The sequence below is a fragment of the Roseateles flavus genome, from assembly GCF_039872765.1.
GTDB lineage: Bacteria > Pseudomonadota > Gammaproteobacteria > Burkholderiales > Burkholderiaceae_C > Roseateles_B > Roseateles_B flavus.
Genome location: NZ_JBDPZC010000004.1, coordinates 226,525 through 405,489 on the forward strand (window position 1 = coordinate 226,525; position 178,965 = coordinate 405,489).

A 178,965-nucleotide genomic window follows, 5' to 3' on the forward strand; every position below is an offset into this window, starting at 1 on the left:
CGGTCGCCAGGTTTTCAAGGGATTTTTCCGCGCCTTCTATGATGTTGTCTATGTATTCAGGGATGCCAGGCTTTTTGGTTGTGTCGGTTTTGTCGGTTTCTTTGGGTTCTTCGTCAGTTTGACCTTGTTGGGCGGGTGCGGTGCCCTGCGTGTTATTTTCAGGGAGGGTGATTTTTTCGGGCGGCAGTTGCGCTGCGTCTGAACTATGACTGCTTGCGCTTGCATTCGGCTGGTCTGCGACGGGTGGGGTAGCCTGGCGGGATTTCTCCTCTTCGGAGATGAGGGCAGTGATGGCTTTTACGTTCCTCAGTGAGGCAAGGTAGCCGGCTCTTGCCTTTATGTGGGTGTTCAGCCAATGGGAAAGAGAGTGCTCGGTATCTGAGTTCCTGTCGTCGATGAACTCTTGAAGGTGCCCGGGGAGGTGCCATGCAATGCGTTGCTGTGCGTTGTCCAGCGACCCGTCATCGATGACGGTCTTCTCCTTGTTGCAAGTGAATTTGCCCTGCAGCGTGGGCTGGTCTCCGTCGTCCAGGGGGCCAGGCGCCGGAAGGGGCTGCGCGGCGCTTCCTGCGGTGAGATCGATCCCGGACCCGACGCTTGCCTGGGCCACGCCCTCACCTTCGCCTGGCGCCACCGGATCCCCACGTAGCGCTGCGATGCAGCGGCGCTGCGCGATCAGCCGGGGCGACTGCCGGGTCTTGGCTTGCAGCGCGTTCAGGGGCTCCGGCCCGGGAGGCGTCGCGGCAGGGGCCTGCGCCGATGCGGGCAGAGGGGCGTGTCGGGGGCCACGATCGTCAGGAGTCTTCACGGCTGTCTCCGGCTCGGACGGTTCTGCCCCTGATCTTTTCTGGCTTGGCGCAGTCGAACAATCGGCCAATAGCTGATTTTTGGGGGGCATGTCTCTGCCCGAGCCAGGCGCCGTGGAGATGGCGGCGCTGACACCCTGAGTGCTCGACCCCGGCGTCCAAGTGGACGCCACCGAGCGTCTGGAGATGGTGCAGGGGGCGCAGGCCTACAGATGGCTGTCGGCGTAGATCGCCATGGCCTCAGCCAGGAAGGGGAACAGGCCGGGGTCGTAGGCATCGTGGAAGGCCTTCATGGCCGGGCTTTCGGCGTAGAAGAGGCGGGGGGCCAGCGCGCAAGGCTCGGCCATCAAGGCCTGGCTCGGTGGAGATGCGGCGGGATGGGCCTGCGTCAGGGAGGTGAGCCTCCTGTACGCCCCCCGCTACTCGTAGGTCAGGACGGGCTCGCGGAGCGCTGCCAGGTACAGCTCGCAGTTCAGCTGAAGCGCGTCCAGGTCTGGCGCGGCGGGAAACGACGGCTCGGCGCTGTAGCCCTGCACCCGTCCGTCGTCATCGTCATGGACCTCGTAGATGGCAAGTTCACCCTTGCGGTTCATGACGCGGCAATTCCAGGGCATGGGCAACTTGCAGCAGTGGATCAAGCCCGGAATGCTAGCGCCGCGCTATCCGTGCAGCCGGCTGCTCCTGGGCACGCTCGCCAGCAGGAACTCCATCTGGTCCGCCAGGATGCGGCGGCCGCGCAGGATCATGTCCTCATGCAGGCTGGGCACGTAGGGCAGGTAGAGCAGGCTCATGCGCGCCTCCTCGGGCAGGCGGTCGGCCTTGCGGCCGTTGCAGCTGCGGCAGGCGGTGATGCAGTTCATCCAGCTGTCGCGCCCGCCGCGGGAGCTGGGGACGATGTGCTCGCGGGTGAGGTCGTCCTCGGGGAAGGCGCGGCCGCAGTAGGCGCAGAGGTAGCGGTCGCGGGCGAAAAGCTTGTGGTTGGAGAGGGCGGGTTCCTGGCGCCAGGCCCGGGAGGGCACGGCCCCGCGCACGGCGATGATGGGGTGGACCTCGATGCGCGACTGCAGCCCCGTGCGACGCTGCAGCCCGCCGCGCAGGACCTGGCAGGGCTCGCCCAGCGTCCAGGCGATGCCGTCATTCGCATAGAGGGCGGCCGCGTCCCGGGTGGTGATCCAGGCCTGCGGTCGCCCCGAGACATCCAGTTGCAGAACATCCACGGCGCTGACCTCCAAGCCTGCAGCGTACTGCAGGTCCGCCAACGGACTCAAGGCGTCAGCCCCGAAGCGGCCTGCATTCATGGGCTTTGTGGGCAGGCGGCGACCCCGTCAAGCGCCTGTCATGGGGGCCGCGCAGACTGGCGGGTCCGCGCCTTGCCGGGGCGGGGAGCCGGGGCCCTTGGAGACGCTGCCTGCCAGTCTTTGCTGCTGCACCGCAGCAAATCTCAGGGTTCTCCCTGAAGCCGGGCCGCCGAGCGTGCGCTTCTAGGCGGATGCCCCTAGAAAGCCGGGTGCGAGGCTTGTGCAGCACACGGTCTTTTGGGCAAAAATAGAACGATCGTTCGTTTTATTATTGACGCCCTCAGCGCTCACGAAAGACCACCGTGCCCACCGCCACCCCGCCCGCCAGCCAGCCCGAGACCCGGGCTCCGCGCCGCGCCGTCCGCTCCCTGCAGAAGGGGCAGCAGACGCGTGCCGCCATCCTGGAGGCGGCCCTGGGACTGGCCTCGCACATGGGCCTGGAGGGCCTGTCCATCGGCGCGCTGGCCGATGTGACCAAGATGAGCAAGTCCGGCGTCTTCGCCCATTTCGGTTCCCGCGAGGAACTGCAGATCGCGGTGGTGCGTGAGTATCACGCCAAATTCGAGGAAGAGGTCTTCTTCACGGCGATCCGCGAACCGCGTGGGCTGCCTCGCCTGCGCGCCCTGTACGAGCGCTGGGTGCGCCGCGTGTCGGTGGAAATCGACTCGGGCTGCATCTACATCTCCGGCGCCGTCGAGTTCGACGACCGCCCCGGCCCCGTGCGTGACGCTCTGGTCTCCATGGTCAAGGCCTGGCACGCAGCCCTGCACAAGGCCATCCTGCTGGCCAAGGAAGAAGGTCACCTCGGCCCGGATGCTGACGCCCTGCAGATCCTCTTCGAGCTGCACGGCCTGATCCTCTCGCTTCACCACGACGCGCGCTTCATGCGCAGCCCCGGCGCGCTGGATCGCGCCGGCAAGGGTTTTGAGCGCGTCATCGCCTCCTGCATCACGCCGCTGGGCCAACAGGTCGACCGCGGCGATGCGATGCGGGGGGCCGAAACCCACGCCCCCGACACGGGGTCCAAGTCCCGCGGCGCTGCCACTTCCCGCAAGCGCAGCTGATCTCTCACCACAAGTCCATCCAGGAGCCGACCATGCCCACCTATACCCCTCCCCTGCGCGACATGCAGTTCGTGATGCACGAGCTGCTGAATGTGGTTGACGAGCTCAAGATGCTCCCCGCCCATGCCGACATCGACGCCGACACCATCAACGCCGTGCTGGAAGAGGGCGGCAAGTTCTGCGCCGAGGTCATCGCCCCGCTGAACCTCAGCGGTGACGCCGAAGGCTGCAAGCTGGACAAGACCACCCACGAGGTCACCCCGCCCAAGGGCTTCAAGGAAGCCTACAAGCAGTACGTGGAAGGCGGCTGGCCCGCGCTGTCCTGCGACCCGGCCTATGGCGGCCAGGGCCTGCCGGTGCTGGTGAACCAGGGCATGTACGAGATGATGAACTCGGCCAACCAGGCCTGGACCATGTACCCCGGCCTGAGCCACGGCGCCTACGAGGCCCTGCATGCCCATGGCACGCCCGAGCAGAAGTCCACCTACCTGACCAAGCTGACCAGCGGCGAGTGGACCGGCACCATGTGCCTGACCGAACCGCACTGCGGCACCGACCTCGGCCTGCTGCGCACCAAGGCCGAGCCCCAGGCTGACGGCACCTACAAGATCACCGGCGCCAAGATCTTCATCTCGGCCGGCGAGCACGACCTGGCCGCGAACATCGTCCACCTGGTGCTGGCCCGCCTGCCGGACGCTCCCGCCGGCTCCAAGGGCATCTCCCTGTTCATCGTGCCCAAGTTCCTGGTGAACGCCGACGGCACCCTGGGCGCGCGCAACGGCATCTTCTGCGCCGGCCTCGAGCACAAGATGGGCATCCACGCCAACTCCACCTGCCAGATGGTGCTGGAAGGCGCCATCGGCACCATGGTGGGCGAGCCCAACAAGGGCCTGGCCGCCATGTTCGTGATGATGAATGCCGCCCGTCTGGGCGTGGGCAACCAGTCCCTGGGCCTGACCGAGGTGGCCTATCAGAACGCCGCCGCCTACGCCAAGGACCGCATCCAGATGCGCGCCCTGTCGGGCCCCAAGGCCCCGGACAAGGCTGCCGACCCCATCATCGTGCACCCCGACGTGCGCAAGATGCTGCTGACCGCCCGCGCCTATGCCGAAGGCGGCCGTGCGCTGTCGACCTACGTCGCGCTGCAGCTGGACAAGGCCCTGAGCTCGGACGACGAAGACGAGCGCAAGGAATGCGAGGCCGAAGTCGCGCTGCTGACCCCCATCATCAAGGCCTTCCTGACCGACAACGGCTGGATCGCCACCTCGCACTGCATGCAGGTCTTCGGCGGCCACGGCTTCATCCACGAGTGGGGCATGGAGCAGTTCGTGCGCGATGCGCGGATCAACATGATCTACGAGGGCACCAACACCATCCAGTCCTTGGACCTGCTGGGCCGCAAGGTGCTGGGCAACAACGGCGCCACGCTGAAGAAGTTCGGCAAGAAGATCGCCAGCTTCGTCGAGGAAGAGGGCACCAGCGAAGCCATGCAGGAGTTCATCAACCCGCTGGCTGACCTGGGCGACAAGGTCACCAAGCTGACCACCGAGATCGGCATGAAGGCCTTCCAGAACCCCGATGAAGTCGGTGCCGCCGCGGTGGACTATCTGCGCGTCGTGGGCCATCTGTGCTTCGCCTACTTCTTCGCCCGCTCGGCCAAGATCGCCCTGGAGAAGCAAGGCAGCGGCGACCCCTTCTACACCGCCAAGCTGCACACCGCCCGCTTCTACTTCGCCAAGCTGCTGCCCGAGACGGCCTCGCTGATCCGCACCGCGCGTGCCGGCCTGCAGCCGCTGATGGCCATGGACGAAGCCCTGTTCTGAAGACAGGGTCAATGAAGGACCTGGCATTGCAGAGCAGGAAAGGCTCTGCGATGCTGGCGCTCCCGAAGCCCCGCCTCGGAGAAGGTGGGGCCCTCACATAAAACACAGGAGACTCGCCCATGACACGTGCCCTTGCCACTTCCCTGATCGCCACCGTGCTGCTCGCCGCACCCGCCTGGGCCCAGAGCTCGCCGGTGGGCCTGTGGAAGACCATCGATGACGACGGCAAGACCGAGAAGTCCCTGGTGCGCATCAGCGAAAGCAATGGCGTGCTGGTCGGCAGCATCGAGAAGATCTTCGATCCCACGCACCTGGACTCCAAGTGCGATCTCTGCAAGGACGATCGCAAGGACAAGCCGGTGCTGGGCCTGCAGATCATCCGCGGCGTCAAGCACGATGCCGACGACAAGGCGCTGTGGACCGGTGGCGAGATCCTCGATCCCAACAACGGCAAGACCTACCGCACCCGGCTCAAGCCCATCGAAGGTGGCAAGAAGCTGGAGATGCGCGGCTACGTGGGCTTCTTCTACCGCACCCAGGTCTGGGTCCGCGTCGAGTAATGCCTCCAGCGGACGCGGCCTGTCGAAGGCGGCGTCCACCCCCTGAATTGAAAGAGGAGTAATTCCGTGAGTCGATTCCAAGTTCGCAAAGTCGCCGTGCTCGGCGCTGGCGTCATGGGCGCGCAGATCGCTGCGCACCTGGTCAACGTCAAGGTGCCCGTGGTGCTGTTCGACCTGCCGGCCAAGGAAGGCCCCAAGAACGGCATCGTGACCAAGGCCGTCGAAGGCCTGAAGAAGCTCAAGCCCGCTCCCCTGGGCGTGCCCGAGGACGCCGCGCTGATCCAGCAGGCCAACTACGAAGAGCACCTGGAACTGCTCAAGGACTGCGACCTCATCATCGAGGCCATCGCCGAGCGCATGGACTGGAAGCTGGATCTGTACACCAAGATCGCTCCCTTCATCGCCCCGCACGCCATCGTCGCGTCCAACACCTCGGGCCTGAGCATCACCAAGCTCTCCGAAGTGCTGCCCGAAGAGATCAAGCCGCGCTTCTGCGGCATCCACTTCTTCAACCCGCCGCGCTACATGTACCTGGTGGAGCTGATCAACACCCCGACGACCCGTCCGGAAGTGATCGACCAGCTCGAAGGCTTCGTGACCACCGCCGTGGGCAAGGGCGTCGTGCGCGCCAATGACACGCCCAACTTCGTGGCCAACCGCGTCGGCATCGCCGGCATGATGGCCACCATGATCGAGGCCGAGAAGTTCGGCCTGTCCGTCGACGTGGTCGATGACCTGACCGGCAAGAAGCTGGGCCGCGCCAGCTCCGGCACCTTCCGCACGGCCGATGTCGTGGGCCTGGACACCATGGCCCACGTCGTCAAGACCATGCAGGACAACCTGAAGGACGACCCCTTCTTCTCGACCTACGCCACGCCCAAGGTGCTGGCCGGCCTGATCGAGAAGGGCGCCCTGGGCCAGAAGTCCGGCGCCGGTTTCTACAAGAAGGTGGGCAAGGACATCCAGCGCCTGGACTTCGCCACGGGCGAGTACGTCGCCGGCGGCAAGAAGGCCGACGAGATCGTGGCCCGCATGCTGAAGAAGCCTGCAGCCGACCGCATCAAGCTGCTGCGCGAATCGAGCAACCCGCAGGCCCAGTTCCTGTGGTCCATCCTGCGTGACAGCTTCCACTACGTGGCCGTGCACCTGGCCACCGTGGCCGACACCGCCCGCGAGATCGACTTCGCCATGCGCTGGGGCTTCGGCTCGCAACAAGGTCCCTTCGAGCTGTGGCAAGCCGCCGGCTGGACGCAGGTCGCCCAGTGGGTCAAGGAAGACATCGAAGCCGGCAAGACCCTGGCCAGCGCTCCGCTGCCCGCCTGGGTGTTCGAAGGCCCCGTGGCCGAGAACGGTGGCGTGCACAGCGCCAACGGTTCCTGGAGCGCCGCCGAAGGCAAGTTCAAGCCCCGCGCCAAGCTGCCGGTGTACGAGCGCCAGGCCTTCCCCGAAGCCCTGGTGGGCGAGGGCGCTGTCGAGCCCCTGAAGGCCGGCACGGAAGAGTTCAAGAACGAGGAAGTGCGCGTCTGGAGCCTGGACGGCGAAGTGCTGATCGCCTCCATCACCGCCAAGCTGCACCTGATCAGCCCGACCGTGACCGAGGGCCTGCTGAAGGCTGTCGAGATCGCCGAAGCCAAGTACAAGGGTCTGGTGATCTGGTCGCCGGACGACGTGTTCTCCGCCGGTGCCAACCTCGAAGCCCTGATGCCCGTCTTCATGACCAAGGGCGCCAAGGGCATCGCCCCGGAAGAGAAGAAGCTGCAGGACATGATGCTGCGCGTGCGCTATGCGCAGGTGCCCGTGGTCGCCGCGATGCGCGGCCTGGCCCTGGGCGGCGGCTGCGAGCTGGCCGTGCACTGCGCCCGCCGCGTGGCGCACATGGAGTCCTACGTGGGCCTGGTGGAAGTCGGCGTGGGTCTCATCCCCGGCGGCGGCGGCCTGACCTACATTGCCCGCCGTGCCGCTGAAATGGCGGCCGCTGGCAACTCCGGTGCCGACATCTTCGCCTTCCTGAAGGACGGCTTCACCACCGCGGCCACCGCCAAGGTCGCCACCTCGGCCGTGGAAGCGCGCAAGAACGGCTTCCTGCTGGACTCCGACCTGATCGTCCCGAACAAGGACGAGCTGCTCTTCGTGGCCAGCGCCCAGGTCAAGGCCCTGGCCGACTCCGGCTACCGCGCCCCGATGAAGGCCCGCATCCCCGTGGCCGGCCGCTCCGGCATCGCCACCATCAAGGGCCAGCTGGCCAATATGCGTGACGGCGCCTTCATCAGCGAGCACGACTACCACCTGGCCAGCCTGATCGCCGACGTGGTCTGCGGTGGCGAAGTGGAAGCCGGCACCGTGGTCGACGAGGAATACCTGATGACCCTGGAGCGCAAGCACTTCTGCAGCCTGCTGGAGAACCCCAAGACGCAAGAGCGGATCATGGGCATGCTGCAAACCGGCAAGCCGGTGCGCAACTGAGCGCTTCCCACCGACAACGCCGAAAGCCTCGTCACATGAGCGCCAACCGCCTCGCCCGCACCCTGTCCAAGCTGGACGCGCTTCCCGCCGCCCTGCGCCCCCTGGCGCGCAATGCGGTGCTGCGCCGGGCCGTGCCCTTCACCGGTACGGCCAAGCTGGACTTCCTGCGGCTGGAGCCGGCGGTGGCGGAGATCGCCATCGCCAACCGCCGCCCGGTGCAGAACCACATCGGCGGCGTGCATGCCGCCGCCATGGGCCTGCTGGCCGAGACGGCCACGGGCATGGTGGTGGGCATGAATGTGCGTGACGACTGCCTGCCCCTGTGCAAGTCCATGCACCTGGCCTTCAGGAAGCGCGCGACGGGCGGCCTCAGCGCCCGTGCCGTGCTGACCGAGCAGCAGCGCCAGCTGATGCAGGCCGAGCCCAAGGGCGAGGTGAGCGTGCAGGTGACGGTGACCGACGAGGCCGGGCTGAACCCGGTGGAATGTGAATTTGTCTGGGCCTGGGTTCCCAAGAACGCCCCAGCGCCCGCCAAGAACTGAAAGGTTGAAATCATGGCCAAGCAAGTGCAAGAAGCCTATATCTGCGCCGCCACGCGCCTGCCCATCGGCAAGTCCGGCCGCGGTTACTACAAGAACACCCGCCCGGACGAGATGCTGGTGCGCGCCATGCAGGCCGCCCTGGCCCAGGTGCCGGGCCTGGACCCGGCCGCCATTGAAGACGCCATCGTGGGCTGCTCCTTCCCCGAAGGTGAACAGGGCATGAACATCGCCCGCGTCGGCGCCGTGCTGGCCGGCCTGCCCAATTCCGTGGGCGGCGTGACGGTCAACCGTTACTGCGCCTCGGGCATCACCGCCCTGCAGATGGCCGCCGACCGCATCCGCGTGGGCGAGGCCGAGGTGATGATCGCCGCCGGTGTCGAGTCCATGTCCATGGTCCCCATGGGCGGCAACAAGCCGTCTCTGTCCCCCGCCATCTTCGAGCGCGACGCCAACATCGGCATCGCCTACGGCATGGGCCTGACCGCCGAGAAGGTCGCCCAGCAGTGGAAGGTGAGCCGCGAAGATCAAGATGCCTTCGCGCTGGAATCCCACCGCCGCGCCCTGGCCGCCATCGAGGCCGGCCACTTCAAGGCCGAGATGACGCCCTTCGAGATCCTCGAGCGCGTGCCCGACCTGGCCACCGGCGAGATCACCCTGAAGAAGCGCACGGTCGACATCGACGAAGGCCCCCGCAAGGACACCTCGCTGGAAGGCCTGGCCAAGCTCAAGCCCGTGTTCGCCGCACCCAAGGACCCCACGGGCAAGGCCACGGGCATGGGCAGCGTCACCGCCGGCAACAGCTCGCAGACCTCCGACGGCGCCGGCGCCCTGATCGTGGCTTCTGAAGCCGCCGTCAAGCGCTTCGGCCTGACCCCGCTGGCCCGCTTCGTGTCCTTCACCGTGCGTGGCGTGCCGCCCGAGATCATGGGCATCGGCCCCATCGAGGCCATCCCCGCCGCCCTGAAGCTGGCCGGCATCACCGCGGCCGACCTGGAGTGGGTCGAGCTGAACGAGGCCTTCGCCGCCCAGTCCCTGGCCGTGCTGAACGACCTGGACAGCAAGGGCATCGTCCTGGACCGCGCCAAGGTCAACCCCAACGGCGGCGCCATCGCCCTGGGCCACCCGCTGGGCGCCACCGGTGCCATCCGCGCGGCTTCCGTCATCCACGGCCTGCGCCGCACGGGCGGCAAGTACGGCATGGTGACCATGTGCGTGGGCGCCGGCCAGGGTGCTGCCGGCATCCTGGAACGCCTGTGATCCCCTGCTGAGAACGCGGCCTGCGGGCCGCGTTTTTCATTGCAGGTCCGCATCTGTCGAGGAAGGAGCTCCTCATGCTGCATTTCAAGGCTCGCGACGGCTTCGCGCTGAACGGCCATCTCTACGGCGACCCCGCCACCGCCCGCGCCGGCCTGCTGATCGCCCCGGCCATGGGCGTGGAGCAGCGCTACTACGCCGACTTCGCCCACTGGATGGCGGCCCAGGGCTGGCTGGTGATGAGCTTCGACTACCGCGGCATGGGCGCCTCGCGCCCGGCCGAGATGCGGCACTCGCTCAAGGGCCTGGATGCGGACATCCGCACCTGGGCCGAGCAGGACGCCGCCGCGGCGGTGGACGAGCTCGCGCGCCTGCTGGGGCCGGATCGCCCGCTGCACTGGCTGGGCCACAGCCTCGGCGGTCAGATCCTGGGCCTGCTGCCCAACCGCGAACGCATCGCCAAGGCGGTGACCGTGGGCAGCGGCAGCGGCTACTGGCGCCGCAACGCCGCCCAGCTCAAGCGCTATGTCTGGTGGCTGTGGTACGTGGTGGTGCCGCTCACGCTGCCGCTGTTCGGCTACTTCCCGGGCCGCCGCCTGCGCAAGGTCGGGGACCTGCCGCGCGGCGTCATGGCGCAGTGGCGGCGCTGGTGCCTGGACCGCCAGTACATGATGGGCGAGGGCGGCGAGGCGCTTCGTCAGCGCTACGCGAGCCTGCAGACGCCCATGCTGTCGCTGTCCTTCACGGACGACGAGTTCATGTCCCGCTACAGCATCGAGCACCTGCACAGCTTCTATGCCGGCGCGCAGCCGCAGCTGCAGCACATCGCCCCGAAGGACGTGGGCGAGCGCCGCATCGGCCACTTCGGCTTCTTCCGCGCCCGCTTCGAGGCCAAGCTCTGGCCGCGCGTGAGCCACTGGCTGCAGGAGGCCTGAACATGGAGGCAAGACCTGACCCCCATCGCGCCGCCGACCCCTCCCGCCGTCTGGCGCTTGGCGCGGCGCTGGTCGGCGGCAGCGGCCTGCTGAGCGGCTGCCAGGGCCAGCTGCCCGAGGGCTTCCAGGGCTGGACCGAGGCCCAGAAGGCCGTGCTGGAGCTGCGCTTCCACGCCCGCAAGCACGAGGGGGCCTGGACCGTGCCCCAGCTGCTGGAGCACCTGGCCCAGAGCATCGAGTACTCGATGAGCGGCTATCCGGCGCCCAAGCCGGCCTGGTTCCAGTCCACCCTGGGCAAGACGGCCTTCGCGCTCTTCGACGCCCGCGGCAAGATGAACCACGACCGCGACGAGCCCATCCCCGGCGCCCCGGCCCTGGACGCCGAGGCCACGCTCAAGCACGGCGTGCAGCGCCTGCTCGATGCCATGGACGCCTTCGCGGCCTGGACCGGCCCCCTGAAGCCCCATTTCGCCTACGGGCCGCTCAGCAAGCCCGAGTACCAGCGCGCCCACCTGATGCACCTTGCCCACCACTGGGAGCGGCTGCAGCCTGCTGCGGCCTGACCCTCAGACCTGCCAGGGCCGCGCACCGCTCTGGCATCATCCGCCCCCAAGGAATTTGCCTGGAGAGAATGCCGTGACCATCAAGACCGCCACCGTCAACGGCGTGCTGACCCTCGAGATCGCACGCCCCGAGAAGAAGAACGCGCTGACCCGCGCCATGTACCAGGCCATGGCCGACGCTCTGATCGCCGCCAATGGCGACAAGGCCGTGCGCGCCGTGCTGATCCAGGGCCAGCCCCAGATCTTCACCTCGGGCAATGACATCGAGGACTTCATGGGCAGCCCGCCGCGGGACGAGAACGCGCCGGTCTTCCAGTTCATGCGCGCCCTGCTGGGCTGCGAGAAGCCGGTGATCGCCGCCGTGAACGGCGCGGCCATCGGCATCGGCACCACGCTGCTGCTGCACTGCGACTTCGTCTACGTGGCCGACGACGCCCGCCTGGCCATGCCCTTCGTGAGCCTGGGCCTGGTGCCGGAGTTCGGCTCCAGCCTGGTCGTGCCGCGCCTGATGGGCCATGTGAAGGCCGCCGAGAAGCTGCTGCTGGGCGACCCCTTCACCGGCGCGGATGCCGTGGAATGCGGCATCGCCAACGCCGTGCTGCCGGCCGGCGAGGTCGTCAACCAGGCCCGCCGCGTGGCCGAGCGCTTCAACAGCCTGGCGCCCAGCGCCGTGCGCGAGAGCAAGCGCCTGATGCGCCGCCACAGCATCGAGCAGCTGCAGGAAGCCATCAAGACGGAGGCCGAGATCTTCGGCGCCCGCCTGCGCTCGCCCGAGGCCACCGAGGCCTTCCAGGCCTTCTTCCAGAAGCGCCAGCCCGACTTCTCCCAGTTCGACTGATGCTGGGCCCGGCCAAGCTGCTGCTGGCACCGGTGCTGCTGTGGCAGGGTCGGCAGGTGCGCCGTCGCGCCCTGCAGCTGCCCGAAGCCAGCGGCGCCCGGGCCGGGCAGGCCGGGGAGGGCGCACTGAAGCTGCGTCTGCTCATCGTCGGGGACTCCTCCGGCGCCGGCGTGGGCGCCCCCACGCAAGACCTGGCCCTCGCCGGCCGCCTGGCCGCGCACCTGGCCCAGGCCCTGGACGGCCGCGTGCACTGGCAGCTGGTGGCCCGCACCGGGCATGACAGCGCCGATGCCCGCGAGCATCTGGCGCAGGCCGCGCTGCAGCCGGCCGACGTGCTGGTGACGGCCCTGGGTGTGAACGACGTCGTCGGCCAGCGTCGCGCCAGCCACTGCCTGCGTGACCTCGACGCCATCCACGCGCTGGCCCGCCAGCGCTGCGGCGTGCGCTACAGCCTGCACAGCGCCGTGCCGCCCATGCATGCCTTCCCGCTGCTGCCCCAGCCCCTGCGATGGATGCTGGGCGCGCAGGCGCAGCGCCTGAACCGTCGCCTGGCCCGCCACCTGATGGGCCGGCGCGACCGCGGCCTGCAGTCCCTGCCGGCGCATCTGCACGGCCCCGCCGCCGCCCAGCACATGGCCGAGGACGGCTTCCATCCCGGCCCGGCGGGCTACGAGGTCTGGGCGCAGGCGCTGAGCCAGCGCCTGGTGCGGGAGCGCAAGGTCTGGTCGGACGCGGACTGAGCGGCCGTCAGATCACGTTGAGCTCGAGGTAGGGCTCGCCGCGCAGCAGGCGGTCCGGCCCCAGGGGCGACAGATCCAGCGTCTCGTAACTGCCCGTGGCGATCCATTCAGCCAGGCCGCGGCCCACGCCCGGCGCATGCTGCAGACCGTGGCCCGAGAAGCCGCAGGCCAGCAGCAGGTGCTCCTGGCCAGGCCAGGGGCCCACGAGGCCGTTGTGGTCGACGTCGTTCATCTCGTAGTAGCCCGCCCAGCTGCGCGCCTGGCGCAGGCTGGCAAAACCTGGCACCCGTTCGGCCAGCGCGGGCCAGAGCCTCTCCTCGAAAAGGTAGTCCTCGGGGTCCAGCGGGAGGTCCGGCGCATCCTCGCCAAAGGGCGGCCCGCCGCAGATGAACTGGCCGGCGCCCTCGGGGCGGAACCAGAGGCCGGAAGGGTCGATGACCAGCGGGCAGCCCGGGGCCGGCTCCTCGGTGCGGAAGGCATAGACGCTGCGCCGCCGCGCGCTGACGGGCAGGGCGATGCCCGCCGTGGCCGCCAGCGGCGCGGACCAGGCGCCGCAGGCCAGCACGAAGCGGTCCGCCTGCAGCAGGCCGCCGCCGGCCACCTGCACGCCGCAGACCTGGCCCTGGCTGTCGAGCTCGAAGCGCTGGGCCTCGTCCTTCAGGTACTGCACGCCCGCGGCCTGCGCCCGCTGCTTGAGCGACTGCAGCAGGCCCCAGCCGTCGAACCAGCCCTCGCCGCTGCGGCCCCAGCTGCCCAGGGCCAGGTCTTGCGTGGCCAGCCAGGGGAAGCGGCGCTGCAGCTCGGGCAGCTCCAGCAGGGTGACGTCCGCGCCCTGCGCGCGCTGGATCGCGTTCAGGGCCTGCTGTTGCGCGGCACCCGAGGGCGGGATCAGGTAGAGATAGCCCTGCTCCACCAGCCCGGCTTGCGACCCGGCGGCGCGCAGCACCTCCAGGCCGTGCAGGGAGAGGGCGATGTTCAGCGGCGTGGAGAACTGCTGGCGGATGGAGGCGGCCGAGCGCGCCGAGGAGGCGAGCTCGTAGCTGGGATCGCGCTCCAGCACCGTGATGCGCCCGCGCCAGCCGGGCCGCTCGGCCAGGCTGGCCGCCACCGCGCTGCCCAGGGCGCCGCCGCCGATGATCAGCAGGCTGTCCGGCATGGGCGGTGTTCAGTCTTCGAGGGTGAAGGGGCGGGGCTTGCCGTCTTTGTCGATGGCCACGTAGGTCAGCTGCGCCTCGGTGACCTTGACCACATGCGGGCTGGCCGGGTTGCGCTCGGCAATCACCTCGACCTGCACGGTGACGGAGGTGCGGCCCACCCGCACCACCTGGGCATAGAAGGACAGCAGGTCGCCGATGGACACCGGTTGCTTGAAGAGGAACTCCTTGACCGCCACCGTGGTGATGCGGCCGCGCGAGATGCGCGCCGGCAGGATGGAGCCGGCGATGTCCACCTGGGCCATGATCCAGCCGCCGAAGACGTCGCCATTGTGGTTGGCGTCGGCCGGCATGGGCATCACGCGCAGCACCAGCTCGCGGGGCCAGACGCGGGCATCAGGGGCGGGGGCGGCGCTGGGGGCCGGAGCCAGGGGGCTTTGGGTGTCGGACATGATGGCAATCGGGACTGCAGTGACAATGCGGCCCATTCTCTCCCTATCACCATGCGCCGTCATCCTTCTGCCACGACCACTGCCTCCTCCTCGCACGCAGGCTCGGCCCAGGGGGGCACCGCGCCGCGGCTGGACACCACCGTCAAGGGCGACTGGGGCACCGTCGCCAAGCTCATGCCCTATCTGTGGCACTACCGCTGGCGGGTGAGCCTGGCCCTGGGCTTCATGCTGGCCGCCAAGCTGGCCAATGTGGGCGTGCCGCTGCTGCTGAAGGAACTGGTGGACAGCCTGAGCCTCAAGCCCGGCTCGGCCGAGGCGATGCTGGCAGTGCCGGTGGGCCTGCTGCTGGCCTACGGCCTGCTGCGGCTGTCGACCTCGCTGTTCACCGAGCTGCGCGAGCTGGTCTTCGCCAAGGCCACCGAGGGCACCTCGCGGGCCATCTCGCTGCAGGTCTTCCGGCACCTGCATGATCTCTCCCTGCGCTTCCACCTGGAGCGCCAGACCGGCGGCATGACGCGTGACATCGAGCGCGGCACCCGTGCCGTGCACTCGCTGATCTCGTATTCGCTCTACAGCATCCTGCCCACGCTGATCGAGGTGGTGCTGGTGCTGGGCCTGCTCGGGATCAAGTTCGATGCCGTCTTCGCGCTGATCACCATCGCCGCACTGGTCATCTACATCGCCTTCACGGTCTACGTGACCGAGTGGCGCACCCAGTTCCGCAAGCAGCTCAACGAGCTGGACTCGGTGGCGCACAGCAAGGCCATCGACTCCCTGCTGAACTACGAGACCGTCAAGTACTTCAACAACGAGGACTTCGAGGCCCACCGCTACAACGAGAGCCTGGAGAAGCTGCGCCGCGCGCAGCTGAAGTCGCAGAGCACGCTGTCCATGCTCAACACCGGGCAGCAGCTGATCATCGCCCTGGCCCTGGTGGCCATGCTGTGGCGGGCCACGCAGGGCGTGGTGTCGGGGCACATGAGCCTCGGGGACCTGGTGATGGTCAACGCCTTCATGATCCAGCTCTACATCCCGCTCAACTTCCTGGGCGTGATCTACCGCGAGATCAAGCAGAGCCTGACCGACCTGGAGAAGATGTTCCAGCTGCTGTCCCGGGAGCGCGAGGTCGCGGACGCGCCGGACGCGCCAGCCCTGGCGGTGCCCCACGGCGCTGTGCGCTTCGAGGACGTACGCTTTGCCTACGACCCCGAGCGGCCCATCCTGCACGGCATCAGCTTCGAGATCCCGGCCGGCAAGAAGGTGGCCGTGGTGGGCCCCAGCGGCTCGGGCAAGAGCACGCTGGCGCGCCTGCTGTACCGCTTCTATGACGTCGACGGCGGCCGCATCCGCATCGACGGCCAGGACATCCGCACCGTGCAGCAGGGCTCGGTGCGCCGCGCCATCGGCATCGTGCCCCAGGACACCGTGCTCTTCAACGACAGCATCGCCTACAACATCGGCTACGGCCGGCCCGGGTCCACGCAGGCCGAGATCGAGACCGCGGCGAAGGCGGCCCACATCCACGGCTTCATCGCGGCCACGCCCAAGGGCTACGAGACCACGGTGGGCGAGCGCGGGCTCAAGCTCTCGGGTGGCGAGAAGCAGCGCGTGGCCATCGCCCGCACGCTGCTGAAGAACCCGCCCATCCTGATCTTCGACGAAGCCACCTCGGCCCTGGACTCCAGCAACGAGCGCGCCATCCAGGCGGAGCTGGAAGCCGCGGCGCAGAACAAGACCGTGCTGGTGATCGCGCACCGGCTCTCCACCATCGTGGACGCGCATGAGATCCTCGTGATGGAGCAGGGCCGCATCATCGAGCGCGGCACCCATGCCCAGCTGCTGGCGCAGCAGGGCCGCTACGCCCGCATGTGGGCGCTGCAGCAGGCCGCCCATTGATCCCCTGGATCACATCTCCGGACCCGTTCGCTACACTGCCCCCGTGGAAACCAAATGGCTTGAAGATTTCGTCAGCCTGGCCGAGACGCGCAGCTTCTCGCGATCGGCCCAGCTGCGGCACGTGACCCAGCCGGCCTTCTCGCGCCGCATCCAGGCGCTGGAGGCCTGGGCGGGCGTGGACCTGGTGGATCGCTCGTCCTACCCCACGCGCCTCACCGCGGCAGGCGAGACCCTGCTCGGGCAGGCGATGGAGGTGCTGGGCAACCTGCAGGCCACGCGCAACATGCTGCGCAGCCATCAGTCGGCCGGGCAGGACATGATCGAGTTCGCCGTGCCGCACTCGCTCGCCTTCAGCTTCTTCCCGCACTGGCTGATGGAGCTGCGCCAGCGCTTCGGCGCAGTCAAGAGCCGGCTCAATGCCTTGAACGTGCACGACGCCACCCTGCAGCTCAGCGAAGGCAACTGCGACCTGCTGGTGGTGTATCACCACGCGAGCCAGCCCCTTCAGCTGGACCCGGAGCGCTACGAGATGGCCTCCCTGGGCCACGAGACCCTGGCCGCCTACGCTCGCTCGGATTCGCAGGGGCGGCCCCTGTTCAGCCTGCCCGGCCATCCGGGCCAGAAGATCCCCTTCCTCAGCTACGCCGCGGGGGCCTACCTGGGCCGCCTGGTGGAGCTGATCGTCAAGGCTTCGCCCACGCCCCTGAACCTCGATGCGCTCTACGAGACCGACATGGCCGAGAGCCTCAAGGCCATGGCCATCGAGGGCCACGGCCTGGCCTTCCTGCCTGCGAGTTCCGTGGCACGCGAGCTCAAGTCCGGCCGCCTGGTGCGGGCCGCGCCCGAGGGCCAGTTCGAGCTGAGCATGGACCTGCGCATCTACCGCGAGCGCCCGGCCATCGCCAAGCGCAGCAAGCCCGCGGCGCTGGCGCTGTGGAACTACCTCAAGGATGAGCAGGGTGCGGCCCAGGGCGGCTGAGGGTCCGCTGCCCGGCGCCCCGATTTTTGCGGTACAAGCTCGTCATGTGTGCGCTGCCCGCGGCCGCGCCAACCCCATCCCCTGTCATCAAGGAGCGAACCCGATGAAGAAGACCCTGACTGTGCTGAGCCTGGCCCTGATGGCCGCCACGGTGGTCCATGCCGAAGACACGCTGAAGAAGATCAAGGATTCCGGCACCGTGACCATGGGCGTGCGCGAGTCCTCCGGCCTGTCCTACACCATTGGCGACGGCAAGTACGTGGGCTTCCACATCGACGTCTGCCACCACGTGCTGGAAGACGTGAAGAAGCAGCTGGGCCTGGCCAAGCTGGAGATCAAGTACCAGCCCGTGACCTCGCAGAACCGCATCCCCCTGGTGCAGAACGGCAACGTGGACATCGAGTGCGGCTCCACCACCAACAATGCCACGCGCCAGAAGGACGTGGCCTTCGCCGTGACGACCTACGTGGAAGAAGTGCGCATCGCAGTGAAGGCCAATTCGGGCATCACCTCCATTGCCCAGCTCAACGGCAAGCATGTGGCCACCACCACCGGCACCACCTCGGTCCAGACCCTGCGCAAGCATGAGCGCGCCACCGGCGTGGACTTCAAGGAAGTCTTCGGCAAGGACCACGCCGACAGCTTCCTGCTGCTGGAATCCGGCCGCGCCGACGCCTTCGTGATGGACGGCTCCATCCTCGCCAAGAACATCGCCACCTCCAAGGCCCCGGCCGACTTCAAGATCGTCGGCGAGGTGCTCTCCGTCGAGCCCATCGGCATCATGATGCGCAAGGACGACCCCGCCTTCAAGAAGGCCGTGGACGACAGCATCAAGGCCATGATCAAGTCCGGCGAGCTGGCCAAGACCTACGACAAGTGGTTCCTGCAGCCCATCCCGCCGGCCGGCGCCAAGATCGGCATGCCGCTCAACGAGGCGACCAAGAACGCCTGGGCGAATCCCAATGACAAGCCGATGGAAGACTACGCGCCGAAGAAGTGATCGGGGCTTCGGTCTGATTGGAAGGGCGGTCCGGAGGGGCCGCCTTTTTTGTTTGTGGGTTGAGGGGGGGGGGGGAGGCGGCTTTAGGCTGGTTGCAGCCGCCCGGATCCGGCAGTCGAGCGGCTGCAAAGTGCCCAAAGCCGAAGCTCGCGACCGACGGCGGAGGACCGCACGGCAGCGCTTACAGACAATCACTGTTCCAGGCTTTCGGCCACAAAGATTCCGCTCAACAGCGGAAGGAAGGCGAGACCCAACCGCTGAATCTGACAACACAGTTGGCCAGGATTCACTTGAGGTTAGCCAACGCGCCGGCGAATTTCCCCATCCACTCGCTAACGCTGGCCAATAACAGCCCCTTTGCTTGCATAGTCTCCAATACTGTTACCCCTCGCGCCAACAGTCGGCGACTTTCATCAACTTCTGAACTAGGTGTGACGATGTAAGCCTTCCAATGAGCGAGCGCAACCTGGAGTTGCCAATGCGGGTTGCTCGGATCAACGCTGGCCAGCTTTTCCCGGATCGCGATAACAGCCTGGTAACTCATGAGTGCAGCGCCCTGATCCCATAGTGATTCCTGCACATCGCCGATGGTCTCGTAGCAGTTCGCAAGTTCATGCTGCCAGCGGGAATTTGCGGGGTCTGCGTTAGCCAGCGCTTGTCGAATCGGCAGGGCAGCTTGGTAACTCCTGAGCGCGGCACTCAGATCTTCCTGGGCCACTAGCAGATCGCCTATCCGTACGAGACTCAAAGCAAGGTCGCGCTGCGCGTCGATATTGCGGGCACTCGCTCTGGCCAGTTTCTCAAATATTTCGTTGGCGGCTCGATAGCTTTCAGTTGCGGCGGCGAAGTCATCTTGGGCTTGCTGAGCATTTCCGATCGCGTCGTATCGAATCGCCAAAGCACGCAGCCACTTGGCATTGCCGGACACATCGTTGCCTTTCCTACGCAGGATATCCATTCCAGCGCGGTAGCTTTCCAACGCAGCAGTTGCGGAGCCTCGGGCCAGATGGACGTCGCCGATATGTCCGTGGCTATTCACAAGTTCCAGCTGCCATTCGGCGTCGCTCGATGATGCGTTGGTCTGCTGCTGGCAGATCTCCATGGCAGCTTGGTAGCTCGAGAGTGATGCGTCAAATTCTTCCTGTGCCAACTGCACGCCGCCGACTCGCAAGAGAAAATGAAAGAGATCTCGCTGTCTCGTTATATCGCCAGGTTCGGACTTGGCCAGCTTATTCAAGATCGTGATGCCGTCCTCGTAGCTCTGGCGCGCGAGATCTAGTTTTCCTTGAGCTTGCTGAGCATCCCCGACCTTCAGGAGGATGAACGAGAGGATCCGCTGCCATTCCGCATTCGCGAGGCTAGAGTTTGCCAATTCAACAGCAGTGTTTCGAGCCTTGGCGTAACGCTTTAGCGCCTCGTCAGTCCGCCCCTGTACTAGCCAAGCATCGCCCGCTTGAAACAGCCACCAAATCGTCTCCGGACTTGGATGCCGGCGCAGTATGTCAAAGGCCTTTTCCAGCAACTGCGCCCCCTTGCTCCGTTCTAGGCGACTGAAAGCTACCGATGCGCGCGCCGCCGCAAAGCCCGCTGCTTCACGAAGGGAGGCGGTTGCTTTTTCCTGCTGCTTTGCAGCCTCTACTGTCGCCAAGTCTTCGGCAGCGGCGAGGTGCTTATCCGTCAACTCCAACTGACCAATCTTCCTTGCGGCATTGGCTTTGGATACTAGCTCCCGTATGGCACTGCTGTTTACCGGGGCCTCTTGTATCCGTTGGCCGAGCAATAGATACTGCCGCGTCAACTCGCCGAAAGTATCCGGCCACTCGTCGGGAGGTATCTGCCGCCCCTTGACGGTAGCCAAGAATCCTTGCACGACGCCGAGTGACACGGCCTGCTCGTTTGCCTTGACGCGTTGGTCGGCATTAATTCGAGCTACTATCGCTTCGAGTTGCTTTACGAGCCGCTGGCCTGTGGCGTTGGCAAGGGCTTTAGCCTCCGCAGGCGTTAGCCCAACGTTAACAGTCCCTCCAGAAAGAATGCCGATCCCAACAGAACCTGGACCACTAGCCGTGACTTGAGCGCACGTCGAGGATGGCGAAGCGCCGCAAATCCACACCGCCAGCACAGCAAGTCGAAGCCGACGCTCATGGTGCCCAAAGGGCATCATTACTTCACCGACTTTGAGGCAGAAGCAGCCGATTCGGGCTTCATAGGCCCGGGGCTGACTGAAATCGTGCCTCCACTCATATAGCCGACGCCTATACCAGGTCCAGACACTGTGACGCTGGCAGCAACCTGAGGCGCGATGACGGCAGGGGCACTGGGCGCCGTCACTGGCTTAACTGGCTCGGGCTTGGGGTTGAAATGACTGTACCAGGCATAAGCCGCTCCGCTGATTGCAACAAGAGCACCGACCGTAGCTACCCAGGGGGGCGTGCTTGAACTCGGGGCGATCTTTTTCGAAGCCATACCGCAATACCCCCTCAGCGTTGCGCCGATTATTTGACGCAATGTTAGGACACCATGGTCCTCCCCTGAACACCTTTGCTCAGCAAGGGAGATGACATCTTGGAATACCTTGGATCTATCCGGACAGCACAGAGGTGCCAGACTACAACCTTTAGTGAACTTCAGCGTGCAGGCACCTGCTGCCACCGGGTCAACTTCGGCTTTGGGCACATTGCTGGGCCTCGGTTCAGTATCCTCGTCGGCAGCTTCGTGCCCAAAGCCGTAGCTCATCGAACCTCAGCACCAGGCTTGGATGCGGTCGATCGACTAGGAGCAATAGACCGGGCACTTGTCGACCTGCTTTAGCCCTACTGGGCATGAACGGGACGGCGCCCTCCGCGAGTGGCTGAATACCTTACTTCCGCTCAACGGCGGTGATGGCGCTATCCCCGACGAACTCCCTCAGCACAGAAGACGAGATGAGTCATTGAAGCCGGCCCATTCCCTCAAAGCGGCGAATCTATCTGCTCGATATCTGTTCGCTGATAAGTTTCGCTGATCAGTTCAGCTCGAATCGGAATCTGTCGATCCGCCGGACTCTGCAGAAAATTGCTCAGCGTCATGTTCTCTTCGACCTCGCCAAAGACGTTTTCTAGGTCGACAACACAGTCAATAACCACGAAGCCAAATACCGGGGTCTGAAGCAACCCTTTCACCACTGAGACATTTAACTCACTCAGCGATCTTGGGGGGATTTTCCAAGTGAATTTCTCGGTTGTTGTGTAATCCTCAGAAAAAACCTGCGTGTTCGTTTTCGTCAGATCAAATGAATTCTTCTGTAAAAGATCCGCGTTGATTCTCGCGTCTCCTAAAGGTACGTTAAACGCAACCTTCAAATCGTTGGATCCTGTAATTCTTTGCGTCCATTGCGCAGTCTCTGATCGCCTCGTAGTCAAGGTAACGCTGTAGTCCCATTTCTTTTCTTTGTCCGTCGCATTTTTGAACGACTTAACGGTTCTTTCTACTTTGCCTGGAATTACCTTCGACTGGTCGATTGCAACATCCGCAATTCCTTGCTGCAAGACCACCAACTTGGTCGCGACTACCTTCGCCGGCCCGCCGAAGCGATGGACTTTCGTCCAGAGCTGTTTTATTTGAGCCTCTGTCTCAGCGCCAATGACCAAGGACCTGGTATCGCCTGTTGACCTCGTTCGAGTACGACTCACCTTGCGCGCACCAAATAAGTCGACGCTTAGCGTTTCGCCCTCGCGGAGGAGAGATGGTCCTCGTTCCTTTACAACTTCGGGATCGTTAGCAGACTGCGCCACCCAAGAAACTAGGCCGTCACCATCCTCATTCGCCTCTATTTCGAAATGGCGTTGTTCCCCTGGATTCAATCTCTCGGCGTCAATTACCAAGTTCTGATCGTAGTCAAAGTTATCTCGAACCCACAAGAAAATATCTTCATGATCTTCATTTGCCACATAAACTTTGATTTTCATGATCGCTCCCATGTTGCTGATCCGATGCAGATTGGCAAACCGCAGCCTGTGCTTTCCACGCTCCCTTGTACCGCAATCGGCCCACCTGCCGCAATAGTGTCCTCTTGCATGAACTTCACCCCCGATGCTTCGAACTTGCCCACCGCGCTGTGCAAGTTCCCAACTCGGTCGGGATGGCCCTTGTTGGCATTTCAGTGCTGCACAGCAGCAAGCCGAGCCGATGCAGTACCAACGCCAATACGGCGCTGTTTAGTATCGAGAGCGGTGCATCCTTGCTAGCTCGGTAAACGAACGCAACAGTTAAGGCTTGTGCGACACCTGCCCTCACGAGCAGGCAATCGCCCGCGTCACTGCGTCCGGGCAGGTGTTGCAGAAGCATCGATCGCTGCAGTGGCGCCCGTCAAGCCTGGAGTCGGACTTCGGCTTTGGGCACATTGCAGCCAAATAGACACCGACCGCGACCACCAGCAACCGCTGCATTGCCGCCCATCTCGCATTTGCCGCACACCGGCCAGTCGAGCCATCCAACAGCCGGTGATCCACTCAATGCCGACTTGCAGCCGGATGGATTTCCAACGCGGCGCAAGTGGGCTTCCCAAAGGCTGACGTCGGCGGGCATCCGTTGATGGCCGAGACCGGTCTACAGCTTCAGCCCTGGCCACCCGACCGCCCCCGCTCCACCGCAACCACCTCCACACAGCCCGCTCACCAAGCTGGTCGCGGGTGTCTACCGTAGGGCCCACTGCGCGGGTGCCGCTGAACGCCATCGCCCTGGCTCATCGGTCACGACCTCGGTGAGCCGGGAGGCCTCCGCCCGCTTTTGGGACAATACGCCCCCATGAGCACCCCCGCCCCCCTCACCGAACTCACCATCACCCGCCCCGACGACTGGCATCTGCACGTGCGTGACGGCGCCGCCATGCAGAGCGTGGTGCCCTACACGGCCCGCCAGTTCGGCCGCGCGATCATCATGCCGAATCTGCGCCCGCCGGTGACCACCGCCGCGCAGGCCGCGGACTACCGCCAGCGCATCCTGGCCGCCGTGCCCGCGGGCGTGAGCTTCGAGCCGCTGATGACGCTCTATCTCACGGACAACACGCCGCCCGAGGAGATCGCCGCGGCCAAGGCCGCAGGCGTGGTGGCGCTGAAGCTCTACCCGGCCGGCGCCACCACCAACAGCGATGCCGGCGTGACCGACCTGCGCAAGTGCTACAAGACCCTGGAGGCCATGCAGCGCGAGGGCATCCGCTTCCTGGTGCACGGCGAGGTGACGGATCCGGACATCGACGTCTTCGACCGCGAGGCCGTGTTCATCGACCGCGTGATGACGCCGCTGCGCAAGGACTTCCCCGAGCTCAAGATTGTCTTCGAGCACATCACCACCAAGGAAGCCGCCGCCTACGTGATGGCCAGCGACGAGCACGTGGCCGCCACGCTCACGCCGCAGCACCTGCTCTACAACCGCAACGCCATCTTCACCGGCGGCCTGCGCCCGCACTACTACTGCCTGCCCGTGCTGAAGCGGGAGGAGCACCGCCAGGCGCTCATCAAGGCCGCCACCTCGGGCAGCCCCAAGTTCTTCCTGGGCACCGACAGCGCACCGCACGCCTCGCAGATGAAGGAGAACTCGGTCTGCGGCGCCGGCTGCTTCACGGCGCTGTCTGCGCTGGAGCTCTACCTCGATGCCTTCGAGGCCATGGGCGCGCTGGACAAGTTCGAGGCCTTCGCCAGCTTCAACGGCCCGGCCTTCTACGGCCTGCCGCGCAACAGCGGCACCATCACCCTTCGCAAGCAGGCCTGGACCCTGCCCGAGAGCGTGCCCTTCGGCGATGCGCTGCTCAAGCCGCTGCGCGGTGGCGAGGCGCTGGCCTGGCAGCTGGTCTGAGGAGCCGGCGCTGAGCGAGCCCGCAGCGCTGGGGCCCGCCCCGGACTGGACCGCGCCCTGGCTGGCGGACTACCGCGCCGCCGGCCTCGCCCTGCAGCAGCGTCTGCATGCGGGGCTGACGGTGGCGCAGGCGCTCAATGCCCTGGTCGACGCCATGCCGGACGCCGAGCGGCCGCGCCTGCGGGGTCAGGTCTTGCGCTTCGTGCCGCAGGCCGCGCTGGATGGCGAGCCGGGCTACGAGGCCTTCATCGCGCTGCAGGCCGCCGTACCTACCCGCGAGCACTGGCATGACGCGCTCAACGGCCTCGTGTGGCTGCGCTGGCCCGCGCTCAAGGCCCGGTTGAACGCGCTGCACCAGCAGGGCCTGGCGGCGCCGCAGGACGGGGGCCGGCGCGGCCCCCTGCGCGACGCCCTGACACTGTTCGACGAGAACGGTGCCTGGCTCGAGGCGCCGCCGGCCCTGTGCGAGGCCTTGCGGGCGCGGGACTGGCGGCGCCTGTTCATCGAGCTGCGTCCGCTCTGGGCCCAGGCCCGGCTGCACCTGATCGGCCATGCCTTGATGGAGAAGCTGATGCAGCCGCGCACCCCCATCTGCGCCCATGTGCTGCTGCAGGACCCGCAGGGCCTGGACGCCGCAGCCTGGGCCGGCAAGCCCTTTGCCCCGCTGCCCGTGCTGGGGGTGCCGGGCTGGTGGCCGGCCAACGGGGACGCCGGCTTCTACGATGATGTGCGGGTGTTCCGGCCGCATGTTTCGTCCGGCACCGGGCTGCAATGCAGCTAGCATCGCGGCAAAGTCAAGCAAGGGAGTCCCTTTGAATCCAATTCCCGAACGCCGTCGCCGCCCCGCCTGGGGCCTGGCCCTGGCGCTGGTCCTCAGCCTCGGGGCGGCCCCGGCGGCCTGGTCCCAGACCGGCGCCCGCCCGGCCGCCTCCGCCCCGCAGGAGGAGGCGAAGAAGCCCGCGCCCGTCTCGGCCGTGGCGCGCCGTGTGTACGAGCGCGCCCGCGGCCAGCTGATGCAGATCCGCACCCTGCTCAAGAGCCAGGACAGCCAGGCCTCGGTGGGCTCGGGCTTCGTGGTCAGCGAGCAGGGCCACGTGATCACCAACTACCACGTGGTCAGCCAGTTCGCGCTGGAGCCCGACCGCTACCGCCTGCGCTACGCCACGACGGAAGGCGAGGGCGGCGCCATCGAGCTGCTGGACATCGACGTCCGCCGCGACCTCGCCCTGCTGCGCATCAAGGACTTCAAGCCCGAGGGCGTGCTGCGCTTCCGCCCGCTGGAGCAGCCCCTGTCCAAGGGCGACCGCATCTACTCCATGGGCAATCCGCACGACGTGGCCTTTGCCGTGGTGGAGGGCACCTACAACGGCCTGGTCGAGCGCAGCTTCGATCCGCTGATCTACTACTCCGGCTCCATCAACTCGGGCATGAGCGGCGGCCCCGTGGTCGACGAGGACGGTCGCGTGGTGGGCGTCAATGTCTCGGCGATGTTCTTCGCTCAGCAGATGAGCTTCCTGGTACCGGGGCAGTTCGCCGCCGACCTGCTCCAGCGCAGCCGCGACGCCAAGCCCCTGGACAAGCCCGTCTGGCCCCAGCTCACCGCGCAGCTGATGGCCTACCAGGACGAGCTCGTGCAGGCTTTCGTCAAGCAGCCCTGGCGCGATGCCGGCCATGCGCGCTACCAGCTGCCGGTGCCGCAGGAGCAGTACATGCGCTGCTGGGGCCGGGGCACGGGGGCGGACACCAAGGGCCTGGAGTTCCAGCGCTCACAGTGCCGCATGGAGCACGCCATCTTCATCAACGGCGGCATGCAGACCGGCTACCTGGACATGGCCCACGAGGCCTACGACGGCAGCAAGCTGGGCTCGCTGCGCTTTGCGCGCCAGTACGGCAACAGCTTCCGCAACGAACGCCTGGGCCGCGATGACCGCGACCGCACCGCCCCCTACTGCCGCGAGGACTTCGTCGAGCAGCAGGGCCTGCCCCTGCGCGCCGTGGTCTGCTTGCGGGCCTACCGCAAGCTGCCGGGCCTGCACGACCTCAGCGTGCTGGTCACCACGGTCGACGCCAACACCGAAGGCGCGCTGGGCCGCTTCGACGCCAAGGGCGTCAGCTTCGCCAACGCCCAGACCCTCACCCGTCACTACCTGAAAGGCTTCGCATGGACCAGGCCGCAGTGATCGAAGTCCTGGACCGCGACGGCCAGGTGCGCTCGGTCCACAAGGTGCAGGCCTGGCCCCTGCGCATCGGCCGTTCGCCGGCCTGCGGGCTGGTGCTGGACGACGCCCATGTGGCGGGCGAGCACGCCGAGCTGAGCTGGGACGAGGCCGGCCTGCAGCTGCGCCTGCTGGAGAGCCTCAACGGCGGCTGGCTGGGCCGCCAGCGCCTGCTGCCGGGCGAGTCCCGCGAGCTGCCCGACGACACCGTCTGGCAGCTGGGCAACACCCGGCTGCGCCTGCGCAGCACGCGCACGGCGCTGGCGCCGGAGAAGCCGCTGGCCCATCCGGAGTTCGCGCGCGGCCGCCTGCGCCATCTGCTGGTGCCAGGTCTTGCCCTGCTGTGGGCCCTGCTGCTGTGGCTGGACCAGTGGCTGGGCTCGGACCCCGGCACGCCCTGGATCCAGTACGCCCCGGCCCTGCTGGCACCCTTCGCGCTGGTGCTGGCCTGGTCGGGTCTGTGGGCCCTGGTGAGCATGCTGTTCCACCGCTGGTTCGCCTTTCTGCCGCATCTGCGGCGGGTGCTGCTGGTGCTGGTGGGCCTGCACCTGCTGGGCATGGGCCTGCCGGTGATCGCCTATGCCTTCTCGTGGCCGCGGCTGATGGTGGTGGAGGCGCTGGTGTTCCCGCTGGGCCTGGCGGCCCTGCTGTGGTGGCATGCCGCCCTGGTCTGGCCGCGGGCGCGGCGCATGCTGGCCGTGGGCCTGGCCAGCCTGCTGGTGGTCAGCATGGGCCTGATGGTCGGCAAGCGCTGGGAGCAGCAGCACTGGTTCGGCCCGGCCTACCTGAGCGTGTTGCCGCCGCCGGTGATGCGCCTGGCCTCGCCCAAGCCGGTGGATGCCCTGGTGGAGTCGCTGGCGCCCCTGGAGGCTCAGCTGAAGCGCCAGGCCTCACGCGACAACGACCTGCCCAGCCAGGACGGCATGGAGGAATGAGCCGGCGCTGAACCGACGAAAAAAGGCCCCTCGCCGAGGGGCCTTTCTCATGGCGGCAGGCCGGATCGCGCGGCTGCCTTGCGGGCTCAGGCAGGCAGGAAGCCGTCGACGGAGAGGTAGCGCTCGCCGGTGTCGTAGTTGAAGCCCAGCACGCGCGAGCCGGCGGGCAGCTCGGGCAGCTTCTTCGCGATGGCGGCCAGGGTGGCACCGCTGGAGATGCCCACCAGCAGGCCTTCCTCGCGGGCCGAGCGGCGCGCGAACTCGCGCGATTCCTCGGCCTCGACCTGGATCACGCCGTCCAGCAGCTGGGTGTGCAGGTTGTCGGGGATGAAGCCCGCGCCGATGCCCTGGATCGGGTGGGGGCTGGGCGCGCCGCCGCTGATCACGGGCGACTGGGCCGGCTCCACGGCGAAGACCTTCAGCTGCGGCCAGGCCTTCTTGAGCACCTGTGCGGTGCCGCTGATGTGGCCGCCGGTGCCCACGCCGGTGATCAGCACGTCCAGGCCGCCGGGGAAGTCACGCAGGATCTCCTGGGCGGTGGTGTTCACGTGGACGGCCACATTGGCGGGGTTCTTGAACTGCTGCGGCATCCACGCGCCCGGCGTGCTGGCCACCAGTTCCTCGGCACGGGCGATGGCGCCCTTCATGCCCTTCTCGCGCGGGGTGAGGTCGAAGGTGGCGCCATAGGCCAGCATCAGGCGGCGGCGCTCGATGGACATGCTGTCGGGCATCACCAGCACGAGCTTGTAGCCCTTGACCGCGGCGACCATGGCCAGGCCCACGCCCGTGTTGCCGGAGGTCGGCTCGATGATGGTGGCACCGGGCTTGAGCAGGCCCCGGGCCTCGGCGTCCTCGACCATGGAGAGGGCGATGCGGTCCTTGATGGAGCCGCCAAGATTGCTCCGCTCGGACTTCACCCAGACCTGGGCATTGCCGAACAGACGGTTGACGCGGATGTGCGGGGTGTTGCCGATGGTGGCCAGAACATTGTCGAAAGGCATGGTCGCTCCTGTGCAAGGCCACCAATGGTAGCGCCGCGGCTTATGACCACATCGTCTAAGTAACTGCGGGTAAGAGAGCCAGGGGATGCCACTTATTTGGCCAGGTGCCTACCCCTGCAAGGCTAGGCAGGCTGACAATGCGGGCCTGAGGCGTTCCGTCTGGGCGTTTCAGGCTCATGGTTTTTGAAGGGGGCACACAATGAAGGATTCGAAGGGACACGTGACGGTGGTGGTGCGCCGCAAGTTCTTGCTGGGCTCGGCGCTGAGCGTGCTGGGCGGCATGCATCTCACCGCCTGCGGAGGCGGGGGCAGCGCGATGGCGGCCACCAGCCCCAACACCACGCCCAACACCACGCCCACCAGCGGCACGCCCACAGATGGTGGGGCGCCCGTGAGTCCTGACAATCAGCTGCGCGTGAGCCTGCCCACGGGCAGTGAGACCAACTACCCGCTGCAGTTCGGCCGGCCCTTCGCGGCAGGCGAGATCGCTGACACCCCCAGCGTGTTCCTGGACGGCGTGATCGTGGCCTCGCAGGCGGACGTCAAGTCCCGCCACGCCGACGGCTCGGTCAAGTTCGCGGTGATCTCCGTGGTGCTGCCCACCCTGGGCACTACCGAGCGCGTGCTGAGCTTCGGCAATCAGCCCCGGCCCACGGTGACGCCCCTGCCCCTGGCCGACATGCTGGCGAACTTCGACTTCGACGCGACCATCAGCCTCACCTTCGGCCAGATGGACACCTCGCCCACGACAGTCTCCGCCCGCGCCATGCTGGCCGCCCAGACCGACGCCGGCCTGGCCGCCGAGACGGCAGCCGGCGGCGTGCAGAGCCGCTACTGGACGCAGGGCCCTCTGTGCACCACGGTGCTGCTGTGCGACCACAAGACCAAGGCCTTCGACATCGGCAGCAATGCCACGCGGGCCATCCGTCCCATGTTCCATGTGCAGTTCTGGCCCACCATCGGCAAGTACCACGTGCGCCACATCGTTGAGGTGGCCGACGTCACCCGGCTGAAGGACGAGACCACGACCACCCTCAGCTTCACCACCGGCAAGGCCAGCCCGGTCGCGCGCCTGACCCAGACCAGCGTGAACCTCTACGCAGGCACCTGGCAGTCGCGGGCCTACTGGGGCGGCCGCGAGCTGCCCCGTGCCAACATCAAGCACGGCGTGGCCTACCTCGCCAAGACCCGGGCCCTGCCCAACTACGACAGCAACATCGTCATCCACTCCGGCTCGGTCGCCAGCTATGCCAGCGACTGGGCCACGCGGCCGCAGGGCCTGGGCGCGAAGGGCTATTGGCAGATCGCCATGTCCAGCGTCGGCGGCCGCCAGGACCTGGGCCTGATGCCCAAGTGGGACTGCGTCTCCCTCTACTCCGGCGCGGCGTCCATGCAGGCCATCTGTGAGCGCCAGGCCGAGATGGCGGGCTCCTGGGCCTTTTTCTTCCGGGAGGGGGACAGCGCCAAGACCATCATCGGCACCACCTCGGGGCAGGGGCGCATCCTCTCCAAGCTCTCGCGGCCCACCGTCTTCCTCCATGACAACAACAACTACTGGAGCCAGGCCGCCGTGGCCGACCGCTTCAAGGTGGATGGCACACTGAACATGAGCCGCGACGGCTGGCAGCATGACGTCGCACACACGCCCGGCACCTTCTGGTGGATGTACCTCAGCAGCGGCCAGGCCTTCTGGCAGGAAAAGCTGATGCAGCTGGGGGCCTGGTCCCTGTTCGTGGTGAACCCCGGCCTGTCCTTCAACTCCGTGGGCAGCGGCTCGTCGAACAAGTCCATGATCCTCAACGGCGTCCAGGTGCGAGGCTGGGGCTGGCAGTTCCGCAATCGCGCCCGCGCCTGGTGGGCGGCCCTGGACGGCAGCCCGGAGCGCTCCCTGCTCGAGCAGAGCCTCAACGAGGCCCTGGCCCAGCGCTACGGCCTCTATGCCATCAGCAGCTCCCTGGACAGCCACCCGATCCGCGTCAGCTGGAATGCCAACTACATGACCTGGTATTCCAACGGCCCCGCCCAGCCGCGCCCCAACGCCCTGGCCTTCTGGGAGGGCAATGGCGGCTACACGCGTGACCAGTTCATCAGCTCCGTCGGCGCGCCGCCGGACGACTGGGGTGGCGCCTCCACGGCGCCCTGGATGCAGAACTTCATCACGATGTCGGTCAACCACGCAGTCGAGCTGGGCTGCAGCGCCGCGCTGCCCCTCGCGAACTGGGTGGGCAAGCAGGCCACGACCATCGCCAAGTCCGCCCATCCGCGCCACCTGGCCGACTACGTCTTCCCGCAGAACAAGAAGGACGGCAGCTATTACCAGGACCTGGACGAGCTCTACGGCACCTGGTCCTTCCTGGCCGAGGGCACGACGCCCCCGAGCATGCCGGCCGAGAGCAGCAGCGGCTTCCCGGGCGGTGGCACGCCGGGCACCTACCAGGTCACGGTGGAAGGCTATGGCGCCATCGCGGCGGCGGCCATCGCCACGTCCAACGGCAACCCCGACCAGGCGGCGGCCTGGGCCGTGGTGGGGCCGTGGTCCCGCAGCACCTACTACTTCAACCACGACCCGCGCTACGCCATCGTGCCGCGCAACTGAGGCCTCGCCACCTGTGCCCCGGTCCGGCTTCGCGGGAGCCGGCGCCGCTTCTGGGATAATGCGGCCCGTGAAGCAGATCAGACCGCCGCTGGTGCGAGCGTGGAAACACGGCACTGGAGGAAGGTCCGGACTGCACAGAGCGGCGTAGCAGCTAGCGGCTGCCCGGCGAAAGCCGAGGATCAGAGCAACAGAGACGAGTCAGGAGGGCCTTCTTCGGGAGGCCTGACTGGGTGAAACGGGCAATCTCTACGCGCAGCAACACCAAGTAGGCCAGCGATGATGCGGCTCGCAGAGCTGGCGGGTAGGTGGCACCGAGCCGGGCAGTGATGTCCGGCCCAGAGGAATGGCGGTCACGGGACCGGGCCCGCAAGGGTCAGGTCTTGCACAGAATCCGGCCTATCGATCTGCTTCACCCATATTCGAAGGCAAGGGCGCACCGGGGTGCCCCTGGCCCAGCAGGGCCTCGACGGTCTGCTGCACGGCCAGGGCCTCGGCAAAGCCGGGCAGGGCGTGCGAACGGCCGTCCAGCAGGGCGCTCCAGTGCTCCAGCAGGTCGGCCTCGGTGAGGTCGGGGCGCAGGTCGCGCTCGCCGAGCTCGCGCCAGTCCTCGTCCTTGCGCAGGCGGATGCGCCGGAACCAGTTGCTCAGCCAGACCTCGCCGCCGCGGGCGCGCCAGCGCATCTCGTTGACATCAGCCTCCTGGCCCAGCACGGCGGCGTCGATGTCGATGGGCACGCCGGCCGCGAACAGCCGGGCGCGCAGGCCGATCTCGGCCGCTTCGGCCTGCACGGGGTACAGCAGCTCGCTGTGCACCACCTCGGCGGCGCCCAGCACCCGCTGCAGCACGAAGATGAAATGGGACAGCACCTCGCGGCAGAAGCCGCCCTCCGCGCGGCCCGCCAGCCAGGCGCCTGCGTCACGCTGCCAGGGGCGGGGCCAGCTGGCGAAGCGCAGGGTCAGCTGCACCGACTCCAGCTCGCCCATGGGATGGCGTGAGGCCGCGCCGAAGCAGGACTGCAGCTGCGCCAGGCCGCTGCTGGACGCCAGCGAGAAGTTGACGGCCGCCCGGTGCTGGCCCTGGCGCTGGCGCTGCAGGGTGCGGGCCGCGGCCTCGGCATCGACGGCCAGGGGCTTCTCGCACAGCACTGGCAGCCCGTGCTCGAAGGCCCGCTCGGCCCAGTGCAGGTGCGAGGCCGGCGGGCTGGCGATGTAGACGCCGCGCAGCCCGGCATGGCCCAGCAGGTGCTCGGGCTCATCGGGAATCAGCAGCTGCGGATGCCGGCCGCGCAGGGCCGCCCGCGCCTGCGGGTCCGGGTCCCAGGCGCACAGGGGATGGAAGCGGGGATGGCTGTGGAGCCGGTCCAGCATTCGCTGGCCCATGACTCCCAGTCCGATGAGGCCAATGGCGTAGGGTTCGGGCATGTTGAGGATTCACGCAAGCGCGCCGGAGTTTAGGCCCTGCGCCAGCGCGTTCCGGCGCCGGCCGCTACACTGATTCGCTCCTTTCCTCCTGCCGCCCGGGCCTGGCGCCCGGGACCGGCGCACAACGCACACTCCCGATGAATCCTGATGCCGGCACCCTCTGGCGCGGTCCGCGCTGGACCTTGGCCGTCCTGCTGGCCTGCCTGGGCACCGTAGGCCCCTTCTCCATCGACACCTACCTGCCGGCCTTCGCCGGCATCGCGCAGGCGCTGGATGCCACCCCGGTGCAGATGCAGCAGACCCTGTCCAGCTACCTGCTGGGCTTTGCGCTGATGAACCTGTTTCATGGGGCACTGTCCGACAGCTTCGGCCGCCGTCCGGTGGTCCTGGTGGGCACGGCCATCTTCGCGCTGGCCTCGCTGGGTTGTGCGCTGTCGGCCAGCATCGGCCAGCTGATCTTCTTCCGCACGGTGCAGGGCATGTCGGCCGGCGCGGGCGTGGTGGTCTCGCGGGCCATCATCCGCGACATGTTCCCGCCCTCCGAGGCACAGCGGGTGATGTCCCAGGTGACGCTGTTCTTCGGCGTGGCGCCCGCGGTGGCGCCCATGGTGGGCGGCTTTCTCTTCGTGCATGCCGACTGGCACGCGATCTTCTGGTTCCTGGTGCTGGTGGGCACGGCCCTGTTCGTGGCCAACTGGCGCCTGCTGCCCGAGACCCTGCACAAGGACCTGGCCCAGCCCTTCCACCCGCGCGACCTGATGCGCGGCTACTGGCAGCTCTGTGGCAGCCGCAAGTTCCTGCTGCTGACCATCGCCAGCGGCGTGCCCTTCAATGGCATGTTCCTCTATGTGCTGGCCGCCCCGGTCTTCCTGGGCGAGCACCTGCACCTGGCGCCCACACAGTTCTTCCTGTTCTTCCTGTTCAGCATCGGCGGCATCATGGGCGGCGCCTGGTTCAGCGGGCGGCTGGCCGGCAAGATCAAGCCCCGGGCCCAGATTCGCCGTGGCTTCTTCATCATGCTGGCCATGGCCGTGCTGAACGTGGTGCTGAACCTGGCCCTGCCGCCCAGCGCCTGGTGGGCGCTGCCGGTGATCGGCGTCTTCGCCCTGGGCTGGGCCCTCATGGTGCCGGTGGTGACGCTGATGGTGCTGGACCAGGTGCCGGAGCGCCGCGGCATGGCCTCCTCGCTGCAGGCTTGCATCAGCAGCGCGGCCAACGGCCTGGTGGCCGGCGTGCTGGTGCCCCTGGTCATGCATTCCACCCTGGGCCTGGCCCTGGCCTCCGCAGGCATGATGGCCATCGGCCTGCTGGCCTGGCTGTGGGTCAAGCGCGAGGTCTGAGTCGCCGGGGCCGGGCACTCAAGACTGCCGTCATCCGGCCGATGTAGAAGCAGGTGCATGCCGAGCCGGCCCGTTCACGGGCGCGGCCGCGCATGCTCAGGAGCCTTTCATGCACCACCGATCCCTTGCCGCCCCGTTTCTGCCGTCCCTTCAGCGCCCGACGCTGGCCTGCCTGAGCTGGCTGATGGTGGCCGCCCTGTGCCTGGCCTGGCCGCGGCCTGCGCAGGCGCGCTCGACGCCCGCGGAGAAGAGCGAGCCCAAGGTTGAGAAGTCCGACAAGCAGTCATCCGACAAGTCCGCCACCCCAGCCAGGGAAGCCGGCAAGGAGGAGGGTGCTGCCGAGAACCTGGGCGTCCTGCGCCAGCGGCTGGCGGAGCGCCTGGCGACCAAGGCCGAGCCCGCGCCCCCGACGCCCAAGCCCGAGTCCCGCGGCGATTCCAAGGCCGAGCCCCGCAATGCCAGGCGCGCCGAGCCCAAGGGCCATGGCGGCGAACTGCACTGGGCCTACGAGGGCGAGGGCGGCCCGGAGCACTGGGGCGAGCTCAAGCCCGAGTACCGGCTCTGTGCCAGCGGCAAGCGCCAGAGCCCCATCGACATCCGCGACGGCATCCGCGTGGAGCTGGAGAAGATCCAGTTCGACTACCAGCCCAGCGGCTTCGCCGTGCTGGACAACGGCCACACCATCCAGGTGAACATCGCGCCCGGCAACAGCCTGCAGGTGATGGGTCGCCGCTACGAGCTGCTGCAGTTCCACTTCCACCGGCCCAGCGAGGAACGCATCAACGGTCGCCAGTTCGACATGGTGGCCCACCTCGTGCACAAGGACGCGGACGGCCGCCTGGCCGTGGTCGCCGTGCTGCTGGAGCGGGGGCGTGATCAGCCCCTGGTGCAGACCGTCTGGAACAACCTGCCGCTGGAGAAGGGCGAGCCCCTGCCCGCGCCGGGCCAGATGGACCTCAACCAGCTGCTGCCCGAGGACCGCGCCTACTACACCTACATGGGCTCGCTCACCACGCCGCCCTGCTCGGAGGGCGTGCTGTGGATGGTGATGCGCCAGCCGGTGCAGCTGTCCGCGAACCAGCTCAACATCTTCGGCCGGCTCTACCCCATGAACGCCCGGCCGGTGCAGCCGGGTTCGGGGCGGCTGATTAAAGAGTCGCAGTGAGGACCGCGCTCACTGCGCGTAGCCGAAGCGGGCGTGGATGCCCTTGATCACGCCCTTCTGATGCAGGGTCTGCAGCTGGCTGTTCAGCAGCCTGACGGTCTCTTCCGGCAGCTGCTTGTGGCAGGCCAGGTACATCTCGGTGCGGTTGAAGTTCAGCACCGGCTCGATATTGCCGATGCCCTGCTGCCTGAGCCGGTACAGGCCGATCAGGCGCCCCGTGGCCCAGTAGTCGATGCGGCCGGCCAGCAGCTTGCGCGGGTTGGCGTCATCGCTGGGCGCGGCCTCGACCGTGTAGCCGCGGGTCTGCAGATAGCTGACGATGGCATCGCCCTGGTAGCTGCCGATGCGCATGTTCTGCACCTCCTCCAGATGGCCGGGCCGGCTCGCGCCGCTGCGCGCGAAGAGGGTCCAGTCATTGGTCACCAGCGGGCCGATCCAGCGGTACAGCTCCTCGCGTTCCGGGGTGCGTGACATCGAGAACACGCAGGTGTTGACCTGGGTCCTGGCCATGGCGATGGCGCGCGCCCAGGGGTAGACGGCGATCTCGTACTCGATGCCGGCACCCTCCAGCAGGGCGCGGACGATGTCGGTGGCGACGCCGGTGACGCGGCCCTGGCCGTCGCTCATGTTGTAGGGCGGGTACTCCTCGGTGGTGAGGATCAGGCGCTGCTGGGCCTGCGCCGTGGCGCCCCAGCAAAGCAGCCAGAGGCAGAGCAGCCAGCACTTCATCGGGCCCTCCCGTGGGCCGCGCCGGGCAGCCCTGCGAAACGACTGTAGCGCCGGCCGCGCTCAGTGGCCAGTGCCGGCGTGCAGCCAGCGGCGCAGGGTCAGGAAGAGCTGCTCGGCCACCACCGGCTTGGCCACGTGGTCGTTCATGCCGGCATCCAGGCAGCGCTGGCGTTCCTCGGCAAAGGCATTGGCCGTCATGGCGAGGATGGGCAGCTGGCGGCCCTTCTCGGTGGCACGGATGGCGCGGGTGGCGTCCAGGCCGTCCATGGCGGGCATCTGCACGTCCATCAGCACCAGGCCGTAGTCGCCCTGCTGCACCATCTCGCAGGCCTCGACGCCGTCATTGGCCACGTCCACCTCCAGCCCTGCGCTCTGCAGCAGGGCCACGGCCACTTCCTGGTTGACGACATTGTCCTCGGCCAGCAGCACGCGCCGGCCCTGGAAGGGCGTCAGCAGCTCGCGCGCGGCCTGGCCTCGCTGCAGGCCGGCCGCGGCCAGGGGCTGGTCGGACAGGGGCAGCTCCAGCTCCAGCCAGAACAGGCTGCCTTCGCCGGGGGCGCTCTGCACGCCCACCTCGCCGCCCATCAGCCGCGCCAGGCGGCGCGAGATGGCCAGGCCCAGGCCCGTGCCGCCATAGCGCCGGGTGGTGGAGCTGTCAGCCTGCTCGAAGTCCTGGAACAGCCGTGCCTGGGCTTCCTCGCTGATGCCGATGCCGCTGTCCCGCACCTCGAAGCGCAGGTGCAGCTGCTGCGGCGTCTCGCTCAGCACATGGGCGCTGAGGCGCACAAAGCCCTGGTCGGTGAACTTGATGGCATTGCCGGCGAAGTTGATCAGGATCTCGGTGATGCGCTGGGCGTCGCCCATCAGCACGCGGTTCTGCAGCTCGTCCGGCACGTCCTGCTGCACCTGCAGCTGCTTCTCCGCGGCCCGCTGCGCCATCATGCTGGCGATGTTGTCCAGCAGCTGGTTGACCGAGAAGATGCCGGACTCCAGGTGCAGCTTGCCGGCCTCGATCTTGGAGATGTCCAGCACGTTGTTGATCACGCTGAGCAGGTGCTCGGCGGCGTCCGCCACCTTCTTGAGCCGGTCCTGCTGGGCGGGCTCCGTGCTGTCGCGGCGGGCGAGGTAGGTCAGGCCGATGATGGCGTTCATCGGCGTGCGGATCTCGTGGCTCATGTTCGCCAGGAAGGCGCTCTTGGCCAGGTTGGCGGCTTCCGCGGCCTGGGTGGCGGTGGCCAGGGCCTGCGTGCGGGCCTCGACCAGCTCCTCCAGGTGATGGCGGTAGCGGTCCAGCTCCAGGGCGTCGCGGCGCTGGCGGGAGATGTCGGTCAGGAAGCCGTGCCACAGCACCGAGCCGCCATCCTCCAGCTGGGCGATGGCGTTGCCGTACAGCCAGCGCTCGCTGCCGTCGGCGTTGTCGGTGCGGAACTCCTGCTGCCAGGGGCTCAGGTGGCGGGCCGAGGAGGCCAGGGCCTCGCGCACGGCCTCCCGGTCCTCGGGATGGATGCGCTCGAACAGCGCCTCGGCCTCGCTCAGCAGCAGCTGGGCGGGCACGCGGAAGTAGTCCTTCACCGCCTCGCTGACGTAGGCGAAGCTGAAGCGGCCCTCGGGGCTGCGGCGCAGCTGATAGACCACGCCGGGCACCGTCTCGGCCATGCCGCGCAGGCGCTCGATCAGCTGGCGCTGCGCGTCGAACTGGTGCTGCAGGGCATCGCGCATGTCCTGCAGATGCTTGCCCAGGCGGCCGATCTCGTCATTGCGCCCGCCCTCCAGCTCCGTGCTGAAGCGGCCCTGGGCCATGTCGTTGGCAAAGCGGCCCAGAGAGCGCAGCGGCCGCATCACGCGGGAGTTCAGGGCCAGCAGCACCAGGGCGACCGAGATCAGCAGCTGCCCGCCCACCGTGGCGGCATAGAGCCAGCGCTGGCGGCTGAGGGCGGCGGCGGCCAGGTGGTCGTCGATCTCGATCTGCAGATGGCCGATGCGGGTGCTGCCGCGGAAGATGTCGCGCTCGCCCTTGATCAGCTGGCCCAGCTGGCGCTCGGGGTGGCGCATCTCGATGAAGGGCAGGCCCTGGGAGGCGTCGCTGACGGCCACGCGGACGACGTCCGGGGACTTCATGATGGCCGCGGCCACCTCGCGGGCGGCCACCTGGTCCAGGTTCCACAGCAGCTCGGGCAGGCTGCTGGCCAGCACGTCCAGCTTGGTCTGCAGGTCGCGCTCCAGGTTCTGCTGGGCCACCTGGGGTTCGCGCAGACCGATCAGCAGGCCGCCAACGCTCAGCGCCGGCAGCAGGAGGCCGGTGCTGACCCCAATGGCAAGGGCCACGAAGAGCGAACTGGTGCGCTTGCGACTCAAACAAAGACTCCAGGACCGTCAGGGGTCCGGCGCAGGGCGCGCCGGAGGGCTGCCGCCGCCTCTGCAAGGCTGGGGCCAGCCACCTGCGCGGATTGTGCACGGCTTCGCGGAGGCGCTGGCTGATCCAGAGGGGCGTGCTGTCTTGTTTGTGTCAAATCCGGCGTGGCAAAAGTCGCGCCGGGCCGGGTTTGGCGAGGCCGGTCTCAGTGGACGCGGTCCAGGGCCCGGGCGGCCCCCAGCAGAGCGGGCGAGGTGGGGCTGTCGATCACGAAGCAGGGAATGGGCGTGAGCAGGGGCTGCAGGCGGCCCTTGCCTTCGAAGCGTTCCCGGAAGCGCGAGGCGCGCAGCTCGGGCAGCATGCGTGGCGCGATCCCCCCGCCGATATAGACCCCGCCGGTGGCCCCCAGGGTCAGGGCCAGATTGCCGGCGGTGCTGCCCAGGAAGCGGCAGAACAGATCCACGGCCCGCTGGCACACCGGATCGCCCGCGCGGGCGCGCGGCAGCACCTGCTCCGGCTGCAGCTGCGGGTCGGCGGCGAGGTCCAGCAGCTGCGCGCTGGCCCGGTAGAGGTTGAGCAGCCCCGGGCCGGACAGCGCCCGCTCGGCCGAGACATGACCGAAGCTGGCGCGCAGCAGGGCCAGCACGGCGGACTCCTCGTCGTCCATGGCGCTGAGGGTGGCGTGGCCGCCCTCACCGGCCAGGGGCACGGGGCCCTGGGCCGAGGGCAGCAGCCCGGACACCCCCAGCCCCGTGCCGGCCCCCAGCAGGGCCAGCGGCGCCCGCGGCTGTGCCAGGCACTCGGCAGAGGGGCGCACGCCACCCAGGTCCTGCAGGGCAGCGCCCTCCAGGCTGGGCAGGGACAGGGCCAGCGCCGTGAAGTCGTTGATGACCTCCAGGCGCTGCAGGGCCAGCTGCTGGCGCAGGGCCTGGATGGAGAAGGCCCAGTGGTGGTTGGTCATGCGCACCTCGTCGCCCGTCACCGGGTTGGCGATGCCCAGCGCGCAGGCGGCCGGGCGGGAGGGGGCCTGGTCGTGCAGGTAGTGCCGGATGGCGTCGCCCAGGGTGGGATGCTCGGCGCAGCGGTAGGTCTGGACATGGCTCAGGGGCGCACCCGGCCGGTCCATCCAGGCGAAGCGCGCATGGGTGCCGCCGATGTCGCCCAGCAGGCGCGGAAAGGGGGCCTGGGTCGCGGGGGCCTGCAGCGGATGGGCCTGGCTCATGGGGGTCTCCTGGTGCGGTTCGGGGTGGGATGTCCGGATTGTGCGTGAAACCGCTTTCAAACCACAAGGGGGAGAGGCGGGAGAGCGGGTCGGTGTTTCCACTCAACGCCATTCGGCTCGTGATCGAGATAATGAAACCGCTTTCACATCAACTCACCGGCCCGATGCCTACCGGTCGCCGCGCAGGGCCCGCCCGTGCTCTGCCGCGCCGGGGCGCCTCGCGACCGGCTGGAGACTGCCCATGGCCCCGCTTTCCACCCCGCATTCCACCTCGGCGCCCGCGAGGGTGCCTCCGCGCCCCGGCTTCCTGCTGCCCCTGCGGCGCTGGCCTGCCGTGGCCGGCCTGGCCCTGGCCGCCTGTGGTGGTGGCGGCGCACCGGCGGCCACGCCCACGCCTGCCCCTGCACCTGCACCTGCACCTGCACCTGCACCTGCACCTGCACCTGCGCCCCCTGCGCTGAGCCGTCCCGCCGACCATGTGCTGGTCTGGTCCGATGAGTTCGATCAGCCCGGCCTGCCCGATCCCCGGCGCTGGTCCTATGACACCGGCCTCAATGCCCAGGGCTGGTTCAATCACGAGCTCCAGTACTACAGCGCCGCGCGGCTGGAGAACAGCGAGGTCCGCGGCGGCCGCCTGGTGATCACCGCGCGCCTGGAAAGCCGTTCCGACCAGCCCGACTGGGGCGGCCAGCGCTACAGCTCCGCCCGCCTGCTCACCGCCGGCAAGGCCCAGTGGACCTACGGCTTCTTCGAGGTTCGCGCCAGGCTGCCCTGCGGCCGTGGCAGCTGGCCCGCCATCTGGATGCTGGGCGCGCAGGGCAGCTGGCCTGCGCAGGGCGAGCTGGACATCATGGAGCAGGTCGGCCGCGAGCCTGCCAAGGTCTTCAGCACCGTGCACACCACCAGCGGTTCAGGCGGCAGCGGCAAGGGCGGGTCCGTGCAGCTGCCGACGGCCTGCAGCGCCTTCCACGACTACCAGATGCTCTGGACGCCGCAGGGCATCCGCTTCGGCGTCGACGGTGTCGAGCACGCCCGCTACGACAACCTGGGCACCGGCCCCGCCCAGTGGCCCTTCGATGCGCCGCAGTTCCTCATCCTCAACCTCGCCATCGGCGGGGACCTCGGCGGCACGGTGGACGACACCATCTTCCCGCTGAGCTACGAGATCGAGCATGTGCGGGTCTATCAGCGGCAGCCCTGAGCGGGGCAGGCGGTGCCGCGCAGCTAGGTCCCGGAGGACGTGCCCGCCCTTGCCTTCTTGACGAGGTACATCGCGTCATCCGCCTTGGCGAGCAGGGCGCTGACGGTGTCGCCATCCTGGGGATAGGTGCTGACGCCCACGCTCACGGAGGCCGTCAGCGCGCATGGGACTTGCAGGTGAAGCTGGCCGACGGCGTCGGTGATCTTCCTGCCCAGCTGGAGGCCGTCCTCGCGGGTGCTGATGGGGGCGAACACCACGAACTCATCGCCGCCGAGCCGGCAGACCGTGTCACTGGCGCGAACGGCCCCGACCAGGGTCCGGGCAATGCCCTGCAGCAGCTTGTCGCCGATGGCATGCCCCAGGGTGTCATTGACGTGCTTGAAGTTGTCGACGTCGACAAAACACACGGCGAGCATGGCGCCGTGGCGTCGCGCCAGATGGAGATCGTGCTCCAGGCGGTCCCACAACGCCACACGGTTCAGCAGGCCGGTCAGCGAGTCGGTGCGCGAGGCATGGACGGCCATCTCGAGTGCCGCATAGGCCGTCGCGGTGGCCTGATGGGCGACCTGGTTGGCGGCCGTCAGCCGTTGGTTCTCGGCGACCATGCCACGCATGGCCTCATGCCCGGCGTCGCCGCGTTCAGCCCGGATCGTCTCCTGCAGCGCGAGCAAGGTGGCCTCGGCCTCTGCGATCTCCTGGCGCAGTTCAGCCAGGCGGTGCTGCCTGGCCTCGATGCCGTCGGAGGCGGTCATGAGTCCCACTCCTTAATTGGCTGGATTGAAACGGACCGGACACGCCGCCTGCGCTCCAGGGGCTGCATGCCGGCTTTTCCTTCACCAGCACCACGACAGCCTGCCAGGAAGCATACGCTCTTCTCCTGAGTCGTGGAGACGCATACGGCGAGGCGCCACGCCTGGCGCCGGGGCACGCGGCGCTGGCGCCTGCCTGTGGGTGGATCCCGAGCCCCTGGCCGCGCAGGCGCGGCCGACCCGTGTCAGCGCCGCACCCGCTGCCCCTGCGCATCAAACCCCAGCACCCGCGCCGTCGACGCGGCCAGGCCGATGCGCTCGCCGGGCTGCAGGGCCGGCACGGCGCCGTTGACCTTCAGCGTCAAGGCCTTCTCCAGGCCCTCGACGCGCGCATAGAGCAGATGGGTGTCGCCCAGGTGCTCGGCGAAGTCCAGCTGGGCGGGCACGCCCTCGCCGGCAGGGGCCAGCTGGAGGTGCTCCGGACGCACGCCCAGGCGCTGGGCAGAGCCGGGCAGGGCTGCGGTCCAGTTCGACCACAGGGCCTGGTGAGCCGGGCTGGCACTTGAGGCCGGGCGGTCCATGAGATTGATCGCGGGCGAGCCGATGAAGCCGGCGACGAACTCGGTGGCCGGGTCCTCGTACAGCGCCAGCGGCGTGCCCAGCTGCTCGATGCGGCCCTGGTGGAACACGGCGATGCGGTCGCCCAGGGTCATGGCCTCGGTCTGGTCGTGGGTCACGTAGACCATGGTCGCGCCGAGCTGGCGGTGCAGACGGGCCAGCTCGATGCGCATCTCCAGGCGCAGGGCCGCGTCCAGGTTGGACAGCGGCTCGTCGAAGAGGAAGACCTTGGGCTTGCGCACGATGGCACGGCCGATGGCCACGCGCTGGCGCTGGCCGCCCGAGAGCTGGCCCGGGCGGCGGTCCAGCAGGGCGGTGAGCTTCAGCGTCTCGGCGGTCCTGCGGACCTGGGCCTCGCGATCGGCCTTGGGCACGCCGGCCATCTTGAGGGCAAAGCCCATGTTCTCGGCCACGCTCATGTGCGGGTACAGGGCGTAGCTCTGGAACACCATGGCCGCGCCGCGTTCGGCCGGCGGCAGCTCGTTGGCGCGCTGGCCGTCGATCAGCAGCGTGCCCTCGGAGATGTCCTCCAGTCCTGCGATCATGCGCAGCGTCGTGCTCTTGCCGCAGCCGGAGGGGCCGACGAAGACGAGGAACTCGCCGTCCTCGATGTCCAGGTCGACGCCGCGGATGACGTCCTGCTCGCCGTAGCGCTTGTGGATGCCTTGCAGGCTCAGTCGTGCCACCTCAGGCCCCCTTGGCTTGCGCGGCCAGGAACTGGCGGTACCAGCGGGCGCTGTCCTTGGGCGTGCGCTGCTGGGTCTCGTAGTCCACGTGCACGATGCCGAAGCGCTTGGCATAGCCGGAGGACCACTCGAAGTTGTCCAGCAGGCTCCAGACCATGTAGGCATCGACCGGCACGCCTTCCTGCTTCGCCGCATGCACGGCGGCGATGTGGCGCTGCAGGTAGCGGGTGCGGGCCTCGTCCTGCACGCGGCCATCGACCCAGGGGTCGGGGAAGGCGCCGCCGTTCTCGGTCACCCAGAGGCTGGGCACCTGCGGGTAGTCGCGGTGCAGGCGCAGCAGCAGCTCGGTCAGGCCCTCGGGGTAGACCTCCCAGCCCATCTCGCTGACCTCCTTGCCCGCAGCCTTGGGATCCCAGGGCTTGTCGGCGCTCTGCACGGAGCGGGAGTAGTAGTTGACGCCCAGGAAGTCCAGCGGCTGGCGGATCTCGGCCAGGTCGCCCTCGTGCACCTTGGGGGCCTTCTCGCCCAGGTCCAGCCAGATGTCCAGCGGGTAGCGGCCCTGGCACAGCGGGTCCATGTACCAGCGCAGCAGGCGGCCGTCCTCCAGCACGGCGCGGGCCTTGTCGGCGGCCGAGGGCGTGGCGGGATGGGTGGGCGCGAGGTTGAGCACGATGCCCAGCTTCTCCTTCGCGCCCGCGGCGCGCAGGGCCTTGAGGGCGCGGCCGTGGCTCAGCAGCAGATGGTGCGAGACCTGCAGCGCCAGCGCCTCGTCCTTGAGACCGGGGGCGAAGACGCCGTTCTGGTGGCCCAGCACCGCCACGACCCAGGGCTCGTTGTGCGTGCACAGCGAGGCCAGGCGGTCGCCCAGGCGGCGCTGGATGCCCAGGGCGTAGTCCACGAAGCGGTCCACCGTCTCGCGGTTCCCCCAGCCGCCGCGGTCCTGCAGGCCCTGGGGCAGGTCCCAGTGGTTGAGCGTCAGGTGGGGCTGCAGGCCGCGGGCCAGCATGCCGTCCACCAGGCGGTCGTAGAAGGCCAGGCCGGCCTCGTTCCAGGCGCCCTGGCCCGTGGGCTGGACGCGGGGCCAGCAGACGCTGAAACGGTAGGCGTTGACGCCCAGGCTCTGGATCAGGTCGAGGTCATCGGCCCAGCGCCGGTAGTGCTCGCAGGCCACGCGGCCGTCGCTCGCGTCGGCGATGGCACCGGGCTGGCGGCAGAAGGTGTCCCAGATGCTGGGGCCCTTGCCGTCGACGTCGGCGGCGCCCTCGATCTGGAAGGCGCTGGTGGAGACGCCCCAGACGAAGTCGGGCGGGAAGTGCAGGGCGGTGGTCGGGTCAGTCATGGGTCGGGTGAGCGAAGGAAGGGCGGGTGTCGGGAGGAGCCGGCTCACTTGACGGCACCGGCGGTGAGGCCGGCGATGAGTTGACGTGAGGCCAGCATGAAGAGGGCGATCAGGGGCAGGGTGGCGACGGCAGCGCCCGCGATGAGGGCGCCCCATTCGGTGTCCACCGGGTTCTGCAGCAGGCGCAGGGCCAGGGGCAGGGTGAAGTGCTCGGGGCTGCGCAGCACGATCAGCGGGCCCACGAAGTTGTTCCAGCTGCCGATGAAGCTGATCAGGCCCAGCGTGCCCAGGGCCGGCTTCAGCAGCGGCAGCACGATGCGCACGAAGAGACCGAACTCGCCGCAGCCGTCCATGCGCGCGGCCTCGATCAGCTCCTTGGGCACGGCGCTGCGCACGTACTGGCGCATCAGGAAGATGCCGAAGGCGTTGGCCGCACCGGGCAGGTACAGGGCGCGGGGTTCGTCGATCCAGCCCAGCAGGTCCATCACCATGAAGCTGGGAATCATGCTCATGAAGCTGGGCAGCAGCATGGTGCCCAGCACCAGCGCGAACAGCGGGCGCTTGAAGCGGAACTCGAACATCGCGAAGGCATAGCCGCCCATGGCGCAGAAGAGCAGGGTCAGCGCCGTGGACATCAGCGCCACGTAGAGGCTCCAGCCCACGCTGCGCCAGAAGGGGATGCGCTCGCCCAGGAGGCGCAGATTGGCCCAGAGGTCGTCGCCGAACCACAGGGGCGGGGGGACGCTGAAGATGTCGGTCCGCGACTGCGTGGCGAAGACGAACATCACGTAGAAGGGCGCCAGCATCAGCAGGGCGCCGCAGCCCACGAGGGCATAGGCCATCCAGCGCGAGCGCTGCAGGGAAGGACGGCTGTTCATCACGCACGCTCCTTGCCGAAGGCGCGGTGCAGGGCCGCCGTGGCCGCTGCGAGGATCGCGAACAGCAGCCAGGACATGGCCGCGGCCGCGCCGAAGTCGTTGAAGTCGAAGGCCAGGCGGTAGAGGTAGACCGCGCTGCTCATGCCCGCCTGGTCATTGCCGCCGCGGCCGTTGGTCAGCACGAAGGGCTCCTCGAAGAGCTGCAGGCTGCCCACCACCGAGAGCGTGAAGCCGAAGAGCATCATGCTGCGCAGGCCCGGCAGGGTGATGTGCAGGAAGCGCTGCCAGGGGCCGGCGCCGTCCATGGTCGCGGCCTCGTACAGGTCCTTGGGGATGGTCTGAAGCGCGGCGAGGTAGAGCACGGTGTGGAAACCCACGTAGCGCCAGAACACGACCAGCGCGATGGCGGGGCGCAGGCGGTCCGGGTCGTTGAGCCAGTCGATGGCCTGCGCGGGCAGCAGCAGGCCGAGGCCGGGCAGCTGGCGCAGGGCGGCCAGGCCGCTGTTGATCAGGCCGTAGTCCGTCGAGAACAGGGCGCTGAACAGGATGGCGATGGCCACCGTCGAGGTGATGTAGGGCAGGAAGTAGGCGCCCATCAGCGCATTGCGCCAGCGCTGGCCCAGCGCCTGCAGCCCGCAGGCCAGGGGCAGGGCCACCAGGTGCTGCGGCACGGCGCTGGCCACGCCCAGCCACACGGTGTTGCCCAGGGACTTCCAGAACCAGGCGTCCTTGAGCGCGAAGGCGAAGTTCTCCAGGCCCACCCACTCCATGGCTGAGAGGCCGCTGGTGGGCTCCCAGCGGTTCAGCGCCAGCCACAGCGAGAACAGCAGCGGGAAGAGGCCGAAGACGGCGAAGAGCAGCAGGAAGGGCGCGAGGAACAGATAGGGTGCGCCGGCGGGGCGGATGCGCAGTGGCTTCATCGCTGGGCCCTCGTCTGCAGCAGGCGCTCGGCGTCACCCAGGGCGCTGGCGATGTCCTTGCCGCGGGTGAGCACCTTGTCGAGCTCGGTGTTGATGACTTCGTCGGCGAAGGCATCCTGGCGGTGCACGGCCACGGGCGTGATACGCCGCGCGGCCTCGCGCCACAGATGCCGGGCGCGCTGGCCGCCCAGGAAGGCCACCGGCTCGTCGAAGAAAGGGTCCTCGAAGGTGTCGACCAGGGCGGGGAAGATGTCGTGCGTCTGGAAGGCGTCCAGCAGCAGGGTCTTGTTGAGGGTCAGGTCTTGCATGAAGTCCCAGGCCAGGGCACGGCGGCTCGTGTCCCCCTTGGCAGGCAGGGCGTAGAAGCTGCCGCCATAGGCCGCGAAGGCGCCTTCGGGCAACTGGGCGGCGCGCCACAGGCCGCGGGTCTTGGGCGCCAGCCAGGAGCCCATGAAGCCCACCAGCCAGGCGCCGATCATCTGGGTCGCGATCAGGCCGCGGCGGAAGCCCTCGGTCCAGTCGCTGGACCAGTTGTAGACCTTGGCGTCCAGCCCCTCGGCGCGCACCTGGCGGGCCAGCTCGAAGGCGCGCCGGAAGCGCGGGCCGTTGACCAGCACGCGGTTGTCCTGGCTGAAGTAAAGGCCCTCGCCGGGCTGCACGCCGGTGCGGATGAGGATGTCCTTCATGTCCCGCGCATGGGCCAGCAGGTAGGCGCCGGTCTTGCGGCGGATCTCGCGGCCCGCGGCCACATAGCCGGCCCAGCTGCCGTTGAGGTCCTCGGCCTGCAGGCCGGCACGCGCCAGCAAGTCCTGACGGTAGAGCAGGGTGCCGGGGCCGATGTCCGAGGGCAGGGCGACGATCTCGCCGCGGCGGTTGCCGGCCTGACCCCAGGTGTAGGGTACGAAGCGATCGCGCAGGCGCTCCGCCTGGCAGGGCGCCTGGCGCAGGTCGAAGAGGCCGCGGCCCTGGGCGAAGCGGCCCACGTACCCGACCTCCAGCGCCATCAGGTCCGGCAGGTGGCTGCCGGTGGACAGCGCGGTGATCATGGCGGCGTGGTGGTCGTTCATCTCGCGGCTGATCACCTCCACCTCCACGCCCGGGTGGCGCGCCGTCCAGGCCGGCACGGCGGCGCGGACGATGGCGTCCAGCTTGGGATAGGCCGCGACGCTCAGTCGCAGCGGGGCCTGTGCCCGTCCGGCCCCGGCCCACAGGCCCAGGGCCAGCCCGAGGCCGGCGCGTCTTTGCGCATCCACGCTTTGTGCATCCACTTTGTCTCTTGTCCTTGTCTTGGGCGCCTGGTGACGCCTGGCGTTCGATGCCGCCTGTGCGCATCGGCTATGAAAGCGCTTTCAAACTATAGGGAAGCCGGGTGCCTGTGTCAATGGCGCGGGCCCTCGGTGGCGCCATCACGGAGGGGCTCAGGCCATGGCCTTCTCGGCCTGGGCCTGCGCGGCCGCGCAGAAGCGGCGCACATAGGCCTCGTGCGGAGGCAGGGACTGCACCGTGTGGGCCACCTGCTCATGGAGGGTGCTCAGGAACTGCCGCAGCTCGGCCTCGCCCATCAGGTCGGCCACCGGGTGCCAGGCCTTGGGCGTGAGGCCCTGGCCCAGCATGACCTGGATCCAGGAGTTCTCGGCGAAAAGCTCGTCGGCAGGGCGGAACACGCGGCCGGTCTGCGCGAAGAGCTCCAGGCGATGGCGCAGGCTGGCCGGCACCGCCATTTCGCGGCAGTGCGTCCACAGCGCCGAACCTTGGCGGGCATTGAGGTGGTAGTGCAGCACGATGAAGTCGCGGATGTGCTCCAGGTCCTTCTGTGACTGGCGGTTGAACTCCTCGATGTCGCAGGCCTGGATGCCGCCGGCCGGGAACATCTGCAGCAGGCGGATGGCGGCACGCTGGATCAGGTGGATGCTGGTGGACTCCAGCGGCTCGATGAAGCCGCTCGAGAGGCCCACGGCGATGCAGTTCTTCTCCCAGGTGCGCAGGCGCTGGCCCGGCGTGAAGCGCAGCACGCGCGGCTGGATCAGCAGCTCGCCTTCCACCTGCTGGCGCAGCACCTCTGGCGCGTCGGCATCGGCCAGCAGCTGGCTGCTGTAGACCAGGCCGTTGCCCACGCGGTGCTGCAGGGGGATGCGCCACTGCCAGCCGAAGTCATGGGCGATGGAGCGGGTGTAGGGTGGCGCCTCGCGCACGGCGGCGGTCTGCACGGCCACGGCGCGGTCGCAGGGCAGCCAGTGGGTCCAGTCCTCGTAGGCCACGCCGAGGGTCTCGCCCAGCAGAAGGGAGCGGAAGCCGGTGCAGTCGATGAAGAGTTCGCCCTCGACGAGGCTGCCGTCCTGCATGCGCAGCGCGCTCAGCGCCCCGTCCGGTCCCTCGGCCAGCACGGCAGCGATCTTGCCCTCGAGGCGCTGCACGCCGTGCCTCTCGGCGATCGCGCGCAGGAAGCGAGCGTAGCGAGAGGCGTCCAGGTGGTAGGCGTAGTTCAGGCCGTTGCGCGGCAGGTGGGCGAAGCGGTTCGCCTCCGCGGCGCGCAGCTCCAGGCAGTACTCGCCATAGGGCCGGGCCAGGCCCTGCGCCCGGCCCTTGAGCCAGAAGTGCTGGAAGCCGGCGCTCCAGTGGTCCTGGCCCGTGCGGCCGAAGGCGTGGAGGTAGGACTCACCCGGCGTCTTCCAGCCCTCGAACTGGATGCCCAGCTTGAAGGTGGCCTGGGTGGCGGCCATGAACTCGGCCTCGTTGATGCCCAGCAGCTCGTGATACGCATGCAGGGCGGGGATGGTGGCCTCGCCCACGCCCACGGTGCCGATCTCCTCGGACTCCACCAGCCGGATCTGCAGCTGCTTGCCCATCAGCTTGCCCATCAGGGCGGCGACCATCCAGCCGGCGGTGCCGCCTCCGGCGATGACGACGCGGCGGACGGCTTGCGAAGTGTGGAAGGGTGTCATGGCAGCTCTCTTCGGGGGTGGCTCATCGGTTGAGCTTGTTCAGCAGCAGGGCGCGCAGGCGGCGGTGCGCGGTCTCGTCCAGCGGACCGAGCACGCCCCGGGCCTCGGGCGGGAGATGCGCCGCCGTCTGGGGGCCGGCGTCAAAGACGTAATGGTCGAACAGCGCGCGCCAGGCGTCGCGCTCGGCAGGTGGCAGGTCGCGCACGGTGGCCAGGGCCAGCCACAGCGCGTTCATGGGCGAGTCCTGCCAGGCGGGCGTGCGGCGCCACCAGTAGTTGATCAGGCCGCTGAAGGGGTCCAGGGCCTGGACCTGGTGCCACCACTGGCTGGGGATGTAGATCGCGTCGCCCGCCTCGAGGGTCACCGCTTGCGCGCGGGCCTGCGCGGCGGCGTAGCGCGGGAAGCGCTGCAGGTCCGGCGAGGCGGCGTCGACCAGGCTGATGGGCTGGCCGGCCGGCGTGAGGTCCAGCGGGCCGATGTAGAGATCGCCCACGGCGTCCGGCGGATGGAGCGTGAAGCGGCGCCGGCCGCTGACGCAGCAGGCGATATTGGCGGGCCAGTCCTGGTGGGACGGCACGGTGACGCGGTTGCCCAGCCACAGGCTCACCAGGGGCGGCTCCGCTGCCTCGATGGCGAGCGGGTGCGCGTCCAGCAGGCCGGGCAGGCAGGCGTCCACGGTGGTCGATCCCATGTAGACGGTGGGCGGCGCCGGGTCGTTCAGGCAGGCCATCAGCTGGTCCAGCACGGTGCCGAAGGGCAGCAGGGCGCGCTGGAAGTTGAAGCCCTTGAAGTCGGGCGTGTAGGCAATGCGGCCGCCGGTCCCGGGCGACATCTGGTAGACGCCCACGGTGGCGTCGCGCCAGTGGCCGCGCAGCAGCTCGGCGGCCTCGTGCGGGCGGCGGCGCGCGGCCTGCACCAGGGGCCAGTGCGAGACGAGGCCGCGCAGCACGCAGGGCGCGTCGCCGTCCGGGCCGCTGCCCGTCAGCGAGGGCGGCACCTGGCCAGGCGTGCAGGGCAGCTCGCGCATCGCCGGCATCTCGGGTCCCTCAGGACAGGTGCTGCTCGCGCCGCACCAGCTCGCCAAAGCGCGACAGCGACGCCACGGCCATGGCCAGCGGCAGCCAGTAGCCGCGCTCGTGAAGATCGGCCACCACGGTGCCGGGCAGTGCGTCCAGGCGCTCCTCGTGGATGACGTGGAAGCCGCCGATGCGCCGGGTGCCGCCGCCTGCCACGGGCAGGTCCAGGGCCATGGGCTCCAGCAGCTCCAGGCGCAGCAGGGTGTCGATGAAAGCCGGCAGGGTCTGCAGCCCTTCGTGCAGGGCCTGCAGCACGCCGATGCGGTGTTCCAGCAGCGGCGAGAGGCCGCCCTGGGGCAGGAAGAGGGGATCGCCGTCGTGCTCGCTCAGGCGGGGGCTGTCCAGGTCGATGTGGACCACCCATTGCGTGGCGTCCCGGCCCACCATCAGCGGCTGGCGCTCCAGGGCCCAGGGCAGATGGGGCGCGTCCCAGCCCTGCGGGCCGAGGAAGAGATTGCCCGCGCCGCTGAGGCTCATCAGCGCCACCGGCTGGAAGGGCAGCTCGCCCGTGCAGGCCTGGAAGACGATGGGGAAGCAGGCCTGCAGCAGGCGGAATTCCGCCGGCACGGTGGGGACCACCGGCAGGTCGTCGCCATAGGCGCGTGAGGGCGCGGGGTCCAGGCGCAGGGCCTGGTGGCTGATGTTGTCGAGCAGGGCGGGGCGCATGGGCGTTCCAGGGCGGGCGTGGGCCGATGGTAGGGAGAGAGGGATCCCGCCGGGGAGGGCAGGATCCCTGAGCGGGGGGCAGAACCCCCGCGGCAACGCTCAGAAGGTGTAACGCGCGCCCACCATGAAGCGGCGGCCGGTCTGCGTGACCGACTGCACCTCCAGCCGGGTGCGGCCATGCGTGCGGATCACGCCGTCGTTGAGGTTGATCGCCTCGAACTGGAAGCTCAGGTGAGGGCTGTACTTGTAGCCGATGCTGAGATCCCACTGGCCATAGGGCTCGGTGTAGGACGGGCCGGAGCCGCCGTTCACCGCCGCATTGGTGCTGTTGAGGAACTCGCCGCGCCAGTTGTAGGCCATGCGCACGCTGTAGCGGTCGTCCTCGTAGAAGCCCACCAGGTTGGCGGAGTTGCTGAGGCCCACCAGCGCGTTCTGGTCCTGCAGGTCGTCGTCCTTGAACTTCAGGCCCGAGCGCACGTACGTGTAGTTGGCGGCCAGCCCGAAGCCGCTGCGGCCGAAGGCGTGCTGGACGTTGAGCTCCAGGCCGTTGATGTGGTCGCTGCGCTGGTTGGTGGGCACGCTGATGTTGAACACCGCCATCGGGTCGCCCGACTGACCGGCGATGGTGCCCAGGGCGTTGCCCGAGCCATCCACGCCGGTCTTCACGATGCCCATGCGGCCGTTGTAGGTGTTCAGCAGGTAGTTGCGCACGCAGGTCAGGTCCGCTCCGCCGCAAGACGCAGCCGCTTCCTTGAACAGCGCGCCATTGATGGGCGAGGTCAGGCTGAAGGGCGTCATCGGGACCACGCTGGTGCCGATGTAGTTGCTGATGTTCTTGCGGAAGATGCCGATCGCGGCGTAGCTGCTCTTGGCGTAGTAGTACTCGGCGGAGAAGTCGAAGTTCTTGGACAGCAGCGGCTTCAGGCCCGGATTGCCCTGGTTGCCGGTGCCGCCACCGGCGCGGTACTCGGTGAGCGTCTGCCCGCCCTGGATCTTGTCCCAGCCCGGGCGGCCGATGGACTCGCCGAAGCTGGCGCGCACCTTCCACTGGCTGCTCAGCTCGGCTTCCCAGTCGATGCTGGGCAGCAGGTAGCTGTACTTGCCGGAGAGGCTGGTGAAGCCCGGCGCGCCCTTGAGGATGGCGAACTCGTTGGCCGAGACCCACTGGATGCCGGTGGCGATGGGCACCAGAGCCTGCGAGTCGACCTTGGTGCGCTCGTAGCGCAGGCCCAGGGCAGCGCTCATGGGCACGCCCCAGTCGAAGTCGGCGCTGTACTGGACGAAGGCGCTGGTGCTGCGCTCCTGCGTGCGGCGGTCGTCGTCGAAGTTGTCGGTGGCCTTGAACCACTTGTCGCTGCCGTCGGCCTTCACCGCGGCGTCGCGCACGGCGTTGAAGTCCCAGACGAAGAAGTTGTTGACCATGGCCGAGCGGTCCACCGAGCCCATGGCGCGGCTGAAGTACTGCTGGATGGTGTCGGCCTGCCAGAGGGTGTCGGCGTAGTCGCTGGGCTTGTTGTGGCCGCCCCAGTCGTTCTGCTGCACGTTGGCGAAGGCGGTGCGGTTGTTCACCTTGGTCAGGCCCACGCCGAAGTCCAGGTTGGACGCGTCCGACAGCGTGTACTTGCCCTTGATCTGCGCCTGGTCGATGGCATTGCGCATGTAGGCATTGCGGAAGGACGAGCCGGTGACCTGCATGAGGCTGGCGCTGTCCGCCGGGTTGCCGGAGAGGCCGATGCCCAGCACCGGGAACTTGCCCGAGAAGTCCACGCGGTCGCTGGCGCGGTTCTGCATGGACACGCCCAGGGCGTTGTTGGTGCCATAGGGGCTGTCGGCACCGGCGGTGGCCACGGAGTGGTGGGCGTCCAGCTCCAGCTTCAGGCGTTCCGAGGCCCGCCAGACGGCGTTGAAGCCGGTGGAGTCGTTCTTGTTCTTCGTGCCGTAGTAGGCGCCGCCCATGGCCACGTCGGCCGGGCCGTTGGTGTAGAGCTCCGAGAAGATCAGGGGCGAGGCGATGGGGCCGTCCGCCCAGGTGGTCTTGTCGTAGGCGAAGTTGAACCAGGCCGAGAGTTCGCTGCGCTTGGTGTGGATCTTGTTCTCGGAGTAGGTCTTGTCCAGCGTCAGCGTCAGGTCCTTCATCGGGCGGTACTGCAGCACCAGCTGCCCGTTGGTGCGCGTGCGCTCGATGCCGTTCATGCTGTACATGAGGTTCTGGGGCACCTCGTACAGATCCGTCGGCTTGGGGCGGTTGGTGATCTTGCTGCCGCCGGGCTCGTTGGGCAGGGGCAGGGCCGTCCAGTCATTGGCGTTGGCCAGGTTGCCGGGCTTGCTGTACCAGCCATTGGGCACGCCAGCCTGGTTGTAGCCGGAGTTGCGCTTCTGCAGGCTGCCGCTGAGGGCGATGCCGAAGGTGCCGTCGGCAAAGACCTGGCTGTAGATGCCCGAGAGCTCCGGCGTGTTCTGCGAGCCGGCGATCACGCCGGGCAGGCGCTTGTTGGAGTCGTCGCTGACGAGCTTGGCGCCGAAGCTGGCCACGGTCTTGGGGTTGTCCAGCGGCCGGGCGGTCTTGATGTTGATGGTGGCGCCGATGCCGCCGGTGGGGTTCTCCGAGCGGCCGGTCTTGTAGACCTCCAGCGCCGCCACGCCTTCGGAGGCGAGGTTGGCGAAGTCGAAGGAGCGGGCGTTGGAGGCCGTGGTGTCGGCCAGGTTGGCGGCCGGCATCTGGCGGCCGTTGAGCAGGACCAGATTGAAGTCGGGGCCCACGCCGCGCACCGTCACCCGCGAGCCCTCGCCGTTGGCGCGGTCGATGGACACGCCGGCGATGCGCTGCATGGACTCGGCCAGGTTGGTGTCCGGGAACTTGCCGATGTCCTCGGCCACGATGCCGTCCACCACGCCCTGCGCCTTGCGCTTGAGGTCCAGGGAGCTGTCCAGGCTCTTGCGGATGCCGGTGATCACGACGGTGTCCAGCTGCGCCCCCTCGTCCTTCTTGGCAGGCTCGGCCGTCTGGGCCTGCAGGGTCGGGGCGATGAGAACGGCGCAGGCGGCGGCCAGCCGGCTCAAGGGCACGAGATGGCGGCGGCGCAGGTTGCGGGTCATGGGTCTGTCTCCTGGTGGTATTGGTGTGGCAGCAGGGGCGCTTCGAACCCTGCTGCATTGAAAGCGCTTTCAAATAGTAGCGCCAGCCACCAAGCGGTGTGACCTAGGCATCACCCTAATACGAATGTGCTGCCCTGCAGCAAAGCAACAGCGGCCCGGGAAAGCCGGCTGTGGCGGACTGAAACCGATTTCTGGCGGCGTCTTCAGCGCCCGGCGCCGCGGGCCAGGGCGGCCACAGAGTCGCGCTCCACGAGGCGGGGCTCGGGCAGCTTCAGCGTGGGCTTGCCCCCGGCCAGCATCTCCAGCAGGGCCTGGGCGGTGAGCCGACCCAGCTCCAGGCTGGCCTGGTGCACCGTGGTGAGGGGCGGGGTCATGTGCGTGGCCAGGGCCAGGTCGTCAAAGCCCACCAGGGAGATGTCTTGCGGCACGCGCAGGCCGGCCTTGTGCAGGGCCACGGCGGCGCCCATGGCCATCTGGTCATTGGCGGCGAAGAGGGCGGTGAAGCGATGCGGGCTGGCCAGCAGGCGCTCGGCCGCCTGGCGGCCGCCTTCCTCCAGGTAGTTGCCGCATTCCACCAGGGCCGGGCGGAGGGGGATGCCGGCCGCCTCCAGCGCGGCCTGGTAGCCGGCGAGGCGCTCGCGGGCGTCGGAGTGGCTCTGGTCACCGCCGATGTGGGCGATGTCCCGGTGGCCCCGCGCGATCAGGTGCTGGGTGGCCAGGCGCGCACCCTCGCGGTGGTCGTAGTCCATGGCGTAGACATTGGGCGCCTTGATGCTGCGCCCCGTCACCACCGTGGGCACCTGCTTGGCCAGCTGGCGCAGCGCGGCGTCGCCCACCCGGCCATTGAGGATGATCATGCCGTCCACGCGGCGGCCCATCAGGGTGTCGATGCAGCGCTGCTCCACCTCCACGTCCCAGTGGCCGCTGACGAAGAGGGCGCTGTAGTGCGCCTCGCTGAGCGTCTCCTCGATGCCGCGCATGGCGACGCCGAAGAAGGGGCTGTCGATGAACTGGGTGATCACCCCGATGCTCATCGTGCGCCCGCCTGCCAGGCCGCGCGCAATCGGGTTGGGCACGAAGCCCAGTTCGGCGATGGCGCGGTCCACCGCCGCCTTCTTCTCCGCGCTCACCACCGCCGTGCCGTTGAGGATGCGAGACACGGTGCTGGGCGACACGCCGCTGGCCTCGGCCACCATGCCGAGCGTGACGGGACCGGCCTTGCGGGCCGAGGGCGGAGCGGGGGTTCGAGCCATGGGCGGAGCGCTATGAAAGCGTTTGCGTGAAGGTTTGCGCGAGTGTAAGGGCAGCGTTCGGCGTGCGCGCCAGGCCCCGCGCGCCTCGTGGCGGGCACTGCGGGAAAGTCCTCAAACCGGGCGTGCGCAGTTCATCCAGCACTTTTAGTGCGATCTGCAAGTCCTTATTTTTGAAGGACTTTTTTTCTGAGTCGCGCTGCTGAAATCAACTGTAAGTGATTGATTTCATTGGACTTTTTTCCGATTTTCCTTGACCTGGCTGAAGTCGGTTAGTAAAGTGGGAGAAATTGTCAGATTGTGGGCCGCTGTGGCGAATTACGTGTTTCAAGGGGCGAGTGCCTTGGCGATGGACGCCAAGGGGCGCTTGACCGTCCCTACACGCCACCGCGAGCTGCTGCAGGGCCTGTGCAATGGCCAGCTGACCATCACCAAGCATCCCGAGGGTTGCCTGATGGTCTTCCCCCGCCCCGCCTGGGAAACCTTCCGTGACCGCATCGCCGCGCTGCCCATGTCGGCCGCCGGCTGGAAGCGCGTCTTCCTGGGCAATGCCCAGGACGTCGAGATCGACAGCGCCGCCCGCGTGCTGATCGCCCCTGAACTCCGTGCCAGCGCCAGCCTCCAGAAGGACGTGATGCTGCTGGGCATGGGCAGCCACTTCGAGCTCTGGGACGCCGCGGCCTATGCCGCGCACGAGGCCCAGGTCATGCAATCCGAGCTGCCGGACGCGCTCAAGGACTTCAGCTTCTGATCATGAGCGCCCCCACCCCCACCCCTACCGTCACCCCCGAGCCCTTCAAGCACACGACCGTCCTGCTGTACGAGACGGTCGAGGGCGTGCTGCACCAGCCGGACGGCATCTATGTGGACGGCACCTTCGGCCGCGGCGGCCATTCGCGCCTGCTGCTGAGCCGGCTGGGGCCGGGCGGCAGGCTCATCGCCATCGACCGGGACCCCGAGGCCATCGCGGCCGCCACTTCAGGCGAGACGCGGGTCGAGGACCCGCGTTTTTGCATCTGCCACGCGCCCTTCGCGCAGATGGCGGCCGAGCTGGAGCGCATCGGTGTGCACGCCATCGACGGCCTGATGCTGGACCTGGGCGTCTCCAGCCCCCAGATTGACAACCCCGAGCGCGGTTTCAGCTTCCGTTTCGACGGCCCGCTGGACATGCGCATGGACACGACCCGCGGCGAGAGTGCCGCGGATTTCCTGGCCCGTGCCGACGAGCGCCAGATTGCTGAGGTGATACGCGACTATGGCGAAGAACGGTTTGCTCTCCCGATTGCAAAGGCGCTTGTTGCTCGCCGGGAAGGCGGGAGCCCTGTTCGAACAACCGCCGAGCTTTCCAAAGTCGTGGCTGGTGCGGTCAAAACCCGCGAACCGGGCCAGGACCCTGCAACGCGCACATTTCAGGCTCTACGGATACTCGTCAACGCCGAGCTTGAGGAGCTCGAGCAGGGTCTGAACTCGGCCCTGCGCCTGCTGCGCCCGGGCGGCCGCCTGGCGGTGATCAGCTTCCACTCGCTGGAAGACCGCATCGTCAAGAACTTCATCGCCCAGCACAGCAAGGACGTGGTCGACCGCCGCGCCATGTTCGCCGCGCCCAAGCCCCTGGTGCTCAAGGCCCTGGGTCGCATCAAGCCCAGCGAGGCCGAGGTGAAGGCCAACCCGCGCTCGCGCTCCGCCATCCTGCGCGTGGCCGAGCGCACGGATGCGCCTCTGGTCGAGGCGCCCGCCGCCCCGCCCAGGCCGGCCAAGCGCAAGGGAGGCCGCTGATGTGGTCTCGCATCACGCTGGTGTTGTTGGCTGCGGTGATGATTTCGGGCTACTACCTGGTGCGCAGCAGCTATGAGGCGCGCCGTCTCTTCACCGAGGTCGACCGTGCCCAGAACGAGGGCCGCAAGCTGGAGGCCGACCACCAGCGCCTGCTGGCCGAGCGCCACGCCCAGGCCACGAACCTGCGCGTCGAGCAGGTCGCCCGCGAGCGCCTGAAGATGCGCGCCGTCTCGCCGGCCATCACCCAGACCGTCGAGCTGGGCGGCCGGGCCGCCTCCGCCGCCGCCGGAGGCCAGCCATGAGCGCCAAGCGCCCGGTGGGCAATGCCCTGAGCCCGCGCGGCGTCAACTACGCCACCAGCCCGCTGCTGGCGGCCAAGACGCCGCCCTGGCGCTCGCGTTTCCTCGTCGCGCTGGTGGGCCTGGCCTTTGCCGGCCTGCTGGGGCGTGCTGTCTACGTGCAGCTGGTCGCCCAGGACTTCTTCCAGCGCCAGGGCGAGGCCCGCTACGCCCACACCCTGGAGCTGCCCGCCAGCCGCGGCCAGATCAAGGACCGCAGCGGCCAGGTGCTGGCCTCCAGCGTGGCCGTGCCCTCCATCTGGGCCTTCCCCAAGGACGTCGACACCGACCCCGACAAGCGCCGCGAGCTGGCTCGCATCCTCAAGGTCAGCCCGCAGGAACTCGACAAGCGCCTGGATCCGTCCAACCGCTTCGTCTTCCTGCGCCGCCAGGCCGACGACGACACCGCCGCCAAGATCAAGGCCCTGAACCTCAAGGGCATCTTCCAGGACCGCGAGTACAAGCGCCAGTACCCGGAAGGCGAGTCGGCCGCGCACATCGTGGGTTTCACCAACCTGGAAGAGCGCGGCCAGGAGGGCATCGAGCTGGCCTTCCAGAAGGAGCTGCAGGGCCGCGACGGCAGTCGCGCCGTGGTCAAGGACCGCCTGGGCCGTGTGGTCGAGGACATGGGCGAGCGGGTGCCGGCCAGCAATGGCCGCGACATCCAGCTCTCCATCGACGCCAAGGTGCAGTTCTTCGCCTACCAGCGCATCCGCGACGCCGTGGCCGAGCACCGCGCCAAGGCCGGCTCGGTGGTGGTGCTGGACGTGCAGACCGGCGAGGTCCTGGCCCTGGCCAACTGGCCCAGCTACAACCCGGCCGACCGCCAGAACCTGCTGGGCGAGCAACTGCGCAACCGCGCGCTGACCGATGTCTTCGAGCCCGGCTCGACGATGAAGCCCTTCACCATCGGCCTGGCCCTGGAGACCGGCCGCGTGCGCCCGGACACCGTCATCAACACCGCCCGCGGCGCCGTGATGATCGCCGGCTGGTCCCCCACGGACGTCCACCCCTATGGCGACCTCACCGTCGCCCAGGTGATCCAGAAGTCCAGCAACGTCGGCACGGCCAAGATCGCCATGCAGATGCCGGCCCGCGAGATGCACGAGATGTTCACCGCCATCGGCCTGGGCCAGCGTCCGCAGCTGGAGTTCCCCGGCGCGATGACCGGCAAGCTGCGGCCCTACAAGAGCTGGCGGCCCATCGAACAGGCCACCATGAGCTACGGCTACGGCCTCTCGGCCTCGCTGTTCCAGCTGGCCCGCGCCTACACCACCTTCGCCCGCGACGGCGAGGTGATCCCCGTCACCATCATGAAGCGCGCCAGCAGCGAGCCCGTCAGCGGCCTGCGCGTCTTCAAGCCCGAGGTCGCCCAGCAGGTGCGCGCCATGCTGCAGACGGCCGCCGCGCCGGGCGGCACGGCGCCGGCGGCCATGGTCCCGGGCTACAGCATCGGCGGCAAGTCCGGCACCGCGCACAAGCAGGAAGGCAAGGGCTATGCCGGCCACAAGTACCGCTCGTGGTTCGTCGGGCTGGCGCCCATCAGCAAGCCGCGCATCGTGGTCGCGGTGATGGTGGACGAGCCCAGCAACGGCGTCTATTTCGGCGGCGCCGTGGCTGCCCCGGTCTTCAGCCAGGTCGTGGCCCAGACCCTGCGCCTGATGGGCGTGGCGCCGGACCTGGATGTCAAAACACAGATCGTCGCGAGCCAGAAGCTCGAGGCGGTGGAAGAGAGCTTCTGAGCCATGCTGACCCGTCTCAAATCCCCCGAAGCTGCCGCCCGCTGGCTCCAGGAATGGACCACGGGCGCTCTGCGTACCGACAGCCGCCTGGTCCAGCCCGGTGATGCCTTCATCGCCTGGCCCGGCTATGCGCGCGATGGCCGCAACTACGTGGCCGCCGCCCTGGCCGCGGGCGCCGCGACCTGCCTGGTGGAGGACGAGGGCGTGGACGCCTTCGGCTTCGTGGACGCCCGCGTGGCCTCGCTGCCCGGCCTCAAGAGCCGCACCGGCGCCATCGCCGCCCAGTACTACGGCCAGCCCAGCCAGACCCTGCCGGTGATTGCCACCACCGGCACCAACGGCAAGACCTCCACCGCCTGGTGGACCGCGCAAGCCCTGACCCTGCTGGGCCAGCGCTGCGGCGTGGTCGGCACCCTGGGCGTGGGCGTGCCGCCCATTCCCGGCACCGCGCAGGCCGCAGACATCGAGTACACCGGCCTGACAACACCTGACCCCGTGATGCTGCAGCAGGCCTTCGCCCGCATGCGCGACCAGGGCTTCGGCGCCTGCGCCATCGAGGCCTCGTCCATCGGCATCAAGGAGCATCGCCTGGATGGCACGCAGATCCGCGTGGCCCTGTTCACCAACTTCACCCAGGACCACCTCGACTACCACGGCAGCATGGCCGCCTACTGGGAGGCCAAGCGCGAGCTCTTCGGCTGGAGCGGGCTGCAGGCGGCGGTGATCAACGTGGACGACGCGCAGGGCGCGGCCCTGGCGACCGAGCTGCAGTCGCAAGGCACGCTGGACCTCTGGACCTACGGCCTGAACCGCAGCGACGTGCGCCTCTCGGCCCATGCGCTGCACTACCGCGCGGGCGGCCTGGCCTTCACGCTGAAGGAGCAGGGGGCCGCGGACCAGCTCATCGAGACCGGCCTGATCGGCGAGTACAACGTGGCCAACCTGCTGGCCGTGATTGGCGGCCTGCGCGCCCTGGGCCGCACGCTGGAGGCCCTCGTGCCGGTGGCCGGCCTCGTGACGCCAGTGCCCGGCCGCATGCAGCGCGTGGGCAATGGGCGCGAGCTGCCGCAGCTGGTGGTCGACTACGCCCACACGCCCGACGCGCTGGAGAAGGCCCTGGCCGCGCTGGCGCCGCTGGCCGAGGCCCGTGGTGGCAATCTGGTGTGCGTCTTCGGCTGCGGCGGTGACCGCGACCGGACCAAGCGCCCGCAGATGGGGGCCATCGCCGCCCGCCTGGCCGGCCAGGTCGTGGTGACCAGCGACAACCCCCGCACCGAGGATCCCGCCCGGATCCTCGCCGACATCGTGGCAGGCCTGCCCGCCGGCGCCCCGCATGCCGCCGTGGTGGACCGCCGCGTGGCCATCCGCGAGGCCGTGCTGGGCGCCGCGCCGGCCGACGTGGTCCTGGTGGCCGGCAAGGGCCACGAGGACTACCAGGAGATCCAGGGCCAGCGCCATCCCTTCTCCGACGTGGAGGAGGCCCGCGCCGCCCTGATCGAGAGGGCCGGCCTGTGAGCGCTGCCTGCCTCATGACCCTGGCCCAGGCCCACGCCCTGCTGCAGCCCCTGCTGCCGCAGGCCCGGCTGGTGGGCGAGGGCGCGACCCCGCTGCAGCGCGTGCACAGCGACACCCGCAGCCTGCAGCCCGGCGATCTCTTCGTGGCCCTGCGCGGCGAGCGCTTCGACGCGAATGACTTCCTCGCCCAGGCCCGCGCGGCCGGCGCCGCCGCGGCCCTGGCCGAACGCGGCCTGGAGGCCGCCGGCCTGCCCGGCATCGAGGTGCCGGACGCCAAGGCGGCGCTGGGCCTGCTGGCCCAGGCCTGGCGCGCCCGCCTGCAGCTGCCCGTGATCGCCGTGACCGGCAGCAATGGCAAGACCACGGTCACGCAGATGATCGCCAGCATCCTCACGGCCTGGCTGGGCGAGGACGCGCTGGCCACGCAAGGCAATCTGAACAACGAGATCGGCGTGCCCCTGACCGTGCTGCGCCTGCGCCAGGACGACAGCCGCTGGCACCGCGCCGCCGTGATCGAGCTGGGCATGAACCACCCCGGCGAGATCGCCCCGCTGGCCGCCATGGCCCAGCCCACCGTGGCTCTGGTCAACAACGCCCAGCGCGAGCACCAGGAGTTCATGGGCACCGTGGAGGCCGTGGCGCGAGAGAACGGCGAGGTGATCCGCGCCTTGGCCGCCACCGGCGTGGCCGTGTTCCCGGCCGAGGACGCCTGCGCGCCCATCTGGCATGAGCTGGCCGGCGCACGCGCGCAGCTGAGCTTCGCGCTGCAGGGCGCGGCCGACGTGAGCGGTCGCGCGCAATGGATGGACGCCGGCCACTGGGCCCTGGAGCTGCACACGCCGGCGGGCGATGCCCCGGTCGTGCTGTCGGTCGCCGGCCTGCACAACGTGCGCAACGCCCTGGCCGCCAGCGCCTGCTGCCTGGCCGCGGGCGTGCCGCTGGCCTCCGTCGTGCAGGGCCTGGAGGCCTTCCGCCCGGTGAAGGGCCGCTCGGCGCTGCGCCGCGTCCAGCGGGCGGGGCAAGACCTGACCCTGATCGACGACAGCTACAACGCCAACCCGGACAGCGTGCGGGCGGGCATCGAGGTCCTGGCCGACCTGCCCGGCAGCAGCTGGCTGGTGCTGGGGGACATGGGCGAGGTCGGTGACCAGGGCCCGGAATTCCACCGCGAGGTGGGGGCCTACGCGGCTCAGCGGGGCCTGGCCGCGCTGTGGTGCGCGGGGCCGGCGGCGGCCCATGCGGCCGCGGCCTATGAGGCGTCGGGAGGCACGGCATGCCGTGCCTTCGTGACGGTGGACGAGCTCATCGCGGCGCTGGTCGCCGCACCGGAAGTCAAGAACGTGCTCGTCAAGGGATCGAGATTCATGCGCATGGAACGGGTGGTGGCGGCCTTGGCCGGCACGCAGGACCAAGGGGGCGCTCATGCTGCTTAGTCTGGCGCAATGGCTGGCCGGGATGTTCCCCGAGTGGGGTTTCCTGCGCCTCTTCAACTACATCACCTTCCGCGCGGTGATGTCGGCCATGACGGCCCTGCTGATCGGCCTGGCCTTCGGCCCCTGGGTGATCCGCCGCCTGACCGAGATGAAGATCGGCCAGCCCATCCGCGAATACGGGGTGCAGCAGCACCTGGCCAAGAGCGGCACGCCCACCATGGGCGGGGTGCTGATCCTGATCGGCATCGGCATCTCCACGCTGCTGTGGTTCGACTGGTCCAACCGCTTCGTGTGGGTGGTGATGCTGGTGACCATGGGCTTCGGTGCCATCGGCTGGGTCGACGACTGGCGCAAGGTGGTCTACAAGGACCCCGAGGGCATGAAGAGCCGCGAGAAGTTCTTCTGGCAGTCCCTGATCGGCCTGATCGCCGCGCTGTACCTGGCCTTCTCGGTGTCCGAGACCAGCTTCCTGGGCGTGGTCCAGCTCTTCTTCCGCTGGATCTCCAGCGGCTTCTCGACCGAGCTGCCGCCGCGGGCCGACCTGATGGTGCCCTTCTTCAAGACGGTGAGCTACCCGCTGGGCGTGTTCGGCTTCATCGGCTTGTCCTACTTCGTCATCGTGGGCACCAGCAATGCGGTGAACTTCACCGACGGCCTGGACGGCCTGGCCATCATGCCCGTGGTGCTGGTGGGCTCGGCCCTGGGCATCTTCGCCTACCTGACCGGCTCCTCGGTCTACGCCAAGTACCTGCTGCTGCCCTACATCCCCGGCGCCGGCGAGCTGCTGATCTTCTGCGGCGCGCTGGCGGGGGCAGGTCTTGCCTTCCTGTGGTTCAACACCCACCCGGCCCAGGTCTTCATGGGTGACGTCGGCGCGCTGGCCCTGGGCGGCGGCCTGGGCACGCTGGCCGTGATCACGCGCCAGGAGATCGTGCTGGGCATCATGGGCGGCGTCTTCGTGGCCGAGGTGCTCTCGGTGATGCTGCAGGTGACCTGGTTCAAGTACACCAAGAAGAAGTTTGGCGAGGGCAAGCGCATCTTCAAGATGGCGCCGTTGCACCACCACTTCGAGAAGTCGGGCTGGAAGGAGACGCAGGTCGTCGTGCGCTTCTGGATCATCACCATGCTGCTGTGCCTGATCGGCCTGTCCAGCTTGAAGCTGAGGTAAGTCCATGCGGCACCTCAAGGACCTGAGCCTGCTGATCCTGGGTCTGGGAGACTCCGGGCTGGCCATGGCCGCCTGGGGCGCGAAGCATGGCGCGGCGCGCATCCAGGTCTGGGATTCGCGCGAGCAGCCGCCGCAGCTGCCGGCCCTGCGCGAGCAGCTGCCGGCGGCCGAGTTTTTCCATGGCGAGCTGCCGGAGTCCGCGCTGAATGGCGTGCATCTCGTGCTGAAGAGCCCGGGCCTGTCGCCGCTGGACGGCCGCTTGGTGCCGCTGCTGGCGCTGGCCAAGGCCACCGGCATCCCGGTGCAGGGCGAGCTGGACCTCTTCGCCCGCGCCCTGGCCGACCTGAAGGCCGAGCGCCGTTACGAGCCCGCCGTGCTGGCCATCACCGGCACCAATGGCAAGACCACCACCACCTGCATGACGGCCCTGCTGGCCGAGCGCGCGGGCAAGCGCGTGGCCGTGGCCGGCAATATCGGCCCCAGCATGCTGGGCCTGCTGGGCGCGGCCATGGACCTGGAGCCGGCGCCCGCGGCCGTCGAGGCGCCTGCCGCCGCTGATGATGAAGACACGCTGCCGCTGGAGGCAGCCGCTGAGTTGCCCGCCGAGTCGCCGGAGGCTGAAGCCCTGCCCGTGACGGACGAGGCTGAAGCGGTGGCCGAAGCAGCTGTCGATGAAGAGCGTGCGCCTTCCGCAGAAGCGGATGCGCTTGAGCTCGCCAGCACCGAGGCCAGCGCCGCGCTGCCCGCCGACGAGCCGTCGACCCTCGAGGCCGTCGCCGCGCTGCTGGACGAACAGCCCCTGCCCATCAAGCCGCCGCCGCCCAAGCCGCGGGTCTTCGAGCACCTGCCCGAGGTCTGGGTGCTGGAGCTGTCCAGCTTCCAGCTCGACACAGTCGTGGGTTTCGAACCCACCGCCGCCGCCGTGCTGAACCTGACGCAGGACCACCTGGACTGGCATGGCGACATGGCCGCCTACGGCCGCGCCAAGGCCCGCATCTTCGGCCAGCAGGCGCTGATGGTGATCAACCGCGACGACCCCGAGGTCGAGGCCATGGTGCCCGCGCCGGTGCCGGTCAAGCAGGGCCGTGGCCGCCCGACGAAGCTGGTCTCGCGCGAGGTGGTGCGCTTCGGTCTGAATGCGCCCACGCACCCGGGCGACTATGGCCTCGTGGTCGAAGGCGGCATGGCCTGGCTGGTCCGCGCCCGTGAATCCGACGACACGATCAAGCGCCGCAAGGATGAACTGGAAGAGATCCTCCTCCAGCGCCTGATGCCCGCCGACGCCCTGCGCGTGCGCGGCCGCCACAACGCCGCCAATGCCCTGGCCGCCCTGGCGCTGGCCTCGGCCGCGGGCTGCGCGCTGGCGCCCATGCTGCACGGCCTGCGCGAGTACCGCGGCGAGCCGCATCGCGTCGCGTACGTGGCCACCGTGCGCGGCGTGGATTTCTATGACGATTCCAAGGGCACCAATGTCGGCGCCACCGTGGCCGCCATCAAGGGCCTGGGCGCCGACCGAGCGCCTGCGAAGCTCGTGATGATCCTGGGCGGCGACGGCAAGGGGCAGGACTTCTCGCCCCTGCGCGAGGGCCTGGCCCAGCACGCCCGAGCCATCGCCCTGATCGGCCGCGACGCGCCCGAGCTTGCCGCCACGCTGGACAGCCTGGACCTGCCCATGCAGACCCACGAAAGCCTGGAAGCCGCCACCCGCTGGTGCCTGGCCCAGGCCCAGTCCGGGGACAGCGTGCTGCTGAGCCCCGCCTGTGCCTCGCTGGACATGTTCCGCAACTACGCCCACCGCGCCGAGGTCTTCGTGGCCACGGTCGAGGCCCTGGCGAACGAGGAGGGCCTGGCCTGATGGCTGCCGACGCGCTCCTGAACCTGGGCGAGAAGCTCCGCGGTCTCTTCGCACGAGGTGCACGAGGCGGCCGCGAGGGCAGCGCGGCCGACGCCGTGCCGGTGCGGGACTGGGTTTCCACCTCGGCGGGCCAGCCCACGCGCCTGCAGGGCTTCGACATCACGCTGCTGTGGGTGGTGATCGCCATGATGGCCCTGGGCCTGCTGATGGTCTATTCGGCCTCCATCGCGATGCCAGACAACCCCAAGTTCGCCAAGTACCTGCCCACGCACTTCCTCACGCGCCACATCGTGGCCATCGGCCTGGGCCTGCTGGCCGGGCTGATCACGGTGCAGCTGCCGGTGAGTACCTGGGAGAAGGTGGCGCCCTGGCTCTTCGTGGCGGCCCTGGTGCTGCTGGTGGCGGTGCTGATCCCGCATGTGGGCAAGGGCGTCAACGGCGCGCGGCGCTGGCTGCCCCTGGGGGTGATGAACTTCCAGCCCTCGGAGCTGGCCAAGCTGGGCATCGCGATGTACGCGGCCAGCTACATGGTCCGCAAGATGGACGTGAAGGAGAACTTCTTCCAGGCCGTCTGGCCCATGGCCGTGTCGTTGGCGGTGGTGGGCGTGCTGCTGCTGGCCGAGCCGGACATGGGCGCCTTCATGGTGATCGCGGCCATCGCCATGGGCATCCTGTTCCTGGGCGGCGTCAACGGGCGCATGTTCTTCCTGATCGTGGCGGTGCTGATCGGCGCCTTCGTGCTGATGATCACCTTCAGCGAGTTCCGCCGCGAGCGCATCTTTGCCTACCTCAACCCCTGGGATGAGAAGTACGCCCAGGGCAAGGCCTACCAGCTGACGCACTCGCTGATCGCCTTCGGCCGCGGCGAGTTCTTCGGCCAGGGCCTGGGCGGCAGCCTGGAGAAGCTGCACTACCTGCCCGAGGCCCACACCGACTTCCTGCTGGCCGTGATCGGCGAGGAGCTGGGCTTCGTGGGCGTGGCCATCGTGATCTTCGGCTTCTTCTGGCTGACCCGCCGCATCTTCCACATCGGCCGCCAGGCCATCGCGCTGGACCGCGTCTTTGCGGGGCTCTATGCGCAAGGCATCGGCATCTGGATGGGCGCGCAGTCTTTCATCAACATGGGCGTGAACCTGGGCGCGCTGCCGACCAAGGGCCTGACCCTGCCGCTGCTGAGCTTTGGCGGCTCGGCGATCCTGATGAACTGCGTGGCCCTGGCGATCGTGCTTCGCATCGACATCGAGAATCGGCAGCTGATGCGAGGGGGGCGAGCATGAGCACCGCACGGCCGCCCGAAGGGGCTCATTCCCGCCTGGCGGGACAGCACGCAGTGCGAAGGATGCCCCAGGTGCGCACCGCACGGCCGCCCGAAGGGGCTCATTCCCGCCTGGCGGGACAGCACGCAGTGCGAAGGGTGCCCCAATGAGCACCCGTCACCTCGTCATCATGGCGGCCGGCACCGGCGGCCACATCATCCCGGGCCTGGCCGTGGCCGAGGAGATGAAGCGCCGCGGCTGGAGCGTCAGCTGGATCGGCACCGAGACCGGCATGGAGAACCGCCTGGTGCCGCCCACCGGCATCCCCCTGGACCGCCTGGCCTTCGCCGGCCTGCGCGGCAAGGGGCTGAAGCACGCCCTCACCGGGCTCTTCACGCTGGTGAAGGCCTTCGTGCAGTCGCGCATGGTCTACGTGACCCGCGACGCCGACGCCGTGCTGGGCATGGGCGGCTACGTCTGCGTGCCCGGCGGCTTCATGGCCTGGCTCATGCGCAAGCCGCTGGTGCTGGTCAATGCCGATGCCGCGCCGCTGATGTCCAACCGCCTGCTCAAGCCCTTCGCCCGGCGCATCGCCTTCGGCTTCGAGGGCGAGGCCGCGAAGGAACTGGGCGACAAGGCCCTCGTCAGCGGCAACCCGGTGCGCGCGGCCATCGAGGCGCTGCCGGCGCCGGCCGAGCGCTATGCCGGCCGCAGCGGCCCGCTGCGCCTGCTGGTGGTGGGCGGCTCCCTGGGCGCCAAGGCGCTCAATGATGTGCTGCCCCAGGCCCTCGCCCGCATGCCCGCCGAGCAGCGCCCGCTGGTCGTCCACCAGACCGGCCAGGGCCAGCAGGCCCAGGTGCAGGCGGCGTACAAGGCCGCGGGCGTGGACGCCGACGTGCGTCCCTTCATCGACGACATGGCCCAGGAGCTGGCGGCCTGCGACCTGATCCTGTGCCGCGCCGGCGCGGTGACGGTCAGCGAGCTGTGCGCGGCCGGTGTGCCGTCCATCCTCGTGCCCCTGGTCGTCAAGACCACCTCGCACCAGCGTGACAACGCCGCCTACATGGCCGGCAAGAGCGCCGCGCTGCACCTGCCGCAGGGCGAGCTGACGCCCGAGCGCCTGCAGCAGCTGCTGGCCACCCTCACCCGCGAGCGCCTGCTGCAGCTCGCCACGAATGCCCGGGCCCTGGCCCGTCCCCAGGCGGCCTCGCGTGTGGCCGATGAAATCGAGCGGCTGGTGAAGCCCTGACAAAGCCATGAGACACGCCATCAAGCACATCCACTTCGTCGGCATCGGTGGTGCCGGCATGAGCGGCATCGCCGAGATCCTGCACAACCTGGGCTACACCGTCTCGGGCTCGGACCAGGGCGAGAGCGCCACCACCCAGCGCCTGGCGCAGCTGGGTCTGCAGGTGCATATCGGCCATGCGGCCGCGCACATCGCCGGGGCGCAGGTGATCGTCACCTCCACCGCCGTGAAGGCCGACAACCCCGAGGTGCTGGCCGCCCGCGCCGCCCGCATCCCCGTGGTGCAGCGCGCCGTGATGCTGGCCGAGCTGATGCGCCTGAAGCAGGGCATCGCCATCGCCGGCACGCATGGCAAGACCACCACCACTTCGCTGGTGACCTCGGTGCTGGCCGAGGCCGGCGTCGACCCCACCTTCGTGATCGGCGGCAAGCTGAACTCGGCCGGCGCCAACTCGGCGCTGGGGCAGGGCGACTACATCGTGGTCGAGGCCGACGAGTCCGATGCCTCCTTCCTGAACCTGCTGCCCGTGATGGCCGTCGTCACCAACATCGACGCCGACCACATGGACACCTACGGCCATGACTTCGCGCGGCTGAAGCAGGCCTTCGTGGACTTCCTGCACAAGATGCCCTTCTACGGCGCGGCCATCCTGTGCGGCGACGACGAGGGCGTGCGCTCCATCATGCCCCTGGTGTCCCGCCCCATCATCAGCTACGGCCTGGGCGAGCACAACGCGGTGCGCGCGGTGGATGTGCAGGCCCTGGCCGGTGGCCAGATGCGCTTCACGGTGCAGCGCCGCTTCGACGGCACCCCGCTGGCGGACCTGGACATCACCCTGAACCTGGCGGGTCAGCACAATGTGCTCAACGCGCTTGCGGCCATCGCCGTGGCCACCGAGCTGGAGCTGCCGGACGCGCCCATCGTGGCGGCGCTGGCCAAGTTCGGCGGCGTGGGCCGCCGCTTCCAGCGCTACGGCGAGCTGCCTGCCGGTGACGGCGGCCGCTTCACATTGATCGACGACTACGGCCACCACCCCGTGGAGATGGCCGCCGTGCTGTCCGCCGCGCGCGGCGCCTTCCCCGGCCGCCGCCTGCTGCTGGCCTTCCAGCCGCACCGCTACACCCGCACCCGCGACTGCTTCGCCGACTTCGTCCGCGTGATCGCCGCGGCCGATGCCGTGCTGCTGACCGAGGTCTATGCCGCCGGCGAGGCCCCCATCGCCGGTGCCGACGGCGAAGCCCTGGCCGCCGCGCTGGAGGCCGCGGGCGGCACGCCGGTCTTCGTGCCGGACGTGGCCCTGCTGCCCGCCACCATCGCCAGCGAGAGCTGCGACGGCGACGTGGTGATCGTGATGGGCGCAGGCTCCATCGGCGCTGTGCCGGCGCGCACCGTTGAACTGCTGAAGGAGGCCGCCGAATGAGCCTGGACCTGAACATCGATCCCAAGGCCCTGGGCAAGGTGGCCGTGCTCTTCGGTGGGCACAGTGCCGAGCGGCCGGTCTCGCTGATGAGCGGCAATGGCGTGCTGGAGGCCCTGAAGTCCGCGGGCGTCGACGCCCATGCCTTCGACCCCGCCGAGCGCCCGCTGCAGGCCCTCAAGGACGAGCGCTTCGAGCGCGCCTTCATCGCCCTGCATGGCCGCGGCGGCGAGGACGGCTCGCTGCAGGGCGCCCTCGAATGGCTGGGCATCCCCTACACCGGCTCGGGCGTGACCGCCTCCGGCGTGGCCATGGACAAGACCATGACCAAGCGCGTCTGGGCCGCCGAAGGCCTGACCACGCCGAAGTACCTGGCCCTGAGCCGCGAGGAACTGACCCGCGAGCGCATCCGCAGCATCCCCGACGAGCTGGGCCTGCCCGTGGTGGTCAAGCCGCCGCACGAGGGCAGCAGCATCGGCATCACCAAGGCCGTGGGCTACTCGGTGATGCAGGAGGCCGTCGAGCTGGCCCTGGGCTTTGACGACGAGCTGCTGTTCGAGGAATGCATCGAAGGGCCCGAGCTGACCTGCGCTGTGCTGGGGCAGGGCGCCGATGCGGTGGCGCTGCCCGTCGTCGAGATCCGCGCCGCGGGTGGCGACTACAACTTCGAGAACAAGTACGTCTCCGACACCACCCAGTACTGCTTCGGCACCCTGGCGCCCGCGCTGGAGGCCGAGATCCAGCAGATGGTGCTCAAGGCCTACCGCCTGCTGGGCTGCCGCGGCTGGGGCCGTGCCGACCTGATGCTGCGCAAGTCCGACATGAAGCCCTTCCTGCTGGAGATGAACACCAGCCCGGGCATGACTTCACATTCGCTGGTGCCCAAGGCCGCGAAGGCCGTGGGCATCGAGTATCCGCAGCTGTGCCTGTGGCTGCTGGCGCAGGCCCGGACCGACCGCAAGCTGCCTGCCGGCAAGACCTGACCCCCAGATCCGACCGCCCGACACGCCATGCGTTCGACCACCCTCAACACCCCGCTGCCGCCGGACATCCGCCTGATGAACGGCGTGTCGGCGCTGCTGGTGCTGGGCGTGCTGTTGGCGGCCGTCAGCCTGGGCCTGCAGTGGCTGGTGCGCCAGCCGGTCTTCGCCATCCGCGCCATCACCGTGGAGGGCGACGTCAACCGCAACAGCGCCGCCTCGCTGCGCGCGAATGCGCTGCCGCGCATGAGCGGCAGCTTCCTCAGCATGAATCTGCAGCAGACCCGTGCCGCCTTCGAGGCCGTGCCCTGGGTGCGCCATGCCACGGTGCAGCGCCTGTGGCCGGCCCGCCTGCAGGTCACGCTGGAGGAGCACCAGCCCGCCGCCTACTGGGAGACCAAGCCCGAGGGCGCCGATGCCGAGAGCGACGCCACCGTGGAGCGCCTGCTGGTCAACGACCACGGCGAGGTCTTCCAGGCCAATCTGGGCGATGTGGAGGACGAAGACCTGCCGCTGCTCTCGGGCCCGGAGAAGAGCTCGGCCCACATGCTCAAGCTGTGGCAGCAGCTGCAGGCGCAGACCGCGCGCCTGGAGGACAGCATCAGCCGCCTGGACCTCTCCGGCCGCGGCTCCTGGCGCGCCACGCTGGAGAAGGGCACGGTCATCGAGCTGGGCCGCGGCACCGACGCCGAGGTGCTGGCCCGCTACACGCAGTACGTGAGCAGCATCACGCAGGTCAGCGCCCGTTTCCATACCGCCGTGCTCAGCGCGGACCTGCGCCATATCGATGGCTATGCGGTCCGGCTGCGCGGCATCTCGACATCCACGACGACGCCGGGCAAGCCCGGCGCCAAGAAGAATTGACGAAGGACTGACATGGCCAAGGAATACAAGGATCTGGTCGTCGGCTTGGACATCGGCACCGCCAAGATCATGGCCGTCGTGGCCGAGGTCATGGGCAATGGCGAGCTGCGCATCGCGGGGCTGGGTGTGGCGCCCTCGCACGGGCTCAAGCGCGGCGTGGTCGTGAACATCGACGCCACCGTGCAGTCCATCCAGCAGGCGCTGAAAGAGGCCGAGATGATGGCGGACTGCAAGATCAGCCGCGTCTTCACCGGCATCACCGGCAGCCACATCCGCGGCCAGAACTCCACCGGCATGGTCATCGTGCGGGACAAGGAGGTGACGCCGGTGGACGTGGCCCGCGTGGTCGAGACGGCCAAGGCCATCAACATTCCCAACGACCAGCGCCTGCTGCTGGTCGAGCCGCAGGAATTCGTGATCGACGGTCACGAGGTCAAGGAGCCCATCGGCATGAGCGGCGGGCGCCTGGAGGTCAAGGTCCACATCGTGACTGGCGCTCAAAGTGCCGCCGAGAACATCGTCAAGTGCGTGCGCCGCTGCGGCCTGGAGGTGGACCAGCTGGTGCTCAATCCCAGCGCCTCCAGCCTGGCCGCCCTGACCTCGGACGAGCGCGACCTGGGCGTGGCCCTGGTGGATATCGGCGCCGGCACGACGGACGTCGCCATCTTCACCGGGGGCTCCATCCGCCATACCGCCGTGATTCCCATCGCCGGGGATTTGATCACCAGCGATATTGCGATGGCCCTGCGCACCCCGACCAAGGATGCCGAGGAAATCAAGGTCGAGCACGGCGTGGCCAAGCAATTGCTGGCCGACCCGTCCGACCAGGTCGAGGTGCCGGGTTTGGGCGATCGGGCGCCCCGGATGCTTTCAAAACAAGCACTTGCGGGCGTCATTGAACCCCGTGTCGAGGAAATCTTCTCCCTGGTCCAGCAGGTCATCCGGGAATCCGGGTATGAGGAGCTGCTGTCCTCGGGGATTGTGCTGACCGGCGGCTCGGCGGTCATGCCGGGTATGGTCGAACTGGCCGAGGACATTTTCCTCAAACCCGTGCGGCGCGGAAATCCGACCTATAGCGGCGCCCTGTTCGACATGGTGGCCAACCCGCGCTCCGCCACGGTGATGGGCCTGCTGGAGGAGGCGCGGCTGTCGCGCACCCGCGGCCTGAAGGCGGCACAGCAGGCGGGCTCGGTGAAAACCCTGTTCGGCCGTGCCAAGGACTGGTTTCTGGGGAATTTCTGAGACCCACCGGCCAAAGGGTATGGACCGGTTTGGGCGGATTTGATGAGGACGTGTTGGTGAATATGGGACCGGGATGAGCCCGCAAGGGTCCTGGAATGTGGTGTAAAGGGATACAAACCCCCAAAAAACAAGGGGGGTACCCATAAAAAAGGGTAGATCCCTCTCGTTTTTTTCTGCTGGCAACTGCACAATTGCTGAAGGAGGTATGTTATGGCGATCGAGATGATCGAAGAGTTTGATCAGGGCACCCAAATCAAGGTGATTGGTGTCGGTGGCGGCGGCGGCAACGCGGTCGATCACATGATTGATCAGGGCGTGCAAGGCGTGGAATTCATTTGCGCCAATACCGATGCACAGGCACTGAACCGCTCCAAGGCCGACCAGCTGCTGCAGCTGGGCACCACGGGCTTGGGCGCAGGCGCCAAGCCCGAAGCCGGCAAGGCTGCCGCGGAGGAGGCCGAGGCCCGTATCCGCGAGGCCATCACGGGCGCCAACATGCTCTTCATCACCGCCGGCATGGGCGGTGGTACCGGCACCGGCGCGGCCCCCGTGATCGCCCGCGTGGCCAAGGAGATGGGCATCCTGACGGTCGGTGTGGTGACCAAGCCCTTCGAGTTCGAAGGCTCGCGCCGCATCAAGGCCGCGGACAGCGGCCTGGCCGAACTGGAAGCCAACGTCGACTCCCTGATCGTCGTGCTCAACGAGAAGCTGCTGGATGTGCTGGGCGAGGACGTCACCCAGGACCAGGCCTTCGCGCACGCCAATGACGTGCTGAAGAACGCCGTGGGCGGCATCTCGGACATCATCCACATCCCGGGCCTCGTGAACGTCGACTTCGAAGACGTCAAGACCGTGATGAGCGAGCCCGGCAAGGCCATGATGGGCACGGCGCAAGCCACCGGCCCGGACCGCGCCGCCAAGGCCGCCGAAGCCGCCGTGGCCTGCCCGCTGCTGGAGGGCATCGACCTTTCCGGCGCGCGGGGCGTGCTGGTGCTGATCGCCGCGGGCAAGAGCAACTTCAAGCTCAGCGAATCGCGCAACGCGATGAACACCATCAAGCGTTATGCGGCCGAAGACGCACACATCATCTACGGCACCGCCTACGACGAGAGCCTGGGCGACGCCATGCGTGTCACCGTGATCGCCACCGGCCTGTCGCGCCGTGCCGCCCAGCAGCAGCCGCTGCAGGTGGTGCAGCAGCAGACCCAGCTGCGCACCGGCACCGACAACATGCCCGTGCTGACCAACCCCGTGATGATGGGCAATCCCGCCATGGGCGCCCCGGTGCCCACCGCGCAATCGGTGGCCCAGGACTTCGGCGGCATGAGCGTGCCCAGCGTCTGGCGTCACGGCCGCACCGCGGCCGCCAAGGTCGAGGCCCTGTCGTCCAACGGCATGGATGAGATCGAGATCCCGGCCTTCCTGCGCAAGCAGGCTGACTGAGTCTCCCGCGGGCCCCTGAGGCCCGCCGCCCCCGGCGATCTGTGCCCCGCCGGTGGGCCCTGCTGACTTCACCCGTCGCGCCTTACCTCCTTCAGGCGCGCACGGGTGTTTTTGTTTGTAAATGTGCTGGGCCGCGCTTCGTATTTACGCGACGCTCCCCATGCTTGCACGGGGCCGCCTTCTTGGCAGTCCCGGTCGCACGGCGCAGACTCCAGCCGCTTCGCGGCAAGCCTGCCGCCACACATTCAATAACTCATGGCTGTTGTTGGGCGGCTTCGTCGGCCGGACACCCTCTTGCATTTCTCATGGCGGTTCCTGGGGCTTGTGGCGCTGCTGCTGTGCGCCTGGGCCTGCCAGGCCCAGGTGCCGCCGCGCCTGCACCCCGAGCTGCCGGCCACGCGTGCGGGCGAGCAGGCCCGCACGGCCGAGCTGGCCGTCACCGCGCTGAGCCGCGAGGACCTGAAGGCCTGGTGGGCGGCACTGCGCCGCATCGACGGCAGCAATGCCGCGCTGCCCGCGGCCCTGCTGCCGCCCGAGGAGGCGCAGGCCTGGCGGCAGGTGGACCTGCCGGACATCCGCCAGCGCGCCATCAGCACCGATTTCTCCGGCCCGGCCGAGTACCAGATGCGCTGGTACCGCTTCCGCTACCGCGCGCCGGATGACCGCTGGCCGACCAGCGTGGCGCTCTACAGCCCCAAGGTCGTGGGCATGGCCACCGCGGTGCTGGTGCGCACCGAGGCCGGCTGGCGCCCCATCTACGACAACCAGGCCGGCGCCCGCGAGCAGTGGGTGCGGCCCCTGTGGGCGCTGATTCCCGGTGCGCTGACGGCCCTGCACGAGGGGCAGGACATGGAGATCGTCCTGGCCGTGCCCGTGCACCGCAAGGGCTTCTACACCGTCACCACCGCCTGGCTGGGCGCGCGCGAGGACCTGGAGCCCATGGTCGAGCGCCGCTGGGCCCTGCAGATCGGCGTGCCACAGGCCACCGGCCTGACCCTGGTGGTGCTGGCCCTGTTCTCGATCACCCTGTGGTGGCGCCGCCGCCAGGAGCCCGCCTATCTGCTCTTCACCCTGGCCAGCCTGGCCTGGCTGGTGCGCAATCTGCATTACCACCTGGACATGCCGCGCAGCCTCAATGCCCTGGACTGGTTCTGGTGGCTGACGCATGCCTCCATGTCCTGGGTGATGCTGCTGACCTTCATGTTCGCGCTGCGCTTCGTGCCCACGCGCTACCGGCGCTTCGAGCGTTTCGGCCTGGGCTTCGTTGTTGTCACGGGCCTGCTGACCCTGCCGACCTGGGGCCGCTTCTACGACACCGTGGTGGCCCAGCACCTGGCCAACGGCATCGTGGGCCTGCTGGGCACGGGCTTCATGCTGCGGGTGGCCTGGCAGGCGCGCAGCCGCGAGCTGTGGGCCATCGTCATCGCCCTGGTCATCGGCCTGGGGCTGGGGGTGCATGACCTGGGCCTGCTCGCCGGCTGGGGCTGGCCCGAGCACATCTACCTGATGCCCTTCAGCACCCTGATCATCGTGGCCAGCTTCCTCTATGCGGTGCGCAGCCGCTACCTGGGCGCCCTGAACCAGGTCGAGCAGGCCAACGAGCACCTGGCCCTGCGCCTGTCGGAGCAGAGCCGCCAGCTCTCGGCCCAGCACGAGCAGCTGCGCGAGGCCGAGCGCCAGCAGGCGCTGCTGCTGGAGCGCCAGCGCCTCATGCAGGACATGCACGACGGCCTGGGCTCCTCGCTGCTCTCGGCCATGGTGGCGGTGGAGCAGGGCCGCATGGAGCAGTCGGTGGTGGTGGAGGTGCTGCGCGAATGCGTGGACGACCTGCGCCTGGTGATCGACTCGCTCGAGCCCGTGGGCCACGACCTGGTCTCCCTGCTGGCCACCATGCGCTACCGCCTGGCCAAGCGCCTGCAGGGCTCGGGCCTGGTGATGGAGTGGGACGTGCAGGACCTCCCGCCGCTGTCGTGGCTGGAACCGCCGGATGCGCTGCATGTGCTGCGCCTGCTGCAGGAGGCGCTCAACAACGTGCTCAAGCATGCCCGTGCCCAGCGGGTGCGCATCGCCACGCGGGACCTGGGCGACCGCATCGAGATCCGCGTGGAGGACGACGGCCAGGGCTTCGACATGGCCTCGGCGCGCAAGGGCCGCGGCCTGCGCAACCAGGTCAAGCGGGTACAGCGCCTGGGCGGCACCCTGCATGTGGACAGCTCACCCGGCCTGGGCACGCGCCTGAGCCTGCGCCTGCCGGTGAGCAAGGTGGAGGATTGCTCAGGGGGCGGCGTTTCGGGGCTGCCCCCCAAGGCCCCGGACGGGCAGGGCGGCGCCTGATCGCCGACAATGGGCGGATGCTCAAGCAAAGAACCCTGAAGTCGCTGACCCGCGCCGTCGGCGTGGGCATCCACAGCGGCCAGAAGGTCGAGATGACCCTGCGGCCCGCCGCCCCGGACACCGGCATCGTCTTTCGCCGCATCGATCTCAACACGCCCGTGGACATCCCCGTGCGCGCCAGCACCGTCTGCGACACCCGCATGGCCACCACCGTGAGCCCCGGCGGGGACCCGGGCGCGCCGCGCGTTCAGACCATCGAGCACCTGCTCTCCGCCTGCGCGGGCCTGGGCCTGGACAATCTCTACGTGGACATCAATGCCGACGAGGTCCCCATCCTCGACGGCTCCGCCGCCAGCTACGTCTTCCTGCTGCAGAGCGCCGGCATTCAGCTGCAGGACGCCCCCAAGCGCTTCCTGCGCGTGAAGAAGACCGTGGAGGTGCGCCAGGGCGAGGGCAAGCGCCTCATGTGGGCCCGCCTGGAGCCCTTCCACGGCTACACGCTGTCCTTCCAGATCGAGTTCGACAATCCGGCGGTGGCCGCCACCGGCCAGCAGTTCACCTTCGACATGGGCTCCGGCCAGTACAAGAAGCAGATCGCCCGTGCCCGCACCTTCGGCATGACCAAGGACATCGAGCTGATGCGCTCCCGCGGCCTGACCCTGGGCGGCGCCATGGACAACGCCATCGTGGTCGACGACTACCGCGTGCTCAATGCCGACGGCCTCCGCTACGACGACGAGTTCGTCAAGCACAAGATCCTCGACGCCATCGGCGACATGCACGTCGCCGGCCACCCGCTGCTGGGCGCCTACACCTCCTTCAAGGGCGGCCACGCCCTGAACAACCAGCTGCTGCGCGCCTTGCTGGCCGACGAGGCCAACTACGAGATCGTCAGCTTCGAAGACGAGCGCGAGGCGCCGCAGGGTTTTGCGGCGCTGGCGCCGGCCTGGTGAGCTGAGGAAGGATCGCCGCCATGATGCTCTTCCGCCTCGTCTTCGGCCTGCTCCTGCTGGGCGCGCTGCTGTGCTTTGCGATGTACATCGGCACGCGCCAGCCCCTGTGGCGGCGGCGCGGGCAGCTGCTGGTCAAGTGGACGATCCTGGCGGCCTTCGGCTTCTTCGGCGTGCTGCTGCTGGAGCGTCTGGCCGTGATGCTCTGAGCGCGGGCGGCCGGGCAGGCCGCGCCGCTCATTCCTCCAGCGCCTGCAGCTGCACGAGCCGCTGGTAGATTCCGCCCTCGATGGTCATCAGCACGTCGTGCGTGCCCCGTTCGGCCAGGCGGCCGTGGTTGAGCACCAGGATCTGGTCCGCCTCGCGGATGGTGGAGAGCCGGTGCGCGATGGCGATCACGCTGACCTGGCCGTGCAGCTCGCGCAGGGCCTCGGAGATGAGGGCCTCGGTGGCGCTGTCGATGCTGGCCGTGGCCTCGTCCAGAAAGAGCACGCGCGGCGCGCCGGCCAGGGCGCGGGCCATGGCGATCAGCTGCTTCTGGCCGGTGGAGACCCGCGCGCCGCCTTCGCCCAGCAGGGTGTCGTAGCCCTGGGGCAGGGAGGCGATGTAGTCGTGGATGCGGGCCTGCCGCGCGGCGCGGACCATGGCTTCCTCGGAGATGTCCCGGCCCATGGTGATGTTCTCGCGCGCCGAGGCCGCCATCAGGTAGGGCTCCTGCGGGACCAGGCCCACGGCGTCGCGGAAGGCGGCGTCGGGGATGTGGGCCAGGGGCTGGCCGTCGATCAAGACCTGACCCTGCTGCGCCTGGTAGAAGCGCAGCAGCAGGGCCAGCAGGGTGCTCTTGCCCGAGCCCGTGTGGCCGACGATGCCGGTGAAGCTGCCCGCGGGGAAGCGCAGGTCCAGGTCCTTCAGCACCCACAGGGGCTGGCCCTCGGCCGTGTCCTTGTAGGCGAAGCTCAGGCGCTGGACGCTCAGCTCGCCGCGCGTGATGTGCGCACCGTCCTGCTGCTGGCTGGCTTCGCCCGCTTCCTGCAGCAGCGCGCGCACCCGCGAGGCCGCCACCATGGACTGCTGCAGCTGGCCGAACTGCATGGTGATCTGGATCAGCGGCTCCACCACTCGCGAGATGTAGCTCAGGAAGGCATAGAGCAGGCCCACCTCCATGGCCTCGCCCAGGCCGGCCACATGCAGGGCCTCGCGCTGGCCGAAGCCGTAGATGAGCGTGATGATCAGCAGCACGTTGAGCAGGTCCAGCGCCGGGCGCAGCAGCCAGGCATTGGCGCGCAGCTCGGACACGCGGGCCGCCCAGTGCCGGCCATTGGTCTGCTCGAAGCGCTGGGCAAAGCGCCCGGCCGCGCCGGTGGCCTGCAGCACGGCCATGCCGGCGAGGCTTTCGGCCATCTGGGCGTTGATGTCGGAGCGCAGCTCGCGTGCGCGCTGCACTGCCGGCGCGCTCCAGCGCTGGTAGAGCCAGATGATCAGCACGCTGGCCGGCACCAGGGCCAGCACGATCAGCATCAGGTGCCAGTCCAGCCAGGCCATGGCGGCCAGGGCGCCCAGGATCACGAGGCTGGAGTCCAGCATCACGTAGAGCACCTGGCGGTAGAGCTGGTTGACGGCCTCGGTGTCGTTGGTGACGCGGCTCAGCAGCTGGCCCGAGATGGAGCGGTCGAAGAAGGCCATGGGCAGGCCCATGACGTGGGCGAAGACGCGGTCGCGCAGGCGCAGCACCGAGCGCCGGGCCACGCCGGCCATGCGGGTCAGCTGGGCATAGCGCACCCAGGAGGCCGTCCAGCCGCACAGCAGCAGGCCCGCCAGCAGCGCGGCCATGGCGGGCAGCTCGAACTGGCGCGGCAGCAGGTGCTCGTCGATGAAGCGCTTGCCCAGGGCCGGGCCCAGGGCCTCCAGGCCGGCGGCGATCAGCAGCCACAGCGCGCCCCAGCGCAGGCTGCGCTTCTCGGGGCGGGCCGCTTCCAGCAGCAGGCCGACGGCACGCCAGGGGCTCGGGGCCTTGTTCTTGTCCTCAGGCTGCATCGAGCGAGGCCTCCAGTTGTTGATAGCGCCACTGCGCGGCATACCAGCCACCCAGGGCCAGCAGGGCCTCGTGGGTGCCGCGCTCGACGATGCGGCCGGCCTTCAGCACCACGATCTCGTCCGCTTCCATCACGGCGCTGAGGCGGTGGCTCACCACCACCAGGCCGCGCTCGGGATGCTGCCGGCGCAGCTCGCGCAGGTGAGACAGGATCTGGGTCTCGGTGCCGGTGTCCACGGCGGAGAGGGCGTCGTCCAGCATCAGCAGGGGCGCCTCGCTGAGCAGGGCGCGGGCGATGGCCACGCGCTGGCGCTGGCCTCCCGAGAGCGTCACGCCGCGCTCGCCCACCAGGGTCTCGTAGCCCTGGGGCAGGGCGGCGATGTCCTCGTGCACCGCGGCCAGGCGAGCCACCTGCTCGATGGCCTCGCGGCCGGCCTCGGGGCGGGCCAGGGCGATGTTCTCGGCGATGGAGGCCGAAAAGAGGAAGGGCTCCTGCGGCACCCAGGCCAGGCCGCGGCGCAGGGCCTCCAGGCGCACGTCCACCAGGGGCAGCTGGCCCAGCAAGACCTGACCCTCGCTCGGCTCGAACTGCCGCAGCAGCAGCTTCAGCAGGGTGGACTTGCCCGAGCCGGTGGGGCCCACGATGCCCAGGGTGCGGCCGGGCGCCAGGCTCAGGCTGATGTCGCACAGCGCCTGGCGCTCGCTGCCGGGGTAGCCGAAGCCCAGGCTCTGCAAATGCAGGGGCACCTCGGTGGGCATGGCCAGGCGGCCGCCGTCGTGCAGGCTCAGCGGTGCGTCCAGCACGGGCTGCAGGCGCCCCCAGGCGGCGCGGCCGCGCTCCAGCAGGGACAGCACCCAGCCCGCCGCGAACATCGGCCAGATCAGCTGGCCCAGGTACATGGTGAAGCTGGTCAGCTGGCCGATGCTGAGCTCCTGGCGGGCCACCAGCCAGCCGCCCAGGCCCAGGGCGATGACGGTGGCCGCCGTCAGCGCCATGCCCACCGCAGGCTCGTAGGCGGCCTCCCAGCGCTGGGCGCGGAAGGCGGCCTCGCCGGCGTGGTCGGCCAGCTCATGGAACTGGCGGCCGGCCCGCGGAATCAGGCCCAGGGCGCGCAGGGTTCGCACACCGGCCAGGCTTTCCTGGGCATGCTGGTTGAGGCTGGAGAAGCGGGCGAGCGAGTCTTTCCAGGCCAGATGCACATGGTTGGAGATGAACCAGAAGGCCAGGGCCATCAGCGGGAAGGGAAGCAGGGCGGCAAGGCCCAGGCGCCAGTCCACGCCCAGGGTCATCATGCCGAGCACCAGGATCAGGGTGAGGCTGCCGTCGAAGGCGGCCAGCAGGGCCTCGCCGGCGGCCATCTCGACGGCGTCGATGTCATTGGTGGCCAGGGCCATGAGGTCGCCGGTGCGCTGGGCCTGGAAGAAGGCCGGGCCCTGCAGGGTCATGCGCTCATAGAGCCGGGTGCGCAGCTCGCGCCCGAGGCGGTAGGCCGCCGCGAAGAGCTGCAGCCGCCAGCCCACGCGCAGCAGATAGATGGACAGGCCCGCCGCCAGCAGCAGGCCCAGCTGCATCAGCAGGTCCGGGCCCTGCAGCCGGCCCTGGGCCAGGCCGTCGACCAGATGGCCCACCTGGCGCGGAATCCAGACGGTCAGCAGGGCGATGCTGGCCAGCATCACGGCGGACGAGGCATAGGCACGCCAGTGCCGGGCCACGAAGGCCGAAAGAAGGCGGGAGAGTGTCATGGGGGGCGGAGCTTAAGCGCATCCGGCAAGCGCGTGCGCCGCTCATTGTGCCAAGGCCGCTCAGACGCATCCAAAGGTGACACCGCCCGGCCAAGCCCGGGTCGAGGGCGCGGGCTGTTGCCTGGCTTCCACATGGTTTGCCCCAGGGCGCGGCGGGCCGCTGGCGCCCCGGCATGGGGCGTCACGGGCTGCGTTCCCGGGCGATGCCCCTGGGCACGGCACTTGCCTGCCTCCGCCCCTGCGTCAGCTTGACGCAGGGCAGGATCGGCGCAGGCCAGGCAAGACCCGACCCCGCTAGTTCTGACACGTGAATTTGTCACAAGCGCTCGCTAGCATGCGCCTGCGTCGTGGCAGAGGTTGTGGGCCGGGCGCGAACCGTGCCACACAGAGGCACCCATGGCGAGCCATGGGATTTCAAGACGGGAACGGACTGAGGAAGGATCGAGGAAGGGCCGGACGAGCCAGGGGCGTGCCTGCGGGCAGGGCCAGGAGAGCGCAAACCTTTGCGACTCCCGGTCACCGCAAAGGCTTGCCTCCGTGCGTCGCCTGCCTTTCGCGTGCTGTCCTGCGGTCTTCATGCGGCGTCCCTGCCGCCCTGGCTTGCGGATCCCCGGCGGCCCCGGGGGGCCTCTCCTGTGCACGACGGTCTACCCCCTAGCAGCACACGAGATGCAAACCATGAAGCTCAAACCCTTGGCATTCCTGCTGGCCGCGGCCTTCGCCGCGCCGGCGGCCCTGGCCTCGCCCAGCGGCGTCGTGATCAGCCAGATCTACGGCGCAGGTGGCAACAGCGGCGCCACCTACAAGAACGACTACATCGAGATCTTCAACGCGGGCGCCAGCGCGGTGAACGTCGGCGGCTGGTCCGTCCAGTACGCCTCCTCGGGCGGCAGCAGCTGGCAGGTGACCGGCATCCCCGCCGGCACCCAGCTGCAGGCGGGCCAGTACCTGCTGATCAGGCAGCAGGCCGGCGCGGGCGGCACGGTGGACGTGCCGGGCGACGTCAATGGCAACATCCCCATGTCCGCCACGGCGGGCAAGGTGGCCCTGGTGCGCAGCACGGCGGCCCTGAGCGGCACGAACCCGGCCGGGGTCGAGGACATCGTCAGCTTCGGCAGCGCCGCCACGCCCACCGAGGGCTCGCCCACGCCCACGCTGAGCGCCAGCAGCGCCGCCTTCCGCGCGGCCGAGGGCTGCACGGACAGCAACAACAACAGCGCCGACTTCAGCCTCGCCGCGCCCCTGCCGCGCAACAGCGCCAGCCCCTTCAAGGCCTGCGGCGGCACGCCCGTGGCCCAGCCCATCGTGCCCAGCTGCCCGGACGGCAACGCCACCTCGGGCAGCACCAGCACCCTGAGCGTCACGGCCGCCGATGCCGACAGCATCGTCAACGCCGCCAGCATCGTGGGCAGTTGGCCTGCCGGCATCACCCTGGGCAGCTTCAGCGCTGCGGGCAGTGTCGGCGGCACGGCCAGCCAGTCGGTGCGCGTGGACAGCAGCGTGCTGCCCGGCCTCTACAGCCTCAGCCTGGACTGGAGCAATGACGGCGGCCAGCACGCCAGCTGCAGCTTCAAGGTCAATGTCAGCGGCCCGGTGCCCGTCTACAAGATCCAGGGCAACGGCGCCACGAGCCCCTACGCGGGCCAGACGGTGACGACCCGCGGCGTGGTCACCAAGCTCAACAGCAACGGCTTCTTCCTGCAGGACCCGGTGGGCGACGGCGACCCCACGACCTCGGACGGCATCTTCGTCTTCACCAGCACCGCGCCTACCGTGAGCGTGGGCCAGCTCATCCAGCTCAACGCCAAGGTGGCCGAGTTCAACGTGGGCGCCGCCGGCAATGCCGGCACCCTGGCTCGCCCCCTGACCCAGCTGACCTCGCCCAGCGGCATCGTGGTGCAGGGCAGCGGCTATGCCGTCACGCCCGTGGAGGTGGACCTGGCCACGCTGCCGGCCGATGGCCTGGAAGCCTATGAAGGCATGGTCGTGACCCTGCGCGGCCCGCTGACCGTGCAGCAGAACTACTTCCTGGGCCGCTTCGGCCAACTGACCCTGGCCGCCGGTGGCCGCCTGCTCACGCCGACCAACGTGCTGCCCGCCGGTCCCGACGCCCTCGCGCTGAAGGCCGACAACCTGCGCCGCGCCATCATCCTGGACGACGGCACCTCGCTGCAGAATCCCAATCCCACGCCTTTCATGGCCGCGGACGGCACGGTGCGTGCGGGGGACACCCTGGCCACGCTCACCGGCGTGATCGACTACGGCCTGGCCACCAGCAGCAGCGGCGGCGCCGGCTCCTACAAGATCCACCCGCTGGCGGCCCCGGACTTCGCGCGCACCAACCCGCGCACGGCCACGCCGCAGGTGACCGGCGGCAATGTGCGCATCGCCAGCGCCAACGTGCTGAACTTCTTCACCACCTTCACCAATGGCCAGACCTTCGACGGCAAGACCGGCCAGGGCTGCTCGCTGGGTGGCTCGGTCTCGGCCAGCAACTGCCGCGGCGCGGACAGCCTGGCCGAGTTCCAGCGCCAGCGCGCCAAGATCGTGGCCAACCTCGCCGGCCTCAACGCCGATGTGGTGGGCCTGATGGAGATCCAGAACAACGGCAACACCGCGCTGCAGCACCTGGTGGATTCGCTCAACGCGCAGGTCGGCGCCGGCACCTATGCCATCGTGCCCACCCCCGCCCAGGGCACGGGCGACGATGCCATCCGCGTGGCCATGATCTACAAGCCGGGCAAGCTGACGCTCAACGGCGTGCCCATCTCGGACCCGGACGACGTCAACAACCGACCCCCGCTGGCCCAGGGCTTCCTGCTGGCCAATGGCGAGAAGTTCTCGGTGATCGTCAACCACCTGAAGTCCAAGGGCAGCTGCCCCTCCTCGGGCCCGGACGTGGACGACGGCCTGCAGGGCTGCTGGACGGCCACGCGCGTCAAGCAGGCGCAGCGCCTGAAGACCTTCCTGGGCACGGTGAAGAGCAGCTTCGGCACGCCGCAGGTGGTGATGCTGGGTGACTTCAACGCCTACGCCAAGGAAGATCCCATCCTCGCGCTGACCAGCGACGGCAGCATCGTCGACCAGGTCGGCCGCTTCGATCCGGCGGACTACTCCTATGTCTTCGACGCCATGGCCGGCCGCCTGGACCACGGCTTCAGCACGCTGGAGCTGAGTCCCAAGGTGGTGTACGCGACCTCCTGGCACATCAATGCCGACGAGCCCACCATCATCGACTACAACCTGGAGTTCAAGCAGCCGGCCTGCGCCAGCTGCGGCCCGGACTACTACACGCCCACCGCGTTCAAGAGCTCGGACCACGACCCCATGGTGATGGGCTTGGACCTGAGCAAGCGCTTCACCGGCACCGCGGGCAATGACACGATCGTCGGCACTGACGGCGACGACGTCATCGAAGGCGGCCTGGGCCGCGACACGCTGACCGGCGGCAAGGGCCGCGACCAGTTTGTCTTCCGCACCGGCGCCGATGGCGTGGACACCATCACCGACTTCACGCCCGGCGAGGACCTGCTGGTCTTCACCGAGCTGCTGAAGAACGTGGGCATCAGCAGCGCGGACCCGCTGGGCCAGGGCTTCATCACCTGCACGCCGTCCTCGGGCAGCGCCCTGATCGGCTACGACCCGGACGGTGCGGTGGGCACGGCCAAGTCGCGCCCCGTGGTCCTGCTCAAGGGCCTGGGCTGCAGCGCCGTGACGCCGGCCATCTTCAAGTTCTGAACCCTGAGGGATCCATCATGAAAACAATCGCATCACTGATCGCCGGCGCCGCACTGACGGCCGGCCTGAGCCTGGGCGCGCAGGCGGCGCCCGTCAGCAAGACCTTCGAGGGCCTGATCGATGCCGGCCCGCTGCTCAACGAGAGCTTCAGCGGCTTCTTCAGCTATGACGATGCCGCCCTGAGCTTCAGCGGCTTCGAGTCCGTGGCACTGAGCAGCTTCGGCCTCGATTTCCTGGGCGCCAGCCACGGCCTCAACGCCACGGCCACGGCCGACTTCCAGGACGGCATCTTCCTCGGCCTGAGCTACCTGGACGGCACGCCGGACTGGAGCCTCAGCTTCACCTCCGGCTCGTTTGACAGCAGCGATGCCTATCTGCACTACAGCCTGAAGGGCGGGGTGGAGAGCAGCGGGGCCTACACGGTGAAAGACGCGGCCTCGGCCGTGCCGGAGCCGGCGAGCCTGGCGTTGAGCCTGCTCGCGCTGGGCGGGGTGGCCCTGGTGAGGCGGCGCAAGGGCTGATCGAGTCAGCTGATTGCCTGGAGGGCGCCGCTTGCGGCGCCCTTTTTGCGTCAGGCCTGGCCCCAGTGGTTCCCGGCGAGGCCCGCCAGCCAGAGAAGAAGCCCTGCTACGGCCGCAAGAACCGTCGTGGGGGTCTCCCGGCCCGTCCCTTCGATGAACGACAGCGGGAAGGTCAGGCAGTCCAGGAGGTAGTGCTTGGGGCTGGCGCCACCCCCCAGAAACATCAACCCCAGGCCGGCCCCTTCAAGCGCGGAGAAGTGCTCTCCCCGGTAGAACGAGGCACCGGCCCAGACCAGGCTGGCCCCCGAGGCTGCAATGAAGAGCCCGCAAAGAAGGAACTCGACGACGTCATACTCCGGGTGATCGCGCATGGCGGTCATTCTGCCGCAGCGTCGGCGCCGGCCCACTGGCAGAATGCCGCGACAACGCAGGCAAAGCGCCAGACCCCCCTTACCGCCACCTTTGAAGGCGAGATCCTCCTGGATGAGCGGGATGACGGAAGGCCCGCGTGGCCGCTTCGCTCGGGCGAGTGGCGCACCGTTCTTTCTGCTTGCGTCGTTGTCTCCTCCCGCGAGAGCCAAGGACGAGGACTGAAGCCCACGGCTGGATACGCTGATCTCTTCCCCGTACTTTCGAAACGAGGTGCCCATCGCCACCATGGAAATTGCCAGCAACGACAGCCACTTCTTTCTGCGCTTCGAGCAGATGCTGACGCCCCGCTCCGTCTTTGAGGCCCAGGGCGAAGCGCATGAAGCGATTGACCTGCGGCTCGTGCAGTCGATCGATGAACTGCTGGTCCCGTCCTTGGGGAAATGGGAAGGGTCTGGCTCCTGGTTCCATCAGCTGGACTTCTATGGTGATGGGGTTCGATCTCTCACGTTCAGCCGCACCGTCTTTCCCTACGATCAAATTCGGCGCCTGCAAGCGCTGCTGCAGGGGGAGCACGCACCGTTTTGCATCCTGTGCATTGCGACGGACAAGCTGTCGCCTGCCAATGATGAGAGGGCGAGCGAGGCTGGCGATGACTATCTCGCAATCTTCGCGGAGCGCTTGCTGGCGACCAAGCCCCTTGCCGTGCAGTGCCCCAATGGGTAAAGACCTGACCCCCGGCGCAAGAACTGATCACGTCCGCTGACCGCGAGGAGGGTGCTGCATGCGGCGCCCATTTTCCTTCTTCGATGCGCCCTCCCCAAACTTTCGCCACCCTCGGCAGCACTGGCTACATTGCGGCGGATTCGAGGCTTCGCAGGGCAAGGTGCCATGGCATTCAGGAAACTCAAGGCTTCACTTTTCGTCGCGGCGCTGCTGGGCCTGATGCCGGCCCTGGGGCAGGCCCGGAGCGCCGTCGAGCAGGCGAATGCACAGGCGCGGCAGCTGGTCCAGCAGACCATGCAGGAGCGCCGCATTCCGGGGTTGCAGCTGGCCGTGGTCAAGGACGGGCGGGTGGTGCTCTCTGAAAGCTATGGCCTGGCCCATGTGGAGAACCGCGTGCCGGTGAGCGCCAGCACCCTGTTCCCCATCAACTCCGCGACCAAGGCCTTCACCGGCGTCGCGATGATGCAGCTGGCCGAGGCGGGGCTTGTCGATCTGGAGGCGCCGGTGTCGCGCTATCTCGAGGACCTCCCGGAGGCCTGGCGGGGCATTCGGGTCCGCCAGCTGCTTGCCCACACCTCGGGTCTGCCCGAGATCGTGGATCAGCCCGGCCCGACCACGGGCGCCACCGAGGACAGCATGTGGCAGGCCGTCAGGCGGCAGCCCCTGGTGTCGGCGCCCGGCGACCGTTTCGCCTACAACCAGACCAACTATGGCCTGCTGGCGCAGATCATCGTCAAGCAGGCGCGCAGGCCTTACGAGCAGTACCTGGCCGACGGGCAGTTCGCCGTGGCCAAGATGCGGCTGAGCACCTTTGGCGACAGCTATGACCCGGTGCCCAATGCGGCCACCATCTACAGCTACTTCCCGCGCCGCACGCTCGCACCGAACGATGCCCAGCGCCTCTCCCGCTGGATCTACGACATCCCCTACAGCCTGCACGCGGGCGGGGGCCTGATGAGCACGGCCGACGAGCTGGCGGCCTGGCTCATCGCCCTGACGCAGGGCCGGCTCCTCAGCAAGGACAGCCTTCAGGCCATGTGGACGCAGGAGACGCTGAACAACGGAGCGCGCGGCGACTGGGCGGCGGGCTGGCCGGTGCTGTCAGCCAGGCCGCGGCAGATCGCCGGCATTGGCGGCCATCGGGCGGCGTTCATGGTCTACCCGGACGAAGGCCTCGCTGTCGTCGTGCTGACCAATCTGGTGGGCGGGAACCCGGAGCTGTTCATTCCCAGGATCGCCGCGTTCTACAGGGCGCCGTAGCAGGGGCGCCCGACAAGCGACTGGCCATGCATCGCCTCCGCCTTCACTACAGTCCCGCCCTCATTCGACCGTCAGCGGGGTCACGACCGTCAGCGGGGTCAGGCCCTAAGTATGACGTCCCGCCGCAGTTGATCTTGAATTGAGGCACGTGGCCTCTGGTCCCCATGGGGAGCCGCCCGCGCGCTCCTTGCACCCGATGCGCAACTCGCGTGGACGGTCGATGCCGACAGCCATTTCGAGGCGATGAGCAAGTACTACGAGTACATGGGACGGGGGGTGTACAGGTCAGAGTTCCCGGAGTTCGACAAGCAGCCGTACTCTCAGTGGTTCGACCAGCACGCCCTCACCCCTGCAACTCCCGATACACCCTCTGACTCAACTGATCGAGCTGCTCAGCTCCCACCGAGCCGCTGAGCGCATACGCCAGCGCCCCATCCATCCAATAGATGCTGCGGGTGAGCAGCTCCCCCTGGCGCTGTTCGCTCCGCCTGAAGGCGGTGCCACTCTCGCGGCCCGCGGGGCTGCCGTCGACGGCGATGTAGAGGGTCAGGCGTTGCCCCTCGGCGTTCTCGTACATCAGCTGGGCGCGGGCGAGCGAATGGCTGGTGACGACCTCGCCGGCAGGCAGCAGGCGGCCGCCCATCAGGCGGTAGCCCTCGGACTGCAGGTCCGGTGCGCGCAGGGGCTGGCCCAGGCGCTTGGAGAGCCACTGCATGAGGTGGTCCTGCTCGCTGGCGGCCACCTCGACGGGATGGCGGCGCTCGACCTGGTAGACGGCATGGGCGATGGCGGCGTCGCGGACGAAGGCCGGCGGCGCGGACGGCCGCAGCGCGGCCTGCGAGGGGCCCGCGGCGCCGGCCTCGTGCTGGCCCCAGTACCAGCCCAGGCCGGTGCCTGCAGCGCCCGAGACGGCCACGCTGCCCATCAGCAGCCACATCGCGGCCTGGCGGTGGGCCCACCAGGGCAGGGAGACGGCCGCATCGGCAGCGCCGGAAGCTGCTGCGTCGGGGCCTGAGGCGGTGGTGTCGTCGGTCAGGCGGCCAGATTCCGCGGCCGCCTTGCGCCAGCTGTCGAGCAGCCGCGCGGGCACCGGCTGCTGGAGCTCGTCGGCGTGCAGCGCCTGCAGGGCCTCGCGCTGGGCCTGCCAGTCCTGCACCCTGGCCGCCAGCTCGGGCCAGTCCTGCAGCTGGCGGCGCAGGGCCTGGGCCTCGTCGGAGGTCAGCTCACCATCCACGAGCGCATGCAGGCTGGCTTCGTCCGGAGGTGGCAGGGACGGCGGCGGTGTGGGGGTCAGGTCTTGCCTGGCATTGCCGGGGCCGTGGGGGTCGTGGGGGGCACTCATGCGGATTCCTGGGGCAGCTGGGCCGGGCTCATTTGACGACGCGCAGGCCAGGCGCGCCGGCCGCGGGGCGGGCGGGCTCGTTCATGAGCACGCGCAGGCGCTCCCGGGCGCGGGAGAGGCGGGACATCACCGTGCCCACGGGCACGTCCAGCACCTGGGCGGTGGCTTCGTAGCTGAGCTCTTCCACGCAGACCAGCAGCAGGACCTCGCGGGCGGCCGGGGGCAGGGCGGCGAGACCGCGTTCGAGGTCCAGGCGGAGCTGGAGCTGCTCATGGGGGCGATGCTGCCAGTGCGAGGCGTGCAACTCATGCGGCGCCTGGGCCGCCTGCGCCTCAAGGGACTCGTCCAGGCTTTCCATGCGGGCGGCCTGTTCGTCACGCCACTGGTTGAGAAAGCGCCGGTGCATCAGCGTCAGCAGCCAGGCTCGCAGCGCGGCACCGGGGACACGCTCCACCGCCGGCGCCACCCAGAGATGGGCCTTGCGCGCGGCATGCTCCAGGGTGTCCTGCAGCAGGTCGTCGGCACGGCTGGCATCGCCCGTCAGCAGGCGCGCATGGCGTCGCAGCCGGGGCAGGTGGGGGAGCGTGTCGTCCAGGGTCATGGGGTGGCGAGGTGCCAGACCTTGTTGAAGCCGTCGCCGGTGCGGTCGCCGGGCTTCTGGTCCTTGGTCCAGTAGTACAGCGGCTTGCTCTTGTAGGCCCACTGGCGGCTGCCGTCGTCGCGGGTGATCACGGTCCAGTCGCCGCCGGCCTTGGCATCGGCCGCGGCCATCAGCGGCGGCCAGTTGGCGGCGCAGGGCCCGTTGCAGGCGCTCTTGCCGGCGCTGTCCTTGTCGAAGGTGTAGAGCGTCATGCCGTTGGCACCGACCAGGGCGCCGTCCTGCGCGCGGGCGGGCGAGGGCGGGGCGCTGGCGCAGGCGGCCAGGGTCAGGGCGATCGTGGCGATCAGGGGCAGGGCGAGGCGAGGGTGCTTCATGGGCGTCTCCTGTTGAGGTGAAGGTAGAACACCGCGGCCAGGCCGAATATTCCATCGCCCTCGAAAAAAGAAAAGGGCCGGCAAGTGCCGGCCCTTCCTGTCTTCAGCGCAGGCGCTGTGTCAGTCTGCCCATCAGTCCGCCGTGGCGGCGATGCTCAGGTTGCCGTAGCCGGGCGTCAGCATCACGTAGACCCAGGTGCCCGAGGGCAGGCCGCTGAGGCGGCAGGTCTCGGTGTTGCCGGATGCGACCGAGCGGCAGCCATAGTCCGAGGTGGACGGCCAGGCGTTGTGCTTCAGGTAGACGTCCGCATTGCCGGTGCCGCCCGTGGTCTTGACGGTGATGGCGCTCTTGCCGGTGGGCACGAGCACGGCGTACCAGCCGGGGTTGCTGCCATTGCTGGTGAGACCGGTGCGCACGCAGCCGTTGGTGTTGAGCGCATAGCTGCTGGTATCGGTGCAGACAGGGCCCTGGCTCCAGTCCGGGGTGGCGGGCTGCAGGGGCAGGTCGCTGAACATGCCGCGCAGGTCGGCGGAGACGAAGTCGCTGCGGGGCACCACCATCACGTAGACATAGCCGGCACCGCGCGTCTGCAGGGGCAGGCGCAGGTCGGTGTTGCTGCCGCCGACCTTGAAGTCGTAGTCCGTCGTGCTGGGCCAGCCGGTGGCCTTGGCGTAGACGTCCGCGCCGCCCTTGAGGTTGGACAGGCGGAAGATGGCCAGTTCCCAGCTGTTGGCATTCATCGAGAAGCTGAAGGGACCGGTGCCGCTCAGAGCGCGGCTGCAGCCATTGGCCAGGACGCTGGTGCTGGAGAGCTTGCAGGCGCCGATGGCGTCGGCGTTCAGCAGCGGCAGGGTGTTGGCGCGGCGGCTCGTGCAGTTGGAGCTGGCGAGGTCGCCGTTGCCGATGCACTGGCTCAGCCAGGACTTGAAGTCGGCGTCCAGGCTGGTGCCGATGGCGTCGATGCGGTTGCTGTAGCCGGCGTAGTCACCCTTGCGCATCAGGGGCAGGAAGGCCTGGTCCTGGCTGGGCTGGCGCTCCAGCATGTAGCGCACGGCGAGGTAACCCCAGTTGTAGACCCGGGTCTGGCCGCTGCTGTAGGTGTTGCGCATCACTTCGCTGAGGGCCACGGGCGCGGTCTGGGCGCGCGAGGTTGCGTCGGCGTTGTAGGCACGGCGGTAGCTGTAGGACACGTATTCGGCCACGCCCTCGATCCACCAGACGGAGGAGTTCTTGACGGTGCCGTTGAGCTCCAGCGGATAGGCACCGAAGCCGCCCCACAGGTTGTAGCGGCCGTCGAGGTAGTGGGTGAACTCGTGGTTCAGGTTCCAGATCTCGAAGCCGGCCAGCCAGTCGGCACGGTGAGCCAGGAAGCGGGCCTGGTTGCCAGGCTGGGAGGGATCGCCTTCCAGGTAGATGCCGCCGTTGTTGGTGTCATTGCCGAACAGGAAGCCCGAGAAGCGCGAGTACTGGGCGTAGCTGTCGAAGACCACCAGCTCCAGCTTGGCATTGGTGTCGTTGGCCACCGGCTGCGAGGCATTGGTGCCGAACAGGCCATGGAAGTAGCCGGTCTGGTTGCTGATGCTGGTGCAGGTGTCGACCAGCTGCTGGCTGGTCATGGCCTGGGCGCGGATCACGTACTGCGTGCCGCAGGCATAGGTGATCGGCAGCTTGATGCGGGCCACGGTGTCGTAGGCATTGCAGGTGCCGTAGCTGCCGCAGTTGGCGCTGTCGTACTTGTCGACCATGGTGCCGGCACGCATCCAGGCGTCGATGGTGGCGTCGTCACTGGCCTTGTAGCTGCTGAGCTGGTTGACACCCAGGGGGCGCACGGTGCTGGTCAGGGCCGGATAGCGCAGGAAGCGCAGCATCTCGCCCATGGCATTGGCCAGGTGGTAGCCATAGCTGGTGCCGGCCTGGGCGCGGTTGCGGGTCAGGAAGGCGTCCAGCGAGCGGGCATAGCTGGCGTCGTTGGCCACGGCGGCGGCGTAGTCGTCCTGGCCGTCGCCGTAGAACAGCACGTTCATCGCGGCCAGGATGGTCTCGTTGGTCCAGTAGCCGGTGGCGAAGGTGCTGGCCTGGGTCTGGTCGATCCAGCGCCTGGCGACGGGCGCCATGCTGGCGGCAAAGCCCGAGGCTGCGGTCTTGAAGACTTCGCTGGCGAAGTAGGCGTTGTCCTCGGTCTGGTTCATGAAGGCCGGGGCGCTCATCAGCTGGGTCAGGGCGCCGCGCGCCGAGTTCAGCATGGCGGTGCTGCCGGCGGGGATGCCGTTCCAGCTGTCGCCGCGTACCGACATGTAGTTCCAGTAGCCGGCCGTGCGCAGGAAGGACAGCAGGTTCATGGCCTTGTTGCTGTCGGTCCCGTTGTAGCCGAGGGCGCGGCGCTTCAGTTCATCGGCGACGGTGATGATGTTGGCGTCGCTGAACACCGTGCGGTACTGGGCGGCCGAACCGATGTAGAGCTTGTACATGCAGTCGCGCAGGGACGCGTTGTCGATGAAGCCCAGCAGGGTGCTGCCGCTCTTGCCGACGAAGTCGTTGCCCGTGCAGACCGTCGTGCCGGAGGCCAGGGTCTTGACCGCCAGGCTGCGACGGCGGGCGCTGCTGGTCTCTGGCTTGTGGTTCTCGCGCTGCAGGGGCGGGACCAGGCTGTCCGCATTGCGCAGGGGCAGCTGGGAGGGGTGCAGGCCCTTCTTGCCCACATGCTCACCCTGCAGGGGTTCGCCGGGCAGGCTGCTGTTGGCCTGCTGGGCCTGGAGGGCACGCAGGCTGGCCGTGTCGGCCGCCTGGGCGCCGGACACAGCGCCCAGGCCAAAGGCCAGCGCCAGCCAGGGCGCGGCATGGCGTAGCGGGGGCCATGCATTTCTTGAGGTTTCGGACATCTTGGTCTCCGTTGAGGGGGTGTTGTGCACGCCGCCGGGCGTGCCGCGCACATTTCAAGATGTATTCCGCAAAAATGCCATGAATATATGCATAGCATGCCGTAAACACCGAGACCGAGGGAGGCGGACGGCGTCAGGTGTCCCAATCTGTGCCAATTCGGGTCAATTCGGGCCCTGGGGCAAGTCCTTAGATAAATATATTGCTGAAATGCCAGAATTATTCGTGAAGGATACAAGTCCTTTCGCCGCACGACGGCACCCCTTCAGCGTCACAGAACACCCCCTCGAGGAGACTCCATGAACCGCCACCTCCAGCGTCCGCTACCGGCCCGGCTGAGCCTGCTTGCCTGCGCCCTGGCCGCGCTCGCCGCACAGGCCCAGGCGCAGACCGCCGCCCAGGATGCGCCTGCAGAGAAGCCGCCCCAGACCTTGCAGCGGGTCGAGATCGTCGGCTCCAGCATCAAGCGCATCACGGCCGAGGGCCCCAGCGCCATCGCCGTCTACAAGCGCTCGGACATCGAGGCCACCGGGGCCACCTCGACCGTGGAGTTGCTGTCCAAGATGGCCGCCGTGACCGCCTTCGATGACGGCAACAACAGCAACTCCTTCTCCGCCGGCGCCACCAGCGCCAGCCTGCGCAACATGGGTGCCCAGAACGTGCTGGTGCTGCTCAATGGCCGCCGCCTGGCCAACTACGCCTTCGCGGCCGGCACCGACACCCCCTTCGTGGACCTCAACACCATCCCGCTGGCAGCGGTGGAGCGGGTCGAAATCCTGCGCGACGGCGCCTCAGCGCTCTATGGCTCGGATGCCGTGGCCGGCGTGATGAACTTCGTCACCAAGACCGACTACCAGGGCATCGAGCTGGCCGGCAAGCTGGGCCAGCGCACGGCGGGCGACCAGCGCCGCGGCGAGTTCAGCCTGACGGCCGGCCACGGGGACTTTGACCGCGATGGCTACAACCTGCTGGCCATGGTGGCGGCCTCCCGCCGTGACCCGGCGCTGGCAGGCAAGCACAGCCTGACCCGCAGCACCGACCTGCGCCCCTACGGCGGTCTGGACCTGCGCGACACCGGCCGCAGCCCCGGCTCCATCCAGCGCATCGACGAGGGCTACCGCAAGGCGCATCCGGCCTGCCCGGCGGCCCAGGTGGAGGTGGACAACATCGGTGACGAATACTGCCGCACCGACATCGCCGCGGACGCCCGTCTGGGCCCCACCCTGGAGCGCGTCAACGCCTCGCTGATGGGCAGCAAGTCCCTGGGCGGCAACACCAGCCTCTTCGGCGAGCTGGTGCTGGGCCACAACAAGACCGACTGGCGCGGGGGCTATCCCACGATGGAGTCGGGTGTCGACCACCGCGTGACGCCGGGCATGGCCGCCTATGTGCCGGCCCTGGGCCGCTGGGTGGATGACAAGGGCGTGGTCCACGAGAACAGCCCCCTGCAGGCCTACCGCTCGGTGGACGAGGCCGGCGAGCGCGGCACGCGCTCCCTGGTCACCAGCAGCCGGGCCCTGGCCGGCGTGCGCGGCATGTATGGCAACTGGGACTGGGAGGCGGCCGCCATGTTCAGCCGCAGCCGCGGCGACCAGACCGAGTTCAACATGCTCAAGCGCGATGCCGTGCTGAACGCGCTGGCCAATGGCGGCTACAACCCCTTCGTGCCGGTGAACAGCCGCGCCGCTGCCGAAGCCCTGCTGACCGACATCACCAAGCAGGCCACCTCCACGCTCAACACCCTGGACGCCAAGGTCAGCAACCCCGAGCTGACCCGCTTCCTGGGCGGTCCCCTGGGCATGGCGGCCGGCGTGCAGTTCATGCACGAGAGCATGAAGGAGGTGGCCGATCCGCAGCTGGCCGCCAAGAACATCGAGAACTGGAGCGGCACCTCCTCGGACGGCAGCCGCAAGGTGGCCTCCGGCTTCGTCGAGTTCAACCTGCAGCCCAACAAGGCCACCGAGATCCAGCTGGCCCTGCGCAGCGACCACTACAGCGACTTCGGCACCACCACCAATCCCAAGATTGCCGTGGCCTTCCGTCCCAACAGCGACTGGCTGCTGCGCGCGGGCTTCAACACGGCCTTCAAGGCGCCCTCGCTGCCGCAGATGCACATGGGCTCGACCAACGCCTATCCCGGCGAGGGCATCCGCGACTGGATCCGCTGCAAGCCCATGGGCCTGGACTACAACCAGTGCGCCTACTACCCGCGCCTGACCTATGTGCCCAACGAGCAGCTCAAGCCCGAGCGCAGCGACATCTGGAGCGCCGGCCTGGCCTTCAATCCGTCCAAGGCCCTGAACACCACGGTGGACCTGTACTACCTGAAGCAGAAGGACTCCATCAACCTGCTGGACGGCCAGTACCTGATCGACCACGAGTTCGACATCCCCGGCTACGCCGAGCTCGTCACCCGGGACCCGCGCAACCCCGTGCTGGAGCAGCGCTACCCGGGCCTGAAGAACGGCCGCCTGAAGTACCTGACCCTGCCCTACATGAACGTGGGTGGCGTGGAGACGGGCGGCGTGGACTGGACCCTGCGCCTGGAGCAGCAGTGGGCCGGCATCCGCTTCTGGCTGGAGAACGAGTACAACGCCATCCTGCGCTACAAGTCGGCCTTCACGCCTGATGGCGACCTGCAGGATCGCGTGGGCGGCTACAGCCAGGAGAAGTGGCGCAACACCCTGCGCGTGGGCGGCGAGCGTGGCGCCTGGCGTGTGCAGCTCAATGGCCTGACCTATGCCGGCGTGCTCAACGTCAGCAGCCCGGCCGTGCTGCAGCCCGGCGTGGACCCCGGCCGCATGCCCAGCCGCACGGTGTGGGACCTCTCGGTGGGCTACACCGGCTGGAAGGACCTCAAGCTCAACCTGACGGTGCTGAACATCTTCGACATCAAACCGCGCTTCTCCACCGGCTACGGCGGCTTCTACGACGACCGCTACGGCCCCACCATCCAGCTGGCTGCCCGTTACACCGTGCGCTGAGTCCGCGTAACTCTTGTCTCTGCTGCTGAGCTCATCAGCGGCTCTTCGGTTCTGGTACCTGCATGCCAGTCCCTTGTGGCCCCGCCTCGTGCGGGGCTTTTTTTTTGAGAGCAGCGGCAGGCGCTGTGCACGGGTGCGCAGTAATGCCGTTAGCATGCCCGCCATGCGCACCTCCCAGATCCAGCCCTTCACCTCGGAAACCCTGCCTATCCTTGCGGCCTCGCCGGATGGCGGCCGCACGGCCCGCCTGCAGGTCTCCGTGATGGCCGAGGAAGACATCGTGGCGTTGGCGCGGCAGCTGTGGCACGAGGCGGTGTACCGGCACATCGGCGGGCTGCCGCCGGCGCCCTCGGAGGTGGAGGACTGGCTGCGGCGCACGCTGGCGGGGCCCCCGGCCAGCGAGCCGCCTCAGCGCTGGCTCAACTACACCTTGCGCCGGCAAGACAGTGGCGCGTACGCCGGCCTGCTGCAGGCCACGCTGCATGAGGGCATCGCCGAGGTGGCCTACCTGCTCGCGCCCGCGCAATGGGGGCAGGGCCTGGCCGGCGAAGCCCTGTGCTGGCTGCATGGGGAGCTGGCCCGTGTGAGCCCCGGCACGCCCTGTTGGGCGACGACGCTGCCGGCCAATGAACGCAGCTGGCGCCTGCTTGAGCGCTGCGGCTATGCGCGCGTCGCGCCCGCACTGGCGCCGGTGCTGATGACCTTCGAGCCCGGGGACTGGGTGTTCCGGCGGCAGGGGCCGCCCGAGGGCTGACTTAGCCGCCCGCGGCCCGCAGCTTGTCCTTCTTGCTGGGCCGCCGGCCCTTGATCCCGCCGCTGGCGGCGCCCGGTGGCGCCTCCTCGGTCGGCTCGAAGCCCGCCAGCTGCTCGCGGGCCACGCGCCGGCCCTGGCGTTTCTCGATCAGGCGGAAATGCGCCTCGGTGGCGGCACTGACAAAGCTCACGGCCAGTCCTTGGGCCCCGGCCCGCGCGGTACGGCCGATGCGGTGCACATAGTCCACCGTGGAGCGCGGCAGGTCGTAGTTGACCACCACAGGCAGCTGGGCGATGTCGATGCCGCGGGCGCCGAGGTCCGTGGCCACCAGCACGCGCAGCTCACCGGACTTGAAGGCTGCCAGCACCTGAGCGCGCGCGCCCTGGCTGGCATCGCCATGGAAGGCCGCGGCGGCCAGGCCGGCGCGGCGCAGCTTGTCGGCCACGTGGTCGCAGGCATAGCGCGTGGCCACGAAGACCAGCACGCGCGGCCACTGCTCCTGCTCGATCAGCTGGCGCAGCAGGGGCGTGCGCCGGGCGGCATCGACGGTGATGGCGCGCTCGGTGAGCTTGCGGTCACCCGGCTCCACATCGAGGGTCAGGTCTTGCCCGATCTCCACCCGCAGCGGATCGTGCAGCAGTTGCTCGGACAGCGCTTGCACCGAAGCCGGGAAGGTGGCGGAGAACAGCAGGTTCTGCCGCTGCGCCGGCAGCAGGGCCAGCACGCGGGCGAGCTCTTCGGCGAAGCCGGCGTCCAGCAGGCGGTCGGCCTCGTCCAGCACCAGGCAGCGCAGGGCCGCGAGCGAGAGGCCGTTGTGCTCGACCACATCCAGCAGCCGGCCTGGCGTGGCCACGACGATGTCCGCGCCGCCGCGCAAGCCCATCAGCTGCGGGTTGATGGACACGCCGCCGTAGAGGATGGACACCCGCACCGATACCGCCAGGCAGCGCGCCGCAGCCCGCAGCAGCGCGCCCGCCTGAGCAGCCAGCTCGCGCGTGGGCACCAGCACCAGCACCTGCGGGTGGCGCGCGGCGCCGGCCGCGGCCTGGCCGTTCTGCCGCTCGACCTGCTGCAGCACGGGAAAGGCGAAGGCCGCCGTCTTGCCCGAGCCCGTCTGGGCCGAGGCCAGCACATCGCGCCCGGCCAGCGCCGCGGGGATGGCCGCGGCCTGCACCGCCGTGGGCGCCTCGAAGCCCAGCTCGCGGGCGGCCTTCAGCAGCGCGGGCGAGAGGCCCAGGGCGGCAAAGCTGGCGTCGGTGTCCGGGGCCGTGCTCACAGCGCGCGCACCTTCACCGACTTGCCCTTGACCCGACCCGCATTGAGCGCCTGCAGGGCCTGCTGGGCGATGCTGCGGTCCACCGCCACATAGGTCGAGAACTCGTTGACATTGATCTTGCCGATCAGGGCGCCGGCGAAGCCCATGTCCTTGGTCAGCGCGCCCAGCACGTCGCCCGGGCGGATCTTTTCCTTGCGGCCGCCCAGGATCTGCAGGGTGACCATGGGCGGGTGCAGGGGCTCGCCGTCCTCGGCCGGTGTCAGCTCTGCGAGCGGGTGCCAGGTGAAGGGCGAGCCCTGCGCATGCTCGATGCGGCCTACGGCGCCCATTTCGTCCAGGCTGGCCAGGCTGAAGGCCCAGCCTTCGCCGTCGGCCCGGCCGGTGCGGCCCACGCGGTGGGTGTGGACCTCGGCGTCGGGCGTGATGTCGACATTGATCACGGCCTCCAGCTGCGCGATGTCCAGGCCGCGCGCGGCGACGTCGGTCGCCACCAGCACGCTGCAGCTGCGGTTGGCGAACTGCACCAGCACCTGGTCGCGGTCGCGCTGGTCCAGGTCGCCGTGCAGTTCCAGGGCCGCGATGCCTTCGGCGCGCAGCACGGCCACCAGGTCGCGGCACTGCTGCTTGGTGTTGCAGAAGGCCAGGGTGCTGGCCGGGCGGAAGTGGTTGAGCAGCAGGCCTACGGCGTGCAGGCGCTCGGCCTCCGTCACCTCGTAGAAGCGCTGGCGGATCTTGGTGGCCGCGTGGGCCTCCTTCAGCCGCACCTCCTGCGGATCGCGCATGAAGCGCGAGGCCATCGCGCTGACGCCCTCCGGGTAGGTGGCCGAGAACAGCAGGGTCTGGCGGGCCTTGGGCGCGCAGGCGATCACCTGGGCGATGTCCTCGGCGAAGCCCATGTCCAGCATGCGGTCGGCCTCGTCCAGCACCAGGGTGCTCAGGGCGGAGAGGTCCAGGGTCTCGCGCTGCAGGTGGTCCAGGATGCGGCCCGGCGTGCCCACGACAATGTGCGCGCCGTGCGCCAGGCTGGCCAGCTGGTTGCGCACGGGCACGCCGCCGCACAGGGTCAGGGCCTTGATGTTGTCCTCGGCGCGGGCCAGGCGGCGGATCTCCTGCGTCACCTGCTCGGCCAGCTCGCGCGTGGGGCACAGCACCAGGCCCTGCACCGCGAAGCGCCGCGGGTTCAGGTTCATCAGCAGGGGCAGGGTGAAGGCCGCCGTCTTGCCGCTGCCGGTCTTGGCCTGGGCGATGAGGTCCTTGCCGGCCAGCGCCAGCGGCAGGCTCGCCGCCTGGATGGGCGTCATCGCGAGGTAGCCCAGCTGCTGCAGATTGGCCTGCATGGCGGGCGGCAGGGGCAGGGTGGAGAAGGAGGTGGCGGTGCTGGAAGCGCCGGCGGTGGCGGTGGGCTGGGAGGCAGCCGTCGGGCTGCTGGGGGTGCTGCGGGTCATGCGTGATTGTCGGTCATGCGGGCCTGGGCCTCGCAAGCCGCGGCGGCTGTGGCGGCCGGAAGTCCGTGCTGCAGTGCCGGAAGCTCAGGCCGGCGGGCCCTGGAACCAGCCGTGCAGGGCCTCCAGGGCCTGGGCATTGGCCGGGATGAAGGCATGGCTCGCCGCGACGGCAAAGGCCGGCAGATGCCCATGCTGCGGCGCGCGGGCCTCATCGACCGCCACCATGCCGTCGTTCCCCAGGCTCTGGCCGAAGAAGCAGCCGAAGACGCCCAGCCAGGGCCAGGTGCCGTAGACACAGGCCGTGGGCACCCCGGGCAGCGGCACCTGCGCCATCAGCGCCTGCTGGGCCGCGAACTGCCCGCATTCGCCGGACATCCAGCGGTACAGGCGCCAATGCCGCAGCCGCATGGCCAGCCGCATGGCCGTCAGCGGCGAGGCCAGCAGGGCCACCTTGACCGGCCGGATGCCCTCGGTCTGCAGGTCCGCCAGGGCCAGGCGCAGCAGCACGCCGCCAAAGGAATAGCCGATGGCATGGAACTCGCCCTGGGCGGCCACCTGGCGCAGGTAGTCACGCAGCCGGGCGCGTATCTCGTCCACCGACTGGCGGGACGGGGCGTAGTCGAAGCAGTGAACCTGCTGGCCCTTGCCCTGGAAATGGCGGATCAGGCGGCCGCGCATGTAGCGCTTGCCGCCGACGCCGTCGATGAATGCAATGTGGGAAGCCATGGTGTCTTGTGCCGGGACTGCGCGCCGCCCGGGGCGGGCCCCGGCGGCCGCATTGTGCCGGAGCGGCCTCACCTGCGCACGGCGGGCCGGGCGAAATGCGACTGTGTCGCCTGTGGCGTCTGTGCCAGGGGGGCTGCAGTGCAAGGCATGGCAATTGCCCGGCCCGGCCGACCCCGTCCAATGCCTGACCCAAGGAGACGCACATGCCTCACGACCTCACCACCCTGCAGACGCTCCAGGCCCTGGAGATCCGCTACTGGCAGGCCATCAAGGACAAGGACGCCGAGACGGCAGCCGCCATGAGCGAAGACCCCTGCCTGGTCGTGGGCGCCCAAGGTGTGGGGGAGCTGAGCCGGGCTGCGCTCGGCAAGATGCTCGAGGGCGGGGCCTACGAGCTGAGCAATTTCGCGCTGGAGGACTTCCGCCTGCGCCCGCTCGGCGAGGACGTCGTGGCCGTGGCCTACAAGGTCCGGGAGACGCTGGAGCTGGAAGGCCAGACGCTCAAGCTGGAGGCCTTCGATGCCAGCGTCTGGGTCCGGCGCGACGGGCAGTGGACCTGCGCGCTGCACACCGAATCGCTGGCGGGCGATCCCTTCGGGCGACGCTGAGGGTGCCGCGCCTCAGCGGCTCAGCAGCCGCACCCCGAAGCCCAGCAGGCACACGCCCGCCACCCGGCGCAGCCACAGGCTCATGCGCGGGCTGCCACGCACGCGCTCGCCCAGGTGATGCGCCAGCAACACGGCCACCAGGCCGTAGGCGAAGGTGAGGGCCGCGATGGTGGCGGCCATCACGCCGAAGGTGAGCAGCCCGCGGTGCCGCGCGGGGTCGACGAAGAGCGGGAAGAAGGCCATGTAGAAGACGATGGCCTTGGGATTCAGCAGCGTGATCAGCATCGCCTGGCGCAGGAAGTGGCCGGGCCGCAGCTGCAGTGCCGCGGCCTCACCGGGCCTGGCACGCAGCATCTGCCAGCCCAGCCAGCCCAGGTACAGCGCGCCGCCCCACTGCACGACGCTGAAGGCCGTCGGCGAAGCCGCAAGCAGGGCCGCCACGCCGGCCACGGCGGCCCACATCAGCACCTGGTCCCCCAGGATCACGCCCAGCGTGGCCGCCATGCCGCCGCGCACGCCGCCCTGCGCCGTGGCGCTGATCAGGGCCAGATTGCCCGGCCCGGGGATGGCCAGGAACACCAGCACGGCGATGACGAAGGCGGGGTAGTCGGCGATGCCCAGCATGAGCGGCTCCAGGTCGGGGGAGCCCGCATGGTAAGGATTCAGGCTGGCGCGGACCTTGCGCGCGCTGACAGCGCAGCAGTTCCTGCGCCCGCACTGCGCCACACGCTTCGCTTGCCGCCATGCTCAAGCGGAACAGGCGCCAGGGCCAGAGGCAGGCCCTGCCAGGCAGCGCATTGCGGCGAACCCTGCGGCACGTCAGTCCGGGCCATTCATTTGCAGACCAGGCAGAGGCTGCTGAGCGCTGTCAAGAGGCCCACCAGCAGCAAACCGACCATGAGCAGCGCGATCCATCCGAGCGCGGCCGCCATCGTGAAGGCGGTGCTTCTGACGACGCCTACCAGGACAGCCAGCAAGAGCAGCAGTACCGCGGGCACCTTTAGCAGGGCAAACAGTGTTGAGGCGAGGAAGAAGGGGCCGGAAGCCATTGCCAGCAGCACGACAAGCACGAAGCGATGCTTGGCGTGTGGATCGAGAGGCGTCGCGTCGCTGGCCTCGGCGTTCTGGCCCTCCAGGTCGCGCACGAGCTCCGTACTGCACCACGGGCACCTGCGTGCTTCCGGGTTGGCGTCGACCTGCCGGCTGCAAGTCGGGCAGAGGGGCGGAGGGATGGGCGCGCTCAATACGTCCGCCCCCCCTTGAACTGCGCATGCTGCCTGCGCTGCAAGGCGGTGTGCTTCCCCATGGCTTCGAAAGACACCCGGGCATGGGCGTGCATGATGGCGATGCCCAGCGCATCGGCCGCGTCCTTGCCCGGCAGGCCGGGCAGGTTCAGCAGGCGCTGGACCATGGCCTGGACCTGGTCCTTCTTGGCATGGCCGTGGCCGACGATGGCCTTCTTCATCTGCAGGGCCGTGTACTCGGACACCGGCAGGTCGCAGGAGACCAGGGCCGTCAGCGCTGCACCGCGGGCCTGGCCCAGCAGCAGCGTGGACTGCGGGTTCACGTTGACGAAGACGATCTCCACCGCCGCGCACTGGGCCTCGTAGCGCTGCTGCACCTCGCGGATGCCGTCGTAGAGGATCTTCAGCCGGCCCGGCAGATCGCCCGTGGGCACGCCGCTGGTCCTGATGGTGCCGCTGGCCACATAGCTCAGCCGCGGGCCGTCGGCGTGGATCACGCCGAAGCCCGTGGTCTGCAGGCCGGGGTCGATGCCCAGAATTCTCACGGCCGAGTCCTTATCGTTTCATGCTCACAGGGGCAGCTTGAAGTACCAGCGCACCGAATGGAAGAACACCGGCGCGGCAAAGCACAGCACGGCAATGCGGTCCAGCAGGCCCACGGCGCCGGTGATGTTGCTGCGGTTGCCCCAGTACTCGACGCCGGCATCCTTCTTCAGCGCCTTCATCACGAGGGCTCCGAAGCTGCCTGCGCCGGCCGCGATGAAGGACATCACCAGGGCCTGGCCGGCCTTGAAGGGCGTGATCCAGTACAGCAGCGTGCCCACGACGGCTGCCGTGAGCGTGCCCACCCACCAGGCGCGCATGGAGAAGCTGCGGCTGATGCGCCGGGCCAGGGGCCGGCGGCGCAGGCGCTTGGCGGCCAGGTACTGGGCGATCTGCCCGCAGGCTGCCACGATCACGAGGTAGAAGAGCAGGAAGGCGCCGCGGCCCTTGAAGCCGGGGAAGTCCAGCAGCAGCAGGGCCGGCGCGTGCGAGAGCCCGTAGACGCAGACCATGATGCCCCACTGGATCTTGGCGTTGCGCTCCAGGAAGCGGCGCGGGTCGTCCGCCAGCGCGCTGGCCACGGGGATGGCCAGGAAGGCGTAGACCGGGACCAGCACCGAGAAGATGTCGAACTGCCGCGTGCCCACCAGCACGTACTGCAAGGGCAGGATCACGAAGAAGGCGAGGATGAGGCTGCGGTGGTCACCGCGGCGCGTGTGCATCAGCGTGATGAACTCGCGCAGCGCCAGGAAGCTGAAGACGCCGAAGAGCAGGGTCGCGCCCACCGGGCCGGAGATCCAGGCCGCCCAGAACAGGCTGGCGAAGAGCCACAGCATGTTGAGCTCATGGCGGAAGCGGCCCCAGCCGCGGTGCCATTCGCTGTCATCCTCGTCCTCGGCCCGCTTCTTGAGCGAGAAGAGGAAGCTGCCGATGCTGGTGAGCATCAGCGCGCCGAAGAGCATGACGAACAGGAAGGCCACCTGCTCGCTGGAGTTGAGGGACTTGAGCCAGCGCAGGCCGTTCATTCGCGCCACCCGCCAGGTTTGAGAGCCATGACCTCGGCACGGGCGCGCTCCAGGAAGGCGCGCTTGTCCTCGCCCTCGCGGATCTGCAGGGGGGCGCCGAAGGTGACGGTGCACAGGATGGGCACGGGCACGACCTCGCCCTTGGGCATGACACGCTGCACGTTGTCGATCCAGGTGGGAATGAGCTTGACCTGCGGGAACTGCTCGGCCAGGTGGTAGAGCCCGGCCTTGAAGACCTGCGGCTCGCCCTTGTTGGACCGCGTGCCCTCGGGGAAGATCACCAGCGAGTCCCCCTTGGACAGGGCCTCGACCAGGGGCTCCAGCGGGTCTTCGTCCGGCGTGCTGCGGGTGCGGCTGACGTAGATGGCGTTGAAGACATTGGAGGTGAGCCAGGTCTTGAGCGGGCTGGAGGTCCAGTAGTCGCGCGCGGCGATGGGCCGGGTCGCGGCGCGCAGTTCACGCGGCAGCGAGGCCCAGATCAGCACCCAGTCGAAATGGCTCTGGTGGTTGGCGAAGTAGATGCGCTGCTCCGCCATGGGCGGGCAGCCTTTCCAGTGGCCCTGGGCGCCCGTGATCAGGCGGGCCAGGAAGGCCAGGAAGAGGCCGGTGGAGTCGGCAATGGACATGATGGGCGGGATTCTAGGGGGCTGAGGCGAGGCCCGACGGGCCTAGGATGGAGAGGAAACCCCAGGCGCCACCTCGCCGTGCTGCCACCCCCGCCCTTCAGGAGACCCAGACGATGCCTTCTTTCCCCTTGTCCTGGCCTGTGCTGCTGGCCGGCCTCATGAGTGTCTCGGCGGCCGCCTGGGCGGCCGACATGCAGATCCAGGTGCTGGACCGCACCGGCAAGCCCCTGCCCGAGGCCGTGGTGCTGCTGGACACCCAGCAGCCCGGTCCCCGGCCCGCCCCGCGCCTGGAGCAGACCATCACCCAGCAGCAGATGCGCTTCCAGCCGCAGGTGAGCGTGGTGTCGCCCGGCGCCAAGGTGGCCTTCACCAACCTGGACAAGTGGAACCACCACGTGCGCGGGGGCCTGAGCGGCCCCGGTGGCGTCTACCTGGACCCGACCCAGGGCTTCAGCTTCAAGCTCTCGGCCAAGCGCGAGGGCCAGCCCCTGGCCTCCGCCACCCAGCAGCTGAGCCAGCCCGGGCCCTATCTGCTGGGCTGCCACCTGCACGGCTCCATGCGGGGCCATGTCTATGTCAGCGACACGCCCTGGGCAGCCGTCAGCGACGACAAGGGTCAGGTCTTGCTCGCCGGCGTGCCCGAGGGCCCGGCCCGGGTGCGCGTCTGGCACGTGGACCAGCTGGTGGACGGCGCAGCGCAGTCGGTCCAGGTCAGCGGCGCCGGCGGCCTGGTGAAGCTCACCACGGCGATCGAGGCGCGGGCGCGCAAGCCCGCTGCGGAGGAGCGGCCGCCCGGCTATTGAGCCCTGCGCAGCGTCTCAGGCGGCGGCGCGCATCAGCAGCGCCGCCTTCTCCCCGATCACCATGCAGGGCGCGTTCGTGTTACCCCCGATCAGCGTCGGCATGATGGAGGCATCCACCACGCGCAGGCCCTGGAGGCCGTGCACGCGCAGTTCGGCGTCGACCACGGCCATGGGGTCGCGGCCCATGCGGCAGCTGCCCACGGGGTGGTAGACGGTGTCGACGCGGCGGCGCAGCAGGGCGCGGATCTCGTCGTCGGTCTCGGCCTGGGCCTGCCACAGCTCGCGGGTCCAGAAGGCGCGCATGGCGGGCTGGCGCATCAGCTCGCGGCTGAGCTTGAAGCCCTCCACGAGCTCGTCCACATCGGCTGGATCGGCCAGGAAGGCGGGGTCGATCAGGGGGCGGTCCTCGACGCGCGGACCGCCCAGGCGCACGCTGCCGCGGCTGCTGGGGCGCAGCAGGCATACATGGCAGGAGAGGCCGTGGCCCAGGCCCAGCTCGCGCGCGTGGTCGTTCACCAGGGCCACGACGAAATGCAGCTGCACGTTCGGCAAGGCCAGCTCGGGCCGGGTCTTGAGGAAGCCGCCGCACTCGGCGAAGTTGGAGCTGATCATGCCCCGGCGCTCGCGCTGGTAGCGGACGATGTTCTTCGCGAGCCGCAGACCGCCCTTGAGCGAGATGCCTACGGTGTCCAGGCTCTCGCTGAGGTAGCCGTGCACGAAGTCGGGGTGGTCCTGCAGGTTCTCGCCCACGCCGGGCAGGTGCTGCAGCACGGGGATGCCCAGGTCCTGCAGCTGCGCGCCCGGGCCCACGCCGGAGAGCATCAGCAGCTGCGGCGTCTGCAGCGCGCCGGCGCTGAGCACCACCTCGCGCCGGGCCTGGATCTGCACCCGAGGGCCGCCCAGGCGCGTCTGCACGCCCACGGCGCGGCGGCCCTCGAAGAGCACTCGCTCCACCTGTGCGCCGGTGATCACGTGCAGATTGGGGCGATGGCGGTTGGGCTCGATGTAGGCCCGTGCGGCGCTCCAGCGCTCGCCCTGGTGCTGGGTGACCTGGTAGACGCCGATGCCTTCCTGGTCCGCGCCGTTGAAGTCATCGCTGATCTTGAAGCCCATGGCGCGGCCGGCCTCCAGCCAGGCCTGGTGCAGGGGGCTGTCGGTACGCAGGTCGCTGACCTTCAGCGGCCCGTCCTGGCCGTGCCAGGGGGCGCCCAGGCGCTCATTGCATTCGTTCTTGATGAACAGCGGCAGCAGGTCCTCGAAGGACCAGCCGGGGTTGCCCAGGGCGGCCCAGTGGTCGTAGTCCGCGCGGTGGCCGCGGGCATAGACCATGGCATTGATGGCCGAGGAGCCGCCCAGGGTGCGGCCGCGGGGCTGGTAGCCGCGGCGGCCGCCGAGGCCGGCCTGGGGCACGGTCTCGAAGGCCCAGTTGTTGAGCGAGGTGGGGATCTGGAAGACGCCGGCGGTGGGCGTGTTCACCACCCAGCTGTCGCCGCGGCCGCCAGCCTCGATGAGCAGCACGTCCACCGAGGGGTCCTCGCTGAGGCGAGCCGCCAGGGCGCAGCCGGAGGAGCCGCCGCCGACGATTACGTAGTCATGGCTCTGGTCGAAGATCATGCCGCTGTTTCCTCGTCGGTGGCGTGGGGTCAGGTCTTGCTCGCTGGCCGGGCCGGGCTCAGACGATCTTGCGCAGCAGGCCGAAGACGGTCTTGAAGGTCTCGCCGTAGGGGGGCTGGAACAGCCGGGTGCCGGCGAAGCGCGACTGGACGAAGACGGGCTTGAGCTTGCTGAAGGTGTCGAAGCCCCATTCGCCGTGATAGGCCCCCATGCCGCTGGCCCCCACGCCGCCGAAGGGCTGGGACTCCTGGCCGAGGTGCCAGATGCAGTCGTTGATGGTCACGCCGCCGGCGTGGGTCTGGCTGAGCACCTGCTCGCGCGCCCGTGCGTCCTCGCCGAAGAAGTAGAGGGCCAGGGGGCGGTCGCCGGCGTTCACCTGGGCGATGGCCTGGTCCAGGCTGTCATAGGGCAGGATGGGCAGGACGGGGCCGAAGATCTCCTCCTGCATCAGCTGCATGGAGGCCTGCGCGCCCAGCACCACATGAGGCGTGAGCTTGCGGCCGGCGCCGGGGTCCAGCTCCTGCGGATGGCTGGGCAGGAGCTCGGCGCCCTGGGCCTTGGCGTCGTCCAGCAACTGCTGCAGGCGGGCCCGGTGGCGGGGGGTGGCGATGCTGGTGTAGTCCGGGTTGGCGTGCACCGTGGGCACCATGCGGCGCCAGTGGCGCAGCACGGCTTCGGCCAGTGGGCGGACCAGGTCGCGCGGGGCGAGCACGTAGTCGGGGGCGACGCAGGTCTGGCCGGCATTGAGCAGCTTGCCGTAGGCCAGGCGCGAGGCGCTGAGTTCCAGGTCGCAGCTGCGGTCGAAGATGGCGGGCGACTTGCCGCCCAGCTCCAGCGTGACCGGCGTGAGGTTCTTGGCCGCGGCCTGGGCCACGTGGCGGCCGACGGCGGTGGAGCCGGTGAAGAAAAGGTGGTCGAAGGGCAGGGCGGAGAAGGCGCGGGCGAGGTCGGCATCGCCGGTCAGCACGGTCATCTCCTCCGGGCTGAAGTGGGCGGCCACCATGCGGGCCATCAGGGCCGAGGTGGCGGGCGTCAGCTCGGAGGGCTTGATCATCACGCGGTTGCCGGCGGCCAGTGCGGCGATGGCGGGACCGGCGGTGAGGTAGTAGGGGTAGTTCCAGGGCGCGATGATGCCCACCACGCCCAGGGGCTGGGGCATCAGGGCATTGCTGCCGGGCATGAAATGCAGGGCCGTGGGCATGCGGCGGGTCTTCATCCAGCCGCGCAGATGCTTGATGGCGTGCTCGGCGCCGGTGATGCTGGTGAAGACCTCGGCCAGCTGGGTCTCCTGATGCGCACGATGGCCGAAGTCCTGCGCGATGGCCTCGCACAGCGCCTGCTCGTTCAGCCGGGTCATGGTGATGAGCCGCTGCAGGCGGTCCTTGCGCACCGCCAGACTGGGCATGGGCTCGCGCGCATAGGCGCCGCGCTGGGTCTCAAAGGCCAGTTGCAGGGTTTCTTGTGTGGAATGTTCCATCGCGGTAGGTCTCCTCCCGCGAGGCTAAGGCCAAAGCGCAGCCCCACCAAGCGTGCCGACCCTTGGCTAGAGATGCCCATCTAGTTCCTCGGTTTCAGCGGTGGGCGCCGGATGCGACGCCCGCCTTGTCTGGCCAGTCGGGACTCAGGCAGCGCGCAGTCCGGAGGGCAGGCCGGGGAATGGAGCGGGGCGCCGGCCACCGTGGTATACAGCGTCCGCAACATAAACATTCGGGAGGAGCACCGGGAAAATGCTGATCAATCACAAGGACGCCGTTGGCTTCGCAATAACTGATACCGCCACCTGTGACTTCGAGGCACTGGAGCAGGTCGACAATTCAGAACTGCTCCGCCGGTTTGGCCGCAGCACAGGCTCTGACCGTGTTTCCAGGTTTCTCGTGCAGGAAATGGGGATTGAGCGGCGCCACCTCTGCCCGCCGGGCAAGAATGCGCTGGACCTGGCGCGCGATGCGCTAGGGCGCCTGGTCAGGCAATGCCCGCGGGTGCTGGAGGATGCAGATTTCCTCATACTCTGCGGTATTTCCAATCCCATGCCGGTGACGACGACCAGCGCCCTGCTCGCGGGCGAGTTCGGGTTTCGAAATGCCAGCTGCTGGGATTTGAAGTCGGGATGCTCGACGGGCGTGCTGGCCCTGATCCAGGCCCAGGGCTGGATGCAGGCGGGTGCACGGGGAGGCGTCATCGTGTGCGCCGAGACGCTCAGCAAGTTCAGCGATCCGGACGTCCTGCAGATGAGTGCCTCTGTCGGCGACGGAGCGGTTGCGCTGTTCGTCGAGCGGTCTCAGGACTGGACCCTGAAATCCGTCGTCCATGGAACGGATGCATCCCTGGCCCGCAGCATGATCGTCAATGCCACCTTTCCTCCCGGTCCTGGGGAATACAGGCCGGAGGACTACTATTTCACGTTCAACCAGAAACCCGAGGGCATTGAAGCCATCGGGCGTTATTGGGTGAGTTCCCTGCGGCAGCTTCTGGAAAATGCAGGTATCTCCGGCGCCGATGTCCAGCATTATTTTGCGCATCAGGTCGACGCGAAGAAGAATGCGGCCGTCGCAGAAGCCTGCGGCCTCCGCCGCGAGGCGGTGGCCACGAATTTCTCCGATTTTGGGAACATGGGCTGCCCCACGGTATTCATCAACTACCACCGGTGGCAGCAGAAACGTGGGACCAGCTTCGCCGATTTCGCGCCAGGGGCCTCCCTCGTGTTTCACGCCGTGGGCGGCGGGGTTTCCTGGGCGGGCCTCTGCCTAGTGCGGAGATAACTGCCGCAGTATGTTCTTGGAGGAGCGGCTGGGCTCGAGGAGGAAGCAGCTCACATAGCGCCGGATGTCCGTCTTTCGGATGACGGCGTCCACGGCGCCGGAGGCGATGAGGTCGTCCAGATTGGGGGCCTGGGTCTGTGCGACCGAATCCCACTGCTCTTTCAATTTGGCGGATCCGGCCAGCAGCTGGTTGATGATCTTCTCGTGCATGATCCCCATCGTCGACCCTTCCAGGCCGAAGAGGTGCTGGCTGCCGAAGACCTTGGGGAAGCCCAGTACGCAGGCGCCGCCGAAGGCCCGCCCGACCACGATGCCGAGCTTGCCGTAAGGGTACTGGATGATCTGCTCGGCCACGCCCAGCATGCGCTCGATCAGCTGCAGGTTGTTGCCGTCCATGCGGGGATCGGCACCCGGGGTGTCCAGCAGCGACAGCACGGGCAGCTTCAGTTGCTGGAACAGGGTCAGCGCCTCGGAGAACAGGGCCAGGCTTCGCGCCCGGATCATGTTGTTGCTGTTCCCTACCGGGTTGGCCAGGATCCCGAACTTCTGGCCCCCGATGACGGCGATATAGGCCCGCAGGCGATCGTCATACTGGCGAAACAGCTCGACGTAGCCGTCCGTGAAGCTGGAGATCAGGCGGTCGATGGCCGGCCGCTCCTCGTCGGTGTCGGCGGCAGCTTCCTCTTGACACTGAGGGCTCAGGCCCGGTGCCGTCCCATGGAAGGCCGTCAGCAGCTCCCCGACGCGCGCCAGTCCGCCCGGCAGGTCGTCCGCCAGCTCGTGAATCAGGTCCGTGCGCCGGAACTGGTGCTCGGCGGCGGCAATGTCGTCGAACTTCACGCCACTGCCAAACACCATGCGGCACACCTCGGGGCCGGTCAGGTTGACGAAGGTGTCCTCCCTGACGGTGAGCCGGTAGTGTCCCAGCCCGAAGATGAGCACGCCGATACCCAGCACGTTGCCGTGCCCGAGCGTGATGACCAGATTGCGCCGTCGGTAGCGATCGATGGCAGGCAGCACGGAGAAGGCCGGCTCGAAGACGGTGCGCCCCTCCATGAATCTGACGCCCAGGGAGCTGACCTTGATGACCAGCGGCAGATTGAAAGCGGACAGGGCCTGCAGGAAGGCGCAGAGCCGGTGCGAGATGTCCTTGCCAATGCTGCCGCCCTTGACGCGGAAGTCGCTCCAGATCAGCGCGACGGCGTGACCCTGAAAGGTCGTGCGCAGCAGCCATGTCCCGTCCAGGGCCGATCGCTGCACCTGCGCGGTCGAGCGTGGCACAAAGAACTCCGCCACGCTCCCGAGTTGGTCCCGGAGCGGGCCGAGGAAGGCGCAGTCGGACACCCGTTCGGAGATCCAGTGGTATTCGGTTTCTTCGCTGGAAACAGGGCGCTCGGCGCGCTGCTCAAGCCTTTCAGCCTGTGGAATCATGAAACACCTCCCTTGGTTTGATATTGGGTGCTGCCGGCGGTCTGGCGGCCTGTGGCCGAGGCCGTGCCGGCCAGCTTCTTTCTTGTCTGGTCCGGCGTCCCTACAGGTCCAGCTCCCGGCCCCTGGGCTCGGCGTTGGCGTCGGCCAGCAGTGAGACGATGGCCTCGGCCACCTGGGCTTCGGTCAGGGGTAGCGGCTGTTCCGCGGCTGGGAGACGCCTGCGCAGGCGCTCGGTGCGCTCATTCAGGACAATGCCTGGATTGACGAGGTGGCACCCGATGCCGGCCGCCCCGTACTCGCTGACGATCGTGTTCTTCAGGCCGACGAGCGCGCTTTTGCTCACGTTGTAGCTCACCTGTCCCGGAAGGCCGTGCCGATAGGCCATGGAACCCACCAGAACGATTCGCCCGGCACGGGCCTGGCGCATGGCGGGGAGCAGGCGCGACAGCAAGTAGAAGGTATGCGTCACATTGGTGGTCAGCGTGTCGGCGAACAGCGCGTAGTCCGTGCTGTGCGTCCTGCCCGGCCCCTGCTGGTGGACGGGATTCACGCCCACGTTCGCTACCAGCTGCAACACGGGTGGCAACCCATGCAGGGCTTCCAGCAGCTGGTCAATGGAGGTCCTGTGGCGCTGGTCGCAGACCACGCCCCGCACCGGTCCGCCGCTACGGCCCTGCAGGCTTGCGACGGCCTCATCCAGGCGCGCCTGGTTGCGGCCGGTGATCACGAGAGGGCCCGGTGCTGTGGTGGCCAGCCGCTGCGCCACCTGGAATCCGATGCCCGCGCTGGCGCCGGTGACCAGGGTGGTGAAGGCCCGGGAGGCGTCGGTGTGCATGTCCTGTTCCTGGCGTTCGCTCATGCGGGCAGCGACCAGCGCAGGATCTGGGCGCCTCCGGTGAATCCCGCGCCCATCGCGCACAGCAGCACGCGGTCGCCGAACTGCAGCTTCTTCCCGGCATGGGCCTGGGCCAGCGCAATCGGGATCGAGGCGGCCACCGTGTTGCCGATGTCCGGGAAGCTGATGTGCGTCTTGTCTGCTGGCACCCCCAGGTCCTCGCAGACGGACTGCAGCAGGTACAGGTTCGGCTGGTGGAACAGAAAGAAGTCAACGGCGCTTTGCTGCAGCTTCGCCTGGCTGAGCACGGCCTTGACCAGCCCCGGCACGCCCACGCTGGCGTTGTGCGATACCCGTTGCCCGTCCGGCATGACCAGTTGCGCGCTGGCTGTGGCCGCCGTGCCCACGGAGGGCACGTAGACCGCATCATGTCCGGCGCCGTCGGCATAGAGGTAGCTGGCCAGGAACCCGCTGTCTTCTGCGGCGCCTGAGTCCTTCAGGCGGCTGATCACCACGGCGCCCGCACCGTCCCCGTACAGAAAGGCCGTGCGCCGGTTGCTGAAGTCAAGCGTGCGCGAGCGAACGTCGGCGCCGATGACCAGCACATGCTCGTCGCCGGTCGCCAGGTAGCGCAGCGCCTGATCCACCGCATACACAAAGCCGCTGCATGCGGCGCAGACATCGTGCGCAGGGAAGCCGCTGGCGCCCAGCTTGTGCTGCACGACGCAGGCCGTCGACGGGGACAGGTAGTCGGGCGTGGAGGTCGCGACGATGATCCGGCTGAGCTGCTGGGCCGGGAGACCCGCCTGGCTGAGGGCCTGCTTCGCGGCCTCTGTGGCGATGTCCGAGGTGCTGCGGCCCTCGGAGAGGAAGTAGCGGCTGTTGATGCCGATCGAGTTCTTGATGAAGGACGGCTTGATGCGGATCGCATGGCGCTCCGCCAAGGCCGCGTTATCGAGGAACTCGTCTCCCAGGGCGTAGCCAGTTCCCGTGATGGCCATCGGGTGTGGGCAAGCAAACATCAATCCTCCTCCAAGCTGGGTGCTGTGCACCGTCCAACTGTTATGGGCCGGCGTTCGCCGACCGATCGTTTTCCAGGCCGGCGCGCCGTCGTCCGGGGCCTGGAGTCCTGCAGCGCGGGGCGTGCCCCGGGGACGCTTCATTTCGACATCCGCCAGGCGACCTCCCGATGGCTACCAGGCTTCAGCGCCAGGCACGGCGTCGCCCTGGCAGGGCATTTCGCCGGCCGGGCCGCGCAGGCGGACGACGCCCGGGGCGCGGCGAACGGAACGCCGATGCCATCGAACGGCGGGGCCGGCACCCGGCGGGTGCGTGGCACGCCGCAAGAGGTGTTCAGGCCCGCGGTGGCCGTGCCGAGCACGGGCCGGGTGCCTGGGCGCAGGCTCCCCGACGCGAGGGCCGGGCCGGACCGCGGGGCTCCGCCAGGCGGCGCGGCGATGTGCCGATCAGTGCCTCCCCTGTCGCCAGCTCACCGCGGGTGAACCCGTGCTGCACTGCGAGCCGGTGCATCGACCCGCGAGGACAAGTGGACGCCAGAGGGGACTCCGCAAGTGCCCGGTCCTGGCCGGAGGGCGGCCCGGCTTGCGCGTCGCCAGCGGCATTCTTGCGGCGATGAGCGCGCGCCTCCTTGCGTGCATGCATGCCCCGTCCGGGCTCGGCGTCGTCTGCGTCATGTTCTACATCGTGACCGCGACTCACGCTCTCGAGGAGAGACCTTGTGCGGCAATTGAAGTGAGACCCTAATGGGTTAGCTGTCGCTATCGAATACTGCCGTTGATAGTGCGCGGCGATTCTATGGAACTTGCTTGTCAGATCAAGCACACCCCCGCCAGGGGGGGGTGATTTTGCGTGGCAGGAGTGGCGGGCAACAGACAGTGGATGCCTGGCCGGGTCATGCAGTCCATCAGGTAGAGCGCGCCCGCGGGCTCCAGCCGATAGGCCGCCTGGGCGCTGCAGGCGGAGGTGTTTCCATCGATTGACAGACCTGTTCAGGCTGCACGGCGCGGTGCTGCCTCCGCTGCCGGTGCCCCTGACATCGGGGATCGGCGCGAAGGCAGGGGAATGGGTGGGGGTTGTTTGTAAAAAAAGGTGTGCCAGGCTTCCGTGAAAGCCTGATGTCGCAAGCCTTGAATACCTGAGACGATACGCGACCCTGGCGCTGGCCTGTCTGAAATCGGTACAGTCGCGCCCGATGCCGGGGCGCTGGCGAGGTGAATGCCGGACCTGGCGCTGTTTCAATAACTGGTTACATGGAGTCTCCAGCGCGTGCGCGCCGCCAAGCCAGGGCGCGCCAGGTGGTGGCGCTGGCCCGGTCCGGGCTCGCCGGCTCCTCGACCGACCCCAAGTTTTCTGCTGATGACCGCCGCCGGCGCTGTGGCCAGCCGGCGGCGTTCATGCATGACTCAAGGACACCGATGCTTTCCAAGAAACTCGTCGAATGGGCTGCGAACCTGAGCAAGCGCCTCAGCTATGGCAGGTTGAGGTACTACCAGGATGATCCGCAGGCCATTCAGGAAAAGATTCTTCGGAGGATCCTGAAGGAGAACCGCGACACGACCTTCGGCAGGGACCATCGTTTTGCGGAGATCAAGTCCTACGAGGACTACAGGGCCCGGGTCCCGATCCGGACCAGCGCGATGTATCTGGATTACCTGCAGCGGGTCTACCGTGGTGAAAGAAACGTCATCACCAGGGAGGATCCGTATTACTTCGCCATGACCACCGGCAGCACGGGGGATTACAAGTACATCCCGATCACCGTCAGCAGTCGCAAGGAGGTCAGTCGGAGCATCCTGGCCTTCATGCACCTGCTGGAAAAGAACTATCCCGTCATCCAGCGCCATTCAGTGCAGTTCCTGGTCGGCAACGGAGACGGCGGGCATTCGCCGGCGGGCGTGCCTCAAGGTTTTGTCAGTGGCTTCAACTACAAGAACCTGCCCAAGGCCATTACCCGCCGCTTCCTCATTCCGTACTGGGTGTTCACGCTGAGCAATCCGCATGATTGCTACTACACCATGGCGCGCTTCATGATCGATGCGGATGATCTGGTGGCAATCGGTGCCATTTCGCCGCTGAAGATCATCAACGTCGCCAAGTCCATCCTCGCCAACACCGGGAAGCTGGCGGCCGACCTGAGGCAGCAAAGCCTCAGCCTGAGTCCCGAGAACCAGTCACGCGCACGCGGGCTTCGCTTCCGGCTCCAGCCGGAGAAGCTGGCGGCCCTGGAGGACTTCAGCGAGCGGCTGCGCCAGGGGGAGGATCCCTGCCCGGTTGCGCTGATGGGGATTCTGTTCAATCGCCTGCAGATCTTCGTCACCTGGAGCGGTGGGAACATGTCCTATTCGCTGATGGAGCTGCAGAGGTACTTTGGCAGGAAGGATCTTTACGAGATGCCCTTCTCCGCCAGCGAGGGGACGTTCTCGGTCCCGCATCAGGCGAATGCCAAAGGGGGCATTGCCGCCATCACCGGGCACTTCCTGGAGTTCATCCCTGAGGCCCAGATCGACCTCGATCGGCCGGAGGTCCTGCCGGTGTGGGCGCTGGAGCAGGGCAAGACGTACTACCAGGTGGTGAGCACCATGGGGGGCTTGTACCGCTACAACATGGAAGACCTGGTGCTGGTCAGCGGCTTTGAGGGCAAGGTGCCGGTGCTGGAGTTCCTGTCGAAGCGCGCGCGCCAGGTGTCGATCAACAACGAAAGAATCACCGAGAAGGATGTGACCGACGTCACCAGCGCCGTCTGCAGGCGGCTGGGCGTGCGTTTTGATCATTTCATCTTCTTCCCGACGCAGGAGCGTTTCTACCGGCTCGTGCTGGACCGCGACCTGCCCAATATGCAGGAGTTCCTGGGCGAGGTCGAGGCGGAGCTGCGTCGAATCTCCATGGGCTACAACTGGGAACGCGCCGGCCTCAGCCTGCTGCCCTTGCGAGCCTCAGTGGTGGATCGCGATGCGCTGGCGGCTTATGTCCGCAGCCGCCAATTCAAGAGCAATCTGCTCAGCGGCCAGTTCAAGCCCATCCACCTTTCCAATGTCTTCAATGGTGATCAAGAGTTCCCTGTCGTTAAAGAATACAAACTGGAGGATGCCTGCAATGGACAAACAATCGAGGCTTGAACTGCTGACCGAAACCCTGGCCGAGAATCACTTCAAGCTGTCGCCCGTCGGCCTGGACTTCATACGGTACGCGCTGCAGAACGAGGAGTCGGAGCAGGCCCGGCTGGGCGATCGCGACCAGCAGCCCGTCTATGTCCAGAACTACCCCTTCGAGCTGCAGATGCTGCCGCTCTTCCTGAGCCATGCGAAGTCGCAAGAGTGGGGCCAGGTGGCCGTCGACCTGTTCTCGATCTACAGGAAGCTGGTGCAGGATCTGGCCAGGCAGGACCCCGTCCGCCTTGCGCAGTACTTCAAGAGCGACTGCGACGAGGACCTGCTGACGCTGTTCGAGGGCGACACGGGGCTGGACTACTGCCTGGCGCGCGGGGATTTCATGTCCACCGCCGAGGGATTCAAGCTGCTGGAGTTCAATGTGTCCGGGAACCTGGGCGGTTGGGGCATCTATCTCTTCGAGGGCATGTACCGGGCCCAGCCCCTGATCAAGCGCTTCATGGAAGGCCGTGACCAGACCTTCAGCACCTACAGCCCGCTGAACGAGATGGTGACGCACATCCTGCGCGTCAGCACGATGTACCGGCGGCGACTGGGTTTTGCAGATCCGCGGCTCAATGTGGGCGTCTTCGTCGAGAAGCCCGAGCGGCTTGCCGAGGCGGAGGACATGATCGCGAGAATCAAGCGGCAGCTGCTGTCACAGTCCTCGCTGGCGATTGACTTCACCTGCTGCACCCACGCGGACGATCTGATGCTGGAGGAGGGGGCGGTCTTCACGAAGCAGGGCCGGCTCGATTCCATGCTGCTGTTCGGGCGGCCGCAGCTGCTGCCTGAGTTCGTTCATCAGCTGAGCCAGCAGGGGCGCTTCCCGATCTTCAATACCCGCAGCTCCACCATTCTTGGGCAGAAGTCCGGGCTCAGTCTGCTGTCCGAGCATGCACAGTCGCCACTGGCAAGCGACGAGGAACGCCAGCTCATCAACAAGCATCTGCCCTGGACGCGGCTGGTCCGCCCGGGATCGATCGTGTATCAGGGGGTGGAGCAGGACCTGCTGGCGTTGCTGCTGCAGCGCCAGGACGGGTTCGTCATCAAGCCCATCGACGGGCTTCAGGGGCGCGAGGTGAGCGTGGGCAACCGGCTCGATGCCGCGTCATGGCAGGCGGTGGTGGACCAGGCGCTCGCCAGGCCTGGGCAGTACATCGCCCAGGAGCTCTGCGTGGCGGAGCGCCTGCTGGCCAGGAACCCGGCGGGAGCTTTCGAGGAGCACGACGTCATCTGGGCTCCCTTCGTCTTTGGTGGCCAGTTCGCCGGCAGCTGCGCCCGGACCTCGCCCAGCAACAACGAGACCGGCGTCATCAACGCGCATCGCGGCGCCACGGACGCCATCACCTTCCTCACCGCCTAGGCCTTGCTGCCCCTCCGCCTGCGGACCGGTGCCCCCGGCAAGGGGGGCAGCCACCCGGGGCGGTAGGGAAGAGCGCCCGGCGTCAGCCGGTGCTCGACTCCAGCGAATACCGCTGATCCGGCTTCGCCGGCCAGTCGGTATTGCCTCCTTGAGGGGGCTGATGCCTGCTGAAGGACCGGGCCTCTGGCCCGGTGCGCCCTGCAAGGGGCCGTCAGGCCGTAGGGGGTGGCCCGTTCAGTGCCGGAAGTGGCGCACGCCGGTGAAGACCATCGCCACGCCGCGCTCGTTGGCGGCGGCGATCACTTCCTCATCACGCATGGAGCCGCCCGGCTGGATCACGCAGCTGGCGCCGGCATCGGCCAGCACGTCCAGGCCGTCGCGGAAGGGGAAGAAGGCGTCGCTGGCCACGACCGAGCCCTTCAGGTCCAGGCTGGCGTTGGCGGCCTTGATGGCGGCGATCTTGGTGGAGTCCACGCGGCTCATCTGGCCGGCGCCCACGCCCAAGGTCATGCCGCCGCCGCAGAAGACGATGGCATTGCTCTTGACGTACTGGGCCACGGTCCAGGCGAACATCAGGTCTTCCAGCTGCTGGGCCGAGGGCTGCAGGGTGGTGACCACCTTCAGGTCGGAGGCCTTCAGGAAGTGGTTGTCGGCGCTTTGCAGCAGCAGGCCCGAGCCGATGCGCTTGCTGTCGCCCAGGTTGCGGCCCTGCAGCCAGGGCGTGTCACCGCCCGGGGGCAGGGCGATTTCCATCAGGCGGACGTTGACCTTGCTCTTGAAGATCTCGCGGGCCTCGGCCGTGAAGCCGGGGGCCATCAGCACCTCGACGAACTGCTTGGACACCAGCTCGGCCGCTGCGCCATCCACCTCGCGGTTGAAGGCGATGATGCCGCCGAAGGCGCTGGTCGGGTCGGTCTTGAAGGCCTTGGCATAGGCCTCGGCCGGCGTCGCGGCCACGGCCACGCCGCAGGGGTTGGCATGCTTGACGATCACACAGGCCGGGGCGCTGAAGGACTTGACGCATTCCCAGGCGGCATCGGCATCGGCAATGTTGTTGTAGGACAGCTCCTTGCCCTGCAGCTGCTTGCCCGTGACGATGGAGCCGGGGGCGGGATACAGGTCCCGGTAGAGGGCCGCGGTCTGGTGGCTGTTCTCGCCGTAGCGCAGGTCCTGCACCTTCACGAAGGTGCTGTTCATCTGGGCCGGGTAGGCGGCCAGGCTGCCGTCGTCCTGGCGGGCACTGAGGTAGTTGCTGATCGCGGCGTCGTACTGGGCGATGCGGTTGAAGGCGGCCACGCTGCAGGCGAAGCGGGTCTGGTCGCTGGTCTTGCCCGCGGCCTTCAGTTCCTCCAGCACGCCGGCGTACTGGGAGGCGTCGGTCAGCACGGTGACGTCCTTCCAGTTCTTGGCGGCGCTGCGCACCATGGCCGGGCCGCCGATGTCGATGTTCTCGATGGCGTCTTCCAGCGTGCAGCCTGCCTTGGCCACGGTCGCTTCAAAGGGGTAGAGATTGACGGCCAGGATGTCGATGGTGGCGATGCCATGATCGGCCAGGGCCTTCATGTGCTCGGGCACATCGCGGCGGGCCAGCAGGCCGCCGTGGATCTTGGGGTGCAGGGTCTTGACGCGACCGTCCAACATCTCGGGGAAGCCGGTGTGGTCGGCGACCTCGGTCACCGGCAGGCCGGCGTCGGCCAGCAGCTTGGCAGTGCCGCCGGTGGACAGCAGGCGCACGTTCAGCGCGTGCAGGGCGCGGGCGAAGTCGACGATGCCGGTCTTGTCGGACACGGAGATCAGGGCAGTCAGTTGCGTCATGGTGGACTCGGGATGGTGGGGATTCGGTGAGACCGCTGCGTTCAGAGCAGCTCGTGGTCGCTGAGCTTGCGGCGCAGGGTGTTGCGGTTGATGCCCAGCCACTCGGCGGCCTTGCTCTGGTTGCCGTCGGCCTTGGCCATCACGACTTCCAGCAGGGGCTTCTCGACCAGCTTGATCAGCATGTCGTGCATGGAGTGCGGCACCTCGCCGTCGAGGTCACGGAAATAGACCTCGAGGTTCTCGCGGATGCACTGGTCGATGGGTTTGGGCGTCATGCCGATAGCCTTTGTTCTTCTGCGTCGTCGTCGTTGGCCGCGTCCAGGGCGGGCGGGAGATAGGGCAGGCGCTCGTGCTGGTCGGCCAGGGCGGCAAACCAGTCGGAGAGGGCCCGGACCTGCGCCTCGCAGCTGTCCAGCCGGTTCATGGCCTGGCGGAAGTCCTCCCCGCCGGGCAGGGCCTTCACGGCCCAGGCGATGTGCTTGCGCGCGCTGCGCATGCCGCTGTCGCTGCCGTAGAGGCTGTAGTGGTCCTGCAGATGCTCCAGCAGCCAGTCGCGGGCCTCCTGCACGCGCGGCGCGGGCAACTGCTCGCCGGTGGCCAGGAAGTGGGCGATCTCGCGGAAGATCCAGGGCCTGCCCTGCGCCGCGCGGCCCACCATCAGCGCGTCGGCGCCGGTGTGCTGCAGCACCTGCAGGGCCTTCTCGGGGCTGTCGATGTCACCGTTGGCGACCACCGGGATGCCGATGGCCGCCTTGACGGCGCGCAGGGTGTCGTATTCGGCCAGGCCCTTGTAGCCCTGCTCGCGGGTGCGGCCGTGGATGGTCAGCATCGCGATGCCGGCGTCCTCGGCCATGCGGGCCAGGGCCAGGGCATTGCGGGCTTCGGCGCTCCAGCCGGTGCGCATCTTCAGCGTCACGGGGACGTCAAAGGGCCGGCAGGCCTCGACCACCGCGCGCACGATTTCCTCGGCCAGCGGCTCGTTCTGCATCAGGGCCGAGCCCGCCCACTTGTTGCAGACCTTCTTGGCGGGGCAGCCCATGTTGATGTCGATGATCTGGGCGCCGCGCTGGATGTTGTAGACGGCGGCCTCGGCCATCATCTGCGCCTCGGTGCCGGCGATCTGCACGGCGATGGGCGCGGTCTCGCCCTCGTGGTTGGCGCGGCGCGAGGTCTTGAGGCTGTTCCAGAGGTCCTTGCGCGAGGTCACCATCTCGGAGACCGCATAGCCCGCGCCCAAGCGCTTGCACAGCATGCGAAAAGGGCGGTCCGTCACCCCGGCCATGGGCGCCACGAACAGATTGTTCGGCAGCACATGGGCGCCTAGCCGCAACGGGGTGGGCAGGAGGGAAGGCATGGGAGGGGGCGGGCGGCTGCTCAAAAAAGAGGCAGGATTATAACGCCCGCCACCTCCGTGATCGTCGCAGGGGCGGGCGAGGCCCCCGCGTCTGACCCGTGCGGACGAGACGGATTGCGCAATGCGTCACGAGCATCGAGCGCCTCGGTCCGCACCGCTCACGCCCGCCGCACCCTCATTGCCCCGGCACGTTCTGCTTGCGCCAGAGCTGGATGGACTGGCCGATCCAGTCGTTCATCTGCGTGGTCCTGGAGAGCTTGTAGACGGCCCGCGCCAGCTTGCCGCGCAGCTCCGGCGTGTTGCAGGCGGACTTGTGCGACAGCGTCAGGTACAGCGGCTCCTTGGCCACGGCGCCGTCCAGCTGCTTGATGTCGGTGATGGCCATCTTGGCCAGGAAGGCGTCGCCGGGGCTGTCCTCGTAGACCAGGTAGTCGGCGCGGCCCTTCTGCAGGATCTGGATGGCCTGCTCGAGGCTGGCCACCTGGGTGATCTTGAGGTTCTCGCGGGCGTAGCGGTCGAACTCCTCGCCGAAGCTGTTGTTGATCACGGTGACGCCCTGGCGGCCCTGGAGATCGCCCCACTTGCGGTACTTGAGCTTGCTGCCGTCCTTGGTCCAGACCGCCGAGCGCGTGTCACGGAAGGGCGGGTGGAAGTAGTCCATGTACTCGGTGCGCGGCACGGTGAAGAAGGCGCCGGCGATGAGGTCGACCTTGCCGGCCCGCACCTCCTCCTGCACCCGGCCCCAGGGGCCCACGTAGCGCACCTCGATGGGGATGCCGATCTCCTTGGAGAGCCACTGCATCATCTCGGCATTGGCGCCGACAAGCCGGCCTTCGTCCTCCGGGGCGCGCCACAGATAGGGCGGGTACTGCGGATTGCCGGACGCCAGCAGATGCTTGCAAGCCTCCTGTGCCATGGCCGGGTGGACCAGACCCAGCGCCGAGCCCAGGACTCCAAGACAGACGAACCCAGTCCTCGCGAAATTCAGCATTGCCCGTGACCTCTTTGATGGCCAAGCCCGGATGAGGTCGTACTGACCCTGATCCAGGTGTGCGCTCCCTGAACCACTGAGTGTGCATGCCTTCCGTCATGGGTGCAACCCGACAGGTCAAGGAACTGTGGCGTCCCTCGCATAATGGCCCGCATGGAGCAATCGGTGATGAATGCGCTGGCCGCCATGCTGGCTTTTTTCTCCCTGCCGCAGGTGGGCCTGCCGGCGATCTTCGTGATCGCGCTGGTGTCGGCCACGCTGCTGCCGCTGGGCTCGGAGCCGGCGGTGCTGGCCCTGGTCAAGCTGGAGCCGACGCTGTTCTGGCCGGCCGTGCTGGTGGCCACGGCGGGCAATACCGTCGGCGGCGCCATCACCTGGGGCATGGGTTACGGCGCCGAGCGTCTCTACGAGGGGCGCGCCCACCACAGCCCTGCCAACAAGGCCTTGCGCTGGCTGGAGCGCTTCGGCCCGCGCGCCTGCCTGCTGAGCTGGCTGCCGGTGGTGGGTGACCCGCTGTGTGCGGTGGCCGGGTGGCTGAAGCTGCCCTTCTGGCCCTGCCTGTTCTACATGGGCATCGGCAAGTTCCTGCGCTACCTCTGCATGACGGCCCTGCTGCTGTGGGTTTTCCCGGGCCAGTGGGGCGCTTGATGCGCCTCAAAGGCGGCCACAATCCCAGCCACGAGTGGCCGGCCGCCTGGCTGCCGCCGGCCGGGCGTCGAGGAAACGCCCTTTCATGAATGACGAGGGCCACCGCGCCCTCGGACAAGAGACAAGACCATGAGCAAGACCGCCTACGAATCGCTGTGCGCCCGCCACGTGCGCATCTACCGCCTCTCCCATCTCCAGTCGATCGCGTCCTGGGACCAGTCCGCCAACATGCCGGCCAAGGGCAACGAGGCCCGTTCGCTGGCCCTGGCCGAGATGGGCGGCCTGCTGCACCAGCTGGCCACGGAGCCCGCGCTCCAGGGCCTGCTGGAAGCTGCCGCGCAGGAGCCGCTGGACGAGATCGAGCGCGCCAATCTGCGCGAGATGCAGCGCGCCTGGCGCGCCAGCAATGCGCTGCCGCAGGCGCTGGTCGAGGCCAAGAGCCTGGCCAATTCGCGCTGCGAGCACGCCTGGCGCAGCCAGCGCCCCGCCAACGACTGGGCGGGCTATGCCGAGAACCTGCGCGAGGTCGTGCGCCTGGCCCGCGAGGAGGCACGCTGCCTCTCGGCGGTGACAGGTCTTGCCCCCTACGACGCCCTCATGGACCAGTACGAGCCCGGCATGCGCTCGGCCGAGGTGGACCGCGTCTTCGGCGACCTGCGCCAATGGCTGCCCGGCCTGATCCGCGACGTGCTGGAGAAGCAGTCGCGCGAGGCCGTGACCCGCCCCGTGCCGCCCTTTTCGCTGGCCGCCCAGAAGGCCCTGGGCCATGACGCCATGCAGCTGATGGGCTTCGACTTCGAGGCCGGCCGCCTCGACGAGAGCGCCCACCCCTTCTGCGGAGGCGTGCCCGAGGATGTGCGCATGACCACGCGCTATCGCGAGGACGACTTCCTGCCCAGCCTGATGGGCACCATCCACGAAACCGGCCACGGCCGCTACGAGCAGAACCTGCGCCGCGAGTGGCTGGGCCTGCCCATCGCCAATGCCCGCTCCATGGGCCTGCACGAGAGCCAGAGTCTGTCCTTCGAGATGCAGCTGGGCAGCCATCCCGGCTTTGCCGGCCTGCTGCGCCCGCTGCTGCAGAAGCACCTGGGCGATCAACCCGCCTTCGAGGTCGGCAACCTGAACCGCCTGCTGACCCGTGTGAAGCCGGGCTACATCCGTGTCGATGCCGACGAGGTCACCTATCCGGCCCACGTGATCCTGCGCTATGAGATCGAGCGGCCGCTGATCGAGGGCCAGATCGAGGTGGACGACATCCCTGCGCTGTGGGACGCCAAGATGCAGGAGCTGCTGGGCCTGGACACCCGCGGCAACTTCAAGGACGGCCCGATGCAGGACGTGCACTGGGGCGCCGGCCTCTTCGGCTACTTCCCCTGCTACACCCTGGGCGCCATGTATGCCGCGCAGTTCTTCGCCGCCATGCGCCGCGAGACACCGGACCTCGACGCCCGCATCGCCCGCGGCGAGCTGGGCCTGGTCTTCGAATGGCTGCGCAGCCGCATCTGGATCGAAGGCAGCCGCTGGGAGACGCCCGAGCTCGTGCGCCGTGCCAGCGGCGAGGCGCTGAACCCGGCCCACTTCCAGGCCCATCTGCGCGCGCGCTATCTCGGCTGAGGGCGTCGCACCCACCAACAAGAAGAGGCCCCGGGGGGCCTCTTCTCGCTTCTTCTAATGGAACAGCCGCGCGGGGCGGCAGGGTGGCGGGCTCAGGCCCGCTCGGTTCTTCAACGACGTCGCTTCTTGAATTCGTTCCGGGCTCAGGCCTTGCGGCGGCGTGCCACGAACAGGGCGCCAGCGGCCATGGCCAGCAGGGCCACGCTGCCGGGCTCGGGCACGGTGCTCTTGGCGGCGGCCGGGGGCAGCTGAGTGACGGACACGGCGTCCAGCGAGGTGCCCATGCCGTCAGAAGCGCCGGTGGCGCCCAGGCGCAGGGTGGTGCTGGTGCCGGTGGCCACGAAGTCCAGGTCGAACTGGGTCCAGCTGGTGATGGTGTTCTTGCCGACCACGCCATCGAGGGCGGCGACCTGCCAGCTGATGCCGTTGCTGTTGGCGCCCACCTGGTCGGGGCGGTTGGCCCACATGAAGCTCAGGTGGTAGGTCTGGCCGATGATGGTCGTGAAGTTCTGGGAGATCCAGCTGTTGCGGCTGGTGTCCAGCTCCACGAAGTTCAGGCCGGCGTAGGCCGAGCCCGCCACGTTGTTGCGGATCTCGACGTTCTGCGGGCCGACGGTCCAGCCGCTCAGGCTGCCGTAGGTGCCCCAGCTGCCGTTGGCCAGCGAGACGGACTCGAAGCTGCCATTGCTGATCAGGTTGATCGGCGTGGCCTGGGCCAGCAGGGAGACGGCGCTCAGGCCGAGGGCGATGAGGAACTTCTTGGACACGGTTTGAACTGCTGAAGGAGCACCGGCGGCGCGATGACGCCATTGTTCTTTGGGCGGGGCCTCGGCGCCCCCCCTCTGACTGTGGGGTCAGGCCGTGCGGGGTGTGAAGCCCGTCACGCGGGCTTCGACTTTCGGCGTCCGGCGTTCCTCGCTCAGCTCAGGGCGCGCGCACGCCGTGCCGTGCCTCGAGCAGGCTCAGGGTCTGATCCAGGCGTGCCATGGCCAGCGAGCAGCGGCTCGGCGGCTTGAGTGCGCCCGGTACTAGTTCACGCTTGCTGTCGCAGAGCCGGTCGACGCGCAGGGTCAGGCCGTGGCGCGCCAGCTTGGGGGTCAGGTCTTGCGCGCGTTCCAGCAGCTGGCGGCGCGTGGCCTGGTAGGCGTGCTCGGCCAGGTGGCGCCGCTGCGAATAGCTGAAGGTGTTGGCCATGAAGAGCTCGGCATCGCGCTTGCTGGGCTCGAAGAGCAGGATGTCGGTGTCGGGGTGGCTGCGGGCATAGCCCTTCATGCCCAGCTCCAGGCGCGAATGGATCAGCGATCGCAGGGTCTGGGACAGCACCACGGGCAGGCCGCCATCGACCAGGCGCGGGATGCGCTGCCCCTTGGGCCGCGCGCTTCGGTGCGGCTCGTGCTCCTGCACCCCCGGCTCGCCCTCGTAGGGCACCAGCGGGTTCAGGCACAGCAGCAGGTCCAGGCCTTCCTTCAGCAGCACGGAGGCGTGGATCGTCTTCTTGAGCGCACCGTCCACGTAGTAGCGGCCGTCGATCTCCACCGGCGGGAAGAGGCCGGGCAGGGCGGCGCTGGCCTGCACGGCCTTGGAGACTGGCACGTGGTCCCAGCCGGGCAGGCCGAAGGGCACGGCCTCGCCGCTGTCCAGGTCGGTCGCGACCAGGACCAGGCGGTGGCGCAGCGCGCGGAAGTCGTCACTGCGGCCGGGCCGGCTGAACTGCGCGTGCAGCTGCTCGGCCAGGGCTTCGCCGGACAGCAGACCCGCCGGCAGGGCACGGCCCAGGCGCTCGAAGGCGCCTAGCACGGAGCGGCCCTGCACCACGGTCTGCCACAGCGCCGTGCCGACCAGGCCGGGCACGGTGCGCAGGCGGCGCCAGTATTCGTCCCAGGCCGGATGCAGCAGGACGGAGGGGTCGAAGGTGTCGGGCGAGCGGGCGCTGTTCTCGATGAAGGCCTCCGAGAGATCGCGCGGCGAGAGCCCGTTGATCAGGCCCGCGGCGATGAAGCCGCCGGCGCTGACGCCGATGTAGCTGTCGCAGTTGCGCAGGTCCAGGCCATCGATGGATTCCTCCAGCGCACACAGGGCGCCGATCTCGTAGATGGCGCCCAGCGGGCCGCCGCCGGCCAGCGCCAGGCCGATGCGCGGACCGCCCTTGGGCTGGTCAGCCCGCCGCCGCCGGGGCGCCGCGGAAGCGGCAGGGGCCTCTGTGGTGCTGCGCGTCGAGGGGCGGGGGCGGGAACGGGCGTTCATGCGGTGGCGGATCCTGTTTGTCTCGCTCAAGAAATGGACAAGCCGCCTCGGTGGGCCTCGCCCCGATCGATCGGGACTGGCGCGAGGCGGCTGGTCACGGGCGCTCTGGAGGCGCCTTGCGGGCCCCGCTCAGGCGAGGCCTCTGCGTTCAGGCTCAGGCCTGGACGGCTTCGGCGGCCGGGGCTGCCGGAGCCGGGGCGGCGGGCTTGGCCGCGGCCTTGCGAGCCGCAGGCTTGGCGGCCGACTTGAAGACAGCCTTCTTGGCGGCCGGCTTTGCGGCAGGCTTCGCGGCCGGCTTTGCGGCGGTCTTCTGGGCAGCAGGCTTCGCAGCAGCCTTGGCAGCGGGCTTCGCAGCAGCCTTCACGGCCTTCTTGGCGGCCGGCTTTGCGGCGGGCTTGGCAGCAGCCTTGGCCGCCGGCTTCGCAGCGGGTGCCTTCTTGGCCGACTTCTTGGCCGGGGCGATGCCCACGGCGGCGCTCAGCGCGTCGATGCGGGCGATCAGCTGCTCCACATCCTTGCTGCTGGGCACGCCCAGGCGGTTCAGGGCGCGGGCCACGCGTTCCTCGAAGATGGTCTCCAGCTTGTCCCAGTGCTGGCCGGCCTTGGCGCCGACTTCACCGGCCATGCCGCTCATCTTGTTGGCCACGGCGCCGAGCTTCTCCTCAGCAGCGGACTGGGTCTTCTTCTGCAGCTTCATGCCTTCCTTCACCAGGGTCTCGAAGACCTTGCCGCCTTCGCCCTGTGCCTTGGAGAAAGCGCCCAGGCCGGCGGCCCAGATCTGCTGTGCGGAATCCTTGATCGTCTGGGCCACCTGGTTGTCCAGCAGGCCGGCGGGCAGTGCACCACCGAAAGCGCTGTTGGCGGAGGCCTTGTTCTTGGCAGCCATTTTCTGCAGCTTCTTGACCATTGTTGAGTCCTTTTCTTGAGGTGGAACTACGCGAGAGTCGCTGAAACTTTCCACGCGGCATTGTCGCGCCAGCGCAGGCCCTCCAGCAGGGATGGAACCACTATAGGCCCCGCCACCCTGCGGTGCTCACCCAATCCTAGTGTGCGGTCTCTATGCTCTAGAGTCGGCCCTGGGGAAAGCGCGCAGCGGTGAAACCCGGGGTTTGGACAAGAATCGTCCGACCCTCTGCCTCCCACAGGCCAACCAAGAACACAGGAGAGACACGATGCAGTACTTCGTCACGGGCGCCACAGGCTTCATCGGCAAGCGGCTGGTCAGGAAGCTCCTGGCACGGCGCGGCAGCACGGTGTACTTCCTGCTGCGCGAGGAGAGCCGCGACAAGCTGCCCGAGCTGCTGGCCTACTGGGGCGTCAGCAAGAACCGGGCGATCCCGGTCTTCGGGGACCTCACCGGGCGCAAGCTGGGTGTCAGCAACGAGGACATCAAGAGCCTCAAGGGCCAGATCGACCACCTCTACCACCTCGCCGCGGTCTACGACCTCAAGGCCGACGAGGACAGCCAGGTTCGCACCAACATCGAGGGCACGCGCAACATGCTGGACTTCGCCGCGGCCATCGACGCCGGGCATGTGCACCATGTGTCCTCCATCGCCGCGGCCGGCCTCTACGAAGGCGTGTTCCGCGAAGACATGTTCGACGAGGCGGAAAACCTCGACCACCCCTACTTCATGACCAAGCACGAGAGCGAGAAGCTCGTGCGCAAGGACTGCAAGAAGCCCTGGACCGTCTACCGCCCCGCCATGGTCGTGGGGGACTCGCAGAGCGGCGAGATGGACAAGGTCGACGGCCCCTACTACTTCTTCAAGCCCATCCAGCGCCTGCGCCAGATCCTGCCGCCCTGGATGCCCTCCATCGGCCTGGAAGGGGGCCGCGTCAACATCGTGCCCGTGGACTACGTGGTCAACGCGCTCGACCACATCAGCCACCAGGTGAAGGCCGGCGGCGGCTGCTACCACCTCGTGGACCCGGTGGGCTACCGCGTGGGCGATGTGCTGGACATCTTCTCCAAGGCCGCGCACGCCCCCAAAATGAACCTCTTCGTCAATGCCGCCCTGCTGGGCTTCATTCCGAAGAGCGTCAAGAAGGGCCTGATGGCGCTGGCGCCGGTGCGCCGCATCCGCCACGCCGTGATGAAGGACCTCGGCCTGCCCGAGGACATGTTCAACTTCATCAACTACCCCACGCGCTTCGACAGCCGCGAGACCGAGAAGGCGCTCAAGGGGTCAGGTATTGCCTGCCCCAACCTGCATGACTACGCCTGGCGCCTGTGGGACTACTGGGAGCGCCACCTCGACCCGGACCTCTTCATCGACCGCAGCCTCAAGGGCGCGACCGGCGGCAAGGTCGTGCTGGTGACGGGCGGCTCCTCGGGCATCGGCCTGGCCGCGGCCAAGAAGTTCGCCGAGGCCGGTGCCATCACCATCATCTGTGCCCGTGACGAGGGCAAGCTGGACGAGGCGGTGAAGGAGATCCGCGAGCACGCCGGCAAGGGCGCGCAGGTGCACAGCTATTCGGCCGACATCGCCAGCGAGGAGAGCTGCGCCGGCATGATCACCTGGATCAACGAGAACTTCGGCGGCGTCGACTTCCTGATCAACAACGCCGGCCGCTCCATCCGCCGCGCCATCGAGTCCAGCTACGACCGCTTCCACGACTACGAGCGCACCATGCAGCTGAACTACTTCGGCTGCCTGCGCGTCACCATGGGCCTGCTGCCGGGCATGGTCGCGAAGAAGAAGGGGCATGTGGTCAACATCTCCAGCATCGGCGTGCTGACCAATGCGCCGCGCTTCTCGGCCTATGTGGCCTCCAAGGCTGCGCTGGACGCCTGGACCCGCTGCGCCTCCAGCGAGTACGCGGATCTGGGCATCACCTTCACCACCATCAACATGCCCCTGGTGCGCACGCCCATGATCGCGCCCACCAAGATCTACAACAACGTCCCGACCCTGGCCCCCGAGGAAGCCGCGGACATGATCGCCCAGGCCTGCATCGCCAAGCCCGTGCGCATCGCCACCCGCCTGGGCATCACCGGCGAGCTGCTGCATGCCCTGATGCCCCGCGTGGCCCAGATCGTGATGAACACCAGCTTCCGCATGTTCCCCGACAGCGACGCAGCCAAGGGCGAGAAGGGCGGCAAGCCGCAGCTGTCGCCGGAGGCGATTGCGCTGCAGCAGATGATGCGGGGCATTCATTTCTGAGCTGAGGCCGCCAGGGAGCCGGGCTGGGCCCCTGGATCGCCGGACGCTGGCCGCAGCCCCTGGCTGAGGCCATCAGTCAGACAGGGCCCCTCTCGTCTGTCACTCCAAGGGTGTGGTCTGCTGATCCGCGCCGAGCCGCAGCGCAAGCCGTTCGGCTTCTGGCGAGGCCAGCGCCTGCGCGCCATCGAGCCCCGGCAGAGGCCTGGCGGCAAGTACGGGGCTGGCAGGCCAGCCCCTGCGCCCTTGCGTTTTCCTCAGGAGCGGAAGTGCCGCCAAGCGGCATAGCCCAGGCCCCCCAGGGCCAGGGCTCCCAGGCCAGCCATCAGGCCGGTCCAGAGGCCGTGCCCCTGCGCTTCGGCGTTCAGTTCCCGCCGGGATTTGGCCGTATGGCCTTCCCGCGCCCGCAGGCCATGATCGGCCCTCAGCCGGTTCTCCGTGGGCCCCACTCCCGTGGAGATGGTGCGCTGTTCCTCGAGGTTCCCCCAGTGCGCCAGCGGGGTGCCATGTGCATAGTCGTCGGGGTTGCCCGGATCCCGTTCGTTGCGCTTGTCGTGCAGGGCGTGCACCAGTTCATGGCCCAGCACGATGTGGGCGGGGGCGACCACCAGGTCGGTGTTGACGCCCGCATGGTTGAGGTTCTCGCTGTCCCGGAGTCCACGAAGCACCCGCAGATTGGTGCCATGGGGGGCCTGGGAGGCGGCGGCGGGCTCGTCGGCATCCTGGCTGCGGAAGTCCGCGCGGCTTTCGTCCAGGAAAGGCATCATGGCCTGATGCCGCCGATCGATCTCCTCCTGCTGCTCCTCGGTGGCAATCTGCCCATTGTTCGTGGCCGCCATGATTTCCATGTAGCGGGTGCGCACCCCCGCAAAGGCCCTGCGGTTGGCTTCCCGCTGGACCTGTTCCTCCTCAGACAGGCGCTCCGTCGGGTTCACGTTGATGTAGTAGGGCTCAGCCTCCTCGCCGTCCGGCTGCTGGCGCAGTTCTTCCACCAGTTCGCGCCCATGCCTTCGAGACATCAGGCGGGCGAAGTTGGCGCGGATTTCCCGGTTGTCCCCTTCGTGTGCCTCGCCCTGCTCGAAGCGGATGGCCCCCAGGCCGCCCCGCACCTCGTTCCAGGCATCGTCCAGTCGTCCACGCTGGCCCTCGTCCAGGTCTTCCGCACTGAAGAGGCGGAGGTTGTGTGTGTGGACGTAGTCCACATGGTCTCGATGGGCCTCCTGGATCTCGTCCATGAGGTTGAGCATGTAGTCCCGGCGAGTGCCTCCGTTCTGGAGGTCCCCCATGGCACCCAGGTATGCGTACACCCCATGCTCCGCCCGGTCCAGGGCACTCGCCCGATGGTCGGAAAAGGCCTGATCGGTCTCGAACTGATCCCGGTCGAGCTGGTAGGCCTCCAGAGCATCGCGGATGGTGGCCAGCTGGGGCTCCGTTTCGAAGTTGCCACCTTGCCGGCCGATGCCTGCGGTGAAAGCCGGCCCCAGGCGGAGCAACTGGATCGGAGCCGTGGCGACGGCTGGGGCTTGGGAATCCGGGGCTGGTGCAAGCGCAAGCAGGTTCGCAGCCCGTCGAAACTGGGCGCTCACCCGTGGCGAGCCATGCATCTGCCTGATCCGGGCCTTCTCCTGGAGCGCCCTCGAACTGGTGTGGATGCCTGCCGCCAGCCCCCCTGAAGAATTGCTGCGTGTGGGAGCGGAGTCCTGCGCCTGGGGCCCGCCGTGAGTCGCGGGGCGCTGAGATTGGAGTTGGGCTTTCATGGAGTATCCACCGCCTGTCATGGGTTTTCGGTGCCGAGTGCTGGGCTGACCTCAGCAGGGGTCTGTGCGGGACACCACGGGCCTGAACCGCGCCCCAATCACGCCCCCAATCACGCCCCCAAGCAGGCTCCTCAGGACCCGGCCCACAACGCTGTCCGTGCGCCAAGCTCTGGCCGCCGTCTCCTGCCTACCACCCGCAAGACCTGACCCCGCGGCAGATGCCGGGGCGCCTGCCTCCGCAAGCCTATCCTCATTCAGCGAGCATGGCCACCTCCAGCCGCCTTCTCCGAGCGGGACTTCAGCGGCAGAAAGCCCTTCGGATCACCATCCCTCACGGCCCACCTCGCCGCAAAGCGCCGGCGCAGCTCCGCGAACTTCAGCGCGTTCTCCTCAAGGCAGGCGGCCGACGGCACGTAGGGCTTCCAGTGCGAGGGCGCACCCGGCGGGGGCGGCTGGGGCGGGCCGCCGGCGAGGTGCTCGGCGCCCAGCCAGTACTTGTCAGTCCAGGGGCCGTCCTGCGATTGCAGCTGGAACACCATGGGATGGCCTGGCCCGCCGATCCGCAGCATGAATCCGCCCATCGCCGTCTCGGACTCAAAGCGCAGGCCCAGGTCGATCGCGGCCTCGACCATCAGCAGCTGCGCCTGCTTCAGCGCCTGCTCGTCCGGGACGCGGAACTCGAAGGCGGCGCATCGGGTGAAGGGCCGGTCCTTTTGCAGCTCGCCAGGACGGGGCGCGCAAGCGGCGAGCACCAGCGTGGCGAGCGCCAGCCTCCAGGCTGCCCGAGGCATCGTCAACGGCGGGGTTGGAGGTGAGTGGCGCACGAGGTAGGACGGAATCGGCAATGGGGCGAGGAGCGTCGCGGCAGTACCCGCGGAGATCAGGCGGCCGGCGCCGCCAGACGCCTGGCCTTCGCCTCACTGATCACCTCGCCGCGCGGCCACTGCAAATAGGGCCGCAGCGTGAGCCGGTCGACCTCGCTCAGCGGCTGGCTCAGCGGCGCCGCAAGCGCACGTACCTGGGGCCAGGGCGCCTGCGCTGCCATTGCCGCATAGAACTGCATCAGCTTCGGCAGGTTCTCGAGAGCGGGGGCTGCCTCGAGCGGGCGCAGATCGCAGACGAAGGAGAACTGGAAGGTATTGCCCCGCTGTATCCATTCATCCCGCCGCCAGGCGTGGGCCGGATTCTCGTGGAGCATGAGGTTGACGATGTCCACACCCTTGGCTTCCGGCCCGCGGAGCTGATCCCGGATGGGCTTGAGGCGGCGCGCGAACCATTCTGCGAAACCCCAGTACGAGGCGGTCAGTGCCCGCTCACGCGCCTGCGAGTCGGGGTAGTAGTAGAGGCGGACGCTGGCAATGCTCATGGGCCGCAGTGTCTCAGCTCTCCGGGTCGTACCCAAAATCCCGCAGCTCCTGCGCACACCGGCAGGCGGCGGCGATCTTCGCGGACCACAGCAGGGCGGCTTCGCGCGAGGGCAGCTCCAGCACGCAGAAGCCGCCGTCGAGCTCCCTTGTCTGTGGGTAGGTCCCGGGGCTGACAGCCCCGTCCGGGGCGACCGTGACGGGCGCGACCGCCCCGTTGATGCCCCCACCGAACACATACACCCCCGCCGCCTTCGCCTCGCGGATGACCTGGCGCGCGGCTTCGCCGACGGCAGGCAGGTCCTCGGCTGGGACGGTCATGGCGGGGGAGGGGAAGGAGATCAGGTACTTGGTCATCGGGCGGTCCTCAGTCAGGGCCTGGTCGCCTCGGCGAAGCAGGGGGCGGTTGAACGTCAGGTGATGCGAGATTCTGGCTCGATCGATGGCGCCGGTGCACGCCCATGCCCCAGGGCCTGGGACTGCGTCCAGCGGGCCGCCAGCCCAGGCCGAGCCCTGTCACAAAAAATTGCAGCGCCCCCGCAGCCCCCCTGCTTCAATGCCACCGGACAACGCGGCGCCCTGCGTCGCACGGAGTGACAGATGCGAAGCAACAAGATCAAGCGGGCAGGGCAGGCCTGCCTGCTGGCCAGTTCCATGGCCCTGGCGGCCTGCGGCGGCGGAGGTGCCGAATCGCAGGCACCGAACCCCACACCGGCACCTGCTCCCACACCGGTCCCGGCACCCACTCCGACGCCGCTGCCCACGCCCACGCCCACGCCGACCCCAACCCCAACCCCAACCCCAACCCCAACCCCCGGCGCCGCCCCCCAGATCGCCGGCTGCGAGCTCTTCCCCGCCTCCGCCGTCTTCAACACCCGCATCGACGACCCGCAGCGCTTTCCGGTTCACGCCAGCAGCGCCACGTGGCTCGCCAGCATCGGCACCGCGCGGGCCTTCCATCCGGACTGGGGGACGAACGAGAACCCGCAGCAGACGGCCGACTACTACGGCATTCCCTACAACGTGGTGGACGGCAGCAGCCCGGCTGCCACGACGAGCTGGCCGACGGTGAACTTCAACCCGACCGACCCGCGCGCCGGCAGCGGTGACAGTGCGCCCGACGAGAGCGACTGCGCGGCGCCCGCCGTGAACGGCTACGCCCTGGTGCGCGACTGCACCACGCTGCCCGCGGCCAATCGGCGCTTTCCCTATCCGCGCGATGACCTGCTCAAGGCCGAAGGTGGCGCCTGCAACGATGCGCAGCAGTGCGGGGACCGTCATGTGCTCATCGTGGAGCAGGGCAGCTGCCGGCTGTGGGAGAGCTATGCCAGCTACGAGCTCGGCGGCCAGTGGTATGCCTACTCCACCGCTGCCTGGGACCTGAAGAGCCATGCCATGCGCCCCGACACCTGGACCTCGGGCGACGCCGCCGGCCTGCCCCTGCTGCCCCTGCTGGCGCGCGCCGCCGAGGCCAGCGCTGGCGACATCCGCCACGCCTTGCGCGTCACCCTGCGCGACAGCGTCATGGCCCGCAGCCACGTCTGGCCGGCCCGCCATCACGCCGGCGGCGACACCCCGGGCGGCGTGCCCTTCGGCGCGGTGCTGCGCCTGAAGGCCGGCTTCACGCTGCCCGCCTCCTGGAGCGCCCAGGCCAAGGCCCTGGCCCTCGCCATGCAGCGCTACGGCCTCTACGTGGCCGACATCGGCTCCGACCTCTACGTGCAGGGCGAGCCCAGCGCGCAGTGGCAGGACGCGACGATCTCGCAGCTCAAGACCCTCAGGGCCTCGGACTTCGAGTTCGTGGACATGGGCGCCATCACACGCGACAGCCGGTTCAAGGGGGACTCGTTCCAGGCGAGCTGGTGAGGGCGGCTTGACACAGGGCGGCCCCCGCTCCGCAGCTCAGCCCTTGTCCCGCGGCTTGAAGATGTGGACCGTCTCGCCGCGCGCCAGCATCGCCACCAGCTGGGCGATGCGCCGGGCGCGGGTCTCGGGCTTCACGGCGGTCTGGATGCGCCACAGCACGGCGTAGCGGCTGCTGGCATTGAGGGTTGCAAAGAAGGCCTGGGCATCTGGCGCGGCCTCGAGTGCCGCCAGCAGATCCTCGGGCACCGTGGATGTGCGCGCACCGTCATAGGCCCGCGCCCAGCGTCCATCCGCCTTGGCCGCCTCGACCTGCGCCAGGCCGGGGGCCTGCATGCGCCCGGCGGCGATCAGCGCGGCCACCTTCTCGACATAGACCTTGGACCAGATGCTGCGCGCGCGGCGCGGCGTGAAGCGCTGGAGATAGTGATGGTCGTCGAGGCTTTTCTTCTGGCCGTCGATCCAGCCCCAGCACAGGGCGATCTCCACGGCCTCGGCGTAGCTGACGCTGGGCTCATCGGCGCCCTTCTTGGCGATCTGCAGCCACAGGCCGCCGGACGTGGCGTGGTGCTTGCGCAGCCAGGTCTCGAAGGCCTTGGCATTCCCGAACAAGGCCGGTGAGGCAGGGGCTGTAAGAGCTGGCTTGGCGGCAGTCATGCCCTGCAGTGTGCCGCAAGGACGCTTGACGCCATTCGAGGCTTGTGCTGTACTATGAACACTAGTACAGTAAATACACCACAAGGAGCCGGCCATGCCACGCACCACGCCCTTGATGATCCAGATCGCCACCGGCGATCCGCGGCCTATCGCCAAGCAGATCGTCGATGGCGTGCGCCGCGCGATCGCTGCCGGTGAGCTGGAGGTCGGCCAGCAGCTGCCCAGCGTGCGCGGGCTTGCGATGCAATTGATGATCAACCCCAACACCGTCGCCAAGGCCTATGGCGAGCTGGCCGCGGAGGGCTGGCTGGAGGCACGCCAGGGCCTGGGCCTCTACGTCGCCGCGCCGCGCCAGCGGCTCAGCAAGGGCGAGCGCGAGCGGCGGCTGGACGAGGCGGTGCAGCGCTTAGTCAATGACGTCATCGGGCTGGACTTTCCTCCTGCGACCGTGCTGTCCCGCGTGGAGCAGGAACTAGCGCCGCTGGCCGCCAAGAAGTCCGCCTGATCCCTGGGCCCTTGCCTCCTCCACAGGAGAAATCCATGAATGCCATGTCCGAACAGGCGCAGCTGCGTCTCGTCGAATCGCCCGCATCGGCGGGGGCCGACGGGCCATCCGCGGGCCTGATCGCCCCCGCCTCGCCAGACTACGTGATCGAGACCGAGCGGCTGTGCCTGCACTACGGCCGCAAGCGTGCGCTGCACGAATTGAGCCTGAAGGTGCCGCGCGGCCATATCCACGCCATCGTCGGTGCCAACGGTGCAGGCAAGTCCTCGCTGTTCCGTGTGCTGCTGGGTTTCCAGTCGCCCAGCTCCGGCAGCGCACGCGTGCTGGGGGTGGCGCCCGAGGCGCTGACGTCTGCACATCGCGCGCACATCGGCTACGTCAACGAGGAACACACACTGCCCGACTGGCTGCGCGTGGCCAATGCCGTGGCCATGCAGCAGCGCCAGTACAGGGGCTGGGACGAGGCCCGCTACCGTGAGGTCGTCGGCAACTTCCACATCGATCCCGGCCAGCGCATCAGCGAGCTCTCACGCGGCGAACGCGCCGGCCTGAGCCTTGCGATGGCGCTGGCGCAGTCGCCCGATCTGCTGATCCTGGACGAGCCCACCCTGGGCCTGGACGTGGTTGCCAAGAGAGCCTTCCTGGAGGCGCTGATGTTCTGCAATCTGCAGGGCGCCTGCACCATCGTCTACTGCTCTCACCAGATGGAGGAGATCGAGCGCGTGGCCGACAACCTCATCATCCTGGAGCGCGGCGAGCTCAAGCACATGTCTGCACCCGACGACTTCTGCGAGCGCGTGCAGCTGTGGGTTGCGGACATCCCCTTCGCGGCGCCGTCGCAGCTGCGCGAGCTGCCGGGCCTGCTGCAGCTGCAGAAGATCGACGGCCTCACTCACTGCCTGGTGTTCGAGCAGGGCGAGGATTTCGGCGAGCACCTCACCCGGCTGGGCGCGCGCTCCGCAAGGCCGATGCCGGTCGGGCTCGACCGGGCGGTGAATGCCTTCCTGTCCCGCAATCACGCGGCGCCCCAGCACTGAATCGAGGCCCCCATGTCCATCAACCGAGACCTGTTTCTGGGCGAGCTGCGGCGTTTCCGTCTGCTCGCCGCCCTGCTGGCCGGTGCGCACCTGCTGGTGCTGCTGTTCCTCAACCGCATGACCGACATGCAGCAGCAGCCGCATGAGGTCGAGCGACTCTTCATGGCGGTCTACATGGCCGGCGCCTTTTCGCTGGGGCTCTACCAGCTCGGCGTCTACCGGCGCCCCTCGCGCTGGCTGTGGCTGTTGCACCGGCCGCTGCCGCATCGCGCGATCTGCTTCTCCATTGTGGCCGCAGCAGCTGTGCTGCTGCTGGTCGCCGTGGCGCTGCCCCGCCTGCTCATGCTGGCCGGTGTGGACTTGCTGACACCGCGGCTCGTCGATTCACACCACTACCTGATGCCCCTGCACGCCTGGGTGCTGGCCTGCACGGCCTGGGTCGCCGGGGTGTGCACGGTGCTGAGCCCGCGACCCCTTGCCATCGTCGTGGCCATCGTCCCTGTCTGGCTGATGTGGTCCTTCGCGGAAAGCCTTCCGCTGCTGATGCTGGAGATCGCGGGCCTCGTCTGGCTGCTGGCGGTCGCGGTTTCCCTGTTCAAGCCTGATCGCGAAGCTCCGGTGCGCCATCCGCTGCTCGTCGTGCTGGGTGCATTGCCGCTGCAGATCGGCATCGGCTATGCCCTGGTGGTGGCGGCCATAGGCTATGAGTTCGTGCTGATGTTTGCTGGCATGCATTCGCTCAACATGCCGGTGCCGCCAGCGGGGGGCTACACCGAGTCGCAGCGCATGGAGCCGCGTGAGCTGCTGGCGGCGTTGCTCAAGCTCAGCGCCGACCCACGGGCGCCGGCCTGGTCCGAGGCCCTGGCCCGGGCTGATGGGCCCCAGGCGCCCGAGTTGGAGTTCACGCGGCTGCGGGAGTATCCGGTGCGCCACCAGGCCTACCAGCGGCGGCCCCTCCAGTGGGTGGACGACAAGCGCCACATCGAATGGACCTTCAGCCACGATGACCTGCTCTTCCACGGCCACGACACCCGCAGTGGCCGGGCGCAGGGCCACTGGGGTGTGGGTGGGGCCGGGGATCTGACCCCGTTCCCCGCCGTGCCGCTGGTGATTGAGCAGCGTTTCCTGCTGACGAGCGACCGGCTCTATGCCATCGACCGTCCCAGCCAGACCAGCAGGGAGGTGCTGCGCCTGCCGCCTGGCGAGGTCTTCATCGCGCCCCCGGTCTTCGAGCCGGACGGCGCACACCTGATCGTGGTCAGCAGCGGCGGCCTGCGCGTCCATGCCCTGGCGCAGGGCCGGGCCGGTGCGCCGCTGGTTCAGCTGCAGCTGCCAGGACTGCCCTTCGTGCAGCCGATGCATACCAGCAGCGGCCACGGCAGCCTCTCGCGGCTGGATCACGTCAAGCTGGGCGAGGGTTGGCTCTTCGGCCTGACCTTCGGCGGCTTCTACAACGGCGACGCGATCCGCCAGCTGCTGGTCCATGCCGGGCCCGAGGGGCAAGGCGAGGTCATCGCCAGTCGCGCGATCAGCGGCGACTTCGACATGCTCTACGAGAACGTCGGCTGGTGGCTGTCGCCGCTGCAGTACGCGGTGCGCGAGCTGCCCCATCTGCTGGACGAGGGCCGGACCCTGCCGCCGGAACTGCTGCCGGCGCGCCCCCCGGTGGCCGTTGCCGCGGCCCTGGCGCTGCATGGCCTGGCGCTGCTGCTGGCACTCTGGTGGCTGCAAGGCACGCCGCTGCCGGCCCGCCGCCGTGCGCTGTGGCTGCTGATGGTGGTGCTGGGCGGCCTGCCCGCCGCGCTGAGCCTGCTGCTGCTGGAGCGCCGCCTGGCCCCGCGTCCAGCGAAGGCGGTGCAGGCCGGGCCGCAGCCGGCCTGAGTGCCCGGCGGCCCGACGACACGGCGGAGGCCTGTCAGGCCCGCCGGCGTCTTGTCCTTGCTGCAGACCCCTGCACAGCCCGGGCTCAGGCACGGTCGGCATCGCCCGCGACGTCGTCCCGGGCACGATGCGGCCGAGCGCTTGCCCGCGCCCTGGACCGCCACGTGCCTCAGGACGGGCGTTGTCGAAGTTGCAGCGAGCGCTGCAGATCGGCGGAATCGGCAGCGCGCCCATGCACGCCCAGCACCCGCAGCGGATCCAGCCCGGCCTGCCTGAGCGCCTGCTGCAGCTCCTCGGCACCCTCGAAGGCCGGTGGCACCGGCCCCTGCTCGGGGACGTAGAACAGGTCGCCGTGGAAGACCGAGCGGCTGGCGTCGTCCCAGGCCACCAGCATGTCCTCGGCATGGCTGCTCGTGACAGGCAGCAGGCGCAGGGCCCGGCCGCCCAGCTCGATCGCCTGGGTCTGCCGGACCTCCTCGGCGCGCTCGGCCTGCGCGGCACCGTGCTGCCGGGCCAGCGCCTGGCGACCGCCCTGGCCCACGAAGAGCCGGGTGCCTTCCTCCAGGTAGGCGGGCAGGCCCGCGGCATGGTCGCGATGCCCGTGCGAGAGCACCACCGCGGCGATGGGCAGGCCCGGCGCGGTGCGCTCGATCAGGGCGCGCACCCGGGTGCCTTCCTCGCGGCTCACGGGCGTGTCAAAGACCACCACGCCCTGGCGGCCGACGATGAAATGGTTGTGGTAACGCGAGGCCAGGCCCTCGACGCGGTAGACGCCCGGCGCCAGGCGTTCGGCGCGCAGCTCGCCGGCAGGCGCCTGGGGCTCGTAGCCTGCGGGCAGGGGCGGGCGCGTGCTGGACGCCTCCACGGCAGCGGGCGGCTGCAGCTGCCAGCGCTGAATGCGCCGCTCGCCGTTGAAGATCTCGATCTCGGCGGGCTGCAGGCCGCGCTCGTCATGGCTGCTCAGGTAGACGTAGCGCAGCGGCCCCTGCCGCACCTCCAGCAGCCGGCCCTGGGCGCCGGACCAGCGCAGCTGCAGCTCACGGCCGGCCGGGTCGCGCAGGGTCTGCTGCCAGGTGCCCTGTTGCTCCTGCACCGGCGTCAGGGGCGTGGACTGGCGCAGCAGCTCGGCGGGCATCCACAGCAGCTGGTCGGCCAGATGCTCGCGGGCCGCCTTGGCGTCCACGGGCTGGATGGCGGTGCCGTCCCGCCAGCCCAGGAGGTCGATCCGCTGCGCGCCCTGGGCATCGCCGGCCTCCCGGTAGCGGAACACGATCTCGCCGGGAAAGCGGTTCTCGGTCTCCAGCCGGAAGTGCCCGTCCCGGGCCAGCCAGAGCGTCTGCCGCGCCGGCACCGGCACGGTGGCCTCCCCCGGATGCGCCGCCTGCTCCCGCGCCAGGAGCTCGCCCTGCATCTGCAGGAGCCAGGCCTCTGCCTCGGCCCCCGGCGCGGCACGGGCCGCCCCCATGGCGGCAAGCCCCAGGGCCAATGCCAGGCGCCGCCGGCTTGATGGGCGCGAACTCGCGGCGCTGCGCGAGGGGCGAGTTGTCATGGTGATCCTCCCTGAATGGTCCGCGCAGTGTCGCGGCCCCGTCCCACCCTTCAGAAAGTCATGCCGGCGCCCACCCATCCTGCCGAGCCCTGCCTGCCCCGTGCCTCCACCCTTGCAAGCGATCCGGCCGATCCGCTGCAGCAGGACCGAGAGCGCCCGGCGCCCCCCGCATGGCGCCCTGACCCAAGAGCGCCCGGCGCAGCCGGCGCTCGCCCCGCGCGACACCCGAGGGTCCGGCTCCGCCGGCCCTACGGGTGTGCCCCCCTGGGGGGGCGGCCGCAGGCCGTAGGGGGGGAGCATCAATACTTTAGGACCAGCTTGCCCTGCGTATGCCCACTCTCCAGGCGCTCATGCGCCAGCTTCAGGTGCTTGGCATCCACGGGTCCCAGCACCTCGCTGAGCGTGCTCTGCAGCTGGCCGGCGTCGGCCCATTGGGCGAGCTGGGCCAGCAGGCGGCCCTGCTCGGCGATGTCGTGGGTCTGGTGCAGGGGGCGCGCGAACATCATCTCCCAGTGCAGGGACAGGGCCTTGCCCTTGAGCAGCATGACGTCCAGGGCGCCGGGTTCGAAGTCGTCGATCATGGCCAGGCGGCCCTGGGGCTCGATGAGCGCGATGAAGTCCGCGAAGTGCTGGGGCGTGTGAGAGAGGCTCGCGATGTGGCGCACCGGCGGCAGGCCCTGCGCCTGCAGGGCGGCGAGCTGCGGGGCCAGGGGCTGGCGGTGGTCGATCACGTGGTGGGCGCCCAGGGCCTTCAGGCGCGCGACCTCTCCGGGGCGCGAGCCGGCATCGCCCAAGGTGGCGACCACCGTGAGGTGCGGCTGCTTGCGCGCCAGCTGCAGCAGGATGGAGCCCACGCCGCCGGCCGCGGCCGTCACCAGCACGCTCACCGGGCGCTCGGGCGTCTGCTGCACCTGCAGGCGGTCGAAGAGCAGCTCCCAGGCGGTGATGCCGGTGAGGGGCAGGGCGGCGGCCTGGGCGTCGCTCCATTGGGCCGGCGCGTGGGAGGCGATCCGATGGTCCACGGTCTGCATCTCGGCGTAGCTGCCCGGGCGGTTGATCTCGCCGGCCCACCAGACGCGGTCGCCCACGGCAAAGCCCTGCACCTCGGCGCCCAGGGCGCGCACCACGCCCACGCCGTCCCAGCCCAGGATCTGGGCCTGGCCGTCGGGCGAGGGGCGGCGCTGGCGCACCTTCACGTCCACCGGGTTGACGGCGATGGCACGCACCTCGACCAGCAGGTCCTTGGGGCCCGGCTGTGGCTCGGGCAGGGTGAGGTCGATCAGGGACTCGGGCGCGCTGATGGGCAGGGACTGGTAGTAGCCGACGGCTTTCATGAAGGACTCCTGGTTTGGCTTTGCCCGCCACGACGGTGGGCATGACCGTGACTGTGCGGTCCGGATGACTTTCAAACCAGCGGCTCTGGCATCATTCACTTTCAAATGCAGATTGAAAATACATCCGAACTCCGCCTGCTGGTGGAATGCGCCCGCCGCGGCAGTCTCAGCGCCGCCTCGCGGGAGATGCAGCTGAGCCCCGCCGCCGCCAGCGCCATGCTCAAGCGCCTGGAGGCACGCCTGGGCGTGCGGCTCATGGAGCGCAGCACGCGCGCCCTGCGCCTCACCGCCGCGGGTGAGCAGCTGCGGGACTACGCCCAGCGCGCCCTGGAGCTGCTGGACGAGGGCCTGGCCCAGGTCAGCGAGGCGCCGCTGAGCCTCAAGGGCAAGGCGGGTGAGCGGCTGCGCGGGCGCATCCGGCTGAGTGCCTCCAGCGACCTCACGCGCCAGTGGGTGCTGCCGATGCTGCAGGACTTCATGGCCCGGCACCCGGCGGTCGAGCTGCACCTGAGCGTCAGCGACTCCCTGCAGGACATCTACAAGGACGAGATCGACGTCGCCTTGCGCTACGGCCAGCTGCCGGACTCCAGCCTGGTCGCGCGGCGCCTGGCCCTGGTGCGCCGCCAGGTCGTGGCCAGCCCGGACTACCTGAAGCGCGCCGGCACGCCGCGCCAGCTGGAGGACCTGGCGGCGCATGACTGCATCACCTTCCGCATCCGCAACCGCCACGAGCGGGCCTGGCGCCTGCGGCCCGCCGAGACGCCCGAGGCCGAGCCGGTGAGCGTGCCCGTGCAGGGCCGGCTCAGCACCGACGACGGCGAGATCGCCCACCGCTGGGCGCTGCAGGGCCAGGGCCTGATCTACAAGAGCGAGCTGGACGTGCGCCGCGCCCTGATCGATGGGCAGCTGGTGCAGGTGCTGCCCGGCTGGCTGGGGGACGAGCTGCCCCTGCATGCGGTGATGCCCAGCCAGCGCTTCCTGCCCCAGCGGGTGCGGGCCTTGGTGGACCACCTGGTCGAGGGCTTTGCGGCCCTGCCGGCCCCGCGCGCGCCACGCGCACGCCGGCGCAGCGGCCCGGCCTGATTGCCTCTACAGTGCGGGCATGACACGCATGGACGACACCCCAGGCTTCATCCCCGGCATCGAGGCGCCGGCCACGCCCAGCGCGCAGGGCTGGCATCTGGTCTTCGTGGAGGGCCAGCTGCTGATCCACACCGAGAGGCAAGGCCTGACCCCGCAGCCGGATGCCTTCACCACGCCCGCGGAGCGCCACTACCTCGGCCGGCTGGACGGCCTGGATTGCTGGACCCAGCATGCCAGCTCGGTGCCCGAAGGCTGGGAGCCCCAGGGCCTGCGGGCCGCGATGATGCAGATGGACGCCGCCCTGCTGCAGCTTGCCGGCCGCGCCGCCCAGGTGATGGAGTGGGACCGCGCGCATCGCTTCTGCGGCGCCTGCGGCACGCCCACCGAGCGCCAGGCGCAGGAACGCGCGCGGCGCTGCCCGTCCTGCGGTCATGTGTCCTATCCCCGCATCAGCCCGGCCATGATGGCCCTGGTGTGGCGCCGGCATCAGGGGCGGCCGCAGCTGCTGCTGGCCCGCTCGCCGAACTTCAAGCCCGGCTTCTACAGCGCGCTGGCCGGCTTCGTGGAGGCCGGTGAATCGCTGGAGTCCTGCCTGCACCGCGAGGTGGCCGAGGAGGTGGGCGTGCGGGTCCGCGGGCTGCACTACTACGCCAGCCAGAGCTGGCCCTTCCCGCACAGCCTGATGTTGGCCTTCCGCTGCGAGTGGGCGGGCGGCGAGATCCGCGAGCAGCCCGGCGAGATCGAGCATGCCGACTGGTTCGACCTCGACGCCCTGCCGGGCCTGCCGCCGCGCTTCAGCATCGCCGGCCACCTGATCGGCGACACCATCGCCTGGCTGCAGGCGGAAGGCGACCTGGCCCCGCCTGGCCAGGCCTGAGCCTCAGTCCAGGCAGCCCTGCGCCTGCAGCGTCTGGCGCGCCAGACGCTCGCGGTGCGGGCCCAGCTGGCGGATCAGCTCATGCTGCGATGGCGGCTTGCTGCCCGCGGGCAGGGACTTGGGGTCGACCTGCATGTCCATATTGAGTGCGAAGAAGCAGCGGCCGGTGCCGTTGCGGCGCTCGGTCCAGCCCACGAACCAGCCCAGCTCCACCGGGCCGCTGCCGTCCCAGCCGGTCTTGGCAAAGAGGCGCCAGCCCGGCGTCTCCTCTCGCAGGAAGACGCGGCGGGCGACGGTCTCGGTGCGCTCGCTGATGGGCAGGCGGTGCTCGGCGAAGCGGCGCAGGAACTCGACCTGCTGCACGGCGGTGATGCGCAGGTCGCCGTCCAGCCAGTAGCTGTCGTGCCGGGGGCCGGCCACGGCATTGCCGTAGCGCCAGGCCCAGAGCCGCGACTGAAGGCCTTCGGCGCCGACCTTGCGGGCGATCTCCTGATGGACCCATACCGCGGAGAAGCGGAAGGCGGTCTGCAGGGTCTGGTCCTGGTTCCAGTCCTCGTTCCAGCGCTTCTGGCCGTCCCACTTGAAGACCTGGGTCTCGTCCTGCGCCACGCCGGCTTCCAGCGCGATCAGGGTGTTGGGGATCTTGTAGGTGGAGGCCGGGCGGAAGGCCTGGTAGGCACGGCGGGCATCGGACACCGTCCAGCGCTGGGCCTGCTCGTCGTAGAGCACGAACACGCCGTGTGTGCCCAGGGCGCGGAAGCCCTGGTCCAGCTCGGGGGCGATGCGGAACTGCTCGGCGGCGCCGGCCGAGGCCGTGCCGGCGTACAGGGCCAGGCTCAGGGTGACGACTGCGGCACAGGCGGTGAGTGCAGCAGAGGCTGCGGATGCGGCCAGCGCGGGAAGGGCGCGGCGGACGGCGGGGAAGCTCATGAAATCTCCTCGTGGATGGGAGATGCCAGTGTGTCTGCGGGCACCTGGCGTGTCAGTGCCAATGCGGCGTTACGCTTGTTGCGCGGGCAGGCCCAGGGCGGCCAGCAGCTGGTGCGCCTCGCCCTCGTAGCGCTCGCGCTGGGATTGCGCCCGCAGCTTGCGGCCGTGGTGGCGGGCCTGCTGCACCAGCTCGGCGGCGCACAGGGCATCGCCCTCGCGCCAGGCATGGCGGGCCCACAGCAGCAGGAAGGCGCAGCGCTGCTCGGCCGGCAGCTGGGAGTGCAGGCGCCGGCAGGCCTCCCAGCGCTCGGCGGCCAGGCTGCGGAAGCTGTCACCGGCCAGGGGCAGGCCCTCGGCCTCGGCGCGCTGCTGGGCCTGGGCAAAGCTCCAGCCCTGCTGCTCGGCGATGCGCAGCAGGAAGATGGTGTTGAGCAGCGAATGCCGGGCGAGGCCCCAGCGCTCGCAGACGCTCTCGCTGAGCAGCAGCCAGCCCCAGGCCTCGGCCCCGCGCTGCGGCGGCAGCAGGCCGGCGCCCTGCAGCAGGCACAGGGCATTGGCCAGGTTGGCGGCGCTGACCTGCAGCGCATCCGGCAGGCCGGCCAGGCTGGCCTGGCGCAGGGCCGCGGCGAGGTCCTCCAGTGCTGCGCCCGCCTGCTCGGGCGATGCCGCCTGCAGGGCCAGCTCGCGGCCGGCCATGCCGCGCAGATTGAGGTAGTCCACCAGCAGGCCGGCATCGAGGGCCAGGTCTTGCTCATCGAGCCGGGCGAGTTTCTGCAGGGCCACGGCGCTCTCGCCCAGGCTGCCATGGCAATGCCAGGCCTCCAGCACCACCAGGCGCCAGCCGATCTGCCGGGCCTGGCCCAGGGGCAGGCCGGGCTGCTCCAGGCCCTGGCGCAGGGTGCGCAGCTCCTGCTGCAGCGTGGCCCAGTCGCCCAGGCGGCGGGCGATGCGGGCGCGGCGCAGGCTCAGGGAGAGCTGGGCGGGCAGGTCGCCCGCGGGGGCGTGGTCCGTTGCCTGGGCCAGGGCCAGGCGGGCGGGGTAGAGCTCGCCGCGCTCCAGGGCCAGGTCGGCACGGGAGAGAGCCTGCACATAGGCCAGAGGCAGGGCCTGGCGGGCCAGGGTCGGGCTCGGCGCCGGGGCATCGGCCGGTGGCGGGTTCAGCAGGGCGAGCCAGGCCGCCCGGTCCATGAGCTCGTCACGGTACTGCCAGCGGCAGCGGGCCAGCAGGGTCTCGTCCAGCCAGAAGGGCCCGGCGGAGCGGGCGCCGTGACGGATCAGGCCGCGCAGGGGGCTGTCGTCCAGGGCCTGCAGGGCGCGCCACAGCTGGGTGCGGTGCAGCTCGGCGCGGTCGCCCAGGCGCTGCTGCAGGGCCTTGCGGCTGCAGGGCCGGGCCTCGCGGGCCTGCCCCTCGGCATGGGCCAGCAGCAGGGCGGCGAGCAAGCGGGGCAGCAGACGGTTGCGCAGGCGCCGGGGCGAGGCGGCGCCGGGGTCCAGCGTGAGCTGCTGGCTGTCGAGGGCGATGAGCAGCGGCGGGGCGCTGGCATCGGAAGCGGGAGGGCGGTTGTCGGGGCTCACGGCCGGATTGTGGGCCGGGTGCGCGGGCCGTCCGGGCTTCATGGGCCAGGGCCTTGCGTTACAGGCGTTACAGCGTCAGCTCGGCCGCCGGCAGGGCCCGGATGCGCGGACCGAAGCTGCTGATGCTGGGCAGGGTGGCGTTCTCGTGGGCCCGGATCTGCGCGCCGCCGGCATGGGGCTTGTCGTGGGTGGTGTGGGCGTCAGCCACCAGGGTGACCTCGAAGCCCAGGGCCGCTGAGCGCCGCACGGTGGTGTCCACGCAGAACTCGCTGGCGTAGCCGCAGACGGCGACATGGTCCACCCCCGTCTCGCGCAGGGCCGACTCCAGCGGGGTGCGCAGATAGGAGTCGGGCGTGGTCTTTGCGATGACCGTGTCGCTGGGCCGCGTCTGCAGCCCCTCGGCAAAGGCCCAGCCCGGCGAGCCGGCCTGCAGCACGCCCTGCGCGCTCTGGTGCTGGATCAGGAAGACGGGCAGTCCCTGGGCGCGGAAGCGTTCGGCCAGGGCATTGATGCGCTCGATCACGGCCGACGCCTCGAAGGGCGGCGGGTCGAAGAGGGCCTGCTGCACGTCGATGATCAGCAGGGCCTGCGGCGTGGGTGCGCTCATGGAGGGGCTTCAGTAATGGGGAGGGAGTTCGTCGCGCAGGTTGCGGGCAGGGCCGCCGGCGCTGTCGGGCATGCGGTCGCGCAGCTGCAGCAGCTCACGCAGCAGGACGTCGATCTGCTGCTGCTGGCGCACGATGACGCGGTTCAGCTCGTCGAGCATGTCCTCGGTGTAGGCGGCCTTGATTTCCAGCTCGGTGAGGCGCTGGTCATGGGGGTCTGGGTCTTGCATGGCGAGGGCATCCGGGGGCCGCCACAGGAGGCGGGCGGCCAGCCCACGCATTGTGCCCGGCTGGCGGCGCGGGCGCCGCAAGTCAAGGAGAGGCGGGCTTCAGCAGCCGCTGCGCAGCGCGATGGTCACCAGGCCGGAGGCGTCCTCCAGCGCGGTGACGCCATGCAGGGCATTGCGCTGCAGGAAGAGCAGCTGCCCGGGCGCCAGCACCTGGCTGTGGCCGTCCACGCTGACCTCCAGCCGGCCTTCCAGGCAATGGATGGTGATCTCGCCGGCCACCTTGTGCGGCGGCAGGGACTTGCCCTGCAGCAGCACCAGGTGGATCAGCTCCAGGTCCTGGGACTTGAACAGCGCGCTGGTCTTGGCGCCCTGGAGGCGGGGGCCCAGGGGCTGGACGGGCACCGGCTGGCCGGCGATGACATGCGTAAGGGCCATGAGCTGCTCCTTGGGGACGGACGAGGGCCAGTGTGGACCCCGCTGCGCTTCGCTGCAAGAAGGGGCTTGGAGCCCCGCGCGCCTGCCGGACCTCAGCGGCCGGGGAAGACGCGATAGGGCGGTCGCTGGCCGGCCTGCAGGCGCAGCAGGGGGATCACCTGCTGCACATGGGGCAGGGCGCGCAGCCGGCGCTCCAGGGCCGCGGCCTGGGCCCCATCCCGCACGCAGCCCTCGGCATAGACGACCCGGCCCTGCACCGTGATCCACACGCTGCTGCCCGCCAGTGTCGCACCCAGGCTGGGGGCGGCCCGGAGCGCCTCGGCAATGCCCGCGTCATAGCGGTAGGCGCTGGACTGCGCACAGTCCGGCTCGCCGGCCAGCCAGCAGGTCGTGCCCTTCTCCGCCCGGCGGTGGGCCTGGGTGCGCCGTTCGGCCTCGCTGACACGCGGGCCGGCGGGCTCGGGGCAGCCGGCCTGGTCCCGGCTGAGGGCGAGGAAGGGATCGTCGAACCAGTTGCGCAGGGCCTCGCCCTCCGTGGGCTGCGCGCAGGTGGCGCCAGCCAGCAGGAGGCCCAGGAGCAGGCATGGCACGGGGCGCTTCATGGCGTCAGGCCTTCATGCCTTGAGGCACTTCTTCACCGTGTCCAGCGTGCGGGTGGTGATCTCGCGGCCGAAGAGCTGCTCCAGGCGCCGCATGAAGAGCGGGCCGTCCTCATGGGGCTGGTAGGCGCTGACGACCTGGGTCTCGCTGAGCGCCAGGATGCGCACGCCTTCCGCCACCAGGGGCAGGGCCGGCGGCGCCTCGGGCGGCTGGCGCAGGAAGGTGACGATGCGCTTGGCGTCCGCCGGCAGGGCGTGGCCGGCGAAGGGGTCGGCGTCCAGCCAGGCCTGCAGCTGGTCCTGGCGGCGCAGGATCACCGGGAAGTGCCGGCCCATGCCGGCCTCGATGACCTTCTCCAGGCGCTTCTCCAGCGTGGGCAGGGGCGTGGCACGAGCGTCGAAGACCACATTGCCGCTGGACAGCAGGGTGCGGACCTCGGTGTAGCCGGCGTCTTCCAGGCAGGCCTTGAGCACGGGCATCCTGGCGTTCTGCGGGCTGACGCCGCGCAGGAGGGCGATGTATCGGGGCATGAGTACTGTTCGGTGGGGGTGGCCACCGCGTCAGGTGGGTAGGGTCCGGTCGCGATCAAGGGGCGGGGGCGAAGTTGCAGGGCACGGGTGCCGGGACGCCCGCTGCGCGCTCAAGCCCCCCTGGGGCGCCGTGCAGGCCGGCACGGCCTCGTAGTGCAGCACGGTGGGGAAGGGCTCGTAGAAATGGTGCAGCAGGGCGCGCCACTGCTGGTACTCGGGCGACTGGCGGAAGCCCTGCTCATGGTGGGCCACGCTGTCCCAGCGCACGAGCAGCAGGTAGTGGTCGGGACGCTCCAGGCAGCGCTGCAGTTCGTGGCCGCGGTAGCCGGGCATGGCGGCGATCAGCGCCTGGGCCTGGGCGAAGGCCTTCTCGAACTCGGCCGAGCTGCCGGGGCGCAGCTGCAGCGGGGCGGTCTCCAGGATGCCGGGCGAGGCCGCACTCGCCGCGCCTTCGGGGGCCGCCAGGGCCGCAGGCCTTTCCGTGGGCGGGGTCGACAAGGTCTCCATCACACCTCCTTCAGTGAGCGGCCAGTGTGCCACCGACCCGCCCGAGCCCGCCGCGCGCGGGCGATTAGCACGGAGCCTCCCGGCCTGTCTTGCTGAAAACACCTATCCATCTTGTTAGTCGACATTCAATATATTACGAAAGCACAAACGATATACAAGATCGTCCCTGTGCAGCCAAGCCCAAGCCAAGGTCGGCGGAACCACCGGGACACGCAGGGCTCCAAGGCCGGGACCCCTCGTTCCGCCGCCCAACAACCGCTGCACCACGGGGTGCAACACAGGTGCAATCTTGAAAAAAAATCTGATCACGAAGGCCGTTCTCCTCTCGCTGGGGCTGGCCGCCACCGGAGGGGTGCTCGCCCAGGAAACGCTGGAGCGCGTGGAGGTCACGGGCTCTTCGATCAAGCGCATTGCCAACGAGGGCGCGCTGCCGGTACAGACACTCACCCGTGCCGACATCGAGCGCTCGGGCGCCCGCAATGTGGAGGACCTGATCCAGGCCCTGCCCGCCATGCAGGGCTTCCAGACGTCGTCCGCCTCCGTCAACGGGGACGGCCCCGGCGGCGTGCAGAACGCCTCGCTGCACAACATCGGCGCCTCCTACACCCTGGTGCTGCTCAATGGCCGCCGCCTGGCCGCCTACAACGCCGGTTCCGCGGTCAACCTCTCCAGCATCCCTCTGGCCGCCATCGAGCGGGTGGAAGTGCTGACGGACGGCGCCTCGGCCCTGTACGGCTCTGACGCCGTGGCCGGTGTCGTCAACTTCATCCTGAAGAAGAACCAGACCAACCTGGTGCTGGAGGCTGCCGTCTCGGTGCCGCAGAAGCAGGGCGGCCGCTCCAGCAGCGTCAACCTGAGCAAGGGCTTTGGCGACTATCCGGTCGACGGCTACAACGTGCTGCTGGCCTTTGCCCACGAGCGCCAGAACGAGCTCAATGCGGCCGACCGCGACTTCGCCAGGTCTGGCGTCGTGCCCTTCACGCATGAGGGCAAGGCCTACACGCTGTACGAGTCCGCCCGCAACACGGCGCCGTCCTCGGTGACCCTGGGCCTGAAGAACCCGATCACCGGCCCGGGCGGCAGCGCCATCAGCGCGCTGACCTTCTCGCCGGACTACCTCAAGAACGGCAAGTGCGGCCCCAACACCGTGCTGGCCACCGTGGGCCTGGACCAGGCCTGCCAGTTCGACTACGCCGCCACCGTGCAGCTGCAGCCCTCCACCAAGCGCGACAGCCTGTTCGCGTCGGGCACGGTCAAGATCAACGAGAACACCAGCGCCTTCTTCGAGGCCGTGGCCTCCAAGTTCGAGCTGAAGGAGCGCCATGCGCCGGTGGCCCAGGCCATCGGGCTGAGCCTCAGCGACCCGCTGTACGCCGCCAACGTCCAGCCCTACCTGGCCAAGCTGGGCATCGACCCCGCCAACGTCAGCAAGGCCACGACCAACAACCGTTTCAGCGACGCCGGCGGCCGCTCGGACCTCTTCAAGACCGATGCACGCCACCTGGCCGTGGGCGTGGAAGGCGTCTTCCGCGACTTCGACTACAGCGCCAGCTATGTGCACTCCACCAGCCGCGCCGACACCTACTACGACGGCGGCTACCTGCGCCAGAGCTGCTACAACGCGCTGCTGGACAGCGGCAAGTTCAACCCCTTCGCGCCGGTGGGCGGCAATGCCAGCGCCTTCGCCCCTTGCATCCTGAAGGAGCGCAACGACAGCACCCGCACCGCGCTGGACACGGTGGGCGCGCGCATGTCCGGCGAGCTGTTCCGCATGCCCGCAGGCCCGGCCATGCTGGGCGCCGGCGGCGACCTGACGCGCCGGAAGTACGACTACGACCCCAGCGGCCTGGCCATGGGCCCCAATGCCCTGCACAGTGGCACCGACACGGCCTTCGGGCGCGGCACCGGCGCCCTGCCCATCGAGGCCAGCCGCCGCAACTGGGGCCTCTTCGCCGAGCTGGCCCTGCCGCTCACCAAGACCCTGGAGACCACGGCCGCGCTGCGCTATGACGACTACAGCGCCGTGCAGAACAACATCGTGCTGGACGACCAGGGCAAGCTCGCAGCACCGGCCAAGCAGGGCAATGCCAACAGCAAGGCGACCTACAAGCTGGCCTTCAAGTTCCAGCCGCAGGACACCGTGCTGGTCCGCGGTTCCTACGGCACGGGCTTCAAAGTGCCGGAGATGGACCTGATCACCCAGGCCATCTCGGGCGGCACCAACACCAGCGGCTCCTATCCTTGCCCGGTCAAGGCACCGGACCCGCGGGCCGTCAATTGCGAGGGCACGACGCAGTACGACCTGCTCAGCGGTGGCAATCCGCTGTCGGGCGCCAACGGCCTGAAGCCGGAGGAGTCCCGCAACATGACCCTGGGTCTCAAGGTCGAGCCCGTCAAGGGCCTCAGCGCCGGCCTGGACTACTGGGCGGTCAAGATGAAGCACCAGATCGTCGCGCTCCCCGAGACCCTGGTCTTCGGCAACCCCACGGCCTATGACAGCCTGATCCGCACCGTCTACGACCCGGCCCGGGGCTCGGACAAGCTGGCTGTGCTGCTGCCCAGCTACAACCTCGGCAGCTCGCGCTTCAGCGGCGTGGACTGGGAGCTGGCCTATGCCCGCAAGCTCGAAGGCCTGGGCCGCCTGGCGCTGAGCTGGTCGGGCACCTACATGCTCAAGTCGGAGATTGACGACGGCGCGGGCACGGTGGAGAACTCGGTGGGCCGCTTCTCCGCCTACAACACCGTGACCTTCCGCGTGATCCAGCGCGCCAGCGCCACGCTGAGCCATGGCATGTTCCGCCACACCGCCACCTGGAACTGGCGCAGCGGCTACCACGACAAGGAGCAGTCCGCCGCGGACGGCAAGGTGCGCGTGGTCAATGCCGACGGCAGCCTGGGCGCCTACGCCACGGTGATCCGTGACGTGGAGTCCTATGGCACGCTGGACTGGCAGACCCGCATGCAGCTGCTGAAGTCCACCGCACTGACCGTGGGCATCCGCAATGTGCTGGACCAGACGCCGCCCTTCTCGCTGCGCACCTCCGGCGGCGGCAACCAGATCGGCTTTGATGCGCGCTATGCCAACCCGCTGGGCCGCACCTTCTACGTGAACGCCAGCTACAAGTACTGATCCCAGGACAGGCCAGCAAGGCCTGCAGAGGAAGAGGAGCGTCGGGGCCCCGGGCAGTGTGCTGCCCGGGGCCTTGTCGTTTCCACGACGGGCTCAGCGCCGCGGCGGACGCCTGGGCTGGACGGACTCGACCGAGCCCTCGATGCCGATCCAGAGATAGACCGGAATGGGCTTGCCCTCCCAGGTGGCCGGGGCGAAGCGCCACTGGCGGATGTAGGGGAAGAGCTGGCTCTTCTCGCAGGCATCGCCCTCGACGGGCACATGGTGGGAATGCACGCCGGCCACGCGGCCGTCGGCCTCGATCAGGGCCTCGTACTCGCCCACGGGCTTGCGGGCCAGGCAGCGGGCATCCTGGGGCGCAACGATGGTCAGGGCCACGGGCGGGATGAAGCCCGGCTCCCCGATCTTCGGCGGCCCGTCAAAGGCCGAGCTGCCCACGGGGTGGAAGCTCAGCGCGAAGCCGGGGCGGTCTGCGGCCCGGGCGCCCTGCACGGCGCACAGCAGCAGTGCAAGGCCCAGCAAGGCCGCAGGGCCTTGACCGGTGCGGGAAGCGGCCGGCCGGGCCGCGGGGCTTGAGCGTGCGTGCAACATCCGGGAGCTCCTGTCGATGCCGAAGGCGGCTGCGTCAGCCCAGGAGGAGGGGCGCGGGCCTGGCCGGGGATGATAGCCGCCCGATTCCCTGCCCCGGTCGCAAGAAACGGAATGCGCCGGGCGAGGCCCGCGGCGAGCATGGCCTGCCTCAATCAAGATCAAAGGAGTGAACGATGGCACGTCTGGCAGGCAAGGTGGCCCTGGTGACCGGGGCGAGTTCGGGCATAGGCCGGGCCGCGGCCCTGGCCATGGCCGGGGAGGGCGCGCGCCTGGTGCTGGGAGCGCGCAGCCGGGAGCGGCTGGAGGCCGTGGCCGAGCAGATCCGCCGTACCGGCGGGCAGGCCCATGCCCTGGCCGGCGATGTGCAGGACGAGGCCTATGCGCAGGCTCTGGTCGACCAGGCGGTGTCGGCCTTCGGCGGCCTGGACATCGCCTTCAACAACGCCGGCACCCTGGGCGCGATGGGCGAGAGCCCCGCGATCACCCGCGAGGCCTGGGACGAGACCCTGGCCATCAACCTCAGCAGCGCCTTCCTGGCGGCCAAGCACCAGGTCCCAGCGATGCTGAGGCGGGGGAAGGGCTCGGTGATCTTCACCTCGACCTTCGTCGGCTACACGGTGGGCTTCCCCGGCATGGCGGCCTATGCTGCGAGCAAGTCCGGCCTGCTGGGCCTGACGCAGGCGCTGGCCGCGGAGTTCGGCGGGCAGGGCATTCGCGTCAACGCCCTCCTGCCCGGCGGCACGGACACGCCCATGGGCCGGCAGCTCGCGGACACCGAGGACAAGCGCCGGCATGTCGGCAGCCTGCACGCGCTGAAGCGCCTGGCGACACCCGAGGAAATCGCCGGCACCGTGCTGTACCTGGCCTCGGAGGCCTCCTCCTTCACCACGGGCACGGCCCTGCTGGTCGACGGCGGGATGTCCATCACGCGGACCTAGGACCTGTTCATGCGGCGCCCGCCCCAGGCCTTCAGGCGGCCCCCCGCTCGTGGAACACGGCCTCGATGTTGTGCCCGTCCGGGCCGATGACGAAGGCGGCGTAGTAGCCCGCGTGGTAGTGCGGGCGCAGGCCGGGCGGGCCGTTGTCCCGGCCACCGGCGGCGAGCGCCGCGCGGTAGAAGGCGTCGACCTGCTCGCGGCTGGCGGCGCTGAAGGCCAGGTGCAGGGGCGCCGGCTTGTCATGGCTCAGATGCAGGCACAGCGAGGCCTCGCTGCCCGCCTGGCACAGTTCGATCCCGTAGCTGGGAACGCCCTCGCCGACGGCGGCAATGCCCAGCGGCGCGAGGGCCTGAAGGAAGAAGGCCTTGCTGGCCTCGTAGTCGCTGACACCGAACTTGACGTGGTCGAACATGGGGTCTCCTTGCAAGAAGGGCTGGGCTGGGCTGGGCGCCGCTGGCCGGGGAGCTTGCGGCCGAGGTCGTCATCCCGGCTCATCTGCCAGACGCCCGCCTCCATGAGCGGGCGCGAGGGGCCCGAGCCGCCCCGGCCCCTGTCCCTGTCCATGCGGCAGGCCTGCCTGGGGGTGAGCTTGGGATCGTCCGTGAACATCAGGTCGCCGATGGAGTCGGTGGCGCAGCCGCGCTCGAGCACATGGAGATGCATGGGCTCGGGCACGTCTTCTCCCGGGTAGCTGCCGGGCCGGATGGTGCCGAAGGTGTAGCGCCCCGCGGCATCAGACTGCACCCAGACCCGCCGGCAGGGCCGCCTGCACCCAGGCGCGCAAGCGGCCCTGTCGACGGGTCTCGAAGTCCGGGGCTCCTGCCGGCCCGGGGTACAGGTCCCGGCTGTCGGTCTGGTAGGCACAGATCACCGCGCCCGCCTGCGCCTCGCCCTTGCGGTTGAACACGCGGCCGGTGATGACCATGGGCGCGCCCGGCTCGTCGGCCGGGGCGATGCGGGCCGGGGCGCCCAGTTGCGCTGGCATGCCGACGAACACGGACTCGCAGCCCTCGCAAGGCAGGCCGGCCACGGGCGCCCCCTGGCCCTGCGCCAGCCCGGGGGCGGCGGCCCACAGCATCCTCACGGCGAGGTGTCTCAAGGGGCCTCCTGGATCAAGAGCTCGTGGAAAGATGGGGCGGCGGTCCCGCCCAGGGAGGGTCAGGTCTTGCGTGCCTCGCTCCGGCTGCAGACCCGCCAGCCTTTGCAGACAGGTCGTGCGAGCCTAGGCCGCCAAGCCGGCCCGGCGCAGCAGCCAGCGGCCGAAGCTCTGGCGGGCGGGCGCGGCGGGCGGGTCTTCCTGCACGCCCATCGCCAGCAGGCGCTGCTCCACGCCGGCCAGGCCGGCCCGGCGGGCCGCCTGCAGCGGCGTGGCGCCGTCAAACTCGGAACGCAGCCGAGGGTCGGCGCCCTGTTCGAGCAGGTACAGCGCTACCGCCTCCTGCCCGGCCAGGATGCAGGCCACCAGCGGCGTGCCGAGGAACTCCGGATGGGCGTAGTTGAGGTCCACCCCGTTGCGGGTGTGATAGCCGACCAGGGCCAGATCCCCGCTGCAGGCCGCGTGGAACAGCTCCTTCCAGTTTCCTCCGGACATGGCGTCTCCCTTGTGTTGGCACTTGTGCTGACTTTGCGCAGAGTCTTGCGCTGGACAGCCACCGGTCATGGGCCGCAGGGCAGGCGGTGGGTGCCAGGTCTTGCCCGCGTGACGGCGAACCCGACGTTCGCCGCAGCGCAGGATGCCAGAAGCGGGGTGGCGGGCGCAAGCACCTGCCGTGCGCGGTGCCGGCCGGAGGGCGCCGGTCCTCAGCCCTGCCTGCTTGGCCTGCAGCGCCGGTGCCCGGGCGGGCCCCATGCCTGCGCCCTGCAGGTTCAATGGGCGCTCCACGAGGGCCCCATGGGTTCTCCTGCCGGGCGGCGTCGCGAACGATGCCCGCAAGCGCCGGCACAGCGCCCTGCCGGTCAGCACGGCACCATCCAGGCCAAAGGCCAGCAGGCCCAGCAGGGCGATGCCAAGGGGCGCGCCGTCGTTGCCATCCCCGGCGTTCTCGCAGGCCGGGTACAGCAGGGCACAGCTGAAGGGGCATTGCAGTGTGGACGTGAGGCAGCCCGTCAGGGCCAGCAGGCCGAGCTGCAGGCACAGCACCGTCGCCAGCGCCAGGCGCAGGTGGCGCCGGGGGGCGAGGGCCAGGGCAGCGGGCGCCAGCAGGGTCGCCGTGAGGAGGTGGAGCTGCACGGGGCTCAGGGCTGGCTGGCGGCAGCCTCGCAGGCCACCCGCGAGAAGGCGAACTCGATCCGGCGCGGTGCCCCGTTGCGCAGGCCCTCGATGCTGGCGAGCAGCCGCGAATCCTCCTGCCGTGCGTAGGCGATGCGCTGTGGGAAATCGTGCGTCGGATTCTCGAAGACGGCCTCCCGAGGGCCGCTGCTCAGCAGGCGGAATACCGTCGCAGGCCTGCCCGAGGGCTGGGGCATCAGCGCCAGGGTGCCGTCCGGCAGCTGCCGCAGCTGCATGAACTCGAACTCCACGGTCTTGCCCTGCCTGACGGTCCGGCTCATGCCCAGCATGGTGCCGCCCGCCGGCGCCAGCCAGTGCTCCACCGTGCCGGCCTCGCCGGCATGCCCGCGCCAGCATCCGGCCAGCCAGGCCATGTCATCGACGGACTGCGCCCGGGCGGGGCAGGAGGTGCAGACGCCGGCCAGGGCCAGCGCGGCGAGGGCGATCGGTCGAATGAAGGTGGGTGGCATGGGGTCTTCCTGCGTGCTTGGGCTCCCAGGTGCGGGCCGGCCCGGCTAGCTGTAGCAGATCACGGCGGCCAGCCCCTGTGCGGCGGCCTGCCGCATGAAGCCGTGGAGGTCTCGGAAATTCTCCAGCAGATAGGCCTGGCTGTCTGCATCCCGGCGGCGCCAGAGCTCACCGAGATAGACCTCCTTGAAGTCCGAGCCCTGAAGCTGGCGCAGCAGGCTGCCCTCGTCAATGCCCTGAAGCGCCGCGGCATAGCGGGCGAGGGTGCCGCTGTCGACGGCGAGGGCCGGGCCGTAGCCCACCTCGATGCGGCCGATGGCGCCGTCGCCGGCGAAGAAGTCCGGCGCATCCGGGGCGCAGCGGCCGATGCAGTGGCGCAGGCCGTCCCAGGACTTGTCGAGGTCCAGCATGCCCAGGGCTGGGGCGGGGAGATCCGGCACGGGCACGGCCGGCGTGGCGGGCGCCCGGCTGCGGCCCTGTGGGCGCCAGGGCAGCTGCAGCCGCTGCAGCCGCTGCCGCCAGGAGACCTTCTGCAGGCGCGCAAGCTCTGAGAGATAGGGCTGCGCGTCCTCAGGCTCCAGCAGCCGCCAGACCAGGGGCGGGTCGGCGCGCAGCTGCGCCAGCTGCTGGGAGGCGAGTGGGTAGATGCTGCAGCAGATGCCCATGGTGTGCCGGTTCCTTCGGGGTCAGTCCTTGCTGACGCCGGCTGCCGTGGGCAGGCCGGCGGTGGGAGGTGTCAGATCTCGCGATGGCGCATCGTCCATGCCCGGGACCCGCCGCCCGGTCCGTGCGCCGGCCGTGCCGCCCGGGCCTTCGCAGAAGGCCTTGAGGCCGGCGAGCCGCTTCGCGACGACCCGGGAGAAGTACAGCGCCGCCAGCGGCTCGATCAAGCGGCGGAGCGGGCGGGGTGCGGCGACGAGCGTGTAGCGGAACCGTGCCAGCGTGATGTCCGCCGACTGCGCCTGGAAGACCCAGGAGCCGGCGAACTTCGACAGGAACCACGGGCCCTGGACCATCTTCACCGCGGCGCGGGTCGGCGGCTGGAGCTGCACGAAGGCCACCCGCATGCCCATGCCCAGCTTCGAGCGGATGAGGACCTGGCTGCCGACGGCGACCTCGCCAGCCGCCCCAGCAGGTCCTGCCGATTCAGCAGGTCCAGTAGATCCAGTAGATCCAGCAGGTCCCGCTGCTCCAGCTGTTTCAGCTGCTTCAGCTGCTTCAGCTGTTTCAGCCGATCCAGCCGATCCAGCCGATCCAGCCGACGCCGCGACGAGCTCGATGCGTTCAGGAAAGGGGTCCCACTCATAGCGCACCGCATAGTCCTGTGAGATGCGATAGACCTCCGCGATGGGCGCGGCAATGAGCGTGCTGTGTTCGATCAGGGCCATGTGCAACTCAGCGCTGACGGCCGCCGCCGGCCCGGGAACGCAGACCATCAGGGCTGATGCGGTCCGGAATCTTGGCGCAGGGCAGGCCGGCCAGCGCCAGCGAGCGCATGGACCGCACAGGTCGGCCAGGTCGGCCAGGTCGTTCAGCGCGCATCATCCGCTCAGGCCGCGCTCAGCGCCCTCTGCAGGGGAGGCGCCATCATCAGCAGGGCGGCTGCGAGCATCAGCACCCGCTGGACCCCGACCGGGCACAAGGCCAGATGCTGGCTCGAGGGCATGGGGCTGTTGAAGCCTTCGGTCAGGATGAGGGGCGCCAGAAATCCCAGGGCCGACATCAGCAGACAAGCCAGGATGGGCAGCAGGTGGATGGCCGTCCCTTCGATGTGGAAATTGAGCACGTGGACCGGCAGGAAGGCCAGGAGCAGTCCGCCGCAGAGCAGCCGGTGCTTCAGGCCCTGTCGCACAGCGGGACCCAGATTTGATGGGTTCATGGTCTTCTCCTCCCAGGCATGCGTGCCGCCCTCGGGCATGCCGGTGATCTTCTTGGTGCCGGTCCGGCGCAGCAGCGTCGCTGACACCATGCGGCGAGGCGGGCAGGGCGATGGGGTCAGTCTAATGCCTGCCATCACATGAGAGAGGGTTGAAGGGGCGCTGAGCGCATCCTCCGGGGGTGTTCGAGATGGCGTCGGTGCAGGCAGCCGCTGCCAGCAAGACGCGCACGGGAGGCTGGGCATCTGCCAGAACAGGTTCTCCACGAAGGCCACGTCGATGCACTGGAGAAGCTCCGGGCTGCCGGTCGCCCTCACACCGGTGGAGAAGCACTGAATGCCTGAAGAATAGTCTTTCAAAGGAGCGCCTTTTCTGCTTGCCGGATTGAGGTCACGGACTGTGGCATTGATAAGTGGCCGGGCCATCGTCAGGAAAGGGGGCGCTTCCGTTGGAGGGTGGGCCCATCGGATGGTGGATGCCACGGCTTCTTATGCTGACTAGATTCCGCCGGATGGAATCTAACCATTGCAAGGTCGCCGCCGAGTCCCAGAGCGTCGAGGGCCCGTCCCCCCGTGAGGCCTCGTCCCGGGCTCGCCGCTTTCCCCTGCACCTGGGCCGGCAGCAGGCCAGCCCTGCCATGCAGGCGCTGGACCAGATGCGCGAGACGCTGCGTCTGCGCCACTACGCCTTTCGCACCGAGCGGGCCTATGTGGACTGGGCCCGCCGCTTCATCCTCTTCCATGGCCAGCGCCATCCCGCCGAGCTGGATGCCAGGGCGGTGGCGGCCTTCCTGACGCATCTGGCCCTGGAGCGCAAGGCCGCCCCGTCCACGCAATACCAGGCCCGAGCGGCGCTGATCTTTCTGTACGGGCAGGTGCTCAGGCTTGAGGCCCCCTGGCTCAGTGAGCTGGTGCGGGATCAGGCTCGGCAGCGCCTGCCCATGGCCCTGTCGACCTCCGAGGTGCAGGCCCTGCTGGGCGAGCTGCATGGTCTGTTCGGGCTCATTGCTGCCCTGCTTTATGGCAGTGGGCTGCGTCTGCGGGAGGCCCTCAGGCTGCGGGTGCAGGACCTGGATTTCAGCCGCCGCGAGCTGCTCGTGCGCGAAGACCCTTCGGGCAGGGACCGCCTCACGATCATGCCGGAGGCGCTGGTGCCCGCCCTGCAGGCCCAGCTCAGCCAGGTGCAGGCCCTGCATGAGCAGGACCTGGCCGCCGGCTATGGCCAGGTTCCCCTGCCCCAGGTGCTGGCCGCCAGTCACCCCACGGCCTCTCGCTCCCTGGGGTGGCAGTGGGTGTTCCCCGGCAGCCGGCTGCTGGTCGAGTCCCGCAGTGGCGAGGTGCGCCGCCATCCGGTGCTGGAAGGCGCGGTGCAGCGTGCCATCGCCCATGCGGCCCGGCGGGCCGGCATCCCCACGCCCTGCTCCTCACATGCGCTGCGCCATGCCTTCGCCCTGCACCGGCTGCAGGCCGGTCATGATGTCCGCAGCGTCCAGGCGCTCCTGGGCCATCGAGATGTCCGGACCACCCTGGTCTACACCCATGTGCTGGCCACGGCAGGGCAGGAGGCCGGCGATTGCAAGGCCTCGCCATGATCCCCTCGGCGATCGCCTCCCAGCCTGCTGGTGCCATGACCCTTTTTGCCGTTGATGTCGGTGCCGATGTCGATGTCGATGTCGATGAGGCTGTTGCCGCTGCCGCTGCCGCCGCTGCCGCTGCAGGTGCAGGTGCAGGTGCAGGTGCAGGTGCAGGTGCAGGTGCAGGTGCAGGTGCAGGTGCAGGCCCTGATGTCGTTGCCACCGGCAGCGCTCCCCCGCGCGTCGGGGATGCCTGGCCTGTCCCTGCGTCCCCGGGGCGGCCCCGACCGGGCACGGCGCTATCGGAAATCCCGGCTCCCCGCTTCGTCTGCCATGCGCCCCAGCCAGGGGCTGAGGTCCTCGAAGCTCTCGGCCAGCAGGTTGCAGATGCCCTCGCGACTGCGCTGCCATCGGCCGTGCACGGCCAGCAGCCGGGCAGCCAGGATGGTGCTGCGATGCCGGGCATAGACATCTGCCCAGACGATGACCTGAATGCTGCCGTGCTCGTCTTCCAGGCTGACGAAGAGCGTGCCCTTTGCGGTCTGGGGCTTCTGGCGCACCGTCACCAGGCCGCCGGTACGGACCCGCCGGCCATTGGGCACCTGGGCCAACTGGGCCGAGCTGCGCAGGCCATGCGCCTGCAGGCGATCGCGCAGCAGGGCCAGAGGATGGCGGCGCAGGCTCAGGCCCAGGGAGCGGTAGTCCCACAGCAGCTCCTCACCCTCGGGGGCCAGGTTCAGCTGCAGGGGCGGCTCATGGATGGGGGCGTCCTGCAGCAGGGCCGGGGTGCGCCCCTGTGCGCTCGCTTCCCAGATCTGCTGACGGCGGTGGCCGGCCAGGCTGTGCAGGGCGTCGGCCGCGGCCAGCAGCTGCATCTCGCGCGCATCCAGGCGCGCCCGCAGGGCCAGGTCTTGCGCATCGCAATAAGGTGCGGGCGCTTGAGGTATTGGCGGCACTGGCGGCACTGGCGGCGAAGGGGAGGCCCCCGGTCCCGGGGCGGCCACCCCCTGGCCGCGGGCATGCCAGGCAGGGGTGGCCGCCGGCACTGCCCACCCTTCCCGGCAGGCCACGATGCGCCGCCCCGTCTCCTCACTGAGCCCGTACACCAGGCGCAGGCCCAGGCGCACGGCGGGCTGGGGGCGGGTGTGTTCGAAGGGGCGGGTGCGGTCCTGCGCGAGCGGGGGCGCCTCGCCCTGCATCCAGCTGCGCTCGCGCTCACCGGCACGAGGGGTGGTTTCCAGGCTGCAGTCCCAGTCACTCAGGTTCACATCTGCCGCCCGCACCTCGACGCCATGGCGCCGCGCATCCTGCACCAGCTGCGCCGGCGTGTAGAAACCCAGGGGCTGCGAGTTGAGCAGGGCACACAGAAAGACCGCCGGCTCATGCCTCTTGAACCAGCAGCTGGCATAGGTCAGCAGGGCGAAGCTCGCTGCATGCGACTCCGGAAAGCCGTAGGACGCAAACCCCTGGATCTGACGAAAGATGGCCTCGGCGAACTCGTCCTCATAGCCCCGCGCCCGCATGCCGCTCAGGATGCGCGCATGGAATTGAGCCAGGTCGCCGGGGCGCTTCCAGGCTGCCATGGCGCGCCGCAGCTGATCCGCCTCACCTGGCGTGAACCCCGCGGCGATCATGGCCACCTGCATCACCTGCTCCTGGAAGATGGGGATTCCATAGGTGCGCTCCAGGGCTTCCTTCAGGGCCTCCTTCGGATAGCGGATGCCATCCTTGCCCTTGCGACGGTTCTCAAGATAGGGGTGAACCATGCCGCCCTCGATGGGCCCGGGTCGCACGATGGCCACCTCCACCACCAGGTCGTAGAAGCAGCGTGGCCTCAGGCGCGGAAGCATGGACATCTGGGCCCGGCTCTCGATCTGGAAAGTGCCGACGGTGTCAGCCTTGCAGATCATGTCGTAGGTGGCCTCGTCACCCTCGGGGATGCGGGCCAGCTCCAGCGGGTGGTCGCTGTACTCCTCGCGCAAGCCATTGACCAGCGCGAAGCAGCGGCGCAGGGCCGAGAGCATGCCCAGGGCCAGCACATCCACCTTGAGCAGGTTGAGGGCATCGAGGTCGTCCTTGTCCCACTCGATGACGCTGCGACCGGGCATGGTGGCGTTCTCGATGGGCACCAGACGCGAGAGCCGGCCCTGCGTCAGCACGAAGCCGCCCACGTGCTGGCTCAGGTGGCGGGGCATGCCCATCAGCTGCCGGGCCAGCACGATCAGCTGACGAAGGGGCAGCTCCTGCACGAGGTCCCGGCCCTGGCGCTCCAGGATCTCCCGCTGCAGGGCCTGCAGCCTGTCTTCGGGCAGTATCTCCTGGACCCAGCCGGAATGGTCCTTGGCCAGGCGCTCGACCAGGGCCTCCTCAATGCCCAGGGCACGGCCCACATCGCGCAGGGCGCTGCGGGCGCGGTAGCGGATCACCACAGCGGTCAGCGCGGCGCGGTCCCGGCCGTAGCGCTCATAGAGGTACTGGATGACTTCCTCGCGGCGCTCGTGCTCGAAGTCGACGTCGATGTCCGGCGGCTCGTTGCGCTCGCGGCTGATGAAGCGGCCGAAGAGGAGCTTGCCGCGCTCGGGGCCGATGCTGGTGATGTACAGGCTGTAGCAGACCAGGCTGTTGGCTGCCGAGCCCCGGCCCTGGCAGAGGATCTTGCGGGAGCGGGCAAAGCGGACGATGTCCGCCACGGTGAGGAAGTAGTGCTCATAACCCAGCTCGCAGATGAGGGTCAGCTCGTCCTCGATGGTCTGGCGGTGCTCGGGCGGCACGCCCTGGGGCCAGCGCCTGTGCATGCCGTCGTAGGTCATCTTGCGCAGCCAGCTCTGGGCCGTATAGCCGGCCGGCACCACTTCTTCGGGGTACTGGTAACGCAGCTCGTCCAGCGAAAAATGACACAGGGAGGCGATCTGCAGGGTCTCCGCCAGGGTGTCGGCCGGGTAGATCTGGCCCAGGCGCAGGCGGCTGCGCAGATGGCGCTCCGCCTGCGGCTGGAGGGATCCTCCGCAGGCATGCAGGGGGCGGTTGAGCCGCGTGGCCGTCATCACGTCCTGCAGGGGCTTGCGGGAGCGCACATGGAAATGCACGTCGCCGCAAGCCGCCAGGGGCAGGGCCAGGTGCTCGCTCATCTCGCGCAGCAGCTGCAGCCAGGCCTCGTCGGACAGCTCGCGCAGCAGACACAGGCCCAGCCACAGCTGGCCCGGCGCGCAGGCAGCCTGCAGGGCACTGGCCTGCTCGATCAGTTCGTCGGGCGCCTCCAGTCGGCGGTCCGGCAGCAGCAGGGCCAGACAGCCGCCAAGCTGTCCGCTCGCCAGGGCTTCCCGCAGCAGCGGCCAGTCCAGGCGGTAGCGGCCCTTGACAGGAGAGGCCCTGCGCAGCCGGGTGATGAACTCGCTGAGCTGCCCATAGCCTTCACGGTGGCGGGCCAGCAGCACCAGTTGGAAGCCGGGTTCCGGGTCTTCTCCCGGCGCAGGGGGATGTCCTCCGATCGCAGAGGCGGACGGCCGGGCGTCTTCGTCCTGCTCCGCCTGCTCTGCCTTCGCGCCCGGCTGTTCATCGGTCTGTGCGCCGCTCTGTGCGCCGCTCTGTGCACTGCTCTGGGGGCGCGCCTGCCCACTCCGCTGTGCACGCTCCTGCGCTGCCCCCGGCCATCTCACCCGAAACTGGCTGCCGATGATCAGCTGCACCACCTCCAGCTCGGGGTCCAGCTCCGGCGCCTCCTCGCGGAGCTGGCCGACGAGCTTCTTCAGCGCCACATGGGCCCGGACCACGCCGGCCAGCGAGCATTCGTCCGCCAGCGCCAGGGCGCGATAGCCCAGCTGCTGGGCGCGCAGCACCAGCTCCTCGGGGTCCGAGGCGCCGCGCAGAAAGCTGAAGTTGCTCAGGCATTGCAGCTCGGCATAGCCTGGCAGCACGCGTGCTCCGGGCCGAGCCTCACCCGAGCGTCCCGCGGTGCCTGGTGTGTGGGTGCCCTGCAGCATGCGCTGCAGGGCCGGCGGCAGAGGGCGCTGGGACTTGTGGCTGCCCGGAGGGTGGGCGCCGTCCTCTTCGTGCGCATGAGGGATGGGTGGCATGGCAGGTGCACCTCAGGCAAAGAGGCCTTGCAGATACCAGTGCATCGTGGCGTCCGGATCCTCCTGGGCGAGCTTGCCGGCGCCGGCCGAGCGCGAGGCCAGGCCTTCCCGCGTACGAAAGATCCACAGCAGCTGGCCTTGGGGATTGCGGGCCAGGTAGTAGTCCCGCTGGACCTGAGGGGCAGGGCTGCCGCGCTCAGGGAGCAGGGCCTGGCCCGGCCAGCCCCACCAGCCACTTTCCACCCGCTGCGGGCCCAGCAGCAGCTGCAGTTCCCCCTGGTAGAAGGGGCGCTCCTGCGAGCTCGACAGGCGCAAGGGAGGGTCCAGCAGCCAGCTGGGCTGGGGGCCCGGCCAGGCGGACGCCGGGCTGCCCAGCATGCCCGCGCTGCCAGCGGCACCGCTCCTGCCGGGCAAGGGCGTCCGGCCTGTCCCGGACGCCTTGTCCGGGGTCGTCGGGGCGGTCGGGGCAGTGGGGGCTTCGCCCCAGGGAATCCAGGCCTGCATGGCTTCGGGGCGGGCATCGGCCTGCAGCCGGCTCTGACAGACCTGGCTTGGTCCCAATCGCACGGCGCAGCGCTGAAGCAGCAGGCTCAGGGGCTCGCGGGCAGGAGCGCGGGCGTGCTCATCCAGGCGCAGGGCGGCATTGGGCGGCCGCAAGGGCTCGATGTGCTCCGCCCAGAGCCGCAATTCAGCCACAGGGGCAGGCAGGGTCAGCCGGGCCAGATGCTCGCGCAGAAGGCCTTGCAGATGCTCGAAGCTGCGGGTGAGCTCGGCGCTGCGCAGGAGCAGCTCGCCACCGGGTGGGCAGTCGCGGGCCCGCATGGCGTCATGCTGCCAGCCCAGGCGCAGGCTGCTCAGACCGGCGTGATGGCCGCTGAGCCAGGCGCAGCAGCTGCGCAGAAGGCTTTCGGCATGCGGCATCAGGGCGGGGGCGTCGTCCAGGCGCCAGGGCAGCTCCAGCCGGGCCTCGAAACGTTCGGGCAGCCGGACCCAGTCATGGGCCTGCTGCAGATCGCCATAGGCCCGGTCCAGGGCCAGCAGCAGCTCTGCCCCGAAGCGCCGCGCCAGGCCGGCCCGTGGCAGGCGCCGGACATCCCCCAGGCGCCGGCATCCCAGCCGCGCCAGCATGGGCGACTGCGCCTGCACGGCGCTGAGGCAGGACAGGGGCAGGGCATCCAGCAAGGGATGCAGCGGGCGTGTCAGGCCATTGCGCCGCCCGCCGCGCAGCAAGGCCAGGGCCGCGAGGGCGTTGGGCGCCCAGGCCATGGCTGGGAGCTCGGGGGGCAAGGCAGCAGGGGCGGCAGCGCCGGAAGTGGCGGAGGCGCCGGAAGGGGTGGAAGCCGCAGGTGGAGCGGCAGGCAGCAAACCCAGGGCTCGACCCTCGCGCTGGATGCGCTCATGCAGGTTTCGCAAGCCGCCGAACAGGCGCAAGCAGCTGGACACCTCCAGCAGCACCGCCTCCTCCAGCAGGCAGACCCGGGGGGTGAACTGCAGCGCCCACCAGGCCAACTGCTGTTGCGGGCTGGGTGGCCTGGCATGTGCCTGCGCGGCCTCTCCCCATGGCGTGACCGCCTGTGGAGAGCTGGTCCGCAGAGCTCCGGTTTGCGGAGCTTCGGTCAATGGCGTGACGGCCTGCAAGGGGGGCGCCTGCACGGGGTCGGCGAGGGGCCGCAGGGCCAGCCAGTGCGGGGTTCTGGAGGTCGGCGTCGCCTGAGGGCGAGGCATCAAGCCAGGGCCGATCAGGCTGGGGCGGGCCGTCGGGCACGCCAGGGCGCCCTTGGCGACCTGCGCAGCAGGCCTCTCAGATACAAGCCCTGTGCCGCAGCCCGGCAGGTGAGCCTGCAAGGGAGGCTCACCACCTTCGCCTCGCGCATCAGGCTTGCCCCTCAGGCGCCCGAGCGGCGAGGGGGCAGGGACTCTCGCCGTGCTGCACGCAGCAGGCACGGCCTCTGCGCTGCACGCATCAGGCACAGGCCCTGTGCCGCAGCCGGGAAAGTGAGCCTGCCCGCGCCCCTCCAAACCTTTGTCCTGCATACCCGGCCTGCCCCCCTGGCGCCTGCCTGGCGAATGGCTCGAGGCGCCTGCGGCGCGGTGTGCGCCAGGTGAGGGCGTCTCAACGCTGCCTGGCGGATGGGGCTGCCCATGGGCCCTCACCTCTTCGCCTTGCGCATCCGACCCGACCTCCTGGCGCCCGTGCCGCGAGTGCTCCAGCGCTCTTTCTGCGCAGCGCGCATCAGGCACGAGCCTCGCATGGCAGCCCGCATGGCAGCCGGCATGGCCGTTCGTGTCGCAGCCCGCATCGCCACCCGTGCCACAACCCGTGCCATAACCCGTGCCATAACCCATGCCACAACTCACGCCACAACTCATGCCTCCGCCCCTATCGCAGCTCGCACCGCAGCTCGCACCGCGGCCCGGCGAGCGAGCAAATGGGGCTTCTCCGCCCGGCGTGGCAGGCCGAGGTTCTTGGGAGAGGCTGGGCGGGCTCATGTTTCCACCTCTGGCGTCGACGATCGGGTCAGCGACGAGAGGGGGCCCTTTGCTTGCTGCGGCCAGGCTGGCTCGGTGGCATGGGAGGGGAGCTCGGCGTACTTCTGGGTAGATGTCGGGGCAGATGTCTGGGCGGCTGTTTGGGCAACCGTTTGGGCAACCGTTTGGGCGGTTGTTCGGGCGGTTGTTCGGGCAGCCGGCAGGACGGCCGGCTGGAGCGGTGCCACGCCCTGGCGCAAGCGGGCTGGCAGGCTCTGCTGCAGGCGTGGAGGCAGGCTGTGCAGTTGCAGGGGCTGGATCATGGCCGGTCCGCGGCGTTTGATCAGCAAGACCTCCAGCAAGCCTGGGGCCAACCCCCGCGAGGCGGCAGGCTGGCTCAGGCGCAGGCGCAGAGGGGCCGCGGAAGATTGGGTCGCAGCACTGTCTGGACGCATCAGGAAGATGGGCACGGGCGAGTTCAGGGCCGCAGCCTGCAGGCGCCGGATCTGCTCGGGCTGGGCACCGTCCAGCCAGACCAGCACCGCGCCGGCCGCCTGGGACTTGATGGCCTGCTCGGCCACCCACAGGGCCTGGTGCAGCGCCTGCTGAGCCTTCGGAGACCTGATGGGTGACCTCCCGCGCAGCCCCCCCTGCGGCGGGTTCTGCCGCGAGCTTGCTTGCGGGTTCAGTGGAGAGCCCCGTTGCGAGTTCGGAGGCGAACCTCGTTGCGAGCCCAGTTGCGGGCTCCGGGGCGAGTTCAGGTGCGAGTTCAGGTGCGCGCTCTGCTGCGATCTCTGCAGTGCCGCCTGCTGCACTCCCGAAGGCATCCTTTGACGCTGCGCTTCGTGCAGCGTCTCACGCCACTCCACAAGGGGCCCATCAGGGGCCCCTTGTGGTGCCGCCTGCTGTGTCCCTTGCTGTGCCCCTGGATGGACATCCCGGAGGGGCCCTTGACGGGTCTCTTGACGTGTCCCTTGATGCACCCCCTCAGAGGCTCGCTGACCTGCTCGATGCTGCGCTCCTTGATGGGCTCCCTGGCGCACTCCTTGGTGCACTCCCTGGCGCATCCCCAGGTGCATCTCCAGGTGCATCTCCTGAGGCTCTCCCAGCCGCTGCCCTCCTTGGCCCAGGAGGCTCCCCGTGCCGATGTCGCCCGCCCCGGCGCCCTCCGGCTCGGGGGTGGTCTTGATCCACACCCACTGTGCGGCTTCGAGGCCCAGGTCCAGCAGGCCGGGACCATGGGGCACGAAGGGGGGCGCGATCAACAGGATGGGGGGCATCGACGAGGAGCTGCTGCCGTTGAAGTGGCTGCTCCCGGATCCGCTGCGGGAGGCACTGCTGCCGTTGGAGCCACTGCCCTTGGCGCGGCCTCCCTGTGTGCGGCCATCGGGGGCGCACCTGCCCAGGGTGTCTGCGCCTGTGGGGTCGCCGGGGAGCTCGCCGGCCGGGGCGGCAGCAAAAAGCCTGCGCAGCGCCGGGGCCAGCAGGCGCCATTCGGCATGCTGGCCGGCAGGCTGCAGGATTTCGCACAGGGACTGGCTGGGCCAGCCACCGCCAGGCAACTCGGCATCCAGGGCCGCAAAGCCGCTGCTGAAGGTGCGGCTCTGGCAGCGCCCCAGGCTGCCCGCCTGCCACAGCCGCCCGTCCCGTAGCAGCGGATGGTCCAGCAGGGCGGCGCGGGCGGGGGAGGGCGGGGCGGCAGACATGGGGGAGGCAAGCAATACTGTATAAAAAACCAGTATAGAAGCTGGCGGCAGGATGTCCAGATGGGCGCGCTTGTACGCAAGGCGTACTGAGCAGGACCAATCCCCCAAGAATTTGGGGGATTGAAGTCCTGGGTTGCCCACCGGGAAAGGGGCAGACTTGCATAATCAGGGAAAACCCGAAAAGGCTGGAGGGGGGACTGAAGCCATGACTCAGCCCAAGGATTTCTGCGTGTCCACTGCCGTTCCTGCCGTTCCCGCTGCCTGGGCTGCGGCCCCTGTTGCCGCAGCCGCGCCTGCCACCCGGGCTCAGCCGGGGGGCGATTTTTCATTGGGCGGCCCGGCGTCCCTGGCCTCGCTGGGGCCGGCGGAGCGCCTGACCGAGCGGCTCTGGCTGCGTGCCCCCGAGGCGGCCGATCTGCCCGCCCTGCATGAATTCCATGCGGATCCAGCCACCCATCGCTACAACCCGGCCGGCTGCCTGCACGCGCTGGCCGACATGGAGGCCGAACTGGAGCGCTGGCTGCTGCACTGGCAGCACCACGGCTTCGGCTACTGGCTGGTCTGCCGGCGCGAGCGGCCGCAGGAGGTCCTGGGCGTTGGCGGCATCATGCGCAAGCGCATCGATGGCCAGCAGGCGATGAATCTGCACTTCCGCTTCCGTCCCCAGGCCTGGGGGCAGGGCTATGCGGCCGAAACCTCCTGCGCCGCCCTGGCCCTGGCTTTTGAGCAGCTGCATGAGGCCGAGGTGCTGTCCGTGGTGCGGCCAGCCAACCAGCCTGCACGCCGGACCCTGGAGCGAGCCGGCCTTCGCCTCATCGGCGCCTGGGGGGACGTGCCCGGCCAGGCGGCCAGCCTGATCTACGAGATGAACGAGGGCTGCTACCTGGAGCAGCGCGCCGCCGGACATTGCTGCAAGCCCCGGGACCGCTAGCCTCCTCGCCCGGGCGTGCGCAAGGCCCCGCACGGACAGGCCGCAGAATTCTCATGGCGCCTCGCCTCGCCTCGCCTGCGCCTGCGCCTGCGCCTGCAGCGCGAGCGGGCAACCGGCGCGAGCGCGCAGCAGGCAGAACGCCTTTCGACAAGCGACAGGCCCCCCATACGGCCCTACGGGAACGGGCACGCTGCCTTCAGCGCGCGAGCACGGGCACGAGGACGGGCATGCAGCAGTCAGACAGCTGGCAGCACATGATCAGCGCTGAGCTGGACTTGGACTTGGACTTGGACTGGCCATGAGCATGAGCATGAGCGGGCGCCTGACGCTGGACCGCAGCTTGCAGATGGCAGGCAGCGCATGCGCAGTCAGCAGTCAGCGAACGAAGCACAACGCACAACGCACGGGACCGGTGAGGCCCCGCCCTGAGGGAGGAGAGCAAGCATGAGTCACGCCTCGGCCGAGATGCAGGCCTACTACGCCGGCCGCGCGCCCTACTACGACGCCGTCTACCTGAAGCCGGAACGGGCCGCGGACATCGCCTACCTGCGCCAGCACTTGCCGGAACGCCTCGGGGGGCGCTCGCTGCTGGAGATCGCCTGTGGCACGGGCTACTGGACGCAAGACCTGGCCCCCGCGGCGCTGCGCATGGTGGCCACGGACTACACCGCCGAGCCGCTGTCCTTCGCACGCCAGCGCCCGGGCGTGGAGGCGGTGCAGTTCGAGCGGGCCGACGCCTACGCGCTGCCCGCGCACCTGGGGCAGTTCGATGCCGCCTTTGCCGGCCTGTGGTTCTCCCACGTGCCGGTGGAGGCACGCGAGGCCTTTGTGGCCTCCCTGCACGGGCGGCTGAATGCCGGCGCCCGCGTGCTCTGGATCGACAACCACGAGCGCCAGTGCCAGGACTTCCCCATCGCCGAGACCGACGCCCGGGGCAACACTTACCAGCACCGCCCGCTGCGCGATGGCAGCGTGCATCGCGTGCTGAAGAACTTCCCCACGCAGGCGGAGCTCCAGGCCCTGGTGGCCGGCGTGGCCCGCCATACCCGCTACCAGCGCCTCGACAATTTCTGGCTTTTTGAATACGAGCTGTGAGGGCGTTTGCTTCTTTGTGCCAAGGGGTTAATGCCAGGGCTCAAAAGCGGGCCTGCCCCTCGCGTCGCGCTGCACATGGACGTACCCTGCGCGCCGGGCTGGGCCGATCGGCTCACGGTCACAGGCCGGAGCCCTGAGGGCCCCCTCGCGCGGGCTGCGTGAGCCGGCCGTCCCAACAGGACGGTCGGGCAAGCGCATGGCCGCGGGGCCGGCTGGGCCCGGGAGGCGCCACCCCGGCGGCCGTGATCGAGCGTTTCTATGTGGATGTCCAAGCTGGCCGCGAGCTTTCGCTGGCGTAGTTTCCTGGCCTATGCCGGGGCGTTCTTCCTCGCAGGCCTGGGATGGCTGCTGTTCAAGCACCTGCAGCTCCAGCACCTCACGGGGCTCAAGCTGCTGGCGCGGGTGCTGCACCGGCAGGTCGAGGACTTCAGCCCCTGGGAGGTGCTGGGCCTCTATGGCGCCGACATCGCCTGGGGCCTGCTGCTGATTCCGCTGCTGGCGGGTGTCATGGCGGCCCAGCGGCAGCTGCCGGGCCTGCGCCCCGTGCTGGCGGCGCTGCTGCTGGCCTATGTGATGCTGCTGCACGCCGACATGGCGGCCTTCGCCAACGTGAGCACCCTGCTCAACTGGGACATGATTGCCGAGGCCCTGGCCTGGGCCCGGGACGATCCCGACATCATCCAGTACTACGTGACCCCACGCACCTGGCTGAAGATCCTCGCCAGCACGGCGGGTCTCATGCTGCTCCTGCTGTGGCTGGACAGCGGGCGCTGGCGCTGGCCGCCCCGCCTGCGCAGGCGCTCGGCGGCCTGGGCGGCCACCAGCATGGCGATCGGGCTGTCGATGGCCGTGCTGCTGGCCTTTCTGCAGCCGGTGACGGCCTACCCTCAATCAGCAGCAGCCCTGGCACGGGCCCTCTCGGCCATGCTGCCGGACCCGCAGATGCATCAGTACCGGGGGCACAGCCAGGCGCAGCTGCAGGAGGACTTCTGTGCCATGGTGGATGCACCCTGCATGGAGGAAGCGGCTGAGGCGGGGCGCGCGCGGACCCCTCTGCCAGCCCTGCCTGCAGTCCATCCCCAGGCCGACTCGACGGCACGTTCGCCACCCCCCGCGCCGGCCAATGCGCCTGTCGCGGCGCGCGACGTGATCCTCTTCATCATGGAAACGGCCCCGGCCGAATTCTTCGACCTGCAGGCGCTGATGGCCGAGGACCCGCTGCTGCGCAACTGGTCCCGCCAGGCCTGGCTGGCCCGCCGCCATTACGCCAGCTACCCCTACACCAGCGACGCCACCTTCTCTTTGCTGTCGGCCTTGTATCCCGAGGGGCGCCGGCAGTGGCTGAAGTGCCGTGAGTCCCAGGCCCTGGGCTGGGTCGACGAGCTGCGCAGGGCCGGCTACGCCACCCGGCACTATGCCCCTGCGCCGGACAGCTTCGAGAGCGACGGCCTGATGCTCGAACGCCTGGGCCTGGGCACGCGCTACATCGCCGCGAACGAGGCCGGCAGCCAGGCGCGAGCGCAGGAGCGGCTGGTGCGCATCCAGCGCCGCATCTTTGCTGGCAGCGTGGCCTCCCTGCCAGCCAAGGCGATCCTGGACCAGCAGGCCCTGGAGCAGCTGCTGCAGGACATGAAGGCCTGGCGGGGCCAGGGCCGGCCCTACGTGGCCGTGTTCGCGCCGCAGATCGGCCACGGACCCTGGCCGGACCTGCTGGCGCGTCCCGGCCCGGTGAGCCTGGCGGAGCGGGCGCAGGCGCTGGGGCGGCTGCAGATGGCCTGGCTGCATGAGATCGTCGCGCAGCTGCAGCAGGCCGGGCGTCTGCAACAGACGCTGCTGCTGGTGACCGGCGACCACGGCCTGCGGACGCAGGCGGAATACGAGGGCATCCCCGCGGGCTGGCTGGCGGGCGTGTCCAGCCGCGTGCCCCTGCTGATCTACGACGGCGGCCGCGAGCTGCCCTTCGATGCCGGGCGCGTGAGCTCGCACATCGACATCGGGCCGACTGTGATGCGGCGCCTGGGCCGCCTCAGCCCGCAGGCCTATGTGGAAGGGCTGCCGCTGGACGCCGAGGGTCTGGCCCGGCGCAAGACCTTCATGCAGGGCGTGGGCTATCTGGGCGCCGAGCTGATGCACCAGCAGGGCCAGTTCCTGGCGCATGCGCCCCTGCGCAAGGCCTGCATGAGCGCGCGGCGGGATGATCTGGGCGATGGCGAGGTGCAGCCCTATGCGCGCTGCCAGGAGGTCTTCGAGCCCTTGAAGGCCTTGCGCCTGGAAGCCATGCGTCGCCTGTGCGTCCGGTGAGCTTTGGTGATGTCAGGCGAGGGGCGGTGACGTCCTTGTGTGGCGCTCACCTGGTGAGTTATTGGAGGGGTGCAAAAGCCCAGGCCGGCCTCCATCGATCGGGCCCTGGCCGGTGCCCGATCAGGGCCGGTAGCGCCTCAGGCCGTCGAGGTCCAGCACGCGCAGGCCACCGTAGTCCACCGCGATCAGCTGGGCCTCCTGCAGGTGCTTCAAGGCCTCGTTGACCCGCTGGCGCGAGAGGCCCACCAGCCGGGCCAGCTCCTGCTGCGTGATGCGCAGCATGCCGCCCACGCCGGGGTAGAGCAGGGGGTTGAAGAGGGCGGCGAGGTTGCGGGCCACGCGCAGGTCGGGATCGGAGATGCGGTCGATCTCGCGGGCCGCGATGAACTGCCCCAGCCGCTCGTTGAGCTGGTTCAGCACGAAGCGGTTGAAGGCCAGGCTGGTCTCGAGCAGGGTGTGGAAGGTCTCGATGGGCAGGCCGGCCACGGTGCTCTTGCGCAGGGCCTGGATGTTGTAGCGGTAGACCTCGCGCTTGAGCAGGGTGCCCTCGCCGAACCAGCCGCCGGGCGGCACGCCGGTGAAGGTGATGGACTGCGCGGCGGCGTCGTCATTGCTCATCTTCAGCAGGCCGTCGACCACGCCGAACCAGAAGTTGGCCGGCTTGCCGATGCGGCAGACCCGCTCGCCCACCTCGGCCTCGCCGATCTGCAGGTGGGCGATGGCCAGCTGCCGGTGCTCCTCGTCCAGCACCCGCAGCCAGGGGATGGCCGCCAGTTCGCTGGCGCTGGCGGCGCGGGCGCGCTGGCGCAGGGTCAGGTGTTGCGGGAGGGTGGCCGGCGGGGGCAGGTCGTGCAGGGGGCTGGTGCGCATGGTCCCGTATTCATCGCCGCTGCGCATGACAGGAGCCTGACGCGACCGTGATCTGCGCCCCCGGGAAAACGCCCGGTGTGATTTCTCTCAAATGTCGTTCCAGCGACAACACGACGTCAAAGTAAAGGTCTAGCATTGCTGCCAACAAAGTCGGGCGAGCGCCATCCAGGCGACGACCCGGATACCAGGAGACAAAGGTGAGCAGTTCTGCGGCGACGACCTTTCCCCGGCTCTTGCTGGCCCACGCCCAGCAGCGTCCTGAAGACGCGGCCCTGCGCGAGAAGGAATACGGCATCTGGCAAAGCTTCAGCTGGCGCCAGCTCGCCGAGATGGTGAAGGCCCTGGCCCACGGCCTGCACCAGGCGGGCGTGGAGCGCGGCCAGCACCTGGTGGTGGTGGGCGAGAACCGGCCACGGCTCTATGCCAGCATGTTGGCGGCCCAGAGCCTGGGCGCCATCCCCGTGCCGCTTTACCAGGACGCGGTGGCCGCCGAGTTCGTCTACCCGCTCAACAATGCCGAGGTGGCCTATGCCATCGTCGAGGACCAGGAGCAGGTGGACAAGCTGCTGGAGATCCGCGAGCAGTGCCCGCAGCTGCGCCACATCTGGTTCGACGACCCGCGCGGCCTGCGCAACTACGATGAACACGGCCTCAACCCGCTGGATGCGTTGATCGCCGCCGGCGAGGCCGAAGCCCGCGCCCATCCGCAGCTCTTCGACCAGTGGGTGGAGGCTGGCCAGTCCGCGGACGTGGCGGCCATGTTCTTCACCTCCGGCACCACGGGCAATCCCAAGGGGGTGGTCCACACCCACGCCACGCTGATCGACCGCGCCCAGGCCGGCGCCCGTTTCGACAAGCTCGGCCCGCACGAGGAAGTGCTGGCCTACCTGCCGCCCGCCTGGATCGGCCAGAACATCTTCAGCTACGCGCAATGGCTGGCCTGCGGCTATGTGGTGAACTGCCCGGAGTCCGCTAGCACGGTGTCCATCGACCTCAAGGAGATCGGCCCCACCTACTACTTCGCGCCGCCACGGGTCTTCGAAGGCCTGCTGACCACGGTGATGATCCGCATGGAGGACGCCTCGGCGCTCAAGCGCGGGCTCTTCCATCGGGCCATGAAGCTGGCGCGGCGCGTGGGCCCCACGCTGATGGACGGCAAGCCCGTGGGCCTGCTGGACCGCCTCAAGTACGCCCTGGGCGACGTGCTGATCTACGGCCCGCTGCGCAACACCCTGGGCTTCTCGCGCGTGCGGGTGGCCTACACGGCGGGCGAGGCCATCGGGCCTGACCTCTTCAGCTTCTACCGCTCCATCGGCATCAACCTCAAGCAGCTCTACGGCTCCACCGAGACCGCCGTCTTCGTGTGCCTGCAGCCCGACCACGAGGCCCGGGCCGACACGGTGGGCGTGCCCATCGACGGCGTGGAGATCAAGCTGGCCGATTCGGGCGAGATCCTCGTGAAGTCGCCCGGCCTGCTCAAGGGCTACTACAAGAACGAGGCCGCCACCGCCGAGGTGCTGACGCCCGAGGGCTGGTACCACACGGGCGATGCCGGCTTCATCGATGCCCAAGGGCACCTGAAGATCATCGACCGCGCCAAGGACGTCGGCCGCATCGTGGGCGGCGCCAACGACGGCGCGATGTTCGCGCCCAAGTACGTGGAGAACAAGCTCAAGTTCTTCTCGCACATCAAGGAGGCCGTGGCCTTCGGCGACCGCCGCGATCGCGTCTGCGCCTTCATCAACATCGACTTCGAGGCCGTGGGCAACTGGGCCGAACGCCGCAACCTGCCCTATGCCGGCTACACCGACCTGGCGGCCAAGCCCGAGGTCTACGAGCTGATCAAGAGCTGCGTGGAGCAGGTCAACGCCGACCTCGCGCAGGACGCGCTGCTGGCCGGCAGCCAGATCACCCGCTTCCTGATCCTGCACAAGGAGCTGGACGCCGACGACGGCGAGCTGACCCGCACCCGCAAGGTCCGCCGCGGCGCCATCGCCGAGAAGTACGGGGTGCTGATCGACGCGCTCTACGAGGGGCGCACGAGCCAGTTCATCGAGACGGCGGTGAAGTTCGAGGATGGCCGCAGCGGCAAGGTCTCGGCGGACCTGAAGATTGCCGACACCCGGACCTTCCCGGCCGTGGGCCGCGCGGCCTGATCACGCCCAGCCACGAAAGCACAAGGCATGAGCACGACTAGCAGCAAGAAGATCGGCGACGTGATCCTGGAGGTCAAGAACATCTCCCTGGCCTTCGGCGGGGTGAAGGCCCTGACCGACATCAGCTTCAACGTCCGCGAGCACGAGATCCGTTCCATCATCGGCCCCAACGGCGCGGGCAAGAGTTCCATGCTCAACTGCATCAACGGGGTCTATCACCCCACGCAGGGGCAGATCAGCTTCAAGGGTCAGACCTTCAAGCACATGAACTCCCGCCAGGTGGCGGAGATGGGCGTCGCGCGCACCTTCCAGAACCTGGCGCTCTTCAAGGGCATGAGCGTGCTGGACAACATCATGGCCGGCCGCACCCTGCACATGAAGAGCAACCTCTTCCAGCAGGCCTTCCGCAACCCCTTCGGCTTCAGCCGGGCCGAGGCCGAGGAGGTGGCGCAGCGCGAGAAGGTCGAGCGCATCATCGACTTCCTCGAGATCCAGCCCTTCCGCAAGACGCCCGTCGGGCGCCTGCCCTACGGCCTGCAGAAACGCGTGGACCTCGGGCGCGCCCTGGCCATGGAGCCGCAGGTGCTGCTGCTGGACGAGCCCATGGCGGGCATGAACGTGGAGGAGAAGCAGGACATGTGCCGCTTCATCCTGGACGTGAACGACGAATTCGGCACGACCATCGTGCTGATCGAGCACGACATGGGCGTGGTGATGGACATCTCCGACCGCGTGGTGGTGCTGGACTACGGCAAGAAGATCGGGGACGGTGTCCCTGACGAAGTCCGCGCCAACGAAGACGTGATCCGTGCCTACCTGGGCACCTCGCACTGAAGGACCACAGCGATGGGATTCCTCATTGAAACCGTGTTCGGCGGCCTGATGACGGGCATGCTGTACTCCCTGATCGCCCTGGGCTTCGTGCTGATCTTCAAGGCCTCGGGGGTCTTCAATTTCGCGCAAGGCGCCATGGTGCTTTTTGCCGCCCTGGCCATGGCGCGCTTCTCGGAGTGGATCCCGAAGTGGCTGGGCTTCGACAACCCGGTGCTGGCCAATGTGCTGGCCTTTGCCGCGGCCTGCGCGGTGATGGTGGCGGTGGCCTGGGCCATCGAGCGCTTCGTGCTGGGCAAGCTCGTGAACCAGGAAGGCATCACGCTCTTGATGGCCACGCTGGGCATCACCTACTTCCTCGAGGGCCTGGGCCAGACCCTGTTCGGCTCGGACATCTACAAGATCGACATCGGCCTGCCCAAGGACCCGCTCTTCCTCTTCGAGAAGACCTTTGAAGGCGGCGTGCTGGTCAACAAGGAGGACCTGGTTGCGGCCCTGATCGCCGCCGGCCTGGTGGCCCTGCTGGCCCTCTTTTTCCAGAAGACGGCCACGGGCCGTGCGCTGCGTGCGGTGGCGGATGACCACCAGGCGGCGCAGTCCATCGGCATCCCGCTGTCGCGCATCTGGATCATCGTGTGGAGCGTGGCGGGCTTCGTTGCGCTGGTGGCCGGCATCATCTGGGGCTCCAAGCTGGGCGTGCAGTTCTCGCTCTCGCTGGTGGCGCTGAAGGCGCTGCCGGTGGTGATCCTGGGCGGCCTGACCTCGGTGCCGGGCGCCATCATCGGCGGGCTGCTGATCGGCGTGGGCGAGAAGGTCTCGGAGGTCTACCTCGGCCCCGCGCTGGGCGGCGGCATCGAGATCTGGTTTGCCTATGTGCTGGCCCTCGTCTTCCTGCTGGTGCGGCCGCAGGGCCTGTTCGGCGAGAAGATCATCGACCGCGTCTGAGCGACCAGAACAAGAAAGCAGGAGACACCCATGCTCTACCGCGAGAACGGCCAGTTCAAGACGAGCTACAGCGCCGACAGCCAGATCTTCCCCATCCGCCAGGACGCCATCTTCATCGTGCTGCTGCTGGCCCTGGCCTTCGTCGGGGTGCCACTGCTGGCCTCGGAATACCTGTTCCGCGCCATCCTGATCCCCTTCCTGATCCTGGGCCTCGCGGCCCTCGGGCTGAACGTGCTGGTGGGCTACTGCGGGCAGATCTCGCTGGGCACCGGCGCCTTCATGGCCGTGGGCGCCTATGCGGCCTACAACTTCCATGTGCGCCTCGAGGGTCTGCCCCTGATCCTCTCGCTGCTGGGCGGCGGTTTCTGCGCCACGGTGGTGGGGGTGTTCTTCGGCATTCCCTCGTTGCGCATCCGCGGGCTCTACCTGGCCGTGGCCACGCTCGCGGCGCAGTTCTTCTGCGACTGGGCCTTCCTGCGCATCAAGTGGTTCACGCATGACTCGAGCTCGGGCAATGTCTCGGTCTCGGACCTGCAGGTCTTCGGCCTGCCCATCGAGACGCCGGTGCAGAAGTACCTCTTCTGCCTCAGCGTGCTGGCGCTGTTCGCGCTGCTGACCAAGAACCTGGTGCGCTCGGCCGTGGGCCGCGAGTGGATGGCCATGCGCGACATGGACGTGGCCGCCAGCGTGATCGGCATCCGCCCGGTCTACGCCAAGCTCAGCGCCTTCGCGGTGTCCAGCTTCATCGTGGGCGTGGCCGGCGCGCTGTGGGGCTTCGTGCACCTGGGCTCCTGGGAGCCGGCCGCCTTCTCCATCGACCGCAGCTTCCAGCTCCTGTTCATGGTGATCATCGGCGGCCTGGGCTCGATCTCCGGCGCCTTCTTCGGCGCGGCCTTCATCATCGTGCTGCCCATCCTGCTGAACCAGATTCCGCACTGGCTGGGCATCCCGCTGGGCACCGAGACGGCGGCGCACCTGGAGTTCATGATCTTCGGCGCGCTGATCGTCTTCTTCCTGATCGTCGAGCCGCACGGCATCGCGCGCCTGTGGGCCACCGCGAAGGAGAAGCTGCGCCTCTGGCCCTTCCCGCATTGATTCTTTCCGCTTCGATTCAAAACAGCACCACGAGTGCAAACGCCAAGGAGACAGGCACCATGTTGAAACTGAAGTCGCTTGCAATTGCCGCCACCGTCGCGGCCGCCGGCCTGGCAGGCTTGTCCACCTCGGTGGCTGCCGCTGATGCCAAGGAACAGTTCTTCCCCGTGCTGGTGTACCGCACCGGCGCCTACGCGCCCAACGGCACGCCCTGGGCCAATGGCTATGTGGACTACCTGAAGCTGATCAATGCCAAGGGCGGCATCAACGGCGTCAAGATCACCTTCGAGGAGTGCGAGACGGGCTATGCCACCGACCGTTCGGTGGAGTGCTATGAGCGTCTCAAGGGCAAGGGCGCGACGCTGTTCCAGCCGCTCTCGACCGGCGCCACCTTCGCGCTGACCGAGAAGGCGCCCGTGGACAAGATCCCCCTGATCACCGCCGGCTACGGCCGCAGCGAGAGCCAGGACGGCGGCGTCTTCAAATGGAACTTCCCGCTGCTGGGCACCTACTGGGTGGCCGCCGACGTGCTGCTGCAGCACGTGGTCAAGAAGGAAGGCGGCTGGGACAAGATCAAGGGCAAGAAGATCGCCCTGGTCTACCACGACAGCCCCTATGGCAAGGAGCCGATCCCGCTGCTGCAGGAACGCGCCAAGCTGCATGGCTTCGAGCTGCAGCTGCTGCCGGTGACGGCGCCGGGCGTGGAGCAGAAGGCCACCTGGCTGCAGGTGCGCCAGAGCCGCCCGGACTTCGTCTTCCTGTGGGGCTGGGGCGTGATGAACTCCACCGCGCTGAAGGAGGCGCAGGCCACCGGCTACCCGCGCGAGAAGATGTTCGGCGTGTGGTGGGCCGGTGCCGAGCCTGACGTGAAGGACGTGGGCGATGGTGCCAAGGGCTACAGCGCCGTGACCATGCAGCATGGCGCGGAGCCGCAGTCCAAGGTGGTGCAGGACATCCTGAAGGAAGTCTATGCCAAGGGCCAGGGCACGGGGACCAACAAGGAAGAGGTGGGCCAGGTGCTGTACATGCGCGGCCTGCTGTCCGCGGCCATGGGCGTGGAGGGCGTGCGCCGCGCGCAGGAACGCTTCGGCAAGGGCAAGGTCATGACGGGCGAGCAGGTCCGCTGGGGTCTGGAGAACCTGGCACTGGACCAGAAGAAGCTCGACGCCCTGGGCCTGGCCGGCGTGATGCGTCCGGTCTCGACCTCCTGCGCCGACCACATGGGCGCCAACTGGGCCCGCGTGCACACCTGGGATGGCAAGAAGTGGAACTTCGTCGGCGACTGGTACCAGGCGGATGAGCAGATCATCAAGCCGCTGGTGAAGAGCACGGCGGACAAGTACGCGGCCGAGAAGAAGATGCAGCGCAGGACCCCGGAGGATTGCCAGTCCTGAGGACTGGCAATCTCCGGTGCCCCGGTGATTGCATGGGCTCCCACCCCATCCCCGCCCTCCAGGAGGGCGGGGTGAATGGACCACCCCGTACCGACTTCGTCGGCCCCCTCGAGGGGGCGCGCCCGCAGGCTCGGCAAAGCCGAATCCTCGGGCGCCACCCGGCTGGCTCGGAGACCTGCAATGCGGGTGCCGTGTGCAGGCATGGAGAACTGAAATGAGCAATGTGCTTCTGAACGTCAACGGCATCGAGGTGATCTACAACCATGTGATCCTCGTGCTGAAGGGCGTGTCGCTGCAGGTGAAGGAGGGCGGCATCGTGGCCCTGCTGGGCGGCAATGGTGCGGGCAAGACGACCACGCTGCGTGCCGTCTCCAACCTGCTGGAGGGCGAGCGGGGCGAAGTCACCAAGGGCTCGATCGAGCTGCGCGGGGAGCGCATCGAGAAGCTCTCCACCGCCGACATGGTCAACCGCGGCGTGGTGCAGGTGATGGAGGGGCGGCACTGCTTCGCCCACCTGAGCATCGAGGAGAACCTGATGACCGGCGCCTACACGCGGCGCGATGGCAAGGCCGCGGTGCAGCAGACGCTGGAGAAGGTCTACAACTATTTCCCCCGCCTCAAGACCCGCCGCACCAGCCAGGCGGCCTACACCTCGGGCGGCGAGCAGCAGATGTGCGCCATCGGCCGCGCGCTGATGGCCAATCCGAAGATGGTGCTGCTGGACGAGCCCTCCATGGGCCTGGCGCCGCAGATCGTCGAAGAGGTCTTCGAGATCGTGAAGGACCTCAACAGCAAGGAGGGCACCACCTTCCTGCTGGCCGAGCAGAACACCAACATGGCCCTGCGCTACGCCGACTACGGCTACATCCTGGAGAACGGGCGTGTGGTGATGGACGGCGAGGCGAAGGACCTGCGCGAGAACGAGGACGTCAAGGAGTTCTACCTGGGCATGGGCGGCGGGGACCGCAAGAGCTTCAAGGACGTCAAGAGCTACAAGCGGCGCAAGCGATGGCTGGCGTGATGGACCACCCCCTACCGGCTTCGCCGGCCCCCTCAAGGGGGCAACACCGGCCGCCCGGCGGAGCCGGATCGGCGGTGTTCGCGCGGGGCGAGCGCCGGCTGCGCCGAGCGCTCTTTGCATGGAGCGAGGT

148 protein-coding genes, 1 other RNA gene and 2 pseudogenes (1 of these 151 only partly in view) are annotated in these 178,965 nt (G+C 68.9%); 73 read left to right on the plus strand and 78 right to left on the minus strand.

Features of this window, described 5'->3' with window-relative positions; all coding sequences use genetic code 11:
- The 4 genes from ABDJ40_RS10815 to ABDJ40_RS10830 all read right to left on the minus strand — a co-directional run.
- Window positions 1–808, minus strand: partial view of a hypothetical protein gene (locus tag ABDJ40_RS10815; RefSeq protein WP_347609521.1) — the beginning only. The gene continues 1,037 nt to the left of window position 1, outside the view; the window shows 808 of its 1,845 coding nt (coding positions 1–808); it begins with the start codon at window positions 806–808; its stop codon lies beyond the left edge, outside the window.
- A gap of 204 nt (window positions 809–1,012) precedes the next feature.
- A complete protein-coding gene (locus ABDJ40_RS10820) occupies window positions 1,013–1,153 on the minus strand; it encodes a hypothetical protein (RefSeq protein ID WP_347609523.1) in 141 nt (46 codons plus the stop codon).
- 72 nt (window positions 1,154–1,225) lie between these two features.
- Entirely contained in the window at window positions 1,226–1,399 is a 174-nt protein-coding gene (locus ABDJ40_RS10825; protein WP_347609525.1) for a hypothetical protein, read from the minus strand.
- A gap of 66 nt (window positions 1,400–1,465) precedes the next feature.
- Window positions 1,466–2,023, minus strand: coding sequence for an HNH endonuclease (locus ABDJ40_RS10830; RefSeq protein WP_347609527.1), 558 nt, complete (start codon window positions 2,021–2,023; stop codon window positions 1,466–1,468).
- Between the two features lie 383 nt (window positions 2,024–2,406).
- Between ABDJ40_RS10830 and ABDJ40_RS10835 the strand changes: the two genes are divergently transcribed.
- The 10 genes from ABDJ40_RS10835 (at window position 2,407) to ABDJ40_RS10880 (ending at window position 12,886) form a co-directional block, all read left to right on the plus strand.
- On the plus strand, window positions 2,407–3,168 hold the full coding sequence (locus tag ABDJ40_RS10835; protein WP_347609529.1) for a TetR/AcrR family transcriptional regulator: 762 nt from the start codon (window positions 2,407–2,409) through the stop codon (window positions 3,166–3,168).
- 32 nt (window positions 3,169–3,200) lie between these two features.
- Window positions 3,201–4,991, plus strand: coding sequence for an acyl-CoA dehydrogenase C-terminal domain-containing protein (locus tag ABDJ40_RS10840; protein WP_347609531.1), 1,791 nt, complete (start codon window positions 3,201–3,203; stop codon window positions 4,989–4,991).
- Between the two features lie 119 nt (window positions 4,992–5,110).
- Window positions 5,111–5,551 carry a DUF2147 domain-containing protein gene (locus tag ABDJ40_RS10845; protein ID WP_347609533.1) on the plus strand — a complete coding sequence of 147 codons (441 nt, stop codon included), beginning with the start codon at window positions 5,111–5,113 and terminating at the stop codon, window positions 5,549–5,551.
- Between the two features lie 66 nt (window positions 5,552–5,617).
- Window positions 5,618–8,014, plus strand: coding sequence for a 3-hydroxyacyl-CoA dehydrogenase/enoyl-CoA hydratase family protein (locus ABDJ40_RS10850; RefSeq protein ID WP_347609535.1), 2,397 nt, complete (start codon window positions 5,618–5,620; stop codon window positions 8,012–8,014).
- A 35-nt stretch (window positions 8,015–8,049) separates the two neighbouring features.
- Window positions 8,050–8,556, plus strand: coding sequence for a DUF4442 domain-containing protein (locus tag ABDJ40_RS10855; RefSeq protein ID WP_347609537.1), 507 nt, complete (start codon window positions 8,050–8,052; stop codon window positions 8,554–8,556).
- Between the two features lie 12 nt (window positions 8,557–8,568).
- Entirely contained in the window at window positions 8,569–9,813 is a 1,245-nt protein-coding gene (locus ABDJ40_RS10860) for an acetyl-CoA C-acyltransferase (RefSeq protein WP_347609539.1), read from the plus strand.
- Window positions 9,814–9,887: 74 nt separating this feature from the next.
- Complete coding sequence (locus ABDJ40_RS10865) at window positions 9,888–10,745, plus strand: alpha/beta hydrolase family protein (RefSeq protein WP_347609541.1); 858 nt, start codon at window positions 9,888–9,890, stop codon at window positions 10,743–10,745.
- 2 nt (window positions 10,746–10,747) lie between these two features.
- Complete coding sequence (locus tag ABDJ40_RS10870; protein ID WP_347609543.1) at window positions 10,748–11,308, plus strand: DUF1569 domain-containing protein; 561 nt, start codon at window positions 10,748–10,750, stop codon at window positions 11,306–11,308.
- A 73-nt stretch (window positions 11,309–11,381) separates the two neighbouring features.
- Window positions 11,382–12,146, plus strand: coding sequence for an enoyl-CoA hydratase (locus ABDJ40_RS10875; RefSeq protein WP_347609545.1), 765 nt, complete (start codon window positions 11,382–11,384; stop codon window positions 12,144–12,146).
- On the plus strand, window positions 12,146–12,886 hold the full coding sequence (locus ABDJ40_RS10880) for an SGNH/GDSL hydrolase family protein (RefSeq protein WP_347609547.1): 741 nt from the start codon (window positions 12,146–12,148) through the stop codon (window positions 12,884–12,886). Before ABDJ40_RS10875 ends, ABDJ40_RS10880 begins: the two co-directional genes overlap by 1 nt.
- Before the next feature lie 7 nt (window positions 12,887–12,893).
- On the opposite strand, the gene ABDJ40_RS10885 is transcribed toward ABDJ40_RS10880, so the two are convergent.
- Window positions 12,894–14,042, minus strand: coding sequence for an NAD(P)/FAD-dependent oxidoreductase (locus tag ABDJ40_RS10885; protein ID WP_347609549.1), 1,149 nt, complete (start codon window positions 14,040–14,042; stop codon window positions 12,894–12,896).
- Window positions 14,043–14,051: 9 nt separating this feature from the next.
- On the minus strand, window positions 14,052–14,492 hold the full coding sequence (locus ABDJ40_RS10890; protein ID WP_430765632.1) for an acyl-CoA thioesterase: 441 nt from the start codon (window positions 14,490–14,492) through the stop codon (window positions 14,052–14,054).
- 51 nt (window positions 14,493–14,543) lie between these two features.
- Between ABDJ40_RS10890 and ABDJ40_RS10895 the strand changes: the two genes are divergently transcribed.
- From ABDJ40_RS10895 to ABDJ40_RS10905, 3 genes are all read left to right on the plus strand, one after another.
- A complete protein-coding gene (locus ABDJ40_RS10895; protein ID WP_347609551.1) occupies window positions 14,544–16,388 on the plus strand; it encodes an ABCB family ABC transporter ATP-binding protein/permease in 1,845 nt (614 codons plus the stop codon).
- A gap of 43 nt (window positions 16,389–16,431) precedes the next feature.
- The gene (locus tag ABDJ40_RS10900; RefSeq protein ID WP_347609553.1) at window positions 16,432–17,367 is read left to right on the plus strand and encodes a LysR substrate-binding domain-containing protein; all 936 of its coding nucleotides are present in this window, start codon (window positions 16,432–16,434) and stop codon (window positions 17,365–17,367) included.
- Between the two features lie 103 nt (window positions 17,368–17,470).
- On the plus strand, window positions 17,471–18,367 hold the full coding sequence (locus ABDJ40_RS10905; RefSeq protein WP_347609555.1) for an amino acid ABC transporter substrate-binding protein: 897 nt from the start codon (window positions 17,471–17,473) through the stop codon (window positions 18,365–18,367).
- A 286-nt stretch (window positions 18,368–18,653) separates the two neighbouring features.
- Here ABDJ40_RS10905 and ABDJ40_RS10910 read toward each other — a convergent pair whose 3' ends face one another.
- A complete protein-coding gene (locus ABDJ40_RS10910; RefSeq protein ID WP_347609557.1) occupies window positions 18,654–20,252 on the minus strand; it encodes a tetratricopeptide repeat protein in 1,599 nt (532 codons plus the stop codon).
- A 1,066-nt stretch (window positions 20,253–21,318) separates the two neighbouring features.
- Window positions 21,319–22,314, minus strand: coding sequence for a hypothetical protein (locus ABDJ40_RS10915; RefSeq protein ID WP_347609559.1), 996 nt, complete (start codon window positions 22,312–22,314; stop codon window positions 21,319–21,321).
- A gap of 838 nt (window positions 22,315–23,152) precedes the next feature.
- Between ABDJ40_RS10915 and pyrC the strand changes: the two genes are divergently transcribed.
- From pyrC to ABDJ40_RS10935, 4 genes are read left to right on the plus strand one after another with little or no spacing between them, the layout of a single operon-like run.
- The gene (pyrC, locus tag ABDJ40_RS10920; protein WP_347609561.1) at window positions 23,153–24,199 is read left to right on the plus strand and encodes a dihydroorotase; all 1,047 of its coding nucleotides are present in this window, start codon (window positions 23,153–23,155) and stop codon (window positions 24,197–24,199) included.
- Between the two features lie 28 nt (window positions 24,200–24,227).
- Window positions 24,228–24,980 (plus strand): DUF3025 domain-containing protein, encoded by a 753-nt coding sequence (locus ABDJ40_RS10925; protein WP_430765635.1) that lies wholly within the window; start codon window positions 24,228–24,230, stop codon window positions 24,978–24,980.
- Window positions 24,981–25,011: 31 nt separating this feature from the next.
- Window positions 25,012–26,379 (plus strand): S1 family peptidase, encoded by a 1,368-nt coding sequence (locus ABDJ40_RS10930; RefSeq protein WP_347609565.1) that lies wholly within the window; start codon window positions 25,012–25,014, stop codon window positions 26,377–26,379.
- Entirely contained in the window at window positions 26,361–27,350 is a 990-nt protein-coding gene (locus ABDJ40_RS10935; protein ID WP_347609567.1) for an FHA domain-containing protein, read from the plus strand. The genes ABDJ40_RS10930 and ABDJ40_RS10935 overlap by 19 nt, the downstream gene beginning before the upstream one ends.
- 86 nt (window positions 27,351–27,436) lie before the next feature.
- Here ABDJ40_RS10935 and cysK read toward each other — a convergent pair whose 3' ends face one another.
- Entirely contained in the window at window positions 27,437–28,351 is a 915-nt protein-coding gene (cysK, locus tag ABDJ40_RS10940) for a cysteine synthase A (RefSeq protein ID WP_347609569.1), read from the minus strand.
- 199 nt (window positions 28,352–28,550) lie between these two features.
- On the opposite strand from cysK, the gene ABDJ40_RS10945 reads away from it, so the two are divergent.
- From ABDJ40_RS10945 to ABDJ40_RS10955, 3 genes are all read left to right on the plus strand, one after another.
- Window positions 28,551–30,947 (plus strand): hypothetical protein, encoded by a 2,397-nt coding sequence (locus ABDJ40_RS10945; protein WP_347609571.1) that lies wholly within the window; start codon window positions 28,551–28,553, stop codon window positions 30,945–30,947.
- A 69-nt stretch (window positions 30,948–31,016) separates the two neighbouring features.
- Window positions 31,017–31,362, plus strand: an RNA gene (gene rnpB, locus ABDJ40_RS10950) — RNase P RNA component class A.
- Window positions 31,363–31,388: 26 nt separating this feature from the next.
- The gene (locus tag ABDJ40_RS10955) at window positions 31,389–31,943 is read left to right on the plus strand and encodes a hypothetical protein (RefSeq protein WP_347609573.1); all 555 of its coding nucleotides are present in this window, start codon (window positions 31,389–31,391) and stop codon (window positions 31,941–31,943) included.
- Between the two features lie 114 nt (window positions 31,944–32,057).
- On the opposite strand, the pseudogene ABDJ40_RS24755 reads toward ABDJ40_RS10955, so the two are convergent.
- A pseudogene (locus tag ABDJ40_RS24755) lies at window positions 32,058–32,369 on the minus strand (Gfo/Idh/MocA family protein); the annotation flags it as partial.
- Window positions 32,370–32,506: 137 nt separating this feature from the next.
- Here ABDJ40_RS24755 and ABDJ40_RS10965 point away from each other — a divergent pair.
- On the plus strand, window positions 32,507–33,709 hold the full coding sequence (locus ABDJ40_RS10965; protein WP_347609577.1) for a multidrug effflux MFS transporter: 1,203 nt from the start codon (window positions 32,507–32,509) through the stop codon (window positions 33,707–33,709).
- Between the two features lie 109 nt (window positions 33,710–33,818).
- Window positions 33,819–34,874 (plus strand): carbonic anhydrase, encoded by a 1,056-nt coding sequence (locus ABDJ40_RS10970; RefSeq protein ID WP_347609579.1) that lies wholly within the window; start codon window positions 33,819–33,821, stop codon window positions 34,872–34,874.
- A 9-nt stretch (window positions 34,875–34,883) separates the two neighbouring features.
- On the opposite strand, the gene ABDJ40_RS10975 is transcribed toward ABDJ40_RS10970, so the two are convergent.
- The 3 genes from ABDJ40_RS10975 to glk all read right to left on the minus strand — a co-directional run bounded on the left by ABDJ40_RS10975 (window position 34,884) and on the right by glk (window position 39,178).
- Window positions 34,884–35,603 carry a substrate-binding periplasmic protein gene (locus tag ABDJ40_RS10975; RefSeq protein ID WP_347609581.1) on the minus strand — a complete coding sequence of 240 codons (720 nt, stop codon included), beginning with the start codon at window positions 35,601–35,603 and terminating at the stop codon, window positions 34,884–34,886.
- A gap of 60 nt (window positions 35,604–35,663) precedes the next feature.
- Window positions 35,664–37,958, minus strand: a complete 2,295-nt coding sequence (locus tag ABDJ40_RS10980; RefSeq protein ID WP_347609583.1) for an ATP-binding protein — start codon at window positions 37,956–37,958, stop codon at window positions 35,664–35,666.
- Between the two features lie 203 nt (window positions 37,959–38,161).
- Window positions 38,162–39,178 carry a glucokinase gene (gene glk, locus ABDJ40_RS10985; protein ID WP_347609585.1) on the minus strand — a complete coding sequence of 339 codons (1,017 nt, stop codon included), beginning with the start codon at window positions 39,176–39,178 and terminating at the stop codon, window positions 38,162–38,164.
- Between the two features lie 241 nt (window positions 39,179–39,419).
- On the opposite strand from glk, the gene ABDJ40_RS10990 reads away from it, so the two are divergent.
- A complete protein-coding gene (locus tag ABDJ40_RS10990) occupies window positions 39,420–40,379 on the plus strand; it encodes a glycoside hydrolase family 16 protein (protein ID WP_347609587.1) in 960 nt (319 codons plus the stop codon).
- A 23-nt stretch (window positions 40,380–40,402) separates the two neighbouring features.
- On the opposite strand, the gene ABDJ40_RS10995 is transcribed toward ABDJ40_RS10990, so the two are convergent.
- From ABDJ40_RS10995 to ABDJ40_RS11045, 11 genes are all read right to left on the minus strand, one after another.
- On the minus strand, window positions 40,403–41,131 hold the full coding sequence (locus ABDJ40_RS10995; RefSeq protein ID WP_347609589.1) for a GGDEF domain-containing protein: 729 nt from the start codon (window positions 41,129–41,131) through the stop codon (window positions 40,403–40,405).
- A gap of 242 nt (window positions 41,132–41,373) precedes the next feature.
- A complete protein-coding gene (locus ABDJ40_RS11000; RefSeq protein WP_347609591.1) occupies window positions 41,374–42,432 on the minus strand; it encodes an ABC transporter ATP-binding protein in 1,059 nt (352 codons plus the stop codon).
- Window position 42,433: 1 nt separating this feature from the next.
- Window positions 42,434–43,771, minus strand: coding sequence for a GH1 family beta-glucosidase (locus ABDJ40_RS11005; RefSeq protein ID WP_347609594.1), 1,338 nt, complete (start codon window positions 43,769–43,771; stop codon window positions 42,434–42,436).
- Window positions 43,772–43,815: 44 nt separating this feature from the next.
- The gene (locus ABDJ40_RS11010) at window positions 43,816–44,649 is read right to left on the minus strand and encodes a carbohydrate ABC transporter permease (RefSeq protein WP_347609596.1); all 834 of its coding nucleotides are present in this window, start codon (window positions 44,647–44,649) and stop codon (window positions 43,816–43,818) included.
- A complete protein-coding gene (locus tag ABDJ40_RS11015) occupies window positions 44,649–45,569 on the minus strand; it encodes a carbohydrate ABC transporter permease (protein WP_347609598.1) in 921 nt (306 codons plus the stop codon). Before ABDJ40_RS11015 ends, ABDJ40_RS11010 begins: the two co-directional genes overlap by 1 nt.
- Window positions 45,566–46,822 carry an ABC transporter substrate-binding protein gene (locus tag ABDJ40_RS11020; RefSeq protein WP_347609600.1) on the minus strand — a complete coding sequence of 419 codons (1,257 nt, stop codon included), beginning with the start codon at window positions 46,820–46,822 and terminating at the stop codon, window positions 45,566–45,568. Before ABDJ40_RS11020 ends, ABDJ40_RS11015 begins: the two co-directional genes overlap by 4 nt.
- Window positions 46,823–46,987: 165 nt before the next feature.
- On the minus strand, window positions 46,988–48,511 hold the full coding sequence (locus ABDJ40_RS11025) for a tryptophan halogenase family protein (protein WP_347609602.1): 1,524 nt from the start codon (window positions 48,509–48,511) through the stop codon (window positions 46,988–46,990).
- Between the two features lie 22 nt (window positions 48,512–48,533).
- Window positions 48,534–49,538: a cupin-like domain-containing protein gene (locus ABDJ40_RS11030; RefSeq protein WP_347609604.1), complete on the minus strand. Its 1,005-nt coding sequence runs from the start codon at window positions 49,536–49,538 to the stop codon at window positions 48,534–48,536.
- Window positions 49,539–49,557: 19 nt separating this feature from the next.
- Window positions 49,558–50,253, minus strand: coding sequence for a SapC family protein (locus ABDJ40_RS11035; RefSeq protein WP_347609606.1), 696 nt, complete (start codon window positions 50,251–50,253; stop codon window positions 49,558–49,560).
- Window positions 50,254–50,352: 99 nt separating this feature from the next.
- Window positions 50,353–53,349: a TonB-dependent receptor gene (locus ABDJ40_RS11040; RefSeq protein ID WP_347609608.1), complete on the minus strand. Its 2,997-nt coding sequence runs from the start codon at window positions 53,347–53,349 to the stop codon at window positions 50,353–50,355.
- Between the two features lie 203 nt (window positions 53,350–53,552).
- Window positions 53,553–54,602, minus strand: coding sequence for a LacI family DNA-binding transcriptional regulator (locus tag ABDJ40_RS11045; RefSeq protein WP_347609610.1), 1,050 nt, complete (start codon window positions 54,600–54,602; stop codon window positions 53,553–53,555).
- A 319-nt stretch (window positions 54,603–54,921) separates the two neighbouring features.
- Between ABDJ40_RS11045 and mraZ the strand changes: the two genes are divergently transcribed.
- The 18 genes from mraZ (at window position 54,922) to ABDJ40_RS11135 (ending at window position 76,370) form a co-directional block, all read left to right on the plus strand.
- A complete protein-coding gene (mraZ, locus tag ABDJ40_RS11050; RefSeq protein WP_183104855.1) occupies window positions 54,922–55,350 on the plus strand; it encodes a division/cell wall cluster transcriptional repressor MraZ in 429 nt (142 codons plus the stop codon).
- A 2-nt stretch (window positions 55,351–55,352) separates the two neighbouring features.
- Window positions 55,353–56,375 carry a 16S rRNA (cytosine(1402)-N(4))-methyltransferase RsmH gene (gene rsmH / locus ABDJ40_RS11055; protein ID WP_347609613.1) on the plus strand — a complete coding sequence of 341 codons (1,023 nt, stop codon included), beginning with the start codon at window positions 55,353–55,355 and terminating at the stop codon, window positions 56,373–56,375.
- A complete protein-coding gene (gene ftsL / locus ABDJ40_RS11060; protein WP_347609615.1) occupies window positions 56,375–56,677 on the plus strand; it encodes a cell division protein FtsL in 303 nt (100 codons plus the stop codon). The genes rsmH and ftsL overlap by 1 nt, the downstream gene beginning before the upstream one ends.
- Window positions 56,674–58,455, plus strand: coding sequence for a peptidoglycan D,D-transpeptidase FtsI family protein (locus tag ABDJ40_RS11065; protein WP_347609617.1), 1,782 nt, complete (start codon window positions 56,674–56,676; stop codon window positions 58,453–58,455). The genes ftsL and ABDJ40_RS11065 overlap by 4 nt, the downstream gene beginning before the upstream one ends.
- A gap of 3 nt (window positions 58,456–58,458) precedes the next feature.
- Complete coding sequence (locus tag ABDJ40_RS11070) at window positions 58,459–59,970, plus strand: UDP-N-acetylmuramoyl-L-alanyl-D-glutamate--2,6-diaminopimelate ligase (RefSeq protein ID WP_347609619.1); 1,512 nt, start codon at window positions 58,459–58,461, stop codon at window positions 59,968–59,970.
- A gap of 14 nt (window positions 59,971–59,984) precedes the next feature.
- A complete protein-coding gene (locus ABDJ40_RS11075) occupies window positions 59,985–61,403 on the plus strand; it encodes a UDP-N-acetylmuramoyl-tripeptide--D-alanyl-D-alanine ligase (RefSeq protein WP_347609821.1) in 1,419 nt (472 codons plus the stop codon).
- Window positions 61,393–62,571: a phospho-N-acetylmuramoyl-pentapeptide-transferase gene (mraY, locus tag ABDJ40_RS11080; protein WP_269630070.1), complete on the plus strand. Its 1,179-nt coding sequence runs from the start codon at window positions 61,393–61,395 to the stop codon at window positions 62,569–62,571. The genes ABDJ40_RS11075 and mraY overlap by 11 nt, the downstream gene beginning before the upstream one ends.
- Before the next feature lie 4 nt (window positions 62,572–62,575).
- Complete coding sequence (gene murD, locus ABDJ40_RS11085) at window positions 62,576–64,426, plus strand: UDP-N-acetylmuramoyl-L-alanine--D-glutamate ligase (RefSeq protein WP_347609621.1); 1,851 nt, start codon at window positions 62,576–62,578, stop codon at window positions 64,424–64,426.
- Entirely contained in the window at window positions 64,426–65,703 is a 1,278-nt protein-coding gene (ftsW, locus tag ABDJ40_RS11090) for a putative lipid II flippase FtsW (protein ID WP_347609623.1), read from the plus strand. Before murD ends, ftsW begins: the two co-directional genes overlap by 1 nt.
- 145 nt (window positions 65,704–65,848) lie before the next feature.
- The gene (gene murG, locus ABDJ40_RS11095) at window positions 65,849–66,931 is read left to right on the plus strand and encodes an undecaprenyldiphospho-muramoylpentapeptide beta-N-acetylglucosaminyltransferase (RefSeq protein WP_347609625.1); all 1,083 of its coding nucleotides are present in this window, start codon (window positions 65,849–65,851) and stop codon (window positions 66,929–66,931) included.
- 7 nt (window positions 66,932–66,938) lie between these two features.
- Complete coding sequence (gene murC / locus ABDJ40_RS11100) at window positions 66,939–68,351, plus strand: UDP-N-acetylmuramate--L-alanine ligase (protein WP_347609627.1); 1,413 nt, start codon at window positions 66,939–66,941, stop codon at window positions 68,349–68,351.
- On the plus strand, window positions 68,348–69,331 hold the full coding sequence (locus tag ABDJ40_RS11105) for a D-alanine--D-alanine ligase (RefSeq protein ID WP_347609629.1): 984 nt from the start codon (window positions 68,348–68,350) through the stop codon (window positions 69,329–69,331). The genes murC and ABDJ40_RS11105 overlap by 4 nt, the downstream gene beginning before the upstream one ends.
- A gap of 27 nt (window positions 69,332–69,358) precedes the next feature.
- The gene (locus ABDJ40_RS11110; protein WP_347609631.1) at window positions 69,359–70,192 is read left to right on the plus strand and encodes a cell division protein FtsQ/DivIB; all 834 of its coding nucleotides are present in this window, start codon (window positions 69,359–69,361) and stop codon (window positions 70,190–70,192) included.
- Between the two features lie 12 nt (window positions 70,193–70,204).
- Window positions 70,205–71,434: a cell division protein FtsA gene (gene ftsA, locus ABDJ40_RS11115; protein ID WP_183104868.1), complete on the plus strand. Its 1,230-nt coding sequence runs from the start codon at window positions 70,205–70,207 to the stop codon at window positions 71,432–71,434.
- Window positions 71,435–71,644: 210 nt separating this feature from the next.
- The gene (ftsZ, locus tag ABDJ40_RS11120; RefSeq protein ID WP_269630063.1) at window positions 71,645–72,877 is read left to right on the plus strand and encodes a cell division protein FtsZ; all 1,233 of its coding nucleotides are present in this window, start codon (window positions 71,645–71,647) and stop codon (window positions 72,875–72,877) included.
- Between the two features lie 294 nt (window positions 72,878–73,171).
- The gene (locus ABDJ40_RS11125; RefSeq protein ID WP_347609634.1) at window positions 73,172–75,211 is read left to right on the plus strand and encodes a sensor histidine kinase; all 2,040 of its coding nucleotides are present in this window, start codon (window positions 73,172–73,174) and stop codon (window positions 75,209–75,211) included.
- Between the two features lie 17 nt (window positions 75,212–75,228).
- Complete coding sequence (gene lpxC, locus ABDJ40_RS11130; RefSeq protein ID WP_269630061.1) at window positions 75,229–76,164, plus strand: UDP-3-O-acyl-N-acetylglucosamine deacetylase; 936 nt, start codon at window positions 75,229–75,231, stop codon at window positions 76,162–76,164.
- Between the two features lie 20 nt (window positions 76,165–76,184).
- Window positions 76,185–76,370: a hypothetical protein gene (locus ABDJ40_RS11135; RefSeq protein ID WP_347609637.1), complete on the plus strand. Its 186-nt coding sequence runs from the start codon at window positions 76,185–76,187 to the stop codon at window positions 76,368–76,370.
- 28 nt (window positions 76,371–76,398) lie between these two features.
- On the opposite strand, the gene ABDJ40_RS11140 is transcribed toward ABDJ40_RS11135, so the two are convergent.
- The gene (locus ABDJ40_RS11140; RefSeq protein WP_347609639.1) at window positions 76,399–78,195 is read right to left on the minus strand and encodes an ABC transporter ATP-binding protein; all 1,797 of its coding nucleotides are present in this window, start codon (window positions 78,193–78,195) and stop codon (window positions 76,399–76,401) included.
- Window positions 78,185–79,936: an ABC transporter ATP-binding protein gene (locus ABDJ40_RS11145; protein ID WP_347609641.1), complete on the minus strand. Its 1,752-nt coding sequence runs from the start codon at window positions 79,934–79,936 to the stop codon at window positions 78,185–78,187. The genes ABDJ40_RS11140 and ABDJ40_RS11145 overlap by 11 nt, the downstream gene beginning before the upstream one ends.
- A gap of 678 nt (window positions 79,937–80,614) precedes the next feature.
- Between ABDJ40_RS11145 and ABDJ40_RS11150 the strand changes: the two genes are divergently transcribed.
- Complete coding sequence (locus ABDJ40_RS11150) at window positions 80,615–83,674, plus strand: ExeM/NucH family extracellular endonuclease (protein WP_347609643.1); 3,060 nt, start codon at window positions 80,615–80,617, stop codon at window positions 83,672–83,674.
- 17 nt (window positions 83,675–83,691) lie between these two features.
- The gene (locus tag ABDJ40_RS11155; RefSeq protein WP_347609645.1) at window positions 83,692–84,195 is read left to right on the plus strand and encodes a PEP-CTERM sorting domain-containing protein; all 504 of its coding nucleotides are present in this window, start codon (window positions 83,692–83,694) and stop codon (window positions 84,193–84,195) included.
- Window positions 84,196–84,245: 50 nt separating this feature from the next.
- Here ABDJ40_RS11155 and ABDJ40_RS11160 read toward each other — a convergent pair whose 3' ends face one another.
- Window positions 84,246–84,566, minus strand: a complete 321-nt coding sequence (locus ABDJ40_RS11160; protein WP_347609647.1) for a hypothetical protein — start codon at window positions 84,564–84,566, stop codon at window positions 84,246–84,248.
- A gap of 271 nt (window positions 84,567–84,837) precedes the next feature.
- On the opposite strand from ABDJ40_RS11160, the gene ABDJ40_RS11165 reads away from it, so the two are divergent.
- Entirely contained in the window at window positions 84,838–85,290 is a 453-nt protein-coding gene (locus ABDJ40_RS11165; protein WP_347609649.1) for a hypothetical protein, read from the plus strand.
- A 165-nt stretch (window positions 85,291–85,455) separates the two neighbouring features.
- Window positions 85,456–86,550 carry a serine hydrolase domain-containing protein gene (locus tag ABDJ40_RS11170; RefSeq protein ID WP_347609651.1) on the plus strand — a complete coding sequence of 365 codons (1,095 nt, stop codon included), beginning with the start codon at window positions 85,456–85,458 and terminating at the stop codon, window positions 86,548–86,550.
- 343 nt (window positions 86,551–86,893) lie between these two features.
- On the opposite strand, the gene ABDJ40_RS11175 is transcribed toward ABDJ40_RS11170, so the two are convergent.
- From ABDJ40_RS11175 to ABDJ40_RS11190, 4 genes are all read right to left on the minus strand, one after another.
- Entirely contained in the window at window positions 86,894–87,892 is a 999-nt protein-coding gene (locus tag ABDJ40_RS11175; protein WP_347609653.1) for an anti-sigma factor family protein, read from the minus strand.
- 28 nt (window positions 87,893–87,920) lie between these two features.
- The gene (locus ABDJ40_RS11180) at window positions 87,921–88,493 is read right to left on the minus strand and encodes an RNA polymerase sigma factor (protein WP_347609655.1); all 573 of its coding nucleotides are present in this window, start codon (window positions 88,491–88,493) and stop codon (window positions 87,921–87,923) included.
- Window positions 88,490–88,867, minus strand: coding sequence for a hypothetical protein (locus ABDJ40_RS11185; RefSeq protein ID WP_347609657.1), 378 nt, complete (start codon window positions 88,865–88,867; stop codon window positions 88,490–88,492). Before ABDJ40_RS11185 ends, ABDJ40_RS11180 begins: the two co-directional genes overlap by 4 nt.
- A gap of 132 nt (window positions 88,868–88,999) precedes the next feature.
- Window positions 89,000–91,747 (minus strand): M9 family metallopeptidase, encoded by a 2,748-nt coding sequence (locus ABDJ40_RS11190; protein ID WP_347609659.1) that lies wholly within the window; start codon window positions 91,745–91,747, stop codon window positions 89,000–89,002.
- Between the two features lie 297 nt (window positions 91,748–92,044).
- Here ABDJ40_RS11190 and ABDJ40_RS11195 point away from each other — a divergent pair, with 297 nt between their 5' ends.
- The gene (locus tag ABDJ40_RS11195) at window positions 92,045–94,729 is read left to right on the plus strand and encodes a TonB-dependent receptor plug domain-containing protein (RefSeq protein ID WP_347609661.1); all 2,685 of its coding nucleotides are present in this window, start codon (window positions 92,045–92,047) and stop codon (window positions 94,727–94,729) included.
- Window positions 94,730–94,892: 163 nt separating this feature from the next.
- Entirely contained in the window at window positions 94,893–95,483 is a 591-nt protein-coding gene (locus tag ABDJ40_RS11200) for a GNAT family N-acetyltransferase (RefSeq protein WP_347609663.1), read from the plus strand.
- A 1-nt stretch (window position 95,484) separates the two neighbouring features.
- Here the strand turns inward: ABDJ40_RS11200 and ABDJ40_RS11205 are convergent, their stop codons facing one another.
- The 3 genes from ABDJ40_RS11205 to ABDJ40_RS11215 all read right to left on the minus strand — a co-directional run bounded on the left by ABDJ40_RS11205 (window position 95,485) and on the right by ABDJ40_RS11215 (window position 98,930).
- A complete protein-coding gene (locus ABDJ40_RS11205) occupies window positions 95,485–96,759 on the minus strand; it encodes a DEAD/DEAH box helicase (protein ID WP_347609665.1) in 1,275 nt (424 codons plus the stop codon).
- Window positions 96,756–98,096: an ATP-dependent RNA helicase DbpA gene (gene dbpA / locus ABDJ40_RS11210; RefSeq protein WP_347609823.1), complete on the minus strand. Its 1,341-nt coding sequence runs from the start codon at window positions 98,094–98,096 to the stop codon at window positions 96,756–96,758. The genes ABDJ40_RS11205 and dbpA overlap by 4 nt, the downstream gene beginning before the upstream one ends.
- A gap of 192 nt (window positions 98,097–98,288) precedes the next feature.
- Window positions 98,289–98,930: an esterase/lipase family protein gene (locus ABDJ40_RS11215; RefSeq protein ID WP_347609667.1), complete on the minus strand. Its 642-nt coding sequence runs from the start codon at window positions 98,928–98,930 to the stop codon at window positions 98,289–98,291.
- 203 nt (window positions 98,931–99,133) lie between these two features.
- Between ABDJ40_RS11215 and ABDJ40_RS11220 the strand changes: the two genes are divergently transcribed.
- Window positions 99,134–99,538 carry a nuclear transport factor 2 family protein gene (locus tag ABDJ40_RS11220; protein WP_347609669.1) on the plus strand — a complete coding sequence of 135 codons (405 nt, stop codon included), beginning with the start codon at window positions 99,134–99,136 and terminating at the stop codon, window positions 99,536–99,538.
- 12 nt (window positions 99,539–99,550) lie between these two features.
- On the opposite strand, the gene ABDJ40_RS11225 is transcribed toward ABDJ40_RS11220, so the two are convergent.
- The 5 genes from ABDJ40_RS11225 to ABDJ40_RS11245 form a co-directional block, all read right to left on the minus strand.
- Entirely contained in the window at window positions 99,551–100,162 is a 612-nt protein-coding gene (locus tag ABDJ40_RS11225; RefSeq protein WP_347609671.1) for a LysE family translocator, read from the minus strand.
- A gap of 209 nt (window positions 100,163–100,371) precedes the next feature.
- Window positions 100,372–100,683 (minus strand): hypothetical protein, encoded by a 312-nt coding sequence (locus tag ABDJ40_RS11230; protein ID WP_347609673.1) that lies wholly within the window; start codon window positions 100,681–100,683, stop codon window positions 100,372–100,374.
- 95 nt (window positions 100,684–100,778) lie between these two features.
- Window positions 100,779–101,327 carry a crossover junction endodeoxyribonuclease RuvC gene (ruvC, locus tag ABDJ40_RS11235; RefSeq protein ID WP_347609675.1) on the minus strand — a complete coding sequence of 183 codons (549 nt, stop codon included), beginning with the start codon at window positions 101,325–101,327 and terminating at the stop codon, window positions 100,779–100,781.
- Between the two features lie 24 nt (window positions 101,328–101,351).
- Window positions 101,352–102,350 (minus strand): phosphatidate cytidylyltransferase, encoded by a 999-nt coding sequence (locus tag ABDJ40_RS11240; protein WP_347609677.1) that lies wholly within the window; start codon window positions 102,348–102,350, stop codon window positions 101,352–101,354.
- Window positions 102,347–102,976, minus strand: coding sequence for a lysophospholipid acyltransferase family protein (locus ABDJ40_RS11245; protein WP_269630028.1), 630 nt, complete (start codon window positions 102,974–102,976; stop codon window positions 102,347–102,349). The genes ABDJ40_RS11240 and ABDJ40_RS11245 overlap by 4 nt, the downstream gene beginning before the upstream one ends.
- A 113-nt stretch (window positions 102,977–103,089) precedes the next feature.
- Here ABDJ40_RS11245 and ABDJ40_RS11250 point away from each other — a divergent pair, with 113 nt between their 5' ends.
- The gene (locus ABDJ40_RS11250; RefSeq protein ID WP_347609680.1) at window positions 103,090–103,779 is read left to right on the plus strand and encodes a cupredoxin domain-containing protein; all 690 of its coding nucleotides are present in this window, start codon (window positions 103,090–103,092) and stop codon (window positions 103,777–103,779) included.
- A gap of 15 nt (window positions 103,780–103,794) precedes the next feature.
- Here ABDJ40_RS11250 and ABDJ40_RS11255 read toward each other — a convergent pair whose 3' ends face one another.
- Together ABDJ40_RS11255 and ABDJ40_RS11260 are read right to left on the minus strand one after the other, a co-directional pair.
- The gene (locus ABDJ40_RS11255; RefSeq protein ID WP_347609682.1) at window positions 103,795–105,393 is read right to left on the minus strand and encodes a GMC family oxidoreductase; all 1,599 of its coding nucleotides are present in this window, start codon (window positions 105,391–105,393) and stop codon (window positions 103,795–103,797) included.
- Between the two features lie 58 nt (window positions 105,394–105,451).
- A complete protein-coding gene (locus ABDJ40_RS11260; protein ID WP_347609684.1) occupies window positions 105,452–106,870 on the minus strand; it encodes a coniferyl aldehyde dehydrogenase in 1,419 nt (472 codons plus the stop codon).
- Window positions 106,871–107,120: 250 nt separating this feature from the next.
- Here ABDJ40_RS11260 and ABDJ40_RS11265 point away from each other — a divergent pair, with 250 nt between their 5' ends.
- Window positions 107,121–108,152 carry a 3-oxoacyl-ACP synthase III family protein gene (locus ABDJ40_RS11265; RefSeq protein WP_347609686.1) on the plus strand — a complete coding sequence of 344 codons (1,032 nt, stop codon included), beginning with the start codon at window positions 107,121–107,123 and terminating at the stop codon, window positions 108,150–108,152.
- On the opposite strand, the gene ABDJ40_RS11270 is transcribed toward ABDJ40_RS11265, so the two are convergent.
- The 3 genes from ABDJ40_RS11270 to ABDJ40_RS11280 all read right to left on the minus strand — a co-directional run bounded on the left by ABDJ40_RS11270 (window position 108,138) and on the right by ABDJ40_RS11280 (window position 111,440).
- A complete protein-coding gene (locus ABDJ40_RS11270) occupies window positions 108,138–109,583 on the minus strand; it encodes a carboxyl transferase domain-containing protein (RefSeq protein ID WP_347609688.1) in 1,446 nt (481 codons plus the stop codon). The two genes, ABDJ40_RS11265 and ABDJ40_RS11270, sit on opposite strands and share 15 nt — an antisense overlap.
- 100 nt (window positions 109,584–109,683) lie before the next feature.
- Window positions 109,684–110,442, minus strand: a complete 759-nt coding sequence (locus ABDJ40_RS11275) for an SDR family NAD(P)-dependent oxidoreductase (RefSeq protein ID WP_347609690.1) — start codon at window positions 110,440–110,442, stop codon at window positions 109,684–109,686.
- Complete coding sequence (locus ABDJ40_RS11280; protein ID WP_347609693.1) at window positions 110,439–111,440, minus strand: 3-oxoacyl-ACP synthase III family protein; 1,002 nt, start codon at window positions 111,438–111,440, stop codon at window positions 110,439–110,441. The genes ABDJ40_RS11275 and ABDJ40_RS11280 overlap by 4 nt, the downstream gene beginning before the upstream one ends.
- 1,248 nt (window positions 111,441–112,688) lie before the next feature.
- Between ABDJ40_RS11280 and ABDJ40_RS11285 the strand changes: the two genes are divergently transcribed.
- Both ABDJ40_RS11285 and ABDJ40_RS11290 read left to right on the plus strand, forming a co-directional pair.
- Complete coding sequence (locus ABDJ40_RS11285; protein WP_347609695.1) at window positions 112,689–114,554, plus strand: GH3 family acyl-acid amido synthetase; 1,866 nt, start codon at window positions 112,689–112,691, stop codon at window positions 114,552–114,554.
- A complete protein-coding gene (locus ABDJ40_RS11290; RefSeq protein WP_347609698.1) occupies window positions 114,532–115,950 on the plus strand; it encodes a hypothetical protein in 1,419 nt (472 codons plus the stop codon). The genes ABDJ40_RS11285 and ABDJ40_RS11290 overlap by 23 nt, the downstream gene beginning before the upstream one ends.
- A 234-nt stretch (window positions 115,951–116,184) precedes the next feature.
- Here ABDJ40_RS11290 and purH read toward each other — a convergent pair whose 3' ends face one another.
- The 4 genes from purH to ABDJ40_RS11310 all read right to left on the minus strand — a co-directional run bounded on the left by purH (window position 116,185) and on the right by ABDJ40_RS11310 (window position 120,035).
- Complete coding sequence (gene purH / locus ABDJ40_RS11295; RefSeq protein WP_347609700.1) at window positions 116,185–117,765, minus strand: bifunctional phosphoribosylaminoimidazolecarboxamide formyltransferase/IMP cyclohydrolase; 1,581 nt, start codon at window positions 117,763–117,765, stop codon at window positions 116,185–116,187.
- 41 nt (window positions 117,766–117,806) lie between these two features.
- Window positions 117,807–118,040, minus strand: a complete 234-nt coding sequence (locus tag ABDJ40_RS11300) for a Fis family transcriptional regulator (RefSeq protein WP_269630014.1) — start codon at window positions 118,038–118,040, stop codon at window positions 117,807–117,809.
- Window positions 118,037–119,119 carry a tRNA dihydrouridine synthase DusB gene (gene dusB / locus ABDJ40_RS11305; RefSeq protein ID WP_347609703.1) on the minus strand — a complete coding sequence of 361 codons (1,083 nt, stop codon included), beginning with the start codon at window positions 119,117–119,119 and terminating at the stop codon, window positions 118,037–118,039. The genes ABDJ40_RS11300 and dusB overlap by 4 nt, the downstream gene beginning before the upstream one ends.
- A 175-nt stretch (window positions 119,120–119,294) precedes the next feature.
- Window positions 119,295–120,035, minus strand: a complete 741-nt coding sequence (locus tag ABDJ40_RS11310; protein ID WP_347609706.1) for a substrate-binding periplasmic protein — start codon at window positions 120,033–120,035, stop codon at window positions 119,295–119,297.
- 243 nt (window positions 120,036–120,278) lie between these two features.
- Between ABDJ40_RS11310 and ABDJ40_RS11315 the strand changes: the two genes are divergently transcribed.
- Window positions 120,279–120,758, plus strand: a complete 480-nt coding sequence (locus ABDJ40_RS11315; protein WP_347609708.1) for a YqaA family protein — start codon at window positions 120,279–120,281, stop codon at window positions 120,756–120,758.
- 129 nt (window positions 120,759–120,887) lie between these two features.
- Window positions 120,888–122,375 (plus strand): carboxypeptidase M32, encoded by a 1,488-nt coding sequence (locus ABDJ40_RS11320; protein ID WP_347609710.1) that lies wholly within the window; start codon window positions 120,888–120,890, stop codon window positions 122,373–122,375.
- Window positions 122,376–122,518: 143 nt separating this feature from the next.
- On the opposite strand, the gene ABDJ40_RS11325 is transcribed toward ABDJ40_RS11320, so the two are convergent.
- The 3 genes from ABDJ40_RS11325 to ABDJ40_RS11335 form a co-directional block, all read right to left on the minus strand.
- Window positions 122,519–123,142 (minus strand): DUF642 domain-containing protein, encoded by a 624-nt coding sequence (locus ABDJ40_RS11325; RefSeq protein WP_347609712.1) that lies wholly within the window; start codon window positions 123,140–123,142, stop codon window positions 122,519–122,521.
- Window positions 123,143–123,299: 157 nt separating this feature from the next.
- Complete coding sequence (locus ABDJ40_RS11330) at window positions 123,300–124,619, minus strand: patatin-like phospholipase family protein (protein ID WP_347609714.1); 1,320 nt, start codon at window positions 124,617–124,619, stop codon at window positions 123,300–123,302.
- 154 nt (window positions 124,620–124,773) lie between these two features.
- Window positions 124,774–125,505 (minus strand): phasin family protein, encoded by a 732-nt coding sequence (locus ABDJ40_RS11335; RefSeq protein ID WP_347609716.1) that lies wholly within the window; start codon window positions 125,503–125,505, stop codon window positions 124,774–124,776.
- Window positions 125,506–125,791: 286 nt separating this feature from the next.
- On the opposite strand from ABDJ40_RS11335, the gene ABDJ40_RS11340 reads away from it, so the two are divergent.
- Window positions 125,792–127,786 carry an SDR family oxidoreductase gene (locus ABDJ40_RS11340; protein ID WP_347609718.1) on the plus strand — a complete coding sequence of 665 codons (1,995 nt, stop codon included), beginning with the start codon at window positions 125,792–125,794 and terminating at the stop codon, window positions 127,784–127,786.
- Window positions 127,787–128,040: 254 nt separating this feature from the next.
- Here ABDJ40_RS11340 and ABDJ40_RS11345 read toward each other — a convergent pair whose 3' ends face one another.
- The 4 genes from ABDJ40_RS11345 to ABDJ40_RS11360 all read right to left on the minus strand — a co-directional run bounded on the left by ABDJ40_RS11345 (window position 128,041) and on the right by ABDJ40_RS11360 (window position 131,261).
- Window positions 128,041–129,276, minus strand: coding sequence for a type III secretion system effector protein (locus tag ABDJ40_RS11345; RefSeq protein WP_347609720.1), 1,236 nt, complete (start codon window positions 129,274–129,276; stop codon window positions 128,041–128,043).
- Between the two features lie 518 nt (window positions 129,277–129,794).
- Window positions 129,795–130,331 carry a hypothetical protein gene (locus tag ABDJ40_RS11350; RefSeq protein ID WP_347609722.1) on the minus strand — a complete coding sequence of 179 codons (537 nt, stop codon included), beginning with the start codon at window positions 130,329–130,331 and terminating at the stop codon, window positions 129,795–129,797.
- Window positions 130,332–130,420: 89 nt separating this feature from the next.
- A complete protein-coding gene (locus ABDJ40_RS11355; protein WP_347609724.1) occupies window positions 130,421–130,906 on the minus strand; it encodes a hypothetical protein in 486 nt (161 codons plus the stop codon).
- 13 nt (window positions 130,907–130,919) lie between these two features.
- Complete coding sequence (locus ABDJ40_RS11360) at window positions 130,920–131,261, minus strand: YciI family protein (protein WP_347609726.1); 342 nt, start codon at window positions 131,259–131,261, stop codon at window positions 130,920–130,922.
- A 243-nt stretch (window positions 131,262–131,504) separates the two neighbouring features.
- Here ABDJ40_RS11360 and ABDJ40_RS11365 point away from each other — a divergent pair, with 243 nt between their 5' ends.
- Window positions 131,505–132,770 (plus strand): hypothetical protein, encoded by a 1,266-nt coding sequence (locus tag ABDJ40_RS11365; protein WP_347609728.1) that lies wholly within the window; start codon window positions 131,505–131,507, stop codon window positions 132,768–132,770.
- A gap of 36 nt (window positions 132,771–132,806) precedes the next feature.
- Here ABDJ40_RS11365 and ABDJ40_RS11370 read toward each other — a convergent pair whose 3' ends face one another.
- A complete protein-coding gene (locus ABDJ40_RS11370; RefSeq protein ID WP_347609730.1) occupies window positions 132,807–133,424 on the minus strand; it encodes a YdeI/OmpD-associated family protein in 618 nt (205 codons plus the stop codon).
- Window positions 133,425–133,518: 94 nt separating this feature from the next.
- On the opposite strand from ABDJ40_RS11370, the gene ABDJ40_RS11375 reads away from it, so the two are divergent.
- The 3 genes from ABDJ40_RS11375 to ABDJ40_RS11385 are packed head-to-tail and all read left to right on the plus strand — an operon-like array spanning window position 133,519 to window position 136,847.
- Complete coding sequence (locus tag ABDJ40_RS11375) at window positions 133,519–133,929, plus strand: GntR family transcriptional regulator (RefSeq protein ID WP_347609732.1); 411 nt, start codon at window positions 133,519–133,521, stop codon at window positions 133,927–133,929.
- A 35-nt stretch (window positions 133,930–133,964) separates the two neighbouring features.
- The gene (locus ABDJ40_RS11380; RefSeq protein WP_347609734.1) at window positions 133,965–134,966 is read left to right on the plus strand and encodes an ABC transporter ATP-binding protein; all 1,002 of its coding nucleotides are present in this window, start codon (window positions 133,965–133,967) and stop codon (window positions 134,964–134,966) included.
- Window positions 134,967–134,978: 12 nt separating this feature from the next.
- A complete protein-coding gene (locus ABDJ40_RS11385; protein WP_347609736.1) occupies window positions 134,979–136,847 on the plus strand; it encodes a hypothetical protein in 1,869 nt (622 codons plus the stop codon).
- Between the two features lie 169 nt (window positions 136,848–137,016).
- Here ABDJ40_RS11385 and ABDJ40_RS11390 read toward each other — a convergent pair whose 3' ends face one another.
- Both ABDJ40_RS11390 and ABDJ40_RS11395 read right to left on the minus strand, forming a co-directional pair.
- Window positions 137,017–138,396, minus strand: coding sequence for an MBL fold metallo-hydrolase (locus tag ABDJ40_RS11390; protein WP_347609738.1), 1,380 nt, complete (start codon window positions 138,394–138,396; stop codon window positions 137,017–137,019).
- 299 nt (window positions 138,397–138,695) lie between these two features.
- Window positions 138,696–139,730 (minus strand): zinc-binding alcohol dehydrogenase family protein, encoded by a 1,035-nt coding sequence (locus ABDJ40_RS11395; protein WP_347609740.1) that lies wholly within the window; start codon window positions 139,728–139,730, stop codon window positions 138,696–138,698.
- Between the two features lie 105 nt (window positions 139,731–139,835).
- Between ABDJ40_RS11395 and ABDJ40_RS11400 the strand changes: the two genes are divergently transcribed.
- Together ABDJ40_RS11400 and nudC are read left to right on the plus strand one after the other, a co-directional pair.
- Window positions 139,836–140,813, plus strand: coding sequence for a LysR family transcriptional regulator (locus ABDJ40_RS11400; RefSeq protein ID WP_347609743.1), 978 nt, complete (start codon window positions 139,836–139,838; stop codon window positions 140,811–140,813).
- Between the two features lie 28 nt (window positions 140,814–140,841).
- Window positions 140,842–141,690: an NAD(+) diphosphatase gene (gene nudC, locus ABDJ40_RS11405; RefSeq protein WP_347609745.1), complete on the plus strand. Its 849-nt coding sequence runs from the start codon at window positions 140,842–140,844 to the stop codon at window positions 141,688–141,690.
- Between the two features lie 3 nt (window positions 141,691–141,693).
- Here the strand turns inward: nudC and ABDJ40_RS11410 are convergent, their stop codons facing one another.
- The 8 genes and pseudogenes from ABDJ40_RS11410 to ABDJ40_RS11445 all read right to left on the minus strand — a co-directional run.
- Window positions 141,694–142,620, minus strand: a complete 927-nt coding sequence (locus ABDJ40_RS11410; protein WP_347609747.1) for a penicillin-binding transpeptidase domain-containing protein — start codon at window positions 142,618–142,620, stop codon at window positions 141,694–141,696.
- A gap of 69 nt (window positions 142,621–142,689) precedes the next feature.
- Complete coding sequence (locus tag ABDJ40_RS11415; protein WP_347609749.1) at window positions 142,690–144,195, minus strand: hypothetical protein; 1,506 nt, start codon at window positions 144,193–144,195, stop codon at window positions 142,690–142,692.
- A gap of 67 nt (window positions 144,196–144,262) precedes the next feature.
- Window positions 144,263–144,802, minus strand: coding sequence for a cysteine hydrolase family protein (locus ABDJ40_RS11420; protein ID WP_347609752.1), 540 nt, complete (start codon window positions 144,800–144,802; stop codon window positions 144,263–144,265).
- 9 nt (window positions 144,803–144,811) lie between these two features.
- Window positions 144,812–145,030 (minus strand): SlyX family protein, encoded by a 219-nt coding sequence (locus tag ABDJ40_RS11425; protein ID WP_347609754.1) that lies wholly within the window; start codon window positions 145,028–145,030, stop codon window positions 144,812–144,814.
- Between the two features lie 99 nt (window positions 145,031–145,129).
- Window positions 145,130–145,465 carry a cupin domain-containing protein gene (locus ABDJ40_RS11430; protein ID WP_347609756.1) on the minus strand — a complete coding sequence of 112 codons (336 nt, stop codon included), beginning with the start codon at window positions 145,463–145,465 and terminating at the stop codon, window positions 145,130–145,132.
- A 92-nt stretch (window positions 145,466–145,557) separates the two neighbouring features.
- Window positions 145,558–146,055, minus strand: a complete 498-nt coding sequence (locus ABDJ40_RS11435; protein ID WP_347609758.1) for a BON domain-containing protein — start codon at window positions 146,053–146,055, stop codon at window positions 145,558–145,560.
- Between the two features lie 24 nt (window positions 146,056–146,079).
- Entirely contained in the window at window positions 146,080–146,595 is a 516-nt protein-coding gene (locus ABDJ40_RS11440; protein WP_269629988.1) for a DUF1697 domain-containing protein, read from the minus strand.
- Between the two features lie 141 nt (window positions 146,596–146,736).
- Window positions 146,737–147,018: pseudogene (locus tag ABDJ40_RS11445) on the minus strand (antibiotic biosynthesis monooxygenase family protein); the annotation flags it as partial.
- A 373-nt stretch (window positions 147,019–147,391) separates the two neighbouring features.
- Between ABDJ40_RS11445 and ABDJ40_RS11450 the strand changes: the two are divergent.
- A complete protein-coding gene (locus ABDJ40_RS11450; RefSeq protein ID WP_347609761.1) occupies window positions 147,392–150,232 on the plus strand; it encodes a TonB-dependent receptor domain-containing protein in 2,841 nt (946 codons plus the stop codon).
- Between the two features lie 93 nt (window positions 150,233–150,325).
- On the opposite strand, the gene ABDJ40_RS11455 is transcribed toward ABDJ40_RS11450, so the two are convergent.
- Window positions 150,326–150,823 (minus strand): energy transducer TonB, encoded by a 498-nt coding sequence (locus tag ABDJ40_RS11455; protein ID WP_347609763.1) that lies wholly within the window; start codon window positions 150,821–150,823, stop codon window positions 150,326–150,328.
- Window positions 150,824–150,996: 173 nt separating this feature from the next.
- On the opposite strand from ABDJ40_RS11455, the gene ABDJ40_RS11460 reads away from it, so the two are divergent.
- Window positions 150,997–151,761 (plus strand): SDR family oxidoreductase, encoded by a 765-nt coding sequence (locus ABDJ40_RS11460; RefSeq protein WP_347609765.1) that lies wholly within the window; start codon window positions 150,997–150,999, stop codon window positions 151,759–151,761.
- A 31-nt stretch (window positions 151,762–151,792) separates the two neighbouring features.
- Here ABDJ40_RS11460 and ABDJ40_RS11465 read toward each other — a convergent pair whose 3' ends face one another.
- The 7 genes from ABDJ40_RS11465 to ABDJ40_RS11495 form a co-directional block, all read right to left on the minus strand.
- Window positions 151,793–152,173 (minus strand): VOC family protein, encoded by a 381-nt coding sequence (locus ABDJ40_RS11465; protein ID WP_347609767.1) that lies wholly within the window; start codon window positions 152,171–152,173, stop codon window positions 151,793–151,795.
- A gap of 321 nt (window positions 152,174–152,494) precedes the next feature.
- Complete coding sequence (locus ABDJ40_RS11470; protein ID WP_347609769.1) at window positions 152,495–152,860, minus strand: peptidase associated/transthyretin-like domain-containing protein; 366 nt, start codon at window positions 152,858–152,860, stop codon at window positions 152,495–152,497.
- Between the two features lie 123 nt (window positions 152,861–152,983).
- On the minus strand, window positions 152,984–153,991 hold the full coding sequence (locus ABDJ40_RS11475; protein WP_347609771.1) for an ankyrin repeat domain-containing protein: 1,008 nt from the start codon (window positions 153,989–153,991) through the stop codon (window positions 152,984–152,986).
- A 5-nt stretch (window positions 153,992–153,996) separates the two neighbouring features.
- Entirely contained in the window at window positions 153,997–154,500 is a 504-nt protein-coding gene (locus ABDJ40_RS11480) for a DUF6265 family protein (protein WP_347609773.1), read from the minus strand.
- A gap of 45 nt (window positions 154,501–154,545) precedes the next feature.
- The gene (locus tag ABDJ40_RS11485; protein ID WP_347609775.1) at window positions 154,546–155,163 is read right to left on the minus strand and encodes a DUF1877 family protein; all 618 of its coding nucleotides are present in this window, start codon (window positions 155,161–155,163) and stop codon (window positions 154,546–154,548) included.
- 21 nt (window positions 155,164–155,184) lie between these two features.
- Window positions 155,185–155,886: a hypothetical protein gene (locus tag ABDJ40_RS11490; RefSeq protein ID WP_347609777.1), complete on the minus strand. Its 702-nt coding sequence runs from the start codon at window positions 155,884–155,886 to the stop codon at window positions 155,185–155,187.
- A 161-nt stretch (window positions 155,887–156,047) separates the two neighbouring features.
- Window positions 156,048–156,857: a hypothetical protein gene (locus ABDJ40_RS11495; protein ID WP_347609779.1), complete on the minus strand. Its 810-nt coding sequence runs from the start codon at window positions 156,855–156,857 to the stop codon at window positions 156,048–156,050.
- A 29-nt stretch (window positions 156,858–156,886) separates the two neighbouring features.
- Here ABDJ40_RS11495 and ABDJ40_RS11500 point away from each other — a divergent pair, with 29 nt between their 5' ends.
- Complete coding sequence (locus tag ABDJ40_RS11500; protein WP_347609781.1) at window positions 156,887–157,966, plus strand: integron integrase; 1,080 nt, start codon at window positions 156,887–156,889, stop codon at window positions 157,964–157,966.
- A 281-nt stretch (window positions 157,967–158,247) separates the two neighbouring features.
- Here ABDJ40_RS11500 and ABDJ40_RS11505 read toward each other — a convergent pair whose 3' ends face one another.
- The 3 genes from ABDJ40_RS11505 to ABDJ40_RS11515 all read right to left on the minus strand — a co-directional run bounded on the left by ABDJ40_RS11505 (window position 158,248) and on the right by ABDJ40_RS11515 (window position 165,071).
- Entirely contained in the window at window positions 158,248–161,928 is a 3,681-nt protein-coding gene (locus tag ABDJ40_RS11505) for an error-prone DNA polymerase (RefSeq protein ID WP_430765636.1), read from the minus strand.
- A gap of 105 nt (window positions 161,929–162,033) precedes the next feature.
- Entirely contained in the window at window positions 162,034–163,530 is a 1,497-nt protein-coding gene (locus ABDJ40_RS11510) for a DNA polymerase Y family protein (RefSeq protein ID WP_347609785.1), read from the minus strand.
- Between the two features lie 977 nt (window positions 163,531–164,507).
- Entirely contained in the window at window positions 164,508–165,071 is a 564-nt protein-coding gene (locus tag ABDJ40_RS11515) for a hypothetical protein (RefSeq protein ID WP_347609787.1), read from the minus strand.
- Between the two features lie 1,354 nt (window positions 165,072–166,425).
- On the opposite strand from ABDJ40_RS11515, the gene ABDJ40_RS11520 reads away from it, so the two are divergent.
- From ABDJ40_RS11520 to ABDJ40_RS11530, 3 genes are all read left to right on the plus strand, one after another.
- Entirely contained in the window at window positions 166,426–167,127 is a 702-nt protein-coding gene (locus tag ABDJ40_RS11520; RefSeq protein WP_347609789.1) for a GNAT family N-acetyltransferase, read from the plus strand.
- Between the two features lie 444 nt (window positions 167,128–167,571).
- On the plus strand, window positions 167,572–168,222 hold the full coding sequence (locus ABDJ40_RS11525) for a class I SAM-dependent methyltransferase (protein ID WP_347609792.1): 651 nt from the start codon (window positions 167,572–167,574) through the stop codon (window positions 168,220–168,222).
- Window positions 168,223–168,480: 258 nt separating this feature from the next.
- Window positions 168,481–170,523, plus strand: a complete 2,043-nt coding sequence (locus tag ABDJ40_RS11530; RefSeq protein WP_347609794.1) for a sulfatase-like hydrolase/transferase — start codon at window positions 168,481–168,483, stop codon at window positions 170,521–170,523.
- A gap of 120 nt (window positions 170,524–170,643) precedes the next feature.
- Here ABDJ40_RS11530 and ABDJ40_RS11535 read toward each other — a convergent pair whose 3' ends face one another.
- On the minus strand, window positions 170,644–171,393 hold the full coding sequence (locus ABDJ40_RS11535; protein ID WP_269629968.1) for a Crp/Fnr family transcriptional regulator: 750 nt from the start codon (window positions 171,391–171,393) through the stop codon (window positions 170,644–170,646).
- Window positions 171,394–171,590: 197 nt separating this feature from the next.
- Here ABDJ40_RS11535 and ABDJ40_RS11540 point away from each other — a divergent pair, with 197 nt between their 5' ends.
- From ABDJ40_RS11540 to ABDJ40_RS11565, 6 genes are all read left to right on the plus strand, one after another.
- A complete protein-coding gene (locus ABDJ40_RS11540) occupies window positions 171,591–173,549 on the plus strand; it encodes an AMP-dependent synthetase/ligase (protein ID WP_347609796.1) in 1,959 nt (652 codons plus the stop codon).
- A gap of 27 nt (window positions 173,550–173,576) precedes the next feature.
- Complete coding sequence (locus ABDJ40_RS11545) at window positions 173,577–174,383, plus strand: ABC transporter ATP-binding protein (RefSeq protein ID WP_347609798.1); 807 nt, start codon at window positions 173,577–173,579, stop codon at window positions 174,381–174,383.
- A gap of 12 nt (window positions 174,384–174,395) precedes the next feature.
- Complete coding sequence (locus ABDJ40_RS11550) at window positions 174,396–175,325, plus strand: branched-chain amino acid ABC transporter permease (RefSeq protein ID WP_347609800.1); 930 nt, start codon at window positions 174,396–174,398, stop codon at window positions 175,323–175,325.
- 30 nt (window positions 175,326–175,355) lie between these two features.
- Complete coding sequence (locus ABDJ40_RS11555) at window positions 175,356–176,420, plus strand: branched-chain amino acid ABC transporter permease (RefSeq protein WP_347609802.1); 1,065 nt, start codon at window positions 175,356–175,358, stop codon at window positions 176,418–176,420.
- A 62-nt stretch (window positions 176,421–176,482) separates the two neighbouring features.
- Window positions 176,483–177,814 carry an ABC transporter substrate-binding protein gene (locus ABDJ40_RS11560; RefSeq protein ID WP_347609825.1) on the plus strand — a complete coding sequence of 444 codons (1,332 nt, stop codon included), beginning with the start codon at window positions 176,483–176,485 and terminating at the stop codon, window positions 177,812–177,814.
- Between the two features lie 214 nt (window positions 177,815–178,028).
- A complete protein-coding gene (locus ABDJ40_RS11565; protein WP_269629962.1) occupies window positions 178,029–178,835 on the plus strand; it encodes an ABC transporter ATP-binding protein in 807 nt (268 codons plus the stop codon).
- The last annotated feature ends 130 nt before the right edge of the window (window positions 178,836–178,965 follow it).

Bases quoted from the DNA above. Each gene is read 5' to 3' on its own strand.
- ABDJ40_RS10865 (WP_347609541.1), top strand. From the start codon at position 9,888: ATGCTGCATTTCAAGGCTCGCGACGGCTTCGCGCTGAACGGCCATCTC.
- ABDJ40_RS11215 (WP_347609667.1), bottom strand. From the start codon at position 98,930: ATGGCTTCCCACATTGCATTCATCGACGGCGTCGGCGGCAAGCGCTAC.
- ABDJ40_RS11370 (WP_347609730.1), bottom strand. From the start codon at position 133,424: ATGACTGCCGCCAAGCCAGCTCTTACAGCCCCTGCCTCACCGGCCTTG.
- ABDJ40_RS11035 (WP_347609606.1), bottom strand. From the start codon at position 50,253: ATGCGCCCCGCCCTGCTCGACAACATCAGCCACCAGGCCCTGCGCCTG.
- ABDJ40_RS10860 (WP_347609539.1), top strand. From the start codon at position 8,569: ATGGCCAAGCAAGTGCAAGAAGCCTATATCTGCGCCGCCACGCGCCTG.
- ABDJ40_RS11145 (WP_347609641.1), bottom strand. From the start codon at position 79,936: ATGACACTCTCCCGCCTTCTTTCGGCCTTCGTGGCCCGGCACTGGCGT.
- ABDJ40_RS11335 (WP_347609716.1), bottom strand. From the start codon at position 125,505: ATGGCTGCCAAGAACAAGGCCTCCGCCAACAGCGCTTTCGGTGGTGCA.
- ABDJ40_RS11365 (WP_347609728.1), top strand. From the start codon at position 131,505: ATGCGAAGCAACAAGATCAAGCGGGCAGGGCAGGCCTGCCTGCTGGCC.
- ABDJ40_RS11555 (WP_347609802.1), top strand. From the start codon at position 175,356: ATGCTCTACCGCGAGAACGGCCAGTTCAAGACGAGCTACAGCGCCGAC.
- ftsA (WP_183104868.1), top strand. From the start codon at position 70,205: ATGGCCAAGGAATACAAGGATCTGGTCGTCGGCTTGGACATCGGCACC.
- ABDJ40_RS11070 (WP_347609619.1), top strand. From the start codon at position 58,459: ATGCTGACCCGTCTCAAATCCCCCGAAGCTGCCGCCCGCTGGCTCCAG.
- ABDJ40_RS11150 (WP_347609643.1), top strand. From the start codon at position 80,615: ATGAAGCTCAAACCCTTGGCATTCCTGCTGGCCGCGGCCTTCGCCGCG.
- ABDJ40_RS11265 (WP_347609686.1), top strand. From the start codon at position 107,121: ATGCTGATCAATCACAAGGACGCCGTTGGCTTCGCAATAACTGATACC.
- ABDJ40_RS11040 (WP_347609608.1), bottom strand. From the start codon at position 53,349: ATGACCCGCAACCTGCGCCGCCGCCATCTCGTGCCCTTGAGCCGGCTG.
- ABDJ40_RS11190 (WP_347609659.1), bottom strand. From the start codon at position 91,747: ATGTCCGAAACCTCAAGAAATGCATGGCCCCCGCTACGCCATGCCGCG.
- ABDJ40_RS11270 (WP_347609688.1), bottom strand. From the start codon at position 109,583: ATGATTCCACAGGCTGAAAGGCTTGAGCAGCGCGCCGAGCGCCCTGTT.
- ABDJ40_RS11220 (WP_347609669.1), top strand. From the start codon at position 99,134: ATGCCTCACGACCTCACCACCCTGCAGACGCTCCAGGCCCTGGAGATC.
- mraY (WP_269630070.1), top strand. From the start codon at position 61,393: ATGCTGCTTAGTCTGGCGCAATGGCTGGCCGGGATGTTCCCCGAGTGG.
- ABDJ40_RS10935 (WP_347609567.1), top strand. From the start codon at position 26,361: ATGGACCAGGCCGCAGTGATCGAAGTCCTGGACCGCGACGGCCAGGTG.
- ABDJ40_RS11110 (WP_347609631.1), top strand. From the start codon at position 69,359: ATGCGTTCGACCACCCTCAACACCCCGCTGCCGCCGGACATCCGCCTG.
- ABDJ40_RS11395 (WP_347609740.1), bottom strand. From the start codon at position 139,730: ATGAAAGCCGTCGGCTACTACCAGTCCCTGCCCATCAGCGCGCCCGAG.
- ABDJ40_RS11420 (WP_347609752.1), bottom strand. From the start codon at position 144,802: ATGAGCGCACCCACGCCGCAGGCCCTGCTGATCATCGACGTGCAGCAG.
- ABDJ40_RS10995 (WP_347609589.1), bottom strand. From the start codon at position 41,131: ATGACCGCCTCCGACGGCATCGAGGCCAGGCAGCACCGCCTGGCTGAA.
- ABDJ40_RS10885 (WP_347609549.1), bottom strand. From the start codon at position 14,042: ATGCCGGACAGCCTGCTGATCATCGGCGGCGGCGCCCTGGGCAGCGCG.
- ABDJ40_RS11535 (WP_269629968.1), bottom strand. From the start codon at position 171,393: ATGCGCACCAGCCCCCTGCACGACCTGCCCCCGCCGGCCACCCTCCCG.
- ABDJ40_RS10905 (WP_347609555.1), top strand. From the start codon at position 17,471: ATGAAGAAGACCCTGACTGTGCTGAGCCTGGCCCTGATGGCCGCCACG.
- ABDJ40_RS11530 (WP_347609794.1), top strand. From the start codon at position 168,481: ATGTGGATGTCCAAGCTGGCCGCGAGCTTTCGCTGGCGTAGTTTCCTG.
- glk (WP_347609585.1), bottom strand. From the start codon at position 39,178: ATGAGCCAGGCCCATCCGCTGCAGGCCCCCGCGACCCAGGCCCCCTTT.
- ftsL (WP_347609615.1), top strand. From the start codon at position 56,375: ATGTGGTCTCGCATCACGCTGGTGTTGTTGGCTGCGGTGATGATTTCG.
- ABDJ40_RS11550 (WP_347609800.1), top strand. From the start codon at position 174,396: ATGGGATTCCTCATTGAAACCGTGTTCGGCGGCCTGATGACGGGCATG.
- ABDJ40_RS11045 (WP_347609610.1), bottom strand. From the start codon at position 54,602: ATGGCTCGAACCCCCGCTCCGCCCTCGGCCCGCAAGGCCGGTCCCGTC.
- ABDJ40_RS11275 (WP_347609690.1), bottom strand. From the start codon at position 110,442: ATGAGCGAACGCCAGGAACAGGACATGCACACCGACGCCTCCCGGGCC.
- ftsW (WP_347609623.1), top strand. From the start codon at position 64,426: ATGGCTGCCGACGCGCTCCTGAACCTGGGCGAGAAGCTCCGCGGTCTC.
- ABDJ40_RS11400 (WP_347609743.1), top strand. From the start codon at position 139,836: ATGCAGATTGAAAATACATCCGAACTCCGCCTGCTGGTGGAATGCGCC.
- ABDJ40_RS10825 (WP_347609525.1), bottom strand. From the start codon at position 1,399: ATGAACCGCAAGGGTGAACTTGCCATCTACGAGGTCCATGACGATGAC.
- ABDJ40_RS10990 (WP_347609587.1), top strand. From the start codon at position 39,420: ATGGCCCCGCTTTCCACCCCGCATTCCACCTCGGCGCCCGCGAGGGTG.
- ABDJ40_RS11245 (WP_269630028.1), bottom strand. From the start codon at position 102,976: ATGTCCATTGCCGACTCCACCGGCCTCTTCCTGGCCTTCCTGGCCCGC.
- ABDJ40_RS11505 (WP_430765636.1), bottom strand. From the start codon at position 161,928: ATGCTGCAGGGCACCCACACACCAGGCACCGCGGGACGCTCGGGTGAG.
- ABDJ40_RS10965 (WP_347609577.1), top strand. From the start codon at position 32,507: ATGAATCCTGATGCCGGCACCCTCTGGCGCGGTCCGCGCTGGACCTTG.
- ABDJ40_RS11225 (WP_347609671.1), bottom strand. From the start codon at position 100,162: ATGCTGGGCATCGCCGACTACCCCGCCTTCGTCATCGCCGTGCTGGTG.
- ABDJ40_RS11465 (WP_347609767.1), bottom strand. From the start codon at position 152,173: ATGTTCGACCACGTCAAGTTCGGTGTCAGCGACTACGAGGCCAGCAAG.
- ABDJ40_RS11320 (WP_347609710.1), top strand. From the start codon at position 120,888: ATGAGCAAGACCGCCTACGAATCGCTGTGCGCCCGCCACGTGCGCATC.
- cysK (WP_347609569.1), bottom strand. From the start codon at position 28,351: ATGCCTTTCGACAATGTTCTGGCCACCATCGGCAACACCCCGCACATC.
- ABDJ40_RS11500 (WP_347609781.1), top strand. From the start codon at position 156,887: ATGGAATCTAACCATTGCAAGGTCGCCGCCGAGTCCCAGAGCGTCGAG.
- ABDJ40_RS11525 (WP_347609792.1), top strand. From the start codon at position 167,572: ATGAGTCACGCCTCGGCCGAGATGCAGGCCTACTACGCCGGCCGCGCG.
- ABDJ40_RS11195 (WP_347609661.1), top strand. From the start codon at position 92,045: ATGAACCGCCACCTCCAGCGTCCGCTACCGGCCCGGCTGAGCCTGCTT.
- ABDJ40_RS11180 (WP_347609655.1), bottom strand. From the start codon at position 88,493: ATGACCCTGGACGACACGCTCCCCCACCTGCCCCGGCTGCGACGCCAT.
- ABDJ40_RS11300 (WP_269630014.1), bottom strand. From the start codon at position 118,040: ATGACGCCCAAACCCATCGACCAGTGCATCCGCGAGAACCTCGAGGTC.
- ABDJ40_RS11490 (WP_347609777.1), bottom strand. From the start codon at position 155,886: ATGGCCCTGATCGAACACAGCACGCTCATTGCCGCGCCCATCGCGGAG.
- ABDJ40_RS11355 (WP_347609724.1), bottom strand. From the start codon at position 130,906: ATGAGCATTGCCAGCGTCCGCCTCTACTACTACCCCGACTCGCAGGCG.
- ABDJ40_RS11280 (WP_347609693.1), bottom strand. From the start codon at position 111,440: ATGTTTGCTTGCCCACACCCGATGGCCATCACGGGAACTGGCTACGCC.
- ABDJ40_RS11340 (WP_347609718.1), top strand. From the start codon at position 125,792: ATGCAGTACTTCGTCACGGGCGCCACAGGCTTCATCGGCAAGCGGCTG.
- ABDJ40_RS10895 (WP_347609551.1), top strand. From the start codon at position 14,544: ATGCGCCGTCATCCTTCTGCCACGACCACTGCCTCCTCCTCGCACGCA.
- lpxC (WP_269630061.1), top strand. From the start codon at position 75,229: ATGCTCAAGCAAAGAACCCTGAAGTCGCTGACCCGCGCCGTCGGCGTG.
- ABDJ40_RS11030 (WP_347609604.1), bottom strand. From the start codon at position 49,538: ATGCGCGAGCTGCCCTGCACGCCTGGCCAGGTGCCGCCCTCGCTGACG.
- ABDJ40_RS11285 (WP_347609695.1), top strand. From the start codon at position 112,689: ATGGAGTCTCCAGCGCGTGCGCGCCGCCAAGCCAGGGCGCGCCAGGTG.
- ABDJ40_RS11425 (WP_347609754.1), bottom strand. From the start codon at position 145,030: ATGCAAGACCCAGACCCCCATGACCAGCGCCTCACCGAGCTGGAAATC.
- ABDJ40_RS11390 (WP_347609738.1), bottom strand. From the start codon at position 138,396: ATGACAACTCGCCCCTCGCGCAGCGCCGCGAGTTCGCGCCCATCAAGC.
- murC (WP_347609627.1), top strand. From the start codon at position 66,939: ATGAGACACGCCATCAAGCACATCCACTTCGTCGGCATCGGTGGTGCC.
- ABDJ40_RS11135 (WP_347609637.1), top strand. From the start codon at position 76,185: ATGATGCTCTTCCGCCTCGTCTTCGGCCTGCTCCTGCTGGGCGCGCTG.
- ABDJ40_RS11380 (WP_347609734.1), top strand. From the start codon at position 133,965: ATGAATGCCATGTCCGAACAGGCGCAGCTGCGTCTCGTCGAATCGCCC.
- ABDJ40_RS11360 (WP_347609726.1), bottom strand. From the start codon at position 131,261: ATGACCAAGTACCTGATCTCCTTCCCCTCCCCCGCCATGACCGTCCCA.
- ABDJ40_RS11375 (WP_347609732.1), top strand. From the start codon at position 133,519: ATGCCACGCACCACGCCCTTGATGATCCAGATCGCCACCGGCGATCCG.
- ABDJ40_RS11260 (WP_347609684.1), bottom strand. From the start codon at position 106,870: ATGGAACATTCCACACAAGAAACCCTGCAACTGGCCTTTGAGACCCAG.
- purH (WP_347609700.1), bottom strand. From the start codon at position 117,765: ATGACGCAACTGACTGCCCTGATCTCCGTGTCCGACAAGACCGGCATC.
- ABDJ40_RS10855 (WP_347609537.1), top strand. From the start codon at position 8,050: ATGAGCGCCAACCGCCTCGCCCGCACCCTGTCCAAGCTGGACGCGCTT.
- ABDJ40_RS11310 (WP_347609706.1), bottom strand. From the start codon at position 120,035: ATGGCACAGGAGGCTTGCAAGCATCTGCTGGCGTCCGGCAATCCGCAG.
- ABDJ40_RS10975 (WP_347609581.1), bottom strand. From the start codon at position 35,603: ATGAAGTGCTGGCTGCTCTGCCTCTGGCTGCTTTGCTGGGGCGCCACG.
- ABDJ40_RS10840 (WP_347609531.1), top strand. From the start codon at position 3,201: ATGCCCACCTATACCCCTCCCCTGCGCGACATGCAGTTCGTGATGCAC.
- ABDJ40_RS11545 (WP_347609798.1), top strand. From the start codon at position 173,577: ATGAGCACGACTAGCAGCAAGAAGATCGGCGACGTGATCCTGGAGGTC.
- pyrC (WP_347609561.1), top strand. From the start codon at position 23,153: ATGAGCACCCCCGCCCCCCTCACCGAACTCACCATCACCCGCCCCGAC.
- ABDJ40_RS11440 (WP_269629988.1), bottom strand. From the start codon at position 146,595: ATGCCCCGATACATCGCCCTCCTGCGCGGCGTCAGCCCGCAGAACGCC.
- ABDJ40_RS11185 (WP_347609657.1), bottom strand. From the start codon at position 88,867: ATGAAGCACCCTCGCCTCGCCCTGCCCCTGATCGCCACGATCGCCCTG.
- ABDJ40_RS11410 (WP_347609747.1), bottom strand. From the start codon at position 142,620: ATGAGCTTCCCCGCCGTCCGCCGCGCCCTTCCCGCGCTGGCCGCATCC.
- ABDJ40_RS10880 (WP_347609547.1), top strand. From the start codon at position 12,146: ATGCTGGGCCCGGCCAAGCTGCTGCTGGCACCGGTGCTGCTGTGGCAG.
- ABDJ40_RS11385 (WP_347609736.1), top strand. From the start codon at position 134,979: ATGTCCATCAACCGAGACCTGTTTCTGGGCGAGCTGCGGCGTTTCCGT.
- ABDJ40_RS11005 (WP_347609594.1), bottom strand. From the start codon at position 43,771: ATGACTGACCCGACCACCGCCCTGCACTTCCCGCCCGACTTCGTCTGG.
- murD (WP_347609621.1), top strand. From the start codon at position 62,576: ATGCGGCACCTCAAGGACCTGAGCCTGCTGATCCTGGGTCTGGGAGAC.
- ABDJ40_RS11565 (WP_269629962.1), top strand. From the start codon at position 178,029: ATGAGCAATGTGCTTCTGAACGTCAACGGCATCGAGGTGATCTACAAC.
- ABDJ40_RS10945 (WP_347609571.1), top strand. From the start codon at position 28,551: ATGAAGGATTCGAAGGGACACGTGACGGTGGTGGTGCGCCGCAAGTTC.
- ABDJ40_RS10845 (WP_347609533.1), top strand. From the start codon at position 5,111: ATGACACGTGCCCTTGCCACTTCCCTGATCGCCACCGTGCTGCTCGCC.
- ABDJ40_RS11255 (WP_347609682.1), bottom strand. From the start codon at position 105,393: ATGATCTTCGACCAGAGCCATGACTACGTAATCGTCGGCGGCGGCTCC.
- ABDJ40_RS11460 (WP_347609765.1), top strand. From the start codon at position 150,997: ATGGCACGTCTGGCAGGCAAGGTGGCCCTGGTGACCGGGGCGAGTTCG.
- rsmH (WP_347609613.1), top strand. From the start codon at position 55,353: ATGAGCGCCCCCACCCCCACCCCTACCGTCACCCCCGAGCCCTTCAAG.
- ABDJ40_RS11430 (WP_347609756.1), bottom strand. From the start codon at position 145,465: ATGGCCCTTACGCATGTCATCGCCGGCCAGCCGGTGCCCGTCCAGCCC.
- ABDJ40_RS11075 (WP_347609821.1), top strand. From the start codon at position 59,985: ATGACCCTGGCCCAGGCCCACGCCCTGCTGCAGCCCCTGCTGCCGCAG.
- ABDJ40_RS11010 (WP_347609596.1), bottom strand. From the start codon at position 44,649: ATGAACAGCCGTCCTTCCCTGCAGCGCTCGCGCTGGATGGCCTATGCC.
- ABDJ40_RS11455 (WP_347609763.1), bottom strand. From the start codon at position 150,823: ATGTTGCACGCACGCTCAAGCCCCGCGGCCCGGCCGGCCGCTTCCCGC.
- murG (WP_347609625.1), top strand. From the start codon at position 65,849: ATGAGCACCCGTCACCTCGTCATCATGGCGGCCGGCACCGGCGGCCAC.
- ftsZ (WP_269630063.1), top strand. From the start codon at position 71,645: ATGGCGATCGAGATGATCGAAGAGTTTGATCAGGGCACCCAAATCAAG.
- ABDJ40_RS10870 (WP_347609543.1), top strand. From the start codon at position 10,748: ATGGAGGCAAGACCTGACCCCCATCGCGCCGCCGACCCCTCCCGCCGT.
- ABDJ40_RS11065 (WP_347609617.1), top strand. From the start codon at position 56,674: ATGAGCGCCAAGCGCCCGGTGGGCAATGCCCTGAGCCCGCGCGGCGTC.
- ABDJ40_RS11350 (WP_347609722.1), bottom strand. From the start codon at position 130,331: ATGCCTCGGGCAGCCTGGAGGCTGGCGCTCGCCACGCTGGTGCTCGCC.
- ABDJ40_RS11160 (WP_347609647.1), bottom strand. From the start codon at position 84,566: ATGCGCGATCACCCGGAGTATGACGTCGTCGAGTTCCTTCTTTGCGGG.
- nudC (WP_347609745.1), top strand. From the start codon at position 140,842: ATGGACGACACCCCAGGCTTCATCCCCGGCATCGAGGCGCCGGCCACG.
- dbpA (WP_347609823.1), bottom strand. From the start codon at position 98,096: ATGCAGGCCAATCTGCAGCAGCTGGGCTACCTCGCGATGACGCCCATC.
- ABDJ40_RS11200 (WP_347609663.1), top strand. From the start codon at position 94,893: ATGCGCACCTCCCAGATCCAGCCCTTCACCTCGGAAACCCTGCCTATC.
- ABDJ40_RS11155 (WP_347609645.1), top strand. From the start codon at position 83,692: ATGAAAACAATCGCATCACTGATCGCCGGCGCCGCACTGACGGCCGGC.
- dusB (WP_347609703.1), bottom strand. From the start codon at position 119,119: ATGCCTTCCCTCCTGCCCACCCCGTTGCGGCTAGGCGCCCATGTGCTG.
- ABDJ40_RS11250 (WP_347609680.1), top strand. From the start codon at position 103,090: ATGCCTTCTTTCCCCTTGTCCTGGCCTGTGCTGCTGGCCGGCCTCATG.
- ABDJ40_RS11480 (WP_347609773.1), bottom strand. From the start codon at position 154,500: ATGCCACCCACCTTCATTCGACCGATCGCCCTCGCCGCGCTGGCCCTG.
- ABDJ40_RS10915 (WP_347609559.1), bottom strand. From the start codon at position 22,314: ATGAAAATCAAAGTTTATGTGGCAAATGAAGATCATGAAGATATTTTC.
- ABDJ40_RS11015 (WP_347609598.1), bottom strand. From the start codon at position 45,569: ATGAAGCCACTGCGCATCCGCCCCGCCGGCGCACCCTATCTGTTCCTC.
- ABDJ40_RS10970 (WP_347609579.1), top strand. From the start codon at position 33,819: ATGCACCACCGATCCCTTGCCGCCCCGTTTCTGCCGTCCCTTCAGCGC.
- ABDJ40_RS11330 (WP_347609714.1), bottom strand. From the start codon at position 124,619: ATGAACGCCCGTTCCCGCCCCCGCCCCTCGACGCGCAGCACCACAGAG.
- ABDJ40_RS11175 (WP_347609653.1), bottom strand. From the start codon at position 87,892: ATGAGTGCCCCCCACGACCCCCACGGCCCCGGCAATGCCAGGCAAGAC.
- ABDJ40_RS11315 (WP_347609708.1), top strand. From the start codon at position 120,279: ATGAATGCGCTGGCCGCCATGCTGGCTTTTTTCTCCCTGCCGCAGGTG.
- ABDJ40_RS11025 (WP_347609602.1), bottom strand. From the start codon at position 48,511: ATGACACCCTTCCACACTTCGCAAGCCGTCCGCCGCGTCGTCATCGCC.
- ABDJ40_RS11485 (WP_347609775.1), bottom strand. From the start codon at position 155,163: ATGGGCATCTGCTGCAGCATCTACCCACTCGCCTCCCAGCAGCTGGCG.
- ABDJ40_RS10820 (WP_347609523.1), bottom strand. From the start codon at position 1,153: ATGGCCGAGCCTTGCGCGCTGGCCCCCCGCCTCTTCTACGCCGAAAGC.
- ABDJ40_RS10890 (WP_430765632.1), bottom strand. From the start codon at position 14,492: ATGTCCGACACCCAAAGCCCCCTGGCTCCGGCCCCCAGCGCCGCCCCC.
- ABDJ40_RS11290 (WP_347609698.1), top strand. From the start codon at position 114,532: ATGGACAAACAATCGAGGCTTGAACTGCTGACCGAAACCCTGGCCGAG.
- ABDJ40_RS11105 (WP_347609629.1), top strand. From the start codon at position 68,348: ATGAGCCTGGACCTGAACATCGATCCCAAGGCCCTGGGCAAGGTGGCC.
- ABDJ40_RS11170 (WP_347609651.1), top strand. From the start codon at position 85,456: ATGGCATTCAGGAAACTCAAGGCTTCACTTTTCGTCGCGGCGCTGCTG.
- ABDJ40_RS11240 (WP_347609677.1), bottom strand. From the start codon at position 102,350: ATGAACGGCCTGCGCTGGCTCAAGTCCCTCAACTCCAGCGAGCAGGTG.
- ABDJ40_RS11140 (WP_347609639.1), bottom strand. From the start codon at position 78,195: ATGCAGCCTGAGGACAAGAACAAGGCCCCGAGCCCCTGGCGTGCCGTC.